The sequence below is a fragment of the Qiania dongpingensis genome (assembly GCF_014337195.1).
In the GTDB taxonomy this organism is placed as follows: domain Bacteria; phylum Bacillota; class Clostridia; order Lachnospirales; family Lachnospiraceae; genus Lientehia; species Lientehia dongpingensis.
The window spans coordinates 2248325-2479010 of the sequence record NZ_CP060634.1 but is presented as its reverse complement, the minus strand read 5'-3'; the positions used below and the strand labels follow the sequence as shown (position 1 = coordinate 2479010).

227 protein-coding genes and 2 pseudogenes (1 of these 229 only partly in view) are annotated in these 230686 nt (G+C 50.4%); 18 read left to right on the top strand and 211 right to left on the bottom strand.

Annotated elements, in window-relative coordinates; all coding sequences use genetic code 11:
* The 11 genes from hisS to uvrC all read right to left on the bottom strand — a co-directional run.
* A protein-coding gene (gene hisS, locus H9Q78_RS11550; RefSeq protein WP_249301878.1) for a histidine--tRNA ligase crosses the window boundary here: on the bottom strand, positions 1-147 show its beginning. Its footprint begins 1110 nt before the window's first position; the window shows 147 of its 1257 coding nt (coding positions 1-147); the start codon lies at positions 145-147; its stop codon lies off the left edge, out of view.
* A 76-nt stretch (positions 148-223) separates the two neighbouring features.
* Positions 224-1702, bottom strand: coding sequence for a coproporphyrinogen dehydrogenase HemZ (gene hemZ / locus H9Q78_RS11545; RefSeq protein WP_249301877.1), 1479 nt, complete (start codon positions 1700-1702; stop codon positions 224-226).
* Positions 1703-1776: 74 nt separating this feature from the next.
* Positions 1777-2421: an MBL fold metallo-hydrolase gene (locus H9Q78_RS11540; protein WP_249301876.1), complete on the bottom strand. Its 645-nt coding sequence runs from the start codon at positions 2419-2421 to the stop codon at positions 1777-1779.
* Between the two features lie 10 nt (positions 2422-2431).
* The gene (locus tag H9Q78_RS11535; protein WP_408635206.1) at positions 2432-4678 is read right to left on the bottom strand and encodes a RelA/SpoT family protein; all 2247 of its coding nucleotides are present in this window, start codon (positions 4676-4678) and stop codon (positions 2432-2434) included.
* Between the two features lie 213 nt (positions 4679-4891).
* Positions 4892-5866: a 6-phosphofructokinase gene (gene pfkA / locus H9Q78_RS11530; RefSeq protein ID WP_147595050.1), complete on the bottom strand. Its 975-nt coding sequence runs from the start codon at positions 5864-5866 to the stop codon at positions 4892-4894.
* A gap of 58 nt (positions 5867-5924) precedes the next feature.
* On the bottom strand, positions 5925-9410 hold the full coding sequence (locus H9Q78_RS11525) for a DNA polymerase III subunit alpha (RefSeq protein ID WP_249301875.1): 3486 nt from the start codon (positions 9408-9410) through the stop codon (positions 5925-5927).
* Positions 9411-9577: 167 nt separating this feature from the next.
* The gene (locus tag H9Q78_RS11520) at positions 9578-9835 is read right to left on the bottom strand and encodes an HPr family phosphocarrier protein (RefSeq protein ID WP_249301874.1); all 258 of its coding nucleotides are present in this window, start codon (positions 9833-9835) and stop codon (positions 9578-9580) included.
* Positions 9832-10773 carry a DNA-binding protein WhiA gene (gene whiA, locus H9Q78_RS11515; protein ID WP_249301873.1) on the bottom strand — a complete coding sequence of 314 codons (942 nt, stop codon included), beginning with the start codon at positions 10771-10773 and terminating at the stop codon, positions 9832-9834. The genes H9Q78_RS11520 and whiA overlap by 4 nt, the downstream gene beginning before the upstream one ends.
* A gap of 48 nt (positions 10774-10821) precedes the next feature.
* The gene (murB, locus tag H9Q78_RS11510) at positions 10822-11727 is read right to left on the bottom strand and encodes a UDP-N-acetylmuramate dehydrogenase (RefSeq protein WP_249301872.1); all 906 of its coding nucleotides are present in this window, start codon (positions 11725-11727) and stop codon (positions 10822-10824) included.
* Between the two features lie 72 nt (positions 11728-11799).
* Positions 11800-12756 (bottom strand): HPr(Ser) kinase/phosphatase, encoded by a 957-nt coding sequence (gene hprK, locus H9Q78_RS11505; protein ID WP_249301870.1) that lies wholly within the window; start codon positions 12754-12756, stop codon positions 11800-11802.
* A gap of 96 nt (positions 12757-12852) precedes the next feature.
* Positions 12853-14700 (bottom strand): excinuclease ABC subunit UvrC, encoded by a 1848-nt coding sequence (gene uvrC, locus H9Q78_RS11500; protein WP_249301868.1) that lies wholly within the window; start codon positions 14698-14700, stop codon positions 12853-12855.
* A gap of 387 nt (positions 14701-15087) precedes the next feature.
* On the opposite strand from uvrC, the gene H9Q78_RS11495 reads away from it, so the two are divergent.
* Entirely contained in the window at positions 15088-15309 is a 222-nt protein-coding gene (locus tag H9Q78_RS11495; RefSeq protein ID WP_249301866.1) for a hypothetical protein, read from the top strand.
* A 207-nt stretch (positions 15310-15516) separates the two neighbouring features.
* Here the strand turns inward: H9Q78_RS11495 and ftsH are convergent, their stop codons facing one another.
* Positions 15517-17595 carry an ATP-dependent zinc metalloprotease FtsH gene (gene ftsH / locus H9Q78_RS11490; RefSeq protein ID WP_249301865.1) on the bottom strand — a complete coding sequence of 693 codons (2079 nt, stop codon included), beginning with the start codon at positions 17593-17595 and terminating at the stop codon, positions 15517-15519.
* Between the two features lie 241 nt (positions 17596-17836).
* On the opposite strand from ftsH, the gene H9Q78_RS11485 reads away from it, so the two are divergent.
* Positions 17837-19447: a CTP synthase gene (locus tag H9Q78_RS11485; protein ID WP_249301863.1), complete on the top strand. Its 1611-nt coding sequence runs from the start codon at positions 17837-17839 to the stop codon at positions 19445-19447.
* Positions 19448-19509: 62 nt separating this feature from the next.
* Here H9Q78_RS11485 and H9Q78_RS11480 read toward each other — a convergent pair whose 3' ends face one another.
* The 28 genes from H9Q78_RS11480 to H9Q78_RS11345 form a co-directional block, all read right to left on the bottom strand.
* On the bottom strand, positions 19510-20994 hold the full coding sequence (locus tag H9Q78_RS11480; RefSeq protein ID WP_249301862.1) for a DUF1846 domain-containing protein: 1485 nt from the start codon (positions 20992-20994) through the stop codon (positions 19510-19512).
* A gap of 115 nt (positions 20995-21109) precedes the next feature.
* Positions 21110-21517 carry a PH domain-containing protein gene (locus H9Q78_RS11475; protein ID WP_249301860.1) on the bottom strand — a complete coding sequence of 136 codons (408 nt, stop codon included), beginning with the start codon at positions 21515-21517 and terminating at the stop codon, positions 21110-21112.
* Between the two features lie 356 nt (positions 21518-21873).
* A complete protein-coding gene (locus H9Q78_RS11470; protein WP_249301859.1) occupies positions 21874-23076 on the bottom strand; it encodes an iron ABC transporter substrate-binding protein in 1203 nt (400 codons plus the stop codon).
* Between the two features lie 28 nt (positions 23077-23104).
* Complete coding sequence (locus tag H9Q78_RS11465; protein WP_249301857.1) at positions 23105-23857, bottom strand: ABC transporter ATP-binding protein; 753 nt, start codon at positions 23855-23857, stop codon at positions 23105-23107.
* Positions 23854-24945 (bottom strand): FecCD family ABC transporter permease, encoded by a 1092-nt coding sequence (locus tag H9Q78_RS11460; RefSeq protein WP_249301856.1) that lies wholly within the window; start codon positions 24943-24945, stop codon positions 23854-23856. Before H9Q78_RS11460 ends, H9Q78_RS11465 begins: the two co-directional genes overlap by 4 nt.
* Before the next feature lie 5 nt (positions 24946-24950).
* Complete coding sequence (locus H9Q78_RS11455) at positions 24951-25478, bottom strand: FmdE family protein (RefSeq protein WP_249301854.1); 528 nt, start codon at positions 25476-25478, stop codon at positions 24951-24953.
* 17 nt (positions 25479-25495) lie between these two features.
* A complete protein-coding gene (locus tag H9Q78_RS11450) occupies positions 25496-25999 on the bottom strand; it encodes a flavodoxin family protein (protein WP_249301852.1) in 504 nt (167 codons plus the stop codon).
* The gene (locus H9Q78_RS11445) at positions 25971-26825 is read right to left on the bottom strand and encodes a class I SAM-dependent methyltransferase (RefSeq protein ID WP_249301850.1); all 855 of its coding nucleotides are present in this window, start codon (positions 26823-26825) and stop codon (positions 25971-25973) included. Before H9Q78_RS11445 ends, H9Q78_RS11450 begins: the two co-directional genes overlap by 29 nt.
* A 167-nt stretch (positions 26826-26992) precedes the next feature.
* Complete coding sequence (locus tag H9Q78_RS11440; protein WP_249301849.1) at positions 26993-28333, bottom strand: MATE family efflux transporter; 1341 nt, start codon at positions 28331-28333, stop codon at positions 26993-26995.
* Positions 28334-28964: 631 nt separating this feature from the next.
* A complete protein-coding gene (locus H9Q78_RS11435) occupies positions 28965-29237 on the bottom strand; it encodes an oligopeptide/dipeptide ABC transporter ATP-binding protein (protein ID WP_249301847.1) in 273 nt (90 codons plus the stop codon).
* A 141-nt stretch (positions 29238-29378) separates the two neighbouring features.
* Positions 29379-30143: a class I SAM-dependent methyltransferase gene (locus H9Q78_RS11430; RefSeq protein WP_249301845.1), complete on the bottom strand. Its 765-nt coding sequence runs from the start codon at positions 30141-30143 to the stop codon at positions 29379-29381.
* A gap of 25 nt (positions 30144-30168) precedes the next feature.
* Positions 30169-30915 (bottom strand): ABC transporter ATP-binding protein, encoded by a 747-nt coding sequence (locus tag H9Q78_RS11425; RefSeq protein ID WP_249301843.1) that lies wholly within the window; start codon positions 30913-30915, stop codon positions 30169-30171.
* Entirely contained in the window at positions 30908-31714 is an 807-nt protein-coding gene (locus H9Q78_RS11420) for an ABC transporter ATP-binding protein (protein ID WP_249301842.1), read from the bottom strand. The genes H9Q78_RS11425 and H9Q78_RS11420 overlap by 8 nt, the downstream gene beginning before the upstream one ends.
* 4 nt (positions 31715-31718) lie before the next feature.
* The gene (nikC, locus tag H9Q78_RS11415; protein WP_249301840.1) at positions 31719-32531 is read right to left on the bottom strand and encodes a nickel transporter permease; all 813 of its coding nucleotides are present in this window, start codon (positions 32529-32531) and stop codon (positions 31719-31721) included.
* A gap of 14 nt (positions 32532-32545) precedes the next feature.
* Positions 32546-33472 carry a nickel ABC transporter permease gene (nikB, locus tag H9Q78_RS11410; RefSeq protein ID WP_249301838.1) on the bottom strand — a complete coding sequence of 309 codons (927 nt, stop codon included), beginning with the start codon at positions 33470-33472 and terminating at the stop codon, positions 32546-32548.
* Between the two features lie 66 nt (positions 33473-33538).
* The gene (locus H9Q78_RS11405; protein ID WP_249301836.1) at positions 33539-35176 is read right to left on the bottom strand and encodes an ABC transporter substrate-binding protein; all 1638 of its coding nucleotides are present in this window, start codon (positions 35174-35176) and stop codon (positions 33539-33541) included.
* Positions 35177-35182: 6 nt separating this feature from the next.
* The gene (locus H9Q78_RS11400) at positions 35183-35752 is read right to left on the bottom strand and encodes a DJ-1/PfpI family protein (RefSeq protein WP_249301832.1); all 570 of its coding nucleotides are present in this window, start codon (positions 35750-35752) and stop codon (positions 35183-35185) included.
* Between the two features lie 257 nt (positions 35753-36009).
* A complete protein-coding gene (gene mscL, locus H9Q78_RS11395) occupies positions 36010-36507 on the bottom strand; it encodes a large conductance mechanosensitive channel protein MscL (RefSeq protein ID WP_330595176.1) in 498 nt (165 codons plus the stop codon).
* Between the two features lie 53 nt (positions 36508-36560).
* The gene (locus tag H9Q78_RS11390; protein ID WP_249301830.1) at positions 36561-37148 is read right to left on the bottom strand and encodes a hydrolase; all 588 of its coding nucleotides are present in this window, start codon (positions 37146-37148) and stop codon (positions 36561-36563) included.
* A gap of 15 nt (positions 37149-37163) precedes the next feature.
* Entirely contained in the window at positions 37164-37625 is a 462-nt protein-coding gene (locus tag H9Q78_RS11385) for an acyl-CoA thioesterase (protein ID WP_249301829.1), read from the bottom strand.
* Between the two features lie 53 nt (positions 37626-37678).
* Positions 37679-38767: a lysylphosphatidylglycerol synthase transmembrane domain-containing protein gene (locus H9Q78_RS11380; protein ID WP_249301828.1), complete on the bottom strand. Its 1089-nt coding sequence runs from the start codon at positions 38765-38767 to the stop codon at positions 37679-37681.
* Positions 38764-39393, bottom strand: a complete 630-nt coding sequence (locus H9Q78_RS11375) for a polysaccharide deacetylase family protein (RefSeq protein ID WP_249301827.1) — start codon at positions 39391-39393, stop codon at positions 38764-38766. The genes H9Q78_RS11380 and H9Q78_RS11375 overlap by 4 nt, the downstream gene beginning before the upstream one ends.
* Positions 39344-40498, bottom strand: a complete 1155-nt coding sequence (locus H9Q78_RS11370) for an MGDG synthase family glycosyltransferase (RefSeq protein ID WP_249301826.1) — start codon at positions 40496-40498, stop codon at positions 39344-39346. Before H9Q78_RS11370 ends, H9Q78_RS11375 begins: the two co-directional genes overlap by 50 nt.
* A gap of 373 nt (positions 40499-40871) precedes the next feature.
* On the bottom strand, positions 40872-41105 hold the full coding sequence (locus H9Q78_RS11365; RefSeq protein WP_249301825.1) for a hypothetical protein: 234 nt from the start codon (positions 41103-41105) through the stop codon (positions 40872-40874).
* 529 nt (positions 41106-41634) lie between these two features.
* Positions 41635-42129, bottom strand: a complete 495-nt coding sequence (locus H9Q78_RS11360; protein WP_249301824.1) for an MGMT family protein — start codon at positions 42127-42129, stop codon at positions 41635-41637.
* 77 nt (positions 42130-42206) lie between these two features.
* Positions 42207-42593 (bottom strand): hypothetical protein, encoded by a 387-nt coding sequence (locus H9Q78_RS11355; protein ID WP_249301822.1) that lies wholly within the window; start codon positions 42591-42593, stop codon positions 42207-42209.
* A gap of 74 nt (positions 42594-42667) precedes the next feature.
* Positions 42668-42907, bottom strand: coding sequence for a deoxycytidylate deaminase (locus tag H9Q78_RS11350; RefSeq protein ID WP_330595174.1), 240 nt, complete (start codon positions 42905-42907; stop codon positions 42668-42670).
* On the bottom strand, positions 42891-43805 hold the full coding sequence (locus H9Q78_RS11345; RefSeq protein WP_249301821.1) for a LysR family transcriptional regulator: 915 nt from the start codon (positions 43803-43805) through the stop codon (positions 42891-42893). The genes H9Q78_RS11350 and H9Q78_RS11345 overlap by 17 nt, the downstream gene beginning before the upstream one ends.
* A 153-nt stretch (positions 43806-43958) precedes the next feature.
* Here H9Q78_RS11345 and H9Q78_RS11340 point away from each other — a divergent pair, with 153 nt between their 5' ends.
* Positions 43959-44441 carry a GNAT family N-acetyltransferase gene (locus H9Q78_RS11340; RefSeq protein ID WP_249301819.1) on the top strand — a complete coding sequence of 161 codons (483 nt, stop codon included), beginning with the start codon at positions 43959-43961 and terminating at the stop codon, positions 44439-44441.
* 20 nt (positions 44442-44461) lie between these two features.
* Here the strand turns inward: H9Q78_RS11340 and H9Q78_RS11335 are convergent, their stop codons facing one another.
* From H9Q78_RS11335 to H9Q78_RS11290, 10 genes are all read right to left on the bottom strand, one after another.
* Positions 44462-45634, bottom strand: coding sequence for a PucR family transcriptional regulator (locus H9Q78_RS11335; RefSeq protein ID WP_249301817.1), 1173 nt, complete (start codon positions 45632-45634; stop codon positions 44462-44464).
* 237 nt (positions 45635-45871) lie between these two features.
* Positions 45872-47050 carry a pyridoxal phosphate-dependent aminotransferase gene (locus tag H9Q78_RS11330; RefSeq protein WP_249301815.1) on the bottom strand — a complete coding sequence of 393 codons (1179 nt, stop codon included), beginning with the start codon at positions 47048-47050 and terminating at the stop codon, positions 45872-45874.
* Positions 47051-47105: 55 nt separating this feature from the next.
* Positions 47106-47813: an ABC transporter ATP-binding protein gene (locus tag H9Q78_RS11325; protein ID WP_249301813.1), complete on the bottom strand. Its 708-nt coding sequence runs from the start codon at positions 47811-47813 to the stop codon at positions 47106-47108.
* The gene (locus tag H9Q78_RS11320) at positions 47807-48583 is read right to left on the bottom strand and encodes an ABC transporter ATP-binding protein (protein WP_249301811.1); all 777 of its coding nucleotides are present in this window, start codon (positions 48581-48583) and stop codon (positions 47807-47809) included. Before H9Q78_RS11320 ends, H9Q78_RS11325 begins: the two co-directional genes overlap by 7 nt.
* Positions 48584-48603: 20 nt before the next feature.
* The gene (locus tag H9Q78_RS11315; RefSeq protein ID WP_249301809.1) at positions 48604-49698 is read right to left on the bottom strand and encodes a branched-chain amino acid ABC transporter permease; all 1095 of its coding nucleotides are present in this window, start codon (positions 49696-49698) and stop codon (positions 48604-48606) included.
* Between the two features lie 10 nt (positions 49699-49708).
* Entirely contained in the window at positions 49709-50590 is an 882-nt protein-coding gene (locus H9Q78_RS11310) for a branched-chain amino acid ABC transporter permease (RefSeq protein ID WP_249301807.1), read from the bottom strand.
* Positions 50591-50700: 110 nt separating this feature from the next.
* On the bottom strand, positions 50701-51936 hold the full coding sequence (locus H9Q78_RS11305) for an ABC transporter substrate-binding protein (RefSeq protein WP_249301805.1): 1236 nt from the start codon (positions 51934-51936) through the stop codon (positions 50701-50703).
* A gap of 69 nt (positions 51937-52005) precedes the next feature.
* Positions 52006-52914 carry a dihydrodipicolinate synthase family protein gene (locus H9Q78_RS11300; RefSeq protein WP_249301803.1) on the bottom strand — a complete coding sequence of 303 codons (909 nt, stop codon included), beginning with the start codon at positions 52912-52914 and terminating at the stop codon, positions 52006-52008.
* A gap of 289 nt (positions 52915-53203) precedes the next feature.
* Positions 53204-57151: a PAS domain-containing hybrid sensor histidine kinase/response regulator gene (locus H9Q78_RS11295; protein WP_249301800.1), complete on the bottom strand. Its 3948-nt coding sequence runs from the start codon at positions 57149-57151 to the stop codon at positions 53204-53206.
* Positions 57152-57186: 35 nt separating this feature from the next.
* Complete coding sequence (locus H9Q78_RS11290) at positions 57187-58380, bottom strand: DUF362 domain-containing protein (protein WP_249301798.1); 1194 nt, start codon at positions 58378-58380, stop codon at positions 57187-57189.
* Between the two features lie 110 nt (positions 58381-58490).
* Here H9Q78_RS11290 and H9Q78_RS11285 point away from each other — a divergent pair, with 110 nt between their 5' ends.
* Positions 58491-59849 (top strand): MATE family efflux transporter, encoded by a 1359-nt coding sequence (locus H9Q78_RS11285; protein ID WP_249301796.1) that lies wholly within the window; start codon positions 58491-58493, stop codon positions 59847-59849.
* Here H9Q78_RS11285 and H9Q78_RS11280 read toward each other — a convergent pair.
* The 3 genes from H9Q78_RS11280 to H9Q78_RS11270 all read right to left on the bottom strand — a co-directional run bounded on the left by H9Q78_RS11280 (position 59838) and on the right by H9Q78_RS11270 (position 63689).
* Positions 59838-60827 carry a hypothetical protein gene (locus H9Q78_RS11280; RefSeq protein ID WP_249301793.1) on the bottom strand — a complete coding sequence of 330 codons (990 nt, stop codon included), beginning with the start codon at positions 60825-60827 and terminating at the stop codon, positions 59838-59840. The two genes, H9Q78_RS11285 and H9Q78_RS11280, sit on opposite strands and share 12 nt — an antisense overlap.
* Before the next feature lie 19 nt (positions 60828-60846).
* Entirely contained in the window at positions 60847-62595 is a 1749-nt protein-coding gene (locus tag H9Q78_RS11275; RefSeq protein ID WP_249301791.1) for a DUF975 family protein, read from the bottom strand.
* 146 nt (positions 62596-62741) lie between these two features.
* Positions 62742-63689, bottom strand: a complete 948-nt coding sequence (locus H9Q78_RS11270) for an L-lactate dehydrogenase (protein WP_249301789.1) — start codon at positions 63687-63689, stop codon at positions 62742-62744.
* A 241-nt stretch (positions 63690-63930) separates the two neighbouring features.
* Between H9Q78_RS11270 and H9Q78_RS11265 the strand changes: the two genes are divergently transcribed.
* Positions 63931-64317, top strand: a complete 387-nt coding sequence (locus H9Q78_RS11265) for a metal-dependent transcriptional regulator (protein ID WP_249301787.1) — start codon at positions 63931-63933, stop codon at positions 64315-64317.
* Positions 64318-64330: 13 nt separating this feature from the next.
* Here H9Q78_RS11265 and H9Q78_RS11260 read toward each other — a convergent pair whose 3' ends face one another.
* The 16 genes from H9Q78_RS11260 to H9Q78_RS11185 form a co-directional block, all read right to left on the bottom strand.
* Positions 64331-65506 carry a YibE/F family protein gene (locus H9Q78_RS11260; protein WP_249301785.1) on the bottom strand — a complete coding sequence of 392 codons (1176 nt, stop codon included), beginning with the start codon at positions 65504-65506 and terminating at the stop codon, positions 64331-64333.
* A 6-nt stretch (positions 65507-65512) separates the two neighbouring features.
* Positions 65513-70573: a metallophosphoesterase gene (locus H9Q78_RS11255; protein WP_249301783.1), complete on the bottom strand. Its 5061-nt coding sequence runs from the start codon at positions 70571-70573 to the stop codon at positions 65513-65515.
* Between the two features lie 101 nt (positions 70574-70674).
* Entirely contained in the window at positions 70675-71865 is a 1191-nt protein-coding gene (locus H9Q78_RS11250; RefSeq protein ID WP_249301781.1) for a phosphopentomutase, read from the bottom strand.
* 424 nt (positions 71866-72289) lie between these two features.
* Positions 72290-72697 carry a Fur family transcriptional regulator gene (locus H9Q78_RS11245; protein WP_249301779.1) on the bottom strand — a complete coding sequence of 136 codons (408 nt, stop codon included), beginning with the start codon at positions 72695-72697 and terminating at the stop codon, positions 72290-72292.
* An 11-nt stretch (positions 72698-72708) separates the two neighbouring features.
* Positions 72709-72891, bottom strand: a complete 183-nt coding sequence (locus tag H9Q78_RS11240; protein WP_249301777.1) for a FeoB-associated Cys-rich membrane protein — start codon at positions 72889-72891, stop codon at positions 72709-72711.
* A 140-nt stretch (positions 72892-73031) separates the two neighbouring features.
* Positions 73032-73364 carry a hypothetical protein gene (locus tag H9Q78_RS11235; protein WP_249301775.1) on the bottom strand — a complete coding sequence of 111 codons (333 nt, stop codon included), beginning with the start codon at positions 73362-73364 and terminating at the stop codon, positions 73032-73034.
* 357 nt (positions 73365-73721) lie between these two features.
* Entirely contained in the window at positions 73722-74015 is a 294-nt protein-coding gene (locus H9Q78_RS11230) for a DUF2325 domain-containing protein (RefSeq protein WP_249301773.1), read from the bottom strand.
* A gap of 133 nt (positions 74016-74148) precedes the next feature.
* A complete protein-coding gene (locus H9Q78_RS11225; RefSeq protein ID WP_249301771.1) occupies positions 74149-74928 on the bottom strand; it encodes a ZIP family metal transporter in 780 nt (259 codons plus the stop codon).
* Positions 74929-74959: 31 nt separating this feature from the next.
* Entirely contained in the window at positions 74960-75463 is a 504-nt protein-coding gene (greA, locus tag H9Q78_RS11220) for a transcription elongation factor GreA (RefSeq protein ID WP_249301770.1), read from the bottom strand.
* A 21-nt stretch (positions 75464-75484) separates the two neighbouring features.
* Positions 75485-76513, bottom strand: coding sequence for an alpha-hydroxy-acid oxidizing protein (locus H9Q78_RS11215; protein WP_249301767.1), 1029 nt, complete (start codon positions 76511-76513; stop codon positions 75485-75487).
* 153 nt (positions 76514-76666) lie between these two features.
* Positions 76667-77272: a flavin reductase gene (locus H9Q78_RS11210; protein ID WP_249301765.1), complete on the bottom strand. Its 606-nt coding sequence runs from the start codon at positions 77270-77272 to the stop codon at positions 76667-76669.
* Between the two features lie 243 nt (positions 77273-77515).
* A complete protein-coding gene (locus tag H9Q78_RS11205; RefSeq protein ID WP_249301763.1) occupies positions 77516-78259 on the bottom strand; it encodes an SDR family NAD(P)-dependent oxidoreductase in 744 nt (247 codons plus the stop codon).
* Between the two features lie 141 nt (positions 78260-78400).
* Positions 78401-79168 (bottom strand): ABC transporter permease, encoded by a 768-nt coding sequence (locus H9Q78_RS11200; protein ID WP_249301761.1) that lies wholly within the window; start codon positions 79166-79168, stop codon positions 78401-78403.
* Positions 79165-80082 carry an ABC transporter ATP-binding protein gene (locus H9Q78_RS11195; RefSeq protein ID WP_249301759.1) on the bottom strand — a complete coding sequence of 306 codons (918 nt, stop codon included), beginning with the start codon at positions 80080-80082 and terminating at the stop codon, positions 79165-79167. The genes H9Q78_RS11200 and H9Q78_RS11195 overlap by 4 nt, the downstream gene beginning before the upstream one ends.
* Positions 80079-80282 (bottom strand): PLD nuclease N-terminal domain-containing protein, encoded by a 204-nt coding sequence (locus tag H9Q78_RS11190; RefSeq protein WP_249301757.1) that lies wholly within the window; start codon positions 80280-80282, stop codon positions 80079-80081. The genes H9Q78_RS11195 and H9Q78_RS11190 overlap by 4 nt, the downstream gene beginning before the upstream one ends.
* A complete protein-coding gene (locus H9Q78_RS11185) occupies positions 80279-81394 on the bottom strand; it encodes a helix-turn-helix domain-containing protein (protein ID WP_249301756.1) in 1116 nt (371 codons plus the stop codon). Before H9Q78_RS11185 ends, H9Q78_RS11190 begins: the two co-directional genes overlap by 4 nt.
* A 178-nt stretch (positions 81395-81572) precedes the next feature.
* On the opposite strand from H9Q78_RS11185, the gene H9Q78_RS11180 reads away from it, so the two are divergent.
* Positions 81573-82334, top strand: a complete 762-nt coding sequence (locus H9Q78_RS11180) for a MerR family transcriptional regulator (protein ID WP_249301755.1) — start codon at positions 81573-81575, stop codon at positions 82332-82334.
* A gap of 43 nt (positions 82335-82377) precedes the next feature.
* Here the strand turns inward: H9Q78_RS11180 and H9Q78_RS11175 are convergent, their stop codons facing one another.
* Both H9Q78_RS11175 and H9Q78_RS11170 read right to left on the bottom strand, forming a co-directional pair.
* Positions 82378-82965, bottom strand: a complete 588-nt coding sequence (locus tag H9Q78_RS11175; RefSeq protein ID WP_249301754.1) for a CDP-alcohol phosphatidyltransferase family protein — start codon at positions 82963-82965, stop codon at positions 82378-82380.
* A gap of 47 nt (positions 82966-83012) precedes the next feature.
* Entirely contained in the window at positions 83013-84395 is a 1383-nt protein-coding gene (locus tag H9Q78_RS11170; RefSeq protein ID WP_249301753.1) for an MATE family efflux transporter, read from the bottom strand.
* 212 nt (positions 84396-84607) lie between these two features.
* Here H9Q78_RS11170 and H9Q78_RS11165 point away from each other — a divergent pair, with 212 nt between their 5' ends.
* The gene (locus tag H9Q78_RS11165; protein ID WP_249301752.1) at positions 84608-84808 is read left to right on the top strand and encodes a hypothetical protein; all 201 of its coding nucleotides are present in this window, start codon (positions 84608-84610) and stop codon (positions 84806-84808) included.
* A 135-nt stretch (positions 84809-84943) separates the two neighbouring features.
* Here the strand turns inward: H9Q78_RS11165 and H9Q78_RS11160 are convergent, their stop codons facing one another.
* The 5 genes from H9Q78_RS11160 to H9Q78_RS11140 all read right to left on the bottom strand — a co-directional run bounded on the left by H9Q78_RS11160 (position 84944) and on the right by H9Q78_RS11140 (position 96357).
* Positions 84944-85789 (bottom strand): MerR family transcriptional regulator, encoded by an 846-nt coding sequence (locus tag H9Q78_RS11160; RefSeq protein ID WP_249301750.1) that lies wholly within the window; start codon positions 85787-85789, stop codon positions 84944-84946.
* A gap of 39 nt (positions 85790-85828) precedes the next feature.
* On the bottom strand, positions 85829-86032 hold the full coding sequence (locus H9Q78_RS11155; protein WP_249301748.1) for a hypothetical protein: 204 nt from the start codon (positions 86030-86032) through the stop codon (positions 85829-85831).
* A 502-nt stretch (positions 86033-86534) separates the two neighbouring features.
* On the bottom strand, positions 86535-89330 hold the full coding sequence (locus H9Q78_RS11150; protein WP_249301746.1) for an ATP-binding protein: 2796 nt from the start codon (positions 89328-89330) through the stop codon (positions 86535-86537).
* 37 nt (positions 89331-89367) lie between these two features.
* Positions 89368-92526, bottom strand: a complete 3159-nt coding sequence (locus H9Q78_RS11145) for a hybrid sensor histidine kinase/response regulator (protein WP_249301744.1) — start codon at positions 92524-92526, stop codon at positions 89368-89370.
* A gap of 99 nt (positions 92527-92625) precedes the next feature.
* Positions 92626-96357 (bottom strand): diguanylate cyclase domain-containing protein, encoded by a 3732-nt coding sequence (locus H9Q78_RS11140; RefSeq protein WP_249301742.1) that lies wholly within the window; start codon positions 96355-96357, stop codon positions 92626-92628.
* Between the two features lie 314 nt (positions 96358-96671).
* Here H9Q78_RS11140 and H9Q78_RS11135 point away from each other — a divergent pair, with 314 nt between their 5' ends.
* Positions 96672-98078: a GntR family transcriptional regulator gene (locus tag H9Q78_RS11135; protein WP_249301740.1), complete on the top strand. Its 1407-nt coding sequence runs from the start codon at positions 96672-96674 to the stop codon at positions 98076-98078.
* Positions 98079-98133: 55 nt separating this feature from the next.
* Here H9Q78_RS11135 and H9Q78_RS11130 read toward each other — a convergent pair whose 3' ends face one another.
* From H9Q78_RS11130 to H9Q78_RS11105, 6 genes are all read right to left on the bottom strand, one after another.
* Positions 98134-100134 carry a 5'-nucleotidase C-terminal domain-containing protein gene (locus tag H9Q78_RS11130; RefSeq protein WP_249301738.1) on the bottom strand — a complete coding sequence of 667 codons (2001 nt, stop codon included), beginning with the start codon at positions 100132-100134 and terminating at the stop codon, positions 98134-98136.
* A gap of 16 nt (positions 100135-100150) precedes the next feature.
* Positions 100151-102022, bottom strand: a complete 1872-nt coding sequence (locus H9Q78_RS11125; RefSeq protein ID WP_249301736.1) for an ATP-binding protein — start codon at positions 102020-102022, stop codon at positions 100151-100153.
* A 742-nt stretch (positions 102023-102764) separates the two neighbouring features.
* A complete protein-coding gene (locus tag H9Q78_RS11120) occupies positions 102765-104006 on the bottom strand; it encodes a tyrosine-type recombinase/integrase (RefSeq protein ID WP_195232493.1) in 1242 nt (413 codons plus the stop codon).
* 151 nt (positions 104007-104157) lie between these two features.
* A complete protein-coding gene (locus tag H9Q78_RS11115) occupies positions 104158-105378 on the bottom strand; it encodes a tyrosine-type recombinase/integrase (RefSeq protein WP_008728423.1) in 1221 nt (406 codons plus the stop codon).
* A gap of 84 nt (positions 105379-105462) precedes the next feature.
* Positions 105463-105693: a helix-turn-helix domain-containing protein gene (locus tag H9Q78_RS11110; RefSeq protein WP_008728422.1), complete on the bottom strand. Its 231-nt coding sequence runs from the start codon at positions 105691-105693 to the stop codon at positions 105463-105465.
* A 537-nt stretch (positions 105694-106230) separates the two neighbouring features.
* Entirely contained in the window at positions 106231-106644 is a 414-nt protein-coding gene (locus H9Q78_RS11105; RefSeq protein ID WP_015518833.1) for a sigma-70 family RNA polymerase sigma factor, read from the bottom strand.
* 217 nt (positions 106645-106861) lie between these two features.
* Here H9Q78_RS11105 and H9Q78_RS11095 point away from each other — a divergent pair, with 217 nt between their 5' ends.
* Positions 106862-107023: a hypothetical protein gene (locus tag H9Q78_RS11095; RefSeq protein WP_015529866.1), complete on the top strand. Its 162-nt coding sequence runs from the start codon at positions 106862-106864 to the stop codon at positions 107021-107023.
* Positions 107024-107134: 111 nt separating this feature from the next.
* Here H9Q78_RS11095 and H9Q78_RS11090 read toward each other — a convergent pair whose 3' ends face one another.
* From H9Q78_RS11090 to H9Q78_RS11065, 6 genes are read right to left on the bottom strand one after another with little or no spacing between them, the layout of a single operon-like run.
* Complete coding sequence (locus H9Q78_RS11090) at positions 107135-107503, bottom strand: metal-dependent transcriptional regulator (RefSeq protein ID WP_117485018.1); 369 nt, start codon at positions 107501-107503, stop codon at positions 107135-107137.
* 12 nt (positions 107504-107515) lie between these two features.
* Entirely contained in the window at positions 107516-109225 is a 1710-nt protein-coding gene (locus H9Q78_RS11085; protein WP_117485016.1) for an ABC transporter ATP-binding protein, read from the bottom strand.
* Positions 109212-110981, bottom strand: coding sequence for an ABC transporter ATP-binding protein (locus H9Q78_RS11080; RefSeq protein ID WP_195232497.1), 1770 nt, complete (start codon positions 110979-110981; stop codon positions 109212-109214). Before H9Q78_RS11080 ends, H9Q78_RS11085 begins: the two co-directional genes overlap by 14 nt.
* Positions 110982-110985: 4 nt before the next feature.
* Positions 110986-112458: an ABC transporter ATP-binding protein gene (locus tag H9Q78_RS11075; RefSeq protein ID WP_117485012.1), complete on the bottom strand. Its 1473-nt coding sequence runs from the start codon at positions 112456-112458 to the stop codon at positions 110986-110988.
* Positions 112455-113180, bottom strand: a complete 726-nt coding sequence (locus H9Q78_RS11070; RefSeq protein WP_117485010.1) for an energy-coupling factor transporter transmembrane component T — start codon at positions 113178-113180, stop codon at positions 112455-112457. The genes H9Q78_RS11075 and H9Q78_RS11070 overlap by 4 nt, the downstream gene beginning before the upstream one ends.
* Positions 113177-113785, bottom strand: coding sequence for an MptD family putative ECF transporter S component (locus tag H9Q78_RS11065; protein ID WP_008395298.1), 609 nt, complete (start codon positions 113783-113785; stop codon positions 113177-113179). The genes H9Q78_RS11070 and H9Q78_RS11065 overlap by 4 nt, the downstream gene beginning before the upstream one ends.
* 180 nt (positions 113786-113965) lie before the next feature.
* On the opposite strand from H9Q78_RS11065, the gene H9Q78_RS11060 reads away from it, so the two are divergent.
* Positions 113966-114937, top strand: a complete 972-nt coding sequence (locus H9Q78_RS11060; RefSeq protein ID WP_008395299.1) for a helix-turn-helix transcriptional regulator — start codon at positions 113966-113968, stop codon at positions 114935-114937.
* 567 nt (positions 114938-115504) lie between these two features.
* Entirely contained in the window at positions 115505-115861 is a 357-nt protein-coding gene (locus H9Q78_RS11055) for a helix-turn-helix domain-containing protein (protein WP_005337966.1), read from the top strand.
* Positions 115862-116083: 222 nt separating this feature from the next.
* Here the strand turns inward: H9Q78_RS11055 and H9Q78_RS11050 are convergent, their stop codons facing one another.
* Positions 116084-117496 (bottom strand): relaxase/mobilization nuclease domain-containing protein, encoded by a 1413-nt coding sequence (locus H9Q78_RS11050; protein ID WP_195232503.1) that lies wholly within the window; start codon positions 117494-117496, stop codon positions 116084-116086.
* Positions 117497-117617: 121 nt separating this feature from the next.
* Between H9Q78_RS11050 and H9Q78_RS11045 the strand changes: the two genes are divergently transcribed.
* A complete protein-coding gene (locus H9Q78_RS11045; RefSeq protein WP_003526266.1) occupies positions 117618-119030 on the top strand; it encodes an ATP-binding protein in 1413 nt (470 codons plus the stop codon).
* 73 nt (positions 119031-119103) lie between these two features.
* Here the strand turns inward: H9Q78_RS11045 and H9Q78_RS11040 are convergent, their stop codons facing one another.
* The 6 genes from H9Q78_RS11040 to H9Q78_RS11015 form a co-directional block, all read right to left on the bottom strand.
* Positions 119104-119403: a CD1845 family protein gene (locus H9Q78_RS11040; RefSeq protein ID WP_097772891.1), complete on the bottom strand. Its 300-nt coding sequence runs from the start codon at positions 119401-119403 to the stop codon at positions 119104-119106.
* Positions 119400-119702, bottom strand: coding sequence for a hypothetical protein (locus H9Q78_RS11035; RefSeq protein WP_015529855.1), 303 nt, complete (start codon positions 119700-119702; stop codon positions 119400-119402). The genes H9Q78_RS11040 and H9Q78_RS11035 overlap by 4 nt, the downstream gene beginning before the upstream one ends.
* Positions 119703-119853: 151 nt before the next feature.
* A complete protein-coding gene (locus H9Q78_RS11030; protein WP_003526263.1) occupies positions 119854-120192 on the bottom strand; it encodes a plasmid mobilization protein in 339 nt (112 codons plus the stop codon).
* Between the two features lie 2 nt (positions 120193-120194).
* Positions 120195-121013, bottom strand: coding sequence for a DUF3849 domain-containing protein (locus tag H9Q78_RS11025; RefSeq protein ID WP_044907628.1), 819 nt, complete (start codon positions 121011-121013; stop codon positions 120195-120197).
* A gap of 1 nt (position 121014) precedes the next feature.
* The gene (locus tag H9Q78_RS11020) at positions 121015-128565 is read right to left on the bottom strand and encodes an SNF2-related protein (RefSeq protein WP_330595163.1); all 7551 of its coding nucleotides are present in this window, start codon (positions 128563-128565) and stop codon (positions 121015-121017) included.
* Between the two features lie 110 nt (positions 128566-128675).
* A complete protein-coding gene (locus H9Q78_RS11015) occupies positions 128676-129020 on the bottom strand; it encodes a TnpV protein (RefSeq protein WP_229030537.1) in 345 nt (114 codons plus the stop codon).
* On the opposite strand from H9Q78_RS11015, the gene H9Q78_RS11010 reads away from it, so the two are divergent.
* Positions 129019-129786: a hypothetical protein gene (locus H9Q78_RS11010; protein ID WP_229030535.1), complete on the top strand. Its 768-nt coding sequence runs from the start codon at positions 129019-129021 to the stop codon at positions 129784-129786. The two genes, H9Q78_RS11015 and H9Q78_RS11010, sit on opposite strands and share 2 nt — an antisense overlap.
* A 96-nt stretch (positions 129787-129882) precedes the next feature.
* On the opposite strand, the gene H9Q78_RS11005 is transcribed toward H9Q78_RS11010, so the two are convergent.
* The 6 genes and pseudogenes from H9Q78_RS11005 to H9Q78_RS10980 form a co-directional block, all read right to left on the bottom strand.
* Positions 129883-130098: a transposon-transfer assisting family protein gene (locus H9Q78_RS11005; RefSeq protein WP_002576226.1), complete on the bottom strand. Its 216-nt coding sequence runs from the start codon at positions 130096-130098 to the stop codon at positions 129883-129885.
* Position 130099: 1 nt separating this feature from the next.
* A complete protein-coding gene (locus H9Q78_RS11000) occupies positions 130100-133468 on the bottom strand; it encodes an LPD28 domain-containing protein (protein ID WP_195232507.1) in 3369 nt (1122 codons plus the stop codon).
* Positions 133469-133474: 6 nt separating this feature from the next.
* Positions 133475-133753, bottom strand: coding sequence for an immunoglobulin (locus H9Q78_RS10995; RefSeq protein ID WP_120094612.1), 279 nt, complete (start codon positions 133751-133753; stop codon positions 133475-133477).
* Positions 133750-134445 (bottom strand): annotated as a pseudogene (locus tag H9Q78_RS10990) (DNA topoisomerase); the annotation flags it as partial. The pseudogene H9Q78_RS10990 and the gene H9Q78_RS10995, both read right to left, overlap by 4 nt.
* Before the next feature lie 10 nt (positions 134446-134455).
* Positions 134456-134659: a transposon-encoded TnpW family protein gene (locus H9Q78_RS10985; protein ID WP_249301731.1), complete on the bottom strand. Its 204-nt coding sequence runs from the start codon at positions 134657-134659 to the stop codon at positions 134456-134458.
* 117 nt (positions 134660-134776) lie between these two features.
* Positions 134777-136678, bottom strand: coding sequence for an AAA family ATPase (locus tag H9Q78_RS10980; RefSeq protein WP_249301729.1), 1902 nt, complete (start codon positions 136676-136678; stop codon positions 134777-134779).
* Between the two features lie 91 nt (positions 136679-136769).
* Here H9Q78_RS10980 and H9Q78_RS10975 point away from each other — a divergent pair, with 91 nt between their 5' ends.
* Positions 136770-137168 (top strand): cytidine deaminase family protein, encoded by a 399-nt coding sequence (locus H9Q78_RS10975; RefSeq protein WP_249301727.1) that lies wholly within the window; start codon positions 136770-136772, stop codon positions 137166-137168.
* Positions 137169-137240: 72 nt separating this feature from the next.
* On the opposite strand, the gene mobQ is transcribed toward H9Q78_RS10975, so the two are convergent.
* The 47 genes and pseudogenes from mobQ to H9Q78_RS10740 form a co-directional block, all read right to left on the bottom strand.
* Positions 137241-138806 (bottom strand): MobQ family relaxase, encoded by a 1566-nt coding sequence (gene mobQ / locus H9Q78_RS10970; RefSeq protein WP_330595158.1) that lies wholly within the window; start codon positions 138804-138806, stop codon positions 137241-137243.
* 192 nt (positions 138807-138998) lie between these two features.
* Positions 138999-139292, bottom strand: a complete 294-nt coding sequence (locus H9Q78_RS10965) for a DUF3847 domain-containing protein (RefSeq protein ID WP_249301726.1) — start codon at positions 139290-139292, stop codon at positions 138999-139001.
* Positions 139293-139392: 100 nt separating this feature from the next.
* Positions 139393-140766 carry a hypothetical protein gene (locus tag H9Q78_RS10960; RefSeq protein ID WP_249301723.1) on the bottom strand — a complete coding sequence of 458 codons (1374 nt, stop codon included), beginning with the start codon at positions 140764-140766 and terminating at the stop codon, positions 139393-139395.
* The gene (locus H9Q78_RS10955) at positions 140763-141323 is read right to left on the bottom strand and encodes an RNA polymerase sigma factor (protein ID WP_249301721.1); all 561 of its coding nucleotides are present in this window, start codon (positions 141321-141323) and stop codon (positions 140763-140765) included. The genes H9Q78_RS10960 and H9Q78_RS10955 overlap by 4 nt, the downstream gene beginning before the upstream one ends.
* Before the next feature lie 85 nt (positions 141324-141408).
* Positions 141409-141723 (bottom strand): hypothetical protein, encoded by a 315-nt coding sequence (locus H9Q78_RS10950; protein ID WP_249301718.1) that lies wholly within the window; start codon positions 141721-141723, stop codon positions 141409-141411.
* 171 nt (positions 141724-141894) lie between these two features.
* The gene (locus tag H9Q78_RS10945) at positions 141895-142221 is read right to left on the bottom strand and encodes a TnpV protein (RefSeq protein ID WP_249301716.1); all 327 of its coding nucleotides are present in this window, start codon (positions 142219-142221) and stop codon (positions 141895-141897) included.
* Entirely contained in the window at positions 142218-144089 is a 1872-nt protein-coding gene (locus H9Q78_RS10940; protein ID WP_249301714.1) for a recombinase family protein, read from the bottom strand. The genes H9Q78_RS10945 and H9Q78_RS10940 overlap by 4 nt, the downstream gene beginning before the upstream one ends.
* A 54-nt stretch (positions 144090-144143) precedes the next feature.
* Positions 144144-145562, bottom strand: a pseudogene (locus tag H9Q78_RS10935) (DNA topoisomerase); the annotation flags it as partial.
* The gene (locus tag H9Q78_RS10930) at positions 145543-146235 is read right to left on the bottom strand and encodes a conjugal transfer protein TraG (protein WP_195232509.1); all 693 of its coding nucleotides are present in this window, start codon (positions 146233-146235) and stop codon (positions 145543-145545) included. The gene H9Q78_RS10930 and the pseudogene H9Q78_RS10935, both read right to left, overlap by 20 nt.
* Positions 146232-146426: a hypothetical protein gene (locus H9Q78_RS10925; protein WP_110104035.1), complete on the bottom strand. Its 195-nt coding sequence runs from the start codon at positions 146424-146426 to the stop codon at positions 146232-146234. Before H9Q78_RS10925 ends, H9Q78_RS10930 begins: the two co-directional genes overlap by 4 nt.
* Complete coding sequence (locus H9Q78_RS10920; protein ID WP_195232510.1) at positions 146423-147187, bottom strand: DUF4366 domain-containing protein; 765 nt, start codon at positions 147185-147187, stop codon at positions 146423-146425. The genes H9Q78_RS10925 and H9Q78_RS10920 overlap by 4 nt, the downstream gene beginning before the upstream one ends.
* Positions 147177-147428 (bottom strand): DUF4315 family protein, encoded by a 252-nt coding sequence (locus tag H9Q78_RS10915; RefSeq protein ID WP_006777886.1) that lies wholly within the window; start codon positions 147426-147428, stop codon positions 147177-147179. Before H9Q78_RS10915 ends, H9Q78_RS10920 begins: the two co-directional genes overlap by 11 nt.
* A gap of 29 nt (positions 147429-147457) precedes the next feature.
* Positions 147458-149194: a CHAP domain-containing protein gene (locus tag H9Q78_RS10910; RefSeq protein WP_249301712.1), complete on the bottom strand. Its 1737-nt coding sequence runs from the start codon at positions 149192-149194 to the stop codon at positions 147458-147460.
* A complete protein-coding gene (locus H9Q78_RS10905; protein WP_014078550.1) occupies positions 149187-149567 on the bottom strand; it encodes a DUF3851 domain-containing protein in 381 nt (126 codons plus the stop codon). Before H9Q78_RS10905 ends, H9Q78_RS10910 begins: the two co-directional genes overlap by 8 nt.
* Positions 149567-151966 (bottom strand): VirB4-like conjugal transfer ATPase, CD1110 family, encoded by a 2400-nt coding sequence (locus tag H9Q78_RS10900; protein WP_195232516.1) that lies wholly within the window; start codon positions 151964-151966, stop codon positions 149567-149569. Before H9Q78_RS10900 ends, H9Q78_RS10905 begins: the two co-directional genes overlap by 1 nt.
* Positions 151923-152378, bottom strand: a complete 456-nt coding sequence (locus H9Q78_RS10895; RefSeq protein WP_195232511.1) for a PrgI family protein — start codon at positions 152376-152378, stop codon at positions 151923-151925. Before H9Q78_RS10895 ends, H9Q78_RS10900 begins: the two co-directional genes overlap by 44 nt.
* Before the next feature lie 20 nt (positions 152379-152398).
* Positions 152399-153268, bottom strand: a complete 870-nt coding sequence (locus tag H9Q78_RS10890) for a VirB6/TrbL-like conjugal transfer protein, CD1112 family (protein WP_142419511.1) — start codon at positions 153266-153268, stop codon at positions 152399-152401.
* Positions 153269-153337: 69 nt separating this feature from the next.
* Positions 153338-153409 (bottom strand): hypothetical protein, encoded by a 72-nt coding sequence (locus H9Q78_RS14550; protein ID WP_118736852.1) that lies wholly within the window; start codon positions 153407-153409, stop codon positions 153338-153340.
* 114 nt (positions 153410-153523) lie between these two features.
* The gene (locus H9Q78_RS10880) at positions 153524-155140 is read right to left on the bottom strand and encodes a recombinase family protein (protein ID WP_249301708.1); all 1617 of its coding nucleotides are present in this window, start codon (positions 155138-155140) and stop codon (positions 153524-153526) included.
* Between the two features lie 111 nt (positions 155141-155251).
* Positions 155252-155437 carry a transposon-encoded TnpW family protein gene (locus H9Q78_RS10875; protein WP_117507867.1) on the bottom strand — a complete coding sequence of 62 codons (186 nt, stop codon included), beginning with the start codon at positions 155435-155437 and terminating at the stop codon, positions 155252-155254.
* Positions 155438-155449: 12 nt separating this feature from the next.
* Positions 155450-156283 (bottom strand): ATP-binding protein, encoded by an 834-nt coding sequence (locus tag H9Q78_RS10870; RefSeq protein ID WP_249301706.1) that lies wholly within the window; start codon positions 156281-156283, stop codon positions 155450-155452.
* On the bottom strand, positions 156280-157008 hold the full coding sequence (locus tag H9Q78_RS10865; protein ID WP_456300204.1) for a replication initiator protein A: 729 nt from the start codon (positions 157006-157008) through the stop codon (positions 156280-156282). The genes H9Q78_RS10870 and H9Q78_RS10865 overlap by 4 nt, the downstream gene beginning before the upstream one ends.
* 29 nt (positions 157009-157037) lie before the next feature.
* Complete coding sequence (locus tag H9Q78_RS10860; protein ID WP_249301702.1) at positions 157038-157208, bottom strand: hypothetical protein; 171 nt, start codon at positions 157206-157208, stop codon at positions 157038-157040.
* A gap of 265 nt (positions 157209-157473) precedes the next feature.
* Entirely contained in the window at positions 157474-159087 is a 1614-nt protein-coding gene (locus H9Q78_RS10855; RefSeq protein WP_249301700.1) for a relaxase/mobilization nuclease domain-containing protein, read from the bottom strand.
* Positions 159059-159460 carry a plasmid mobilization protein gene (locus H9Q78_RS10850; protein WP_249301698.1) on the bottom strand — a complete coding sequence of 134 codons (402 nt, stop codon included), beginning with the start codon at positions 159458-159460 and terminating at the stop codon, positions 159059-159061. Before H9Q78_RS10850 ends, H9Q78_RS10855 begins: the two co-directional genes overlap by 29 nt.
* 550 nt (positions 159461-160010) lie before the next feature.
* Entirely contained in the window at positions 160011-160223 is a 213-nt protein-coding gene (locus H9Q78_RS10845) for a helix-turn-helix domain-containing protein (RefSeq protein ID WP_002586615.1), read from the bottom strand.
* Positions 160216-160638 carry a sigma-70 RNA polymerase sigma factor region 4 domain-containing protein gene (locus tag H9Q78_RS10840; protein WP_002586616.1) on the bottom strand — a complete coding sequence of 141 codons (423 nt, stop codon included), beginning with the start codon at positions 160636-160638 and terminating at the stop codon, positions 160216-160218. Before H9Q78_RS10840 ends, H9Q78_RS10845 begins: the two co-directional genes overlap by 8 nt.
* Before the next feature lie 171 nt (positions 160639-160809).
* Positions 160810-161577, bottom strand: a complete 768-nt coding sequence (locus tag H9Q78_RS10835; RefSeq protein ID WP_002586626.1) for a class I SAM-dependent methyltransferase — start codon at positions 161575-161577, stop codon at positions 160810-160812.
* A 50-nt stretch (positions 161578-161627) separates the two neighbouring features.
* On the bottom strand, positions 161628-163547 hold the full coding sequence (gene tet(W), locus H9Q78_RS10830) for a tetracycline resistance ribosomal protection protein Tet(W) (protein ID WP_002586627.1): 1920 nt from the start codon (positions 163545-163547) through the stop codon (positions 161628-161630).
* 640 nt (positions 163548-164187) lie between these two features.
* The gene (locus H9Q78_RS10825) at positions 164188-164328 is read right to left on the bottom strand and encodes a Maff2 family mobile element protein (protein WP_007037419.1); all 141 of its coding nucleotides are present in this window, start codon (positions 164326-164328) and stop codon (positions 164188-164190) included.
* A gap of 219 nt (positions 164329-164547) precedes the next feature.
* On the bottom strand, positions 164548-166377 hold the full coding sequence (locus H9Q78_RS10820) for a VirD4-like conjugal transfer protein, CD1115 family (protein WP_055224632.1): 1830 nt from the start codon (positions 166375-166377) through the stop codon (positions 164548-164550).
* Positions 166374-166874, bottom strand: coding sequence for a PcfB family protein (locus H9Q78_RS10815; RefSeq protein WP_015518807.1), 501 nt, complete (start codon positions 166872-166874; stop codon positions 166374-166376). Before H9Q78_RS10815 ends, H9Q78_RS10820 begins: the two co-directional genes overlap by 4 nt.
* Positions 166875-166975: 101 nt before the next feature.
* Positions 166976-167287: a DUF5720 family protein gene (locus H9Q78_RS10810; protein ID WP_002592130.1), complete on the bottom strand. Its 312-nt coding sequence runs from the start codon at positions 167285-167287 to the stop codon at positions 166976-166978.
* Positions 167280-167642 (bottom strand): DUF7768 domain-containing protein, encoded by a 363-nt coding sequence (locus H9Q78_RS10805; RefSeq protein WP_027644087.1) that lies wholly within the window; start codon positions 167640-167642, stop codon positions 167280-167282. The genes H9Q78_RS10810 and H9Q78_RS10805 overlap by 8 nt, the downstream gene beginning before the upstream one ends.
* A 48-nt stretch (positions 167643-167690) precedes the next feature.
* Positions 167691-168569, bottom strand: a complete 879-nt coding sequence (locus H9Q78_RS10800) for a DUF6017 domain-containing protein (protein WP_117509620.1) — start codon at positions 168567-168569, stop codon at positions 167691-167693.
* Positions 168570-168638: 69 nt separating this feature from the next.
* On the bottom strand, positions 168639-168830 hold the full coding sequence (locus H9Q78_RS10795; RefSeq protein WP_432211849.1) for a hypothetical protein: 192 nt from the start codon (positions 168828-168830) through the stop codon (positions 168639-168641).
* A 26-nt stretch (positions 168831-168856) separates the two neighbouring features.
* Positions 168857-169135, bottom strand: a complete 279-nt coding sequence (locus H9Q78_RS10790) for a DUF5720 family protein (protein WP_097770160.1) — start codon at positions 169133-169135, stop codon at positions 168857-168859.
* 12 nt (positions 169136-169147) lie between these two features.
* Complete coding sequence (locus H9Q78_RS10785) at positions 169148-170077, bottom strand: ParB/RepB/Spo0J family partition protein (RefSeq protein ID WP_097770161.1); 930 nt, start codon at positions 170075-170077, stop codon at positions 169148-169150.
* Positions 170034-170855 (bottom strand): ParA family protein, encoded by an 822-nt coding sequence (locus H9Q78_RS10780; RefSeq protein ID WP_097770162.1) that lies wholly within the window; start codon positions 170853-170855, stop codon positions 170034-170036. Before H9Q78_RS10780 ends, H9Q78_RS10785 begins: the two co-directional genes overlap by 44 nt.
* A gap of 468 nt (positions 170856-171323) precedes the next feature.
* Positions 171324-171716: a 30S ribosomal protein S9 gene (rpsI, locus tag H9Q78_RS10775; protein ID WP_249301696.1), complete on the bottom strand. Its 393-nt coding sequence runs from the start codon at positions 171714-171716 to the stop codon at positions 171324-171326.
* A gap of 29 nt (positions 171717-171745) precedes the next feature.
* Entirely contained in the window at positions 171746-172174 is a 429-nt protein-coding gene (gene rplM / locus H9Q78_RS10770; protein WP_147595122.1) for a 50S ribosomal protein L13, read from the bottom strand.
* Between the two features lie 224 nt (positions 172175-172398).
* A complete protein-coding gene (locus H9Q78_RS10765; RefSeq protein WP_249301695.1) occupies positions 172399-173037 on the bottom strand; it encodes a hypothetical protein in 639 nt (212 codons plus the stop codon).
* A gap of 46 nt (positions 173038-173083) precedes the next feature.
* Entirely contained in the window at positions 173084-174121 is a 1038-nt protein-coding gene (gene truA, locus H9Q78_RS10760) for a tRNA pseudouridine(38-40) synthase TruA (protein WP_249301693.1), read from the bottom strand.
* A gap of 46 nt (positions 174122-174167) precedes the next feature.
* Positions 174168-174968 carry an energy-coupling factor transporter transmembrane component T family protein gene (locus tag H9Q78_RS10755; protein ID WP_249301692.1) on the bottom strand — a complete coding sequence of 267 codons (801 nt, stop codon included), beginning with the start codon at positions 174966-174968 and terminating at the stop codon, positions 174168-174170.
* Between the two features lie 6 nt (positions 174969-174974).
* Positions 174975-175835: an energy-coupling factor transporter ATPase gene (locus H9Q78_RS10750; RefSeq protein ID WP_249301690.1), complete on the bottom strand. Its 861-nt coding sequence runs from the start codon at positions 175833-175835 to the stop codon at positions 174975-174977.
* A 9-nt stretch (positions 175836-175844) separates the two neighbouring features.
* Positions 175845-176711, bottom strand: a complete 867-nt coding sequence (locus tag H9Q78_RS10745; protein ID WP_249301688.1) for an energy-coupling factor transporter ATPase — start codon at positions 176709-176711, stop codon at positions 175845-175847.
* A gap of 76 nt (positions 176712-176787) precedes the next feature.
* A complete protein-coding gene (locus H9Q78_RS10740) occupies positions 176788-177972 on the bottom strand; it encodes an ROK family transcriptional regulator (RefSeq protein ID WP_249301686.1) in 1185 nt (394 codons plus the stop codon).
* A gap of 187 nt (positions 177973-178159) precedes the next feature.
* Between H9Q78_RS10740 and H9Q78_RS10735 the strand changes: the two genes are divergently transcribed.
* Positions 178160-178849 (top strand): D-lyxose/D-mannose family sugar isomerase, encoded by a 690-nt coding sequence (locus H9Q78_RS10735; protein WP_249301685.1) that lies wholly within the window; start codon positions 178160-178162, stop codon positions 178847-178849.
* Between the two features lie 26 nt (positions 178850-178875).
* Here the strand turns inward: H9Q78_RS10735 and H9Q78_RS10730 are convergent, their stop codons facing one another.
* The 12 genes from H9Q78_RS10730 to H9Q78_RS10675 form a co-directional block, all read right to left on the bottom strand.
* Positions 178876-179220 carry a TIGR04076 family protein gene (locus tag H9Q78_RS10730; protein ID WP_249301683.1) on the bottom strand — a complete coding sequence of 115 codons (345 nt, stop codon included), beginning with the start codon at positions 179218-179220 and terminating at the stop codon, positions 178876-178878.
* Positions 179221-179230: 10 nt separating this feature from the next.
* Positions 179231-180115 (bottom strand): YitT family protein, encoded by an 885-nt coding sequence (locus H9Q78_RS10725; protein ID WP_249301681.1) that lies wholly within the window; start codon positions 180113-180115, stop codon positions 179231-179233.
* 184 nt (positions 180116-180299) lie between these two features.
* Positions 180300-181844, bottom strand: a complete 1545-nt coding sequence (locus H9Q78_RS10720; protein WP_249301679.1) for an FGGY-family carbohydrate kinase — start codon at positions 181842-181844, stop codon at positions 180300-180302.
* 2 nt (positions 181845-181846) lie between these two features.
* Complete coding sequence (locus H9Q78_RS10715) at positions 181847-182692, bottom strand: class II fructose-bisphosphate aldolase (RefSeq protein WP_249301676.1); 846 nt, start codon at positions 182690-182692, stop codon at positions 181847-181849.
* Positions 182693-182750: 58 nt separating this feature from the next.
* Entirely contained in the window at positions 182751-183248 is a 498-nt protein-coding gene (locus H9Q78_RS10710; RefSeq protein ID WP_249301674.1) for an ureidoglycolate lyase, read from the bottom strand.
* Positions 183249-183270: 22 nt separating this feature from the next.
* Positions 183271-184254: an ABC transporter permease gene (locus tag H9Q78_RS10705; RefSeq protein WP_249301672.1), complete on the bottom strand. Its 984-nt coding sequence runs from the start codon at positions 184252-184254 to the stop codon at positions 183271-183273.
* Entirely contained in the window at positions 184251-185747 is a 1497-nt protein-coding gene (locus H9Q78_RS10700; RefSeq protein WP_249301671.1) for a sugar ABC transporter ATP-binding protein, read from the bottom strand. Before H9Q78_RS10700 ends, H9Q78_RS10705 begins: the two co-directional genes overlap by 4 nt.
* A 103-nt stretch (positions 185748-185850) precedes the next feature.
* Positions 185851-186909 (bottom strand): sugar ABC transporter substrate-binding protein, encoded by a 1059-nt coding sequence (locus H9Q78_RS10695; protein ID WP_249301669.1) that lies wholly within the window; start codon positions 186907-186909, stop codon positions 185851-185853.
* 227 nt (positions 186910-187136) lie between these two features.
* Positions 187137-188354: a hypothetical protein gene (locus H9Q78_RS10690; protein ID WP_249301667.1), complete on the bottom strand. Its 1218-nt coding sequence runs from the start codon at positions 188352-188354 to the stop codon at positions 187137-187139.
* A gap of 23 nt (positions 188355-188377) precedes the next feature.
* Positions 188378-189175 carry a sugar phosphate isomerase/epimerase family protein gene (locus tag H9Q78_RS10685; protein WP_249301665.1) on the bottom strand — a complete coding sequence of 266 codons (798 nt, stop codon included), beginning with the start codon at positions 189173-189175 and terminating at the stop codon, positions 188378-188380.
* Positions 189172-189996 (bottom strand): alpha/beta fold hydrolase, encoded by an 825-nt coding sequence (locus H9Q78_RS10680; protein ID WP_249301663.1) that lies wholly within the window; start codon positions 189994-189996, stop codon positions 189172-189174. Before H9Q78_RS10680 ends, H9Q78_RS10685 begins: the two co-directional genes overlap by 4 nt.
* 4 nt (positions 189997-190000) lie before the next feature.
* The gene (locus H9Q78_RS10675) at positions 190001-191098 is read right to left on the bottom strand and encodes an alcohol dehydrogenase catalytic domain-containing protein (protein ID WP_249301661.1); all 1098 of its coding nucleotides are present in this window, start codon (positions 191096-191098) and stop codon (positions 190001-190003) included.
* Between the two features lie 149 nt (positions 191099-191247).
* Here H9Q78_RS10675 and H9Q78_RS10670 point away from each other — a divergent pair, with 149 nt between their 5' ends.
* Positions 191248-192153, top strand: a complete 906-nt coding sequence (locus H9Q78_RS10670; protein WP_249301659.1) for an ArsR/SmtB family transcription factor — start codon at positions 191248-191250, stop codon at positions 192151-192153.
* A 9-nt stretch (positions 192154-192162) separates the two neighbouring features.
* Here H9Q78_RS10670 and H9Q78_RS10665 read toward each other — a convergent pair whose 3' ends face one another.
* From H9Q78_RS10665 to H9Q78_RS10630, 8 genes are all read right to left on the bottom strand, one after another.
* Positions 192163-192921 (bottom strand): DeoR/GlpR family DNA-binding transcription regulator, encoded by a 759-nt coding sequence (locus H9Q78_RS10665; RefSeq protein WP_231061810.1) that lies wholly within the window; start codon positions 192919-192921, stop codon positions 192163-192165.
* 95 nt (positions 192922-193016) lie between these two features.
* A complete protein-coding gene (locus tag H9Q78_RS10660) occupies positions 193017-193994 on the bottom strand; it encodes a carbohydrate kinase family protein (protein WP_249301657.1) in 978 nt (325 codons plus the stop codon).
* 153 nt (positions 193995-194147) lie between these two features.
* Positions 194148-194834 (bottom strand): D-lyxose/D-mannose family sugar isomerase, encoded by a 687-nt coding sequence (locus tag H9Q78_RS10655; protein WP_249301653.1) that lies wholly within the window; start codon positions 194832-194834, stop codon positions 194148-194150.
* 25 nt (positions 194835-194859) lie between these two features.
* Positions 194860-195477, bottom strand: a complete 618-nt coding sequence (locus H9Q78_RS10650) for an L-rhamnose mutarotase (RefSeq protein WP_249301650.1) — start codon at positions 195475-195477, stop codon at positions 194860-194862.
* A 13-nt stretch (positions 195478-195490) separates the two neighbouring features.
* Positions 195491-197002 carry a sugar ABC transporter ATP-binding protein gene (locus tag H9Q78_RS10645; protein WP_249301647.1) on the bottom strand — a complete coding sequence of 504 codons (1512 nt, stop codon included), beginning with the start codon at positions 197000-197002 and terminating at the stop codon, positions 195491-195493.
* 87 nt (positions 197003-197089) lie between these two features.
* Positions 197090-198259, bottom strand: a complete 1170-nt coding sequence (locus H9Q78_RS10640) for a sugar ABC transporter substrate-binding protein (RefSeq protein ID WP_249301645.1) — start codon at positions 198257-198259, stop codon at positions 197090-197092.
* Positions 198260-198325: 66 nt separating this feature from the next.
* Entirely contained in the window at positions 198326-199324 is a 999-nt protein-coding gene (locus H9Q78_RS10635; RefSeq protein ID WP_249301644.1) for an ABC transporter permease, read from the bottom strand.
* Positions 199325-199362: 38 nt separating this feature from the next.
* On the bottom strand, positions 199363-200790 hold the full coding sequence (locus tag H9Q78_RS10630) for an L-fucose/L-arabinose isomerase family protein (protein WP_249301642.1): 1428 nt from the start codon (positions 200788-200790) through the stop codon (positions 199363-199365).
* Positions 200791-201272: 482 nt separating this feature from the next.
* On the opposite strand from H9Q78_RS10630, the gene H9Q78_RS10625 reads away from it, so the two are divergent.
* Entirely contained in the window at positions 201273-202346 is a 1074-nt protein-coding gene (locus H9Q78_RS10625; RefSeq protein ID WP_249301639.1) for a GntR family transcriptional regulator, read from the top strand.
* Positions 202347-202440: 94 nt separating this feature from the next.
* On the opposite strand, the gene H9Q78_RS10620 is transcribed toward H9Q78_RS10625, so the two are convergent.
* The 32 genes from H9Q78_RS10620 to rpsJ form a co-directional block, all read right to left on the bottom strand.
* On the bottom strand, positions 202441-202977 hold the full coding sequence (locus tag H9Q78_RS10620) for a bL17 family ribosomal protein (protein ID WP_147595147.1): 537 nt from the start codon (positions 202975-202977) through the stop codon (positions 202441-202443).
* Positions 202978-203061: 84 nt separating this feature from the next.
* Entirely contained in the window at positions 203062-204021 is a 960-nt protein-coding gene (locus tag H9Q78_RS10615; RefSeq protein WP_147595148.1) for a DNA-directed RNA polymerase subunit alpha, read from the bottom strand.
* Positions 204022-204090: 69 nt separating this feature from the next.
* Complete coding sequence (rpsD, locus tag H9Q78_RS10610) at positions 204091-204684, bottom strand: 30S ribosomal protein S4 (protein ID WP_147595149.1); 594 nt, start codon at positions 204682-204684, stop codon at positions 204091-204093.
* A gap of 17 nt (positions 204685-204701) precedes the next feature.
* Positions 204702-205103 (bottom strand): 30S ribosomal protein S11, encoded by a 402-nt coding sequence (rpsK, locus tag H9Q78_RS10605; protein WP_087221165.1) that lies wholly within the window; start codon positions 205101-205103, stop codon positions 204702-204704.
* Positions 205104-205183: 80 nt separating this feature from the next.
* On the bottom strand, positions 205184-205555 hold the full coding sequence (gene rpsM, locus H9Q78_RS10600; RefSeq protein ID WP_147595150.1) for a 30S ribosomal protein S13: 372 nt from the start codon (positions 205553-205555) through the stop codon (positions 205184-205186).
* 148 nt (positions 205556-205703) lie between these two features.
* The gene (gene rpmJ, locus H9Q78_RS10595) at positions 205704-205817 is read right to left on the bottom strand and encodes a 50S ribosomal protein L36 (protein WP_022088561.1); all 114 of its coding nucleotides are present in this window, start codon (positions 205815-205817) and stop codon (positions 205704-205706) included.
* A gap of 91 nt (positions 205818-205908) precedes the next feature.
* A complete protein-coding gene (gene infA / locus H9Q78_RS10590) occupies positions 205909-206127 on the bottom strand; it encodes a translation initiation factor IF-1 (protein WP_147595151.1) in 219 nt (72 codons plus the stop codon).
* An 11-nt stretch (positions 206128-206138) separates the two neighbouring features.
* Positions 206139-206414 (bottom strand): KOW domain-containing RNA-binding protein, encoded by a 276-nt coding sequence (locus H9Q78_RS10585; RefSeq protein ID WP_249301636.1) that lies wholly within the window; start codon positions 206412-206414, stop codon positions 206139-206141.
* 12 nt (positions 206415-206426) lie between these two features.
* Positions 206427-207176: a type I methionyl aminopeptidase gene (gene map, locus H9Q78_RS10580; protein ID WP_147595153.1), complete on the bottom strand. Its 750-nt coding sequence runs from the start codon at positions 207174-207176 to the stop codon at positions 206427-206429.
* A gap of 2 nt (positions 207177-207178) precedes the next feature.
* Entirely contained in the window at positions 207179-207823 is a 645-nt protein-coding gene (locus H9Q78_RS10575; protein WP_249301633.1) for an adenylate kinase, read from the bottom strand.
* Positions 207824-207913: 90 nt separating this feature from the next.
* Positions 207914-209230 carry a preprotein translocase subunit SecY gene (secY, locus tag H9Q78_RS10570; protein WP_249301630.1) on the bottom strand — a complete coding sequence of 439 codons (1317 nt, stop codon included), beginning with the start codon at positions 209228-209230 and terminating at the stop codon, positions 207914-207916.
* A gap of 1 nt (position 209231) precedes the next feature.
* Complete coding sequence (gene rplO, locus H9Q78_RS10565) at positions 209232-209672, bottom strand: 50S ribosomal protein L15 (RefSeq protein ID WP_249301627.1); 441 nt, start codon at positions 209670-209672, stop codon at positions 209232-209234.
* Positions 209673-209693: 21 nt separating this feature from the next.
* Positions 209694-209876: a 50S ribosomal protein L30 gene (gene rpmD, locus H9Q78_RS10560; RefSeq protein WP_249301626.1), complete on the bottom strand. Its 183-nt coding sequence runs from the start codon at positions 209874-209876 to the stop codon at positions 209694-209696.
* Between the two features lie 15 nt (positions 209877-209891).
* Positions 209892-210401 carry a 30S ribosomal protein S5 gene (gene rpsE / locus H9Q78_RS10555; RefSeq protein WP_147595158.1) on the bottom strand — a complete coding sequence of 170 codons (510 nt, stop codon included), beginning with the start codon at positions 210399-210401 and terminating at the stop codon, positions 209892-209894.
* A 16-nt stretch (positions 210402-210417) separates the two neighbouring features.
* Positions 210418-210786, bottom strand: a complete 369-nt coding sequence (gene rplR, locus H9Q78_RS10550; RefSeq protein WP_147595159.1) for a 50S ribosomal protein L18 — start codon at positions 210784-210786, stop codon at positions 210418-210420.
* Positions 210787-210807: 21 nt separating this feature from the next.
* Complete coding sequence (gene rplF, locus H9Q78_RS10545; protein ID WP_249301623.1) at positions 210808-211350, bottom strand: 50S ribosomal protein L6; 543 nt, start codon at positions 211348-211350, stop codon at positions 210808-210810.
* A 123-nt stretch (positions 211351-211473) separates the two neighbouring features.
* The gene (rpsH, locus tag H9Q78_RS10540) at positions 211474-211875 is read right to left on the bottom strand and encodes a 30S ribosomal protein S8 (protein ID WP_147595161.1); all 402 of its coding nucleotides are present in this window, start codon (positions 211873-211875) and stop codon (positions 211474-211476) included.
* 71 nt (positions 211876-211946) lie between these two features.
* Positions 211947-212132, bottom strand: coding sequence for a type Z 30S ribosomal protein S14 (locus H9Q78_RS10535; protein WP_147595162.1), 186 nt, complete (start codon positions 212130-212132; stop codon positions 211947-211949).
* A gap of 16 nt (positions 212133-212148) precedes the next feature.
* Positions 212149-212688 (bottom strand): 50S ribosomal protein L5, encoded by a 540-nt coding sequence (gene rplE / locus H9Q78_RS10530; RefSeq protein WP_249301620.1) that lies wholly within the window; start codon positions 212686-212688, stop codon positions 212149-212151.
* A 20-nt stretch (positions 212689-212708) separates the two neighbouring features.
* The gene (rplX, locus tag H9Q78_RS10525; RefSeq protein WP_249301618.1) at positions 212709-213020 is read right to left on the bottom strand and encodes a 50S ribosomal protein L24; all 312 of its coding nucleotides are present in this window, start codon (positions 213018-213020) and stop codon (positions 212709-212711) included.
* 14 nt (positions 213021-213034) lie between these two features.
* A complete protein-coding gene (rplN, locus tag H9Q78_RS10520; RefSeq protein WP_147595165.1) occupies positions 213035-213403 on the bottom strand; it encodes a 50S ribosomal protein L14 in 369 nt (122 codons plus the stop codon).
* A gap of 30 nt (positions 213404-213433) precedes the next feature.
* Positions 213434-213688 carry a 30S ribosomal protein S17 gene (gene rpsQ, locus H9Q78_RS10515; protein WP_408611436.1) on the bottom strand — a complete coding sequence of 85 codons (255 nt, stop codon included), beginning with the start codon at positions 213686-213688 and terminating at the stop codon, positions 213434-213436.
* Between the two features lie 29 nt (positions 213689-213717).
* Complete coding sequence (rpmC, locus tag H9Q78_RS10510; protein ID WP_147595167.1) at positions 213718-213921, bottom strand: 50S ribosomal protein L29; 204 nt, start codon at positions 213919-213921, stop codon at positions 213718-213720.
* On the bottom strand, positions 213911-214348 hold the full coding sequence (gene rplP / locus H9Q78_RS10505; RefSeq protein WP_147595168.1) for a 50S ribosomal protein L16: 438 nt from the start codon (positions 214346-214348) through the stop codon (positions 213911-213913). The genes rpmC and rplP overlap by 11 nt, the downstream gene beginning before the upstream one ends.
* Positions 214348-214998: a 30S ribosomal protein S3 gene (gene rpsC, locus H9Q78_RS10500; protein ID WP_147595169.1), complete on the bottom strand. Its 651-nt coding sequence runs from the start codon at positions 214996-214998 to the stop codon at positions 214348-214350. Before rpsC ends, rplP begins: the two co-directional genes overlap by 1 nt.
* A gap of 9 nt (positions 214999-215007) precedes the next feature.
* Positions 215008-215394 carry a 50S ribosomal protein L22 gene (gene rplV / locus H9Q78_RS10495; protein ID WP_147595170.1) on the bottom strand — a complete coding sequence of 129 codons (387 nt, stop codon included), beginning with the start codon at positions 215392-215394 and terminating at the stop codon, positions 215008-215010.
* A 28-nt stretch (positions 215395-215422) separates the two neighbouring features.
* The gene (rpsS, locus tag H9Q78_RS10490; protein WP_147595171.1) at positions 215423-215704 is read right to left on the bottom strand and encodes a 30S ribosomal protein S19; all 282 of its coding nucleotides are present in this window, start codon (positions 215702-215704) and stop codon (positions 215423-215425) included.
* Positions 215705-215726: 22 nt separating this feature from the next.
* Positions 215727-216569 carry a 50S ribosomal protein L2 gene (rplB, locus tag H9Q78_RS10485; RefSeq protein ID WP_249301612.1) on the bottom strand — a complete coding sequence of 281 codons (843 nt, stop codon included), beginning with the start codon at positions 216567-216569 and terminating at the stop codon, positions 215727-215729.
* A 151-nt stretch (positions 216570-216720) separates the two neighbouring features.
* Entirely contained in the window at positions 216721-217020 is a 300-nt protein-coding gene (gene rplW / locus H9Q78_RS10480) for a 50S ribosomal protein L23 (protein WP_249301610.1), read from the bottom strand.
* Positions 217020-217640, bottom strand: coding sequence for a 50S ribosomal protein L4 (rplD, locus tag H9Q78_RS10475; protein ID WP_249301608.1), 621 nt, complete (start codon positions 217638-217640; stop codon positions 217020-217022). Before rplD ends, rplW begins: the two co-directional genes overlap by 1 nt.
* 30 nt (positions 217641-217670) lie before the next feature.
* Positions 217671-218303, bottom strand: coding sequence for a 50S ribosomal protein L3 (gene rplC, locus H9Q78_RS10470; protein WP_147595175.1), 633 nt, complete (start codon positions 218301-218303; stop codon positions 217671-217673).
* Positions 218304-218441: 138 nt separating this feature from the next.
* The gene (gene rpsJ / locus H9Q78_RS10465; protein ID WP_147595176.1) at positions 218442-218759 is read right to left on the bottom strand and encodes a 30S ribosomal protein S10; all 318 of its coding nucleotides are present in this window, start codon (positions 218757-218759) and stop codon (positions 218442-218444) included.
* Between the two features lie 683 nt (positions 218760-219442).
* Between rpsJ and H9Q78_RS10460 the strand changes: the two genes are divergently transcribed.
* Positions 219443-219631, top strand: coding sequence for a hypothetical protein (locus H9Q78_RS10460; RefSeq protein WP_249301606.1), 189 nt, complete (start codon positions 219443-219445; stop codon positions 219629-219631).
* Between the two features lie 157 nt (positions 219632-219788).
* Here H9Q78_RS10460 and H9Q78_RS10455 read toward each other — a convergent pair whose 3' ends face one another.
* The 11 genes from H9Q78_RS10455 to dctP all read right to left on the bottom strand — a co-directional run bounded on the left by H9Q78_RS10455 (position 219789) and on the right by dctP (position 230600).
* The gene (locus tag H9Q78_RS10455) at positions 219789-220670 is read right to left on the bottom strand and encodes a hypothetical protein (RefSeq protein ID WP_249301605.1); all 882 of its coding nucleotides are present in this window, start codon (positions 220668-220670) and stop codon (positions 219789-219791) included.
* A gap of 216 nt (positions 220671-220886) precedes the next feature.
* Complete coding sequence (locus H9Q78_RS10450; protein WP_249301602.1) at positions 220887-222056, bottom strand: iron-containing alcohol dehydrogenase; 1170 nt, start codon at positions 222054-222056, stop codon at positions 220887-220889.
* Positions 222046-223071, bottom strand: coding sequence for an Ldh family oxidoreductase (locus H9Q78_RS10445; RefSeq protein WP_249301600.1), 1026 nt, complete (start codon positions 223069-223071; stop codon positions 222046-222048). The genes H9Q78_RS10450 and H9Q78_RS10445 overlap by 11 nt, the downstream gene beginning before the upstream one ends.
* Positions 223072-223095: 24 nt before the next feature.
* Positions 223096-224196 carry an Ldh family oxidoreductase gene (locus tag H9Q78_RS10440; RefSeq protein WP_249301597.1) on the bottom strand — a complete coding sequence of 367 codons (1101 nt, stop codon included), beginning with the start codon at positions 224194-224196 and terminating at the stop codon, positions 223096-223098.
* A gap of 27 nt (positions 224197-224223) precedes the next feature.
* Positions 224224-225231: a 3-dehydro-L-gulonate 2-dehydrogenase gene (gene yiaK, locus H9Q78_RS10435; protein WP_249301595.1), complete on the bottom strand. Its 1008-nt coding sequence runs from the start codon at positions 225229-225231 to the stop codon at positions 224224-224226.
* Between the two features lie 40 nt (positions 225232-225271).
* A complete protein-coding gene (locus H9Q78_RS10430; protein ID WP_249301592.1) occupies positions 225272-225727 on the bottom strand; it encodes a YhcH/YjgK/YiaL family protein in 456 nt (151 codons plus the stop codon).
* 11 nt (positions 225728-225738) lie between these two features.
* Entirely contained in the window at positions 225739-226698 is a 960-nt protein-coding gene (locus H9Q78_RS10425; RefSeq protein WP_249301589.1) for a D-2-hydroxyacid dehydrogenase, read from the bottom strand.
* A 23-nt stretch (positions 226699-226721) separates the two neighbouring features.
* Positions 226722-227435: an RraA family protein gene (locus H9Q78_RS10420; protein ID WP_147595185.1), complete on the bottom strand. Its 714-nt coding sequence runs from the start codon at positions 227433-227435 to the stop codon at positions 226722-226724.
* A gap of 25 nt (positions 227436-227460) precedes the next feature.
* Positions 227461-228750: a TRAP transporter large permease gene (locus H9Q78_RS10415; RefSeq protein WP_249301587.1), complete on the bottom strand. Its 1290-nt coding sequence runs from the start codon at positions 228748-228750 to the stop codon at positions 227461-227463.
* Positions 228751-228753: 3 nt separating this feature from the next.
* On the bottom strand, positions 228754-229326 hold the full coding sequence (locus tag H9Q78_RS10410) for a TRAP transporter small permease (protein ID WP_249301585.1): 573 nt from the start codon (positions 229324-229326) through the stop codon (positions 228754-228756).
* 134 nt (positions 229327-229460) lie between these two features.
* Positions 229461-230600, bottom strand: coding sequence for a TRAP transporter substrate-binding protein DctP (gene dctP, locus H9Q78_RS10405; protein ID WP_249301583.1), 1140 nt, complete (start codon positions 230598-230600; stop codon positions 229461-229463).
* Positions 230601-230686 lie beyond the last annotated feature (86 nt).

The window sequence follows — 230686 nt, the reverse complement described above, 5'->3', positions numbered from 1 at the left end:
GATATTCTCCATACAGGGAGTCTCAATATGGGAAAATCCAAAACTCTTATAGGTCTCCTGAATGAGGCCGATCACATAATCCCTCACCTGCATTTCGGCAGGCAGAATATCCTTCATGCCGGTCACCGGCTTCTTGCTTAACGCCATATCTGGTTCTCCTCTTTCTTTTTTCCCGGCACACCCGGGCATTCCTTGTCTATCATACACGAACACCTGTCTATTTTCAAGACAAAAGTTTCCGTTTTCTGTCAATCATCTCATCAATTCTGCCAAGATACTGGTCAATGTCCTTTACATTGTCGCACCGTTCGATCCGACCTCCCGGAAATACCGCTTTCGTGGTAGAACCCGCCCCCAGGGCCATGATGGTCTGCTTTTCTTCCATTATAAGGATGTTGTAAATACCGGCTTTTCCAGGACTGGCATAGCCTACATTTTCAAAATTACCGGCCATGTTCTTCTGTCGATACAGATAATAAGGCTCCAGCCCCAGCCTTCCGCAGTATTCCGCCGCCAGTCCCATCATTTCCTCGGTATTCTCAAATTTCAGATGAGCGTACTGTTCTTTCATGGTATTCAGCCTGGCCGCGCGCTTGATTGCCAGGGAGTGGACCGTGATGTTGTCCGGCGCCATGGCATAAAGCCGTTCCATGGTATAGCGGACGTCCTCCGGCCCTTCCTCCGGCAGTCCCATGATCAAATCCATGTTGATATTGTCAAAGCCTTCTTCCCTGGCCATGTCAAAGGCCTCTTCTATCTGCTCCGGCGTGTGATGCCGCCCGATAAGCCTGAGGGTTTCCTGCCTCATCGTCTGAGGATTGATGGAGATCCTGGAGACCGGATGTCTCCGCAGCGTCTTAAGCTTGTCCCGAGTCACACTGTCCGGCCTTCCCGCCTCCACCGTCCATTCCTGCAGATTCTCAAGGCAGAAGCTCTCCTCCACCTTGGACAGCAGGCGCTCCAGATGCTCCGGGCGGAGCGTAGTGGGAGTGCCTCCTCCAATGTAGATCGTGTTCAGCTTTTTGCCGGAAAAAGCCTGCTTCGTATAGTCGATCTCCCGGAAAAGCGCATCCAGATATTCATCCATCCTGGGCTCCCATTTTGCCACGGGATACGAGGTGAACGAACAGTACAGGCAGGTGGTAGGGCAAAAAGGAATTCCGATATAAAGGCTGTAGCCGTCTTCATAATCAATGTCTTTTAATGCTTCCTTCTCCCGCTTCGCGATCTCGATGCTGAGCCTGATCTTTTCCTCGCTGGCCAGATAGTTTTTTTTCATATAAGAAGCAATCTCTGCCTCATCGGCCCCTTCCTCCAGAAAAGCCATCGGTATCTTCGTAGGACGGATACCTGTGAGTGTTCCCCAGGGGAGCTCCCTGCCCGTATCTGCCGACAGGAGCCCATATACCAGCCGCTTGAGCACCGATTTCGTCTCTTTCCTGTCCTCGTAATCGACTGCCGCCTCCGCCGTCCTCTTCTCCCCATGATCAAGGCTCACGCGAATCTTTCCGTCCATGTAGTCCACAGAAAGGACGCGGCTGGCAAAATCCGGCCCTCCGGCTTCTGCCCCAGAATCCAGTCCATGGTTTCCGTCTTGTCCCTTCCGGAGCGCAGCACGTATCTCCTCTCCAGGATAAAAAGCCATCAAAAGACCGCGCACATCGTATTCAAAATTTACTTCGCTGAGTGTTAAACAGATCATTCTCTCCCCTTTAATCTATCTCTGTGCTAATTTGAAAGGGCGCCCTGCGAGCGCCCCACTTTGTCATAAATCCATCATCTGCTCCACTGGGCCAGAGGATTATAAGCTTTTTCATATCCGATCGTCGTACTCTCCCCGTGTCCGGGGTAGACGACGGTATCCTCCGGCAGCACCAGCAGCTTATCCCTCACGGAACGTCCCATTTCTGACATGGAAGAGGTGGGGAAATCCACCCGTCCGTAAGACCCCTGGAACAATGTATCGCCGCTGATCAGCACGCCCTCTTCCTCCAGATAATAGCACATTCCGCCGGCCGTATGGCCGGGAGTCAGGATGGCGCGGATCTGGAATCCTGCCAGCTCCAGTACCTGGCCGTCCGTCAGATACTCATCCGCTTTAAGCACTGCCGGCCGGCTCCATTGGCCGGAAAGATTAGCATCAGGATCCGACAGAAGCTCCCGTTCTGCCTCCGCCGCACAGATGCAGACGGAAAATTTATTTCTCAGCGCGTCTGCCGCCAGCATATGGTCAAAATGCCCGTGGGTCAGCAGGATTGCCGCCGGTTTCCTTCCATTGTTTCTGCACCAGTTCCCAATATCCGCAGCGTTGTCCGCCGGATCCACGATGATCGTCTCATTTGTCTCTGTATTGATCAGAAAATAGCAGTTGGTGCTGATCATCCCCAGCACCGCACATTCTATCTGTAATTTTTTCTTCATATATAATATCCTACCCGGCCGTCCTCTCGATATCAATCACGCTCTCCACCTGGCGAAGCTTTTCAACCAGCCTCTGGAGCTCCTCCACGCCGTGGATATCGAAGCTCATGGTAATCGTCGCCAGCCCCTGTTTGCTGGTCCTCACGTTCATGGATGTGATATCAATCTGACGCTCTGTAAATATCCTGGAGATATCCACGAAAATACCGATCCGGTTATGGGCGAATATCTTGATCTCCGTGGAATAAGTCTCATGTGTCTTGTCTCCCTCGGGAAGCTGCCACTCGGCGTCGATCAGCCTGGAGCGTTCCTCCTCCGGAAGATTGATAATATTGATGCAGTCCGTCCTGTGTATGGAAATACCGCGGCCTCTGGTCACAAACCCCACGATCTCATCCCCGGGCACCGGGCTGCAGCACCTGGAAAACCGGACCGCCAGATCATGGACGCCCTTGACGACGATGCCGCTCTTACTTTTCTCCGACGCGGGCTTTTCCTTCCCAATGGAAGCGTCGCCCAGCACCTTTTCGTCGGTGATCTCCTTCTGGTGCTTCCGCTGGTATTCTTCCACCAGCTTGTTTATGACCTGGCCTTCCTTCATGCCGCCGTGACCGATGGCTGCCAAAACGGCATCCCATTCCCGGAAGCCATATTTCATGAGGACCTTGTCCTCATACTCAGACTTATTGATATCGCTGAAATTGATTCCCTTCGCTTTGCAGTACCGCTCAACCATTTCCTTGCCGCGGATGATGTTTTCTTCTTTATTCTGCGTCTTGAACCACTGGTTGATCTTATTCTTGGCCTGAGCGCTTTTGACCGTCTTCAGCCAGTCGCGGCTGGGCCCTTTAGAATTCTGGGAGGTTATGATCTCCACCCGGTCACCGTTCTGGATGACATAATCAATAGGCACCAGCTTGTCATTGACTCTGGCGCCTACCATCTTATTCCCCACGGCGCTGTGGATGCTGTAGGCAAAATCCACCGTGGTAGATCCGCTGGGCAGGTTTTTCACATCGCCCTCAGGGGTAAAGCAGTAGACGCTTTCCGAAAAAATATCCAGGTCTGTTTTCAGAGAGGACAAAAACTCCTTGTTGTCGGACATGTCCTTCTGCCATTCCAGAATCTGGCGGAGCCAGCTCAGCTTTTCTTCTTCCTTCTGTGCCGCGTTCTGCCCGTCCTTTCCTTCCTTATATTTCCAGTGAGCGGCAATTCCGTATTCTGCCGTCCGGTGCATATCATAGGTCCGGATCTGAATCTCAAAAGGCTGCCCCGTACTGCTTATCAGTGTCGTATGGAGGGACTGATACATATTGGCTTTCGGCATGGCGATATAGTCTTTGAACCGCCCCGGTATGGGTTTATACATCTCATGGATGACGCCCAGAGCCGCGTAACAGTCCTTGACCGTATCCACAATAATACGCACCGCGAAAATATCATATATCTGATCCAGCGTCTTGTGCTGGTTCACCATTTTCTTATAAATACTGAAGAAATGTTTAACGCGTCCGTCTACCCTGGCTTCTATGCCGGCAGATCTCATATGCTCCTGCACTTCTTCCATGATATTCTGTACGAGCTCTTCACGGGTGCTGCGGCGCAGCGTGATCTTTTCCTTAAGCTCGTAGTATACCTCCGGCTCCATGTACTTTAAAGACAGATCGTCCAGCTCGATCTTTATCTTGGAAATCCCGAGACGGTCAGCGATGGGAGCATAAATCTCCATAGTCTCCCGCGCCTTCTCTTTTTGTTTCTCCGGTCTCATATACTGGAGCGTCCGCATGTTGTGCAGCCGGTCGGCCAGCTTGATCAGAATCACGCGGATATCCTTGGCCATGGCCAGGAACATCTTTCTCAGGTTTTCCGCCTGAATCTCCACCTTGTCCACAGACCAGGACAGCTGAGTCAGCTTCGTGACTCCGTCTACTAAAAGAGCGACCTCCTCACCGAAGGCCTGCTTCATTTCATCCATGGTCATGACTGTATCTTCCACCACATCATGGAGGATACCAGCGATAATAGATTCCTTATCCAGCTCCAGCTGTGCCAGGATGATGGCCACGCTCAGCGGATGGACAATATAAGGCTCTCCCGACTTCCTCAGCTGACCCTTATGAGCGGAATTGGCAGTCTCATAGGCTTTCCGTACCATGCTCAGATCGTCGGACGGATGATACTTTTTAATCGACTCTATGAGAAACTCAAAAAGTTCATCCGGAGTGGTCGCCGTCACCTTGGTATCGCCGCCGGCCATCTTTCGCTTGGATTCCAGAGTCCCGCCGTCATGTGACATCTCCTCCGAGAAAGCTCCAGCAGCTCCGGCCTTAAGACTCACACCTGTTTCCAGGATGTCCTCCGGCCGGAGCACCGGTCTGTTTTCTATATTCAACTTTTCATTCTGATTGGATACTGCCATATATCGTCACCTTTGGTATAGTAGTTTTCTGTCCGGAATTTCCTCAGCCTGTCACTGGGACAGCATCTTACTGATCGCGTACTCTTCCTCGCAGATGTCCTTCTGCATCGCCAGCGCTTCATATAAGTCGTAGTCCACGAATTCTCCGCCCCGCCAGCCGACAACGCGGTTACTCTTTCCTTCAGCCAGGAGCTCCACCGCCTTAGCCCCCATAATGGAAGCGTATACCCTGTCTTTACAGCTGGGCATGCCGCCTCTCTGCATATATCCCAGGATGGAAGCCCTCGTCTCAATGCCGGTGGCAGCCTCGATCCGCTTCGCCATACTTGTGGAGTGCCCGATACCCTCGGCGTTGATGATGATATGGTGCTTCTTTCCATTTTTCCTGTGTTCAATGATGTGATTGATGATCGTCTGCTCATTACAGTCGTACCGCTCCGGCAGGAGTATGTCCTCCGCGCCGTTGGCGATCCCGCACCAGAGCGCGATATACCCGGCATTTCGTCCCATCACCTCGATGATGCTGCACCGCTCGTGGGATGTGGACGTATCCCGTATTTTATCGATGGCCTCCATGGCTGTGTTCACCGCCGTATCAAAGCCGATCGTATAATCCGTACAGGCTATGTCCAGGTCTATGGTCCCCGGAAGTCCCACCGTGTTGATTCCATGCTCCGCCAGTTTTCCGGCGCCCCGATAGGAGCCGTCACCGCCGATGACGACCAGGCCATCGATGCCGTGCTTCCGGCACATCTCCGCCCCTCTCGCCTGCCCTTCTTCCGTACGGAATTCCTCACAGCGGGCCGTATAGAGGATAGTCCCTCCCCGCTGGATGATCTCGGACACGCTCCGGCTGTTCATATCCACGATCTCTTCATTCAGCAGCCCCGCATATCCCCTCTGGATGCCTTTTACATTCATGCCTTTGGAGATCGCGGTCCTGACCACCGCGCGGATCGCGGCGTTCATGCCCGGCGCGTCGCCGCCGCTGGTCAGCACACCGATGGTATTGATTCCTTTTGCCATATTCTTTTCCTCCAAGCCGCCCGCCGTCTGCCGGGGTCTTTACAAAATAGAATTACTTCTAATTATATTTGATTATTCCCCTGTTTTCAATAGGCTTTTCTACAACTTTTACGTTCTCTTTCCCATATTTTACGGCAAGTTTTTCCAAAAGCCCCGCTTCTGCCTGTACCGTGTGGCCCAGGCCCAGCAATTTTTTAGCCCGTTCCTTCTTCAGGAATATCCCCACCTGATCGCTGCCGTCACTGTCGGACAGAAGCTTCAGAAGCTCCTCCTCTCCGCCGAAATAGGATTCCTTGTCGTCAAACTGAATCCAGAGCGTCTTGGGCAGGCTGTCAAAGGGAATGATCTTCTCGCATACTAATTTTCCTTTGTTTTCATCTCCCAGAGACACCCTTCCGCGTATGAACACTTTATTATCTTCCACAAGAAGCGCGCGGCTGTTCTCATAATCTCTCGGAAAAACAATTACCTCTACGGTGCCCACCATATCCTCTATGGTCAGAAACGCCATCAGCTGGTTGGTCTTTGTAGTCTTTACCGTTTTACCCGTAATCATGCCTCCGACCGTGACGATTCTGCCGTCGGTGACCGCCGCTTCTCCTGTCTCATCGTCCACATTGAAGTCTGAAGTCATGGCTGTGATATTTTTTTTCCACTTGTCCTGATATTTTTCCAGCGGATGACCGCTCACATAGATTCCCAGGACTTCCTTTTCATAGGCCAGCAGCTCTTCCTTTTCGTATTCTCCCACGTCCTGGAATCTAACTTCATAGGACCCCTTCTCTTCCTCTCCCATGAAATCAAACAGATTCATCTGGCCGGCGATATCGATCTTTTTCTCCCGGTTTTTCTGCTCGATCAGCTCCATCGACGCCAGCATTTTCTGCTTCCTCGTCCCCGGCAGGCCGTCCAGCGCTCCGGATTTAATGAAGTTCTCCAGGCTCCTCTTATTCACTTCCTTATTGGTCAGCCTGTAAATGAAATCCTTAAGGCTGGTATAAGGACCATTCTCCTCCCGGTTCCGGACGATTTCGTCTATGACATTCTTTCCTACGCTTTTGATGGCCGACAGGCCGTACCGGATGCTCCCTCCGGAGACAGAGAAATCCGCCACTCCCTCATTGATATCAGGAGGCAGGAGAGAGATTCCCATGGACCGGCTCACCAGAATATATTCCGACACCTTAGAGGAATTATCGATCACCGACGACATAAGCGCCGCCATATATTCCACCGGATAATAATATTTCAGATACGCCGTCTCATAAGACACCACCGCATAGGCAGCCGCATGGGACTTATTAAAAGCATATTTGGCAAAGTCCGTCATCTCGTCATAGATCTGGTTCGCGGTCCTTTCATCGATGCCGTTGGCGATACATCCCTTGACCCCTTCTTTTTCATTGCCGTATACAAAGTTCTTCCGCTCTTTTTCCATAATCGACGCTTTTTTCTTGGACATGGCCCGCCGTACCAAGTCGCTTCTGCCCAGGGTATAGCCGCCCAAGTCGCGGACAATCTGCATCACCTGCTCCTGATATACGATGCAGCCATAGGTCGGCTCCAGGATCGGCTCCAGCTGAGGACAATGATACGTGATCTCATCCGGATGATTCTTCCCCCGGATATACTGGGGGATAAAATCCATGGGGCCCGGGCGGTACAGGGAGATGCCGGCGATGATATCTTCGAGGCTATGGGGCTGCAGCTCCTTCATGAAGGTCTTCATGCCCGCGCTTTCCAGCTGGAACACACCCTCGCATCTTCCGGTGCAGAGAGAATCCAGCACTTTTTTATCATTGAAATCAATGTGGTCGATATCAATGGTGATGCCTCTGCTTTTCTCTGCCAGCTTTACTGCGTTCTGGATGACCGTCAGAGTACGCAGGCCCAGGAAATCCATCTTTAAAAGACCCAGCTCCTCCAAGGTGGTCATGGTGTACTGGGTGGTGACAGATCCGTCTGTCGCCCGCGACAAGGGCACGTATTCCTCCACCGGCTTCTGACTGATCACGACTCCGGCGGCATGCATGGAGGTATGCCTGGGAAGCCCCTCCAGCCGGCGCGACATGTCAATGAGATATTTCACCTGTTCATTTGTCCTGTAAGCTTCTGAGAGATCCGGCCTTTTGAGCGCCTTGTCGATGGTGATCCCAAGCTCATTGGGCACCATCTTCGCTATCTGGTCGCAGAGGGCGTAGGGAAGGTCCAGCACCCTTCCCACATCCCGTATGACGCCCCGGGCCGCCAGCGTACCAAACGTGACGATCTGCACCACCCGGTCTTTTCCGTATTTCCTCCCCACATAATCGATGACCTCCTGCCTTCTTTCAAAGCAGAAATCAATATCAATATCCGGCATAGATATCCTCTCCGGATTCAGAAAACGTTCAAAAAGAAGATTATACGGTATCGGGTCAATATTCGTAATCCCCAGTGTATAGGCCACGACGCTTCCGGCGGCCGATCCTCTGCCGGGCCCTACGATGATATCATGGTCCCTGGCAAATTTAATGAAATCCCATACGATCAGGAAATAATCCACATACCCCATATCCTTTATGACGCCCAGCTCATACTGCAGCCTCTCCAGAAGCGTCCCGTCGTCCTCAGGATACCGTTTATTCAGTCCTTCCATACATAGTTCATTGAGGTATCCCCAGGAGGTCTTTCCACCTGGCACATCGAATTTTGGAAGCTTGGTCACGCCAAATTCGATATCCACCTGGCAGCGTTCCGCGATTTTTTGAGTATTCACCACCGCTTCCGGCGCATATGGGAACAGCTGCAGCATCTCTTCCTCGGATTTACAGTAATACTGTCCGCCTTCGTACCGCATCCGGTTTTCATCGCTGACCTTCTTCCCGGTCTGGATACAGAGCAGGATGTCGTGGGGCTCCGCGTCCTCCGCAAACGTATAGTGAATATCGTTGGTTGCCACCAGATCGATCCCCAGCTCCTCACTCATCCTCACCAGCTGAGTATTGACCATCTTTTGCTCCGGTATCCCATGGTCCTGGAGCTCAAGAAAAAAATTTCCCTTTCCAAAAATGGATTCGTAGCGGCGGGCTGCTTCACAGGCCTCCTCATACATCCCCCTGACGATATTTTTCGGTATCTCACCCGCCAGGCAGGCGCTCAGCGCGATCACTCCCTCATGGTAGGTCTCCAGAACCTCATAATCCACACGGGGCTTATAATAAAAACCATCCAAAAATCCCTTGGATACGATCTTCATCAGGTTGGAATACCCGGTATTGTTTTCTGCCAGCAAAACCAGGTGATAATAACGATCCTCTGAATTCGTCCCTTCCTTATCAAACCGGGAGCCGCTCGTCACATAGACCTCACATCCCAGTATTGGGCGGATTCCTGCTTCCTTGGCCGCTTTATAAAAATCTATTACTCCGAACATAACTCCATGGTCCGTGACAGCCAGGCTGTCCATGCCCAGCTCCTTTGCACGGCCGACCAATTCCTTGATCTTGCTGGAGCCGTCCAGCAGACTATATTCCGTATGAACATGCAGATGTGTAAACGCCACGCCGATTCCTCCTTTGTCTGCAAACACTTTATTCTATCATACAGGAGAACAAAGAATCCCGCAAGCGGGATTCTCCACCCGGATTCTCTACTGGTATCCAACTGAAACTATTCTAAATAAAGAACAAAATACCCCACAGCACCCTGTGGGGTATTTTGTTCTTTTCGTCATGATGCATTGCTCAAATACTGTTCAATGGCAGCTACGGCCCGCTCCTCGTCCTGTCCGTCCGCTGTCACCAGCACATCCGCTCCCTTATCAATGCCCAAGGTCATCATGCCCATGATGCTTTTCGCATTAACCTTTGTGAGTCCACTTTCGATATAAATACTGCTTTCATACTGGCTGGCCACCTGTACGAGCATCGCCACCGGGCGGGCTTCCAGTCCTGTCGGAATCCCAACGGTTATTTTCTTTGTAATCATAGACTTTCCTCCTCATCTTCCCTTAAAGCACTGGCCAATTCCTTCAATTTCCGCAGACGATGGTTGACGCCGGACTTCCCGACCGGAGGCTCCAAAGAGCATCCCAGCTCTTTCAGAGTTGCATCCGGCTGCTCCAGCCTGGCGACAGCAACCTCCTCCAGGCCTTCCGGCAGCTTGTCAAAGCCAATCCTTTCACGGATATACAATATATCATTCATCTGCTCCACGGCAGCTGATACCGTTTTATTTATATTTGCGGTCTCGCAGTTTACCTTGCGGTTCACGGTTCCTCTCATTTCCTTCAGGATCCGGACATTCTCAAGTTCCATCAAAGCCACATTGGCTCCCATGACTCCCAGCATATCCACGATCTGGCTCCCCTCTTTGATATAGAGGACATGATATTTTTTCCGAAGCACCGTCTTCGCTTCGATATCAAATGAACCGATGAGCGTCTGAAGCTGCGCTGCTTTTTCCGCGTTGGCACAGACAATCTCCAAATGATAGGATTTCTCGGGATTGCTGATGGAACCGCCCGCCAGAAACGCTCCCCTGATAAAAGCGCGTTTACAGCAGGAGTTCTGGACTACCATGCTGCTGATGAGATCCTTCCGTTCCTCCGGATATCCCTGTTCATCCAAAAGCTTCATCGCCCGCAGGACGCGAAGGACATCCTCGCTTCCGCAGACAGCCAATGTATGGGCGTCTCCCCCCACGGCGGCCTCTGGAGATATACCAAAGCTTTTTTTCAGCAGGGCCGAAAATTTCTTTGCCACAGCCTGGTTCTCTATTCGGAGCGCCAGCTGATACCGCCCGTCCCCGCCTGCCGCGATCCTGCCGCACATTCGGAATATAGCGGCCGCTTCTGCGATCTGGCAGTGCCTCGCGCTGCTCACCTGACGGGACAGCTCTTCCTTCACTTTGGACGAAAAAGACATGCTCTCACCTCAAAACACTTCCAGTTATATCATCATACAATCGTCTTGTCAACTGAAATCACCCAGAGTCCTGATCTCCATTTCCAGTAAAACTCCGAACTTTTCCTGTACCCGTTTCTGTATATCACGGCACAGATCCAGGACATTTTCCGCCGTCGCGCCGCCCTTGTTGATCACGAAGCCACAGTGCTTTTCCGAGACACAGGCCCCTCCTACCGCGTAACCTCTAAGGCCCGCGTCCATGATCAATTTACCTGCAAAGTACCCTTCCGGACGCTTAAATGTGCTGCCGGCGCTGGGAAACTCCAGCGGCTGTTTTTCCTTCCGCCTGGCAGACAGCTCATCCATCCTGGCCCTGATCTGTGTTTTATCCCCGGAGGTCAGATCTACTTCTACTTCTGTCACGATATATCTTCTGGGAAGGATGCAGCTCCTCCGATAGCCCATTTCCAGCTCAGCCAGGCTCAGCTCTTTTTCTTCTCCGTCTTCCGTCAGAACCCGGGCGCACCGAACGACCTGCGCCATCTCTCCTCCATAAGCTCCCGCGTTCATCACCATGGCTCCGCCTAAAGTCCCCGGAATACCTGATGCGAATTCCAGACCTGTGAGTTCCTCTTCCAGCGCTTTCAGCGCCACCTTCGCCAGCATGGCCCCGGAACCGGCGCGGAGCCCTCCTGCAATGGCCTCCACTTGTCCGAAAGCCTTCCCCATATGGATGATCACGCCCCGATATCCTCTGTCGCTGACCAGAAGATTACTTCCGTTTCCAAGGATAAAATACGGCTTTTCCATCTCCCTGCACAGCCGGATCGTCTTTCCCAGTCCGTCGCGTCCGCCTGGTGTCACAAAATAGTCCGCAGGGCCTCCTATCTGAAATGTCGTGTGCTTTTTCATCGGTTCATCACAGCATACCTGAATTCCCGCCTCCTGCAGTCTGTCGCAAAATAAATCCATATACTTCTCCTGCCTGTTTTATTTACTTGATGATATGATATTCCGTTTTGTCAAAGACATTTTCTCCGTCTGTCATTTTTCCTCTTTCGCTGCGTCCGTTCTGCCCTTCATCAGATTCCTCTGTACCCGATTGTAAAGCTCTTTCGCGGCGTTATAGCCCATTTTCTTCTGGCGGTAATTAACGGCTGCCGATTCTACGATGATCGCCAGGTTGCGGCCCGGACGGATGGGAATGTTGTGACAGACCACCTTATTTCCTAGGAACTCCGTATACTGTTCATCCATACCCAGCCGGTCATATTCTTTATCTCTGTCCCAGTCCTCCAGATTGATCACCATATCAATGGTCTGGGTATTCTTCACACTCTCCACGCCAAACAACGTCTTTACATCCAGTATGCCGATGCCGCGCAGCTCGATCATATGCCTGGTGATATCGGGAGCCGTCCCCACCAGAGTATCATCACTGACCTTGCGGATTTCCACCACATCATCGGTCACAAGACGGTGGCCTCTTTTGATCAGCTCCAAGGCGGCCTCGCTTTTTCCAATGCCGCTCTCACCCATGATCAGCACGCCCTCGCCAAACACGTCGACCAAAACGCCATGGATACTGATGCTGGGCGCCAGCTGGACCTTCAGCCAGCGGATCACTTCCGCCATAAAATCGGAAGTCGTCTTCTTGGTGGAAAGAAGGGGGATATTATATTTAATCGCCAACTTCCTGACCTCATCGTCGGGCTCCAGACTCCTGGCATATACAAGACAAGGAATCTCCCGGCTGAAAATCTGCTCGTACATGGCGACCTTTGCAGACTCACACATGGTACTTGTATAAGCATATTCCACATTTCCGATCACCTGTACCCGCTCATGGCTGAAATGGTCAAAAAAACCTGCCAGCTGCAGGGCGGGCCTGTTGATGTCCGGATAGTTGATCTCAATATCCGTGATATCGATCTCCGGCGTCAGGTTTTCCAGCTTCATTTTATTGATCAAGTTGCTCAGCTTTACCACTGGTGAATTCATCTTTTCCTCCTTATGACCTGCTGCTTCCAAAGATACCGCAGGGTACTCCCGTTTTTTTCATACTATCACAGGAGAGAAACAAGCGCAAGTACGGAATCAGCTGTGAAAAAACTCGTAGACTGCCTGCGCCGACGCTTCATTCATCTGCGGCAGCCCGGCCAATTCCTCCACAGAAGCCGCCTTCAGCTGCTCCATCGTCTTAAAATACCGCATCAGAGCTTTCCGGCGCACAGGCCCTATCCCTTTAATGTCTTCCAGCACAGAATGGACCTGGTCCCTGCCGCGGAGGCTCCTGTGATATTCTATGGCAAAGCGGTGGGCTTCATCCTGGATTCTGGTCAAAAGCCGGAATCCCTCGCCGTGATGCTCTAAGGGCAGCTCTCTTCCCTCAAAGTATAACGCTCTGGTCCTGTGATTATCATCCTTCACCATGCCGCAGACCGGTATATCCAGCTTAAGCTTCTCCAACACCTGCTTCGCCACGGAAACCTGTCCCTTGCCTCCATCCATCATGATGATATCCGGAAACCGGTCAAAGCCTCCGGTCTCTCGGATACCGGCCTGTTCCTCCTGGCCATGGACAAAGCGCCTGGTCAGCACTTCTTCCATGGAGGCATAATCATCCGGCCCTTTGACTGTCTGTATCCGGAATTTCCTGTAATCCGCCCGTTTGGGACGGCCGTATTCGTAAACCACCATGGAGCCCACCGACTGAAATCCGCTGATGTTGGAAATATCAAAGGCTTCCATCCGCACGATGCCCGAAAGTCCGAGGATCTCTTCCAGCTCTTTTACCGCGCCTGTTGTCTTTTGCTCTTCTCTCTTTATCTTTTCCCTGTCCTGGTTCAAAATAATGCTGGCATTTTTTTCCGCCATTTCCATGAGCCGGGCTTTCTCTCCTTTTTTCGGCACCCTCAGGACCACTTTCTGCCCTCTTTTTTTACTCAGCCAGCTCTCGATGATCTCCCGTTCTCCATCCTCCACGTCATGCTGGATCATAAGCTCCTTCGGTATAAACGGAGTCCCCGCGTAAAACTGTTTGATAAAGCCTGTCATGATCTGAGCCGGACCGTCTCCTTCTCCAATGGATAAATGGAAATTGTCCCGGCCGATGAGCTTACCTTCTCTCATAAAGAAGATCTGCACCACGGCATCCTTGCCGTCCTCCGCAAACGCGATAATGTCCCGGTCCTCTTGGACGCTGTCCGTGATCTTCTGAGTCTGTGCGATCTTCTGGACGCTGAATAACAGTTCCCGCACCGATGCGGCCGTCTCAAAATCCAAAGCCTCCGCCGCCTCCTTCATCTGCTTCTCCAGCACTTTGAGGATATTATCATAATGCCCTCCCAAAAATTCCAGGACCTGGTTCACTGCTTCCCGGTATTTCTCCTGGCTTATATATCCCTGGCAGGGAGCCTCGCACTGCTTAATATGGTAATTCAGGCACGGCCGCTCCTTTCCGATATCCTTCGGCAGATTCCTGTGGCAGGTACGTATCTTATACAGCTTGTGAATCAGTCCGATGCTGTCCTTCACAGCGCCAGCGCTGGTATAGGGGCCAAAGTAGCGGGATTTGTCCCGCTTCATGTCCCTGGCAAACAGCACTCTGGGATAAGCTTCCCCCACGGTCACTTTGATATAAGGATAATTCTTGTCATCCTTCAGCATGGTATTATACCGCGGCTTATATTCCTTGATCAGATTGCTTTCCAGAACAAGGGCTTCCAGCTCCGAATCTGTAACAATATATTCAAACCTGGCAATGCGGGATACCATTTTATTGATTTTCGCTGTTTTTCCCCGGCTGCTCTGAAAATACTGACGCACACGGTTTTTCAGGCTGATGGCCTTCCCCACATAAATGATCTCATCTTTGTCGTCGTGCATTAAATAGACGCCCGGCTTTCCCGGAAGCTTTTTAAGCTCCTCTTCTATGTCAAACATCAAATCCCTCCCTTCCGAGTAAATTGAAAGAATACCTTTAAAACAAACTTACCTTTATAACCCGATGAGACAGGAGGAAATCCGATTCCATCCAGGCGGCTCGCTGGCAGCCGTAACCAGAATCTTTACGGCCTCCAGTCGGTCCTTTCCAACTGACATGGATAAATCGATATTTTTCCATATCAGATTCCAATAAAAACCTGCATGAAATTCGGTTTTTACCTCCCTGCGGCCGGGAAGATCCTGCTAACGGCTTTGCGGCGCTCGCCTTACGATGGGATCGGATCGTTCCTCCTGCTCCTCTTCCCGCACCAAAATAAGCTTCTGTTTGTTCCGAAAGATATTGGAGCGGACACCGCGGCCCGCTGCTTTATGCGCGCGGGCCGTATGGATATCCAATCCTTTTCTGGAATCAAGGGCATAGTGCGTATCTTGAAAGGTGCGGGAGGCCGGGCACCGGCAGAACGATTCCGGGCCGGCCTAAAGGTGAGCGCCGCAGGGCAGCGGCCGGTGTTCCCCAGGCGGAGGGAGGCAGAAACGAAAAATACCGATTCCGTTTCTGAGCGAACCGGAGACGGAAAATCATCCGGATTTTCCATCGACATGTGAGCGGTACTCCTGAAGCGGGGATAAAGCGGCCCCTGCATCGCCAGCGAACCGAAATCGTGACGGTCCGGAACTTCTGCCGACATATGGAAGGCCTCGGCAAAGATTTGATAAAGGTATTTATAAGTGTTACAGAAAAATCCCGGCCAGGCTCCACAGGAGTCTCCCGGCCGGGTTCCCTCATTCATTTATCAATTTCAGAAATATACATTATTCTTCTTTTCCATCATTCCCTGATTCCGGTTCCCCGGCTTCCGCCCCATCTGCTCTATCCGGATTGAGACCGGCTGCGTCCAGGTCTGCCGCATCCGCAATGCGGACCACATCTTCCTGCACCGGCTTCTGTTCCCCGTCAGTTTCTGGTTTCTTTTCAGGAGCCGTTTCTTCCACTGTCTCTCCCTTGATCTCACGGAAGATGCGCATGAACTCTTTGCCCGTGATCGTTTCCCGTTCAATCAAGAACGCGGCAATCTTATCCAGCGCCTCGCGGTTCTGGGACAGCAGACGCTTCGCCTCCTCGTGGGCTTCTTCCAGCATCAGCTTGACCTCGCTGTCTATCTCAGCCGCAGTCACATCGGCACAATTGAGCACTGCTCTGCCGTCCAGATATTTGCTCTCGACGGATTCAAGGCCCATCAGGCCGAACTTCCTGGACATTCCATATTGTGTGACCATCGCTCTGGCCACGGCGGTCGCCCGCTCAATATCATTGGCCGCTCCTGTAGTCACTGTGTCAAACACAAGCTCCTCGGCGGCCCTGCCGCCCAAAAACTGAACCAGCATGGCCTTCAGCTCCGCCTCGCTGTTCAGATACTTCTCTTCCTCCGGCACGTTCATCACATAACCCAACGCACCCATGGTACGGGGCACGATGGTGATCTTCTGTACCGGCTCCGAATCCTTCTGAAGGGCGCTGACCAGCGCATGGCCCACCTCGTGATAAGAAACGATCCTGCGTTCCTTCTCACTCATGATCCGGTCCTTCTTCTCCTTGCCTACGAGCACTACTTCCACGGCCTCAAACAGATCGGCCTGGCTGACCACATGACGTCCGTGCTTTACCGCGTTGATAGCTGCTTCATTTATCATATTCGCCAGGTCAGAACCCACCGCGCCTGACGTCGCCAAGGCAATCGCTTCCAAATCCACGGAGTCATCCATGAGGACATCCTTGGAATGCACCTTCAGTATATTGATACGGCCCTTCAGATCCGGCTTATCCACGATGATCCGCCGGTCCAGACGGCCAGGGCGGAGCAGCGCCTTATCCAGGATCTCCGGGCGGTTGGTCGCAGCCAAGATGAAAACGCCTTTATTGGAATCAAAGCCGTCCATCTCCGAAAGCAGCTGGTTGAGCGTCTGTTCCCGCTCGTCATTCCCTCCGCCATATCGGGAATCACGGCTCTTTCCTATGGCGTCTATCTCATCTATGAAAACGATACACGGCGCGTTTTCCTGGGCCTTTTTAAACAGGTCACGTACTCTGGACGCGCCGACGCCTACGAACATTTCCACAAAATCAGAGCCGGAAAGAGAAAAGAACGGCACCTTTGCTTCTCCGGCTACAGCCTTTGCCAGTAATGTCTTACCGGTACCGGGAGGTCCCACCAGCAGGGCTCCCTTCGGCAGCTTAGCGCCAATGGTGGAATATCTCCCCGGATTGTGGAGGAAATCTACAATCTCCTGGAGTGATTCTTTGGCCTCGTCCTCTCCGGCCACATCCTTGAACGAGACTCCGGTCTCCTTTTGGACGTCATACATCTTGGCGTTGCTCTTGCCTACGCCCATGACGCCTCCGCCGCCGGAACGTCTCATGATAAACATGAGGAATATCCACACTAAAGCAACCGGCAGGATATATACCAGCAGAATATCCAGCAGTGTGGAATTGGTGTTTGGCTTTTTCCCTTTTATCTCCACATTGGAACTCAACAACGTGGAGGTCAGATCCGGGTCTTCTATCCTAACCGTATAATAAGTCTCAGTCTGCAGATAGTAAAACGGCGAATCCTCTGTGCTCTGCACCGTATAATCGGACACTGGCGTGATCAAGATCTCATCGTCCTTGATAACTACGGATTTCACCTTCCCGTCCTTCACCATCTGAATGAAATCGCTGTATGTCACCTCAGTCCTGGTACCGTCGGAAAGGAAGCTGCTCATCATGGAAACACACAGCAGCGTGACAACCGCGGCCACTACCAGTAGCAGGATCATCTGATTATTCCTGCCCGGCTTGTTTCCATTCCCGTTCCCTTTCTGGTTCCGGTTCTGATTTGGGTTATCCATATATTATTATCTCCTTTATGCTCCTATATCGGCAGTTAAGCTGTTTTTCTGTCCACCGAAGCTGTCTTTACTATTATAAAGCATTTCCATAATAAATCAATACATCCATCATGAAATATTGTTCACATTTCTTAAGGATTTATAAAATTTTCCGCAAAAAGTCCTAGCATTATTTTTTTCCCGGTTGTATACTATATAAGTTATTTTTGACATAATCTCTTACTCAAAAGGAGGACAAAACATGCCCGTAAAATACGTGTTCGTTACCGGCGGCGTGGTATCCGGCCTCGGAAAGGGGATTACGGCGGCATCCCTTGGACGCCTGCTGAAATCCAGAGGCTACACCGTCACCATGCAGAAATTTGACCCCTACATCAACATCGACCCGGGTACCATGAATCCCATCCAGCACGGAGAGGTCTTCGTCACCGACGACGGAGCCGAGACGGACCTGGATCTCGGTCACTACGAAAGATTCATTGATGAAAGTCTCACTAAAAATTCCAACGTAACCGCAGGTAAGATTTACTGGTCTGTTTTATCGAAAGAAAGACGGGGAGATTTCGGCGGAGGGACCGTGCAGGTCATCCCTCATATCACCAACGAGATCAAAGACCGTTTTCATCGAAATCAATCCACCAAAGAAACGGAAATCGCCATCATCGAAGTGGGCGGCACCGTAGGCGACATCGAAAGCCAGCCGTTTCTGGAAGCCATCCGCCAGTTCCAGCACGATGTCGGCCATGAAAATGCCATTCTGATCCATGTGACTCTGATCCCTTATCTGAAAGCTTCCGGAGAACTGAAGACCAAGCCCACCCAGGCCAGCGTAAAGGAGCTGCAGGGCATCGGAATCCAGCCGGATATCATCGTATGCCGCTCCGAATATCCTCTTGACGATCAGATCCGCTCTAAGATCGCCCTATTCTGTAATGTTCCTGCCAGCCATGTTCTGCAGAACCTGGACGTGGACATCTTATATGAGGCCCCGCTCGCCATGGAAAAGGAGCATCTGGCTGAGGTCGCCTGCCAATGCCTGAGACTCAGCTGTCCCAAACCAGATCTGGAGGAATGGGCGGCGATGATCGAGGCCTGGAAACAGCCCAGGAAAAAAGTCACTGTCGCACTGGTGGGAAAATATATCCAGCTCCATGACGCCTATATCAGCGTAGTCGAGGCCCTCCGCCACAGCGGTGTGGCCAATCACGCCGACGTCACGATCAAATGGGTCGACTCTGAAACTGTAACCGACGAAAATGCAGACGAGATTCTTGGAGACGCGGCGGGTATCCTGGTGCCAGGGGGCTTCGGAAACCGGGGCATCGACGGCAAAATCTCCGCCATCAAGTATGCCCGTGAGAACGGCGTCCCATTCCTCGGTCTCTGTCTCGGTATGCAGCTGGCCATCGTGGAATACGCCCGCAATGTGATCGGATACGGGGATGCACACAGTGTGGAGCTGGATTCCCAGACCACCCATCCAGTCATCCATCTGATGCCCGACCAGAACGGGATTGAAGACATCGGCGGCACGCTGAGACTTGGATCTTATCCCTGTGTCCTGGACAAATCCACAAAAGCCTATGAGCTTTACGGTCAGGAGATCATTCACGAACGACACAGGCACCGCTATGAGGTCAACAACGATTTTCGAAAGGTCATGGAGGAAAACGGTTTGACGCTCTCTGGCATTTCTCCCGACGGACGCATTGTGGAGATGATCGAGCTGAAATCTCACCCCTGGTTCCTGGCGACCCAGGCCCACCCGGAACTGAAATCCCGGCCCAACCGGCCCCATCCTCTATTCCGCGGCTTTGTCGGCGCTGCCCTTGAACATCAGGAAGGAAAATAAAAGCTTCCTATTATTAAAAGGACCATGCACGGATGTGCATGGTCCTCTATTTATCATTACGATCATACGTGGTACAGCTTCGAAGTCTGATACTTCGGTTCATATGTGATGTTCACTCCCAGCCTGCGGAACACCTTCTCATCCACATGGGAAAGGATCACTGTAGAATGGGCCTCACAGCCTCGGAGTCCGGACAGCTGCTCCATGGCTTTCTGGGCTTCTCCGTCAGACGCCGCACAGATGGACAGCGCGATGAGCACCTCATCCGTATGGAGCCTGGGGTTCTTATTCCCGAGATATCCTACCTTCAGCTTCTGGATTGGCTCGATGATGGTCGGCGAGATCAAATGGACACTGTCCTCAATCCCCCCCAGTGTTTTCAGCGCGTTCAGAAGAAGCGCCGAAGAAGGTCCCAAAAGCTCCGATGTCCTGCCCGTGAGGATGGTACCGTCCGGCAGCTCCATCGCGGCGGCCGGTTCCCCGGTAGCATCCGCTTTTGCCAGAGCCGGCTTCACCACAGCCCTGTCTTCCGGTGTGACCCCCGCTTTCTTCATCAAAAGCTCCAGCTTATAGACCACATTATCCTCTGTGACTCCCTTTCGCTGTCCGCAGAGCGCAGTATAATACCGGCGGATAATCTCCTGGCAGGACGCTTCCCTGACCGCCTCGTCATCAAAGATACAATTGCCGGCCATATTGACACCCATATCCGTCGGGGACTTATACGGGCATTTCCCCACAATCTTTTCCAGCATCGCAGTCAGCACCGGAAATATCTCCACATCCCGGTTGTAGTTGACCGTGGTCTCTCCATATGCCTCCAGATGGAACGGATCGATCATGTTGATATCGTCCAGGTCCGCCGTAGCCGCCTCATAGGCCAAATTTACCGGATGCTTGAGAGGCAGGTTCCAGATGGGAAAGGTTTCAAACTTCGCATAGCCTGCCTGAATTCCCCTCTTATGTTCATGATACAGCTGAGAAAGGCAGGTGGCCATCTTTCCGCTTCCCGGCCCCGGGGCCGTCACCACCACCAGTTCCCTGGTGGTCTCTATATATTCATTTCTTCCATAGCCATCATCGCTGACGATCCTGGTCAGATCAGAAGGATATCCTTCAATCGGATAATGCCTGTATACACGCACCCCCAGGGATTCCAGCCGCTTCTGGAATGCCTCGGCCGCCGGCTGCCCCTGGTATCTGGTCAGCACCACACTTCCCACATAGAGGCCGATTCCCCGGAATTCATCAATCAACCGTAGCACATCGGAATCATAGGTGATGCCCAAGTCTCCCCGAACCTTGTTCTTTTCAATGTCAGCCGCTCCTATGGCTATGACGATCTCCACCTGCTCCTTGATCTGAAGGAGCATCCGAAGCTTGCTGTCCGGCTGAAATCCCGGAAGCACCCGGGAGGCATGATAATCGTCAAACAGCTTTCCTCCGAACTCCAGATAAAGCTTCCCTCCGAACTGAGAGATCCGCTCTCTGATATGCTCTGACTGCATCTGCAGGTATTTTTCGTTGTCAAATCCCGTTTTTCTCACTTTTGTATCCCCCAATAATAGCGTCAATGTACAAAGGGCATCCTGTGTAATACGTTCCTATTATACAGAATCATTCGGCGCATTGCAAGCGGCTCTCTTCATTTCCGCCTCCGTTTCAGCCCCGGTTTGTGACGAGCCCGGCTCTGGCCTTGATCTCCGCCAGAAACTTCTCTTTGTCCAGTACGGATATCATAAACTCAGATCCCCTGGTCTTTATGGCAATCCTGTCCAGAGAAGCGGCATACGATGCCAGCGGATTATGAGTCTTCCACACCCGGACGATATCTTTATAATAAATTTTCTCATTTAGGAAGCCAAAGGCCACGCGCAGCGCGTCTTCCTGAAACACCACATAGTTTCGGACTAAGGAGGGAATAAAAATGAGATCCGAAACGATGAGCGCCAGAACAAGAGGCGCCGCTTCCGAGATTTTCCGGCTGCCGGCAAGCTGCCATATGATGCCGGCATTCGCGAAGATCACAATCGCATAATACCATATGGCTTTCTTCCCTTTATACCTCATAACTACACACTCCCTTTTTCTGCCCCGCGCCGTTTTTTTCATTTTATCACAGTCCCCACGATATAGAAAGCTTCCTGCATTCGTGATTCCGGGCTCGCTGTTAAAACAAGAAAGAATCCTGATATTAAAAAGAAAAAACCGGCTTCCGCCGGTTCTTTCTTTTTTGATAGAGTATTTATTTGAGGTATAATAATGGGCTTTTGTTTCTGCCATTATCTTATCAGCACTCAGCCAGCCGCGCAAGCCGCCCCCACGGTTGTTTTTCGATATTATTTTTTTCCTTAATTCATGGGGATTCCGGAAGTGTCTTTTTTCTTTTCCATCCCTATGCCCGGGATACGACGCATTACAGCCGTTTATTTTAGAGTCACGGTACCAAAGGTCCCATAGGCTTCCGAATACTCCGCATACAATGGAGCCCCCACCATTTCCGTCGTGATCTCATCAAACTTCTTCGCCGGATCGATATCCTGGAATTCCTCCGGATAAAACAGCGTTCCGAAATAATAAGCATCAGCGATGGCTACATCAATGTTACAGCTGTAGTAATTGTAAGGAAGCTGCAAATACAGCCTGTTGTTTTTCACTGCCTGAAGGCCTTCATAGAAACTGGGATCCGATTCGTAATCTTCCAGAATCAGAGGAAGCCCACCCGCTTCTACTATAATGATTTCCGGATCCATTTCCAGAATCTTCTCCTTATCTAACATCACATATTCATGGATGCCGGCCTCACTCACCACATTTCTGGCATTGACTGCATCAAAAAGGGCGTAGTTTCCGGAAGTACTTTCAATCCCATGGGAACCTCTCATGGACTGGCCCGCCAGATATACGACCGGCCTGTCCTCCTCCGGAATGTCCTTCGTCCGTTCATTTAAGTCTGCTTTAGCGTCCGCGATATAGCGGATGATCTCCTCCGCTCTTTTCTCATGACCGGTTATCTTTCCGACCAGCGTCAAGGATTCATCCACAGCCGGATCAAATACCGATACTTCCCCATAGCTCAGGGATACTACCGGGATACCGGTCTTTTCCTGCAGGTCGTCTATGGCCGCTACATCTGAATTATAGCAGGTAAAAATTACATCTGGGTCCGCCGTTAAAAGCTTCTCCGGATCCGGTGCGTTCGTAGGACCGCCGGCTCCAATGCTGGAAAGCTTCTGAATGTCTTTATCAGCCATGACATATGAGCGTCCCGTCGCATCGTCAATCTCAATCTGCTCCGCGCCCACCAGAGCCGAGGTATCGGCAACATAGCAGTACAGCCGCAGGCAGCCAGGTCCAATCGCCGCAAATTTCTCGGCGCCCGCAGGAATCGTCACCACCCGTCCTGCCATATCCGTGACCGTCATTTCCTTCGCTTCCTCAGAACTCTCTGTTTTCTGTTCTGCTTTCTTAGTCTCATCTTCTTTTTTTTCTTCTTTCAATCCGTCCGTTTTTTCTGATGCCGTCGTGTCCGTCTCGTTTGCAGCTCCCGTACTCTTGTTTCCGCAGCCCGCCAACAGGGCCGCCGCCATAATTACGGCAACTGCGATACTTCCAATTTTCCTTTTCATTCTTTTCCTCCAATCGTATTGTCTCATGTCATAAGGGTATGATCAATGGCATACCGTTTCTCATCTCCACCGATGTCCGGACTCCGTAGACCGCATGGATATTCTCCTCTGTCAGAATCTCAGGCCCTCCTGAAGCATATATCCTTCCGTCGGCAACCATCAAAAATTTATTGGCAAATCTGGCTGCAAGGTTCAGATCGTGCATTGTCGCCACCGCAGAAATATGCTTTTCTTTTACTATCTTCTGTATCAGGTTAATCACTTCAATCTGGTTCTTCAAATCCAGACTGCTGGTCGGTTCATCAAACAAAAGTACCTGCGGCTCCTGCGCCAGGGCCCTGGCTATGGAAACTTTCTGCATCTCCCCGCCGGAAAGCTCTGTGACCGGGCGCAGGGCATATGCTTCCATGGACAGCTGCTTTAAGATATTCTGAACCATGAGCAGATCCTTTTCTGATACTTCCCATTTAATATAGGGTTTTCTTCCAAGTAAAACCGCGTCATAAACCGTCGTCTCTGAGAAGCGGCAGCTCTGGGAAACATATCCTATCTTCCTGGCCAATCTTTCCCGGGACATGGCATTTACATCCGCGCCATCCACCAGCACACTTCCTCCGTCCCTTTTCAATATCCTGTTCAGACATTTTAAAAGTGTTGATTTTCCTACGCCATTTGTTCCCAGTATGGCCACCCGGTCACCCTTCTCTACGGAAAATGTCACATCTTTCAGGACCTCATTTCCCGGATAGTGGAAAGAAAGCCCGTTTACTGTCAAATTCATACTGAACGTTTCCTCCCTTTTAGCAGCAGATACAGGAACATCGGCCCTCCGAGAAGAGATGTCAGCGCTCCCACCGGCAGAACCACCGGTGAAATAACCGTCCTGGCCAGCGTATCGGCCGCAAGCAGAATGATTGCGCCGGCCAATGCAGACGCCGGAATCAGGAACCGGTGATCGGCCCCCAGGATCCTCCTCATGATCTGCGGGCCGACCAACCCGATGTATCCTATCATTCCAAGAAAAGAAACTGCCACAGCTGTGATCAAAGATGCGGCCAGCAGTCCCCAGAACCTGGTTCGTTCCGTATTCACTCCCAGGCTTTTAGCCGTTTCTTCTCCATTTGCCAGCGCGTTGTAGTCCCACCTCTTGAAAAAGAAATAGACGACTGAACATCCGACGATCACCGCCAATATGGCGACTTCTTTCCAGGAAGCCCGTCCGAGGTCTCCAAAAGTCCAGAACACAGCCGCCGCCACTTTAATATCCGTGCCAAAATACTGCAGAATCGTGGTCCCAGCCGTAAACATGGCTCCAAGCGCCACACCGGCCAGAACGATAGACTCCGGCACAAACCCTCTCGTCCGGGCCAGGCCGAGGATGGCCAGAGCGGCAGCCATAGAGCATACAAATGCACAGATGGTGACCAGATAAGGATTATTGATCACCACCTCATCTCCCGCCGTATGCATGACCGTCCCGGCATTCAATCCTATGATTGCAAGATTCGCCCCGAAAGTCGCCGCATTGCTGATTCCCAGAGTGGAAGGAGAAGCCAGCGGATTCTTCAGAGCGTTCTGCATTACACAGCCTGCAATGGATAGTCCGGATCCCGCCACCACCGCGGCTATTACCCGAGGCATACGGATACGCCAGACAACGATCCAGTCTTTTTCTTCTCCCCGCCCCAAAATCGCACGGAAGACCTGCCCCAATTTCATATCAGCGGCCCCCGCGTTCACGCAGACCACCATTAAAAGCAGTGTAACAACGGAGAGCGCCGCCAGTATGATCCATTTCCTCCGAATATGGCGATGATATCCGCTGATTTGTTCTTTCTGTTCTCGAATCGTTTCTTCTCTGCCGGACATACTGATCACCAGCCCCTTGAATAATCCTGAAAGCAATCCACACAGACTTTTTTCCCGCCCTGCAGATGCATCTTATAATCTGGAGAAGCCTCTCCGCATATTTCACAGGTCTCATCCGCGAAGATCCTTGCGGCATCCGGAAGGGAAAATCCCGGCTCTTTTACCCAGAAAAGTTCTTCAAAAGGATTCTCCAAAATTTCTCTCTGCCTCTCTTCTCTGCTGGTCCCACTTTTTCCGGGCTTCAGGACTACTCTCACGCCCTTCCCGGTCTTCCTCAGAAAAAATGAAAAAGCCATTTTCCCTGTCCCTCGGTACAGGAGATTCCCCTTTCCCATGGTACATCCGGTCAGGACCTGTACCGCATCCACGCCGCAGGCGTCATTTTCCGTTACGCATACAAGTTCCTCATCCTCCGCCCTCTCAATGCCGCCGAACCATTCCAGCGCATAGAGACCGACACGAAATCCAATTGCCAGCCCGGGGCATTCATGTCCGTGGAATTCCACGCATTTTCTCCACTTATCCTGTTCCATTTTTAAATCCTCCTTCTCTAATGTTTCACAAAGTATTTCTCTGTTTTCTCCGCCACCCGTCTGCCGAAAATCCGGAACAAGTCTGCCTTTTCCTCCAGCTCATCCCTCAGAGCTATGGGGCCGAGATGAATAAAAGGCCGTCCGTTTCCGGCGCCGGACGCATAGGAAAACATTCCTCTTGTCATGGCATGCTGAAGTACCGTCTGAATCGCTATGTCCGCCCCTCCCCACATACAATTGGCCGTGGCAAAACAGGCCGCCAGCTTGTCGGCCAGCTTGCAGTCCCAGCGAGTATCAAAAAATTTCTTCATCTGCCAGCAAAGATTTGCCACATAGCAGGGGGTCCCAAATACGACGGCCTCACTGGCGTTCAGAAATTCCACATTCATCGAATCCTCATCCTTAAGATTCATAAGTTCCACTTCCGCCTCGGGGGCCTGGGAAAGGATTCCCTCTTTTACAAACATCGCCATTTTTTCCGTGTTTCCGGTCTCACTGTAATACAGAATCGTAATTTTCATCTACCGTTTCCTCCATATTCCAGTACATGGTACTGATAGCCGTATTCACCGTTTCTTTTACTGTCCCATTCTCCTGAAGTGTTTCTAGAAGCCGGCAGATTTTTGCCTCCCCTTCATACTCCAGAGGATTGTAGGTCCGTATTTTATTTATATACCACTTCTTTGCGTCCTCCAGATCTCGCTCTGATTCCCATGTTTCTTTTCTGTAGGACAGCTCCGGCAAAAGTCCCCGCTGCCAGAGGATCCCAAAAGCGTATAGCATCCCTTTATCAAAACTGTCCGGCCGGTTTTCTACTCCTGCTGCCAGCTTTACTTTATCCAGCACTGAATCACTTCTTCTGACCGGTTTTACGAGAAAACAATGGGCAGACGCGGTCCGCAGCATTTTAAAAAAACTGTCAGCATCCGCAACGGCCGGAGTCATATGAGCAAATACCAGATCAAATTTCCCCAGCTTTTCTATTTCCTCTTCAGCGGCGCCCGGCCAGTCCATACAGCGGAAATCCACATTCTCTATTCCGGCATCATCCGCTTTTTTCCGCGCATATGCAATCATCTTGGGAGACAGATCCACGCCGATTATCTCCTTAGCGCGGGAAGCCATAGCCATGGAATAAATTCCGGTCCCGCATCCAATATCCAGCACTCTCATTCCCGGATAAAGCTTCACTTTTTTTTCTATTTCCTGCAGAAACGGATTGTCCTCCCATTTTGGCACCGCGTGTTTGCAAAAACTCTCAGCCGCCTCGTCCCATACCGCCGTATTGGCCGCACGGTCTGTCACAGGATGTTTCCATTCCCTCCTGAGCTCTTCCAGTCCAAACATTCCCCTCTCTCCTCTCCTGTAATTGAATCCCTGTTTTTCATACCATATCAGGGTATTTTCTCCTTTGCAAGCCGGGCAGGGGGTTAAAAAAACACAGGAATTTTCCTTTGTTTTTTAAGGGCTTTCTCCCTTTCGTCCGCCAATTTTATCCCCATGCCCCGGATATCCTATTTGTGCGGCACAAATTTACCATAACGGTAATACAGACACATGCAGACTGCCGTCAGCCCCCAGGTGATTGGATAAGTCAGGGCAATACCGCGCACATCATGATAAAAGGACATAATCACAAAGAGAAGAAGCGTCCGCACGATACAAATATTTGTCAGAATAATAGCCATCGGCGGGACCGACTTTCCCGCGCCCCGTATGGATGCCGCAAGAACCTCTAAAATCACGTAGACCCAATAAAACGGAAACGATATTCGAATAATGCGGAGTCCATATGCAATCACTTCCTCATCTTTATTAAAAAGCCGAAAAGCCTGACGCCCAAATAAAAGCATAATTCCCATCATGATCAAGGTGATAAAAATGCCCATTAAAATACAGGTCCTTGTTCCTTTTCTCATGCGTTCCTCATTCTTTGCCCCGATATTCTGACCTGAGAATATCGTGATGGCCTGTCCGAACGCTACGATTGGAAGGTAAATCGGCAGTTCCACTTTAAAATAAGCGGTAAAGGCCGCGATGGCATCTACATTAAAACCGTTAATATGATACTGGGCAAATACATTCGACAAGGTGATGACCAGTGACTGAATTCCCGCCGGGATTCCCACCCGTATGATTTCCTTTAAAACCGTACCATATATCTTTAATTTTCTAAAATTAAGATGATAGGCGCCTTTTTGTCTGAACAGATATACCAGCGCCAAAGCCGCGGAGGTTGTCTGAGATATCAGGGTAGCCCAGGCTACACCGTCAATCCCATTTTCAAACCAGACCACAAACACGGCATCCATAATCACGTTAGTGATTCCTCCCATCAGCTGGATCAGCATAGGCGCGCTGGAGTTTCCTGTGGCCCGGATGACTCCGGAACCGATGTTATACGTGATGACCGACGTCAAACTCAGGAAATATATCCGGACATAGGAAACAGCCGACGCTATTATTTCCTCTGGCGTATTCATCCATTTCAGGAAAAGCGGCGCTCCAATATATCCTAATATCGTCAGCAGAATCCCGCCCGCAAAGCTAAGGGCCACTGCCGTATGAAGTGTCTTTCTGATGCCTTCCTCGCTCCTTGCCCCCACCTGCTGCGACATTACAACTCCGGATCCGACACTCATCCCGCTGAAAAATCCCACCAGGCAGGTAATCAGCAAACTGCTGGCCCCTACTGCCGCCGACGCATTTTTTCCGATAAAATTACCCACAAACAGCAGATCCACCGTATTATAGAGCTGCTGAATAAAACTGGAAGCCAGAAGGGGCAGTGCAAATAATAGAAGCTGTTTCCAAATGACTCCCTGGGTCAGATCTACCGTGCTCTTTTTTCTCATCTCATTCCATCCTCTCTATTTTCCCATAAGCAATAACAGAACCTTCCCTCAGCACATTCAGACTGCCGGTCTGGTACAAAACAATCCCTTCACACTCTGCCGGAATATATTCTGATCCCCACCTGTCGCGGTGACCTGCTGTACGGAATTTACGAGGGTTTTTCGGATCTGGTGCGTGAAGGGTTCCTTACGTCCATGCCTAAATTGGTTGCCGCCGTACCGTTCCCCCGGCTGGAGCGGGTCCTTCTGGGACAAAACGCACATCAAAACAAATTCATTGGCGATCCTTCTCAAACGCCGTCCATCAGCGGGGCACCGCCACCTATCAATCCGAACTGGCGTTGAGAAATAGCAGTGGGTCTGCCATAAGTGCAGCTTCTGAAAATATATCCGATGCAGTCAGAGAATTCGGCCGATACGGCCTGTACCTGGAGACCTCTTCCGCCATTCTTTTAAACTGTCTGAAGCATGCGGAATTACAGAAAAAAGTCCCCAAATGGAGCTCTGTGCTCCTTCTCCTGACTTCTAATGGATATAAAAATCCTCCGGAACTTTTTGATTGACCCTATGTAATCTCCTTTTGCCAGACAGTTCAAAACCCAGGTCACTTCTTCGGAAGCCCTGGGTTTTATTAATTTTCCGGAAAGTGACACGCCGCGCAATGCTCATCCACTTTTCCGGGTAATTCCGGCCTGATCGACCGGCACTTTTCTCCTGGTCTTTTACAATAAGGATAGAAATCACAGCCGTTCTCTCTTTTTCCGATACAGCTTTCCAGCTCCGGTCTATCAGGCAGGCTCTTTTTTCTGTTGTTTTCTTCACGCCCCAGCGTAAATGCTTCCGCACACCGGACAAGCAACTCGGTATAAGGGTGGGCCGGTTTCTCCATTACTTCTGCTGCCATCCCCTATTCCACGACTCGTCCCTGGTACATCACCAATATCCTGCTGCAGAGACAAGATACAAGAGATAAATCATGTGATATAAAAAGGAAAGAAAACTGCCTTATGATACTCCTTTCTCTTCCGTAGGACCCTGTTCCGTTCTACTGATCCAACGGCTTATCCGCCGTCACCAGAAACATCGGCACAGAACGATATAAAAGCTGCTTCGATTCGCTGTAAACCTCCTCATTGACCCTTGGGATCACTCTGACGTTGCAATATCCGCAATCCGGAAGATGGCGTTCGTCCCATTCCGGCCTCCATACCTTGTCAAAGAAAAGCAGACTCTTGAATTTTTCCTCCGTCTCTTCATCTCCGCGATACGTATTGGCCGGCTCCCCGTACTGATTTCTGTATGCCTCTTCGTCTCTCTTCTGCGCTTCCAAAAACGACTTATCTTTCGAATAAGGCCAATTCGCGTCAAAATAAAGAATCCGTCCTCCCGGCTTCAACACGCGAAGCCATTCTTTAAAGGCTTCCTCCGGATCATAAAGAATCCAGGTAACGTTCCTGCTGACAATATAATCAAAGGTGTTATCTGAGTAATTCAGATGGTGATTGTCCATTTGATAAAATTCCGCCTTTACGCCTAAGGCCGCGGCGTTTTTGGCAGCAGTCCTGACCATCTCCTCCGCGCAGTCGATGCCTGTGACCTCCCATCCCATCCGGCTGAGCAGTACCGCAAAAAACCCGGGACCGGTCCCGATATCCAATGCTCTTCCGCACGTCTTTGGAGCATTCTCCTGCAGCAGCCTGCTCCAGCGATAAGGCTGCTCCCCTTCAAATTCTTCCTGTATGATGGAATCATATCCCTCGGCGCAAAAACTCCAGCGCTTTCCGACGATTGCCGCCTCTTTATTATTCATGTAGACCTCCTCTTTGTACGTCTTGTTATAAAGTCAGTACGGAATCAATCAGTTTTTTTGTATATTCGTCCTTTGAATCTGCAATCACGTCTTTTGTTCTTCCCATCTCTACTATTTTGCCGCGGTACATCACGGCTACCCGGTCGCAGATGCTGCTGACCAGAGCGATGTCATGGGAAATAAACAGATACGACAGTCCCAGCTGATTCTTCAGGCTGTCCAGAAGTCTCATGATCTGAGCCTGAACGGAAACGTCCAGAGCGCTGGTCACCTCGTCGCATACCAAAAGCTCCGGCCGTATCAGGATAGCCCTGGCAATGGTCGCTCTCTGGCATTCCCCGCCGGACAGTTCCCGGCCGTACCGTTTTGCAAAGCTCCTGTCAAGCTGTACCATATCCATGGCCTCCAATGCTTTTTCCCGGATTTCGGTTCTAGAAAGTCCATTTCTATGATAAAGAATTCCCTCACTGATGCTGTCGATCACTCTCTTCCTCGGATTCATGGCTTTCATGGGGTCCTGAAATACCATCTGCATATGATGGCCGCGAAACAGGCTCTCCCCTTCATCCGGCTTTAAAAGGCCGGCCACCATATAAGCCGTCGTGGACTTCCCGCTACCGCTCTCGCCGATCAGGCCGAAGCATTCTCCCTCTTCTATGGAAAAGCTGACTCCGTCCACCGCCGCCTGTTCTTCCGCATTCTCACGTCCCTTTTTATCCCTGCCGCGGAAACGCTTTGTCAAATCCTTTACTTCCAGAATACATTCAGCCATGGATACCCTCCTCCTCGGCCGCCGGAAGCTCTCCGCCCATTTTCGGGACAGCCCGGATCAGGGCTTTGGTATAATCCTGCTTCGGCGAGTAAAGCACTTCTTCCTTCGTTCCCCATTCTACCATCTGCCCCCTCCTCATCACGCCGACAAAATCAGCCATCTTCGCGATTACGCCTATGTTATGGGAGACGATCAAAATAGAAGCGCCGAATTCTTTCCTCATCTGCATCATCGTCTCGATCACCTGTTTCTGTACGGTCACATCCAGAGCGCTGGTCGGTTCATCCGCCAGCAGGATTCCCGGCCGGTTTGCCATGGCTATCGCGATGGCTGCCCGCTGGCACATTCCTCCCGACAATTCAAAGGGATAGGAAGAGAGAATCTTATCCGGCTCTCCCAGTTCCAGCGCCTCAAGTAATTTTCTTCCCAGCACGTTTGCTTCCTTTTTTGTGATTTCCCGATGAACGCGTATACTTTCATAAAAAGATCTTCCGACCGTCCAGACCGGGTCCAATGAAAGCTCCGGGTGCTGAAATACCATGGCTATTTCTTTTCCCCGAATCTGCCGCATCCTGGCAGGCGGGAATTCCAGCAGATTCTTGCCATTCAGGCGGATCTCACCGCCCAGCACCTTTGCACGGCTGTCCAAAAGCCCCAATATGCTTTTGAGCAATGTGCTCTTTCCGCTTCCGCTCTCGCCCACGATTCCGATCACCTCTCCCGGCTTCATGGCAAAGCTGACATTTTTCACCACCGTGTCGCTTCCATAGGCGACGGTTATGTTTTTCACCTCAATCATCTGCTCACCCCTCCCCCCTGTCATCTATCGCATCCCGGAGACAGTCCCCGGTCAGGTTAAACAAAACCACCACCACGAACAGCGCCAGGCTGGGGAAGAAAATGCACCACGGAGCTGTCTGCAGGTACGGCCTCCCATTGCTGATCATCAGCCCCCATTCCGCCAAAGGCGCCTGTACGCCAAGCCCCAGAAAGGAAAGGCCTGCCATGCTGAGGGTCACATTGCTGATATCCAGCGCCGCCGTGATCATCAATGGAGAGATCATGTTGGGAAGGATATGGCGGAATATGATATGACGTCCCTTCGCCCCGCACATTTTCGCCGCTTTTATATAAGCCTCCTCCTTCAGCTGTATGACCAGGCTTCTGGCAAGCCGGGCATAGGTGGTCCAATACATCACGGCCAGAGAGATCATCGCGTTTCTCAGCCCTGGTCCCAGCATCCCGGCCACTGCCACCGCCAGGATAAAGCTGGGAAACGCCTGAAACACCATCGTGACCTTCATGAGCGCCTGATCGATCCACCCGCCGGCATACCCCGCAATCAAACCGATCAGTGTTCCAAATGTAAAAACGACGGCGACCACGGTCAGCGCGGAAAAAACCGATGCCGCCGCGCCTTCCAGTATCCTGGACAAAATGCAGCGTCCCAGATTGTCGGTTCCAAACGGATATACCGCAGACGGCCCTTTAAGCGCCTGGGAAAGATTGGTTTGATACGGATCATTCGGTGCTAAAAAACGTCCGGCCGCCGCCAGCGCCAGAATCATGGCCAGTATAAAAAGCAGGACCGCGGCTCTTTTTTTTGTTTTATTCATCTTCCTCCTCCCGCTCATCTTCTGACCTTCGGATCGATCCACCCGTAGGACAAGTCCACCAGGAAATTGACCAGCAGGAATATGAGAGCCATCCATACCACATAACCCTGAATGACCGGATAGTCCCTGGCAGTGATGGCTTCCATGGCCAATTGCCCCAGGCCGGGCCAGGAAAACACATTTTCCACAATGGTAGTCCCTCCCAGCATCCCGGCCAGAGAAACCCCAACCAGCGTAGTGATCGGCAGCATGGCGTTTCTCAGAACATGAGAAAACAGAATCTGCCTCTCAGGGACTCCCCTCGCCCTCGATCCGGCTATATATTCCTTCGACAACTCGTCCAGAACGATCGTACGAACCTGCCGGATATACCAGGCGCTTAAAGTGAGCGCCAACACCAGCGCCGGCATGATGATCCCTCTGATCCCCTTTGGTGCAATGACCGGGAACCATCCCAGCTTCACACTGAACAGATACAGAAAAACAAGGGCCAGGAAAAAAGAGGGAAGGGAGGCGAACAGATATGTAACAAACCGGACGGCAATATCAAACGGACCGTCTTTGAATCTGGCGCACAGCACCCCGAAAGGTATGGATATCAGCAGGACCGCGGCCATGGAAACAAATGTAAGCGCGGCGGTCTGCGGCAGCGCCTTTTTCAGCTCAGAAACCACCGGCTTCCCATTTCGTATAGATGTCCCCATATCTCCTTTCATCATATCAAGGAGCCAATCCCCATATCGGATCAGCAGAGGACGGTCCAGCCCCATTTCCTTCCTGGTCTGCTCCAATAGTTCCTCCGTGGGCGGCACTCCGGTTTTGTTCAATTTTATTTCAGCCGGATCGCTGGGAGACAAATAAGTAAGACAGAAAGAAAGAAACGTGATCCCAATAAAAATGAGGATCAGCATCCCTGTCTTTCTCGCCAGAAATTTGATCATCCGTATCCCTCCTGACAGAACAAGCGGCGCAGCAGGACTGCGTCGCTCTTCTGATATTCATTCAGATTATTTATTGATATCCATGTTGACATCCAGCAGGTAATATTCGGAAGGATGCGTACGGTATCCGGTCACATTCTTAGAATAGATATTCGTCATTTTCTGATGGTTAAAAATCGTCAGGGCATTGTCATCCAGAATCATCTGTACCATCTGCCGGATAAGGGAAGTCCGTTCTCCTTCATCAGAAGTCTTTTCCAGTGTCTGCGCCAGCTCGTCCAGCTTCGGATTGGAGTAGTGGGACCAGTTGGAGCTGCCTCCCGATACCGCCATCATGTTAAAGAAGTATTGGGCGTTTCCCGTGGGTACCATGACGCCGGTCTCACAATCCAGATCATAGTCGCCGGAAGCCTGTACATCTGCGGTATTTTCCATTACGTCTACGGTGAGCTTGATTCCGATGCCGGAAAGCTCCGACTGCAGAAGCTCCAAGAACTGTCCCAGCTCTTTTCTGGAACTGAAGGTGATAGCGCGAAGCTCGAGCTCGACTCCGTCTTTATCCAGCGTCCCGTTTCCGTTGCTGTCGCTCCAGCCCGCATCCGCCAAAAGCGCCTTTGCCCCGTCCGGATCATATTTTGTCACGGTCAGATCAAGTCCCTCTGTCCCTCCATAAGGTAAGAATTCCGGGAAGATTCCGTAAGAAGGGGTCGCCATTCCGTTATAAATACTTTCCGCCACACCTTCCCTGTCGATGCACATGGAGATTGCCTGCCGGACTGCTTCTTCCTTCAGCGCCGGTCTGTCCATATTATAGTACATCCTGTTTCCTCTGGAGGTTGTCACCGCGTCTACCACATAATCCGCATTATCCTGAAATGTGGAAATGGCCGATGTGGGCATCGCCACCGCCATATCGATTTCTCCGTTCTGGAGAGCCATGGACAGTGCCTCCGTATCATTTATGGTGATGAGATGCGCTTCATCCAGTTTCGGCTCTCCGCCCCAGTAGCCTTCATATTTTTTCACGACCGTCTCCTTGAACGGCTCAAAATCGGTGATGAGATAAGGACCAGTGGCATACAAGGTGTCCGTAAAATTACTGTTTTCCGAATCGTATACGCTCCAGAGCGGATCCGTCAGATCATTGATGAGCGTCACATTTTCCTTCTGCAGATGGAAGGTCAGAATCTGTCCGTCCGCCTCTATGGATTCCACCGGAATCTGTTCCTTCGCCCGGTCGCTCACTTCATAGGTGCGTTCAAAGCATTTCTTTACCGCATCCGCCGTCATCTTCTCCCCGTTCTGGAATGTAACATCATCCCTGAGCGTAATTTTCCAAGTGAGATTGTCCACGTTTTCATAGTCCTCTGCCAAAAATTTCACCGGCGAACAGCTCTCGTCCAGGCGGAACAGAGTCTCCATCGTTCCGTCATAAGTCATGTACCAGCCGTCCCAGCCGTTGGCCGGGTCCATGGTCTCCGCCGCAAAATATCCGGTCGAACCGAAATTCATAACCTTTGTGGTCTTATCCTGTCCGGCTTTCGTACTTTCTCCGTCATCCTTGGCATTCCCGCAGGCAGCCAGCCCCAGGACCAGCAGCAGGGAAATTGCCGCCGCAATTAATTTCTTCAGTCTTTTCTTCATGGTGCTTTTGGGGGATAAAGATCCCCTCTCCTCCTTTTCATTTTTATGTACCACATCCACAGCAGGTCATTCTTCCTCTTCCCACAAAAGACCCAGCTTCTCCGCGGCATATCCCGCCATATCCACATCCAGCGAATCGGCAATATATCCCAGGATCATATCGGACGCCGCTCCATCCGAGGAGCAGGAATAATATTTTCCGTCGGAAATCCACCGGACGCCGGACGTCCATTTAACCTCCGCCGTAAACATCCGCTTCCAGTTCTCATCCACATGGCAGTCCGCCACGAGACGCCGGTACAAAAGCCCGGTCTGAGCCAGCATCGTAGAGCTGTTCCCGACCATCAGGCAGGTGTCCGCCCGTTCCATAGCCCGTTTCAGATATTCCAGAAGCTTTTGATCCCGATGCAGCACTCTCCTGGCCCCTTTTCCTCCGGGGACCAGCACTACTCCCTTTATCTGCTCCGGCTCCAGAAACTCGGTCCAGACCTTGACTCCCTGGGAACTGTTCACGATATCTCCTCCCATGGAAAGGTAATTGATATGAAATTCTCCCGGCAGGCAGCCTAAGATGCTTACCGGCAAGAAGGCGTCCATCGTCTCAAAATCATCATATAAGATCACATTTACATCCATTTTTCCCTCCTAAATGTCCCAAAGCTCCTGCAAAAAGCCCGAAGGCCGGCTTACGCCGAGACTTTCGGGCTCTCCGGCATGAAATATACTTATGGTGGGAGTCATTCAAAACATCTTCATGATAACGGACTGTTTTTCTTTCCGCAAGCCGCCCCCACGGTTATTTTTCCATAAAAAAAAGAGCCTTAGAATATAAGGCTCTCCTTGCTTTTCATCGCATTTTCTATCCCTATGCCCCGGATATCCGGCAAAAGGATCTATTCTTCTGTATCTGGTTCCATATCCGGCTGTTCGGAAGTACAGTGGGGGCATCTGCTCGCAGTGATGTCAATCTCACTCTTGCAAAAGGGGCATATTTTGGTAACCGGCTCTGCCGGCGCCTCTTCCTTTTTCGGAACCATCCGCGCAGCCAGGGCGTTCATTCCCTTTACCATCATAAAAATGACAAAGGCCATGATCAGAAAATCCAGAACCACCGTGATAAACGACCCGTAATTAAAGGTCGCGGCCCCTGCCTCCTGTGCCGCGGCAAGTGTTTTATAATGGCTTCCGTCCAATGAGATAAACCAATTGTTGAAATCCAAACCTCCGGTGATCAGCGTAATCAGCGGCATGATGATATCGTTGGTCAGTGATGTGATAATCTTCTGGAAAGCGCCGCCTATGATCACGGCTACCGCCAGATCCATCACATTGCCCCTCATGATAAATTCTTTAAATTCTCCTATGATTCCCTTTTTCTTGTCTTTCGCCATAGTAGTCCCCTCCTGCGTATTTTCCGCGCCGTTCCCGGCGCGCCTCATCTCACTTACTGTATCGTATCCATTTCCCGGTTCACACACTCCTCACAGGAACGCATGGCGAGTATGGTCTTCTCCATCAGCTCCTCCAGGGGCCAGCCGAGCATATCCGCCCCTTCTTTTATCACATCTCGGGAACATCCCGCCGCAAACCGCTTGTCCTTGAACTTCTTCTTGAGACTTGATACCTCCATGTCCATCACACTCTTAGAGGGCCTCATCCTGGCTGCCGCTCCAATCAGCCCGGTCAGCTCGTCCGACGCAAACAGTACTTTTTCCATCAGATGCTCCGGCTTTACATCGGTAACAAGCCCGTATCCGTGGCTGCATACCGCATGGACCAGCTCTATTTCCGCTCCTCCGTCCTCCAAAAGCTCCGGCGCTTTTTTACAATGCTCCTCCGGATACATTTCAAAATCAATATCATGAAGAAGTCCGGCCATTCCCCAAAAATCCTCCTCTTCTCCGTATCCGAGTTCCTTTGCATACCAGCGCATAACGCCTTCCACCGTCAGTCCGTGGAGAATATGAAAAGGCTCCTTATTGTACTTCTTTAAAAGCTCCAGAGCCTCATCCCTCGTCAGTTTCGTTTCCATCTAAACCGCCTCCTGTTATTTATCTTCCGCATATTCTGCTTTTTTATCTCTGTCCTTGAATACCTGTGTCCATGCCGCCAGTAATTCATGATACTTGGGATACTCCTTTTTTAAAGAAATCGGCTTTCCCTCTTCTCCCAAAAAGCAGTGGCTGCTCTCACCCGTACAACGTACCGTCCCGGTATCCTTATCCCGCACTTCATAGGCCAGGCAGAGCTTGACACCGTTATATGAAATTATCTTCAGCTCAATCTGCACCAGGTCATGAAAACGCACCATGGATCTATATTGGCAGGACACCGATACTACTGGGCTGATGACTCCGATTTCTTCCATCTCCCTGTATCCGGCTCCGGCGCGCTCCAGGAAATCCACCCTCGCTTCCTCAAACCATCGGATATAATTGGAATGATGGACCACCCCCATCTGGTCTGTCTCATAGTACTGCGCCCGCTTTTCGTATATTCTGTAATCCATAACGTATTTATCTGCCTCCGCACCTGCTCCATGCTGCTTCTTTCGCTTTTATCTTACTCCATTCCAGGCTGTCCGTCAACGGACTTCTTTTTTCGGGCCGCCGCCCTGGTCACGCGGATTTGTACAAAAGCACAGACCACAAAACTCAAGATCAAAAAAAGGTAAAAGCTGATTCCCCGGCTCACCACCATGGCCGTCTTAACGGCTTCTTTCGGGAAAATCGTCTGAAAGGCCCAGAGGAAGCCGCCCTCCGCCGCCCCTACCGCTCCCGGCGAAGGAACAGCCGATGCTGATAAAGTGAGGATCGACTGAACAGTCATCACGGAACCCCATCCGGTCCCGATATACCCCAGCGCCCGGTATACGCAGTACGGCACAGAGGACAACGCTCCCATCTGCAGCAACGTCACCGCCAGAACCCGCAAAAATAAGAATGGATTCCCTTTCATGATCATGGCACTTTGATGATATTCTCCGATTTCGGCGTTCACCTTTTCCAGCGCCCGGTCCCGGTCCTTTATCAGATGAAGGCCGGCTCCCAGACGAACCAGCCATCCCAGAATCCGCGCCACAGTCTTCTTCGATAACATGATAAAGGCCAGAAAACCGGCCATCAGTCCGTTCACAAGACCTCCATAGAGCAGCAGGTATTTGAGATGCCCGGCCGCTTCACCCGCTATGACCGGATGGAATACTGCCATGATCCCCGCGAACAGCAGCATGGCGATCTGATACACCAGGACAATAAACAAAATTGCCGCTGACGAGTCGGCAATGGATATCCTGTCCTTTTTCATATAATAGACCTGCATCGGCTGGCCGCCGCTGGAGGATGGAGTGATGGAACTGAAATAGAAGCCCACAAACGCGTATTGCTCGCAGTGCCGGAACGATACTTTTTTTCCCAGGGCCCCCATGATCATCCGGATGTTCGCCGCCTCACATGTCACAAAAAGAACCATGCAGGAGAGGCCGAGAAGCAGCCACCGCCCGTCGGCCTGTCTGAGCGCCTCCCACAAATCGGATACGCGGTAGCCCCTCAGCAGTACGAACACGGTAGCCGCCGTCAGAAGGATCAACAGCAAAACACCCTTTCCATATCCTGTTTTCTTTTCTGTCTTGTCCGTACTTGTCTTACTCATAAAGCGGCTCCTGCAAAATACTCATCCAGACTGATAAAACGATATCCCAAGGCTTTCAGGTCCGGTATGGCCAGCTCCAGAGCCTTAATGGTCTTCAGGGGCGCGCCGGCTGCGCCTCCTGTGTCCTCTCCGGCATCATGAAGGCAGATTATGGCTCCGTCCGACACCCGCTCCCTCAGCTTTTTTACGATTCCAACTGTCGAAGCATCCGCCCGCCAGTCCTGCGCCATCACATCCCACAGTACCATTCTCATATCCTGCTCTTTGACAAATTTCCTTGTGAACAGATTTCGTATTCCCCACGGTGGGCGAAAATAGCGCGGCGGCCTGCCCAGAAGCTCCGTATGGATCTTCCGGCAGGCTTCAAAGTCCCGTTTCATATAGCTATATGTAGAAATAAGAGCATTCCTGTGTTCTATGGAATGGCTGCCTACGATATGTCCCTCTGCTGCCATCCTCTGCACCAGCTCCGGTTCTTTTGCCGCATGATTCCCAACCACAAAAAACGCCGCCGGAATCTGCTCTTCCTTTAACAAATCCAAAAGAGTCCCGGTATACCGTCCGTCAGGTCCGTCATCAAATGTTAAAACCAACCGCCCCCCGCAGTTTCCTGTGTTTTGCCGCATAACGATTCATTTCCTCCCGGATCACATAATCGATCACTTCTGATATTCCATGATAATCAAGCCTGTGCTGCAGACGGCGCATCTGCATTTTATAGTACGCCAGCTTCCTGCTGTCCGACAGCAGGGCCTCCAGCCGGTCCAGACATTCCTCTGCGTCTCCCCAGATCACTTCGCCCAACCGGTTTTCCTCTAAATATACTGCGTTATACACTTCTTGCTTAAGCCGCGGGTTAAGAGCCGCCACGGGCGTAGCCACCGACACCGCTTCAAACACGGTGATGCCTCCCGGCTTCGTGACCACTAAATCCGAATCCCTCAGATAATCCGATATGTTCTGAACAAAGCCCAGCACCTGAATGTGCGGAAATCTTCCTTCCAGGCGTTTCCTCAAAGCTTGGTTGCTGCCGGTTATCAGTGTTGTCTCCACCCCCGGCATCCGGTCCAAAGCCTCATAAAACGACAGGTCGTGGGGCAAAAGCCCCAATCCTCCTCCCATGAGAAGCAGTTTTTTCCCTTTTTTACAGCCGTATCCGTATCCATTCCTTGTCCTCAGCTTTTCGTGGAATTCCAGCCGTACCGGAATGCCCGTTACAAATATCTTTTCTCTGGGAACGCCTTTTCGGATAAATTCATATTTAACTTTCTCTGAACCGACCATATAAGCATCCGTATGCTTGTTTATCCACTCCGAATGGCCTGTGATGTCGGTGACACATGTGATCAGCGGTACCTGGCATCTGTGTTTTTCTTTATAAGAAGAAACGGTCTTCGCACAGAGCGCCAAAGTCGCGATGAGAATATCCGGCTTCTTCTCCTTCAAGAGCCGGCCCACCCCCCGCCTGCCCGCCAGAGCCACCTCCGGCCTTTGGTCGATCTCCGCGTTCTCCAGCCGGGAATAGCGGTGATTGTAATACCACTGACAGTGATTTACTATCGCGGCGTAAGTTTTATATATCATACCGGAGAGCTGTGGAAAAATGTATTCCATCCAGTCCACAACTTCCACCTGGACATCTCCGTACTCTTTCTCTAACTGCTCCAATACTGCCCGGGCCGCCTGGTAATGCCCCATTCCGAATTTGCCCGCTAAAATAACAACCTTCATGATTCTCCCCCTATATCAGAACCCTTTGATTCCAAACTCTGCTCCAATCCGCATTATAACTGTTATAACATTTTACCAATGTATATACAACTTACAATTCTGTCACTTTTATGTTACTTAACCGTCATATTTCTCCAGCCGCGTCTCCTGTTTTCCCCGTCGGCTATGGAAAACCCCTCCCCTATCTGATTTTGATTCTATAATAAACTTCTCTATAAATTCTCTACTTTCCATGAATTCCCTTCTTCCATATACTTTTCGAAACCATTATCAGTTGTTCTAATCTTACATTGCCGCACGGAGTGCGCCGGCCCGGAGAGCATGAATTAAGGGATGCCCTTGTGTATGATATAAAATACTTTTTGGAATCATTTTAGTAAATTCTGATTACGCTCCAGTTAGGCGCCGGCAGAAGTTCCGGACCGTCACGATTTCGGTTCGCTGGCGATGCAGGGGCCGCTTTATCCCCGCTCCAGGAGTACCACTCACATGTCGACAGAAAATCTTTATGATTTTCTATCTCCTGTTCGCTCAGAAACGGAATCGGTATTTCCGTTTCTGCCTCCCTCCGCCAGGGGAACACCGGCTGCTGCCCTGCGGCGCTCACCTTTAGGCCGGCCCGGAATCCTTCTGCCAGCGCCCTGCCTGCCGCACAACATTGGATAAACTCCGTTCCTTAGATTCCAGAAAAGGATTGGATATCCACACGGCCCGCGCGCATAAAGCAGCGGGCCGCGGTGTCCGCTCCAATATCTTTCAGAACAAACAGAAGCTTATTTAGGTGCGGGAAGAGGAGCAGGAGGAAGGATCCGATCCCATCGTAAGACGAGCGCCGCAAAGCCGTTAGCAGGATCTTCCCGGCCGCAGGGAGGTAAAAACCAAATTTCATGCAGGTTTTTATTGGAATCTGACATGGAAAAATATCGATTTATCCATGTCAGTTGGAAAGGACCGACTGGAGGCCGTAAAGATTCTGGTTACGGCTGCCAGCGAGCCGCCTGGATGGAATCGGATTTCCTCCTGTCTCATCGGGTTATAAAGGTAAGTTTGTTTTAAAGGTATTCAAAGGTATAATAATAAAAAGCGCCAGACAACATCATCTGTCTGGCGCCATGACCACATATATCTATTCAGACTCATTCGTCCTCAAAGTTCCTTAACGGACAGAGCTTCTTTTCATAATCCTTGACGTAATATTTTATATTTTTCCTGCCCCTCTGCAGGATAGTATGTCCTTCTGCCTCCAGCTTTTCCTTCTGAGCCAGCACCCCGCCTGGATATTTGGGATTCAATTCTCCGCCGGCTTTCAGCGTCCTCCAGTACGGAGTCTTATCCTCCTCCCGCTGAAAACTCGCCCATGCTGCTATGGAGACAAAAATCCCGGCCGTGATCGGATCTGTAAAATCCGCCTGGTTCTTTTCAGCAAAATATTCCCGGATCGTCCCCACCGTGGCGACCCTTCCCCAGGGAATCTTTTTCATGATATTATCATAATCAATCGGAGGAGCAAAATACATTTTCTCTCCTCCGTACTTTTTGACCGCAGCCTCATCGGTGACAATCTGTATCTTCGGCATCCCCGTGTCCTTATGAAGCATCGAATTAAAATCTTTTTTATCTTCGTTCGCCATATCAGCACCTCCTTTTAAAAGCATATACGCTTTAAAAGCTTCCTGCAATGAGACGGTTTTATTTTCTTACAAAAAACTCACGCAGTTTTTGAGGTTTCCTTGATAAAGCTTATGCTGCCTCTAGCTTTTCTTCCTTTAACGGTGATCTTATAATCTCCGCTCTCCGGTATTGTCAGCTGAAAGGAACCGGTCTGTATGTCCTTCCCTTCATAGAGGGCTTTCTCCCCAGTCTTTTTTACCTCGATATCGATTTTTCCGGAATCGCTCACGACATCAACGTCCACGATATCTCCTTTTTCCAGCTTAAGCACCTGAGAATCCGTAGTGTTGAAGATGCTGTAATCCATAATAAACTGCCGGTCATTGCCAGTCCTGCTCCCGTTAAAACTGGCGCCTCCGCAAGCAGTCAGAAAAATTAAAAGCAGCGAAATCAAAATAAACGTCCGCATTTTTTGCATATCCATTCTCCTCTCCTTTGTGCCAAACTGAAGTTTCAATCGCCGGTTTCTCTCAGTAGCCGAACACACCCTCGAGGGACTCATCCTGCTCCACCCATTCGGAAATACCTCTCTCCTCTCGGTACAGACAGCTTTTCTCTGATGCAGACTCCCGCATCGGTACAATTTTTCCTCCCTCTGGGAGCCCCCACATAACCTGTGGAAATAACTTCATCGTTCTTCACGATGACCGCACCATAATGACGTCTCAGACAAGTACATCTCTGTGAAACCATCTCCGCCAGATCCAGATAATAGTTCACTTTATCTCTGCGCTTCATAACCGCTCCTCTCCTCGCCGATCTGCTCTTCCAGTATGCGTAAAAACAAGGTCATCGCCGGAGTCATCCACTTGTTTTTATGATAGATACAGGCCGCTGTGATCTCCTGATCCGCTGGTTTCATGCGAAGTTCCTTGACCTCGCCGCGCTTTAATTCCTCTTCCACTGTAAATCTGGGCAGAAATGCGATTCCCAGATCACTCGCGACACTCCGTTTCACCGCTTCCACACTGCATATTTCCATTTCTCTGCTCACTGCTATGTCTTTTCTCCGCAGGTATTCATCCAACATTTTATGATAAAGACTGTTTCTGTCCACAGTCAGCAGACAAATCTCTTTCCTCTGCCCCGATTTCATAAAATTTCCGGCCTCATCGTCCAGTTCAGGGGAACCTATCAAGGACAAAGGATAGCTGCTCAGTCTCCGGACTGTGACCGACGCGCCATATCCGCCCACATTGTAATGAATCCCTATATCTGTGCCTCCGTTCAGGACCTGTTCACGGATATCATAGCAATTTAACGCCTGCAGGGACAGCTTGACATTCGGCGCCTGTTCATGAAATCTCCGCAGCACCGGCTGCATCTGATATGTCAAAAGCGTTTCAGGCATTGCCGCCCGAAGAGTCCCGGACAGTTCTGTTTCGCTTTTGCTGTAGTTCTCCATCTGCTTTTCCGCTTCCAATACGGAATCCACAAAGGGCAGCAATTCCTTTCCAGCCTGGGTGAGCTCCATTTTACGGCCAATCTTGTCAAACAGTTTTATGGATAACTCCTGCTCGATCAGCTGTATCTGCAAGGTCACCGTAGACTGGGCATAATTCAGCCGGTCGGCCGCTCTCTGGAAGCTTCCCGTTTCCAGAATCGTCTTAAATGTTCTTAAGTATTTCGTATCCACTGTAATACCCCTTGGTTAGCTGTTCCATCCATCATTTATTCTGAATTCTAATTTTATAATATTCAATTTTTCTAAATCATTTGTTTGTGTTATTATAGAAAAGAATCCGAACACTGTCAAGACCTTTAAATAAATCAAAAAGGAGTTCCTATCATGATCACAATAAGAACTTATACCGAAGCGGATGCTGAGGCCGTAATCGATTTGGTCCTCCACTGCCAGAATGACGGGACCCGTCCCCCTGTTACCATTGACGACCAGCCTGAATTGCTCCATATCCGGGAACATTATCTGAAAAACGGAGGCAGCTTCTGGGTCGCGACGGACGAAGAAAAAATCGTAGGAAGCATTGCCCTCATGAACTGCGGGAATGGAATCGCCGTTCTAAAAAAATTTTTTGTAGAAGAATCATACCGCGGCCGTCCTTTCCATCTGGGACGCCGGCTGTATACGGTGCTCTTGGATTTCGCCCAAGAGCAAGGCATCAAAAGACTGCTGCTGGATACTCCCAAAAATACAGAACGGGCGCATCGTTTCTACAAAAAAGCTGGTTTTCAAAAAATAGAAGAAAACCAGCTCCCTGTAGTATACGATTATCCCTATGAAAACAGTGATTTCTTCTCTCTGGAATTATAATGGTTTCCATTTCTCCTGTTTCACTGGGAAATATCCCTCTGTATTTCATAGGTGCGGAATGCGATGGATATCTGTTCGTCAAACCTGGCGTCTCCGTCCGCGCCTATCAGCTCCCGCACCCGGCTCATCCGGTAGCGGATGGTATTTTTGTGCAGATGGAGCTGAGCAGCCACCTGCTCAACATCGCCGTTCATCTTTACATAAAGAAGCGCTGTCTGAAACAGTTCTCCGTCATACTGCCGGTCGAAGTCCAGGATCGGCTCTAAAATATTCCTGCAGTACTGTTCCATCCAAGGGCTCCTGCAGTAAGGAAGCAATATCTGATAGATTCCCATCTGCTGGAAGCACACAGAGCTTTCCCCCAAAAGCTTCGCGTACTGGCTGGCATAAAGCGCTTCCTGCATGGAAATGCTGACCTCATCCATGCTGCCATGGATGGTACCAATACCAACGAAATAATCCTCCTGCTTCAGCGACAGATTTCTCATGACTGTCCCCGCCAGATCCCCCTTTATCTGCCTCTCCTCCATGTCCATCACGATCAGATAACCATTGCGAAACCGGAAAGCCGCATCCCGCCTGCCGAGTCTGTCCCTCAGTTCATTAAAGGCACGTACATAGTAAATGCTCTCCGACAGAGATTTCGCATTACAGTAAACCGACAGGTACTGCCGGTATCCTCCCTCAGGCAGAATCTCCTGGGACAGGCTCCTGACATTGGCAACGCTCAGATTATCGTTGACCAGGAGGCCTATCTTCTGCTCCAGCAGCTCCGTATCGTCTCTTTCTTCCATTTTTGTCCGGATGATCACTGCTATATCCTGAAAATAGGCGTCGTCCCGTCCAAAGGTATAGACAGGAAGCCTATGTTCATTGGCATAGTCCATGGCATCCTGAGGAAGTGTATCATAATAAATCGTCTTGATGGCCAGCGCGGCCACTCCGTCCCGGCATAAGCCCTTGATCGCCGATAAGATCCGTTCCGGATGGTCTTTTGCAAATAAAAGACTGGAAATCACAAACGCATTCTTTCCAAAAGCCCAGAGCCGTTCCAGATCAGGGTCCTCATTGGCATACTCATAATCCAGGATGCCAATGTTCATAATTTCTTTTCCCTCCCCCTCACGCCCGGCAATCAAGGTGAAATTCTGAAATTCCTTCAGCTGCATGATCTCTTTTACCGTAATCGGCATGATTTATCACTCTCCTCCGTTTTTTACGGCTGAACAGGATGCTATTCTTAGTTTACCCGGAAAGCATCCTCTTTTCAAGCCTGTTCACCCCCGTAAGATTTTTCCAGCAAAAAACGTTTTCCTTCAACATACCACAAAGCCCTGCACAGTGATGGGACGGAATCAATGGAATCCCGCCCCATGCTTTGCAGAGCTTTTAACAACCATTTATGAACTAGTTCGTATTAGATGCTCTTCTTATTTTTTCAGACTCGCCACAAATTCTCCCATCCGTTTGATGCCGTCCCGGATATTATCCGTAGAGGTCGCATAGGAAAGACGTACGAAGCCTTCTCCAGAAGCGCCGAACCCGGTGCCGGGAACCATGCCCACATGCTTCTCTTCCAAAAGCCTTGTGGCAAATTCCTCGGCGCTTAGCCCTGTCTTCTTGATATTTACGAAGGCATAGAACGCACCCTGGGGCTTCACACAGGAAAGACCGTCGATGGCATTGATTCCTTCATAAACGATGTTCCTCCGGTTTTCAAATTCCTTTACCATTGCGTCTATGTATTTTCTGGTCCCCTTGATCGCTTCTACTCCTGCCCACTGGACAAAGGTATTCACACAAGAGATGGAATTCTCATTGAGTCTCCCGATCGCTTCGATGATATCGGCAGGTCCCGCCGCATAAGCGAGTCTCCAGCCCGTCATCGCATAGGTCTTGGAGAAGGACTGGGAAATGATCACCCTGTCCTTCATCCCCTCTATCATAGCGGGGCTGTAGAACTTCAGTCCGTCAAAAATGATGTTATAGTAAACTTCATCAGAGATCACCAGCAGATCGTGTTTCTTGCAGAAGTCGCAGAATGCGCACAGCGCTTCATGGGAAATCACGCCACCGGTGGGGTTGTTCGGGGAATTCAGAAGGATTGCCTTCGTCTTCTCGTTTACATACTTCTCCAGTTCCTCCAGGTTGTAGAAGAAATTATCTTCCTCATGAACCGGGACCAGTACCGGCTTGCCGTGTGCGATCTTGGAATGATTCGGATGATTTGCCCAGCAGGGATCATTTACGATCATTTCCTCGTCATCATCCAGGACGGCCATGGCCGTAAGACGCAGCGTATCCATTCCGCTGGGGGTGATGACAATCTCCGTTTCCGGATCATAGTGGACACCGTGGGTCCTCTCCAGATCCTCGGAAATCGCTTTCCTCAGCTCAGGAATACCTGAGTTGGGCGCATATTTCGTCTTTCCTTCAGAAAGAGCCTGGATGGCGGCCTCCACGATGTTCGGCGGCGTCTGGAAATCAGGCTCGCCAATGGTGAACGAGATCATATCGTCGCAAGACTCCGCTATTTTGTTTTGTTTTTCTAAGAAAATACGGATAGAAGAACGATCTACGCATTTTCCTGTTTTTGATACACGACTCATGGCCGGATACCCCCTATTATAATAAAAATTGGCTTATCAATATTGTGTCTGTTATTTATGCTCCCAGGTACGACTTTCTTACCTGGTCATTGGCCTTTATCTCGGCCGCAGGCCCCTCAAGAGAAATCTTGCCTGTTTCCAGGACGTACGCGCGGTTGGCGATGGAAAGCGCCATGTTGGCGTTCTGCTCCACCAGAAGGATCGTCATGCCTTCCTTCTGCAGTTCCTGGATGATATCAAAAATACCCCTTACAACGATGGGCGCGAGTCCCATGGAGGGCTCATCCAAAAGAAGCATCTTCCCTCCGGTCATCAATGCCCTGGCAACCGCCAGCATCTGCTGCTCGCCGCCGGATAATGTCCCGCCTATCTGGCTCTCCCGTTCCTTCAGACGGGGGAACAGCGTATATGCCCGTTCCATATTCTTTTTAATGGTCGCCGTATCCTTATCGGTCCACGCTCCCATCAGCAGGTTTTCCTTCACCGTCATGCTGTAGAAGATCCTTCTTCCTTCTGGCACATGGTTCAGTCCCTTCGCCACGATCTGGTGGGGCGTCATCTTAGTCAGTTCTTCTCCCATGAACTTAATGGAAGTCACGGCGCCTACCTTGTTCAGGCCGGAGAGTGCGCGCAGAGTACTGGTTTTTCCGGCGCCGTTGGCTCCGATCAGAGTAACGATCTCTCCTTCGTCCACATGGAAGCTGATATCGTCCACACCTTTGATGGAGCCGTAATTCACCACCAGGTTTTTGACCTCTAACATAATTCCTCTTCCTCCTTTCCAAGATATGCCTCGATAACCTTCGGGTCATTTTGTACCTCGGAAGGAAGGCCCTCAGCGATGGTCACGCCGAAGTCGATTACCTTGATCCTGTCGGCAATGGCCATGACCATGTTCATATGGTGCTCGATGAGAATGATCGTGATATCGAATTTCTCCCTTATTTCCTTGATCAGTCCCACAAGCTCATCCACTTCACTGGGGTTCATGCCGGCCGCCGGCTCATCCAGACAAAGAATCTTGGGCCTGGTAGCCAATGCTCTCGCGATCTCCAGACGGCGCTGTTCACCGTAAGGCAGGTTCTTCGCGAGGAAGTCCGCTTTATCGTCCAGACGGAATACCTTCAGAAGCTCCATGGCCTGGTTTTTGAAATCTTCTTCCTGTTTCCGGAATTTCCTGGTCCGGAAAATCGCGCTGGCAAGATTATAGGTAACCTGAAGCTCCATGGCGATGATGATATTGTCCAGCACACTGGCGCTGCCGAACAGACGGATATTCTGGAACGTCCTGGCAATCCCGTGCTCCGTGAACACATTGGAGCGGAGGCCGTTCATCACCTGCTCACCCAGTTTCACCGTGCCGTGTGTCGGCTGGTAGATGCCCGTCAGCATATTGAAGATTGTAGTTTTCCCGGCGCCGTTGGGCCCAATAATGGCAAGAAGCTCGTTCTTCCTCAGTTCCAGATTGAAGTCCTGCACCGCTTTCAGTCCGCCGAATTCGATGGATAAATTTTCTGCTGTTAATAACGACATGTCATTTCCTCCTTTCTCCCTTATTGTTTTCCGGCGTCGTTGCCAGCCTTGCTCGCCTGCGCCAGTTTCTTTGCTTTTCGACTTTGTGTAAAGGAGGAAATCAATCCGCCGTTATCCGCCTTCTGATGAACGCTTTCCTTTTCTCCAAACCGCATAAATCCGAACTCATGTTTTCCAAAGATTCCCTTCGGGCGGTTCAGCATGATGATGATCAGGATCAGCGCGTAGATAACGAGACGCCACTCACCCATGAAACGCAGGAACTCCGGCAGCATCGTGAAGATCAATGCTCCGAGAAGGGCGCTGCTGTAGCTTCCCACACCGCCGGCATAGAGGAACAACAGCATATCGGTGGATTTCACCTGGCTGAACATTTCAGGATTGATGAACATCATCAGATGGGCATACAAGCCTCCGCCCAAACCTGCGATAAATGCGGAAAATACAAAGGATTTGATCTTCGCTTTTGTGGTATTGATACCCATGGTCTCCGCTGCCAGCTCATTCTCACGGATGGCGATACAGCCTCGTCCATAGCGGGATTTTGTGAAGTTACGAAGCAGGATCATCACGATGATCACCGATACGAAAATAATCGGGAAGGTACTCAGCTTCTGAATTCCGTTGAGGCCCTTCGCCCTGCCGGAAAAAGGAAATACACGCCACAGCACACGGATGATCTCACTGAATCCAAGTGTAATGATGGCCAGATAATCGCCCTTCAAGCGGAGGGAAGGAATACCGATCAGGAAGCCGATGAACGCCGCCACCGCCGCGCCGATTAAGAGCGCCAGGAAAAACAGGCCGTAAGAGGCAAAAGGATTTCCCATGGCCGGCTGGAATACCAGCTTCGTCAACATTGCTGATGTATACGCGCCAACGGACATGAAACCTGCCTGGCCCAGTGAAAACTGCCCTGTCATACCGTTGATCAGGTTAAGGCTCATGGCCACGATGCCGTTGATACATGCCAGCTGTAAAATCTGATACCAATAAGAGTTGAGGATCTCCGTTCTGTAAAGAATCTGGATCACCACAAAAAGGACAGGAATCATGATGTAGCTGACATAGGATTTTTTAATTTTCTGCAATTGTACTGCTTTTGTCTTACCCATCCGATATCACCTACACTTTCTCTGTTGTCAGCTTGCCGAACAGACCGGCCGGCTTTACAAGAAGGATCACGATCAATATGGCGTATGCCACACCGAATCCCACGTCTGCGTTGAGGTTCGTGGCAAAAATCTCCGCGATACCCATGATAATTCCGCCGAACATGGCTCCCTTGATGCTGCCGATACCGCCGACTACCGCGGCAATAAACGCTTTGTTACCCAGGAAGGAGCCGATGCTCACCTCCAGAGTCGGATACATGATTCCATAGAACACGCCGCCAGCGCCTGCCAGCGCCGCGCCGATGAAGAAGGTACTGGCAATGACCACGTTGATATTGATGCCCATGAGAGCCGCCGCGTCTCTGTCCAGAGAAACCGCACGCATGCCACGGCCTACCTTCGTCTTGTTGACAATGAAGTTAAGGCCAAGCATCAGGATGATAGCCAATACGATCAAAAGAATCTGAGTCGTAGTGAAGGTAACGCCGAAAATCTTGAGATTCTTGCTGTGAAGCAGAGTAGGAAAAGCTTTCGGGATAGGCCCGATAAAAGGCAGAGCCCTGCAAAGGTTCTGGATGAACGTGGATACGCCGAGGGCCGTGATCAACGCGGACAGCTTCGGCTGGTTCCTCATGGGCTTATAAGCGATCCTATCTGTGATCACACCGATGACGCCGGCCACCAGCATAGCCATGATCAGGCATACCACGAAATTTTCTCCTGCAAAAAGCGCCGCAAAAAACGCCGTATAGGCACCCAGCATCAGGAAATCGCCGTGGGCGAAGTTAATCAAATCTACGATTCCATATACCATAGTATATCCGAGTGCCACCAGTGCGTATATGGTACCCAGCTGGAGTCCGTAGATGAGAAGCTGGAAAAACTGTGACATATTTTCACCTCTTTCTGAAAAATGGGAGGAATACACTCCTGGAAAAACTTTTATCTCCCGTTACATAAGACGAGAGCGAGACTTGCGCCTCGCTCCCCAATTCTTACGGTTTACGGATTGATTGTAGAAACGTAGGTCGGTACACCGTCTTTATAAATCATAACATTGGCAGATTTTTCCGGGTCTCTGTTTTCATCGTATACAAGATGACCGCTGGGCAGGTTGATGTCGGTCGCCTGGATCGCGTCTCTAAGCGCTGCGCTGTCATCTACCTTTCCGGCTCTCTTGAAGGAATCTACAAGAATCTGTACACAGTCATAAGACATGGTGGACTGAGTGTTGGGCTCTTTGTTGTATTTCTCACGGAATGCTTTTGTGAAAGCCTGAGAAACGGGGTCCGTGCTGTCAGCAGCGAACAGAGAGATGAAATAGCATCCTTCTACGTTCTCATTTCCAGCCAGTTCGGGTACGTTGGGGTTATCCCAAGACATCTCGCCCATGATTTCTGCTTCGATGCCCATCTCACGGATCTGTTTGATCTGAAGAGGAAGCTCGCCAGCCTGGTTGGGAAGGAAGATAACTTCTGCTCCAGAATTCTGGATGTTGGTCAGCTGAGCCTTAAAGTCTTTTACATCAGCGCCTGCATATGCTTCGAATGCAACTACTTCGCCGCCTGCCGCTTCAAATTCTTTCTTGAAGTTGGTAGCCAGTCCTGAAGAATAGTCATCAGCGTTGCTGTAAAGAACGGCAACCTTGGATGCTTTTAATGTCTCCTGAGCCATCTTTGCGCAAACTACAGCCTGGAAGCTGTCGATCCAGCAGGCACGGAATACATACTCGCCGCCTACGGTCGTACAGTCAGGGTTGCTGGATGTGGTGCCGATAGCCGGAACCTTCGCAGCTGTTGCAAGAGGGCCTGCAGAAATAAGGGGACCGCTGGAGTCGGGTCCGATGATGGCGGCAACTTTATCCTGGCCGATCAGCTTATTGTAAGCATTGTTGGTGATCTCAGGCTTGCCTTCATTGTCCTCTTCCACGATTTCAATCTTATACATCTTGCCGCCCACTTCGAAGCCGCCTGCATTGTTGATTTCTTCAACAGCCAGGTCAACGCCGTATCTGGAGTATTCACCTGCAACCGCGTTGGGGCCGGTGAAGGGCTGGCAAAGGCCGATTTTAATGGTTTCCGCGTCTCCGCTGGCGCTGCCTTCTTCTTTTTTGGTCTCTTCAGAACCAGCAGCGGCTGTGGTCTCCTTGCCTTTGTTAGCGTCCTTATCTTTGCCGCCGCAGGCAGCCAAAGAAAATACCATGACAAGTGCTAACATCAGAGATACTACTTTCTTCATAAGTTTCATTCCTCCTTTTTTATGATAAGTGCGTACTACACACACTTATATCGGTTACTGTGTCCTTCTCTACTGAAGGCCGATGGCGGCCAGCTGCTTCTTCATCTCAAGGATCTCGTCCTGAGTCAGGTTATGTAACGGTCCGCGTACATATCCTGCATCGATTCCCCGCAGCTTCATCGCCTCTTTAAAATGGCCCATGCTGGCTCCGCCCTTCAGAATGTCGCAGACGTCATTGGCAAGCCTCTGCTGTTTCCTTGCCTCATCCCAATCGCCGCGCATACACGCCTGATAGGTTGCTACAAATATTTCAGGATATACGCTGGATACGCCGGATACTACGCCGTCACAGCCCATGGCCATCAGCGCGTTGATCAGCTTGTCACATCCGTGAAGAACAGAAAAATTGCCGTCGTTCACTTTCTGATATTCCAAAGTCCTGCACATATCTGCAAAGCTGTACTTAATTCCGATGATATTTTTAAATTCTCTGGCCAGCTTATCGGCTACGGCCACCGGCAGATCATTGGAAGAGCACTGAGGGATGTTGTAAAGATAGATCGGGAAATCCTCCGGGACGCTCTTTGAGATCGCTGCATAATACTCATATATTGATACGTCGGTCGCACCGTAGAACGCGGGAGAAACTGCTCCGATGCCGTCCGCGCCGATTTCACAGGCGTGGCGCGCCAGCTCACAGGCATCCTTTGTTTTCATGGCCCCAACGTGGATGAACACAGGAATACGGTGATCGCACTGTTTCACGACTGTCTCGGCCACCAGTTTTCTCTCTTCATTGTTCATCAGCATCATCTCACCTGTCGTACCCAGAGGATACAGGCAGTTGATACCTTTTTCAATCAGGAAATCCACATGCTGTCTGATTGCTTCCACCCTTACGGTCTCGTCCTCATTAAAAGGAGTGACCATGGCTGTAACAACACCATAAAGCTTCTTCATGACTTGCCTCTCTTTCATACTTTTCACCACATCATTGTTTTTAAATCTGTGCAATTATTTCCAATTCATCGGGATATTAGCAAATTTCTCAACGCCTATACCGGAACATTATGGTGATATTGCACAACTTTCGTTTCGTTAATGATAGCACACAGAAAAGTCACATTTCATCGTTTTTCCTCCAAAAATTCCTGTTCAATTTTTGTATTTTGTACAAAGGGGTCCCCCGAGGCGTCCTTTATGAAACAAAAAGGCCCGCCCGGCAGCCGGCCGGACAGACCCTTTTCCTGTTCCTTCTATTAATATATTATCTATCTTCAGCTATAAGAGCACTGCTCTGACCCGCGCACGTGCGGCCGCTGTGAAATACCCTGTGCAGGGTCCCAAACAATAACTCCTGTTCGATCGGCTTTGTCAGATATTCATCGATGCCTGCCTTTTCCGCCTCTCGCCGTTCATCCTCAAAAGCATTGGCTGTCATCGCAACGATCGGTATCCTGCCGGCATCCGGATGGTCTGCGCTTCGGATTCTCCTCGTAGCCTCCAGGCCGTCCATATGCGGCATGCGGATATCCATGAGCACAGCCTGATAGGTTCCGGAACGGGCAGACAGGAATTTTTCCACAGCTATCCGCCCGTCCTCTGCCGTATCCACCTGAATTCCTCTCATCTCCAGAAGCGTCTGGGCAATTTCCCGGTTCATCTCACTGTCCTCCACCAAAAGCACACGCTCATGGTCAAAGGCTGCCTCTTCTTTAAGCTGACATTTTTCTTCCATCATGTCTGTCTTGGCGGCCTGCCGCAGCACCGCTCCCAATGTGCTGGTAAAAAACGGTTTAGCTAAAAACAGATCCACACCCGCGGCGCGAGCTTCCTCCTCTACATCGCTCCAGTCATACGCTGACATTACGATCACCAGGATATCCTTCCCTACGATCCTTCGGATCTGGCGGGTTGTTTCCACTCCGTCCATCCCGGGCATCTTCCAGTCGATGATTGCCACATCGAAGCTTTCTCCCCGTCCTGATCTGCGGCGCACGGATTCCACTGCCTCAGCTCCTGAGACCACCCATTCTACCTTTACTCCCATATGATTCAATATAGCCTGGGCCTGCTCGCAGACAAAAGGATCGTCATCCGTCACCAATACTTCCATATCCCCAGGAAGCATGTAGTCCTCTGCCGCACCGCTCACGGTCCGCTGCAGCGGAAGCTCTACGGTAAAGCAGGTTCCCTTTCCCTGGCCGCTCTCAACTGCAATGCTTCCTCCCATCATGCGGAGAAGATTCTGAACAATGGAAAGACCCAGCCCGCTTCCTTCAAACACTCTTCCGCTTTCCTGTGATTCCTGTTCAAACGGCTGGAACATTTTCTTCTGGAATTCTTCCGAAATCCCAATCCCGTCGTCGGACACCTGGACCCGGAGCCATTCCTTGTCTTTCGTCTGCCGCATGGATTCCAGCCGAAGGGATACATGGCCGCTCTCTCTAGTATATTTCACGGCATTGGAAAGCAGGTTCATAAGTATCTGGTTTATCCGCAGAGAATCTCCGATATATGAATGTTCCAAATGCTCGTCCACCGTCACGGTGAATTCCTGGCCCTTTGCGCTGGCCTGGGCATAGATCATCTGGGTCACGCTCTGTATCAGTTCCTGAAGGTCAAACGGCTCTTTTGCAAGATCCATCTTTCCGCTCTCTATCTTTGACATGTCCAGCACATCGTTCAAAAGAGAAAGAAGATATCTGGCCGACAGCCCGATTTTTCCCAGACAATCTGTCATTTTTTCCTTGTTGTCCAGACTGACCGCCGCTATGGCCGTCATCCCGATAATCGCGTTCATAGGGGTGCGGATATCATGGGACATGCGGGAAAGGAAATCGCTCTTTGCCAGGCTGGCCTGTTCCGCCAGGGCAAGGGCGTCCTGAAGCGCCTTCTTCTGGCGTTCCTGCTCTTTCTTCTGTACATCGACATTCTTCATATATATCATGGCCCGCAGCTCTCCGTCCACATTTTCCAAAAGCTGCACGTTCATGGTAAACCAATAATACTGACCGTCCGGGCATTTGTTTCGGAATTCCATAAAATGTTCGCTCTGGTTTTCCTTAAAGCTATTCGTCAGCCGCTCCGGCGCAAAATTTTCCTCAAATTCCCCGCGGTGATCAGGATGGATATAGTCTCGGAGCACCCGCTCATAATGCTTTTCCACAGACTCTTCCATGCGGAAGGGCTCCGGATATCCCTGGAAACCTTTCCAAGCATAAGCTTCCCCGCCTGTCAGGTTCCACTCATAGATCGCATCATAAAAGTGGTTCACCGATGTGAGCAGCCGTTCATTGGCTATCCGGCTCTCCGCCCTGGCCATATAAAGCTCATGGATGTCCCGGAAGGTCAGCAGCATCACATTTGCTTTCTCATCCTCCAGCAGGTTCCCCATCAGCTCGCACCAGCGGTAGCGTCCTTCCTCATCCAGCCGGCGCGCCTCCAGGAGCACCTTTTTCCTCCCCTCTTTTGCAATTCTTCTGATATTATCCATGGAAAATATGGTGAAAAACCGGCCGCGGTCCTCCGGATGGATGAGATTTCCCCCGTACTCCCTGCAGAACAAAGTAAAATCCTTTTGCTCCTGGATGGCCTCCATCCCGCTGCTGGATTTATATGCAATGAAACGGCCGGTTTCAATGTCCAGCACTAAAAGCTCGCCAAACAGCGTCATGATGCTTGCTGTCATTAGTGTCTCTCTGGAACGAAACAGCTCCTCTCTCTGCTTCAGCTGCGTGATATCCCGAAGAGTTCCTACGACCCGCTCCTTTTCTCCATCCTTCCGAATCGGATCTCCCTGTACAAGATACCAGCGGTAATCACTTCCCCCATAAGGGATGATGCGCACCTCTGCCTGCCTAAGCTCTCCTTTAAGAATCCGGTCCACCAAAGGAGCTTCCTCGGGATGCAGGATTTCTCCCATCATCTGCCGGTAATGCTCCAGTTTTGCGGCGCGCCCGCCCATCTCCGGATTTTCCTGACTCACGAACAGATCTTCATCCGGAAAATATTCATAAAAGATATCCGCCGCACTCTCCACAGCTATCTTATATTTCATCTTTTCCTGCTTAAGCTCTTCTTCCGCTTCCTTTCTGCCGGTTATGTCCAGGACTGTCATCGTGTACTCGGGAATCCCATTCTGCTCTCCTGTCATCTTCCCTTCCACATGAAGCCAGATGCTTCTTCCCGTACTGTCTGCATACTGTCCGTCCAGCCGGATTGGTTTTCCCGCTGCCGCGCTGGTACGGCAATACGACAGGTCTGCCTCCCTGTTCTTGCCCCGAAACAAATCTGCCGCCTTTCGTTCGCCTCCCCCCATTATTCCAAACATTTCCCGGAAATTCCGGCTCATGCTCAGGATTGTGAAGGACTCATCCGCCAGGCATTTCACGATGCCTCCCGGAAGGCTGTCATAAACCGCCTGACGCTCCCTTTCTTCCTTCTTCCGGGCCAGTCTTTGTTCATGGATATTTTTGCACAGGGTGATCTCCATTACATCATCGCTCAATGCGTTCTCCAGAAATATCACCTGCACGCTGACCCACTGATAGCTTCCGTCCCGATAAAGCTGGGGGAATTCCAGCCCCAGCTCTTTTACGCCGTTTTTATAGTCTTCCAGAAGCTTTTCCCGCCCGAAGGTACGGATGTACTGTTTCTGATAATCCGGATGCACTGTCTTGGAAGCCAGCAGGGGCAAATCGTCAAATTTTCCGGAGGCCGGCGGGAGATAAGAATCCGAGGACTGGAATTCCACCACCGAATACGTATTTTTCGTCAGGTTCACCGAATAAATGACCGGATAGACCTTCCCGGCCACCGCTGCCAGCTTCTCCCTCTCCAATTCCAGCTCCTGTTCCTGAATGCTGTAGGTATGGGGAGTCACCGATATCAGATAAGCCGGTGTCTCTTCCGTTCCCCAATCGATCTTCGTCGCTGAGATATCCACCACTTTCCCGAACGGGTCGTCATAGCTCACGGTAGTATTGCTCTCTTTCTCTCCAAGAGTCTGAAGAGGGCAGTTTCCACAGTACCCCTCCCATATTTCATGGCAGACAAGACCAAGCCGGATATCAGGGCTGACTGCTTTTACCCTGTCATTAAAAAACAGCAGCTCATGAGTATCCCTCCGTATTGCGTAGACGGCGGTATCCCCCATATGGTTCAAGATCTTCTCTAACATCTGGCTGCCGTTTTTCCCTATTTCCTTATTCATCTTCCATTCCTTCCAAGTCCCTCTCCCGGATGACTCTATTTCACCTGAATCGCCTTGTGGGGGCACATTTCCTGACAGCAAAAACATCGAATACATTTTTTATAATCATACACGGGAGGGTTCTTTCGCCCGTCCGCAAATGTGACCGCTTTTCCGTCCACTGGACAGCTATCCACACAGACGCCGCATTTTACGCATTTATCCTGAAGGATATATGGTTTTTTCTGAAAAGCATTGAACAGTTTCCCAAGCCTTACCCAGAAGTCGCTTTTAGCCCTTCTTCTGTCCACCCGGAAGCTTCCGTTTCCATATCTCTCAAAGGCTTCTTTCACGGTGATCTCTCTTGCCCGGGCCCGGCCGGCCGCCGTAGAGGAACTGTCCGTTCCCGCATCCTCCAGAAGCATCAACTCTATGTTCTCTTCCTGCCAGCTTCCCAGCCCCATTTTTTCTCCGTGATAGTTGGTAGGGACCAGGTCCGGCCTCAAGTCGATCAGATGACAGAATATGCTGTCCATGGCCACTGGATCTCTGGACACGAGAAGCACATTCATAGACACTGGGTCACCTGACGTGGGGCCATTCCCTTCCATCGCCGTAATCCCGTCCATCACATAAAGCCTGGGGGCAAGAAGCCGGTTCAGGTCCACCAGCATCCTGGCAAAGCTGTCGGCGCTCGGATACTGAGTGTGTCCCTTCGCCTTATGGAGGCCGTAGACGCAGCCATACATATTTTTAACGGCCCCGGTCACCCGCTCCAGGGCATGGGTCTTCATTTTACAGATGTTGATGAGCGCATCCGCCTCTGCCGCCTCTTTTGACAGAAAAAAGGCTTTCGCCTGAACGCCTTCCTTATAAGACACTTTTCCCATCCCTGTAAAGTCCACCACAGGCACGCCGTATTTTTTAAGTACCGAATCCATACCGGCTCCGGCTGCCGTACTCAGGGCCGATCCCACCCCGCAGGAGTCCCCTGCCGACACGTTCTTCACTCCGGCTTCTTTCAAAAGCCTGGCCACGGCGCCCACTACAGACGGATGTGTCACCACCGCCCTGGAGAGCTCCGCTTTCCTCACCAAATTTGGCTTCAAAAGCACCTTTTCCTCCGGAGTCACAAGATTTTCAATCCCTCCCAGAAGCCCGATCCCCGCTTTTATTTTTTCATAAACGGTCTCTTCCTCGTAAGTATCGCAGGGAATCAGGACTACCCTGCTTCTATCTTTTAATACCATATAAAAAGTCCTCCTTTATCACTTGAAGTTCTCTCTCTTCTCTGCTACAATTTATCCAGCCGGCAGCCCCTGTCCGGGATAAATCTCAAAAGACAAAGGAGTCTTCAATCATGAAGCAACAGGTAAATTTACTGAAAGGAAAGATTTTTCCTGCCCTTACGGCTCTTGCCCTGCCCATCATGCTCACGTCCCTGGTTCAGATGGCCTACAATCTGACCGACATGATATGGATCGGGCGTCTCTCTGCCGACGCCGTGGCTGCCGTAGGAGCCGCCAGCATGTTCTCCTGGCTTTCAAGGGGCATGGGCATCGTGGCCCGAATGGGAGGTCAGGTACTCGTAGCCCAAAAGCTCGGCTCCGGCAAGGAAGAAGAAGCCGTCTTATACGCCCAGGCTTCTGTACAGATGGGGATATTCCTGTCTGTCGTCTTCGGCCTTATCACCATCTTTTTCTGTAAGCCTTTGATCGCTTTTTTTAAATTGAATTCTTCTGTCGTGATCGCAGACGCTGAAATTTATCTGGCTATCACCTGTGGACTCGTGATATTTTCTGTTATGAATCAGATATTCACCGGCCTTTTGACCGCAATGGGCAACAGCCGGATTTCATTTTTGTCCAACACCATCGGTATGGTCATCAATATTTTCCTGGATCCGCTCCTCATCTTTGGCTGGGGTCCCATCCCTGCCATGGGAGTCGCCGGAGCGGCTATCGCCACCGTAGCTTCGCAGGCCATCGTCTTTTTTCTCTTCCTCTCGGCGGTCCGAAAGGAGCCTGTCATTTTCTCAAGAATCAGACTGCTTCATAGACCCGACGCAGAAAAAATTAAAGCCATTACAAAGATCGGACTTCCTTCTTCCCTTCAAAGCATGACCTTTTCAGCTATTTCCATGATAATCGCCAGAGTCATAGCCGGATGGGGCGACGCCGCTGTGGCTGTCCAGAAGGTAGGCAGCCAGATCGAATCGATCTCCTGGATGACTGCTGAAGGATTTTCCGCGGCTGTCAATGCTTTCGTCGCCCAGAATTTTGGATCCGGGAACTGGTCCCGGGTGAAAAAAGGATACCAGACCTCCATGGCCGTCGTGCTGGCCTGGGGGCTCCTCTGCACGGTCATTTTATTTACCGTCCCAGAATTCATTTTCCGGATTTTCATCCCTGACCCGGAAATCCTGCCTATGGGAGTCCAATACCTAAAAATACTCAGCTATTCTCAGCTTTTCATGTGTGTTGAAATCACTACCTCCGGCGCTTTCAGCGGACTTGGAAAGACTATGCCCCCATCTTTGATAGGAATCGTATTCACAGCAGCCAGGATTCCTGCCGCCATTTTCCTCATGAAGACAAGTCTCGGCCTGGACGGCATCTGGTGGAGCATAACCGTATCCAGCGTTTTCAAAGGTATTTTCCTGTTCCTGTGGTTCCTCATCTTCATGCGCCGGTTCGGAAAAAAATTCTCACCGGACTGATGCGGATACACCGTCGTTTCCACAGTATGTTTCTGTACACACAGGGCCCTGGATCTCAGGGTCCTTTTTCTTATCCATGATCTCGGCTGCTGTCACTAGAAGTTCCTCCTCATCATCAGACGCCAGCGCAAAGAACAGCCGGCGGGGCATGCCGACGTACAGCTTCCGTCCGCCCAAAACAGGAATTTCCGCCTCTATCCTTTCTTCGCCAAAGACCATCTGATTCCGTACCGACTCCCGCTCATAACACTCCCGCAGCAACACATAGGCCGTATCATAATACGCCCGGAAATATGCGGCGGGCGAAAATGAGATCTCCAGTCCTTCCGAAGCTGCGGCGGCGCTTTTGACACGGACAGAGAGGCATCTGGAACCATAATACGTCATACAAGAATCCGCCCTGCAGGGCCTTCGTCCATTGACCGTCAGAATTTCCCCTGCTTCTTCACAGCCTTCCTTCAAAGCCTTTCCGCTGTTGTTGCTCCTGCCTATGGCCTCCCAGACGCTGAAGCCGCCGTCTGGTTTTTCCCGGTATCCGATCAGATCCCTGCGCCTCCTTCCATGGTAACGGAAATTCTCCTGTCCCTGCTCAAGCCTTACTAGCTGCAAAGGGACGAGATAATCCACACCATACACCTTGCTGCTCACCAGCTTTGTGATGAACATGCCCAGGTAATAGGAGATCAAAGACCGCATGCTCTCATCCAGTTCCAATATCCGGTCGGATTTCCGCAGATATTCCCCCCGCGTCTCCAGAGAATATTCTACCAGCGAGATTCTTCGGCTGATTCCGCCCCCCGGCCTCTCCGGGTATCCGGTCACCAGCCGTTCCTCCGGAATACCGCAGGTAACGGCCGCGTGAAGAAGTTCTCCCTCCGAAATAGTAAGATCCGTATCCTCTTTCAGAAATCCCTCCCCGCCGGAATGGCCGTCAGCCTCCACACTGAGCTTATAGGTCCTTATTTCATCCAGCTTCATGACCTCCTCCTTTCCATAACTACGCTGCATCAAGCCGTTCTTTTAACAGCTCGGCGGCATGTGACCGGCGACGTTTTTCCGGAAGCTCCTCCGGCCGGTATTCCCAAGCATAGTCCGTGATTCCCTGTCCGACATTGGGATTGCTCCTGGAATAGAAATAATCTCCCGCAAAGGCGGAGATCAATGCGGCGCACAGCAGAATCCTGACCTTCATAGGAATCTTCTTTATCAGACCGTTCATGATGAGTGGAGCCAGTATGTAAATGAACGCGCATCCGCCCAAACCAAATATCAGCAGTCCCTCCGCGCAGATACGTCCGTCCAGGTTCAGAAAATATCCGCTGTAATCCCACCATTTCACACCGTTGTGGGTGATCTCCAGATACCAGCTGGTGAAATATTCCACACAGCCGCAGACCACCACCGTCAGGAAAAACGTCACGACAGGATGATCGCGGAATCTCTTAAGGAGAATCAGCACCAGGACTCCCCCTGAGCCATAGATCGGCAGCCAGGGCCCATGGAATACTCCCCGGTTCACAAACTGGCCGTTCTGCACCAGATGCAGCCCGACTTCCCAGCACCAGCCCACAAAGGAAAAGATGAAAAACAGGAGAATGATGCCTGTGACGCCATATTTACAGTGATAATCCACATTCATGCGGAAACGTCTCTCGGACTCCGGCACGGTAAACAGCGCCGAAGGGTATTCCTCTCTCACATCCAGAGGCTGCTCCCATGCCGCTTTCGCTTCCTCTCTCCAGTTCTGTGATTCAGACATCTTGGCTGCGCGCTCCATCGCCGCTCGAAGCTCTTCTTCTGCGGGCGGCGCCGTCAGATACCGGTCCGTAAAGACATGACAGTATTCCGCATTTTCCTCCATCGCTTTTTTACGGAGTGCCAGATACAGTTCAGCCCTAACCCCCGCTTTGTAAGGGTTGGCATAAAAGATATTTACAAGCCCAAGGGTCAAAAGGCTCAAAATACTCCAGCCCAAGAAAGAACAGTCCAGAAGAAACGCTTTCCACTTATTTCCGTTCATCATCCTCCGGGATACAAGGATGGCTTCTCTTCCATGCAGATTTGGATTTTCCGCGGCCAGATACGGAACCATCATATAGGAATATCCCTTGATCCAGCCTCCTATGACGGTCAGGGACCACAGCCATTGATATAAGAACTTCCTGGCCATGATTCTGGTCACTTTCCAGACCCGGCGTATTTTATACAGGTAGAGGACCCGTTTTCCTGCGGTATTTTTGTAGGTTTCTGCCTCCATAAAAAAACGGCAGCCCCCAACCTGAATGATGTTCTGGACCAGCAGCCACCAGAAAAACAGAAGCGCGGCCCCTGCCGCCGCCGAGATCAAGGACAGCCAGGCCCCCTTCACCATCGGTTTCAGGAGCATGGCAATGATTCCGGAAAAAATAGAACCCGTCGCCACCGTATGATTAAAAATAGAAGAAAAGACTCCCCGCTTATACGGGCTGTTTTCCATGATCTCTTCTTCTGTCTGATTTCGTTCTGAAAATTCATCCAGGATAACATCCGAAAACCGTTTCGTCTGCACATCATTGAAATCGGATACGGTATTGTCCTGCACTACATTTGAAATTTCTTTGGAGGAGTCGTAGGAAAATACGGCGCTAAAAGTTCCGTTATAGCTCCCCGCAATAAACGCTACAATAAAGCTGACGGCAATCACCCGCCAATAATGCTTCTTTATGATCCCCCGGCTTTTTCTCTTCAGTTCCCCTCTTTTCCACATACTCTGTGTCCTTTCATCCAACGTTTATCCTGTCCGCGCCCTCCCCGGAAGGCCCTCTGTCCCCGACGGCAAATCTTTTATCATCATAACACAAAACGCCCCGGCTGTATAGACAGCGGGGCGTGTGAAAGTTCTTTCCAATTTTTTTACTGCTCCAAAACCTCTCTTAAGAAATCTTTAAGCTTCTTCGTAGAAGCGTCCATAGCTTCCTGCTCGCGGATACTCATGGGAATACGGATCGTCTTTGCGATTCCTTCTCTATTGAGGACGCAGGGCATACTGATGGCCACATCACTCCAGTCCTCGAAATCTTCTCCCAGCACATGAGCGACGGGAAGGACTGCATTCTCGTCATCGGTGATGGCTTCTACGATACGGGATACGGTCATGGCAATCCCATAGAAGGTAGCGCCCTTCAGGGAGATCACTTCGGCTCCTGAATCACGGGCGCGTTCGAATATCTCCTCCATATCAAGCTTCTGGCCGCTCTCTGCCATAAAGCTTTCCACCGAATTCCCTCCGATGGTCGCCCGGCTCCAAATAGCAACCTGGCTGTCTCCATGCTCACCCAGGATGAACGCGTTGACGTCGCATACATCCACGTTGCATTTATCGCTGATGAAATAGCGGAATCTCGCGGTATCCAGCGCGGTGCCTGTGCCGATCACCCGCTCTGAAGGAAGTCCGGACTCTTTCTGGACCACATAGGTCATGATATCGACCGGATTGGAAACCACGATGATCATGGGATTTTCCGCATACTCCATGATATTCTTTGTAATACTCTTTATAATCGATACATTGGTCTTGGCAAGGTCCAGTCTGGTCTGACCGGGTTTTCTCGCAATACCGGCAGTGATGATGATGATTTCCGCATCCGCGCACTCGTCATATCCGCCCTTGCGGATTTTTGCCTGACGGAAGAAAGCGGTGCCGTGGGCAATGTCCAGAGCGCTTCCCATGGCCCTGTCCTCGTTAAGATCCACCAATACGATTTCACTGGCCTGGCGACGCAGCATCAGAGTATAGCCGATAGCTTCTCCCACATTACCTGCTCCGATGACTACGATTTTGCTCCTCTGTAAGATTGTCATTTCTCTTTGTCTCCTTTTTTTCGTCGTTTTTGCATAGGTGCCGGTGCCCCGGCAGTCATTAATCACTGTTAAGATTCCGTTAAGGCTTTAACAATTATCCTTGATTATAATAACCCATAATTGTATTTTTATCAATACATATTTTCAGGAAATATTTATCAAGTTGTCTGAATATTGAATTTTAGGACAGCGTATGTTATAATGGACGAAATATCGCCTGAAATGAAGTGAGGGAAACGCCATGAAAATACAAGAATCTGCTGAAAATTATCTGGAGACCATATTGATTTTGAGTCAGAAGAAAGCGAATGTCCGTTCCATCGATATCGCCAATGAATTGGAATTTTCCAAACCCAGCGTCAGCGTCGCGATGAAGAACCTGCGTCAAAACGGTTCCATCGTCATGGACGAGGATGGTTTCATTACTCTGACTGATGCCGGCCGTCAGATTGCCGAGACGATTTATGAACGCCATACCCTCATCTCCGGCTGGCTCATCCAGCTGGGCGTATCCGAAAAGACCGCCAAGGAAGACGCCTGCCGAATGGAGCACGTCATCAGCGCGGAAAGCTTTGCAGCCATCAAACGGCATGTCACGGGAAACACAGAAGTGCCGGACGGTAAATAAGGCCAGACGGATGTCAGTCCGCCTGGCCTTTCTTTTCCCGGCAAAGCCAAAAAGCCGCGACAGCCGATTCCACCGGTACTGTCAGTATGACTCCCAGAGTTCCGGATATCCCTCTCAGAATTTCTATGGCAATGGCATACTGGCTCATGATCTGAAGATATGGCATTTCGTAGGCATATGCCACAAGCAGAGTGTTTACTGAACTCCCGGCAAAAGCCAGTATCAGGGTATTCGACATGGTTCCCATCATATCATGTCCCACATGGATTCCCGACTGGTACAGCTGTTTTCTTCCAAATTCCGGATTATTTCTTTTAATCTCATGTATGGCTGCCGCCACGGATACGCTTACATCCATCACCGCTCCCAGGGACGCAATCAAAATACCGGAAAACAAGACTCCGCCCACCTGGAGACGGCTGTTCTCTCCTATATGGATTATAGTCTCCGCATCCGGTATGTTATAGCCTGTGACATGGCATATCATTCCAAACAAGCCAGCGGCGCATCCCGAAATGAGAATTCCCGCTGCGGTTCCAATGATTGCGCAGAATGCCTTATCGCTCCAGCCGTCGATCAGCAGGATAGAAACCGTCAATATAAGCAGCGAAACCAGCACTGCCGCCAGGAACGGGGAAACTCCCGCATACATCATAGGTATATAGAGAAAAAGGATACAGACAAAGGTAAAAATCAGGGCCGCGGAAGCCGATATCCCCTTTTTCCCGCCTATCAGGCAAAGCGTCAGGAGAAACAGTCCTACCAGAGACCAAATGCCTGTCCCCCTGTCATAGTTATAAACCACAGCAGAAAGCACCCCTTCATTCTCGCTGAGCATGACTACCACTTTTGTGCCCTTCCGGCAGTAGGCCCCCATCTCATATCCATTGGAATTTCTGGCTTCGCAGCTTTGGCCTTTATAAGTCCCGGAGGTGACGGTCACCTGTACCAGCTGATTTCCAGTATAAGCGCCTCCGCCTTCTTCCCATCCCGTATAGTCTTCTTTTATTTCCGTCACTACTGCTTTCGCATATTCGCTGCCGTTGGAGGCATTGATTTTGACCCGTTTCACATGACTGCCATAATAAATAATCATCCCTGTCAGAATAACCAGGGCAAAGGCGCTCCAAAGGAGCGCCCTCTTCTTACCAGTGAGCATGGCTGTTGTTATTTTAGATATTCTGTTCAAAACCAATTACCTGCCCTTTTGCTTATTTTCCATATTTTTTTTCTTTTTTAGAAGCGACGCTGCCAAGAGGCTTCCTCCCGCAAGGACCAGGACCGCTCCCCAAAGTACGGGTACCGCAGAATCGCCTGTCTTCACCTGTCCGCTTTTCACAGAAGTCCCTTTTCCCGAGGTCCCTTTTCCTCCCGATGCCGTGGTGGGAACGGCGGCGGCAGTGGTGCTGCCGGCAGTGGGCACAGTAGATTCTGTGTTATCGGAGCTCGGCTCTGTAGGGTTTTCCTCCGTAGGGTCTGTTGGCTCTGCAGACGGCTCCTCTTTTTTCTCAGTCACAAAGCTCTGCAGACTGCTCACGGCCAGACCGCCTTTATCATTTGTCACAGAAGCATACCAGGTATAACCGCTTTCTTCCTGCAGCCCCGTCCACGCCATTTCCGCCTGAAGTTCCGATACATCGGCAGTCCCCAGGAGTTCCGCAGTCCTCACCCCGGCGCTGAACCGGCTGCACTCCAGCGTTTTTTCCGTGGTATCGAATTTTACGTTCAGCTCAAATATATCGATAGAGCTGCCCTTTTCCCCTTCTTCATAACTGCTGTACTTTGCCGTATCATAATAATTGAAGTCGTCATGGAGCGGCGAATAGGAATTCATATAAATCTTATTCTCATCCAGATCGAAGTACAGGAACTTAATATACTCCTCTCCTCCCTCAAATGCCGACTGGTAATCTGTACATATCTGGTAAACCGTCCTTTCTTTAATTCCGTCCTTATCATCATCAAATGCCGTCGTTTCAAAGGAGGAACCATGGTAATGCCCATTAAGCACCGCGATGACATTGGGATTTTTCGCCACCACCTGTTCCTGGAGGACTTTGCCCGCATAGTCCAGATAAGTACCCCCGTTCTCTCTTACATTGGTATAACGGTGCAGAAGGATGATCGCCTTTCTGTCGGGATATTTGGCCAATACCTCATTCATCCAGTTAATCTCATCCGTATAAATGTCCCAGCTCATGTACAGCATGATAAAATCCTGTCCGTTTTGGCTAAGCAGATCATAATGGCCCGCATTGTTATTATAAGAGCCTCCATAGCAGGGCATATCTGAAAACCGGTCTTCCCCAAAATAATTCCAGTAATTTTGGTACAGCACATTTCCGGCTGCCACATCATGGTTTCCGGCCAGCACGCCATAGGGCATTCCCGCGTCGTCAAATATCTTCATGGCCTTATCTGCGTTTTCCCACTGGCCGATCATGTCATATTCATCCACGATGTCTCCCGTATGCAGGACATACTTGATCTTCCAGTCATCCGCGTTGTCCACGATCCATTGATTCTGATTCATATAATGTTCCGGCCAGCTTTCGCAATAGTACTGGGTATCTGTGATCCAGGCAAAGGAAAAATCATAATCTTCCGGGCGTCCGGTCCCATCCCAGCTGCCGGATTCATCATCCGCCGCCGTAATCTGGTCCTCATTTTCTAAAATACCCAGCTCGCCAATGTCTGTGGAAGGATTGCTGAGCTCCGCCCTGCACTGGACCAATACCAGGGCTTTCCCATCCGATAAATGGTCCTTGGCCGTAAAGGACGCCTCCATGCTTCCTGCCGCGTCAGGAGTTCCAATAACTTCCCAGCTGTCCGCCGCTGTATTGAACACATACATTTTCACTGCGTGGGAGCTGTCCGCGTTGCTCGCCGTACCGCTCCAATTGACAAATACACTGTCTTCTTCTTTGATTTCCCCTGTCTGAATGGTGAAAAGCTGATATGGCAGGTCTTCTTCCCCTTCTTGAACGGTGATGTCTCCGTTCTCCGCAGTCAGACTCTTCCCCTTATAAAAGGAAACCTGTGCGCCTTCTGTATTGATGTCCTCCAGCGATACGGAAAGTCTGGAAGAGTCGGAAGTAATATCCGTCGTCTCTGCTTTCTTGATCGCCGGATTGACATCGCTCACATTGAAATGAACGCTATCCTGCGCCAGATTACCAGCCAGATCTTCAGCCAGAATGGTCAGTTCGTGGCTCCCTTCCTCCATGTCTCTCACGGCCCGGCTGTAGGGGAGCTCAATCTCCGTTCCGTCCAAAATAGCGCTGACCTCTGACACGCCTCCCTCGTCGGACACCTGAGGGTCTATGACCAGGGTTCCTGTCACATCTTCATCCTCATCTATCCCAATTTCGACAGAAGGAACTGTGTTGTCCACAGTCACCGATGCCGTCACCGTTTTTCCACCGGCTTCAGCAGTAATGGTGTGTACGCCGTCGGCCAGTCCCGTCGTGTCCAATTCATATCCCACAGCGGTCACATCGGCCGCCGGAATTTCAAATTTAGCTTCCAGACGGGTGCACATACCGGCACTGTCGCCGATGGTATGGATGGCATCCAGAGCCGTGCTCAGATTTGTCTTGGCGCTGGTCTCTACGTCATCCGGCCCTATGGATACAGGCAGGTATTCCTTTCCATTGGCCAAAAGCATACGCAGATTCGTGACCGTATAATCTTCATGGTTTTCATCAGGGATATAAAGATCCTCAAAGGGTGTTCCGGAATCTCCGGCCCATAGTGTGAGCGTCACCTCATAACAGGATTTATCTGCATTATAGCTGAAATATTTATTGTCAATATGGATTACCTTGGAATCCAGGTCGGCCCACTTGGCTATGTAACGGATGATCTCCCTGCTGTTCTCCCCGTAAGGGGCGGTCACGGCATTTTTGAAATAGGAGTCACGGCCTGTGGCAGTCAATGCAAAATATGCGCCGTTCTCCAGAACAGGAACCGAAGTCACCTCTGAACCGTCCACCTTTATCTTGGTAGAAGCATTATTGCCACCGTCATTGGCCGTGATCGTGGTCACTCCCCGAAGGATACTGCTGTCAGCCACATTCAGACGAATCCCGTTCACTTCGTTCAGGCTGTCAATGCCGACTTTGTAAGTACCCGTTTTCGTGCTTCTGAAGTTATTAAACGCCTCCACATAAAATTCTACGGAATCATGACCAAACAGCACATCTGCCGGAATCCGCGCCAGATAATAATAAGAAACCCGCCGGCTGGTCTCCGTTATCACGCTCCATTCCGTATCATTGTCCAGGCGGTAATAGAGCTTCGTTCCCAAAAGTCCCATATTGTCGGCAATATCAAACGTCACGAACATCTCTTCACCTTCCAGGATGGAAGCGGGGCAGCTGTCATGCAGAGTGAGGGACGGCGCCGTACCGTCATCGGCCGGATATCCGTCATATCCCGTAAAACGGCTCTGGTCCGCCGGCACCTGCCAGTCCTCCACGGTCCCAGGAGTCGGAGCCGTATCTGTCGTCACGATCAGGCTCTTGCCGTCGGCAGTCCTGGGATAAGTATATTGAATCGACTGGTTCCCGGTCTTGTCTATCGTGGCCTTGTTCCCTTCATTGAAAGAAGCGCAGGCAAAAATCTTGTCGGCGGTGCGGCCAAACTTCAGCGTGCGCCACTGGGTATTATGGAAACCGGCATAATTGATCCGGACGATATCCTGACCCTCCGTCAGATCTGTGCCGTAAAACGTGTTGAAATCGTCCACGGTATTTCCATTGCTGCTCAGCCATACTATGATGGTGTCGCCCGGCTGTACCATTACCACCGGCTCGCTGACCGTCCATGTCTTGTCCGCCGTGGAAGTCCCGGTATATTCATAAAAAAGTTTATAATAACTGTAGTTTATGGCTGAGCTGGTGCGATTATAAAGCTCCACATAAGAAAACTGGGAGTTGCCCTGATACGCCCCTGAGCTCACCTCAATGGGAGTCACCACTTCCGTGACGACCAGAGGCGCTTTCTCCTCATCGGACAGCTCCGGATACTCAACGGCTGTGGTCCTTTCCCCGCTTTTTTCAGAATAACTGCCGCCATAGGTGGCGCTCACATACCAGCTGACGCTGTCGCTCCAGAATTTACTCTTCGGTACGGACGCTGTCACCGTATCGCTTCCTTCCTCCTGGGTCATCTCGACAGTCTCCTCTTTCATCCCGGCTGCCTGTCTGTAGTGCAAGTATGCCTTTCCTATCCCTTGATTTCCCGTGACCTTGGCAGTAATGTCCAGAGTATCTGCCGTGCTGGCCAGATTATCAGGGCCGGTCACATCAGATACGGTTATCTGGGCGGGCGTTTCATAATGTACCGCTTCGTCCGGCACCTGCCAGTCCGCCACCGTACCGGGAGTCGCCGCAGATACCTCCTTCTTCTGGGAAACCGTTCCGTGGCCGGAATACTGGTACTGTACGGCCAGTTTGCTGTTCCGGTCGGTGATATCCGCACCGCCCACATTACATTCTGCATAACAGATGATACTGTTCTCGTCCCTTCCAAAAGCAAAGCCCCTCTGTGCTGTGGTGTGGATGCCCGAATAGTTGATTCGGTAAATGTCCTTTCCTTCTGTCAGGTTAGTTCCATAATACGCATTAAAAGTATCTACAGAAGCTCCTTTGCTGTTCTGCCAGAGGACAATGGTCTTTCCAGGTTCAATGTTGAATTCTCCTGTGTTCCAGACCTGTCCTCCTCCGCTCGGATACTGATAGTAAAACGTATACTCGCCGAAGTTGATGACGGCGTCTGAATTGTTATATACCTCTGTATAGGTCAGCTGCTGGCTCGTCGGACCGGCCGGAACGATCTCCGTCACAATCAGCGGCGAAGCATCCGCCGAAGCCGACGCACTCCTTGACAGAGCCAACGCCGAACCACTGTCCAGTTCCTGAGGAATATCATTCTCCGGGGGGGCCGTACTGTCCCCGGTTTTTCCGATGGATTCTTCAAAGGAGCTCTCATCCTTTATACTCTCTTTTGTTTCTGATGATATACTCTCCCCGACGGATGTCGTTTCTTCTCCGGCGCCTTCTGTTCCGGACGACGTCCCGCTGTCTGTCTCCCCGAAAGATGACTGTGTAGTCGATTCTTCCAAAGAAGCCGCCCCGCTCTCCTGAGCGGAAGTTGATGTCTCTGCGTTTACATTGGGGATATTGACAGATGAAAGTCCTATCACCGCCGCCAATGCAAAAGCCGCTGCTGATTGAAAAAGCCTGCTTCTCATTTTCCTCTCCTTTAGTCAGATAAGATTTGTGCTTTTTTCATTCTAACAGCGGTTTGTAAAAAACAGATACTGCTTATTGTGGAAATTGCGTAAGATTTTTGCTAATCTAAAATTTCCTTTTCTTTCAGTATCTCGTAAAGAAAGCTCTTCCCCGAAATCGCCCCCTCCAATCCAAAATAGTCTAGGACCGTCTTTCCGATATCGGCAAAGCTTTTCCTGGTGCCGATATTCACGCCGGGCTTCACCGGTTTTCCCACAATCACCACCGGGATATATTCCCTGGAATGGTCGGTGGAAGGCGTAGAAGGATCGCAGCCGTGGTCGGCCGTCACCATGAGGATATCTTCCTCTTTAAGGAGGGCCAGGAGCTCCGGAAGCTTCGCATCAAAATAGCTCAGAGCTTCCGCATATCCGTCCACATCATTTCTGTGGCCGTACAGCATGTCATAGTCTACCAGATTCGTAAAGCAAAGCCCTTCAAAATCCTGTTTCATATATTCAATGGTCTTTTCGATTCCATCCGCATTTCCTCCGGTCCGGACAAATTTTCCGATACCCTTTCCGGCAAATATATCGTTAATCTTTCCTACTGCCAACACATCTTTCCCGTTTTCAAGGAGAACATCCAGCATGGTGTCTCCGGGAGGCGTCAGGGAAAAATCATGCCTTCTTTCTGTTCTTTTAAAACCTCCCGGCTCTCCGATAAAAGGCCTGGCAATGACCCTTCCCACCCCATATTTTCCGGTACAGAGTTCTCTGGCCGTCTCACAGATCCGGTAAAGCTCATCCACCGGCACCACTTCTTCATGGGCGGCTACCTGAAACACACTGTCCGCAGATGTATAGACAATCAAATCTCCCGTTTCCATGTGCTCTTCTCCAAAATCCCGTATGGCGTCGGTGCCGGAATAAGGACGGTTGCAGAGCACTCCCCTTCCGGTACGTCTCTTGAACTCATCCAGAAGCTCATCGGGAAATCCTTCCGGAAAAGTAGGCATCGGCGCTTCTGATATGATTCCTGCAATCTCCCAGTGCCCCGTAGTCGTATCCTTTCCCTTCGAGGCCTCTGCCAGTCGTCCGACCGCCCCGTCAAAGCTCTCCGTATTTTCACCGTTACATTCTGACACCCCGTCAATGTGAAAAAGCCCAAGCTTTTTCATATTCGGCATGGAGAATCGGGTGCTCCTCGCCGCAGCTCTCAGGGTATTGCTTCCCGTATCTCCATATTCACCTGCATCGGGCATTTCCCCAATGCCGACACTGTCCAGCACAATCAATATTATTCTTTTCATATTCCACTCTCCTGTATCCCTATTGTATTCCCAAAAATTCTTTTTCATCCGCTGCACAAAGCAGAAAGGAGCACCTCTGCAGACCGCAGACGGATGCTCCCTTTTCAAACCATCTATTCCATTTGCGCTGTCCGGCGTCTCCTGCCCATAAAAGCAGCGGAGCTTATATCTCCATCATACCAGAATGAGTCAGGAATTCAAGGCGGATCCGAACAGCCCCTGTTTTCCTTTTATGATTTCAGCCTTTTGCTTCTCCCGTTCCCGCCGGGACTACAAGATCGGGAGCTCAGGCGCTTTGTATAATTCTTGACTCCAAAAATAAAGATAAGCAATAACGACAGATAAATTACCGCTGCCATTCTCTCCCTCCTTTGATATTTACATTTCTCCGCAGAAGACTTTCCAGCCCCAGGCTGCCTTTTCATCAGCCGTCCACCAATATCACAGCGCGGAAATCCTTCCCTCTGAGATATCCTCTTTGCTGCAGAAATCCTTTGATCTGTTCATAAAGCTCTGCATCTTCCCTTTCTTCCGCCTGGGCGCCTCCTGAATAAGCGATCCTGCATTTCATGTCACAGCCAAAATCCCAGCCTGCTGTCTGAGTCGACATGCTGCACTCCTTCTTCAGTATTCCCATATCCTGCAGCACGTTTATCGTGCGGTAGACCGTCGCCATCCCAATGGATGGATCCTGCTTCAGCGCTTCATAATAAATTTCCTTGCTGCAATGGTATTTATTTTTTATGATAATCTCTATCAATATCTTCCTCTGCTCCGTAATGCGGCAGCCTCTGCTCCGCATTTCCCGGATGATCCGTTCTTTATTCCACATCGGCGTCCTCCTCACGGTCTGTCGCTGTGGCAGGCCCCAGTCTCATGACAGCTGCCGCAGCAGCCGCTGCATCCGCCGCAGGATTTCCCCTGCTTCTTACCCTTTCGGATACTTCTCACTGCCAGGGCTGCAAGCCCTACGACCGCCAAAGCGATCAGAATGGTTGCCAGGTTCTCATATAAAAATGCCAACATGATCAAACACCTCTTTCCAGATTCCTGAATCCGCAGTTAGAAATAACTAACTACAAGTAGATTAGCATCCATGACCTGATTTGTCAATAATACTTTGTTATTTTTATTATGATAATACAAAATACTTTTTGAAATCATTCTCAGTAAGCTCCGAATAAGTTCCAGTTAAACGCCGGCAGAAGTTCCGGACCGTCACGATTTCGGTTCGCTGGCGATTCAGGGGCCGCTTTATCCCCGCTCCAGGAGTACCACTCACATGTCGACGGAAAATCCGGATGATTTTCCGTCTCCGGTTCGCTCAGAAACGGAATCGGTATTTCCGTTTCTGCCTCCCTCCGCTTGGGGAACATCGACCTCTGCCCTGCAGCGCTCACCTTTAGGCCGGCCCGGAATCCTTCTGCCGGCGCCCTGCCTGCCGCACCATTTCGGATGACTTCCATTCTTTTGATTCCAGAAAAGGATCGGATATCCACACGGCCCGCGCGCCTTATGGCAGCGGGCCGCGGTGGGCCGCCCCAATGGCTTTTATAACAAACGAGCGCCTACTTTGGTGCGGCAAGAGGAGCGGGAGGAACGATCCGATTCCATCGTAAGGTGAGCGCCGCAAGGCCGTTAGCAGGATCTTCCCGGCCGCAGGGAGGTAAAAACCGAATCTCATGCAGGTTTTTATTGGAATCTGACATGGAAAAATATCGATTTATCCATGTCAGTTGGAAAGGACCGACTGGAGGCCGTAAAGATGCTGGTTATGGCTGCCAGCGAGCCGCCTGGATGGAATCGGATTTCCTCCTGTCTCATCTGGTTATAAAGATACGTTTTTTTAAAGATATTCAAAGGTATACTTCCGCGCATCTTCTTTCCAATATCTCGCAGAGTGCGGTCCCGCTGCTGGTATGGCAGCGTATGATTTCTATATTGGCCCGTTTTGCTTCGTCCACCGCGCATTTGATCATTTTATGGGAAACCGTATTGGTAAAAAGCACCAGGAGATCCGGACGTCCTATCTGTTTGTTCATTCCGGCCGCCATCTGGGTGAAAACTTTCGCTTTACAATTAAAATTCTTACAGATTTTTTTATATTGACAGACCATACGGTCATGTCCTCCTACGATCACAATGCTCATTTTTCCCTCCTTTTATGTTAGTTATAACTAACCCAATTCCATGATACACGATTATCCGATGTTTGTACAGGGGAGTAACCGAGAAAGATTCTCAATTGCTCCCCTGTCCGATTCTTTTCTCGTTTTAAACCTTCTACCCCAGAGCCACGTCCAGGATCATCATGAGCACAAAACCAATCGCAAATCCCATAGTACCCAGATTCGAATGTTCTCCCTCCGAGGCCTCCGGAATCAGTTCTTCTACCACCACATAGATCATAGCTCCCGCAGCAAATGCCAGCAGATAAGGGAGGACCGGCACAAAATACTGAGCCAGCAGGATCATGGCCGCCGCTCCCAGCGGTTCTACCACTCCGGAAAGACTTCCCATGAGGAACGCCCGCCAGCGGCTGACGCCTCCTTCACTTTTCAGGGGCATGGAAATGATGGCTCCTTCCGGGAAGTTCTGAATCGCCATCCCCAGGGCCAGAGCCACAGCGCCGGTCATGGTGATGCCGCTCTCTCCCGACAAAAGCCCCGCAAATACCACGCCTACAGCCATTCCCTCCGGGATATTGTGAAGTGTCACTGCCAGGATCAGCATCGTACTCTTTCTGCAGCTGCTGACTGGTCCCTCGGGCGTATTGCATTCCAGATGCTGATGCGGTACCCGTTTGTCAAGGAGCAAAAGGAACGCCATGCCGATCAGCATGCCAACAGCCGCCGGCACGAAAGAGAACTTTCCCATATCATCTGAAAGCTCTATGGCAGGAATCAGCAATGACCATACGGAAGCCGCTACCATCACGCCGGAAGCGAATCCCAGCAAAACCTTTTGTATCCCCGGCCGTATCTTGTCTTTCAAGAAAAATACGCAGGCGGATCCCAGCGTCGTCCCAATGAATGGTATCATGATCCCAATCAGTATATCCATATGTCTATAACCTTTCTTTTCTGTATTGGCATCAGAAGCTCCGCAGTTTATCCGTCCCGTCGTCCACCGTGTTCTCTATGGAGCGGATCACTACGTCATAGCCATAATTGTCATTCACTTTGACATGTACGGTATCTCCGACTTTATGGCCGAAAATGGCCCTCCCGATGGGAGACTCCGTACTAATGTAATGCTTCAGGGAATTCCCCCGCACAGAAGTGACCAGCTTATAAGTCTCCTCCGTGTCATCTTCTTCAAAGTAAAGTCTGACCGTATTGTTCAGGCCCACCTCGTCGTCCTTTGAATCTTCCGGCACCACCTCTGATGTTTTGAGCATCCTCTCCAAATAACGGATACGGCTCTCATTTTGATTCTTATCCTTTTTTGCCGCATGGTATTCAAAATTTTCACTCAGGTCCCCGTGAGCCCGCGCTTCCTTCACCGCCTCTAAAGCCTGTTTCCTCACTACCAGTTTCCGGTACTCGATCTCTTCCTCGATTCGTTCCACATCTTTACTCGTCAACTGATTCCGCATTTTATGACCATCCTTTTCCAACTATCTCCCCGGACTCCATATCATGTCCCTGGTGATATCCTCCAGGGAAGAAGCGCCGCACATGGACATGGTGTCCGCCAATTCTGAACCAATCTTATCCACATAGGCCGCCACACCTTCCGCGCCGCCGCCATAGACCGCCGTGACGAACGGCCTTGCGATGATGACCGCGTCGGCCCCCAGGGCCAGAGCCTTGAACACGTCTGTTCCGGAACGGATTCCCCCATCCACAAAGATTTTCATGGAGCCGTCCACAGCCCTGACGATTTCTTCCAAAACCTCTGCCGTGGAAGGACACTGATCCAGCACACGCCCTCCGTGATTGGAAACTACAATGCCTGCCGCACCGGCTTCTTTCGCCTTAAGAGCTCCTTTTACTGTCATAATGCCTTTTACGATAAAAGGCACTCCCTTACAGAAACCCACGATATTCTTAAGCTCTTCTACGGATTTCCTTCCGGCAGGAGGAGTCATGTTTTTCAAAAAAGGAAGTCCCGCCGCATCCACATCCATGGCCGCGGCAAAGGCCCCGGAAGCCGTCACCGCATCCATTTTCTCCAATACTGTTTCCAGGTTCCAGGGCTTCACCGTGGGGACGCCCGCGCCTCCCGCTCGGCTTATGGCCGCAGTGGCTCCCCTCATCACAGCCGGATTCGTCCCGTCACCGGTAAACGCAGCGATTCCCGAAGCGGCACAGGCCGATACCAAAACCTCGTTATAGCTTTCGTCATTGTATGCATCTCCGTAGTGAAGATTCACGGCGCCGACAGGTCCGGCAAAAAATGGAAACCGGAAATGTTTCCCGAAAAGCTCCAGCCCGGTGTCCACCGGATCATTGGGGCAGAGCGTATCCATGTTCACACGGATCTCCTGCCATTTATCGTAATTCCGGATTGCCGTATCCCCGGCGCCCTTTGCTCCGGGACCGGGCATCTGGTTCCTGCATGCCCTTCCGTTGCATACAGGACATGCCTTACAATATTCTCCAATACAGGTACGCGCGTTTTCCAACATTTCCTGATATGTCATAATCTCCTCCTGATTTTGCCTGGGATTCCCCACCATGATTTTTCTCTATTGTATCTCTTTTTCTTCGTCCAGTCAAAGCAAAAACCGGCTTTTCAAAAGCCGGTCCGCCTAAAAATCATCATCCGCCTGACATTCGGCGTGACGCTCTTTCCATTACTCAATTTTTTCAAAATCTGCCGCCCCGTGCTTGCAGATCGGACAGACAAAATCCTCCGGAAGCGGTTCGCCTTCATATACGTATCCGCATATCCGGCACCGGTATCCGGTCTTCTTCGTCTTTTCCGGCTTGGGTTTTATATTGCTCTGATAGAAGCCGTAAGTCAGAGAAGGCACTTCACTGAATACCTGCGCATCGGTCACATCCGCGAGGAACATGGTGTGAGTGCCCAGATCGATGGAATCCATCACCTTGGCCGATATGTAAGCATTGGTATATTTCGCAATGGCATACAGTCCATTCTCCGTTCTCATGGCCCCTTCCCACTCCTCGAGCTTCTCCGTATCCCGTCCGCTCTGAAAACCGAAATGCTTAATCACAGAAAAAGGGACCTCTTCCGTCAGCGAGGACACATTAAAGAGTCCCGTCGCCATTATCATATCATGGGTCTTATTCTGCTTATTGACCGTAATGGAGACGCGGTTTGGAGACGTGGTGACCTGGACAGCCGTATTGATGATGCATCCATTGTCCTTCTCTCCCTCTCTCGCCGTCAGAACATAAAGGCCGTAGCTGATCTTATACATTGCTTTATGATTCATGAAAAACCCCCATTTCCGAGATCCTTCACTTCCAGAAGAATCCATTTTCTTCTACCATACCGCACAGCCCGGCTTTTGTCAATTTATGCCCGAGGACATCCCTTTTCATATCTTTCAAAAAACGTATCCTTATAGCCAGATGAGGCAGGCGGAAATTCGATTCCATCCAGGCGGCTCGCTGGCAGAAAGATTCCGGGCAGGCGCACTCCGCGTGATAAGGTATCAATTTTCTGCCCGACAGGCTCAGCTCATTGCAGCTCCGTCCACGGACAGGATCTCTCCTGACACATATGCCGCCATATCGCTGGCCAGGAACAAGAATGCGTTCGCCACGTCCTCCGGCTCTCCTATTTTTTTGAGAGGAATGGTCTCGATCAGGGGCTTTATCACTGATTCCGGCACAGCGTCCATCATATCGGTCCTGGTCACCCCGGGAGCTACTGCATTTACGCGGATACCATCTTTGCCAAGCTCTCTCGCCAGAGATTTCGTAAGACCATTCACGGCAAATTTGGAAGCCGGATAACCGCAGCCGGACGCCTGTCCGTAGAGGCTAACCATGGAGCTGGTATTCAGAATCACTCCGCTCTTCTGCTCTCTCATATGGATTGCGGCCGCTTTGGAGCAGTTAAACACTGCTTCCACATTGAGCTCCATAATCTTCTTGAAATCCTTTTCTTTATAATCATAGATGCTTCCCATTGCAGAAATACCTGCATTGTTGACCAGAATATCAATCTTTCCAAGCCTTTCCTTTATCTGGTTAAAGCATTCTTCCACCTCAGCATAATTTCCCAGATCGGGCCACACACCGGACACCTCATAACTGCTGTTTTCTGCCTTGAGCTTTTCCAGCGCCTTGTCCACTGTCTCTTTCCTGGAACCGCACAGGACTACCGACGCCCCATTATCCAGAAACTTTTTGACGGTCGCATAACCGATTCCCCTCGTTCCTCCTGTAACAACCGCTACCTTTCCCTTAAGCATGAATATGCCTCCTTCTCACATATGCGCGATTCGGCGCTTTTGTCTATTTTTTAACGCGTGCAACATATTGATAATACCGAGGATATCCCATTTTGTCAATCCTATCCACACATTTTTTATACGCGTATTCTGCTGTTTTCTTTAAATCTGTTTTTTCCCGAACACAGAACAGGAGGCGGATAAGAAAAGAACCGTCAAAACCGCCGCGGTCACTGCAGCCCACGCCAAATCTGCAGGTACGGCAGTCCCCTGAAGAAGCGCCATATTCTGAGAGGCCAAACTCACCGGCAGATACCTTCCAACCTTAGGTACCATATTAAGAAGAAACTGAAGGACGACGATCCCTCCGGTAAACAGAAGACTGCCATAAATCGTACCGAACAGAACGCCTCCGAACAGAGAGGCGGCAACGAGTAAAACACCGAACAGCCACAGGCAGAATACGGAAAATGGAAGTGCCGCGCTCCAAGCCCCTCCCCTCCAGAAATACCAGGCATAAAACCAGGCGGTCAGAAAACTCAGCAGGTAAGCTCCTGTCCAGGTCGCGGAAGCCGCCGTGAACTTAGCAAGAATCACTGTTTTCCTGGGCATTCCTTTCGCCAATATGGGGACTAAAGTCCCTTTCCCGTATTCAAAAGCCATGCTTCCGCTGAACAAAATAACCAAAATAATCAGCCCGATTTGAGTGACATTTTTAAAAAACTGTGCCCAGGCGTCCAATGCCGACGGTTCAGTAAGAGCGATCTGCATTCCTTCCGGCATGAATTCTTTCATGAGCTCCGGCAGAAACTTGGCCGCCAAAGGCGACATGATCCCCAATAATAAGAATACAAGCCCCATCACCAGCCATTTGTAGGTCCTGAAAAGCTCCAAGAACTCTTTTTTCATAAATGCTCCATATGCCCTCATAATACCGCCTCCATAAACAAATCCTCCAGCCCCGGCTCCTGTATCTCAAACTTTAGAGGCACCAGTCCATGGCATTCAAGCGCCTGCAGGATCTCATTCCCTGTTCCGTCCACATCGGCAGTTCGGATGGCCGCCCCTCTTCCGGATGCTTCCGCATGGACGAATATATGGCTGAGCTCCGGCAGCTCCCGAAATTTTTTCCACTCTTCTTTTTTCCGGAATTCCACATAGATGCCGCTGCTCTTTTTAGCCGTCCGAATCTCTTCCATCGTCCCGCAAAGCGCCAGCCTCCCCTCATGGAGCACGGCGACTCGGTCGCAGACCCGCTCTACATCAGAAAGAATATGAGTGGAAAAGAGCACCGTAGTCTTCTCCGTGGCCTGCTCCAGAATCTCAAGAATTTCTTTTCTTCCCACCGGGTCGAGCGCCGACGTGGGCTCATCACAAATGAGAAGCTTCGGACTGTGGAGCAGGGCCTGGGCTATCCCAAGTCTCTGTTTCATCCCTCTTGAAAATCCTCCGATCTTCTTTCCATTTTTCTTAAGACCCACCATATCCAAAAGCCGGGTTCCTGCCGCTTCTGTCTCTTCCGGCTCCATTCCCGCCGCAGCCCCGCAAAGCCTCAGATATTCCATGGGCCTCATATAAGAATAGAACTGAGGCACATCCGGCAGATACCCCACATAACGATTTGTACCGGATTTCCCATATGCCACCGGCTCACCGAATATCTCTATTCTTCCGGCGTCCGGCTTTAAAAATCCCAGTATCATTTTCATGGTAGTCGTCTTACCGGCTCCATTCTGTCCTAAAAACCCAAAGACTGAATGTTCTGGGATCTCGAGGGACATGTCATTTATCACCATATTAGCACCAAAGCTCTTTTTTAAGTTTAGAATTTTCAATGCGTTCATTCTTCTTCTCCTCTTCCGAAAAGGAAATATACGACCGGCCCGATTATTTGAATGAAAACCACCGCCAGAATCCAGACCACCCGGTTTCCAAACCGGTAATTCGGATGCCTGAAAATATGGATCAAAGCTGTTGCCATGAGAACCAGTTCAATGACGATGAGCGGCATCAATAACGGAAGATTTTCCAATAACACCTTCATATCGTTTTACCTCCTGAATTCTTTTTCATTTCCTTCACGACTTTCTGATACCGTGGCTCGTTTCTCCACCGGTCCAGATATGGGTTTTCCGTGACTCCTTTCAGATATGCCTCTTTTATCATGACTTCGCTGCGCGGAGCCTGTATTCCCAGCTCCAATTCCTCCTTCAGCCATCCGTCGATCTGATCAAAATAACTGTCGCCATGGAGGATTGGTGAAAATCCGGGAGAATAGCAGCATCTTCCGTATCGTTCCAGCATAGCCAGGCCTTCTTCTTTATTCTCTGTGGCAGCATAATACACAATAGCGGACATATATAACTGAATCATGGCGTTCCAATGCAGACGCTCCATTTGGAACAGCTCTCCGAGCTTCACGGTCCTCCGTATCATCTCCTCGATTCTTTCATCCTTGACAGATGTCCCTGCGATGCTGACGGCAGCGTCTCCCACAAGGTACAATAGATGCTGATACATGCAGACCTGGAGGATTTCTTCCGCTTCCCTGACACGGCCCTGTACCCGATACGACTCTGCCAGAAGCTCTGCATCCTGAGAAAAAGGCCGTATATGTTCTCCGATGTATTCCGGCACCTTCTCCGGATGTCCGAGCATTAGATGGCACAAAGCCTTCATAGTCAAGGCTGTTTTTCTTTCATCGGCATCGTCGCTCCCCTTTTCCACCCGTTCAATGATCTCCAGCGCTCTGTGAAGAACGGCCCCCGGTTCTTCTGCGATTCCCGCGTGATTCAGCAAAAGGGTTATCATCTGTAAAAGCAGAGGATAACAGGAATAATATTTTTTTATGATCTCCTCACATTCCTCCAGCACCAGATCAAATGATTCTTTTTCAAATCTCACGGCCAGCCGGCGGTAAAGCTCCTTGATATCTTCCCTTGTCATCTGGGGCTCATAGCCGATCAGCTCATCCACGCTGATATCAAAAAAAGCTGCCAATCTGGGAAGCAGCGTGATATCCGGATAACTCTGGTCATTTTCCCATTTGGAGACCGCGGCCTTGGATACACCGATGTATGAGGCAAGCTCCTCCTGCCCGATACCTTTTTTGTGACGCTCTTCCACTATCTTCCTAGATAAATGGATCTCCCTCATATTTTTCACCTCTTCATTAACAGTATACAGAAGCTTACGTAGAAGTACAAGGGAATGAAAGTTGATTCCGGTTGAATGAATCAACCTTCAGTTGATATATTAATATGAAATAAAACTCTTGACTTTGACGCGGCGTCAGCTGATAGAATTAAGACACAGGCTGAAAGGAGTGATAAAAATGGAATACAATACCCATGAATTGTCCCGACTGGCAGGCATCAGCGCCAGAACTCTGCGGTATTACGATGAAATCGGGCTTCTGCGGCCCTGCCGGACGGCGGAATCAGGATATCGTTTCTATGGAGAAAAAGAGGTGGAACTGCTGCAGCAAATCTTATTTTACCGGGAACGAGGCCTTGAACTCGGAACCATCCAGGAAATCATCTGCCAGCCGGATTTTGACATCCTGGAAGCATTAGACGGACACTTGTCCGCCCTGATTCAGCAGAAGGAACGGCTCGACACTTTGATTCAGACTGTGAAGCTTACCATTGCCACAATGAAAGGAGAAAGTAAGATGGATGACACCATGAAATTTGAAGCGTTTAAAAATGATCTGGTCGATAAAAATGAACAAACCTATGGAAAAGAGATCCGAGAAAAATACGGAGATGAGGAAGTGAATTCATACAATCAAAAAATCCTCGGATTGTCCGAGAAAGAGTATGAACAGTTCAGGGATTTGGAAACAGCGATACGAAAACGGCTGGAGGAGGCCGTACGTTCCGGCATAAAGCCCGAAAGTGAAGCCGGCCGTGAGACCGCCTTCCTGCACCGTGACTGGCTGAGCTATACCTGGAAAAAGTATTCTCCCAGAATGCATAAAAGCCTCACAGACATGTACGTCCTCGACGAGCGGTTCAAGGACTATTATGACAGAGAAGTAAAAGGCTGTGCGGATTTTCTGATGCGGGCAGTCAAATACTGGATAGAAGATTAAAAACACTCGCAGCGGGCGGTTTTTAACACCAGCCCGCTGCAGATCATTTATCCTTCATTTTCCAAAACACGGGGATATAAAGGGCCCAAGTCACAAGACACGCGGCGCATGCCGCCGCTGCCAATACGTTGACCCAAAGGACGGACAACTGAGGCAGGAATACGAGCACCAAAAGTACTGCAAACAGGACCGTTGTGCAGACCTTTCCAAAAAAATGCGCGCCGTCCAGCATCCTGCCCTTACGCAGGTAGATAATCCCCATGATGCCCATGAAGCTTTCCTTTACCGCAAGTATTATCAGCAGGATCCATACCTGCCGGTATCTGCTGCACAGGCAGAATACGACCACAATATGGGTCAGCTTATCCGCAATGGGATCCAGCGCCTTTCCAAGCCTGGATATCATATGGAATTTTCTGGCGATCCTTCCGTCCAGCATATCGGTCAGGGCGGAAATAAAAAGCACAAGGGCCGCCGCCTGATAGCCTCTGACTGTCTTTGCATTCAGGTAGATACAGGCAAATACCGGAAGCAGAGCCAGCCGGAAAAAGCTCATCATATTGGGTATAGTAATTATTTTGTTGTATTCTTCTCCGTTCTCTTTCATCTGTCCCATTACCTTCTTATCCATAATCAGTCTTCTGTTATGTCCTATTTTACCACATATCCTCCCTATCGTCACCACGTCCTCTTACTTCGCCTGTTTATATGGAAGAAATAGGCCAGGCAGAGACTAATCTGAAGAACCGTGGAAACAGGCGTGGCAAGGCCGATCCGGAATAAGGATGCGTGTTCCGTCCGGCTCATGATATAGGATACTGGAATTCTGACCAGAAACGCTCCCACAATGCCCTGGGCCATGACAAAGGTAGTCTTTTCCCTCCCATTGAAATACCCGATAAAACAGAACAAAAACGAAACCAGCAGAGTATCGATGGCATATGCTCTCAGATAATCGGCAGCAGCGGCAACGACATCCGCGTCTCTCGCAAACATACCGGCCAGAAACTCTCCATGGAAAAAGGAGAGATATGACATGACCGCTCCAAATGCGAAGGATGTGAGCATCCCGTAGACCATGGCGCGAACTGCCCTGTCGTTTCTCCCGGCCCCAATGTTCTGCGCCACAAATGCGGACATGGACTGCATATAGGAGGACGGCACCAGCATGATGAACACACACAGCTTTTCTGCCACGCCGACTCCTGCCGACGGAATGACGCCCAGAGAATTCACGATCGTAATAATGGCAAGAAAGGAAAGACTCACCAGCCCGTCCTGAAGAGCTATGGGAAATCCCAGCCGGAGTGTCCTTGCTGCCACCTCTTTCCGAAAGAGAAGATTCTTCCTTGTAAAACGAAAGGGCAGTCCCTTCTTTTTCACAAGGAGAAGGCACAAGACCACGCTGACCGCCTGGGCAGCCACTGTCGCAATGGCGGCTCCTGCCGCCGCCATGCGGAATACGGCCACCAGCAGGAAATCCCCCACAATGTTGACTACACAGGCCGCAAGAACGGTATACAGAGGCGTTTTGGAATCTCCCATTCCCCGGAAAATACTTCCCAGCACATTATAAGCCACAATGAATGCAGAACCTGCAGAACATATCCTCACATATTCCACAGTTTTATCAAACGCTGCTTCCGGAGCGTGCATAAAAGCAGAAAAAGGAACCGCTGCCGCCGACATGACTATGGTGATAAAAACGGCCAGAGCGGAAAAAATAAAAACGGCACTACCTATGACGTTTCCAGCCTCTTCTTCCTTCTTCTGCCCAATCTTCTGTCCCAGTAAAATAGTTGTCCCCATGGACAGCCCGGTAACCACCGAAGTGATGGTCTGCATGATCTGGCTTCCCGTAGAAACTGCGGAAACATCCGCGGCAGTACCGAACTGCCCGACAATCAGAAGATCAACGGCCCCGTACATCGCCTGTAATAGAAGCGCAAACAGCACCGGCATCGCGAACCGGAAAAGCGGCGCCAAGATTCCTCCCTCTGTAAATCCGGCGTTCTGTCCGGTTCTCACTTCCTTGTCTCTCTGATTCTTTTTCCTCTGCATCTTCCATTCCTCCTAAGTTCTATGATACAAAATACTTTTTGGAATCTTTCTTGGAAAGCTCCGAATGAGCTCCAGTTAAACACCGGCAGAAATTCCGGGGAGGAACGATCCGATTCCATCGTAAGGTGAGCGCCGCAAAGCCGTTAGCAGGATTTTCCCGGCCGCAGGGAGGTAAAAACCGAATCTCATGCAGGTTTTTATTGGAATCTGACATGGATAAATATCGATTTATCCAAGTCAGTTGGAAAGGACCGACTGGAGGCCGTAAAGATGCTGGTTATGGCTGCCAGCAAGCCGCCTGGATGGAATCGGATTTCCTCCTGTCTCATCTGGTTATAAAGATACGTTTTTTAAAGATATTCAAAGGTATGAATGAACAAATTTACTCCCTTATAGAACAAAAAGCCGGATAAAACAGCAGGCATCCCAGCCTGCCATCTTATCCGGCTGAACACTTCTTTCGAGTGGCCACCCTCCGATGAACGAAACACATTATAGCAAAAATACACTTTTCAGTCAAGTGCTGTCCGGCGTTCCAAATCCCCGCTTTATTCCGCCGTGTTCTGGTACTGCCTGCAGCGCAGCCATGCCGCCAGGGATGCGATGACAAATACCGCAGCGTCTATGAGCAATACCATAGACACATGTTTTGCATGCCCAAGACAGAACAAAATCGTGAAGATTTCCACCGAAAGCGCCACAAAGCACAGGAAATTAGCCAGATAATCTGACGCTATATCGCTGTAAAAGCCATTCAGCCTCAAGCTCCTCCAGATGAATGGCCTCAGGAAAAAACGAATCACACCGCAGGCCGCCGTATACAAAAAGATAAATTCTTTGGCCATCTGAGTAGTCGCTGCCTCCCCATTCCACTGGATAGGAATCTTTTCCGGAAGCATAGAGTACGAGCATACAGCAGCCAGCAGACATAGAGACGTGAGTACTGCCCAGACTGCGGAACTTCCCCATAGGTAGAAAAATGATACCGTATCCGAACCATATTTCTCCTTATTGTTTTCCACATATCCATTCAGATTCTCTACATACTGTTCCACATCCAGGCTTTCATAGCCGCTTTCCTGCCGTTTGAGCATCTGTTCACATATGTGCCTGGACTGCTCCAGCCCCTGTATCCCGTCTTTCAGCTTCTGTTCCTGCCGCCGCAGAACCTCAGGCAGCCGGCTCTTGCCAGACTTAAGGCTCCGTATTTCTTCCACCGAAATATCGATACTGCGCAAAAACGCGATCTTCTTGATCTCCTTCACATCCTCCGGCGAGTAATCCCGATAACCGTTCCCCTCGTTCCTGGCCGGCGTGATCAGCATCTCTTTTTCATAAAAGCGAATATTGGAACGAGACAGCCCTGTCAGCTCCTCTACCTCTTTAATCGTCATATGAGTCACCGTCCTTTGTCTGTTTGCCTGAATCGTACACTATAAACCCGGTTTACAGTCAAGAAGATCCGAAAGATTCTCTTGTTTTTTCCGAGATTTCTTATCCTCCGACGCCGCCAGGCGCTCACATGCCACCGGACACCTTTTCTTCGCTGTCTCATGCTTCGTCCTGCAAGCGGCGCAGTCTCCATGATAAGAGCATTTTCTTCGTTTACACGGGCAATCCTGTCTGTATTGATCCATCCTGTCCCCCTTGTATCTTTCCTATAGGACGATTATATCATACCTGTTTCTTACGTACTACTTCCGTTTTTTGTAAACTAATGGATTCCTCACGGAGCCAGGAACGAAGCGCCTGCGTAGAACCAATTCACACACAGGCGTTCTGGTGCCTCCCATGGAGACAAACGTGCTGATCTCACGCATGGACCACAAGCTGTCCGCCGGTGAACTCTGTGTTGTCGTTTGTCTGCGTTTCAATGGAGCTTCCATTGAAAATGCTGCCACACCCTTTGAAACTGCGAATCCGACAGAGGACTTCCCTCTCTGTCGGCAATCGCATATTCGGATATGGATGTAGCCTTCACTTATTTCCTCTCGGCGCAGCCCAGAGTATAAGCCAAGCATAATGAACACATACGGCAGATACATAGTCCCCAATGACTTGACTATGTAGTTGTTCATGTGGAGGTGTATCCTTTCAAAGTGGCTGAAGATATCAAGGAGCGCCGTGAATCTACTAAAGTTATGACTTCTCCGCTGCCCGAATGGTTCTGTGCAGTTCACGGAACAGCACATTGATATCCACTGGCTTTGATACAAAGCCCGACATACCTGCCGCCAGGGCCGCGTCTACATCTTCCTGAAAAGAATTGGCAGTCATTGCAATGATCGGTATCATTTGGGCGTCAGGCCGGTCCAGGCTTCGGATGGCTTTTGCTGCATTCAGCCCGTTCATCTCCGGCATCTGGATGTCCATGAGAATTGCCTGAAATTCTCCGGAAGTGCTTGCTTCAAAGCGTTCCACCGCCAGTTTCCCGTTTTCCACCCGCTGTATATCGGCTCCCTGGGCTCCCAAAAGTTCCATGGCGATCTCCGCATTCAGATCATTGTCCTCCGCAAAAAGAATCCGGATACCGTGCAGAGTCATGTCCGTTTTTTGGCAAAGCTCAGGCTGCTGACTATGCTCCCCAAAAGGAAGGGTAATCGTAAAATAAAAGGTACTGCCCCGGCCCGGTTCGCTCTGCAAAAGCAGATCACCGCCCATGAGCCGCACGATGCTTCGGCTGATGGGAAGTCCCAAGCCGGTTCCCATGCTCTTGGAGGTGCTGGTTCCCACCTGCTCAAAGCTCTGGAACACACGCTCCTGGCTTTCGGGGGCGATTCCCACGCCGGTATCTATCACCTGGACCGTCAGCTCCTGACCAGTCTGGCCGGCGGGTACGCCATCTACACGAAGCGTAACGCTGCCGCCCTCATTTGTAAATTTGAACGCATTGGACAGCAGATTCAAAATCACCTGCCTCAAACGGACATTGTCGCCCAGATACGTTTCCGCACGCACATTGCTCTCTATCTGAAATACTAAACCACGGCGTTCGGCGTCCGTCGCCAGCATACTTTCAATATTATCCAGCAGCTCATCCATGGAGAAAGGCGCACAGTTGAGCGTCATTTTCCCGCTTTCAATACGGCTCATATCCAAAATATCGTTGATAAGGCTCAGAAGGTAATGGGAGGAGGCCTTGACTTTTCCCAGGTTACGCTGTGCCTTTTCCGGCAGATCCGGAAGCCTTTCTGTCAAATCGGCCAATCCCACAATGGCGTTCATAGGTGTGCGGATTTCATGGCTCATGCGGGAGAGAAAATCGGTTTTGGCCCGGCTGTCCGCCTCCGCTTTTTCCAATCCCAACCGCATCTTAGCGGACCGCAGCCGGAAATAAAAATAAAGGCTCACCAAAAGTATAGTCAGCACCAAAAATAGAAGTACTACCGTGATTGCCAACTGGGGATTGGAGGCAACGATGCCGGATAATGTGATATGGGTGTCCCCAATGGAAACCATATTCAAGCTGCTGATCGCTTCTTTTTCGGATTCCGACAAATTGTTGACGGCCTTATTCAAGATAGAGAACAGCGGCGAGTCCACCGGCTTGGAAATCGCAAAGCTGATCTCCGTGTTGTTATTTGGCAGGCTCACCTGAACCACATTGGTGAGATTTCCCGTTCGAATGATATTTTCTATATGGGCGCCTATCCCATAAAAAAAATCAATTTTCCCGCTGTTGACGTCGCTTAATCCCTCTTCGACGCTGTCGTAATATACGATTTCCTCCGCAACCACAGATTTTGATTTGCTTCGGCCGGTCATCACGCCGCATACCCGGCCCTCCGAGGGATAGGTGACATTTTTATTTCGGACCAAAATCGGGGAAAGACCGGCATAGGCTGTCGTTCTGGCCAAATCATGATCGGACGCACTTTCTCCCGTGCCCAGGAAAAAGCCCAGCATATCGGCTTTTCCCTCTTGTACCATAGTGATCGCATCCATATAGGAGTCGCAAAGAAGATAGGTGAATTGCAGGCCGGAATACTCGGTCACTTTCTTTAATACGTCCGGCACAAAGCCTTCATGATAATCGTCGATGTCCACGCAATACAGGGGGTGCCAATTATCCGGGACCGCTACGGTAACGGTGCCTTTCTCCGCGATGTACGACAATTCTTGTTCTGTTAATACCGCATATCCGGTCATATGGTCCGCGAAGTTTTTCACTTGCTCTTTTTCCGAGAATTCCGGGTCCGCAGCATAGATCTGCTCCAGCGCCATATTCAACCCATCCAATATTTCCTGGTTATCCGGCTGGGTGACAATGTAATGGGCCTGACCTCCGAAGGACGCCGCCGCGTACAGGGTGTCCGGCATATCCGTGCCATAGCCCAGCAGCAGATCCACCTCTCCACTCTCTAATCGATTGTATAGATTTCCATTTTCGAGATCATCACGGCTGTAATAGCGAATCTCGCAGTCCAGAGCCTGCATGGTCAGCCAGTCTTTGAGACGCTGGATATTCTCAGTGGAACGGTCATACGCACCGATGGTCTTGCCGTTCAGCGTCCCCGTATCATAACTGCGGATGGAGGCGTCATCCTTCCTGGCCATCAGCTTTGCCTCTGTATAACCGCAGTTATAATCCGGGTAGGCAAATATGTCTTCCAGGCTTTCGCTGTAAAAGGTTCCGCCCATCAGATCAAATTTTCCATCCTGGAAGTCGCCCACCGCATTGCTCGTGGAGACATATTCGTATTTCCAGCCGGTGTATTTGGAAATCTCGTTGAGATAATCCACTACCACGCCGGCGGGCGAGCCATCCGCTGAAAGAGAAGTGTACCCCTCCGCGTTGGGAAAGGCCACCCGCAGGACAGTTTCCTCTGGCTCCTCCGCGGCCGCGCGGGGAGAGAAAAGAGATACCACAAGAAACGCCGATAGAAAAACTGCGGCAAGGCGGCGGACGCCTCTCTGTATTTGATGTTTTATCATATAGTCACCTCAGTTGGCGCTCCTCAAGCCTCAGCTTTTATAACAGCGCGTTTTTTAGAGTCGTTTTCAGCACATCCAGATCAATGGGTTTGGCCACGTGGGCGGTCATCCCCGCTTCCAGCGCGGTCTGCACATCTTCGGCAAAGGCGTTAGCCGTCATGGCGATGATGGGGATCGTGCCGGCATCTTCCCGGGTCAGTTCCCGGATGGCATGGGTCGCCTCATATCCATTCATCACCGGCATCTGAATATCCATCAATATGGCGTCAAAAGTCCCCGGCGGATTCGCCCAAAATGCCTCTACTGCTTTTTTACCATCTGTTTCCAATTGTGATCCGGCGCCATGTATCTCCAGCAGGCTCTGCAGAATCTCTGCGTTGATTTCATTGTCCTCCGCAACCAGAAAGTAGCGCCCTGCCAGAATATCTGCAGCTTTTTCAGGGATATTCGGATGCTCTTTTTCGTTTATGCCCGCCGGGGCTTCGGTTCCCGCTTCAAACTCCAAATCAATTTGAAACAGGGAACCCTTGCCCTCCTGACTTTCTGCAAAAATCGTTCCGCCCATCCGCTCCACCAAACCTTTGGTGATGCTCAGCCCCAGGCCAGTACCCTGGACGCGGCTTACACGCATACCTCTGGCAAAGGGCTCAAAAACACGGGCAAGAAACTCCGGCGACATTCCCATGCCTGTATCCCTGATTACGAACTGGTAATGCGCACCGTTCACGGCAGGGAGTTCATCCACCAGGAAATCCACCTGGCCGCCTTCGGGCGTAAACTTCACTGCATTGCCCAAAATGTTGATCAGTATCTGATTAATCCGCAAGCCGTCCCCATAGAAGTATTCATGAGAGATAGTCCCGATTTTCACATAGAACTGCTGATGCTTTTCAAGCGCCTGGGGCCTGACCATTGTGCAAACCTGTTCCACCAGTTCGTTCAAGGAGAGACATTCCCGATTCAGCTCCATCTCCCGGTGTTCGATCTTGCTCATATCCAGAACATCGTTGATCAGGTTCAGCAAATGTTTGGAGGAAAGAGAAATCTTCCCAAGACATTCTTTTACATAATCCGGGTTCTCCGGACGGCTAAGCGCCAACTCCGTCATACCCATGATGGCATTCATTGGGGTGCGGATATCGTGGCTCATGGTGGAGAAAAAATCAGTCTTAGCCTGGCTGGCCTGCTTGGCCAGAGAAAGCGCATCTTCCAACTTCTGCTTATTTTTCCGTTCCTCCGCCAGCATTTCCGTGACGTCTGCACGCACGATGCACACGGTTCGATGATTCCGGTCGCCCCACAGGATATTGATCTTTTTGTACTGAAGACTATCTTCTCCCTGATAGGAACATACAAAATCATAGCCCAAGGGATGCTCCTTTAATTGCTCCAGTATGGTATCCAACAGAAACCGCCGCCGGACCTCGTCCATATTCTGTCCGGCCGTATTGTAGGGGGCCAAACCGGCCTGAATGCGAGAATCACAGTCCTCAAAGGTCAAGGGAGAGAGATCTTCCAGCACCGTCTCGCGCGTGTGCATGACCATTCGCTTCGTACTGATATCAATAAAAGAGGCGATTTCAAAAGTGTAAGCCAGCATATTTAAAAGGCTCTGCTGTTCTCTGACTGTTTCCGTTACATCCATCTGGGACAGTCCCACCCTGCCCAGCCGAAGGTCAATCGCAAATACGGTCATGCGCTTGACTTTAATATTTTCATCCTCATCCACCATGGAATAATCGAAGCTAAACGCACCGTTTTCTTTCAAATGTCCCATTATGTAATCGGTATTCAAATATTTCCGATATGTGTCCCGATCTTTTGGCAGGATGCAGCTTTCCAGCAGGCGGTCCTTCCACTGGGTATAATCGCCGCCCCGAGACGACGGCACACGGGCCGCATGCCAGTCGCCGGCAAACACCGTGCAGCGATCACTGGGTATATCCAGAACAAGGATGTGGTCATAGCCGGTATCCGATAAGCGCTGCGGCACCAAATCGGCCACTATCTGCTCCGTAATATCGGTTACGGACAGGATGCCGGTAAGGTCCCCGCTGTCCGGATCTTCCACCAGATTCACCTTATACTGCGCATAGCGTCCCACTCGTTCGCCTGGAAATTGGGTCAGGCAGGTAAAGCTCTGCTCCAATTCTTTTCGGCGGTAGGCCTCCAGCAGCGGAGCGGAGAGATACCGATCCAAAAATTTTTGCCGGTCTCCAGCGTCCACGATCATCTGTGAAATGGCTGTAAAGAACGACTCCCGGTCCATACCAAGGGATTTCATGGAACCTGAACTGGTAAAATCATTGATCTCCAGAATTTTATTTTGTGAGATGTTGCAGTGCCCAAGCACCAGCGTATTCTCTCCCGGCTCCTGATAATGCTGCAGGATCAGCTTTTTATACTGCGCCCTGGTCCGCTCCTGTTCTTCCCGTTCTTTTGTAATATCCCGAATATAGCAGTACTGCCGCAGGCCGCCGTCCTCGTCAGGCAGCATCGTCAGCGTATTGCTAACCCATATATATCCGCCTGTGCCGTCCAGCAGGCGGTAGGTGAGTTCATAGTGGCGGTCTATGTTGGCAAACGCCTCTTCCAGTTCCGCCTTGATCCGCTCCACATCGTCCGGATGGACGCCGCCCAGCGCATCCTGCCTGTAGGTTTCCCAGGCCTGATCCAACGAAGTATGCGTCATATCCGCAAAGCCGGATGATAAATATTCCGGAGTGATGGTCCAGTCTTTCTGGCGGCGTACTACGCTCACACCGCCGGGCAGGCTGTCCGCCAGCGTTTGAAAGTATTCTTCCAGCCGTTTTTTCTTCTGCCGTTCCGCCTCCTCCTCGGTCACATCACGGAGGAGCTGGATGAAGGCCGGTTTTCCATTCCAATTCGTCGCCCGGCTATGGATGCGATAGAGCCGCTGGCTCCAGGTGGATTCCACCTCTCTGTCCTCTCCAGGCACTCCATCCCGGAGGGTGCAGAATGGGCAAGGCGTTGCCCGTCCATGAAACACCTCATAGCATTTTTTCCCAACACAGCCGTCCGTATTGGGAATTAACTTTTTTGCCTCATGAAAATAGAGGATCTCATGGCTCTTCTGTTCCACTACGCAGAGGGTGTCGGCCGCTTCATCAGCGATTTCCCGATACATTCCCAACTCGGCAGCTAAAGCTGCTTCAAGCTCAGTGCGTTCTCTCATTTTGCTGTTCCCCCCGCTTCCATCTGGTTACTTACCTCTTCTTTCAAAATTTGCGGCCATATTATATTCCTCCGACCGGCTTTGTCACATATGCGCTCTCTACGCCTTATATCTGGTGATGTTCTGACAGGCGATCATGCAAGCGTCCGCACCGTCCCACTTTATAGTAGATGCCTCCGCCAGATTCCAAATCTTTAACCTGGAATTATAAAGCTCCATCTGCTCCGCTCTCTCCGGGCAGGTCAGTTTTTCTTTCATCGGGCACCGCTCACAGGGCGTACCGCGCCCAAAAAGCGCCTCATAACAGGGCGTGCCGACTTCAGCGCCAGGAAGCAAACGCTGTGCCTGTGCATTGAGGTACTTGAGCGTATAGGTATCCGGGTCCACCACATAAATCCAGGAACTCTGTGCATCCAGTAGAGAACAAAGATTTTGACTAAGGTTTGCCAGACTGTCCTGCGCGCGCTTCTTAATGAGGAAAGCGGACAGCCATTCCGATAAAAAGCTCAAAACGCTGATCTGTCCCTGTGTCCACCGCCTTTTCCTCCCACTGTCAAACCCGATGAAACCCGTAAACTCCGTACCGTCAAAAAACGCGCAGCCAAGCACAGCCTCGGCGCTGCGGGCGCGAAGCAGCTCAAGTTCTCTCTCCGGCAGCATATCAGCATCGGGGCAGTTAAAGATTCCGCTGGCGTCAAGCAGATGATTGGTGGCCTGAACATCGTAATACGGCAGATGCGGAAATTTCTCCTTCAGCGGGACCGTCCCATCCGCGCACCACTCATAGATTGCCTTCTCCTGGCTGCCTTTTTCCACGCTTTCTACCAGATAGGCGCGATTCACCTGATACTTCTGCCCCAACAGCGAAAGGACGCTTTGTATTGCCTGTTCCATATCCATCGCCCCGTACAATACCCGGAAAACCTGCTGGATCGTCTCCACGGTATCCTGTTCATAGGTCTCATTGGATTCAATCCGGGTCGTTGCGATCATCCGTGGATGCCCAGGGGAGTCTCCCCACTGCTCCATGATAGCTTTGTCATAGAGCGCATACCGATTTTTCCCCTGGGCTTTTGCTTGATACAGGGCCTGGTCGCAGCAGTGGAACAGATTCTGAAAATCACGGGCGTCCTCTGGAAAGTAAGCAAGTCCTATGCTGCAGGACAGGATAAAACTGCCCAGCTTCTCCCGCAAAACGCCCCGAATCCCCTCAATGAGCTGCCCCGCCCGAATGCAGGGCCCATTTTTGCTGGAAATATCATTCATGTAGACCAGAAACTCGTCGCCGCCGATGCGGGAAAGGATATCGCCCGGACGGAACATCAGCCGCATCTGCGCGGCAACTTCCGCCAATACCACGTTGCCAAACAGGTGCCCAAAGGTGTCGTTCACCATCTTAAAATTGTCCAGATCAATGATCATCATGGCGGATTTGCAGTCCGGCTCCGCTTTCTCAAAAATATGCTGAATCCTGCGCTCGGTAGCTTCCCGGTTAAACAGATGGGTGAGGGGATCGCGCTCAGATTTGTCGATCAGATCCTGAACCCGCTGCTTTTCCGCGCCGATATCCAAGATCACGCCTACGGCCTTAACTGGCTTCCCGCTTTGGTCAAACTGGGTGGTGGCGCGCAGCCGGTTCCAGATATATTGTCCGTCCGCATTCGCAATGCGCAGCTCCGCCTCCCCATAGGGTGCGCCGGAGGAGACGCTGTGCATCAGGTTTAAAAAGGCGGGAACATCCACCGGATGAATATGGGATGAGTTTGCAATATACAAATCGATTTCTTCAGAAATAGGCGTATATCCATATTTCTTTTCCCAGTTCGCGGAATAAAAGATCTTGTTTTTTCGAATATCCCATTCAAAGATAATGTCATTGGACTGCTCCATGATGATCTGATGCCGCTCCATGCTCAGCCGCAGTTCTTCCTGTTCCTGTTTAGTCTTGGTGATATCGGTCAGAATCGTATTGATATATTCCGTACCATCCGGCTTTGTCAAAAGCTGGCTTTTGTCCAAAACCCAAAGAATGCGGCCGCCTTTGGTCTGAACGCGGTACTCCGTTTCAAAGACATTTTTTCTGCTGAGCTGTCTGTGGACATTTTTCAGCATGGCTGCCCGGTCTTCCGCACAAACCAGCTCTATGTAATGATTTTGGAAATGAGATATAAGCTCTGCCCGGCTGTAACCCAGCAAGGCCATGAAACCGTCGTTGATATTCATAATCGTGCCATATTGATCGTAGGCGCACTGCATCGCGGCTACCAGCGCATTGGCCTCGTTGGGCAGCCGGGCGATATTTTGCTCCGGTGTATCGCGCGGCTCCTCCGGCGCTTCTTTCCAGATGATCATGATTTTGTGAATCGCCGGGTTGTCCGCCGTGATTCGCAGAGACGTTGCTTTATACCACGCAAAATCTCCCGACGCACCGCGGAGGATGCGGTAACGGCGTGTCTTTGCCAGGCTGCCGCTGGCTATAAAATCATAAAAATATGTTTTTGCATCAAAGCCCACCTGATCGTCCGGATGGGTACAGTGCAGGATGAACTCATTATAGACATCAAAAAATGACCCGTCTGTGCTAAGCATATCAAAATCACTATTCTGCTTATAGGTAATATGGTAAACGCCTGTGTCCACATCTGCTTCAATTACGGTAGCGCCTTCATACCGCAGCATAGCAAAATATTTCAACTGCCCAAGCTCCAACGTGGTAGGGTTTACAACTGTTTTCTTTTCGGCCGGTTTCTCTTTCGAAAATGTAGCTTTGGGAGAAGCGCCATCCGCATACTGATAGGTCAATTGAATGAAAGTCGGAAAAACATGTTTGAAAGACTCAAGCAGTTTGGGGGAAAATTGCCCGCACTCACCATTTAAAATCATACTGAATGCTGTCTCCGGTGTATATGCACCCTTATACACCCGCTGTGTAGTCAGCGCATCATAGACATCCGCCACGCCGACCGCCTGGGCGCAGATAGGGATGTTTTCCCCTTTGAGCCCCTCCGGATAACCGCTGCCATCCCATCGCTCGTGGTGGTACATACAGATATTGTAGGCATACTGCAGATACTTTTTATCGTGGATGGGATTGAGGACCGACAGAATCTCTCCACCCTTTTCCGCATGGGTCTTCATTATTTCAAATTCTTCTTCGGTGAGTTTCCCCGGCTTATTCAAAATAATATCCGGAATAGCAATCTTCCCCACATCATGGAGTGCCGCCGCGCTGGAGATCATGGCGATTTCCTGTTCGTTCAGGCCGTACTCCGGATAGCTGCGCATAACATCCTCCAGCAGCACCTTGGTAAACGTCCGGATGCGGAGGACGTGCTGCCCAGACTCCACACTTCTGTGCTCAATCACGGAGGAAAGTGCATCCACCAATATGTTTGTGGATTTTTGCAGGCTGGCCGCCTGTTCCTCCACCGTTTGTTCCAGATGCTCCCGGTGCCGGCTCAGTTCCACGGCGTTATGTACCCGGCGGCTGACCACATGGGGCTCAAAGGGCTTGGCCACAATATCCACAGCGCCCAAATCAAAAGCCCGCACTTCATCATCCGAAGAATCCCGGCTGGTGACCACGATCACAGGGAGCTTGTCCGTCAGCTGCGCCTGCTTCATGCTCTCCAACACTTCATAACCGTCTTTTACGGGCATGACGATGTCCAGTAAAATTGCGGCAATGGAATCCTGATATTGCTTCATCAGGAAAAGCGCTTGCTCGCCGTTTTCAGATTCCAGAATAGTATATTCTCCCTCAAAGACATTCCGAAGGAGCATCCGGTTAAGCTCCACGTCATCTACAATTAAAAGTATGTTTCTGTCCATACGATCCCTCTTTTCTCAGGCGGGACTATATCCTGGAAAGGCAAAATTCCGTTCCTTGTTCATGTATGTATATATGTCTTGATTATATCAACTTTTTGTGCATAAATCAACATTATATTACTTTTCCCGCTCCCTTCGGCCACAGCAAATACAAAAAAAGCTTGAACTCTGGAATGGAGACGGGTGGAGCTGTGTGAGTTTATAGCATCTCAATATCTCCAAGAATGAATAGACTGTCACCGCCAAATGGAGTATAATAGAAACATAAAATTAAAAAGGGCAAGATTTTATGGCTGCACGGAGGTACGCTGATTGTGGAGCGAGAAAAATATAATTTGATTTATGATTATTACAAATGTCACATTCTATTTGGGCAGCTCCAAGAGGGAGACTTGTTGCCAACGATTGAACAAATCGGCAACACATATCAGGTAGCGCCGCAAACAGTACGAAACGCATTAAAAAAGCTGCAGCGGGACGGCTTGATTTTTGTTTCACCGGGAAGGCATACCGAAGTAATCTATAAGACCACGCCAAGTGAGGCTCTCCAGTACACACAAAGTTATTATCTCGCCCGCAAAGATGAAATTGATGTGGTTTACCATATCGCATCGCTCCTTTTAACGCCTTTTTTTTATGCTGGCTGTCAAAAGCTCACTGACGATGATCTGATGCAGATCTTGAGCGTTTGCAGGGAAAAAGGTTCTAACATCGTATCTATTTCTATGTTTTGCTGCGAGATCATGCTGCGCGCTGTCCATAATCAGCTGATCAATACTTTGTTTTCTGATGTGGTTTCTTTTTTCCAGTTTCCCTGCATGACATCCTTTAGCGAAGAGAGCAGCGCGGAATATAAGGAATACTACAATTTGACGGTATCGAGCTGTGAGGCTCTTGACCGGACCGGCTTATTTCAAGCGTTTTCGGGATTTCAGGCTCTTACACAGGCCACGCTGCTGGCATTTATTGCGGAAGCTGCCAAAACAACCCCTAAGCCGGAGCAGATTTCCTTTCATTGGCAGACATACCGCGACAGGCCTCAGCACTGCCACACCCTGGCCGCAAGGATGATTTATGGGATTATCAGCGGAAAGTATTGGGAGGGAGAAATGCTCCCGTCCTATGAAAATCTTGCGTTGGAGCTTTCTGTTTCCATAAGTACCGTCAGGCGCACGGTGAGTTTGCTGCGCGACATGGGACTGATTCACTCCATGAACGGCGTCGGAAATCGAATCGAATTTAGCCCTCCTGATTTTGAAAAGCTGCAGCGGCCCACCATACAAAAGAACATTGCAATGGCGCGGGAAAGCGCCGAAATCCTTTTGGTTGTCGTCAAAAATATGGTCGAAAGGGAATTTTCAAAGCTTACCAACGAGCATATTCAAGAGATGAAACAGATCCTGTCGGAGAAGAAAAACTGCTGTGTTCTGGAAGCAGCCATACTGCTGATAGATTACTCGATGGTCCTTTATCCATTATCTTCTTTTTTTGAAACATTTGGTAAACTGTCGGGCTTCCTGCTCCTTTCATATCCCTTTTTACTGAATCAATGGAGGGAAGAGGGAAGCGGCAAAATATCCGGCACGATTGAAGTGCTGGAACGTGCTTTGGATGAAAAAAATATCGGCCTGTTTTCAGAGGGAATGTCAGATTTGCTCCAATCTGTGCTGACACAGATCAAGCAAACGGAAAAACTTCTTTCCTCTGCAGAGTGTAAGTAGGTCCGATAACAAAGAGCTCCATTGTGATGCTGCAATGGAGCTTTTTGTTGTCAGACTATTTTGTTTGCCCGACAATATCCCAGTTCAGCACCAGGCGTCCGTCGGTAAAGGGCGCAATTTCTTTATCCGCCTGTACCACTGGGCCCAGCAGTTCCACAATGGATTCCTGGTAGATTTTCTCCGGTTCCAGGCCGGGGATGATGGAATTTGTGACTTCCGTGCTGGAGCTTCCCTGCATGGTAAAGGAGCCGTTGCAGTAGCTGACGGAATAGGTCTTGTCCAGATCAAATTCACTGTCGTCGGCGTTGGTCACCTTCACCAAATGCTCTCCCGTACCTGCCCAGGGAGCGTACTCCACCTTCAATCCGGAGGTCACAAAGCAGGTAAACGTACTCTGTAATTTGGGGTCGTCTTCAAAGGAACTCTGCAGGATTTTCACGATCTGGTCTCCGGTCATGGTGGTCACCGCGAATTTGTTAAAATCCGGGTCCTCTCCGCTAAAGGTATTCAGACCAACGGTATTCAGCACCGTATCTGTAATTTCGCCCTCATAGATCCGGGACACAGTGCCGCAGCTGGCCTTGCCCACTAAGATGATGCTCAGGTCGGTATCTGTCGCCCGGCGCAGGGCATCGGCAAGATATAATCCGGTCTCCAGCCGTGAGAAATCCTTCGTGGCGGTGCCATATACAGTTTCCGACGTTTCTTCCGCCGCGCCGTTGAGCAGTTCCTTTACCTTGGCGTCGCAGTCGCGCATCACATCCTCCGGCGTCTGGATACCCTTGGCGATATTCCAGAAGCCCTGATGAAATGTTTTGTAAAACTCCTTGGAATCAGCGATGCTGACGTAATGAGTATTCGGAACCAAATGCCCCTTTTCTATGGTTGCCTCCACATTTTTGGTAAAGTCATTGCTGACCATGGGTACATCCTTCACGTTACTGACCACCATACCCATATCGCCAATCATGGCCAGCTGCCCGTCTACCGAACTGAGCCAGGCCATGATCTCCATGACCTTGTCATATTTCTTTTCATTGCCCTCATCTTCCAGCTTCTTATTCACCGCGATGTGATAGCTGTTTTCCACAGCCAAATAATCCGAGTCCGGTCCATTGCCGCCCCAGTAGGGCATCATGGCATACTCGTGGGTGGACTCCAGCTGTTGGGCATAGATCGGGGCCATCTGGGTCTCGGCGGTCATCGCCGTAGTGTACTCGGAGTACAGGGCCACGCTGCGGTCCCATGGTTCACGTTCAAAGGTATCGGCGGAGATGGCTCCGGCATCCAGCAGTTTTTGGAAGAGCTCGAACATGGGCTCCATGTGACCCGCCATGGTTTCTTCACCTGCGGCATATTTTTGCAGCCACTGGTAATTGGCGTCACCGGCCAGAACATCTCCATATGCCCAGGCGTTAATGAGGGACGTCAATCCGCTTGGCCACTTAAAAGTGAAGTCTGCCGGCAGCAAATCGGTTTCCTCTTTGATTGTCCGGCAGAGCGCCAGATACTCATCCAAACTGGTTGGAACCTTCCAACCGTGTTCATCAAACAGCGTTTTGTCATAGACGATCCCCTGAATTTTGCCGGGGCCGGGCAGATAATATAAATGACCGTTGTATTCACAGCTATTTAAGGCAGTGGTGAAATAATTGCTGACAAAGCCCTTGGAAGACAGGTCCACGAAATTTTCGGCCAGCCGGTCATCCTCTATTGCGGAAATACCCCAGGAGAATACAACATCTTCAAAGTCCTGATGATCCAGGCTCGCAGAAACCTCGTCACCTTTCTCGGGGCAGGCATGGAGCCGCAGTACCACATCCACTTCCGGGAATTGTGCTTCAATGATCTCCTCCAGATTTTCCGGCATCCCATTGTACTCGGCACGGACGGTGATCAGCATTTTGCCGTCGTCAACGGGTTGATAGGCGATGATCTCATTTTCCGCCGCGCCCACGGGTAATTTTTGCTCTGTATCTTGCATTCCGCAGCCGCCTAACATACCGGCGCACAGCGTGGCCGACAGCAGCAGCGAAATGAATTTTCTGTACCTCATTCAACCATTCCTCCGTTTATTTGATGTATTTTTTAAGGGCCGCATATAGTTCATCCAACTCCAGCGGCTTTTTTAAGTGGTCGTTCATTCCAGCTTCCCGCGAGGCTGCGGTATCGTCCTCAAAGGCGTTGGCAGAAAGCGCACAGATAGGAATCGTGGCCGCGTCCGGGTGTCCGGATGCCCGAATGGCTTTTGCGGCGGTCAAGCCGTCCATCTCCGGCATATGGATATCCATCAGGATTATGGAATAGTACCCCGGTTCGGCCGACAGGAAACGCTCTACCGCCTCTTTGCCCGTCTGGGCCCAGTCAACCTCCAGCCCCTTCATTCGCAGGACTTCCATGGTGATCTCTGCGTTGAGTTCGTTATCCTCGGCAATCAGAACCCGTTTCCCCGCCAAGGTGTCTGTATCGCTTGGTCTATCCTCCTTGATTCCCCGCATCCGGATAGCTGTACGCTCCAGAGGCAGGCTGACTACGAATTCTGTTCCAACCTCTTTTTCGCTATGTACCGTAATCGTTCCACCCATCAAATCCACCAGACTCTTCACAATAGAAAGGCCTAAGCCGCTGCCGCCATAGTTCACGGCTGTTTCCGTGTTTTCTTGAAGAAATGGGGTAAACAACCTATCCAAATACTCCTGTGCCATCCCGATCCCCGTATCTGCAACCACCATGGTGACCTGATCGTTCTTATCATCCGCCCTTTGGGCGAACACCTCCAGCCGAACAGTTCCCTGCTTTGTGAATTTGAACGCATTGGAAAGCAGGTTCATCAAAATCTGGTTCACGCGAAGGGCATCTCCCAGATAGCCGTATTCTGTGCTGACACTGAAAACCGTTTTGAACTCCAGATGTTTCTCAGCCGCCGTAATTTCCATCATATTTCGGATATTCTGCAGTAAATCATCCATGGAAAACGCTTTGCTGGAAAGCTCCATCTTGCCGCTTTCAATCTTGCTCATATCCAGGATATCATTGATAAGGCTCAGCAGAAACTTAGAGGCCGTCTCCATTTTTTTCAAACTGGACAAAACTGCTTTATCATCCGTACCAACTTTGGATGCTGCAATATAGTTCATTCCAATGATGCCATTCATCGGGGTCCGAATATCGTGGGACATCTTAGCCAGAAAATCGTTCTTCGCTTCTATCGCTTTTTTTGCCAGTGTAATCTCATACAGTTCTTTCTGGCGCAGCTTCTCTTTCCTTGCGTTACTCAAAATTATATAAATAACAAACAGGAACAGAGAAAAGAACACACCTAAAGCAGAGAGCGTCGTCGCCGTCAATCCGTGATAGGTTCCAGCCGCTGTCAGCGCCAACGGAATCATGATAAAGGTAAAGTTCCCTTCCTCCAGCTGATGATACTGCATAAGCCATTGAATCCCACCCAGCTTGCAGACGATGGCATTGTCTGTTCCGCTTTTCAGATTCGATTGAATTGTCTCATAACAGGAGGTATCAATACCCCATTCCTGCAGTGTAGTCATAATATTGAAGCCGATCGCTCCCTGATCCACAGCTTCCGGAGATACCGTAATGACGCCGTCTGCATTAACCAGGAAAGAATAACCCAGGCCGTCAAAAATAGAGATGGTCATATCTTTGGAATATGCTTCTTTATCCCACGCAAGGATTACCGTCTGAATTTCCTGTCCCTCCACCACACAAGGCGCTTTAAGCAGGGAAGAAAAGAGCCAGTATTCATCGTTAAGGCCAACCCGCTCAAAAGCGGAATAATTATCCTGCCGTAAAGCCTGGCTAACATAGCCCCGATTATCAATGGCGGCGGCTGCGCCGTCAACAGACAGCACTGACCCATCTGCCGTCACAAAGAAAACACTGCTGCCATCCTGCGTATAACTTTGAAGAAGTGTTTTACACATTTCAAAGGTATCAGGCTGGACACCCGAAAGCGTGTCCGCCAGCAGAGCAGAAAGTTTCAGATTGGCGGATCGAGCGGATGAGATATTGGAACATAACTGCTGACTGATTTCGCTGACATAATTCCTTCGTTCCTGCTCAATATTTTGGTTCAGTTTCCGATAAGAAAATATATAAAAGAGGGATGATGACAAAAAGATAAGCAATATAACTATAAAAATACATACTCGTATAAGGGGCTTTTTTACAGTACTCTCTTTATCCATCATAAAATACACCCCTTTTCAGATAAAATCCATAGATATGTAACAGCCATAGCTTGTTCATATATATATATATTAATTTACCATTTTTCTACAGGGAAATCAATAAATCTCTAAATAAATTCTAATTTATGGCAGTAAAACGACACCTCTCTCGTATTCGATTTTTGCATAAAAAAATACCCTCCTTACTGGTTGTCCAGCAAAAAGGGTACCTATCAAATCATACAGCCGCCTTTGTATTATCCGTCGCTTCACTTGGGGATTTTTCTTCGTATATAATAAAATGGGGGCATAGAAAAACCCCGGATCCATACGATTTCCGGGGCTTTTTGAACCATTTCGATACAGTCTGAACAGCAGATTACCTCTTGCTGAACTGAGGCGCACGACGTGCTGCCTTGAGACCGTATTAAACATCTCTATGGTGCGTTTTTCCTTGATATTACGGGCTTTTTCGCATTTTCTGTTGTCGGTTGTCCTATTCCTTAACCATGGAAATCGGTGATTTTTCATCGAAATTCTCCTGGTTCAAAGCATCATTCACTACCTCGAAAAGTTCCTCTGGTTTATTATACTTGACCCTCGCGTAAATGTCCATAGTTGTCTTACTATTCTCATGCCCTGCCAGGTACTGAACTGTCTTAGGGTCAACGCCCGCATAGAGCAGATTCGTGATGTAGGTATGCCGCAACAAGTGCGGTGTTACATCGAAATTCAGGGTATAGCGAATCTTGGGATTGTTCCTCTGCGTTGTTCCTAATGTCGGCTTGACGGTATATTTGATGCTCTGTCCATTCACATATTTATAGTAAGTTCTCTCTTTCGCAGAACGAACAACTACATACTGCCAAACTCTCGTAAACTGAGAATAGGAAAGCGGCTGTCCCTCACTGTCCGCAATCACATACTCCGATATGGAATTGGCTTTTGCTTCCCGCAGGCAGTCCACCAGGCACTTCGGAATGGGAATGTCCCTTTTAGCTGCTTTTGTCTTTAGAACGGTAGAAATCACCGGCCTGTTATGCTCCGCGCGCCATGCACGTCTCACGGAAATGTATGGTGTGGATTCATCCAGGAATACACAATCCCATTGCAATGCAAGAATTTCTTCCCGACGCAAGCCGGAATACAAACCAATCATAATAAAAAGATATGGCGGAAGCTCTTTCACCGTATCCAACAGAACCACAACCTGTTGATCTGTTAAGGCATCTTTCTTTTTCGATGCTTTTCCGCCCTTTGCTGAAATTCCCACACATGGATTATCGGCTATCAGCTGACTGCGCTCTGCCGAATAAAACACACACTTAATCAGCATATTTACCGTATCATACAGTCCTTTCGATTTTTGAGACAGCGGAACAAGCGTCAGACGAATATCATCCGCAGTCACTTCCTCCATATACATATCTCCCAGAGAGCTAATGACATAATTCTTCATATTCTGTCTGTATCCTTTTATAGTAGCCGTAGACACCTTTGCTGACTGCATCAGCAGCCATTTCTCACAATACTCGGCAACCGTTGGATGCTTTCGGTGAAAGATGATCTCATCCACCTGTCTCCGGGCCTCCAACTGCTTTTCATATAATTCTTCACAGGTGGTCGCATATAAGCTGACCTGCTTTCCATCGGCATCTGTAATTCTGGTTCTGTAATACAGTGTTCCTTTTCTTGTAACCGTTCCGTACTCTGGAACGCTTTGTTTTTTCTTAGCCATACAAATCTTCCTTTCCTGATAATGAGTGTTCTTAAATTCACACCTTCTTTTTATCAGAAAGCACCCACTTAATCAAAGATACGGATTATGTAAAACAAAGAGCGAGACATCCTTGCCTCGCTCCAGCTTTGTTTCCTACTCTTTATAATTGTTATGCCTGTGCTGCATCCCACTGGGCAAATGCACCACCCATTGTTCTTACCAGCTCATCCGGTCTGTTGTATTTAACCTTTGCGTAAATATCCATCGTAATTTTACTACTCTCATGCCCCGCCAGGTATTGAACCGTTTTCGGGTCCACGGACGAATGAATCAGATTCGTAATGTATGTATGCCGCAGCTGATGCGGTGTCACTTCAAAATCCAAACTGTAAATCACTTTGCCGTTATGCGCTGCCTTTTCACCGAGGACTGGCGTAACCGTGTGCTTTACACGCTTTCCATCCTCGTAGCGATAATAGAAACGCTCCTTGACTGTTCGGGTTACAATGTACTGCCAGAGCCGCTTGAACTGTGTATAGGACAACGGATCACCATCCCGGTTCGGCACCACATATTCTGACTGTGAATTAGCTTTTGTCTCTTTCAGACAGTCCGCCAGGCAAACTGGCAACGGAATATTTCGATGCGCGGCTTTCGTTTTCAGCTCATCCAGAATCACCGGTCTGTTATTTTCCGTGTGCCATGCCCTGCGTACCGTTAAATAAGGGCAATCCACATCCAGATATACAGAATCCCATTTTAGGGCAAGAATTTCTTCTCGCCGCAATCCTGCATACAGCCCTAACATGACAAATACATACGGCGGAAGTCCCTGAATGGCATCCAGCAGTCTGGCGGCCTGTTCATCCGTCAATGCAGCTTTGTCCTTCTGCGGAACGCCTCCACCTTTGGCTGTAAGGTAAGTCGTTGGGTTGTTATCAATAATCTTACTTTCCTTTGCTGCACGGAAAATGGATTTATACAGGATAACCACTGACTTATATACCGAAGCGGACTTCTCGGAAACAGGAACAAGTGCAAGCTGAATGTCATCCAGTGTCACATCTGCCATCCGCATCTGTCCCAGTTCTTTTATAATGTGCCGTCTGACCTTTGAGGTATAATCTATCAGTGTGGTTGCCCTCACATGAACCGACTGCATCAAAAGCCATTTTTCACAGTAGTCTGCAACCGTCGGGGATTTCCGACAGAATGTATCGTTGTCGATCTGCTCTAATGCTCCCAACTCTTTATCATATAATTCTTCCGGTGTTCTCGCATAAAGGGCCACCAGTTTTCCATCTGCGTTCTGAACCCGCGTTCTATAATAATCTATGCCGTTAAGCGTAACTGTACCGTATTGTGGAATTGCTCTTTTTCTTTTTGCCAATTCCGCCACCTCCTAAGAATATACTCCAGCGCTGTATCTATGTTTTATCAGACCATTATGATTTCGACAAGGATACGGACCGGCTCACACTCCAGCTCTGCGAGGTTTACGATATGTTGCGTTCTTTTCTGCTGGCTTTGCTCTGTGGGTGCATTTTGCGATATACTCCTGAAGGCCCGCCGAGGTAAAGTACACACAGCCATTCTGCACATATTGCACATAAGAAATAAGACCATTGTTACGGGCCGCGTCCAGCGTTGCAATACTGATACCTAAAATTTCTGCTGCTTCTTTTCGTGTAATAAGTTTTTCCATAAAGCATATTCCCTCCAATCTGTCAAGTTTGTCATCGTGTTTGTTCAAAGCCACATGAATACGCTGGCAGCCGAAACTGCCAGCGCATGGTATCTGATTTTGAACAGGAAGCTGTAAACGCTTCCTATTTATATTTCTCAGCTTTCGTCACATTTGCCACGCCCCCTGACGATGGGAACACAATAGGTCTCCGCTGGCGCGGATGTCATAACTCCGCAGCATCGTTCGTAACGTGTGCCGCAGGGTTCCCCCCAAGTCTTTGGCGGGCCGTGAGGAAGTATCTTTAAGCCCCCATGTAGTCATCGCGCCAAATCTGCCACCATTCTTTTATGAAATCGTAGATCGCTCCGAAGCAGTGCTTTCATCACCTCCCTGACTGCTCCATCCTCGCGGCGTTTCATATTCGCTCATACATGGGTTTATGTACCTGTTGTGCTGTCTATTCGATTGTCAATGTGCAGATGAAGGAGGAAAACTTGTCCTTCTTATTAACACTGACAAAAAAGGCAAAAAACAGGCGCATCAAATGAAACTTTATCAAAAATATTTTCCGAGCTGCTTTAAGCCACGGCGGATACTGTCTCGAACACGGCTTGGATCTACACCTTCTACCCCGGCAATTTCATTTACCGTCATTCCCAGGTAATATCGGGCATAAATCCTCTTTGCCTGTTTTTCCGGTAAATTCATCACAGCAGAATAGACCTGCTCCTGAAGCTGCTTTTCCTCCAGAAGCATCTCCGGTGTTTTCGGCTTCAACAGCACCGCATTTTCAATGCCATTCTCGCAATCCAGAGAATACTGTGCTTTATAACGATACATCTTTCGCTCATACGCAGCCTCCGCACGTTCAGCTGCTCGAATAGTCTCCATTACTTCCTCTGTCACATCTACAAAAAAGTCTGTTGTATAAACATCAGGATAAAGTTCCCGAAGGTTAATTTTCTTCATTATGTACCTCCATTCGATTCACGGGTGATTGACGAGTGAATCGAATGGAGGTGGGGAACGACACCGGTATACAGCCGGATTATCTCCGAAAAAAAGGCAACAAAAAACGCCAGATTCCCGCAATGGGAAACTGGCGCACCAAGAACAGTCATTATTATGCTGAATCACATGGAACGATAATGCCGATGCAATGCTATACTTGCCCGGAGGAGGGGCAATGCTTTTTTTAATTGATGTAGATCATGGGAGCTTTGAAAAAGCAAAAGAGACACGGCAAATTAACCTCCAAGCGGCTACCGTGTCCCTGCAAGTCGTCATTAGTTTGTGTAAACGCAAAGAAACGGCGGCTCTGAAATTGTCCTTCAAAACCGCCGATTGAGTTCAAACCTTAAAATAGCGCACGAAATTATCTGCCCCAGTCAACGGTTTTTTTCTTTCCCCGGACGGGGCAGATAACTTATTATGCAGAGCAGAGCGGAGCCGATGTGCGCTAATCGGTTCCTTGTACTTTCTCCTTCAGCTTTCGGAAAGATGTATCACTGATGGCGTGTTCAATCCGGCAGGCGTCTTGTTCCGCTGTTTCCTGATCGACGCCAGCAGCGATAAACTGCTCCATAAAAAACAAATGGCGTTCATAGATTTTCTCGGCAATCTCCCGACCTATGACGGTCAGATGAAGGAACCCATCATCATCCACGGTCAGAAAACCTCCATTTTTCAAAACGCCTACCGCATGGCTGATACTCGGTTTGCTAAAGCCCATGTGCCGGGCAAGGTCAATGGAGCGGACCATGTCTTGCTTCTTTTGGAGTATCAGCACAGCCTCCAGATAATCCTCCCCGGACGCATGAATCTTCATCGTAGCCTCCTTTTAGGCGGAAAGCTGCTGTTCTGCGTTCCACATGGCAGCGTACTTTCCATCCTTTGCTAACAATTCTTCGTGTGTACCAGCTTCGGTGATCCGACCATCGGAAACCACCAGAATCTGATCGGCATTTTTTACGATGGATAGGGTATGTGCGATCATCACCACGGTTTTTTTCTCTTTCAGTAGGTTCGCAATCGCCTGCTTTACCGCCAATTCATTCTCAATGTCTAGGGAGGCCGTCGCCTCGTCAAGCAGCAGGATCGGGCTGTTTTTCAAAATGGCACGTGCTATGGAAAGGCGCTGGCGTTCGCCGCCGGACAGGAGATTTCCATTTTCCCCAATCGGCGTATCATAACCCCTCTCCATCTTGCGGATAAAGCCGTCACAGTTTGCCTCTCGGCAGGCCACTTCAATTTCTGCGTCCGTAGCATCCGGACGGGCATGGCGGATATTCTCCCGCACTGTATCATCAAACAGGAACACATCCTGGTCCACCATAGAAATCTGGTCTAATACCCGTTCCGCAGCTACATGATTGATCGGTCTGCCTCCTATGGAAATCGTGCCGCCAGATACTTCATAGTATTTTGCAATCAGGTTCAGGATGGTAGACTTGCCGGAGCCGGAATCCCCCACAATGGCGGTCAGCTTCTGATCCGGCACAGTAAAGGAAGCCTGTTTTAACACCGGTTCCCCGGGAACATAAGAAAAGTTCACATGGTCAAATACAATCTCATGGGAGGCTGCCTGTAGCGGCTCCATGCTGCCGGTTTCTTCCGGTTCCTTCATCACAGCCATGATTTTATTTTTCGAGATCATCAGATTCTTATAGCTGGTGAGGTCTACAAAAATGGAATTTGCCAGCTTCGCACAGAACAAAGGCAGCATACAAATCAAAAGATAGGACACGGTATCTAAAGTTCCGGCTGCCCAGGGGCCATAGGCCGTCCAGATCACAACCGGGCAGGACAGCCAGCTCAAAATACCAAATCCCGCACCTATCGGGAGAACCTTGGCTTCATACACAAAGCTGATCCTGCTAAACTCCTGCATGGCATGGATCACGGTTTTGTTTTTCAGACCGCCAACGCCATAGGCCCGGAAAGTCTGGATACCGGATACATACTCCACAATGCTGCTGACATTCTCTGCACAAATATCGTTCTTCTCTTTGCCATACTTCGCTACCTGCCGGAAAGAAAGCCACAATCCGGGGATCAAAAGCAGGTCGGCAATCAGGAGGATCAGCCCGGCTGGAAAGTAGATCGTCATCACAAAAACAATCAACATCAGCGACAGGGCAAAGCTCTTTGCAATGTCCCCGATCTTATGGGTCAGAATTTTTTCATAGTTATTTACATCACTGGTAATGGTGTTGATATAATCGCCTGTCTGCCCTTGTGTAAACCGGGAAAGCGGGATACGCTTGAGATGGTCGCCCATAAACAAGCGGATATTTTTACTGACTTTTGCGCCGCCGATCTGTGCTTTGGTATAGCCATAGCTGTATATCAAAATACGGAGCAGAAAGATAAATGCAATAACACCTGTTAGGACCAGTACACGGTTCATATCAAACTGACCGTCCCATAAAAACCGCATGACGGAATAAAGCAGCATAAACAGGCTACCAGAGAACAGCCCCTCCAGGACAGTCCCGGCAACGCCAATATAAAACTCCCGGTTCTTCTTCCATACGTTATTTGGATTCATTCTGCCCGCCTCCTTCCAGTTGATAAGTAATTCCCCTCGCTGTTTCGTAGTCCTCCCATGCTTTCCGATAATAAGCGTTCTCTTTCCGCACTTCCTCATGGGTACCGACGCTGGTGATCGTATGATTCTCTACCACCGCCACACGGTCGCACATTTTCAAGGCGCTCAGCCTGTGCGCTACCACAATGACCGTCCTGCCTTTGCAGAGGTTCTGAATGGCCTTATCAATTTCCATCTGATTTTCCGGGTCAGAGGCGCTTGTCGCTTCGTCCAGAATCAGGATGGGAGCATTTTTCAAGATCGCCCTTGCAATAGCAATCCGCTGTTTTTCCCCACCGGAGAAACGGGAGCCGAAGCTGCCTACCTTTGTGTCATAACCATCCGGCAGCGACATGATGAAGTCATCAATCTGCGCCTCCCTGGCGGCAGCCCGTACTTCCTCCAGGCTGGCGTCTGAACCCATGCGGATATTTTCCAGTACACTGTCACGGGTAAGGAATGTCTTTTGAAATACAATGGCAATATTCTTCAGGATGGTATCGTAGTTCAGTTCATTCACGTTGATCCCGCCGATCAGCACCTCCCCCTCCTGCACATCATAAAACCGGGAGATCAGTTCAATCACGGTACTCTTGCCCGCGCCGGACTGTCCCACAAGTGCCATGCGTTCCCCATCCCTGATCTTGAGGTTGACGCCTTGCAGGACATCCGTTTTCCCATCGTAGGAAAAACGTACATTCTTAAGCTCAATATCATGGTTTTCCGGGAAGCCCATTCCACCTTCATAAACAGGAACGTCCAATATTTCTTTCGTTTTGGTAATGGCGCCCAGGACATTCGCAAAGTTTGTCCCCAATTCCTGTAAAGGCCGGATCTCCGTCAGATACATGGAGCCGACATAGACGAACAGCAAAAATGCACTGGCCGCCAGGGAGCCTTTCAGAAAGAACATCCCGCCCAGGGGAACCATCAGCAGCATCCCACATTCAATCAGAACCACAAAGGTTGCATAAGGAGGCCCCATTCTCCGGGAGGTTTCATTCCACATGGCATTCTCTTCCTGGATCGCACCGGAAAATTTCTGGAACGATTTGCTCCCCATGTTGTACGCTTTAATCAGTTTCATGCCGCTGATATACTCGATCATAACGGAATTGAGCGTTGTAATGGATCGGTTCGCCCGGTCCATCAAACCGTCCGTATTCCGAAACATAACCCCCATTACCACAACGGCCAAAATCAACGGCACCAGGGAAACCAGTGCCAATGGGATATTTACTGTCATCAAATAAATGAAAATTGCTACCGGCCCTACCATATAGCACACAAGGTCTGGAAGGTTATGGGCTAAAAACAACTCCAGCTTTTCAATATCTTCATTCAGAACCGTTTTAATATCCCCGGTCCGCCGCTCATTCAATGTACCAAGGGGGACTTTTGCCAGATGTTCCGCCACCATGCAGCGCACCTTGAACAAAGCACCGTAAGCACCTTTATGGGCCGCCACACCGGAACACCCGAATAAAACAAAGCGCAGGGCCACAGAAACGGAGATCATCATTACCGTCTGTACGACAAGCTCTTTTGTGCAGATATGCTGGAAAGCGGCATCCATCAGGCGATAAATCCCGATATACGGGACAATGATACACAGGCCGCTTGCCATGGCCAGCAGGATTGCCAGCAGCAGCCAGATTTTTTGCTCACCGGCCCATTGAAGCAGCAGTGCAATCCTGTTTTCTTTTTTCTGTTTCATCACTTCACATCTCCTTTCTCTCTGAAACAGAGAACAGTTCCCGGAGCTTTTGAAGGGAATCCATCACAACAGGGATGTCATCCGGCATTTCCCCTTCATCAAAATGCAGGACACGGGAGCAGGTACGGCAGACAAATTCAAAATCGTGGGTGACAATAAAAATGATTTTCCCCTGTTCGGATAACCGTTTTATCAGACCTGCCACCTGCGCCATGCTGTCAAAGTCCAAGCCGCTGGTGGGTTCATCGAACACCAGCAAATCTTTTCCACATATCATGCTGACTGCCACAGCCACACGTTGCTTCTGTCCACCGGAAAGCGTGTTGGGATGGCGTTCCCGGTAGGCTGTAAGCCCCAATTCCTTCATGGTTTCCTCTACTAAATCTTGATCCGGGTTTCGGATTCCGAAGGAACATTCTGCCCCCACACTCTCCGCAAACAATTCATAGTTCACATCCTGCATAACCATATAAGAGCGTTTCAACCTCGCCTTGTGTTCCATCGGCTGGTCGTCCCAAAGGAACGCGCCTTCACAGTCTTTATGAAGCCCACACAGGGCGCGAGAAAACGTGGTCTTTCCGGCTCCATTATGACCGACCACCCCAATGACTTCCCCCTTTGCCGCAGAAAGAGCAATCTGGTGTAGAATCGTCCGTTTTTTATAGCGCAGAGTAACATCATGGAGTGCTAATGTGGGAGAGGAAATAGGCGGATGACTGGCCGGAGGGAGCACCCTTGCCAGATCAACCGCCCGCAGCCCCATGTGTTCCCGTTCGGTTTCGGGCAGCCGGAGAAATTCCTCCGGCGTGAAAATCCTTGCTATTTCTCCATCTTCCAGATAAACAATGCGATCTGCCAGCTCCATCAGATAATAGAGTCTGTGCTCCGCAATCAAAATGGTTTTCCCCTGGCTTTTTATCAGCCGCAGATGTTCTTTCAATTCCTGGATGGAAGCCATGTCCAGATTCGAGGATGGTTCGTCCAGCAGATAGATTTCCGGGTTCATGGCATAGACAGACGCAAACGCGATTTTCTGTTTCTCCCCACCAGACAATTCAAAAATATTGCGGTTCCGTAGCTTTTCAATATGCAAATCTTTTGTTGTCTGTTCTACCCGTTCCTCCAGTTCCTTTACCGGCCTGGCTTCATTTTCAATTCCAAACGCAATCTCACTGTCCGTATCCACATTGAAAAACTGCGTCCGGGGATTCTGAAAGACGGAGCCCACCTTTGCGGCGATCTGATACATGGGCAGGTTGCTGATTTCCTGTCCGTCCACCAGCACACGCCCTTGAAGTTCTCCCTGGTAAAATTGTGGAATCAGGCCGTTTACCAACCTTGTGACCGTTGTTTTTCCACACCCGCTACGGCCACAGAACAAGACACATTCCCCGTCTGCAATTTTCAGGCTGATTCCATGCAGACCACCATGCTCCTGTCCCTCATAAGAAAATGATACATTTTCAAATTCAATCACCCGGTCACACCTCCCCGCATACATAATTCAAAAATAAAGAAAGCAACAGCAATCAACATCGCCATCCAATCTGCAATCCCGCATTTTATCTGGACAAGGCAGGTCCGGGGATTGGGATTCTCAATCCCGCGAGTAACAGAGGCAATGGAAAGCTCGTCCGCTGCTTTGGAGGCCATCATCATCAGCGGCACATAAATACACTCTACCGTCATCCCCGGATGGGAAAGGAATCCGCCCAGGGAGGGCGATACATCCCGCATCCGCATGGCGTCCTTAACAAAATGCCAGTCCTCCTGGATAGTTGGAATATAGCGCAGCATGACCGCAAATGTGATGACAAATTTTTTCGGGGCATGGATGCGGTTCATGGCAGATAAAAACTCGCTGACTTTCGTTGTGGACAGGACAATCCCTGCCAGCATCCCACAAGCATAAACTTTATGGTACAGTCCAAGGAACGCAACAAACATGGTCCGTAGCGTCCCCGTCATGGCCGCCATGATCCAGACCGTCAGTACACAGACCACGGCATAAAAGCAGACCCCTTTTATGGAATATTTCCACTTTCCGCAAAGCACTCCCAATACAGCAATCAGCAGGACAAGTGCAAACTGATACGAAAGGGAAGGTGCGAACATGGAACACAGTACGCACATTAAAATAAGAAAGAGCTTGGCCCGCGGGTCAAGCCAAAGCCCTTTCTGGACGGTGTTACCCATCATGCTGTAATACCTGCTTTTTCAAACTGCTTCTTCAGCATTTTGCAGCCCACAAATGCACTGATAGAAGCTGTTACAAGGAGAGCGGCAAACATGGCGATAAAGATTCCCGCGTTTGCGGTCGCCTGCATGGTGTCGATATAGCTTTGCTCGGTTCCATTTCCCAACATGGTCTGTGCCCAGCCCTGGGGATCAGCGAAGAAAACAAGGTACGACCCTGTTCCGCCCAGGGAGAAAAGGATATAGGACAGGCTGTTGATTTTCTTGCTCTTGTACTGCTTTGTACCGGCGACAAAATCCGCTACGACGGCCATAATGAGATAGCCCAGCGCAAACGCCCAGTGCATACCGGTGACAAACCAGATGATGGCCATTATAACGCCCATGATCGTGATACTCCAGCGCTTATGTACTTTTGCGATCATCAGCAGATAAACCGGCCCGGCAAGCAGAGCACTCCCGGCGGGCATGAAAAAGGTCAGCATCGGGTTGGTAGCAAAAAAGACGCCACCCACCATGATAAATACGAACAAAAGTGCGGTGAAAATCCCTGTTGTTACTAAGTCCTTGACGGACAATCCTGCCTTTGCATTTACTTGATTACTCATATTTTTTCCTCCTGCTTCAAGAACGGTTGACCTACCGCCTGAAATCTGTTATATTATGATTAGTTGCTGCTAACCACGGTCTATATGATACTAACTTTCCGGGCGGTCTGCAATATGTTCCGGGCATCTTCGTCCTTTCATTGCAAAGCTCCGTCCAATCGTTTCAAAGGAGGCCGTCATTTGAACAATAGCATTATTGCGGATTACTATGAGCCGCTTTTAACAGATAACCATTTTATCCCGGTAGATAGCAATAACCGCTTCAATTCTGCCGGACAATGCTGGCGGTTATCGCCTGAATTTGGGGAAGGCCTTTACTGGGTCTATGCGAAAAAAGACCTGTACGACATTAAAATCCACGATTTCTATTTTCACGAAGATTTCTTCATGGAATTTAACCTGCCAGAAGCCTTAAGCATTACCCAGTATGAATCTATCTCCGGGGAGGAATTAAATCCCTATCGGCGGATGTCTGCCGGATGTATTAAAGCCTTTATCGGCGGTTATAAGCCATACAAGGCGCTGATCCACAAAAAAATCCCCATCCGTTCCATCGGTATCGAAGTCATGCCGGCATACTATGAGGATTATCTCCAAAAGCAATATCCAGGGGATTATATCAGCCCGCTTGCAGCTTTCCGGCAGATCGATCAGACAACAGATTTCCCAGCTATGGCTAAATTGCTCCATGAAGTAAAGGTCTACCGTGGGGATGGGATTGCCGCAGGATTATTCTATGAAGCGAAAGTAGCCGAGGCCGTATCTCTTGTCGTGGAAGAACAGAAAAAAATTCTGTCCCGTAAAGAGAAACGTTTGTCCGAGCAGGATGTGGCGCAACTGAAAAATGTGATTGCTTATCTCAATGACCACTATGCTTTTGATATTCCATTAGAACGTCTTGCAAAAATCGCCTGTATGGGAACCACTAAGCTGAAAACATCTTTTAAGCAGCTGCAAGGCTGCACGATCACAGAGTACATTCAACAGCGCCGCATGAGCCAGGCAGAGCATTTGCTGATCGATACGGATTTCACAATGGGACAGATTGCGGAAATGATCGGTTACTCTACTTCTAGCCGGTTTGCGGAATTATTTCGCAAGAGTACAGGCCTCCTGCCGATTGAATATCGGAAAATGGCTCAGCAAAAATAAATTCACAATGTAATGCCACGACAGATCACTCTACAACGGAGTTTCAGTCGTGGCATTTTTCTGCTTTTCCTTACGGATATAGCCATTTTCCCCTTTCCAAATTGTAGTATTAGTAGAGAGAAAAATAGAAGGTAAGGCTTGATAACAAGCACAGCAAGCGAGTACCCGCTTGCGATTTTTCATATTTTCAGATCTCTTGACCGAAAATGAAAAATGTTTGTTGAGATAATCTCAAACTCTTATGAAGAATGGAGGCAGCGCATGGCGAACCGGAAACGGAATATCCAGATGAATTTTTATGTCACAGAGAATAAAAAACGGCTCATAGATGAGCAGATAAAACTGCTAGCCTCCCTACCGCATTCAATATCATTCTCGTTTGGCAACGAACTAAAAGCTGAAATCTGCAATTCATCCTCATAGTTCAATTAGTAGCCGGAAACGCCATAATCACGGAGCAACCATGTTATCAAAAAGGAATCGGCATAATCAGTCCTGTTCTCAAGCACAATAAGGTTATTCCTTTGTGCAAATCGGAACGATAAAATATATTTGAGGTGAACGATTATGCCGATTGATGATTTAACTGCTTTAGGGCAAAAAATGCGGGAAGCCCGAAAGAATAAAGAACTGACACAACAGGAACTTTCCGATCTAAGCCATGTTTCTGTAAAGCAAATTGCCAATATCGAAAAAGGGAAAATGAACCCGTCCTATTTGATTTTGAGAGCATTGGCAAAGGTCCTGCACATCTCTTTAGATACGCTTATAAATCCAGATGTTTCTCTGGAGGATGAGGGTGTCAATCAGATGAAAATGCTTTATTCCAGCTGTCCGCCAGAAATGCGTGACACCCTGCTGCATCACACCCAAGAAACGGTGAAGGAACTGACAGAGTTATCCGAGAAATTTGAAACGAATTGAGCCAGTGAGTGAAATTTAACGATTCTCTCACTGGTTCTTTTCATTTTCGGAGAAAAGAGGCAAGCAATGCCGGTGTTAATACACACCGACCCGCAGAGAAGAAAATCCCTTTGTGATTTTCCTCTCCGCTTGCTTGTTGAGGGCAGCGCCCCCAAGCCCCTTTGAACACAGAATTTTATTCTGTGGCTACGCGTTCTGCGAACGCTTTTGACCAGGACCAGCTTACCGCTGGCCGTGGTCTTTTTCTTTTTCAACATCCTGTTCTACCTCCATTTTCAGGACCCGATCCACATTGGCCTTTGCCGTTAAAAGTTCTCGCATTTCCTCACGGGAATGCCGATACTCGGCATAGGTCTTTTTCTTTTCTTCCAACAATTTCGCGTACTCTGTCTGCAACTCTTTGACCTTGGGCAGCTTCTTGACGCCCATCTCATCAAAGGCATTCTTAGCAGCCTGGTGGAGCAGAATTTCTTCCTCATGTTCTTCCCTGAATTTCTTAGAGTAACCCGCCTTGCGGTATGCCACATAGACCTCACGGGTCTTGGCATAATTTACGATGTGAGTACGCAGAACAGCGATCTCTGCCATGCGCTTTTCAGCCGCTTTGATCTGCGCCGAAAGTTCATTGTGATGTGCCGTGGCAGCCGCAGCCTTTTCTTCCAAAACCGCATACTCCAGCAGGTTGTGCTCTGACAGGTAATTCATGGTCTGCGCCATCTGCTTGAGGTTGAACACCTTAGCCCATCGAGCATAGCCAGCGCCTTTTCCAGCCTGCAATTTTGCCTGAATGTCCACCAGCAGATTGATCTTTGGCGGCTCTGCCTGTGTGACTGTTTTCTTTCGCGGGGTATGTGCTTTCTTCCCGGAGAGAACTGCCCGCAAATCTTCCAATCCATATCCTTCGCCCAGACTGTCCATGCGGGCGGCTTTCTCCCAACCAGAGAGTTTCAGTCGATACGATTTTCCGCACTTTGAGACTTCACAACCATACTCTTGCAACAGCTTCAGCAGTTCTTCAAAGTCAGCAGGACTTTGTGATAATGCGTTGTCAATCGCCACACGCAGCAGCTCTCGATGAGAGGGCTTTGCCTGATCTCCCAGCCACTTGTTATAGCTTTTTCCGTGAGGTTTCGGATTCTCTACAATGGACAGTCCGTTTTCAATGCAGATTGTATCACTTAACCGGCGAACCGCCTTGGTGCTGCCCCAAAAGTTTCGGAATTTCCGGTCATATTCTAAGCTAACCGATGACCAGATAATGTGATTATGAATGTGCGACTTGTCTATGTGAGTGCAGACCACAAAGGCATGATTGCCTTTGGTAAATCGCTTGGCAAATTCCACACCCAGCCGGTTAGCTTCTTCCGGAGTAATCTCGCCGGGGCGGAAGGACTGGCGCACATGATAGGCAATCACGTCATCTGCACCGCGCACTCGTCCGGTAGCGGCAATGTACTGCCGCTTTGCCAGAAGGAACTCTGCATCCGCAGTCCGGCTGTCACACGCATAGCCGGTAATGAGCTTGCCGTTATCTGTTTTCTGTGGATTTGCTACATAGTCGATGATGTCACTGATTGCCCGACTTTCTGTGCGACCCTTGCCAACATGAAGCGGCATGATTCTTGTAGTTGCCATAATAGAAGGCCCTCCTCTCATAAATATTTTTTCGCTGAACTCTTTGCTTCTATCGTTGCAATAACTTTCTCCGCTGGGTATAATAAAAAAGAACATTCTACAACCTCAAAGGAGGGATTTTATGATAGAACAGCTCATTGCCGAAGCAACGGAATGTGATTTCAAAGTTGCTCTCGAAACAAAAAAGCCAAAAAGCTGGTTAAAAAGTGTCAGTGCCTTTTCCAATGGGATCGGCGGCACTCTGTTTTTCGGAGTCTCTGATGACCGGGAGCCTATCGGCTTGTCAGATGTTCAAAAGGATGCTGAAGCGATCAGCCGCTTAATCAAAGAACGAATCACACCATTACCGCAGTTCATCTTAAAACCATTACAGGAAGATGGTAAAAATCTATTAGCTCTGGAGGTTTCTCCCGGCCGCAGCACTCCATATTATTACAAGGCAGACGGCGTGATGGAAGCATATATCCGTGTTGGAAATGAAAGCGTAATTGCCCCTGATTACATTGTGAATGAACTGATCTTAAAGGGAACCAATCAGTCCTTTGATACCCTAACAACAGACGCGGTAAAAAAGGATTACAGCTTTACACTTCTGGAAGCAACCTATCTGGAACGGACCGGTCTCCGCTTTGAGCCATCCGATTATGTTTCCTTTGGTTTGACTGATAAAAATGGACTCCTGACCAATGCCGGAAAACTCATGACCGATCAGCACACGGTTTATAACTCCCGTATGTTCTGTACCCGGTGGAATGGCTTGGAAAAAGGCTCTATCTTTGATGATGCGCTGGACGATAAAGAATACGAGGGAAATTTGATTTATTTACTGAACAGCGGCAGTGAATTTATTCGCAATAATTCCAAAGTCCGTTTTGTCAAAAAGGCACAGTATCGTGTAGACAAGCCGGATTATGCTGAACGAGCTGTGACAGAGGCTCTTGTTAATGCGCTTATCCATCGTGATTATATTGTGCTTGGCAGCGAAATCCATATTGATATGTTTGATGATCGGGTGGAAATCACATCTCCGGGCGGTATGTTTGGCGGCGGCTCAATTCAGGAATACGATATTTACAGTATCCGTTCCATGCGGCGAAACCCTGTGATTGCTGACCTGTTCCACCGCATGAAGTACATGGAACGCCGTGGAAGTGGCCTACGCAAAATCGTCAGTGAAACCGAAAAGCTACCTGGATATACAGCGGCATATAAGCCTGAATTTTCCTCAACAGCAACAGATTTCAGGGTCATCTTGAAAAATGTAAACTACAACTTAGAGGATGACACCCACCAAGTTATCCACCAAGTTACCCACCAAGATATTGAACTATCAACGGTGTCCAAACAGATTTTGGCTTTTTGCACAACACCAAAATCCAAGAAAGAGCTTGCAGTATTTTGCGGCTTCAAAGATTTAAGAAACTTCACTTTGAAGCATATCAATCCGCTTTTAGAATCCGGGCAATTAGAAATGACTATTCCCGATAAACCTAAAAGTCGCAATCAAAAATATATTACAGTTCGTTCCGAATAAACAGAGAAGCAGGGCAGTGGGTCTCATCTCCCATTGTCCTGCTTCTTTTCATTCCAAATTATATTCACATCATTTACCCATACACCCAATCCTGGATCGCAAATTTCAAACTCTGCACCTTGCTCAGCAGCCAGATCGCAGCCAGCGGCAGCCCCATCGGGCTAATCAAAAATGCCATAACCAGCAAAATCACACCATTCTGCGGGGAATAGGTAATCAGCACAGCCACGCCAAGCAGAGCAATTACCGTGCTTAGTAGACCAAGCACCAGACCGGATATGTAGATCAGCCCCGTGCAGAGCCAGACAAAAAGCGTCAACACCAAAATGACCGGTGCAGTTACGATCATCAGCAGACATTTCAAAATCTTCATTTCTGTTCCTCCTTCCAACGCTCCAGATACTGTTTGCATAGGGCATCCGCTTCTCTCTCATCATCTTCCGTCACTTCCCGTTTTCCTTTGGTCAGTTCAATCTCCAGATAAGTCCGGTAATCATCGGCTAAGAGGTCGAACAGTTCCTTGGGAGTATGGCACACCTCGCCAGAGCAATAGTGAAAATCTTGGTCAAATTCAACTCTTACACATCCATGGCGGCTGATATAAACTTCTATGGTCTCGTCTGCGGTTAGGTAATCCGCAAAAATCTCCAGCACCTTTTCAAAGGTCAGCATCTGTTTTCACTCCTTTGCTACGCTTCTTATTCTACTCATATTATCCGGTACGGACAGGCAAAAGACAAGGATACAGACAAAAAGAAAAAGCGGAGGAAGGTGCGGCGAAGAAACGCCGTTCCTCCCTCCGCAAATGGAGTATCTATCCCTGTTATGAAAGTTTGGAGAGTTGGGTAAGGATTTCCTTCACACCCTCCCACAGTTGTTCCTGCCGCTGGGATATATCCTCCAAGTCAGCATTATAAACCCGCCCGGTCTCATGCACTTTGCGGGTCAGCTGGTTCAAGTTGTTGCTGCTTCGGCGCATCAGGGAGACCAGCTCCTTCAGCTCTGGCAGTTCCAGCTTGACCACATAACCATCCAGCGCCATTTTCCGCAGATAAGCGCTCAAATTCTCTGTCCCGTATTGCTGCATCTTTTGATGGATCAGTTCCAGTTCTTCTGCGGACACCCAAAACAAAACCGGCACATCCCGCTTGCGCTTTGCCATGGTTATCGCTCCGGCTCCCGTTTTTTCGGGGCGGCAGACTTATGGGCGGGCAGCTCCTGTTTGAGCTTATCCCGTACTGAGGGACGGGACGGTTCCAGTTTTTCTCTCTGGGTACGGCTGTGCTGCTGTTCTTCACGCACCAGATCAATAAAACCATCCAGCACAGCAGGGTGGCTGTTTAAGGCATAACCACAACGGACGGTTTCGGGATTATCGTTGGGAATGGTCTTGGCCCATTCTTTGTTGCGTCGGGAGTAACGCCCATCCCAGTCCTGAAGCTGGACCGTGTTAGACAGAACCATGGACACACGCTCCATGCCATAGGTCTCGATCACACCCTTTGCCGCATCGTGACTGAGATACATTCCGTCGAAGTGCTCCCGCACCGCCGCTTCAATAGACTCCTTGCATTGGCGATTTACATTGTTGGAAGCTCGGTACTGCTCCAGCTCCCCATGTTCTCTCGCATAGGCAGCTGAATGGGGATAGATCGGTGTTGTTCGCAGTTCCTCTTTAGCTCTGCACACATCGTCGGCACGGTTCTCAATACTGTCCCGGATCACATCCATATAGCCGGTCTCCAGCTTTTCAAAATAGCGGTACACATCCGCCAATGGAGAGGGAGATTCCAAAAGTGCCTTGGCCTGGGCGTCGGTCAGCTCCAGCTCCTCCATCGCCATCACAATATCCTCACGGACAGTATATTCATAGGTGTGGTGCAGGATTTCTTCCGGGGGCTGGCTTTTCAGCCAGTCCCGGAACTTATCCTGTTCGGCAGCCATCTTTTCATAAAGGGCTGTATTCAGATCGTTAGTATTCATGTTATCGCACCTCCTCATGCTGTTTTGGTTTCTTGTCTGTACTGCGGGGTTGCACCGGGCGTTTTAGGTTATCCAGCACCGAAGTCCGTGTGCTTTTGGCAACAACAGACTCGGTGTGTGCCTGCCCCTTTCCGTCGATGTTGAGCAGGGTATCCAACTCCACCAGACGGGCGTTTTTGCTTCTCAGTTCTTCTTCATAAAGGAATGGCTTTCCGACTTCCTCCTTTGCGGCAGCCTGCTGCTGATAGAGGTTATCCAGCTGGGCCTTTGCCATCTCCAGACGCTGGGACATCTGAGCGAGGGCATTGTCGATACGAGTAAGATTCCCGCGAGGGTCTGTACCAAGGGTTGCCCGGTGGGTCATCTGTCCTTTCAGCAGGAGCGTATACTCCTGTTTCCAAGCGGAAAATTCCACGGACATGGCATAACCCCGGTAGTTGCCGATCTGCACCGGATCGGAGGTTTTGACCTCCTTGCAGGCATCCAAAAGGGCTGCACCGGCGTTCTCCTTATCGGTCAGCAGGTCTCCACGAATCTCCATACCAGCAAAACCGTCCTCTGGGTGCGGGTGAGCTGCCAAAACCTCCAGATCGGATTCAAAGCCCTTGATAAAACCTTTGTGCTTTTCAATCTCCTCCGGGAAGTATTTGAGCAGCTGGTCCTCCAGACGATATTGCTTGCTCTGGTGGTCGGCTTTCATCAGTTTCAGGCGGGATACCTCCACATCCAAATCCATACGCTCTTTGATACGGGGGTCTCCGGCACACAAAGCCTTGATCTCGGCAAAGGAAAGCGCCGTTTCATCCACATCATCGCAGGAGCGCACCGGACTTTTGCTGGTCATGATCTGGCTGATAAATTTCTGCTTGTTCTCCACCGTCTGCCAGAGGTATGCGTCAAAAGTTCCTTCTGTCACATAGCGGTACACATGGACAAGGGGGTTCTGGTTGCCCTGGCGCTCGATACGGCCCTTGCGCTGGGCAAGGTCTCCCGGTCTCCACGGACAGTCCAGGTCATGAAGTGCCACCAGACGGTCCTGCACATTGGTGCCTGCGCCCATCTTGGCGGTGCTGCCCAAAAGGACACGAACCTGACCGGTACGGACTTTAGAGAACAGCTCCTTTTTCCGCACTTCGGTATTGGCTTCATGGATAAAAGCGATCTGGTCGGCAGGCATCCCCTGGGCAATGAGTTTCTGACGAATATCGTCATATACCGTAAAGACCGGTTCCTGCTCCGGCAGAGGCACAGCGCCTTCCAGTGCGTGAAGCAGTGGATTATCCAGCGTTTTCGCCGCCTTGCTTACAGGAGCTTTTGCCTGCGGGGTAGAAATGTCGCAGAACACCAGCTGGGTCAGCTTGTCAGCTTTGCCGTCCCGCCAGATCTGCATGATGTTGTCCACGCACTGATTGACCTTTGTTCCGGGTTCATCCGGCAGCATCTGGTTGACGATCCTCTGGTCAAGCCCCAGCTTGCGGCCATCCGAGGTAATCTTGAGCATATTATCCTGGGACGGGTCAACGGTTCCGCTGTGTACCAGCGATGCGCGCTCCGAAAGAGCCTTGACCATTTCCTGCTGATGTTCGGTGGGTTGCGCCACAATGTTGTGGTACTCCACTTCCGGGGTAGGGAGATTTAACTGATCGGCAGTCTTAATGTCGGCCACTTCTTTGAACAGGTTCATCAGCTCAGGCAAGTTAAAGAACTTGCTGAATCTCGTTCTTGCCCGGTAGCCGGTGCCTTCTGGTGCCAGCTCCAATGCTGTGACGGTCTCCCCAAATCGGGAAGCCCAGCAGTCGAAGTGGGTCATGTTCAGTTCTTGCAGGCGTTCATATTGAAGATAACGCTGCATGGTGTAAAGCTCGGTCATGGAGTTGCTGACCGGTGTGCCGGTGGCAAAGATCACGCCACGGTTTCCGGTGATCTCATCCATATAGCGGCACTTGGCAAACATATCGGAGGATTTCTGCGCGTCCGATGTGGAAAGACCAGCCACATTCCGCATTTTTGTGTATAAAAACAGGTTCTTGTAGTTGTGGGCCTCGTCCACAAACAACCGGTCCACACCTAGCTGCTCAAAAGTTACCACATCATCTTTTCGCCCCTCGGCTTGCAGCTTTTCCAGTCTGGCTTCCAGAGACTTTCTGGTACGCTCCAGCTGCTTGACGGTAAAACGCTCGCCGCCGCTGGCCTGCACCTCTGCGATGCCCTCGGTGATCTCGTCGATCTGCTCATAGAGAAGCCTTTCCTGACGCTCCCGGCTGATGGGGATACGCTCAAACTGGCTGTGTCCCATGATGATGGCGTCGTAGTCACCGGTCGCAATACGGGCGCAGAACTTCTTGCGGTTATGGGTCTCAAAGTCCTTTTTGGTTGTGACTAAGATGTTGGCAGAAGGATAGAGGCGCAGAAACTCCGATGCCCACTGCTCAGTCAGGTGGTTGGGAACCACAAAGAGAGATTTCTGGCACAAGCCCAGGCGTTTGGCTTCCATCGCAGCGGCCACCATCTCAAAGGTTTTGCCTGCGCCTACTTCGTGTGCCAGCAGGGTATTTCCGCCATACAGCACATGGGCGATGGCACTTTTCTGGTGTTCCCGCAGGGTAATGGCCGGGTTCATGCCGCCAAAAGTGATATGGCTGCCATCATACTCGCGGGGACGGGTAGAGTTCATTTCTTCGTTATACTGGCGCACCAAAGTCTGGCGGCGCTCCGGGTCTCTCCAGATCCAGTCCCTAAAGGCTTCCCGGATAGCCTGCTGTTTTTGAGCAGCCAGGGTGGTCTCCTTGGCATTCAGCACGCGGCGCTCTTTTCCATCCGCGTCCTCTATGGTGTCATAGATACGGACATCCCGCAGGTTCAGACTGTCCTCCAAAATCTTATAAGCATTGGCGCGGCTGGTCCCATAGGTGGTATAAGCTGCTACATCGTTGTAGGATACGGAAGATTTCCCCTTGATCTGCCATTCAGCAGTAAAGGAAGAATAGTTGACCTCGATACTGCGCTGGAGATAAAACGGGGTGTTGAAGGTCTCGTACATAAACTGCTGGATATATTCCTTGTCGATCCAGGTGGCACCAAGGCGCACCTCGATCTCCGACGCATCCAGGTCTTGGGGCTGGGCGGCGGTAAGGGCTTCCACATTGACTGCAAAAGAAAGGTTCTGCTGTGCCGCCCTCTGTGCCTGACGCAGTTTGCGGCGTACATTGCCGGAAAGGTATTCATCAGCAGTCACATAATGGGGTGTGCCGTCTTTCTCCAACTGTCCCGGTACACGGAAGATCACGCCTTGCAGCTCTCCGGCCAGTTCTTCTTTTGTTTTTCCGGTAAGCCGACTCATATAGCTCATATCTACGCAGGCTTTTTCCGAGATGGACACCGCCAGTGCTTCGCTTGCCGTATCCACAGTAGCCACTGCCTGATGGGGCTTGATGGTCCGTTTGGTGAACATATCCGCCTTGCGCTCCAGCTTTCCGTCCTCGTCAATAACTTCCAGCGCACAGAGCAGGTAATAGGAAGAATCGTCTGCATAGGCCAGGCGGTTTGCACGGTCATTGATGAGACCGTATTTGGCAGAAAAGCTGTCATAGAGCTGGTTCAGTTCCGCCTGTTTTTGGGTAATGGTGCTGTCTGGAACCGCTGCATCCATCTGAAGGTCGATCAGTTCCTGCACACAATCACGCAGTCCCACAAGACCTTTCACGCGGGCTTCGGCGGTGGCGTTGAGATCAGGGCGCACCATGCGGCTGTTTTCCCGGTAGTACACCTGCCCGTCTACAATGGCATAGGAATAGTTCTTCACATTTGGGTCGGCAGGAATGGAGGTGTCAATAGCTTCGCCCTCGCCCAGCTCCGGCAGCTCTGCCTCCTGATAAGTGCCATGAATGTACTTCACCGCATCATGCAGCTGGTCGGAAAGCTCCAGTCCCTCGATAGGGTTCACGGTGTAATCCATACCATGAGCGGTGCTTACCGGCTCCTGTCTGCCCAGCACCATTTCCGGGCGGTCGATAAAATACCGGTTGATGGCAAATCCGTCCTCCGTCTGTCCGATCTGGGCCCATTCCGGCACAATGTCCAGCGGGCGGTCCCGCTTTTGGAGGAAGATGATGTCCGATACCACCTCGGCACCGGCATTCTTTTTGAACGCGTCATTCGGCAGACGGATAGATCCCAGCAGCTCGGCACGCTGGGCAAGATAGCGGCGCACGGTGGAATCCTTGGCGTCCATGGTATAGCGGGAGGTCACAAAAGCTACCACACCGCCGGGGCGCACCTGATCCAGTGCTTTGGCGAAAAAGTAGTTGTGAATACTAAAGTTTAACTTGTTGTAAGTTTTGTCGTTGACCTGATACTGACCGAAAGGCACATTGCCGATGGCAAGGTCAAAGAAGTCCCGCCTGTCAGTGGTCTCAAAGCCGCCTACTGTGATGTCCGCCTTGGGATAGAGCTGCTTTGCGATGCGCCCGGAAACAGGGTCCAGCTCCACGCCGTACAGACGGCTGTTTCGCATTTTCTCCGGCAGCATACCAAAGAAATTGCCCACACCCATAGACGGCTCCAGAATATTTCCGGTCTCAAATCCCATACGGTTCACCGCTTCATAGATGGCTTGAATGACCGTAGGGCTGGTGTAATGGGCGTTGAGGGTAGAGCTTCTGGCGGCGGCATATTCCTCCGGGGTCAGCAGTTCTTTTAGCTGGGCATACTCTAAAGCCCATGCCGGTTTCTCCGGGTCAAACGCATCAGAGAGACCGCCCCAGCCCACATATCGAGAAAGAACCTCCTGCTGTTCGGGGCTTGCCTGCTGTCCGGCAGCTTCCAGCTCTTTCAGCAAACGAATCGCTTTGACATTTGCCTGGAACTTGGCTTTCGGACCGCCTTCGCCCAGGTGGTCGTCGGTGATACGGAAATTCTCAGCGGTGCGGCGCAGGTTGTCCTTATATTCCTCATAAGATGCTTCCTCGGCAGCTTTGGCATTGGGGAAGGTCTGCCACTGGCCATTGACCTGAATGGAAACCGGGTGTTCGTCCAGCACTTCCTCAAAGGTTTTCTCCGGCTCAGTCACAGGGGCTGGTGGCTCCGGCTCCTCGATATGCAGTCGTTCCACCACCACATCATAAGGCAGATTGTTCTTATCGCCCGGATAGACGGCCATGGTCTCGGAATGGAAGGTTGGGGATTCGGTAGCCGGTTGGGGCTGTTCCTGTCCAAAACCGTCCTGCTGACGGGCATACATCCCGCGCAGCAAAGGTGCAACCTCATCCCAGCGGAAATACAGCATAGCCAGACGCTTTTCCTCTGCATCCATGACTTCCAGTTCTATGCCCTGTGCCGTGGTACGGTAATCGGCAATATCGCCGGTCTCCAGATTCAGTGTCTCGATCTCACCGGAATAGGCTCTGCTCAGCCAGTAGGCGATCTCGCTGTTGCTCCTGCCGGATTGCAGCAGCGTGGAAATCTGCTTTTTATCCGCTTCATCCATCAGTCCATGAGCCAATACATCCCGCAAGTCCTGATCTGCCTTGTCCGGGTCAATAGGAAGAAACTCGGTATAGTAAGCATTGCGGCGGTCTGCCCGAAGCAGCTGCTCGAACTGTTCTTTGCGCTCTGCCCGGTAGATGGGATATACCATCCCGGTGGGCAGAAGCTGTACGGTGTCCTCCCGCAGCTCGGTGATCTGATAGGCGTCATCCTCGATATACACGGTATCGCCCACGGCATAGACCGGGGCAGCTGGGTCATAGGATGTTCTTTGCGGAGTTGGGCGGCGAACTGCATCATATTCCTCATCGGAAATAGCAACTTCGGAAGTCTGCTCTGTCTCAGCAGCTGCGATCTGCTCTACATCCGACATCACCTGTTGGATAAACGGATCATTGTCCAGTTTTTCCGGGTCTGCCACCTGGCCGTTGACGATCCCTCTTTCCTCCAGAGCTTCCCGGATGGCGATTGGGTCGATGTCGTCAAAACGGTCCTGTTCTTCTTCGGTATAGAACCGTTCCTCCTGAATGAGCTGGGCAAGCCTGCGCTGTACCTTCGGCCAGGGCAGCTGCGTTTCCTCCGGGCTGCCGGCACGGACAACGAACAGGCTGTTGCTGTTACTGCCGCCGTATTCCTGAGCCAGCCATGCGGCGGTATCTTTTTCTCTTGCATGGTCTTTCATATAGCGGACAACAGCGTGTTTACTCTCGATATTGCCATTCCATGCACAAAGGGCAGTATCAATATCTTCCTGAGAAAGAGGGCGCAGAAGCTCATGGAGCTTTGGATAGGTCTCGTCGATCACTTCCCGATGTAAACGCTGACGGAACTCCGGCACATCCGAATAGAGTCGGATCAGCTCCATATCCTTAGAACCAAGAACCGCACGGCGCACAGCGGCATTGCCCTCGATGACAGCATTTTCACGGTCGGAATGACCGCAGGCATTTCGATATGCCACATCCTCAGATATGGCGGCAGTCACCACAGGCTTATACTGCTCAAACTGCTCCCGAAGGGTAGGCTTTGGCGTTTCTTCCTCTATCTCCGGCTGCTGGGCATGAATGGCATCTTCTTCTGCCAGATCCTTTTCAGCCTGGATCTTGTCATACTGCGCTTGTTCCTGTTCGGTAAGATAGCGGCCTTTCTGGACAAGTGAAGTAATGCGCTTGGCAACCTTTTCCCAGTTCAAGTGAACATCCGGGCAGTCCTGCTTTTTATAGTGCAGTCCTTTCCCATCGTGATCTTCGCCGCTGTGTGTTGCGCCGGACAGGGCATGAGAGCGTCCGCCAATGCCATACTCGTCTTTAAGGAATCTCACTTTTTCCTTATCCGCATGGTTTTCCATGAAGAACGCATAGATACGGCCCTTTCCTCCGGCAAAACTGCTGCCGCCGGTCATGGCGGCGTCGATCTCATCCTCGGTAATGAAATGCTGGACGGTTGGCACTTGGGAAAGGTCCGAAGAAAAAGTTCTGCGTGGCAGGTCAAGATCCTTCAGGTTCTCCCAAATTTCCCTTGGCCTATGGTAATGAAAGCGCAACAGGTCACGGTCCTGCTGATAGGCAGTCCAGAAGGCGGCGTATTCTTCCTTGAGGGTCTGGCGGAAAGCCGGGTCACTCAGCTGCTCGGCAAGCCATGCAGTTTCTTCCGGGAACCCGGTTCTCTGAATACCGGACAGACAGGACAGATACCCGGAATCTCTGGCTTTATCGCTGAAATCGTGGTACAGATGCCAAAGTTTTTCTGCAAGGAGGGAGCGTTCATAGCCTGCCGCTTCTGCAAGCTCCACATTGGAGGCAAACTGGCCACTTTCCAAAAGTTCCCCGATGCGCTCTGCGGCACTCTCCCAGGAAATGACCTGGGCAGACCTGTCATAACGGACAGACTTCCCGTGGGAAAGATGGATGCCATCCTCGGCATACCATACGCTCACGCTGCCAAGGCCGTTGCCGCCGTGGTACAGCGTTTTCAGTATCTCGGCAATCTCAGCGGTGGTTTTCTGCTTTTCAAATGCTGCAACCACACGCTCCCTCTGGCGGTCTGTATTGCCTCCCAAACGCAGCACATGGTCAATATCATTTTGGGCAAAAGAAAAAGCAGAGGATGTATGCGCTACATTCTCTGCTTCATCTATGGATTGGATCTGCTCCGCTTCGGAGAGGAACAGGTTTAGGGTCAGCTGTTGATAAGCTCCGCCATCAGGATCTCCTCTGCCTGGGCTTTGCAGGTGTTCATCAGGCCCACCCACTTCATGGGATCGCTGGCTTTCAGTTCCTCGGTGGCTCCCGCTTCCTTCGCCAGCTGGAGCATCATCTGTTCCAGTCTGCTCTGGGCGGTCTCGTCGATCTCGATGAGGTGCGGGTACAGCTTCTCGCTCAGCAACATCTGGTTGTAGAGGATGGGACGGTGTTCCTTCAGGTAGGTTTTCCTCATCCTGCCGTACTTGCCCAGGGGTTTCTCCGGCTGCTGGCTCAGCTTCAGGTCGGGAATCAGATAGTCTCCGTTCTGGATATAGGTCATGGGATTGTTCATCTTGTTTGCTCCTTTCTTGGTTGGCTTCGCGCTCTGCATTTCGGACGGTAACGCCAATCTGCCGCAGCACCTGCTGGTTGATCTGGCTGACCGCTGTTCCCAGCGCTCCGATGGTTGCCGGAGTATTGAAATCAAAGATCGCCATGAAATCTTCGTGGTCGAAGTAGCGTTCCGGTTCCAGTCCACAGCGGGACATCAAAGCATAAGTGATACTGACGGTGGCGGCTGCCTTGAACTGCACTCCGATGTTAAACTCATCATATTCCTCCAAAAAGGAACCGTCAACGATATAGAAGAAGTCCTGCTGATGCTCCGTCCAGTATTCCTCAGCCAGTTTTCCGGCTACCTCGGTGAGCTGTCCGGCAAGGTCATCACCGGAAACATCATAGGTGCGCTCAAGCATGGCCTGCACCGAATCCAAATGGCGCTCCTCCAACTGCCACAGCCAGGGAGTGCGGGAATGTTCACGGGTTCCGGTGTCGGAAATATCAAAAACATAGCGCAGGCGGGGCCTGTCCCCGGAATCGTCCACCAGAGCAATTCCCTTGGAGCCGCGCCTTACATACCGGCCCATCTTTTCATTCCACAAATCGTACTCTGCACAGGCGGTGGCGTCCGGACGCTGGGCGTAGATCATCAACTGCTCATGGAACGGGTACTTGTAAAGGCGGGAAGCAGTGGTGAGAAACCCTGCCCATTCCTGCCAGCTCCCCGTGAGCTGCGTTGTCACCTTCTCCGCCATCTGTGCATATAGTTCAGCTTTGGTTGGCATAGTGTTCTGTCCTCCTTTCAGTTTTGGGGTAAAAAGGTGGGGTGGCATATTGCCACCCCATCCCTGCGATTATGGTGTTTACTGGTCAAAATCCGGATACAACTCCAGCTCGGCAAACTCGGCATCACTCATGGCCTGGAGCTTGCCCAGTGCGCTGTCTGTCAACTCCCGCAGCTCGGTTTCCTCCGGGGCCAGCTCGCCGCGCATCTCACGCAGGCTGTCGATCAGTCCGGTGCGGCTGCCGGTATTGTAAATGCACATCAGGTTCATTTCCTCAAAAGTAAAGTTTCCCATATCAAATCTCCCTTTCCGCACTCTTTTTTGGCGCTATCTTTTTGTGTTCTGCCTTGGGCTGGCTTTTCAGCTGCTCCATGACGGACTTTTTCTTTTCCCGTTCCTCCCGATGGGCAGCGGCAGCCAAATCCATGAGGGAAATGGGCTGACCGTTGCGGGCCTGCTGTTCCAGCTCTGCCACCGTAGGCTCTTTTGCGCCATTGTTGATGATACCGTCGATCATGCCATAATCGTCCTCCAGGGCCATTTCCGCATTTTTCAGCGGGTTTTCTGGCAGGAATCCGGGGATCTGGGTAAAACCAACGCTGTCACAGTAATGACAGGATACCTTACCGTCCTGTCTGATTGCAACGATGTCGCTGACGCTCATGGAGGGACTGTGAAAGTCCACGGGTTTTTCCAGATTGAATTGCTGATAGAGTTTTTCCAACTGCTCCGGCACAGTGCCAGACTCCCTCAGAGGAGCTGTGTAAATGAGGTCATAATTGCTGCGGTCTATGGAAATGTCATGGGACTTTAACCAATCCAGATTCATAAAGCGCACATTCTGCGGATCGTCACGGCTCACCTGATAGATGGCAAAGCAATCTCTGTTCTGAGAGAGAAATGCCTGTTCGCGTTCCTGCTGATGTTCCTGACGCTCCATGACCTTTTCGTGGAACTGAGGGCTTTTCTCCCATTCCTCATGGTCCACACCGAAAAGACCGCCATGATCCATGATTTCCTGCGGGTCAAACACCATGCTCTCCGTATTGTCCTCATGCAGCACATAGACGGTCAAACCGGCGGCATCCAGTTCCAGCGCCCGTTCTCTGGTAACAGGGAGCATCCCATCATAGGAGTAGCCATATTCCTGCATATCCGGTGTGGATACCTGCTCATCCGGCATGGGGTATTCATCCAGTGCCTGCTCCTGCGCTTCCGGCAGCTGGGAAGAAGCGGTCATCTGACTTGCCTCTGCCTGCATCTGCTCATAAGCAGCTTCCTGCAAGGTCTCAACCATAGACAAGGGAGCGCGTCTGAGCGAAGTGCTGTCCAGATCGTTATCATCACAAATCTGGAGAACTACCTTCATGCAGGAAAGCTCCGGCATATCCAGCTGACCACCATCCAGCTCTTTCATGGACGCAGCATCGTAAAGAGTGTAGTCCCATCCGCTGTCACAAGGTTGGATATGAAGATAGGTAGTATCGTTGATCAGAAACAAAGCCTCCTGCTGGTTGGCGTCCGCTCCCAGCACCTCCATTTCCGGCATGGCCGCAGCCAGTTCCTTTACCGCTTTTTGCACCAACGGATTATCACGGTAATAGTCGATTGCCTGAATGGTGTCCAGGTCAATGGTCTGCCCGGTCAAAATCGGAAAAGGTCCTTCATAGTCGCTTCCATCTTTCAGCTCAAAGCCAATGCCCTTGATCCCATTCATTCGCTCTGCCGGAATCTCCTGATAAATGCGTACAGCTTCCTCCAAAGACAGGTTATCGTGGTATTCTCCGAGGTTTGGAAACTCCATGCACTCTGCTACATAGTAGGTTAGATTGCCGGTCGGCTGCTCTATCGGGGCGGTTTCCGACTCTGCCTTTGCATGGGGATCAATCCCACGCTCTTTGCATATTTCCTTATAGTGGCGCTCAATGTCAGAGATCAAAGTGCCGGAGGTTTTGTTGATGGTCTCCAAACTGGCTCTCAGTTCTTTCAGTTCCTTGCCCTGACTCCAGCTTGCAATATAGCCGAAGCTGTTTTCTCCGGTCTCGATGCCAAAATATTTGCAGACTGCGTAGGAGATGCTTTCAGCCTCCACTTCCTCCGTGTGGCGGTCTTTCCTATGTTCTTGCAAAAACTGGGTGAGGGTAGAAAAGCCGCCAACAAAATTCAGCCCTTCTTCCTCGGTCAGCATCAGGCGTCCATCTTCCGCCAACTCCAGCGGCTCTGTCAGCAGAACGGAACCTGCATGGTTTACAACTACTTGTTCTTCTACACAGACCGGCTCTCCGGGGTCGTAGTCAGAACCGCGCAGGTCATAGTAATAAACGCCCTCCGGCAGATTATCACGGGCAATCCGCCCATTGGAGAACAGACCGGGTTTATCAAACAGCTCGATCTCCTGATATTGCTCGTCATTGGCAATCTGAATCTTTTTCTGATTGTGGAGCTTGCTGTGGGCAATCTCGTGTACTGTGGCCGAAACCGTCTGCACCTCACTCATGCCCTGACGAATGGCGATTTTCTGATGATCGGCAGAAAAATAGCCGTCCGTATCGGCGGCCATTGCTTCAAAAGTGATCGGCACCAGCGCACTGCGGCGCAGAGCCTCCATGAATGCCTCATAATTTGGCACATTGCCGGAAAGGGAGGAAGCAAGCTCAGGCAAAGGTTTCCCGTCGGTCTGGCTCACATCAAAGACCTTGACCGGGCGAAACATGGGGATCTCGATTTCTTTTTCCTCTGTGACGATCTTTCCGTCTTTATCCAAAATCGGAGCCTTGGTATCCGGGTCCAGTTTCTGCTCCTCGATTTTCTTCTTATATGGTGTGGGAGCAATGATGGTAATGCCATGCTCGCCCTTTTTTACATGACGCTCAAACTGGTCTTTCCACTTATTGTATCCGGCTACCAATGTAGCGTCCGGCTTCTGCATATAGATGAGCATGGTGTTGTTTACCGAATAGCGGTGGAAGCGGGACATGACGGACAGATAGCGCATATACTTTTCACTCTCAAACAGTTCCTTGATCCCCTGCTCGATGCCATCTGTGATTTCCCTTAGCCGCTCTCGGTTGGTGGGTTTGTTCTCAGCCATGATTTTCAATCTCCTTTCCAAGTGTGTGATTTCTGCTGTGTGTTCTGCAATCCATGCCTTTTGTTCTTCTTCACTTTCATAAAGAAAAAGGTCCAACAGGTACTCTACATAGGTTTTCTTCTGGATTGCTTCCACAAAACGGGGGTGCGGTTCTTCCTCCGGTGTCCGGGGAGAATTGTCGGCCTCCCATTTTTTCAGCAGATAGTAGTAATCGGACAGTACGCGATAACACCGCTGCCGGTCCTCCCGAAACTTTTGTGCCTCTGTTTTCTGCCGGACATATCTCCTACGGGGAGGGGCCTGACTGTCATAGATCAGGCCAAAGTCCTGTGCCAGTTTCTCCGCCGCTTCTTTTGTGGAGAGGTCAAAGAGCTTTGCGGTAAAGTCGATCACATCCCCATCTTCACCGCAGCCAAAGCAGTGGAACCGCTGGTCTACCTTCATGCTTGGGTTCTTATCATCGTGAAAGGGACAACAGGCCATGCCATTTCGTTTGACCTCGATCCCATAAAACGCTGCCGCATCTCTGGTGCTGACCGACTGCTTGACTGCTTCAAATACATTCTCTGCCATGTGCCTTTAACTGCTGGACTTTCTCACAGGGGGCTGGTATCCGGCAGCTTTCGCCCGTTCACTGGCAGCTTTGCGGCGTTCTGCGCTGTATGGCTCTCGGACTGATACACACCGCTTAGGAACGGTAAAGTTATGGGCGTCCTTTCGGGTGATCTGGTCGGGGTGCTTTTTTGCCAGCAGTTCCAGCTTCTCCATCAGACGGGGATCATGGGTATAGATCTCAGCCATTGGTTCTGCCTGGTTATAGAGGAGAATGGTTTCCCGTTCCACTAAAGAGAGCTTCATCGGCTGCCTCCTTTCCGCTGGTCAAATTCCAGCTTGAAGTTGGCGTATTGTCCATCGTCCTCCAAAACCACAGCGGCATCGTAGGTCTTTCCGGTTTTCTCCGAATATAGGCCCGTCACACGGACACGGCCATCGTTAAGCAGTGCAGACACCACAGCCTTGGTCGGCTGTTTTTTCTTGGCAGCCCACCATTTGTTATTTTTCCAGATTGCAAATTTGCAAGAATCATTCTGACAGAAGAAGCCTTTTTGCAGTTCTGCAACTTCACCGCCGCAGCGAGGGCATTTGCCCACCACCTCACGGGGCGGAGTGAACAGGTACTCAGTTCCCTTGATGACCTGATAAGTTCCCACCAAGTCTTTCAGCATGGTGCTGATCCCGTCCAAAAACTCCTCTGGGGCAAGCTGCCCGCGCTCGATCTCGCCCAGTCGGTACTCCCACTCGGCAGTCAGAAGCGGCGATTGCAGTTGTTCCGGCAGAACGGTGATCAGGGAAACTGCATCGTGGGAAGGGAGAAGCTGCACCGTTTTCCTGCTCTTTTTTCGTTCCAGAAAACCGGCAGATACCAGCTTTTCCAAAATACCGGCACGGGTGGCCGGTGTCCCCAGACCTTTTCGCTCGGCATCCTCCGGCATATCCTCTTTTCCGGCAGTCTCCATCGCGGACAACAGGGTGTCCTCTGATACGTTTTGTCAAGGGTGTTTAAGAAATTTTTTCGCTATCATTCAAAATAAGCCGCTTGATTTTGTCGCTCATGGTTTCTTTGCTCGTTTCGCTGAAATGGATTTTAACGCGGTAGGTGGTTTTCCCGATTTTCTTTATCATAACGGGCTGCGGGGCCTCCTTTACGGTCAGAGGGGAAGCGGCTGCGGTGGTGCTGTCGGTCTTGCGGGTTTCATTGTTCATAGGCTCTCCTTTCATAGAAAAAAGCCCTCATGCGGCTGCTGCACAAGGGCTGGTGTCAGTTATTCAAAATCTGAAAGTGCGAAAGTGCAAGGTGCAAAGGCTCTGCGTTTTGCACTTTCAGATTGCGGTTTCGGGCTGGTGCTTCTTCTTGATGAAGTTGTACCATTGACCGCCGACGCGCCTTGCGCCCAGAATATCGCTCATATTGCGCTTGGCGTTCTGTACCGTCCTCTCGGATATTCCGGCTTGGGCGGCGGCTTTTACTATTTCCTCGCTGGCAAGCTCCTTTCCGTCCACCAGTAGGTCAAGTATCAGCTTTTCCGCCTGTTCGGTCTTAGTGGCGGTGTTGCCGCCCGCGCCGGATAGCAGTTCATCAGCGGTTATATCATATTCGCCTATCCATGAAAAGCCCGTATCGGGGTCAAGGCAAAAGGCTACGGGCTTCCCCTCCGGCGCAAGGGAAGATTTGTCATGGATAATGACGCGCACATTCGGCTCACGCTTCACGCGCCCGATTAAAAGCACGCTCCGGGCGGCGGCTCTAAAGTCGATAGAGCCTAAGCCCCGGTATGCGCTCTGTCCTCCGGCTGCTTTGTTCAGGTGTCCGATAAGGATAACCGCGCACCCTGTACGCTCCGCAACTTCGGCAAGGCGGCGAAAAATGGGGCGTACCTCGTTAGCCTTGTTCATGTCGGCTTTCTCGCCCATGTACGCCTGTATGGGGTCAAGGATAATCAGACGCGCCCCGTTCTGGACGATTGCTTTCTCTATGCGCCCGTCGGATAGGGTAAGCTCCCGCTTGGCTTCATCAATCACAAGCACGCGGTCAAGGTCTGCGGCGGCTTCTATCAGTCGGGGCTTGACGGTATCGCCCAGCCCGTCCTCGGCGGTCTGGTAAATCACTTGAAAGGGCGGCATGGGCTTCATGCCCGGCAGCGTCCCCCCGGTGGTGCAGGCGGCGGCAAGGCGCAAGGCAAAGGTGGTCTTTCCCTCGCCGGGGTTGCCCTGTACTATTGTAACTTTCCCAAAGGGGATATAAGGCTCCCACAACCATTCTACGGCTTGGGTGTCCACCTCGCTCATGCGGATAATCTCGACGGTTTCCTCCGGCTGCGGCTCTTTCAGTCCATAGACGGCTTCCCGGAGATATTTCCCGTCTGTGATTTCTCCCCGGCGCGTCTGTACCTCGTTCCAGTCCTTGAAAAGAGGGATAAGGCGGTGGACGGTCAAGCCCTCCGGCATGAGCTTCACAAGGCGGCTGCAAGCGTCGTTTCCGGCTTGGTCGCTATCAAGGCAGAGGTACACGGTCTTGATGTTGGGGCGGTCAGAGAGGAAGCGTAAAAGGGCTTTCTCGCCCACGCCGCCCAACGCCAGATAGCTTTGCTTCTGCCAGTCCTTTTTGAACAGACAGAGGAAAGATAACAGGTCAATGGGTGCTTCAAAGACAAACAATCTTTCGCCCTCGCCGCGATAGCAGAAGTTAAAGGCTTTGTCGCTGCCTTTCACGTCAAGCCGGAAGCTCCCGGCTGTGCCGCGCTGGTGGGCGTATCGCGGTACGCCGCTTTCATCTCTGCCGACAAATACGGCGTTATGGTGGGCGGCTTCCTCGTAAATATTCCCGGTGGAAAAGAAAAAGCCCGTCACATCTTCATCAATGCGGCGGGCTGCTGTGAGGTAGTTCCTCGCTGTGCTGTTGTCGGGGCTGCGGGGCGGCAGTCGGAAGTCAGAGAGGGGCGCGGGGCTTGGTCTGTCCGGCGGCGGTGCTGCGCCTTTTTCTCCTGTGAGAAGTTCCACGGCTTCGGTAAAGCTCTTTCCGTAAAACTCCATGACAAAATCAATGGGTGCGCCGCCCTTGCTCTGGCTGTGGCGATACCATTTGTTTCCCCGGACAGTCAAGCTGTCGTGCCGCTTCCAGCGGTATTCGTTTCCGGCGCGGGTAAGCTGTTCGCCCTGTCCTTGCAGAAAAGAAACAAGGTCGGCGGCGTTTGCCCGGTCTATCTGTTCTTGGGTGTAATACATAGTTTTGATACCTCGCTTTCTGTGGTTGAATTGTTTATGGTTTTCAAGTATAATGAAACCGACAAATTTGTATTTGAGGAGACCTAATATTATGTGGAACAAATTATATAATGCAGCAGTTAATGTACAAAATAGTCGAACAATTTCCCCTTTTATAGAGGCAGGAGGAGTTGCGGCAGCTATTCTTACTAAGCAAGGAAATATTTATGTTGGTGTTTGTATTGATACTGCGTCAACACTTGGAATGTGCGCGGAAAGAAATGCTATTGCCAATATGATTACAAATGGCGAGAGCCAGATTGATAAAGTTGTAGCAGTAATGCCTGATGGTCGGGTTGGTTCTCCTTGCGGTGCTTGTCGCGAGTATATGATGCAGTTAGATAAGGATAGCGGAGATATTGAAATTCTTCTTGACCTTGAAACAAATAAAACAGTAAAACTTAAAGAGTTAATCCCAGATTGGTGGGGATACGATAAATTTGGCGAATAGTTCAACAAATTTTAAAATTTACCGGATAGTACATAGGACGGACAAGCCAGACAGTTTGACCGTCCTTTTCCTTTATCGCTCCTGTTTCTGCCGCTTGGCGCGGGTCTGCTCCGGCTGGTCTGCCCGCTGTGCAATCTCCACACACTTTCGGATATTCTGAAGCTCGGCAACCTCGGCGCGGGTTTCTTTGAGCTTCGTATAGTCGGCGGTGTTCTGCGCTTTGAGGGCGGCGCACTCCTTTTTCCATTCCGCGATAGGCAAGGATTTCACGCCTTGCGGCAAGTTGGCGTGAAGATAGCGGCTCGCCGCGTTCCATAGGGCAAGCTCGGTACGGTGGGCTTCCTCGTACTTATCGCGTTTGTTCGTCCAGCCATTTTTCAGCGTTTTCAACTCGTCGTGTACGGGCTTGTATTTCAGATAATTCTCCCCGTATTCAATCAGCTTTTGAAGCTCTTTCATGCGCTTCTCGGCGGCTTTCATGCCCTCACGGATAGCGTCGGATTTCTCACGGACAGAGGAAAGGGAAGCGTCCAGCTCCGCAAGGGTAGAAATACCGCGCCCCGCAAGGAAATTGACCGCCTGTGATACGGTTTTCAGTTCGTCGGCTGCGTGCTGCCTTTGCCAGCTCTGCGAATACTTCCGGCTCTTTTCCCTCTGGACGCTTAGATACTTCATCAGAAGATTTGCAAGGTCGGGAGACTGGGGCGGCTGCGGCTTTTCGGGGGCAGCTTCTTTCTCTGCAAGCAGTCCGGCAATCCATTCTTTGAGGTTGCCGATCTGCGCCCGGATTTCCTTAATCAGTCGGTTTGCCTTGCGGATATTCCGGTTAAGCTCGCCCTTTTCGGTGGCTATGCCTTTCTTCTCCATTTGACAAGCCGCCACGCCCATGTGGACGGTGGGGATTTCATCAATGCCGCGCTCGGCGTTGCTGCGGTGGTCGATACGCTCCGGGCTTCCGGCGCGTTCTAAAAACTCGTTGGAAATATCCGCCCACGCCTTGCGCCAGACAAGCGCGTTCTCTTGGCTGTTCCAACCTGTGAGGTCTACCTTGTGGGTCTTGTATCTGCCACTCGGTAAGCGTATGCGCTCCCCGTTCTCGTCAAGGTCATATTCCTTTTTGGATTTCGCCGCCCATGCGCCGCGCTCGTCAAGGGGTCGCATAGTAAGCATGATATGACAATGGGGGTTGCCGCTGTCGGTGTCGTGAATGGCAAAATCAACGCACATTCCTTTGGAAACAAATTGAGAGGAACAGTATTCCCGGACAAGCCGTATCTGTTCCTCTCTGGATAATTCTACGGGTAGGGCTGCGTCAATCTCCCTTGCAAGCTGCGCGTTCCCGGCTTTCTCGGAAAGCTCCACGCTGTTCCATAGGATAGCGCGGTCAGAGAAAGAGGGCGGGGCATGGGGCGGCAGCATGATTTCGGTATGAATGACGCCGCGTTTCCTTGTGTAGTCATGGGTCATTCCGTCCCACTCATTCGTGATTTTTTCGCCGCTTCGGTAGGCGGCTGCGCCTACGGCAGACTTGCCTTTTCCACGACTGACAATGCTGATGTTACAATGATAAATCGCTATGGGTATCACCTCCGTTAGAGCGATTTCAGACTTGTTGGAAGTGAATAGCTTGCGTAGCAAGGTGTTTGCTTCCGGCAAGTACACTAAGGGGTAGACAGCGTAAGCTGTCGCAGGGGAAGTGTAGCTTCCCCTGTCTGCGGCATAGCCGCCAATCGTAGCGCGGGGGAAAATCCCTGTGCGAAGATTAAGCCCTCGGCAGAGCGCACACGCCCGTAAGGGTGTATAAGTGCGCCCTTAGTTCCTAAGGGACTTTCAGCTTGTCGCTCCCTCGGCTCGTTTTTTCACATATTCCCGCGCTGGCTGGCTCGTCAAGGCAAGCCGGAGAAGCGCGGCTGCTTCCTCGTCGGTCATGTCCTTTGCTTCCGGCACAATGCTTTCAAAGACCGCGCCCCGGACGATAAGGCGGTGGCTGCGTGTCCTGCGTTCCTCTTTGGATAACTTCTGACGCAACATCTTTTCCCGGTTCTCAAACTGCCGGATTTTCTTCTTTCCGTCCTCAATCTCGGCGGTCAGTTTTTCAAGGGTTTTCTCTCTCGGTTTCGTCATGGGTGGTCGCTCCTTTCTGCCTGTCGGCATAGAAAAAGGACAGTCGATTTTCTCGGCTGCCCTTTTAGGTCAGTATTCAATTATGGGTGGCTACAATTATTTAGTTACTGCTTCTAAAGTTAATGCAGCTTTTGTCATGGTATACATTCACAAGCTGGTCGTAAATCCATTGCGCCGATACGCCTTTAGTCGTGACTTCCACAACCACATCTCCATAACGGACACCGAAAGTCATTCTAATTGCGCTTGTGTCGTTGCTCTCATTGATAGAATAGGCTCTGCGGTTGATTGCTTCCAATGTCAGCTCGTCCATATTAAAAATAGGGTGGTCTACAATCTCAAACAATTCTTCCGGTACGGAGTCTGCAAGCGGGAATGAATAAAGGCTTAAATCGTAGTTCTTAGTATCATCAACCGATGTTACTCTGTTTTCCATAGTCGCGTCATAGGAAGATACCCGCCAGCTTATTTCATCAAAGGAATCTTCGCCCTTCGTCCAAAATCCAGAGAGGTAGTTTACAGTTTCATCTTGGTAACGCCGGATTATATCGCTGGTAAAGCCGGACGGTGCTTCGGAAAGCATATAGCCGCCGAAAGGCTCGGAAAGCTGCGCTTCCTCTAAGGTCATAGTTTCATCAACAATGACATTTTGTGCTGCGCGTTTTGCTGCCATATCCTGTGTATTGCTACCCACATCTTTTAATTCGATTAGCTGCTCATAAATCCATTCCGGCGATACGCCCTTGGTTGTAACATCAACAACAATATCCCCATAGCGAACACCAAAAGTCATTCTGATTGCGTCTGTGTCGCTGCTTTCATTGATAGTGTAGGCTCTGCGGCTAACAGCTTCTAATGTCAGTTCATCGATATTAAAAATCGGGTGGTCTACAACCTCGAACAATTCTTCTGGTACGGAATCAGCAAGTGGGAACGGATAAAGGCTTAAATCGTAATTTTGGGTATCATCAACGGATGTTACTCTGTTTTCCATAGTGTCATCATAGGAAGATACCCGCCAGCTTATTTCATCAAAGGAACCCTCGCCTTTCGTCCAAAGTCCAGAAAGATAGTTTGCAGTTTCATCTTGATAACGCCGGATTGTTTCAACAGTAAAGCCGGACGGTGCTTCGGAAAGCATGTAGCCGCCGAAAGGCTCGGAAAGCTGTGCTTCCTCCAATGTCATAGTTTCATCAATGACACTGTTATCGGTCTGCTGTTTGTGCGGCTCCTCCTGTATAGGAGAAATAATCGGGTTACTGGGCTGTGGCGTACCAATATCGCCAATATCGGAAGGCTGCATGAGCTTCGGTACGGTAAATGCTGCGCCTAATGCCAAACAAAGACACGCGGCAAGGGAACCCCACTTCGTCCAGTTGTGTTTCTTGCTGGACTTCTTCTTGTAATGGATTGCTTCATCAATGTACTTGCTGTCAAGCTCACTCATGGCTTCGGAAAACTTCTTAGAGTTCATATAAATACCTCTCTTTCGATTAAATAGTCTTTCATTTTTTGACGGATACGGGTCAGCCGGACGGAGATGTTTTTCTCTGTAAGCCCTACAAACTCGGCTATATCTTTGCAGCTTTCAGAAAACCAATACCGCCGTATGAAGATAACTCGATTTTCAACGGTCAGCGTGTCCAAAAAGTTTTCAATGATACGGGCTAATTCTCTGGCTTCAATCTCCGTTTCAACTGTGTTGGGGTCTGCTATGCAGGCTTCGATTTCCTCCATAGCAATCGTGTAATGGCTGCTTCGTTTGGCTGCTTCCTTTCTGTAATAAATCTTCAATGAAATGTTCCGAACGATTTTACAGACATAGGTCAGCAGCGGGTCAGGCTTCGCCGGGGGAATTGCGTTCCATGTGCCTAAGTAAGCGTCATTCACACATTCCTCCGCGTCCTGTCTGTTGTTCACAATGTTATACGAGAGCTTTTGATAAACTTTGCCGTATTTTATATCCAGTTCCCGTATAGCTTCTTCTGAACGTTGGGAAAAAAGTTCTATGATTTTTTCATCTTCTATCAAATACGCCGCCTCCTTTCCGGCTTCACCCATATACTACGGTTTCAGCGGCAAATACTACATCAAATCCAAAATTTTTTCAAAAAAATTATAGCACATCTTTTTGAATAGGGTGTGTCAAGTTGCCGTATTGTTTCTTTGCCGCTTTGCTGGCGGCTCTGCGCCGTTCTTCGCTGTATGGAGCGGTCAGACGGAAAGAGAAACGCCCCTTTGCAATCTCAAACTCCATGCAACCCGTTTCGGGGTCTGCGTCGGTCTGGCGGCACTGGTCGGAGTGCTGTCCGGCATAGGCGGCAAGCCGCTTCTTTAAGTCGGTGTTGTGGGTGCGGATATAGATTAGTGGGTCTTTCTCGTCAAACCAAATATCGGTGGTCTTTTCCTGTTTTGTAAGTCCTGTTTTCATGCAAGCTCCTTTCTGCGCCCCTGTTACGCAATAGTGGCATTTTTCGGGTGTTTTTTCCGGCTCTTGACTTGGGGGAAACAGCGATTTTGACGATAAAAACCGCCCGGACGGGGAATGTATCGTCGAGGCGGCTGTTATCGCAAGATTTCTGTTTTTTCCGGCTCTTGACCGTCAAACATAGATTAACTCGTGCTTCACGATTTTCTCCGCCTGTGCCTTGCAAGCGTTCATCAGTCCCACCCACGCAAGCGGATCTTTTGCTTTTAATTTCTCGGCAACTCCCGCACTCTTAGCAAGCTGCGACATGATAAGGTCAATCCGGCTTCGGGCGGCTGCGTCAATCTCGGCGCAATGCTCATAGAGCGTTTCACTGGCGGTAAGGGCGGCGTAGAGGTCGGGGCGGTAGCTCTCAAGGTAGGCTTTCCGCAAGCGTCCGTAATGCCCGATATAAGGTGGTCTGGCAGCGTATGTGTTTCCATTGTCAATCAATCTTCTCATGCGATATGTTCTCCTTTCTCGTCTGCGGCAGAGGGAAGCTCTTGGGGCTTCTGCGCCTGTTCCTGTTCCCGCTGCTCTTTCCATTGTCTGCGTTTCTTCTCCATATAGCGGCGGTTATATTCCGCTTTTTTCGCTCTGCGTCGTTCCTGCTCCGCTAATGCGGCTTTTTCTTCCTCTGTCAGTTTGATTTCTTCATGGGGGATTTCCACTTTGCCGACAAAATTAAAGAAAATCTCAACCTCCTGTGTGCGGCTTGCCCCCTTGCCCTCGGCTTGATGAACAAGGATTTTTTCAACAAATTCATTTATCATGGCGGGGGTAAGCTCGGAAAAATCCGTGTACTTTTTTACAAGGTCAAGGAATTTTTCAGCGTTGACAGTTTCCCGGCTTATGCGGTCAAGTTCCTGTTGGTCTTGTGCTATGCTCTCGGTCAAACTCTCTAATTCCGCTTCAAAATCATGTAACATTTGCTCAAAGAGCTTATCAGAAAGTTTACCGTTTACATTGTCCTCATAAAGTTTGCGGATTAAGCGGCTCAATTCGTCAGTCCGCTTTTCGCTGCGCTGTTTCCGCTGCCGGATTGCCTTTGCCGCTTTCGCCTGTCGTTCGCTGGAAGCAGAGCAGACCTGTTCCATAAATGCCGTTTCATTATTCAGCGCATAGTCGCACACTTCTTTGATAGCTTCAAGCAGAAGTTCATTTACAACCGCTGTGCGGATAAGGTGCGTTGTACAGTATCTATCGTAGTGCTGGTTGCCTAAATCATAACGGGAACAGTTGTATTCGTCGCGTTCTGGACGCTTCTTTCCGTTGGGTCGCCCAGCCCAGTCGCGCGCAATTCCCGCCCCGCCCCTGTGGTTATACATTTTCGCTCCGCAATCCGCACAAAACATCAAGCCTGTTAAGGGATTTGCCGCGCCTATGGTGTCCGTCCGGCGTATGGTTTTCCGCAAGCTCTGAACACGCTCCCATGTTTCCCTGTCAATAATGGCTTCCTGCGTATTCTCAAAAATGACTAAATCCTCTTGCGGTGTCATTCTGGAGCGTTTGTCCTTATAGCTTTCTTTATAGGTGCGGAAGTTTACCGTATGCCCCATGTACTCTGGCTTGGATAGAATGTCGGCAACTGTGCCGCCGCGCCATGTGTACCGTTCAGCGGGGTTATAGTTTGATTGATGTTTTCCCACGCCGCGCTGTGCAAGGTAATAGGACGGTCTTTCAATCTTTTCTAAAGCAAGGATACGAGCGATTTCATACGGGCCTTTGCTTTCTAACGCCATGTGGTAAATCCGGCGTACTACCTCGGCGGCTTCCTCGTCGATAATCCAGTGGTCTTTGTCGTTGGGGTCTTTCTTATAGCCATAAATACAATGGCTGTTTGTATGCTTGCCGGACATTCCCCTTGCGCGGAGAACGCTTGTTATTTTGCGGCTGCTGTCGCGCACATACCATTCGTTCATAATGTTCAAAAACGGGGCAAACTCGCTGCTTTCGCGCTTGTCGCTGTCAACTCCGTTTGCTATGGCGATAAATCGGACGCCGCGCTCTTTGAACATGACTTCTGTGTAAAATCCCACTTGCAAATAATCTCTACCGACACGACTTAAATCCTTTACCAGTACATAGCCGATTTCGCCGATTTCAATTCCCGCAATCATGCGTTTCCAGTTCGGACGCTCGAAGTTTGCCCCAGACCAGCCATCGTCGGTAAAGTGGACGCAATTCGTAAATCCATGCTCTCTTGCATAATCTTCAAGCAGCTTCTTTTGGTTGATTATGCTGTTGCTGTCGCCTGTGAGGTCATCGTCGCGGCTCAAACGCTCGTATAATGCGGTTATCTTTCCTGCGTCAGTTTTCCTTGCTTTCATTGAAAATTCTCCTTTCTACGGGCGATTTCTTATCCCCCTTTCATAGCATATAACTTCCGTAAAGTGCTGAGGTGGACAGCTTTTACCTTCTTTGACGATTGCCGCAGAAACCGAAAGGGTCTGTCCTTCGGTCAGCTCCGGCAGGGCTTTCTCTGCACCCTCTTTTTTCGGCTCTGCATCCTTCATTTTGGCACGGTAAGCGTCCTCCAGTGCTTTCCATCCGGGATGCTTCACCGTTTTTCCTTTGGCGGTAAACTCCCCATCGGCACACGCTGCAATCACAACAGTTTCCGAATAGATATGGGGCTGGGCTACGGCGCACAGCAGACGCAGGGCCACCAGCCCCAGCACCGCTTTTTCTCCCGCAGGAAGGGCAGAAAAGTCTGCATCCTTGAGATTTCTGGTAGGGATTACTGCGTGGTGGTCAGTTACTTTCTTATCGTTGATGACCGTATGCGGATCACAGGTAATGGCGATTTCTTTGCAAAACGGCATGGCGTTGGCAACCAGGTTCACCAGTACCGGCAGGCTGTCTGCCATATCACCGGTCAGATAGCGGCTGTCAGTACGGGGATAGGTGCAAAGCTTCTTTTCATACAGACTTTGCAGATAGTCCAGGGTCTGCTGGGCTGTAAATCCAAGCAGGCGGTTGGCATCTCTTTGCAGAGTAGTCAGGTCATAGAGGGCAGGCGGCTTTTCAGACTTTTCCTTGCACTCCACCTTTTTGATCGTGACAGCTGCACCCTGACAGGTTTCTTTCAGCTGCTCAGCAGCGGCCTTATCCGCCATGCGCTCCCCAGATACGGTAAGACCGGGCAGCTCCAGCGCCACGGTATAAAAAGGAACCGGCTTAAAGGTGTCGATTTCAGCTTCTCGCTGGACAATGAGTGCCAGCGTTGGAGACATCACGCGCCCGATGTTGAGGGTGCGGTGGTACAGCACGGAAAAAAGCCTTGTGGCATTGATCCCTACCAACCAGTCGGCCTTGGCACGGCAGAGAGCAGCATCCCGAAGTCCATCATAATCTACACCTGGGCGCAGGTTTGCAAAGCCCTCCCTTATGGCGGAATCCTCCATCGAAGAAATCCAGAGCCTTTTCATCGGCTTTTGGCAGCCTGCCAGCTCATAGACGCTGCGGAAGATCAGCTCGCCCTCGCGCCCGGCATCACAGGCATTTACTACCTCCGTCACATCCGGGGCGTTCATCAGCTTTTTGAGAATATCAAACTGCTTTTTCTTATCCTTTCCCACTACCATCTGCCAATGCTCCGGCAGAATAGGCAGGTCATCATATCGCCACTTGGCATACTTGGAGTCATAGCTGTCTGCATCCGCAAGACCGGCCAGGTGGCCCACGCACCAGCTGACACGCCAGCCGTTACCCTCCAGATACCCATCCTTACGAGCAGTTGCACCGATTACCGTAGCCAGACTTTGTGCAACCGATGGTTTTTCAGCAATCACTAAATTCATAATCTTCAGCCTCCCATTCTTCCCGCACAGGCGTGTGCAGTTTTTTCTCTATGCTGTTTTCCTCATCCAGTAGCAGGTTATAACCAAACCGGTAGTCATAGCGGTACAGTTTCCCCAGCAGGTCATTGATGATGATACGGCAAGCCAAAATGACACGGGTTTTATCCACCTGTATCAGCTGGTAGCGTTGATAATTGCTGTAATATTCTTCGTGACGGCGGGTATTGCAGGCGGCATCTTCAAGTAAACTATCTACTGCATCCTGACAACCATCTTCTTTTTCCCCTTCCATGCAGTTCAGAAGTTCCATCATCAAAGGAAAGCTCTGTTCATCCATAGGAGCTTCTGCTGCAAGAAAACCGATCAAAGCGGATAAGAGCAGACGAGCCGCCGTCTGTTCTTGTTCCGTCAGCACGGCCATTGTTTTCTCCGCATTTGGCAGGATCTTTTCTTCCACAAAATCTGCCGCATCGTCGGAACAAAGCTGACGGATAGAATCTATGGACAATGAAACTGTCACGGTATCTAAGGAGAAATCAAAGGGGTCATCTTGCTTTGGCTTTCTCCGAAGTTTGTTTAACATGGTAGAAAGAATGTCGCCGCCAAAATACACAGCAATTACCAGCAGGTCAAAAACAGCAATCAGCTTGATAAATATAATCAGAACACTCATTTTTTTCGTTTCCTTTCTTTGAGCCAGCGTTCCATCTCACGATGGCAGATACCTACGCAGGGACTTCCATAACTCCCGCAGCCATAGCAGGGGTGGCTGTGGGGTAAAGAAGGAGGACGGGAAGTTTCCTTCCCGCCCTCCGGCCTGCGTGTCATCATGCGTTCATAGGGACTGTCTGTGAAACGGGTCATTTCACACTGTCCTCATCATCTTCTTCTGTGCTGCCCCCATCAGCGTCCGGTTCGTCCGACTCCTCATCCTCGGTTTCCCATTCCTCGGAATCTTCCTCGCCATAATCATAATCGTCCAGACTGTCATTGCCCTTGGTCTTAGGCTTGTTCTTAACAAGCTTCAAATAGGCAAATACGCCACAGCCGCCCAGCAGAGCCAGCAAAAGGACTATCGCAGCCGGGTTCAGTCCGGCAGGCTTCTCTTTTTCCGGCTCCGGTGTTTCTGCCGGAGGTTCCGGTGCTTTGCCCGTACATTTACTCTTATCAGTTACACAGACCTGACAGCCCGTATTGACTGCCCCTGCTTCACATTTTGCCGTGCAGCTGCATACCGCAGGCGGCTCCTCTTTTGCTTTTCCATCTTCCATCAGTGCCATCAAATCCGCTTCATCCACCTGATTCAGAAAGTGAACAGCAGTCTTTTTATCCTCATTCGCCCTGTCAATCAGGATGTAAAAGTAATTTCCAGCTTTGGTCGTAACAGTAATAAGCTGCTTATTGCCTCCAAAATCATCCACCAGTGCCGCATTCCCCTCCGGTGTAAGTGCCGGTGCTGGTTCTGTTTCTTCCACAGTAACATTGCTGTCATTGGTAGAATCCTCTGCCGGTGCCGCCGGAGCCTGTTCTGACCCCTGTGCAAAAGCAGGGATCGTAAAGCCAAATGCCACAACCATTGTCAGGCAAAGGGCGGAAAGTGTTCGGAGCAATCGTTTATTCCTCATAGCTGTTTTCCTCCTGTTCGTTATTGTCATCAGCCAAACTGCCGGGAACTGTGCCACCGGACAGCATGGCGCTCAACTGGGTCGGGGTCATACGCAGGGCGCGCACCATCTGGACGATCTCCAGATTTTCTGCCTCGGTTTTCTGTGCTTCCAGCGCCTTGAGCTTTTCCTGATACTCTGCGATCTTCTCGCGGACCTTTGTAATCTCCTGGTCAATGCGCTCAATTTTGTTCTTTGCCATCGTCTATCACTCCTTCTTAAAAATCTCTGTTACCAGTTCATCAGGCCGTAGCCCTTAATGCTTTGATAATTCAGGTCATAACTTTTGATCTTGCAGGCATCGCCGGAATTTCCCTCCACGGTATAAACACGGCTGCCATCCGTACCGATCACGATACCTACATGGTCTGCTGTCCCATCCAAATCCCAGTCAAAGAAAATTGCATCTCCGGGAGCCAGATTGTTATAGCCTCTTGCACCCCATTGTCCATGGGACTGGAACCACGGAACGCCCTGCCACTCACAGCCTGCAAAGCGCGGTTCACTTTTTCCTGCCTGGTTATAGCACCAGGATACGAAGCAGGCGCACCATTCCACACGGGAGTCAAAGCCGTACCAGCTCCAGTAGGGATAACCGCCCACATTGCCCACCTGACGCTTGGCCAGTTCCACCAGCTGAGGATTGCCGGGGCGGGTACCGTTAATGAACTGCACACCGGACAGATCTTCCGAGCCGCTGGTATCAGGGGAGCCGCCGCCAAACAACAGCGGCTTATTGCCCATGGTCTGCCGGTAAACCTGATACATTTTCATCTGCTCCGGGGTCAGAAGCTCCGACACCACAGCGGAAATGGGCTTGCTGGCGAGTTTCACATTCAAAATGTAATACTCATAGGGAACTTCTTCTGAGGTGGTCTCACCGGTCTCCGGGTCGGTGGAGGTCTCCGTGCGGTAGCGAATCTCCACTTCCTCAGTAAGCGTCAGCTGATACTGTGCTGCAAACACACGCGCCAGCTCTGCCTGAGCGCTCTGCCGGGTGTAGCCTTGCAAGACGGCAGAGAGAAATGCTGCCAGCTCATGAGGGTCATGGCCGATCATACCAAGGTCATAGCGATACTCGTCATATCCTGGGTGGCTGCTTTCTATGTTGTCGATTTCCTCCTGCAACTGGGCTTCTCTGGCTGCATAATCTGCCTCCACCGCCAGCATTTCCGGGTCATCCGACGGATAGGTGGTACCGGAGAGAACGGAACCGATGCTCTGCGCCATCATGGAGCAGGAGGACATGGTATTCATCAGCAGACAAACGATGAGAAACAACGCCCCTGCGATCAGGAAACCTTTCTTGTGCCGCATAACGAATGCCCCTGCCTGCTGTGCCTTTTCCTTTACCGTCCTTGCGGCTTTTCCGGTTTTGGATGCAGCCTGGGCGGTATTTCCGGCAGTCTGACCGGCATGTTTGGCGGCGGCATACTGCTTTTTGATGGCCTGCTTTTGCTGCCAGCGGGAAAGTGGATTGCTGGCAAACTGGGGATTTTCCTGCAAAGATTTCTGGTACAGAACATTTACATTTGCCTTTTCCAGTTGGCGCTCTGCCTGTGCTGCTTTGCGGTACGGCTTCAGCTTGTGGCTGCGATAGCCCTCCCGCACCAGATAAGCGCCGGTCTCCACCGCTTCCTCGGACTTGTGGGCGCTTTCCACGCCCACATTGTCCTGTTCTGTTTCCCGGATCTCTTTGTGGAGCTTGCCCGCAACCAGATGGACGGGAGCTTCCTTGACCCCTTGAGAAAGTTTGGAGGGTGGCTTTTTCTTGTCCTCAAAGGTCAGCTTCGAGGTCTTTTTTCCGGTATCCGGGTCGATGACCGTCTGCCTGACCTTTTTCTTTGGGATATTGGCCTGCGCCTTATCTGCTCTGGCCGCAGCTTTCTCCGCTTTACGGATCGGCTTTTCCAGTGCAGGATCAGACCGTTCCTCATCAGTAAAGCGCAGGCGCGGCTCTTTATTCAAACCATTCTCCCAGCATGAGGGAGGACATCATGTAGTGCAGCTCTGCATAAATGGCCATTCCCACAGGATCGTTGAACATACAACCGGACAGGTAGGCGTAAAACTGTGCCACCACATCGGACAGGATTTTCGCTTCGGTTCCTTCCAGAACCAGACCACCCATACCTTCCTTGGCACGGATGGTGCTCCAGACCTCTGCCAGACGGAGCAGCCCCACCTGACCGGTCTCATTCAGTTCGGCTGCCTGGTCTGCCGCCGTGCGGCACTCACTTACCGCATCAGCCATGACCGTAAGCAGCTGGCTGCGTTGGGCATTTACCGCTCTGTCAAAAAACATCAGCGGGTTTTTATTCAAAATGTTGGGGTTCATCATCATTCATCCTCCTTTTTCAGTTCCTGGGGTTTGGTGGTCATAATGCGGTACAGCTCGGTATTCTTCGGGAAGTGGTCCACGAAAGGCAGAATTGTGGAGCCATAGAACAGCAGGCCCTCGCCCTCACCGGAGTGGGTCACATAGCTAAGCTGGTGTGTGGAAATGCCCAGCTGCTTGGCAAGTATCTGACGGTCTCCGCCTGCCTGGTTGAGCATATACACGAAGTCGGAGTTTTCAAAGATGTTCTCTACCTCGCGGCTGCTCAAAAGGTCTTTGACATTCTGGGTAATACCTGTCGGAATACCGCCCCATTTACGGAATCGCTTCCAGATTTCCACCGTATAGGCAGCGGTCTGTTCCTCCTTCAAAAGCAGGTGCATCTCGTCGATATAGTAACGGGTGGACTTGTGGGCGGCACGGTTAATGGTAACACGGTTCCACACCTGATCCTGTACCACCAGCATACCGATTTTCTTAAGCTGCTTGCCCAGTTCCTTGATGTCATAGCAGACAATGCGGTTGTTGATGTCCACATTGCTCTGGTGGTTGAACACATTGAGGGAGCCGGTTACATAGATTTCAAGGGCCGTAGCGATATACTGGGCTTCCTTTTCCTCCTGTTCCCGAAGCAGGTTATACAGATCCTCCAGTATGGGCATATTCTCCGGGCGCGGGTCATTGAGGTAAGTCTGATAGACCAGACGCACACAGCGGTCGATGATGGTTTTCTGCACCGGCTGCAAGCCCTCCTTACCGCCCACGATCAGCTCACACAAGCTGAGAATAAAGTCAGACTTGAGGGACAGCGGGCTTTCATCATCCGAGTAGTCCAGGTTCAGGTCCATCGGATTGATGTAGTTGGTGGAGGTAGGCGAGATCTTGATGACCTGCCCATGCAGACGCTCCACCAGAGGTGCATACTCCGCTTCCGGGTCACAGATGATAACATCATCACTGGTAAGCAAAAAGCAGTTTGCGATTTCTCGTTTTGCGCTGAAGGACTTACCGGAACCCGGCGTACCCAAAATCAAGCCGTTGGGGTTTTTCAGCATCTTTCGATCCACCATGATGAGATTGTTGGACAGGGCGTTGATGCCGTAGTACAGAGCTTCTTTGCCGTTCTGGAATAATTCCTGTGTGGTGAACGGTACAAAGATGGCCGTAGAACTGGTGGTCAGTCCTCGCTGGATCTCGATCTGATTGAGTCCCAGGGGCAGACAGCTCATCAGCCCTTCTTCTTGCTGGAAGTCCAGCCTGGTCAGCTGACAGTTATACTTCTGGGCAATGGAGCCTGCCTGGAAAATGTTGTTGCCAAGCTGACGGGGATTGTCCGCTGTGTTCAGCACCAGAAAGGTCAAAAGGAACATTCTCTCGTTGCGGCTCTGCAAATCCTGCAAGAGTTTTTTCGCTTCACTGCCGTATGTGGCAAGGTCAGAGGGAATGATGTCCATGTCATATCCGGCGCGGACTGCTTTTTTCTGTTCCTCAATCTTACTGCGGTCAAGGTCGGTAATCTTGCGCTTTACCGTTTTGATGGCTTTCACCTGATCCACCGACTGAATGTGCATACTCACAATGAGCGAGCTTTCCATATCCAGAAAATCAGCCAGCAGACGGTCATTCAGCTCTGGGGCTAAAATCTGCAAAAAAGAAACAGTCCCGTATTTCTTGCCCATACGGAACTGCTTGCCGGTGCGGAACTCAAAGGAGCTTGGTGCAATAAAATCCTTTGTGGACAGACCGGAAGGAGCCAGCCAGTCCCATTCAAACTGAAACGGGAGCTGTTCATCCATGTGGAATACCGCATGAAGCTGAGAAAGCCTTTCTTTACCGTCCAGCGTTCTGGCAGCTACACCAAGACGCTTGAAGTTATTAAGTATATCGGTCTCAATACGCTCCAGACGGGGCTTGGCGGCTTTGATGCTGTCTGCGTCGATACCAAAGGTCAGGTATTTGGTCTTGATGAGACCGTTGTTGCCTCTGGCCAGCTGATTTTGCAGCATTGTGGTGTATTCCTCGCGGATACTGTCAAAGGCATCCCTCTGGGGTGGGATGGAAATGGAGTTAGCAAAGGTCTCCTCCGATGCCGCAAGGTTCAAAAAAGACAGCTGGAAATGAATTGAGCTGTCAAAATAATTGAGGAAATCACACCAACCCTCAAAGATTGTCGTCTTATCTTCGTTTTGGGAGAGCTGATAGTTGATGTCCTGAAACTGGATGGTCTTTGTGTAGTGGCTGTCCGATATGCGGCAGATCCCGTCCGGCCACATCCGTTCATAAGGGATACTGTCCTGCGCAGATTTTCCTTTTTTGTCCGTGCGGTTGGCGCGGGCAATAGCCGCTTCGATCTGCTTCTTATCGGAGCGGGACAGCTTTTTCTTTGTCTTTACCGGCTGCACAGTTTTTTCCTCGTTTTTCCCGAACATCCGATGCAGCCATTTTTTTATTGCGGTGAACAATGTCATACACCTCCTTATCGAGCATTTCCTGCCGCTTTAATACGGCATAAAAGTTGTTGGTCTGGTAGGGACGCTGCTTGGGACGGATCACAGCTACTTTGAGAATGTTGCCCACGATCTTTTCCAGGGGCTGTCCATGCTTTTCGTACATAGCCAGCATAAAGAAGGGCAGCATAACCAGCATCATACACATAGCCGCTACACTGTTTCCGGTAGGTTTTCTGAGCAAAAAGAAAAGCGGTACGCCAATAAGCGCTCCGCCCGTGAAGCAGATAAGCTGCCGCTTGGTCAGATTGAACATGACCTTTGTTTTGACTTTTGTTAAGTCCTTGGGTACGGGTACATAAGCCAATGTAGAAACCTCCTTCCGTTTTAGTGCGCCTGAAAGACTGATTTGGCGAGACTGCCGGTTTTGAACAGCGTAAAACATAGCAGTACGGTGTAGCCCACGCAGCTCCAGATTGCCATGATGATGTCATCTTCCAGAGCGATGTTCTGCACCAGCACAGCATAAATTGCCACGCAGACGATAATGAGAAACGCCTGAAAGCCCAGCGCCAGCAGGGATCGGAGGTAATTCTGTCCCATACCGCCCCATTCTTTACCCATCATTGCAGCCATTGGAACGGGAGCCACCGAAGTCACAAGGTAGATTTCGATCATACGGCCATAAATAACGATAAAGATACAGATATATAACGCCCACATAGTAATGCCAATAAAGAGGGATTGGAACCACAGTCCGAACAGCGGTCCCAGATCCATTTCCATCAGCCTCGGTTCCAGATCGGTCATAACTGAGGAAATGTCAATGGACGCATCCGAATTGATAATCCCTGCCGCCTGCGCCACTACGCTCTGCGCCATATCAAAGACGCCCATCACGATATTCCATGTGTTTGTGACAATGAGGATGGCGGCAGCTGATTTGAACACCCACTTGAAAATCATCCAGGTATCCACATCATGCAGGTTGTTCTTGTCTGCAATCATCTGGATCAGGTCTACGGTCATCACGATAGCCAGGATCACACCTGCAATCGGCACCATGATGGAGTTGGACAGATTCTCAATCATTCTGAAAATACTGCCATTCCATCCCTGTGGGGTCTGGCCTACCTGTACGGATATATCCGCGACCTGCTGATTTACACTGTCAAACATCCCCGAAAGGTTGCTCATAATGCCGCCCACCAGCATTTCTTTCAGCCAATTTGTCAGGGCTTCAAGTAAGAAATCCATACGGTGTCAACCTCCTTTCCGCCGCCCCCGCAAAGCTGCGGGAGCGGCAAGGATTTCATACGGAGACGCTTAGACAGAGAAAAGCCCGGAGAGCAGAGGTACAAGGACCATGCCGACTACGGCTACACCAGCACCGGCCATGAGCTGCTTCATGCCCTGGCTCTTTGCTTGTGTGTGATAAAGAAGCAATAGAAGTGTAAAAAATTTTGCCGTTCCTATCCGGCACTTGGCCATTGTGTCGGATAGGTCGGGCGGTTATTCGGGCAAGTCAATCTTGCCGACAAAGCTGTAATAAATCTCAATGTCCTGCCTGCGGGTGCCGTTCTCGTCGTAGCTGCACTCATGCACCACGATTTTCTCAATCATTTCCCGCAAGAGGGTGGGGGTCAGTTCTTCAAAGGCAAGGTGCTTGCGGACAATGCCCATGAATTTCTCGGCGTTGACGGTGGCTGCCTGCGACTTGTCCAGTTCAGCTTGCAGGGCTGCGGCTCTCTTTTTCAGTTCCGCTTGCTCGGCTTCATAATCAGCCGACAGTTCCATGAAACGCTCGTCGCTGATTTTGCCGTTTACATTGTCCTCATACAGCCGCTTAATCATGCGGCTGATTTCAGAAATGCGTTCCTGCGCCTGTTCAAGCTGCTTGGTGGCTGCGGCGGTCTTTCGCTTGCCGCCAATCTCGTTCTGCTGGACAAGCAGCTTCACAAACCGGCTCTCATGCTTGGCTGCGTATTCGGTCACTTGCCGGAGATTTGCCAGGACACCAGCGGTCAACAGGTCGGTGCGGATAAAGTGCGCCGTACAGTTGCGGGTGCGCTTCTTGTAGCTGCCGCAGATGTAGCAGTCCTGCTTGCGGTCTTTGTTCTGATACCGCTGCTGATACAGCACATGGCCGCAGTCGGCGCAAAACAAAATCCCAGAGAACAGTCCTACTTCATCGTAACGGTTGGGGCGTTTGCGCTGCTTGCGGAGTTCCTGCACCCGTTCCCATGTTTCCTTGTCGATGATCGGCTCATGGTGGTTCTCAAAAATGGCCTGCTTCTCAATGGGGTTCTCTACGCTGTGTTTGGTCTTGTAAGAGGGCTTTTCCGTCTTGAAATTCACCAGACAGCCGGTGTATTCCCGGTTTTCAAGGATATGCACCACGGTGTTGGTCGCCCATTTGCATTCATAGCCGGGGTGATAACGGCGGGTGCTGCCTGTCCGCTGATATTCCAGCGTCCCCGGCGTGGGGATTTGCTGCTCGGTCAGCATACGGGCAATCTTGGTCGGGCCGTTCCCGGCAAGGCAAAGCTGGTAAATCTGCTGTACCACCGGGGCGGCTTCCTCGTCTATGATGAAGTTTTCGTCCTCGTCCATCACATAGCCATAGACCGGCTTGCTGGTAACGGGCTTGCCGCTCATACCTTTTGATTTTTTAACTGCCTTGATTTTCTTGCTCGTATCTCTCACCAGCCATTCGTTAAATAAGTTTCGCAGCGGAGTAAAATCGTTGTCCATACCCTCGCTGGCACTGTCCACATTATCGTTGACAGCGATAAAGCGGACACCCTTTTGAGGGAACAGCATTTCCGTATAAAACCCCACTTGCAGGTAATTTCGCCCCAGCCTCGACATATCCTTGACGATCACTGTGCCTACTTTCCCGGCTTCAATGTCTGCAAGCATGGCTTGAAAACCGGGTCTTTGGAAGTTTGCCCCAGAATAACCGTCATCGGTGTACCAGCGCAGATTGGTAAATCCATTCTGTTTTGCGTAGGCTTCGAGTATCCTTTTCTGGTTCGATATGGAATTGCTCTCTCCTTGCAGGTCATCGTCTTTGGATAATCTCGGATAAAGGGCAGTAATCAGGTTTTGGGTGGCTTGTCTTAACATAAAATCCTCCGTTTCCGACAGCCAGCCCCACTATTCCGTATTTTTATCATACCACATGGGGCGGCTGTCTGTATAGCGGCAAAAGCGTCAAAACTGCTTCTTTATGTCCTGTCATATTGCCGGTTTTTGTGTAGCAGCTTCGGCCTGCAATACCTTTGCCATTTTGTCGGCGGCGGTTTCGGTACTGCCCTGCTTGAAAAAGCCGGACACCACAAGGACAGAGTTGCCCATGCGGATTTCTGTCACGCAGTCGGGGCGGCGGGGATTGGTTCGGGTGATCTGCTTGTTATCTGCCATAGGCTACTCCTTTCACTCATTCATCAGATTTTTCAGCCGTTCCAGCTTGGCTTGTGCGGTTTCCCTTCGGAAATTGCTGCCCGTAAAACGGACGGGGGCGCACATTTCCAGCAGCCGGTCATAGATACGGGTATGGGCGGTGTCCGGCGGGTTCTGGATTTGCTGCAAGGTCAGGTTGGTGGTGACGATCAGCGGCCTGCGGCTGCGGTATCGGCTGTCAATGACGCTGTAAACCTGTTCCAGCCCGTATTCTGTTCCACGCTCCATGCCGAAATCGTCCAAAATCAGCAGCGGATAACGGCAGAGCCGGGAGATGTACTCGTTCCTACCCTCAAAGCTGGCGGCAAGGTCATTAAGGATTGCGGCAAAGTTCGTCATGCGGACGGGGATTTCTTTCTCCATCAGGGCGTTTGCGATACAGCCCGCAAGGTAGCTTTTGCCAGTTCCCACGCCGCCCCAGAACAGATAGCCGATGTTTTCGGCCTGCATGGTGTCCCAATGCTCCGCATAGAACCGGGCAACGGCGGTCTGGGGGTTCCTGGCATTGTCGTTTTCAAAAGTCCAGTCCCGCATGGCGGTATCGGAAAATCCCCGGCGTTTCAAGTCCTCAACGGTGTCAAGGTGTCTGCGCTGCTGTTCGGCGGCTTCACGCTCCATCCGCTGCGCTCTCTGGCAGTCGCACTCTGCCGGGTGGCGGTCAAGTCCGAAAAGCGTCTTGCCCTCCGGGAAGTAGGCTTCTTTGGGCTTGCGGCATTTTCCGCAGTACAGCAAACCGTCCTCGCCTGTGTAGTCGCCGCTGTCCGGCTCGGTATCCGGCAGCAGATTGATAGTCTCGATTTTGCTCATAAACTTTCGCCCTCCTTGCAGGTGTAGTCCGGGACGCCCTGTTTCGGGGCGTCCTTTTTATCGTTCTCCGCCCAGATCCGCAGGGCGGCGGCATAGTTCTGGTAGGTTCTCCCGTTGGCGGCAAGGTAGCGGCTCATTTCCTCGATGAACCGTTCCAGCCTATCCGGGTATTCTGCCTGTAACTGGTCATACTCGGCTTCGGTCAGAAAAACATTCTCATATCTGCCAAACGGCTTGTGCGGCTCTCTACTCACTCCCATTGTTTGGCTTTCTATCAGGTTGTTTATAGTAAGGTTGTTAGGGGTCGGTTTTCCGACCGTCATAAGGTCGCTTTTTCGACCATCAGTAGGTCGGTTTTCCGCACTTATGAGGGTCGCTTTTCCGACTGTCATAGGGTCGGAAATCCGAACTAATGGCGGCAGCTTCACATACAGGCGGTTGGCTGCGGAAAATCCCGCCCGTTTCCGTTCCAGAAGTCCGGCTGCGTCCAGTTCGTTCAAGGCGGCTTTGATGGCGGTCTGCCCCTTATCCAGCATTTCGGCAATCTCTGCTACGGGATAGACAATGAATGTCCTGCCCTGATCGTCCTGCCAGCCGTTCCGCTGTGACAGGGTGGTGCGGTCTAACAGCAGCGCATAGAGCAGCTTGGCGGTCTGGGAAATGTCCATTTTCAACAGGAACCGGGGATATGGCAGGTAGGGCGGCAAGCCTGTGTCCAGCCCCACATAAATGGTTTCCTGCGTGTTGTCCGGCTTCATGGCTTCGCCCGCTTGGAGAGAAACGGCGGGCAGTCGATGATGATAGCCCGGAAACTCTGCTTGCAGGTGCGGCGGCACCTGCGGCAAAGGGGATTGTAGGTGATACGGTTGCGCTCATTGAGGAAGAACGCCCATTCTTCCTTGCGCTTCTTGCTCATTCTCGGCATGGCGGCTCCTTTCTGCCGCTTCTATCGGGGTAACGGGATAGGCGGCGTTTGGTGTATGATTTTGGTGTCATTTTCGGGGATTTTTCCCTCTGTACGCCCCTTGAAAAAGGCGGGTGGTATTGCGGATAGGGGTAGATATGGTGGACGCTTTTGTGCGGTTTCGGTATCATTTTGGGGTGGAGTTCGGCGGTCAACTTCCCATAGCAAAGGGGTGTCCAAAATGGAACCCCCTTTCCGGGCAGGGGTGGAACAAAACGGAACACCCTTACCGCTCCCAATCCCGGCGCGCCTCTTTTGTCCGTTCCTGCCGGAGCATGGTGGCAAGGTTGGATTTGACCTTTTGCAGCTCGGCGGCTCTGGCTTTCTGCTCCCGGTACTCGGTGTAAAGCCCGTTTTTCTCGGAAATCAGGGCTTCATTTTCCGCTTGCAGTCTGGAAGTGGCGGGTAATTTCTTCAAGCCCCGTTCCCGAAAATACCGCACCGCCGCTTCATACAGCGTCAGGTCTGCATGAAACGCTTCCCGGTATCGTTCCGGCTTCCTGGCGGTTTTCAGCCCGTCGTGGGCGGGCTTGGTGCTGCGGTAAACGCTGATCTGGTGCATGAGTTCCTTGTTGGCGGTGATTCTGGATTCCAGTTCTTTCAGCTTTTCCCCAGCGGTGTGCTGCCCGGAAATGGCGGCTTCCAAAGCTGCGTCCACTTCTTCGGGGTTGGTAAAACCATGCTCAGAAAGGAAATTCATGGTCTTTGCCATCTGTTTGAGATTAAAGGTTTTTGCCCAGCGCTCATAACCGATACCTTTTCCCTCGGCTCGCTTGGCGGCTATATCTACAAGCCGCTGCAGGCTGTCAGGGTTCGGGGTGATTTGGGCGGGTTTTGTCCGCTGTATGCCCTTAGTAAGCTGCGGCTGGTGTTCCTGCCTGTCCTGCGTCTTTGCGGCTGTTCTATGGGCGTTCTGCTGGAAAACAGTAAGGACAGCGGCCTTGTCAAAGTCCGTCCCCAGCTTCCGGGCGGTGATGGGCTTTGTCCTGTCCGGCGTGAGATAGGACAGCCGCCCCCGGCTCTCCTTGACGGTCACACCCTCCCGCAACAGGAGAGCGGAAAACTCGTCAAAGCTGGCGGCGGTGGTAAGGGCTTGGCGTATGGTCTGCCGCAGATGGTCTTTGTCGGTTTCAAACTTGGTCTGCCGGGGTGTAATGCCCTCGGCAAGCAGGGCGGCGTTCTCCTTGTCCAGCTTGGCTTGCCCCTTGCGCTTCGCCCAGTATTCACGCTCGGTCACTTTGTTTTTGCTGCCATTCAAGAGGTCGATCTGGTAAAGCCCCTCCCGGTGGCACATCTCCATGACTTCGCTGCGGAAATACCGCATGGCGGCTGCGGTACAGCGGTGCTTGTCCCCGGTTCTGGTGTCGCTTGCCCTGTCCATGTAGGGCTTGCGCTCCACCTCGGCGATCCGCAGACTGTTGATGACAATATGCACATGGATATTGCCGCTGTGGTTGTGTCCGTCCGGGTGGGTGCAGACAAGGGCTTGGTGTCCGGGAAAATGCTCTTTGCAGTAGGCCAGCCCCAACGCCTGCGCCCGGTCAACGGTTAAGCCGTTGTCGGCTGCGTCCCGTGGGTCAAAGCTGATGATATAGTGGTGGCTCTTGATGTCCTCCCGTTTGCTGTTCTTGCCGTATCGCAGATTTGCCCGTATGCAGGACAGGGCAAAATCCTCACCCCCACAATTCAGCGTGTCCAGCCGGTAGTCCTGCCGGGGAATGAGCCGCCCGGCTTCGTCAAGGGTGGGCTTCATGGTAAACTCGTCATGCTCAAAGGTCAGATAGGCTTCGGCGGCTCCATAGTCGGCATTTTTAGAGCTGATATGCTTGATCGTTGCCATAGGCTTCACCTATCACTTTCAGCACCTCGAATTTGAGGGCGGCAAGGTCGGAAACGGCGGCTCTCACCTCGCTGGACAGGGCGTTGTACGGTGCGCCGTATTCGTTCAGATACCGGGCAATCTGGTTTAGGTTGCTGCCGATTTTCCCGTACTGCGCCACAAGGGAAGATACGGCGGTGAGCATTTCCTCGCTGTGGGCAGTCACCCGGATAACAGGGGAAATCCGGCTGTAAAAGATGGCTTGCCGGATATACTCGGACTGGCTCATGGAGAGGATGGCGCATTTGTCCTCAAAGGCTCTGCGCTCGTCCTCGGTAAGCCGGGTCTTGACAACACATTTCCGCTTGGGGGTGTTGTAGGTTCTGTGTGGCATGGTGGCTCAACTCCTTTCAAACTGCAACGGACAATTTTTATCTAAAACACAAGTATCGGGGCAAATTTTTTCAGCGGCGCAAGCCGCAAAAGGCGGGTTTGGGGTGGCAACCCCAACAAGTATCTGACCGGGGGACAAATGAGCGAAAAGCGAAATTTGGTACACTGGTCGATACTTGCTCTCCGTGACTGCAAACTTTCTCTCACTTCCGTCCGCCACTTTTTTGGAAAACTGCAACCACAAAAGTTTGTTTCTCTTTTTCTGCTACTACTAATCCTGTAAAGGGCATTCCTGCCCGCTTTCGCTAAAATGACACCGGACGCAGTGGTTTCTACCCGGTGTTGGAGAAATCCTTTCTCTTTGCCCTCTACTACGGGTAAATGCTCCAAATGCCAAACACCAGGGCAGAAAAATTCCCTCCTCGCTTACTACTACAACCGGCAGGGGGCAAAATGGCCGGGAGCGGAGCCGGACAACAAAAAAAGCAGTAAATCTTTTTCAAGACTTACTGCTTTCGCTGGCCGCGTCGGTGGCGGCTGGTATTCAGTTTTTATGACTTGTCCGGTGGTTCGTCAAGCCGGAACTTGAATTGACAGTCAATTAACCGCTGCTTTACATAGTCCTCCACCTCGGCGTTGACCTGCCCGTTCACTTTTGAGAAATAGCGGATATATCCGGCGTAGTGGAGCAGGACAGCGTTCACGGCTTCTGGGTCGCCCTCACGGGCTTTGAGGATTGTTTCATAGGGGAGAAGTCTACTCATACCGGCTCACCCCCATTTCTTCGCGTAGCCGCTGCAAGGCAAGCTGGATATGCCGCCCCGCTGTGCTGCGTGACCGGCCAATACACGCGCCGATCACGCGCTGCGGCTGGCGCAGAAAGTAATAGCGCAGGATTTCTTCCCGCGTCTGCTCCGGCAAAACAGAGATCGCGTCGGCAAGGGCGGCGTTGCAGAGCAGGACGGTCTGACCGCAGACGGTAAATGGGTATTCCTCGTCCGGCTCCGACGCGGCAAACTGGACAAACTTCTCGTTCATCAGATAGTCAAGGGAAACTTGCCGTTCCCATTGCCGTTTAAGCTTCAAAATCTTGTCCAAGGCGGCACAGCGGATAACAGTCTTGCAAAAGGCGTTGTACCTGCGCTGGATATATTCTTGATAGGCTATCTGGTCGGTCATGGAAATTCCCCTTTCTGAATAATAGTGCGGGGCGGTGGCACTTCTTGCTGTCGCCCCTTGATTGCCTACCAGCAAAGGCGGGCGGGGCTGTCAACGGCTGCGCATATGCGCCGTTCATCTTGACCGTTGACTGGCTCGGCTGGGTTTGCTATTTACCCGACAAACTTGAATTTATTTTAAGCTATCACGTTTTACCTTCTTAAGCCTTACTATCATTACCATAGGAATTTCTTTGTTGGTTTTAAAACATTCTTCATAAAATCCATCAATGACAAATCCAGCTCTAAAACAAAGGTTAAAAATATCTTGTATGGAACGATGATAATAAATCTGCTCTTTCGGTTGCCCTTCAATCGCTATATCATAGTAACTGTGCGGTGTCATATATTTTTCAGTCAACGTGACAAAACAAGGGTGTTGCGTTGCAAAGACAAAAATTCCGCTTTCCTGCAACAGTTCATAAACAGCCATAAGAAGTGGTTCAATATCCGTAATATCCATAATTGCCATATTAGAAACTGCTTTCGTAAAGGCTCGATTTCTTTTTAATTCTAATATACTTTTTCTATCGGTCGCATCCGCCACACAAAATTCAATTTGTTTTGCATATTGTGATTGCCGTCTTTTAGCCAATTCTATCATTTTTTTGCTGTAATCAAAAGCGACAACCGAAGCGCCTCTTTGTGCAAGATACGAAGAATAATTTCCATTGCCACACGCAATATCCAAAATGTAATCCGCAGGATTAGGAGATAGAAGTTCCGTTACTTTGGGACGCACTACCTCTCTGTGAAATTCATTAGATTCGTCACCCATTGCATTATCCCAAAATTGTGCGTTCTCCTCCCAGATTTTTTTACTTTCCTCTGTTCCCATGTTCTCTCCCACTCCCCAAATTTGCTTTTTTGCTTCCATTAAATCTTCCTTACTATATTCCATTGTTACCCTCCATAACTTCTGATTGTTGCCGTCTTGACGATTATGTATCTTTACATTACCTTCTGAAACATATGGCGCACCTTGTCCAGGCGGCTGTTTGGACGGCGGGGCTGGATGACCGGCTGACCGACAGCGGCCTGATATCCTTTCAGCTCTGTAAGGCATACGCTCCGCCCGTTGGTGTAAAAGGCCAGATCAGTACGGTATGCCTGTATACAGCGGGCGGGAATCTCGCCAGTAAAGACAACTTCATCCTTTTTTACCTGGGCCGTTTCGATGGTGGCACAGTATTTCGGTGCATCATGATAAGCCCTGGAAAGGTATTCCTGGGGCGCATAGAGGATGAAGGAGAGATAAGGTTCCAGCAGCTGCGTCCCCGATTCCTTCAATGCCTGTTCCAATACAATCGGGGCCAATGAGCGGAAGTCCGCCGGCGTGCTGACCGGACTGTAATAAAGCCCGTATTCAAAGCAAATCTTACAGTCCGTTACGTTCCAGCCGAACAAGCCCTGCTCCAGCCCGTAACGGATACCATCCCTGACAGCGTTTTGAAAACTCTGGTTCAAGTATCCCAGCGAAACCCGGCTCTCGTATTGTACACCGGAGCCAAGCGAGAGTGGTGTAACAGACAGTCCTATGGATGCCCAAAACGGGTTGGGCGGCACCTCGATATGGATGGTGTGGCTGGCTGCTTTGAGCGGCCGCTCCATATAAATGACGGAGGGTTCCTTTACCACTGTTTCAAGCTTGTATTTTTCCGACAGCAAAGCGGAAACAACCTCCAACTGCACCCGGCCCAAAAAAGAAAGAATGATCTCATGGGTGATGGAATCCACTTCGCAACGCAAAAGCGGGTCAGTATCCGCAAGTTGCGTAAGAGCGTCCAGCAGCCGTTCTCTTTGCGCTGCCGTTTTCGGCGCAATCGTCGTCCGCAGCATGGGGAGGGGGTCCTCGCGCCACCTTTTACGAGGGAGCCGGGTTTGGTCCCCTAATACATCGTTTAACCTCACGCTGTCGCTGGGAAGGATAACAATTTCACCCTGATAAGCGGTGTCTGTCCGAACAATTTCCCCTTTGGATGGAATACGCATCTCTGTGATTTTCAGCTTTTCTCTCCCGGCCAGGGCCACCGTATCCCGCAGGCGCAGCGTTCCGCTGTATAACCGTAGATAGACACGCCGCTGGCCGCAATCGGTGTACTCAACCTTGAAAACGCTGCCGCATAGGGCGGCGCCCCCCTGTTCCCCAATCGGTTGGAACAGCCCTGTCACCGCATCCATCAACGGTTGAATGCCAAGGCCATTTTTGGCGCTGCCATGATAGACTGGGAACAGGGAGGCGTCTTGAACCCGCTGCTGTTCCTCCCGCGCAAGTTTTTCCCGGCTGATTGGTTCTCCTGCGATATACTTTTCCAATAATTCATCGTTATTTTCGATGACCGCATCCCATGCTTCTATGTCGGTATTTTCCTCCAGGACTATTTCCGGGGACAGCGACACCGTCTGCTTGATGATAATATCGGCGGAGAGCTTATCCCGAACAGACTGAACCACGCTCTGCAAATCAACGCCAGCCTGGTCGATCTTGTTGATAAAGATAACGGTGGGAATGTTCATTTTCCGCAGGGCATGGAACAGAATACGGGTCTGGGCCTGCACGCCATCTTTAGCGGAGATCACCAAGATGGCCCCATCTAAAACAGCCAAAGAGCGGTACACCTCCGCCAAAAAATCCATGTGGCCGGGCGTATCCACAATGTTAACTTTACATCTGTGCCACTGGAAGGAAGTGACTGCCGCTTGAATGGTAATCCCACGCTGCCGCTCCAAAAACATGGTGTCCGTCCTCGTTGTCCCTTTTTCGACGCTCCCCGGTTCTGAAATGGCTCCGCTGGCATATAGCAGGCTCTCCGTCAAGGTCGTCTTTCCAGCGTCTACATGGGCAAGAATTCCAATATTGATTATTTTCATGTGATTGTCCTCCCTTTACAGCCCCAAAGGGCATAAAAATCCCCAGCAGTAAAATACTTTTACCACTGGGGATTATAAGTTGCGGACATACACATATACAGCATACACCTGTTTGTGATTGCTGTTTTTGGGGATATGTCAAAATTGATAAGGCAAAAGTATTCTTAAATTGGGTACAAAAAACTAAGCCCCTACAAAAGGAGCTATCATAATCCTTTGTTCCCACTATTTGATTATAGTTTTATTTAAGAATACCTTGCCGCATATTTTTTACTCCTTTTCTGGATTAAATCATTGTATCACATCAGTTTTAGGAAAGCAAGTACCTAAAAGAAATTTTTCTTCCCCTTATATGTAACAATCATACCGGCTTCCTAGCGTTCAGAATGTTTTCTGCTGTCTGCTGTGGTGTTTGGTTGGAATTGTCCAACCAAAAGCCGATCCGTGGTGTTGTCTGCATTTTACTAAATACAAATTCAATGTATACAGAAAGATATAAGGAGTGGGAGGGATTCCGCCGTAGTTGGCATTGTAGGAAAATCCAAAAGTTTAGATTTTCCCACAATGCTTATCTTTTGGTCTTTGGTTCGGAATAGTGTAGTGCTGGCGGTCTATCTCTTGTTTTCGGTTGCTTGCTTCCTTACCGTACATGAGCATTGGCGCCGGGGTTGTCGTTGCCGTAACCTTCCAGCAGGTTGATAACGCCCCAGATACCGAGACCGGCACCGAGCGCGATAACGAGGGTCTGAAGAACGGTGATTGCCTGTTCAAAAAATGCCATATAGTTTGTTAGCCGGAATCTGATTAAAAAATAGGTTTGTCATGTTTCATAGGCATACAAAAGCCGGAACAATCTGCCGCCCGGTTTCCGGGGGGCATGATTCCGGCTGTCCTCCTTTTTCATTATTTTTCTTGCGATTGTCCGCTTTGTACGCCAATGGCCCATAGAGGACAGGTGCGGCGAATAGATAAGATCACTCCCTTCTAAAGCGGAACGAAATTAAGCGCCCTTTGTGTCTACTTCATATACATCGCAGACCTCATTGGGCTTGAGTTTCAGCCTTGCGGACAAGAATGCTTCAATATCAAAAGCGTTCTTGTCATCCGCGTCGGCAGTGTACTTGAAATTGGGGTGCTTGGTGATGTCGTACTTATCCGAAAGGAAAGGACGCACACCGCGCAGCTGGAGGATACACTTGCCTCCATCCATAACAGCAAGCTCATCCTGGCTCATCAGCTCTTTCCCCAATTTTTGATAGTTGAGTGAATGGGAGGTTTCCCTCCCACGGCTCTCTCCGGTGTTGTAGGTGTCGATGGTTTCCTTGCCCAGCACGGCAGCCAGCTCTTTGAGGGTAGTCGGCTCTTTACCGCCCAGGAAGATGGATGTATCCATGTTACCGATGATGGTATCTGCGTTATCCTTATAGATCGCCTTGAGCTGACTCTGTGCCTGCAACACCAGACAGGCAGAGATTTCACGGCTTCGGATGGTGGCCACCAGCTTTTCCAGTTTCGGAATCTGCCCGATGTTAGCACACTCATCAATCAAACAGCGCACATGAACCGGAAGCCTGCCGCCATACACATCGTCGGCTTTTTCGCAGAGCAGATTGAAAAGCTGGGTATAACACATGGAGATCAGGAAGTTAAAGCTGTCATCCGTATCACTCATAATGAGGAACAGAGCAGTTTTCCTGTCTCCCAGAGTATCCAGCTCCAGCTCATCATAAGCCGTGACCTCACGCAACTCTGCAATGTCGAACACGGCAAGGCGAGCGCCGCAGGAAATCAAAATCGACTTGGCTGTTTTTCCGGCGGCCAGCTTATATTTCTTATACTGGCGCACCGCAAAGTGGTTTGGCTTCTCGGCTTCCAGTGCATCAAACATCAGGTCTACGGGGTTTTTGAACTCCTCGTCATCCTCACGGACTTCCATGGCGTTGATGAACTCAATGAGGGTGGAGAAGTTTTGTTCCTCCACCGGAGCCTCATAATGGATATAGCCAATAAGCGCGCAGTATAACAAGGTTTCTGCTTTTACCCAGAAATCGTCTCCGGCCTTGCCTTCGCCTTTGGTATTGGCGATCAGCGTTGTTACCAGCTTCAAGATGTCCTTTTCGCTATGGATATAGGCGAAAGGGTTATAGTGCATGGACTTCTTGAAGTTGATGGTATTTAGGACCTTGATTCGGTACGGCTCATAAATGACCTTGCCGTGCTTATCCTTCATAGGCTTTCCGTCTTTCCCCAGCTTGGGTGCGCCCCTTTGGAGCATTTTTCCGCACTCCACCAAAATGGTTCCCTTCGGGTCTGTGACCACATAGGAACTGTGCATCTGCATCAGATTCGGTTTGAGCCAGAAGCGGGTCTTACCGGAACCGGAGCCGCCAATCACCAGCACATTTTTGTTTCTGGCGGTCTTTGGGTCCTTGGGGCGGCTGTTCATTGTCAGGCTCTCCGTTTTCGTCAGAATCACATTGTTCTGGAATACCGGGTCGATGTAGGGTGCAATGTCCTCATGGGTTCCCCAACGGGCGGAACCGTATTCCATGCCGTGCCTGTACTTCTTGGCGTTCTTGCTTTTCAGGTACACAGCCAGCCGCAGGCCGCCGCCGCAGCACAGGCCCACCAGCAGGTCCAGCGGGTGCAGGCTGGGCCACCAGCTGGCCAGCGCCACCGGCAGCGTGGAGAAGAACGAGAGCATTTTTGCCGAAGCGTCCGCACCCACGGCCATCCGCCACGCTTCACCGAAGTTGGTGGAGAAAAGCCCCATCAGGATATACGGCAGATTCAGCAAAATGAGCTTTTTGATGTTCAGCTGCTTTTTCATCGTTCCAGCTCCTTCCGCTTGTTCCGGTCCACGACGGCGTGTTTTACCAGTTCTTTGAACTGGCTCAGCTTTGCCAGCACGGACGGGCGCTCGGATTTCTCCGCCTTCCTGACCTTTTTCCCGGTGTACTCGGTAAAAGCAGCGGTCAGGGCATCCGCGTCCCGACCCTTGAAAAAGATCAGGTACTTGGGTGGGGAGCTGCTGCGGTCCTTCTTCACCGCATAGTCCACGCCGTATTTCCGCGCGATCTTCTCAAACTCCTTGATGGAGGGGTCGGTGATCTCGATGTTGGAAACGCCCTGATTCTGGCCGATCAGCTGTTTCACCGTCTGCTTGCCGTGGGGAATCACGGGGGTATCCCGGCTTTTCTGCTTTTGCAGCTTCTTTTCCTTGCGGTGGGCAAGGTACTTGGTGATGGCGGCTTTCATCAACCGCCCGGTAAACTTTGTTCCGCTGACTACCAGCGTCAAAGTCCTGTTTTCCACTTCCTCCTGCATAGGTCATCGCCTCCTTTCCACGGATTTTGCAGGGGTGGCACTTGATACTAAGGCGGGACCACCAGCCGCCGCAGCAGGTATTTCAGCATGGCAGGCTCCTTTCAGCGCAGCTGGTCGGAGCGGTCATAGTACAGATGGCCCTGGCGCACTTTGGCATGGCTGAGAATCTTGATGTGGCCCTTTTCCTGGTTCTCCAGGCTTTTCTGGTATCCGGCCTCCGTCAGAAACAGGCGGGTCCGTTCACCTTTCCAGCCCACCGGGGAATCGTCGGTCAGCACATCGAAGATAATCATGTGCCGGGTGTCCTCGGCAAACCGCTCCAAATCCATGTACTCATGGCCGTGGTAGTTCTGCGCCCCGGCTTTGAGGCGCATTTCCTCCATCAGCTGGCCCACGGTCTTACGCTCAGGCATGGCGTGCGCCTCCTTTCCCGCGTCCCTGGCCCTTCACGGCCAGGATACCGTCCAGGGTGGTGGCGGTGATCCGCAGGCGCTCGGCGGTGGCAATGTCATTCTTCACGGTCTCGTCGATGCCGTGGCCGCAGACCACCAGCACATGGGACCGGCGCAGGTAGTCCCGCGCCATATCCAGCCCGTCCTTGTGTTCCTGTGGAATCTCGTCTTTGAGGAAGGTAGGCAGGAACAGCACCGGGCAGATGGGCGAATACCCGGCATCGTACACCTGACGGCAGTAGGCCGCAGCGTTCTCGGCGTTCTCATACTGGCTGTTGCTCCATGGAGCCGTAATGTAGGCAAGAGGTCGTTTCATGGCAAAATCCTTTCTCCCGGTGTTTTCGGGCAGCAGAAAAGCGGCTGCTTACCAGCCGCCTGCGTACATATCATGGTTAACTTGTGCGGTGTAGTGGTTGCTGATCGTGGTCGGCGCATTAAACAGCACCGCAAGCAGATACTGCTTCATGTTGCGGATTTCGGTGGTATTGTTCCGCAGGCATTCCATGACAAACTCGATGTGGGAGCAATCCAGCTTCAAAAAACGGGAGCGGACCACCTCATGGGGGAAGTCGCTGCCAGCGATCCGGGTGGTTTTCCGCTTGGCGCAGACGGTCTCCACCATCAGCTCCACAATCTCGTCCAGGTCCTCCCGGTAGGTGGTAAACTCCCGGCACAGGTGGTCATACTCGATGTTCTCCAGAATCAAATCCCGATAACTTTCCATCTCTGAGACAGACATCGCATCCCTTCCTTTCCGTTCCGGCAGCTGTGCTGCCGCTGGCTCCCGGAAGGGAATAGAATCGGTACTTGATCCATAAGTAATTGTTTTTTCTGTATTTGATTTCTCTATATTTAATTCTGCGGGCTTTTCCGTATCCGGTTTTACCATATCCGGGTTTTCCGTATCTGGTGAAGCCGTATCCGGCTGGGGCGTATCCGGGTTCTTCGGCTGTGGTTGCTCGTAGATAACATACTCGGTATCGCTGATCCGACCCTGCCGGTCTCGCAGCTGATGGCGGACAATGTACCCGGCAGTTTCCAGCTCCCGCAGCGCGCCGCCGATAGCGTCCACGCCCTCTTTGCAGATGGCGGCAAGCCCTCTGGTGGTATAGTTCCAGTCCTCCGGTAAGGACAGCATCATGGAAAGCAGCCCCTTGGCTTTCAGGGACAGTTTCCCGTTGCGTAAATGGTGATTGCTCATCACGGTATAATCTCTGGTTCGTTCAATGCGAAATACGGCCATTGACCTCACTCCTTCCAAATTTCTCAGGGTATGAAAAAAGCCACAATCCTGTAAAAAGAATTGTGGCAGTCAGCTGTTTTGTTCACTTTTTCTGCGCCGGTAGGGGCGCTTGGGAATGGGCGGTCTGTCCAACAGGTCATTTCCCTGAGAGAATGGCAGAGTTTGCAGAACACGGTCAATCTCTATAAATTCCATACCATGCTGGGAATGGCAATCCTCCCGGATTGCTTCCCGGATTTCCTTTACAGTACACATTTCAATCCTTTCCTTTCGCAGTAATGATTTGTTTATGAGTGGCGGCGGTGTTTTCCCGGTTTGAAATCGAGGATATGTCCCTCAATCACACGAGCGTAACGCTTGATCTTGATCTCCCGACGCTGCTGGCTTTGCAGGGCGGCCTGATACCCGTCCTCGGTCAAAAACAGCCGCATTTCCTCTCCGGGACTGCCGTAAGCTGTGCTGGGACGCAGGACGGAAAACTCAATCATCCAGCGTGTGTCATCCCAAAACCTCTCTACGGCGAGAATGTTGTGTCCTTTCAGCTCGCGGGCTGAAATATCCCTCATAGGCGGCTCCTTTCATCGTTCCTGATCTCTCTGGCGTTTTTTCTGCCACTGTTCCAGCAGCTTGATAATAGTTTCCTGCATCCGCTGGGGCGTATAGCTTTTAGGGAAATACTTCCGCAAGGTGTCAGAGGTAAATGTCACTCGGTCCAGATCGCTTTTCTTTTCCTCACCCATGATGACACGCATCATATCGAGGGTCAGATGCCCCTCCTGACTGTATTTCTTGAGCCGCTGGGCTTGAGAAAGAGAAGGGGTAGCCTGTTCGCTGTCCATCGCGTCCAGCAGGTCTACCTGTTCTTCCTTTTTGAGAAAGGACAGCTCATAGGCAGGGTTCAGGGCAATCTTCTTTTCATCCACCATATCCATCAATTCAGGAATCAACTCTGTCAGACGGATATAGCGCTGAATTTGATTTCGACTTTGCCCCACCTGTTCAGCAAGCAACTGGTCTGATCGCTTTTGTGTCCCAACTTGGGACACATTTTCTTTACTCGGTCTGCCAGCCTGTCTTTTCATGGCATCCAGCTTCATCTTGTAGGCAAAGGCTCTTTCACTTGGGAGCAAGCTTTCTCGCTGCAAGTTGCTGTCAACCATAATGATCGTGGCGGCATCATCATCCAAATCCCGAACAATGACCGGCATGGTCTCCTTGCCTGCCAGCTCACTGGCTCTGTGCCGCCTGTGTCCGGCTACCAGCTCATAACCGCCCTCTGGGTCCGGTCGAGCAATCGCCGGAACCAGAACGCCATACTGCTTGATACTGTCAGCGGTCTCCATCATGGCTTCGTCATCCTTGACTTTGAATGGGTGGTTCCTAAAGGGATGCAGCTCAGACAGCGGAATCTCCTGAATCTTTTCCAGCTTTGCATCTTGACGGCCTTCTTCGGTGGAGAATAGATCATCTACCGAGGCCAGCTCTATTTTTTTCGCGCTGCTTTTCAAGTTTCAACACCTCCTTCGTCAGATTTCGATACCCCTCTGCCACTTTGCCGCCAGGATCATGGGCGAAAATACTTTTTCCCTCTGCGCTAATTTCCTTTGCCCGGACAGAGTGGGGAATCTCTGTGCCGAATACTTTGATCTTGCTGCCATAGGTCTCACGCAGGAGCGCGGAGATCTCTTTGGCAAAGTTGGTTCGGCTGTCCACCATCGTCAGCAGGATACCGTCTATCTGGAGCTTGGGGTTGATCTGCCGCTTTACCTTGTTTACCGTGGAGAGCAGCTGTTCCAGCCCTTTGGCGGGCAGATACTCCGCCTGAACGGGAATGATGATCCTGTTCGCAGCGGCCAGCGCATTGACTGTGAGCATACCCAGGGAGGGCTGGCAGTCGATGAGGATATGGGAGTATTGCCCCTTCAGCGTGTCCAGATATTGCCGCAAGATAGTCTCACGGCTCATGGCGTTTACCAGGGATACCTCCATACCGGATAACTGGATGTCCGCAGGCATCAGGTCTACACCCTCTGGGTGGTGCAGGATACCCTCGCCGGGACGAAGCGGCTCATCCATCAGGATACGCCCCATAGCGTCCGACAGCGTAAAGGGCAGCTTGTCCGGCTGGGGATGGCCCAGGCTGATTGTCAGGCTCCCTTGCGGGTCCCCGTCGATCAGCAGGACTTTCTTTCCGGCCTGCGCCAGCCCGATTCCCAAGTTGGCACAGGTCGTTGTCTTGCCAACGCCGCCTTTCTGGTTGGCAATGGCGATGATTTGCGTGTTCATTGACTTCACCTCATTTCTAATTATTGCTGTTGCTTCTGGAAATAGAAAAAGCCGCCACTTCAAAATCATAAAGTGACGGCCCTTTCTAATGCCGGAATCTCTGAAACAAAAAAGCACCCAGTTATTTGTTACTGAGTGCCTGCATTAGAATCGTATTTAATTGTTCAGATTTGGTCAGATTATGCCAAACCCTCCAGCGAAAAATCCGGTGTCTGAGAGTGCCAAAATCACCCTCAAAAATACCCCCGAAATTGCTCTCTGGTTGTCCTATTTTTTAACCACTAAGGCCGTTTTTTGACCCCATTTTTGGCGGTTGTCCTATATTTAACCACTAAAAATTGGGTGAAAACGGCTCTCGTTTTGCCAAATTTGGTCAAACTATATCAGCCCATTTAGGTATAAGAAAACCCCGGAAAACCTTGATTTTCCGGGGTTTTTGAACCATTTTGATATAGTCTGAGCAGTCGATTATCGCTTGCTGAACTGCGGAGCGCGACGTGCTGCTTTGAGACCGTATTTCTTTCTTTCCTTCATACGAGGGTCTCTGGTCAGGAAACCTGCTTTTTTCAGAGCCGGACGGTAATCGCCGTCTGCCTGGAGAAGCGCTCTGGAAATGCCGTGACGGACAGCTCCGGCCTGGCCGGTGAAGCCGCCGCCTCTTACGTTTACCATCACGTCAAATTTTCCTTCTGTCTCGGTGGCCGCGAAGGGCTGGCGTACCACTACCTTCAGCGTTTCAAGACCGAAATAATCATCAATGTCTCTTTTATTTATCGTTATCTTGCCGGTTCCTGCTGTCAGGTAAACTCGCGCGATAGATTTCTTTCTTCTGCCTGTTCCGTAGAATTTTGAATTAGCCACTGTAATTTCCTCCTTTCAGTACCTTCCGATTAAAATGTCAGAGCTTCCGGTTTCTGAGCCTGCTGCTTATGATCAGGTCCAGCGTACACATGAAGCTTGCTATACATTGCTCTGCCTAAAGGTCCCTTGGGAAGCATTCCCTTAACAGCCAGCTCAATAACCTTTTCCGGCTTCTTCGCCATCATTTCCTTCAGTGTGGTCTCTTTCATGCCGCCCACATATTCGGAATGGTTATAATAAATCTTCTGGTCCATTTTCTTACCGGTTACTTTTACTTTTTCAGCGTTAACGATAATCACATAATCTCCAGTATCAATGTGAGGAGTGAACGTAGGTTTGTTCTTTCCTCTCAGGACCGCTGCCACTTCAGATGCCAGACGTCCTAATGTATATGCGGAAGCGTCAACTACATACCATTTTCTCTCAATGGTTGACGGGCTAGCCATAAATGTTTTCATTGGTTTGACCTCCTTGGATTTCACCTTTCAAATACTCAATCTCGCGAATCTGTGCTTCTATTTCCACGGCAGAAAACAGTATTCCGGGGCTTTGGTTACTTATTATCTGCCAATAAATAGACATACGTTTATGGACACTGTTCCAGTGTCACAGCCTTTACATTATATTACACTATGTGGGGTGTGTCAATGCTTTTTTGTCCGTTTTTTGAATGATTCTTCTGTCATTTATATGTATCACATTTCTCCCACATTGTAACATCTGTCCGCTTTACAACATAGATTTTCCCTTCTCCTGCCTCAACCCAACATTCTAAAAGCCGGTTTAATTCACTTCCCGAAGGATATAAACGAATTTTATTTCCAATAAAATCCCCTAAATCAAATTTCAGATCAGGATCAGAGAATAATGACCAAACCTCTTCCAAACCTTCTGCTTCTAATTTATCAAACTCTGTCTCCCGAAATTTTAAAAAACAGTAATTCAAAGTCTTCGCAAGTTCCTCGTCCAAAACTGCTTCATCAAAATCATTGGCATATTTGAGATATCCATCTGTAAAACCGTCTTCATCTGCCCTGGATTCACAATAGAAACGAGTTCCTTCTTCCGATACTACATATACCGCATTTTTATAATAATCCGTCTCGTACTCTAATACATTCGGCCCCACTATAAACTCTTTTCCAGGCCGGACCAATTCTTTATATTGATAACATCCTTCCCACGCCTGCTCGTTTTCTGCCAAAATATTTGCTGTTTCCTTTTTCGTGTCCGGATTGTTCGGTTCCTTATTTTCGCAAGAACTTATTGTAAACACAACAGCTATGGAAGCTAAAACAGCAAGAAATTTGTTTCTCTTCATACCTATCCGCCTTAATCGTAATACAGCCTGGAATATGTGGAGCATTTCAATAGCTTTTGTCCGTTTTTTGAATGATTTTCCAGCCCTGGAGGTCTCCGGAGGCCGCCGGGCGCAGATGATACGGTCCAGCTGCTTCCTCACCATCATGGCCGTTCTCTTCCCGCACCCACAGCTCCTCGGCGCCATCGCGGAAAACCTGCTTTGCGGTGCGGACGATCATCCGCGTTCTCTCCTCTTCACGACAGGAGTGGATGACCATATAGACCCTCTTCTTTTCTTCCAGCTCCGCCTGATACAGGGAATAATCGATCCAGCGGTTGGTATTCCGCAAAAGCGGTTCCGGCTTCCCGGCCGGCCGGATGTCGATCAGCGTCAGGCCCATGGCCGGTGCTTTTACTCCGGCCATCCTCCTGTCCCTGGCATTCAATATCTCCTCCATATGGCCGGGAGGATAAGCGCCCCGCCCGACCTCCATCAATGTCCCTACGATGATTCGCACCATATTGTACAGGAAGCCATTTCCGGTCAGGCGAACCGTGATCCTGTCGCCGTCCTTCGTCACCGAGGCCTCGTATATCTTCCGGATGGTATCCTCCGCCTGGCTCCCCGACGAACAAAAGCTTGAAAAATCGTGCTCTCCCACCAGGCAGGCCGCCGCCTCCTGCATCTTTTCCACATCCAGGGGCCAATGGACAAAATAAGAATCCAGTCTTCTGACCGGATTCGGAAACCGGCGGTTCAGTATCTGGTATTCATATGTTTTCAAGGAACTGCATTTCCTTGGATGATAAAAAGCATCCACTTCCTCCGAAGACTGCACGGCAATGTCCTCCGGCAGCCTCTGGTTCACCGCATAGCAGATCTTCTCCGAAGGAATCTTCGTTTCCGTATCAAATACGGCAATGTTTCCGAGAGCATGTACGCCGGAGTCTGTCCGGCTGGCTCCGATCACATGGATATCCTCCCCTGTCAGCTCCGACAAAGCTTTGTTAAGTACTTCTTCAATGGTCACGCCGTTGGGCTGGTACTGCCAGCCGCAGTAATTGGTGCCGTCGTACGCCACCGTAAGCTTGATCCGCTTCACAGGACCGGCCTCCTTTCCCATTTGCTCTTCTCCCGTACAGCCGGTATTATAAGAAAATCTTAAGCAGGATGATACACGCAAGAAATCCCAGCAGGACCAGATAAGCGGCCCGGTCCCTCGCCGCGTACCGAAGAGGCTTCATTTTTGTCCGCCCTTCTCCGCCATGATAGCATCTCGCTTCCATGGCCATGGCCAAATCCGACGCTCTTCGGAAAGCAGAGATAAAAAGAGGCACAAGGAGAGGAATCATCGCTTTCGCTTTTTTTATCAGCCCGCCGGATTCAAAATCCGCTCCCCTGGCCATCTGAGCCTTCATGATCTTATCCGTCTCCTCCACCAGAATGGGAATGAAACGGAGAGCGATGGACATCATCATCGCAATCTCATGGACCGGCACCCGCACCACCCTCAGGAAGCGAAGGCTCCGCTCCAATCCGTCGGTCAGCTGGTTCGGCGTAGTGGTAAAGGTCAGCAGGGAAGTCCCCATTACCAAAAAAATTAGCCGTACTGCCATCATACCTGAACGCAGAAGCCCCTCGCGGGTGATCTTAAAGACCCAGAATCGGACCAGGACTTCGCCGCTTGTCAGGAACAGGTTGAACACCACGCTGAACAAAAGCAGGAAGATCACCGGCTTCAGCCCTTTCACAATATGCTTCACCGGCACTTTGGAGAGCCGGATCGTACCAAACAGGAATACTGCCGCCAGGATATAGCAGAAAAGATTATCCGCCACAAAAAGGGCGGCGATCAGCACGAGCGTTCCAAACAGCTTTGTTCTGGGGTCCAGTTTATGGACAGGAGACTGTACCGGATAATACTGGCCCAAAGTAATATCTCTCATCATGAGCGTTTATTTCTCTCTTTCTTTACCGAGAGTGCAGAGAATCGCTTCTTCTGCCTCTTCTACGGTGATCACGTCTGTCTTCATGGGAAATCCCGCATCCTTTAAGGCATGGGCAATATAGGTCACCTGCGGCGCCGCAAGTCCCATCTTCTCCAGCTCCTTGTAATGTGCAAACACGGCTTTCGGCGTATCATTGAAAACCAGCTCCCCATGATTCATCACCATGATTCTGTCCACATATTTCGCCACGTCCTCCATACTGTGGGATACCAGTATGACGGTCATGCCCCGTTCCCGGTGCAGCCTCACGACCTGCCCCAGTATCTCGTCCCGCCCTTTGGGGTCCAGTCCTGCCGTTGGTTCATCCAGTATGAGCACCTCCGGCCTCATGGCCAGCACTCCCGCGATGGCCACTCTTCTTTTTTCTCCTCCCGACAGCTCAAAGGGAGACTTTTTATAATAGTTCTCTCCGATGCCGACCAGTGACAGGGCCTCTTTCGCCCGCTCCTCCGTCTCCTCTTTGGAAAGCCCCTGGTTCTTCGGCCCAAAGCACACGTCTGTGAAGACATCCACCTCAAAAAGCTGGTGCTCCGGATACTGGAACACCAGTCCTACCCTGCTCCGCAGCTCCTTCATGGAAAATCCTTCCGCATAAATGCTGCCTCCGTTATACCGGATATCTCCGGAGGTGGCCCGCATCAGTCCGTTCAAATGCTGTATCAGCGTAGATTTGCCAGATCCGGTGTGTCCGATCAGACCGATGAATTCACCGTCCTTTATCTCCAGACTCACATCGTGCAGGGCATCCGTTTCCATGGGGGTGCCTTCGCTGTATTTATACTCCACATGCTCCAATGTAATCGCCATGTCATTTCCTCACTCGCTGTGCTTCCTGTACGTGTCCATGATTTCTGTCACAAACTCCTCCACGGTCAGAATACACGGCCGCATCGGCACGCCCTTTTTCCTCAGCTCATATGCCAGCTCCGTCACCTGAGGCACGTCCAGCCGGTATTTTTTCAGTTCCTCCACGCGGCTGAAGATTTCCTCCGGCACTCCTTCCATGACGATCTCTCCCTCGTCCATGACAATGATCCGGTCCGCATGAATGACCTCTTCCATATAATGGGTGATCAAAATGACCGTAATTCCCTTTTTCTCATTCAGTTCCAGCACCGTGCGTATGACCTCCCGCCGCCCGTTGGGATCCAGCATGGCTGTGGGCTCGTCCAAAACGATACATTTAGGCTCCATGGCCATGACTCCCGCAATGGCCACTCTCTGCTTCTGTCCGCCTGACAGGCGGTTGGGTGAATGAGTGCGGTACGCGCTCATCCCCACCGCTTTCAGGCATTCATCGACCCGCTTCCAGATTTCATCTGTGGGCACACCGATATTCTCCGGTCCAAATCCCACGTCTTCCTCTACCACGCTGGCGATGATCTGATTGTCCGGATTCTGAAACACCATTCCGGCAGTCTGCCGGATATTCCAGAGGTTGTCCTCATCCAGAGAATCCCTGCCCCCAATCCAAATGGTGCCTTCCGTCGGCAGCAGCAAAGCATTCATATGTTTGGCAAGAGTAGATTTGCCCGATCCGTTATGTCCCAGGATAGCCACGAACTCCCCTTCTTTAATATCCAGGCTCACATTCTTGACCGCTTCGCTGACTTCTTCTATTTTTTCTTCTTCATCACGTTTTATATAGTTATATACCAGATTCTTCGTCTTAATGATGCCCATAAACCACCGTCAACTTCCATCGGAATTTCGTTTACATTCTTTCAGACCCTTATTGTACTTGATTCCCTGTAAAAAATCAAGAACAACGTATGCTTCCTCCGCTTTCGCTCCGCCGGATATACTGTTCCAGCACCAGGTTGGCGCCGCTCACGGCTTCTTTGTCCTCCGGCAGCATTGTAACCAGGATCTCTGCCCTGCCTCTGCCTTCCATCGCCTGCTCTCTCACCTTTTTCTGAAGGGCACTCAGCAGCAGCTCCGGCTTGTAGGTGATCTCCCCATTCAGCACCACCGCCTGGATATCCAGAATATTGACCATATTTACGATCAGTGACGACAGATAGCCTGCCTCTTCCCATATGACAGAACGGCCGGCTTCATCCCCGGCCTCGGCAAGATGCACGATTTCTCTCCAGCTGTCGAGCCTCCTGTCCCTTTTCTTCGCGGCTTCCACGATATTGGGGATGGACGCGTATAACTCGGCGCATCCGGTATTCCCGCAGCTGCACTTTGGCCCGTGGATATCGATCGTCATATGCCCGAACTCACTTCCTCTCCCCTCCGGCCACAGGCCTCCTCCCAGGATCAGGCCTCCCCCCAGTCCGGTATCCACCAAAAGCTCCAGAAAGGTTTCATACTTCCCTTTCAGTCCAAACCGGTTCTCTGCCAGAGCATAAGCGCTGGCGTTCTGCTCCAGAAAAACGGGGCAAGAGAATTCCTTCTTATAATAATCTGCAATCTCTACACCCTGCCAAAGTGGGAAATTCGGCGGATTCAATATCTGTCCTCTCCTGCTGTTAAGCGGACCCGGCGCCATGATCCCCATTCCCAAAAGCTCTCCCGCCGGTCTCTTTTCCCTTATCATGGCCTGTATACGCTCCGCAAAAAATTCCATTGCCTCTCCGCTGTCTCTGGCGCCTCCGGCTCTCTTATGCCTCTCCGATACGAGCGGCTGTCCGGAAAAATCACACAGTGCCAGTGTGGCACAATTTCGTTCCAGGCACAGGCTTATGATATAATAGCGGGAACCATTGAGGCCCACAGCCACAGGCTTTCGGCCTACGGATCCCGCCACAGGATCATATTCCCGGACCAGCCCTTCTTCCAGCAGCTCGTCCATGATCCTGCTCACGCCCGCCCTGGTCAGTCCTGTCCTCCTGGAGAGCTCCGCCCTGGAAAGGGGCTCCCTGCTGATATGATCCAGGATTCTTCCCCTGTTGTTGTATTTCATTTCTTCCGCATTGATCGTTGTCCGCGTTCTCATCTCCACCATCCGCTCATATCCATCGCCGTATTGTGCATATATTCCATATCTTCTCTCAATTTCACTTCTATTACTATTTAGAATCAACATCTATTTGTCAATCCAATTGACAATCAATTCCTTTACATGATATAGTTGTCTTAACAATATTTACCATATAAAATCATACTTCAGGAGGAATTCTGCCATGAAACGTTCTGAAATCAACAAAGCGATCAAAGCCATGGAAGCTCTCATAAAAGAGCACCATTTTGAGCTCCCCCCTTTCTTCGGCTGGACACCGGAGGAATGGAAGAACAAGGATCACGAATACGATGAAATCCGGGACAATATGCTCGGATGGGATATCACCGATTACGGTGAAGGGCATTTTGATACCCTTGGCTTCTCCCTCGTCACCATCCGCAACGGAAATCAGCATAAAAAGGATCAGTATCCCAAAGTATATGCAGAAAAGCTTCTGATGGTCAATGAAGGACAGTATGCGCCGATGCACTTTCACTGGACCAAGATGGAAGATATCATCAACCGCGGCGGCGGAAACGTTCTGATCCGCGTATATATGGCTGACCGGAATGATGAGGGAAAATACTCGGACGAAGATGTGACTGTCCACACTGACGGACACAAATACACCGTCCCCGCCGGCACCCAGGTCCGCTTAAGGCCCGGAGAAAGCATTACCATTTACCCGTATATGTATCATGATTTCAGCGTAGAGCCCGGAACCGGCGCCGTATTGATCGGAGAAGTATCCATGTGCAACGATGACAATACGGACAACCGCTTCTACGAAAAACTGGGCCGTTTTCCTACTATTGAAGAAGACGAAGCGCCTTACCGCCTGCTCTGCAACGAATATCCAAAAGCAAAATAAAAGCAGCGCGTATGTATTTCAAAGGCTCAGCGGACCGGGGTATAGTCAATCTTCGACTCCTCTGCGGTAGCCTCCAGCTTCATGATCACCGGGCGGAGACCGTCGTTGCAGCTGCAGATGGCCACGCCCGGTTTCCTGATCCAGTCGCCATAGTAAAAAACTCCGTCTCCCGCCCCGTGGGACAATGCAAATACATATTGGTATATGGCTTTCCAGGCTTCGTCACAGAAACCGTCCGGCTTCGCATAATCCGCATAGAAAACCTGCCCTTTTTTCATCATGGGACAGGCCGCCAGCCCTTCCGCCCCATATTCTCTGGCCAATTCCTCATCCAGTGTCGTTTTCAATATGGTGATTTTAACCTTCTTCATGTCATCCTCCTTATCCAAGAATATCTTTTTTCACATCCAGGGCCTTGAATCCTTCCCCGAATACCTCATTGGTCTCCATGACCATAACAAAAGCATCGCTGTCGACCTGATTTACCAGACGCCGCACTTTATACGCCTCCACCTTGGAACAGGCGCACAAAAGCACCTCCCGTTCTTCTTTGGAATAGGTCCCGATCGCCCGAATCATCGTCGATCCTCTTTCAAAGCTTTCACCGATACCCGCCGCGATATCGCTTCCCCTGCCGGAGATGATGATGACCAGCTTGCCCGCTCCGGTCCCGTACATGATCTTGTCGATCACAATGGACGCCATAAAGGTGGACAGAAGGCCGTACAGGACCGCATCCAGCTTTCCAAATACCGGCCATCCGAGCAAGATCACCACCAGATCAATGCTCATGGTCACCATTCCGATGGACAGGTGGGGCCTCAGGACCTTGATGGAGATAGTCAGAAAATCCGTACCTCCGGAGGACGAACCGTGCATGTAGAAAATAGCCAGTCCGGCGCCAAGACACACGCCGGAATACAGGGCCGCCATGATCGGGCTTCCGGTATATATGGGAAAATGAGGAAATATCACATCCAGAAATATGGTGCAGACCGCCATGGAAAAGAAGGATTTCGCCAGGAACTTCTTCCCTAAGATTTTATAGCTCAGCAAAACAAGCGGCACGTTGAGCAAAAGGGTGGTCACACCTATGGGAAGGTGAAACAGATAATTGGCCATCAGGGCCAGACCGGAAATCCCTCCTGGCGCAAAATCTGCGCTTTTTGCAAAAAAATAAATCCCAAGCGCATATAAAAACCCGCCGGCCAAGTCTCCCGCCAGGCTCAAAAGGATGTCCCTTGCCTGCTTTGCTTTCAGATTCATGAAATATCCCGTTCCTTTCCCGGAAATTGCCCGCGGCCATTTCCATTTCCTTCATTATATCATGTAACTCAAGACATGGGAAAGGGGTGAAAGAATATATTCAAAAAGTATTTTGTACTCTGCTTCCAACTTCCATACACGCAAAAGACGCTGCGGCCTTTATGCCGCGGCGTCTTTCTCAATTTTATAGTTTCTGATAAAGCTCTTTCATTGTTTCACGGATCAGGCAGTATTTCTCATACTTTTCCTGATAATCGTTTTCCGGAGCATATCCTCTCGCCGTCTTGACAAATACCTCCGCGGCTTCTTCATAATTTTTATAAGCCCCGTCGGCCACCGCGCAGATCATGGCCAGTCCTGTGATGCCCGCGTCCGGATTGTCCAGAATATGAATGGGCTGGCGCAGCACGTCGGCTTTCATCTGCATGAACAGCGGAGATTTGGAGCATCCTCCGGAAGCCACTATTTTATGGATGGGAAGCCCCACCTTCTTTAGCGTATCAAAGCAGGTCCTGGATTCGAAGCACAGTCCTTCCAGAAGCGCCCGGTACATCTGCGCCCGGCCTGTGTTCACATCCAGCCCGAGGAACACTCCCAGAGCCTGATTTGACGCGTCCATGCTTTTTACCCTGGAGAGATAAGGAAGAAAATACACATCGCCTGAATCCGGCGCACAGTATTCATTCGCCAGATCGTAAATGCTCTTTCCCGCGTTCTCCGGCTTCACCAAAGCCACTTTCCTGCCGCCCATTCCTGAGGACAGCCCGCTTCTCTCCGCCTTAAAATCCGCGCCGAACTCGTTTACGAACCACCGTATGCTGGTGCCATGGGACAGCTGTCCAACGGGAATGATATACTGTCCCGGCTGAATATAAGGCTCAAAGCAAAGCTGATTTTCAAAGAAAGAATCATTAAAATTTTCTTTATGAATGATCAGATTGATGCTTTCCGTGGATCCCTCGCCGGCCATGATATCGCCCGGCTTCACGGCGCCTGACCCTAAAAGGGCGCTGCACTGGTCATGGCATCCCAGGACTATCTTCAGATCATACGGAAGCCCGATTTCTTCCGCCAGTTCCTTCCGTATCCTTCCGACTACCGCACCTGTGGATGCCACCGGGGAGAACTTCTCCACAGGCACCCCGAATTTCTCCCCGATCTCCCGGGACCACTCCAGGTTTCCCGCGTCAAACAGCATGGTCCTGGAGGCGCTGGACTGGTCGATCACCCTTTGCCCGGTCAGCATATATGTGATATAATCGCCGAACATAAAATAATGGGCAGTCTTTTCCACAATCTCCGGCTGATGCTCCTTCAGCCAGATACAGCGGTTCAAGGTGTACATCGGATTCACCGGCACGCCGGTCAGCCCATGGAGATACCTGTCGTCCATTCTGCCGCGGATATATTCCGCCGTTTCCGGTCCCCGCTGGTCCAGATAAGTAATCCCATTCCGGAGGACTCCGCCGTCCTTATCCACCATGACCACGGCTTCCCCGATCGAGGAGACCGCGAGCATGCGGATCTCAACCTCCGGAGACGCGGCTTCTGCCAGCGTTTCCTTTACCGCATTCCACACAGTGGCCGGATTCAGTTCCACCATTCCAGGCTCCGGGCTCTCAAAGCCATATTCCCTGCGGGCCATGGCGAGTATCTTCCCGCTCCGGTCCACCAGAGCCGCTTTGCAGCCGGAGGTTCCCACATCAAGCCCAATATAAACCGCTTTCATACTTATACCCGGAACTGTGTCAGGATATCCAGCCTCTGCTCCGCCACTTTTTCCACGGCTGTCCTTGCTGTCTCCAGCGCGTCCGCGATATCGCAGCGGGCTCCGTGTTCCTTGTAGAACGCATAGAGCGCCTCGTTATAGGCGATAAAGAAGTCGGTCCCGACGTTCAGCTTCGCTATTCCCATGCGGACCATTTCCGTCACGTCCTCATCCGGCGTCCCGGAGCCTCCGTGCACGACGATGGGGCAGGATACCGTATCGATCAGCTCCTTCAGCAGATCAAAGTTGATCTTAGGGGTATACTTATACACGCCGTGAGCCGTCCCGATGGAAACAGCCAGGCAGTCGATGCCGGTATCCTTTACAAATCGTCTCGCTATCTCCGGATCTGTATAGCCCAGAGCGATCTCCTCCGGCGTCCTGTCCGCATCGGAAATGGTGCCCAGCTCCGCTTCCACGGAGATTCCCCTGGCATGTGCCGCCTCTACCACCCGGCAGGTCTCCTTCACATTATAATCATAATCCTCGGAGGCCAGATCGATCATCACTCCGCTGTATCCCGCGTCAATGCAGAGCTTTGCCTGCTCGTAGGAACGTCCGTGATCCAGGCCCATGGCGATTTTCACTTTTGAATGGGTGGAAGCCACTTCCGCGATGGCGCGCATGTAATCCGCCCCGGCGAAATCCACGTGCTTATGATACGTCTGTACGATGATGGGAGCGTCCTTCCGGCTGGCTGCAGACACCAGTGCCTGCAGGATCTCCAGATTCAGAGCATTGAACGCCCCTATTGTGATTTTGTGTTCCTTTGCGTAGTTAAGCAGTTCTACATAATTTGAAAGTGCCATTTTGAATTCCTTTCTCTGCCTTCTGAAGCAGACCTTTCCAAGTTCATGAATTTTTGTCTCACAGGATAATCTCTATGTAATCCTCTTCCGGGAAGTCACATACAATACAGTCGTTTCCATATACCCGCTCCGGCATCACGATCATCAGATGAAGTACGTCGTTGTGGAGAGGGTACGGGGACAGGTGCCATACGCCGGTATTCAGTTTCACCAAAGTCCCTTTCGGCACGATAAACGCCTCTGTCTTCTCCGGAGTGATCACATGTTTGGAAGGCGGCGCCACATGCATCACGGCATCGTCGTCCACGAAGAAGATCCCTTCTCCCGTCCAATTATGGTACTCGGCCGCCTTGATCACCATTTTTTCCGGTCTGTTCACCGTGAGCGGAGAAAACGCGATCTGCTCTCTTCCGCTGACCGACAGGGTCACCGGATCTGGGTAAAAGGCACTTTCTCCTCCGTCAAAACAATTTCCCGAAGGCTCCAGCATACTGGCAAAGCTGCCGTATGGACGGAAACCCTCCACCGTAAGGGGTTTTGCTTGAATCGTCCTCATCGTTTCTCCTTTCTTCCTGCTGTTATTTGGATTTTCCTTTTTCCTTCCTCATGACGTCAAAGAATACGGCCGCCAGGATGATACATCCTTTTGTGATATTCTGCACATACCAGGGCACCTGCAGCATACTCATGCCGTTTGCGAGAACGCCAAGTACGATGGCGCCAAGCAAAGTGCTGCCAATCCTTCCTTCACCGCCCAGGTAGCTGATGCCGCCCAGATAGCAGGCCGCCACCGCGTCAAACTCCATTGCGTTTCCGGTGGTGGGCTGTCCCGTTGTGATTCGGGAACATGAGATGATCCCGCAGACAGCGGCCAGAAAGCCGGAGATCGAGTACACGATCCAAGTCACCTTTTTGATCTTGATGCCGGTGAAGCGGGCTGCCTCCCGGTTTCCGCCGATGGCGTAAACACAGCGCCCAAATTTCGATTTACCCAGCAAAAGGAACATGACAACGAAGATAACCAGCAGGTAGATCACAGGCAGAGGAATGACATTGAACAGATACCCGTTTCCCAGCTGGCCGAACGCAGGATCCACGTTGATCATATTCCCTCTTGTGATGACGTAGCAGCCGCCGCGGCCGATAAGCTGGGTGGCCAGGGTGACTACAAAGGGAGGCAGGGATGTATTCGCCAGCAATGCTCCGTTGAAAACGCCGAACAGGGAACCGGCGGCGAGGGCGCCCAAGATGGCCGCCCAGAACGGAAGGCCCACGCTTGACAGCAGCCATGCACAGAAGCAGGATGTGAATCCGATGACAGAGCCCTGGGAAAGATCGATTCCGTTGATGATGATACAGAGCGTCATACCAAAACCGATGATGCCGGTTATGGAGATCGACCGCATGATATTAAACAGGTTCTTTACCTGCAGGAAGTTCGGCTGCAGGATGGAAATAATGATACACATGGCAATCAGGCCGATCAACATGCCGATGTTATTATTGAGATACTGTTTCACCGGATTTGTCTTCTTCACAGAAACAGCTTTTGCTTCACTCATGATTCAATTCCTCCTATCGCATACTGCATAATGGTCTGCTCCGTGATCTCATCCTTTGCGATCTCCCCGGTGATCTTTCCCTCCCGCAGCACATAAATGCGGTCGCAGAGATTCATAACCTCCGGCATTTCAGAAGAGATCAGGATGACGCCTACGCCCATTTCTACAATCTCATATATCAATTTATATATTTCCTGTTTTGCGCCTACATCGATTCCCCTTGTGGGCTCATCCAGGATCAGCACCTTAGGGTTTGTGACAAGCCATTTCGCCAAAACCACCTTCTGCTGGTTTCCGCCGGACAGATTGACTACCTTTGCGTCATAAGACGGCGTCTTTATTCTGAGGCGCTTTCCGATATTCTCGATGGTCTCGTCGTTCAGCTTCTTATCCAGCTTGATCCCCTTGATGATCTTGCTCAGGATTGGAAGCGTGATATTGAAGCCAACCGTCTGTTTCAAGATCAGCCCCTCATATTTCCGGTCCTCCGGCGCCAGCACGATTCCCTCTTTTGTGGCTTCTGTCGGGTTATTGATGACAATCTTTTTCCCGTCCAGGATCACCGATTCCTTTGTGCTTTTGTCGATTCCAAGAAGAGCCCGCATAAGTTCAGAACGGCCAGCTCCCATCAAGCCGTAAAAGCCCAGGACTTCTCCCTTTCTCAGCTTGAAGCTCGCGTCAAACACCCGGTCGGAATTGATATGATTTGCTTCCAGGAGCACTTCTCCGGGATTCGTTTTATGGGGCGGATAAACATTCTGGATATCACGTCCGACCATCATATTGATCAGTTCTTCGTACGGCAGCTCCTTCGTGACCCTGGTGCCGATATACTGACCGTCCCGCATGACTGTGATCCGGTCGCAGATCTCAAAGATCTCATTCAATTTATGAGAGATAAAAATGATGGTAACGCCTTTCTTTTTCAGCATCCGCATAATATCCATAAGACGCTCCACTTCCGCCGTGGCCAGAGAAGCCGTGGGTTCGTCCATCACCAGGATCTTTATTTCCTCCGACAGGGAACGGCAGATTTCTACCATCTGCTGCTGCGCCACGCTCAGTCTGGAGACGGGCGTATCCGGCTGAAGCTCTTCCATGCCGATCAGCTTGAGAAGCTTCGCCGTTTCCTCAAGCATCGCGGAATCATCCACAAAGTATTTGCTCTTGGACGGAAACTTCCCCATGAAAATATTCTCGGCCACCGTCATATTCTTGGCAAGACTCAGCTCCTGATGAATCACGCTGATGCCATGTGCCCTTGCCGTTATGACGTTGTCCATCTTCACGGGCTTTCCATCAATGAATATCTCTCCGCCGTCCGGCTGATAGATACCCGCGAGGATTTTGATCAGGGTGGACTTCCCGGCGCCGTTTTCACCGATAAGGGCGTGTATTTCTCCCTTCTCCACCTCAAAGTGAATGTCGTCAAGCGCCTTCACACCAGGGAAGACCTTGTTGACGCCCACCATTCTCAATGCAAGTTCACTCATTTCGCTTACCCCTTCATCGAATAAATTCAGGGCGGAATGTCAAGCATTCCGCCCTGCTGTTTGATTGATTTGTTACACTGCTGCACGTGAGGTCTGCGGAATTTTAGAATCCTTCGTATGTACTGGCGTTGTCCTTATTTACTTCCTTGCAGTCCAGATTTTCTAACTTCTCAACATCCTTGCCGTTCAGATAATCCAACGCGTTCTTTACACTATGGATGCCCAGTTCTTTGGGAAGCTGTGCCGCTGTCGCGAGCAGATAACCGGATTCGATCAACTCAACCGCATTGGTCGTGCCGTCTACGCTGGTGACTTTTACATCGCCGGGCTGATATCCGTTGGACTGCAGCGCGGAACAGATTCCAATCGCAAATACGTCGCCGGTGGTGAATACGCCCGCCAGATCAGGATTTGCCTGGCAGATATTCTCCATAAGTGTAAGAGCTTCTTCTGTGGTGGCGTTCTGTACAATTTCCTCCTGTACGATCTCCACATCGGGGAATTCTTTTTCGATCAGGTCATACAGAGCCTGTTTTCTGTCGTTTACCGCTTCGCTTCCGGTGGTAGTGATGGTCGCGATCTTACCTTTTCCGCCGATGCCTTCCAGAAGTGCGCGTCCTGCGATCTCGCCTGCGCTGTAGTTATTGGAAACAACGGTGGAAACAACCGCATCCGTCTCGCCTGCCGGAGTATCCATACATATTACGGGAACGCCTGCTTTTGCGGCTTCTTCCAATGCCGGAATGATGGCGTTGGAATCGATGGGGATACAGATGATAGCCTTGCATCCCTGGGATACCAGGTCGGCTATCTGATCCATCTGCTTCCGGGAATCGCCGGAAGCATCTGTTACGACTACGGAAGCCGTAGGATCATACTGTTTCACGCCTTCTTCCACGCCGGATACACATGTTGCATAAAAAGAGTTCTGAGCATTGGGGACGGCACATCCGTACTTTCCGCCTTCACTGCTGCCCTCTGACTTGGCAGCTGTAGTCTCGTCAGCTTTGGCTGCGGTAGTCGTCTCATCCTTTTTGGCTTCTGTCGTCTTCTCTTCCTTCTTGGCAGCCGTGGTCTCATCTGCTTTCTTGCTTCCACAGCCGGCCAGCACAGAAGCAACCATAGCCAAGCACATCAGTAAACATAAAACCTTTTTCCTCATGAAAATACCCTCCTTTTTACATTTCTTTTTGTTTTCATGGTAACGAACAAAATCAAACACTTTGCACATACAGCTTGTACTGATGTTCAACTTTGTTGTATTTACATACAAACAATAGCATATTTTTTGTCTGAGCGCAACACTTTTGCACAAGAAATTTGTTGGTTTTCTTATTTTTTTATAATATTTTAAACATATTCAAACACATTCAAACATTCGCAAACTTGTCAGAATTGTTTGCCCGGATATCCAAAGTGCTTCAGCATCACAATATCCGAATTATCGCTGGGATTCGCAATCGTTACCCCCCTCCTTGCCGCCGGCTCCGACACAAAATATTCGTCGCAGGTCAGCTGCTCATAGCGGATACAAGCAGGTGTCTCAATGGGAAGCCCGTCTATGGTCCCGTTCCCCTGCATCATGATAAAGCCATAGGCTTCTTCGTCCTGGATCGTGACCGAGGCCCCCGGCTTTACAACAAGACGCTTTGCACAGAACTCTTTGGATCCGTATACGATCCACTCTTCATAATATCCCTTTTCTTCCATGGCTCCCACGTCCCCCGCCGGAACCGGCTCATGATAATGGTGCTCTTTAAAATCCAGATCTGTATTAGCCTCCCAATCCAGGCAGCTGATCAGGTAATCCCAATCGCCCTTTTTATCAGCCGGAACTTTATCCCAGAGCATAAAATCATCTGCTGCCAGATCATTGTTCAGGTTCTGCATAAAGATGGAGCAGTCACTCATATACTGGGGCTCATATGTTACCAGGGAACCGGGGGCATGAAGAATACCGGCGGGCACATCCCATCCGGTGCCCAGCTTAAGCTTATAGGCCCTGGAAAGCTCCAGGATACCGTTGTCTTCACAGTCCCATTTCTCCAGGTAAGCTTTAAGTTCTTTTTTTGTAAGGTGCGGGTCCAACCCGAAATAAGTATACCCTGCCCTATAGTCATAGGCATTCAGCTCTACTGGATAATAATATGCTTCCGGCTTTTGTGCCACCCCGACCAGAGCCGCCTGTTCCTCCATCAGATGCACATGATGGTTAATGGGCACAGAGAAATCATAGAATTTCGCAAAGAAAGTCATTTTTCCGCGCTCATTCATGATCTTTTCTCCCAGGATCTCACCACCGATCAATTCCACGGCTTCTTTGAGTTTAATCTTCTCCACACCATTCTCCGTCCGGCACACAATAAAGCTGAGTCCTTCGTCCGGCCCCGTGGTCTCGCCGTTGTCCGCCATGCCTGTGGAAGCAAACCATCTCTCACATACCGGACCGGCCTTCAGTCCCCTGGGATACAAGTCCCTCACATCAAGCTTCATCCTCCTTCCGGCCGGCAGCGTCGTCCTCGTCACCCAGCAGGGTGCGAGGCGGAGGATTCCTCCTGTCCGTTTCATCTCTTCTTTCAGCAGTTTTCTTTTCTCTTCAGGTTTCATATAAACTCCTTTCTGATATCTTTTTACAATTTTATCTTCTGCAGGTACACACCGTCCTGCAGCATAGTTTCATCCGGCCGCAGCACCGCCTGCGGAGATTCCTCCTCTACTGCGATCCAGCCGCCGTAATCCGCCTCTTTCAGGCATCCCAGCAGCTCCGGGAAGGGAATCACCCCTTCTCCCATCGGCGTCCACAGGCCGTTCTTTCCCATATCTTTAAAATGAACATGGCAGATATGTGGCATAAAAAGGCGGAAGATTTCTTCCACGTCCATTCCGCCGTGGGCAATATGGCCTGCGTCCGGGGTAAAACCCATGCCGCTGTCTTCGAAAAACCTCTTTAGAAGCTCATAATCCTCTCTGCAGTGAAACAGAGATAAAGGCGATGAATTTGTATGGAAAGACGGAGGATATCCTGCCGCCTTTGCCATTTCCCCCAGCCTGGCCAGAAATTCCAGAAACTCCTTCTGTTCTCTTTCCCGTTTTTCGAAGGGTGCGGCCGGAGGGATGATGGAAAAGGACATCAGTATCCCGCCGAAAGGCGCGGCCGCATCAAAGGACAGCCTGGCCGTCTCCAAAATTTCGTCTTCTTCAGCCGTCCCCCAGGGGAGCGGCACACCGACTGCCGTAAGCGTCATGTTTCTTTTGTCAAACTCTTTTTTCAGCTCCTGCGGTTTTTCTCCATACTCCCCCAGCATAGTAGTTTCAATTTCCAGGCCGCCGAACCCCGCCTGGGCACAGATATCCAATATATGAGGAATTTTTCCCTTATATGTGCCATAGGACATCTGCCACGCATAAGTCTGGGCGCCGTATTTCATATCCCCGCCTCCTTCTGCCCCGGACATTTTTTCAAAAATTCCAGGGTTATCCGGTTGAATACGTCTAAATGTTCAAAATGCTGCACATGGCCTCCTTCATTCACATACAGCTTTGCTCCGGGAATCCGGTTTTTCAGCTCCTCTGCATAGGAAAGCGGCGTAAGGATATCTGCCTTCCCGGCCACTACGAGGGCCGGGACGCGGATCCGTTCCAAATATGGCAGCGCGTCATGGCCCATACATGCCTCGCACTGCGCCCGGAACGCGTCTGCCGTCATTCTGCTCTCTGTATTCTGCTCAAGCTCCCTCTCCCTTTCCGCGAGGACCTCCGGATGCCCTGCAAAGGTGGCGGGAGAATAGATGAATTCCTGGAGCAGGCGGTCAAAGGCCAGAGGTGTCAGACAATCATAACAATCCTGAAACGTGCCCATTATCCGTCTCATATAAGGCGCAGGCCTGGCGAAGGTATTGATCAGAAGAAGGGATTTCACCAGCTCCGGCCGGAAAACCGCCAGCATCTGGGCAATGGCCCCTCCCATGGAGATCCCGGCCACATGAGCGCCTTTAATATCCAGGGAATCCAGTACGGCCGCCGCGTCCGCCGCCATGGACTCCGTAGTACAGTCTTCAGCTTTTCCCGAGTCGGACAGTCCGGCTCCCCGATTGTCCACGCTGATGCATCGGAAGTAGTTCCGATATACCTGTCTGTGAGGCTCCCATGCGGACAAGCCGGCCCCCAGTCCCATGAGGAGAAGAAGCGGTTCACCCCTTCCCTCCTCTTCAAAATGAATCTTTACCCCGTCTCTTTCTATGTAAGGCATAAGGTCACTCCTTTCCGTCCATGGTCATAACGATCTTTATGACATCCGGCTCCTTTCGGGCCGCCTTTTCCACCGCCTCGAAAAACCGGTCCAGAGAATACCGGTGGGTGATCATGCCCTCCGATTTAAGCGACCCGTCATATAACCCCTGGATCACTTTCTCAAAACAATGACAGCTGGTATAGGAGCCATAGATGTCCAGCTCTTTCCGGTCTCCAATAATGGTCCAATCATAAGTTATCTCCTCCGGCAGAGCGCTGAACTGAACAAACCGTCCTTTTTTGCGAATCATATCCAGGCCCTGGTAAACGCTGCTGGGATGGGCCGCCACTTCCAGGTAGACATCACAGCCTCTTCCTTCCGTGAGTTCCTTCACCCGTTTCACCACATCCGTTTCCTTTGGATTCAGGACGAGATCGCAGCCAAATTTCTTTGCCAGCTCCATTCGCGCGGGATTCATTTCCAGCCCCACGATCATCCTGGGCTCATATTTCCTGGCGATGCTCACCATGGCAAGGCCGATACATCCCATACCAGAGATGACGACCAGGTCTTCCTTCGTTATCCTGGCTCTTTCCACTCCGTGCATGGCACAGCAAAACGGCTCGATCAGGACTGCTTTATCCAATGGCATGTCCGCCGGAAGTCGGTATACCACAGTCCCTTCGGGGATCCGCATATACTCCGCAAACGCCCCGTTCACATCCGACTGGTGTCCGAAGTTCCGCTGATTCTCGCACATGTTATACTCACCGCGCTTACAGTAGAAACATTCTCCGCAGAACTTGATCATATCGGCTACCACCCGTTCTCCCAGAGCATACCCTTTAGAGGCAGCCCCTGCTCCCATGGCCACTATGGTCCCGGTATATTCATGCCCCGGTATCACCGGCGGTTCCATAGGTCCCTTCTCTTTTTCATTTCCCCAAAAGGAATCCGCTCCCTGATACCACATGACGTCGCTCCCGCATATCCCGCAGGCGTCGATTTTAAGAATGATATCATCCGGATTTTCTATCTGAGGCACCGGCGCATCCTCCAAAAACGCATAGTCATTCCTTCCATAAGCCATGACGGCCTTCATCGTATTCGGCAGGTTCATCTTCTTATCCTCCTTTATATTATATATTTATATTAATGTTTCATGTTTTCATTAATTAATTAGAGCATAGCATCTCCTGAAATATCTGTCAATGCAAAAAAAATATGATATAATTATGCTTAGAATATGGAAAAACCGGGAGAAAAGACATGATCTATTATGATAAACTGCAAGAAGCGCTGCCTTTGTTTCAGGCACTCGATTCCGAGATCCGCCTTCGGATATTAGAACTGCTCATGGAAAACCGCAAAATGAATATGAACGAAATTGCCCGGGCCGTCGGCCTGTCCAACGCGGCAATCTCCGTTCATATGAAAAAGCTGAGCGCCGCCGGTGTCATCAGTATCTCCAGTGTGGCGGGAAAACGCGGCACACAAAAGGTCTGCTATCTGAACGAGGATACCATACTGATCAAGCTGGCGGAAGAATTCCCCGGGCGGGAATCCTATGATACGGAGTTTAACGTGGGCTGCTACTCCAATTATCAGGTAACTCCTACCTGCGGCCTCTCCAGTCATGACCAGATCATAGGAGCCCTGGACCAGCCTCAGTTTTTTGCTTCCCCTAAGCGGTTCCAGGCCGATATCCTCTGGTTCACCCAGGGCTTTGTTGAATATCTGATCCCCAATTATCTGAACGGCGGCCAGACTCTGGACGAAATCCAGATCTCTTTCGAGATCAGCTCCGAGGCGCCGGGCTTCTGCGACGTCTGGCCGTCGGATATCTATTTTTATCTGAACGGGACCGAGCTTGGATATTGGACTTGCCCCGGCGACTTCGGTGAAAGGGCCGGCCGCCTGAATCCGGAATGGTGGCCCAGGGTGAACCAGTACGGCCTTTTAAAGCTTTTGACTGTCAATCAGCTGGGGACCTTCATCGACGGCCTTCCCCTCAATGATGTCACGATCCAGGACATAAAAACAGACACAGCGGCCGGATTCCTTTTCCGGATCGCCGTGCCTGAGCACGCAAAGCATATAGGCGGCCTGACTTTGTATGGCACGCATTTTGGAAATTACAGCCAAGGCATCCGCGTCAAAATTCTGTATCATTGATGCGGACTGTCATAAATCAGCCACGATCAGATTGGCTCCCATCTTCTGAAGCCTCTCTTTCGTTTCCGGACTGATATTGCTGTCTGTTATCACACCCGTAACATCCTTTATGTGGCTGTAGGATATCAGGCTGTATTGATTGAATTTGGAGGAGTCCACCAAAACATAAGTCTCCATCGCTGATTTGATGATGCTTTGTTTTACGCCGGCTTCCGGTGGATAGCCGTCGTAAAAATAGCCGTCCTCTCCCACTGTCGTGGCTCCCAGGAATGCGATATCCACCCGGTAGCGGCCAATCTGCTCTTCGGTCTGCGCCCCGTAGCAGGACAGCGTCTGAATCCTCAGCGATCCTCCGATGATCAATACCGAAATATAGGGGCGGTCTGAAACCTGGTCCACAATCTTCAGATTATTGGTCACGACTATGTTCCGGCTGCCCATCGGAAGGTTCTTCGCCAAAAGCGTAGTCGTCGTTCCTGAGTCGATGAAAATCCTCTGTGTGGCGCCGATCAGCTCAAATGCCTTTCTGGCGATCATTTCCTTCGCCTGCTCTGTGGCTCCCTTAAATTCCATGTCTTCCTTGGCTTGTCCCAGGAACACAGCGCCTCCATGGGTACGGCTTACATTTTTCCCTCCCGCCAGATATTCCAGATCCCGGCGGATCGTCATATCCGACACCTGAAATTTTCGGCAAAGCTGGCTTGTCTGAACCTCGCCGTCCTCCATCAGCATCTCATATATTTGCCGGCGGCGCTTCTCCCTCAGCACGGGAATCCCCCCTCACCAAATCACATTATTACCATTATACTTAGGTTTCCGGAATTTAGCAACCTCTGAATTTTCCCTGGGAATATCCTGTCCGGCTATTTCCTGTTAAGCGCCGCCTTTTCCGCCTGTCTGATAAATTCCTCCACATGCTGTTCCGACCGGATATACAAATGGGCGCCAAGCCCCTGGGAATTCAAGGCTCCCGCACCGCAGGCGAATTCTGCGCATGCTTCCGGCTCCATTCCTTTCAGCAGGCAGTGTACAAAGCCTGCCACAAAGTTGTCCCCGCATCCCGTAGTATCCAGCGGTTTAATCTTAAAGGGATCGGTGAAAAACCTCTTTTCCCCGCTCTTGAAAAAGCACCCTTCCGCTCCCATTTTAAGCACCACATTTTTGACTCCGGCGTTTAAGAATACATCCGCGATCGCGTCGGGATCCTTTTCACCGGTCACATAGACTGCCTCGTCATAGCTGGGCATCAGATAATCCGTATACGGATATACCTTTTTCACCGCATGGGGACCAATTCCCGCACAGTCAAAATTCATATCCGCAATGGTGAGCGCGCCGGCTTTCTGTGCCTCTTCAAAAATCACCTCAATCCCGTTTTGGTCCAGCGCTCCCAAAGCGAACAGGCTCCCTGCCGTCACGGCCCTCGTTTTTCTGAGCACCGACAGATCCACATCCGACATCTCCGGAGTAAAGTTCTCCCCCGGTCCCACCAGGAAAGAATGGTCTCCGTTTGGCTTTACCACGACCACCGTAGAGAAGGTCCTGCAGTCGTCCGGTCGCACCAAAAGAGAGGTATCGACGCCTTCCCGCACCAGATCCCCAAAGATCATATCGCCCACGTTCCGTTTATCCAGCCTGGTGAGCAGCGCAGAATGATCTCCCAGCCTGGCCAGGGTCACAGCCTCATTCACCGCGTCTCCCCCGGAAGCCAGCAGCACCTGGCCCGCCATCACGGTATCCTTTCCAGACACCAGGGCATCCTCCGGAATATCCGTCACCAGGATATCCTGTACCACCTGGCCAATGCAGATCACATCATATTCTTTGTTCTGATTATCCATTTCCTTATACCTCTTTCCCAAATTAAGAAGAATGTGTGCCCCTATTATGCTACTATTTTAACTCCTGCCGCCAAAGTACGCAATATGGTCTTCTTTTGAATTAGAAAGACAGATGCCGTTTTCGCGGCATCTGTCCGAATATCCCTGTATATCTCACTGCAGAACAAGCTTTTTGTATTCGTTGCACAGGGGATGGATCACCGGTTCATCTTCGTCTATGTCCGCATACTGCTTCGGCTGGAGCTCGATATGATAGTTATCTATGTTATCGTCGTTGATCTTGGAGACCTCGCCGCAGATCAGGTCCCCGGATCCCGGCTTCGGGCCAAACGTATGGGCGATCCCGGGAGTGATGCTGATGCTGTTGCCGGGATAGATCAGCACTTCTTCTCCTGCCGCGTAGGTATGCTTGATCCCGTCCTGATAAATGTCCACGGGCGTGTCAGCCGCTTTTCCGTCTATGGTATTATACAGCTTGATGAACATCACGCCTCCCCCGCGGTTGATGATATCTTCCGTCTTAAAACCATGATAATGGATGGGAAGTCTTTGTCCGTCCTTGAATATCAGCAGCTTCTCCGCGTAAGGTACACCCACCTCCGGATTATCCAGCAAACCGTTTCGGATCGTAAAAAGTACGCATCCGATCTCGTCAAACCGGCCCAATCCATGGTCCGTCATATCCCATCCCAGCATGAGCTTATCGATCACGTCAATCTCATCTTTGTGCTTCTTCCATTCCTCCAGGTCCCAGTACCCAAATTCAGGAAGTTTAAAATTGTTTTTCTCCAACAGCTCTTCCGCATAACGGATCGAAGCATTTACCAGTGAACGTTTCATTGTTTCCTTTCCTCCGTATTCCTTATTATCGTTTAAACTCATATACCGGCCGCATCTGTTTCCAGAATTCTTCTCCCGGAAGCGGTATCTGACACTCTCCGGTGACTCTCAGCCATTCCTGATAAGTATCATTTTCATAAAGAGCCGGATTCTCTTCTCCCAGAAACTCCACGAACTGCAGGAGATACAGGCCTCCCCCGGGAAGCTCCGTCACAAAGATCGAGGATTTCCGGAAGCCGTTCTGATAGCAAAGATCGTGAATGATCTGAGGCTGGTAATCGTGCAGACGGATATATTCATCCAGAAGCTCTCTTTTTGCACCGATGATGATGCCTTTGGACTGCAGGCAGGTCAGGTCATCCCCTTCATGAAGCTTAAACTCATATACATGCCTGGCCTCTTTCCATTTATCTCCCCATTCGGAACATGGCGTCTCTTTTTTTCCGTTCTCTGCCGTTTCGGTGTAACAGAACAGACAGGTTCTTTTCTCCACTTCCTGCATATAAAGCCTGCACTGCAGGAAACCGGCCTCTTTCATTTTCCTGTCCAGCTCTTCTTTTCTGTTCCGGCAGTCCGCAATATACCGTTCTGCCTGCTCTTTTTTTATTTCCGCCATATAAGCGTGTTTCTTCACCGTCTCCATTGTCCCGGCTCCTCTACACAAATGATTTTCCGATTTCGGTGCTGATCTCCTCGCCGGACTTTGCGAAGAACTCTTCGCCGGACAGTTCTCCAGTTATCTGTCTGTCCCTGAAGATCAGGATCCTTCTGGCCAGAGAGATCATCTCGTTCATATCGGAGGAAATCAAGATCACAGTCTTTCCTTCCTTAGCCGCCAGATTCCAGATCAGTTCATGAATGTATTCCTTTGCGCCGATATCCACCCCGACGGTCGGTTCGTCGATGATCAGGATGTCGCAGTCCGCCGCCAGCCATTTTGCAATGCTGATCTTCTGCTGGTTGCCGCCGGAAAGCTTCCCGGCCAGCGTATTGAGGCTGGGCGTCTTAATCTCCAGGCGCTTCGCGAATACATCCGCGTTTTCCTTTTCTTTTTTTAAATTGATAAACGGAATATGCCGGTAATAGCTCTTATTCCAGGAATTCACACAGACGTTCATGGCTACCGTATGTTCCAGGAACAAGCCCTCTTCTTTTCTGTTTTCCGTCACATATCCAATCTTATATTTATGGAGGGCCGTTTTAAATGAATCGATCTTCACCGGTTTCCCCCAAAGCAATACTTCTCCCCCGTCGCGCTTATCAATATTCAGCATAGTCCGGACCAGCTCCGTACGGCCGGAGCCAACCAGTCCATAGAAGCCCAATATTTCCCCCTTATGCACTTTGAAGCTCATGTCCTTGAATCCATGGATACGGGATGTGATATTTCTCGCTTCCAGGGCGACTTCACCATTGTAAGCGTCCAGCCTGCCGCGGTAACGGTACACAAAATCCCGCCCGATCATCATTTTAATAATCTTGGAATTTTCCATATTTCCAATGCTGTCCGTCCCTACCAGTCGTCCGTCGCGGAACACGGTCACCCGGTCGGCGATAACCTGTACTTCCTCCAGCTTATGGGACACGAATATGATTATCATCCCTTTATCTTTAAGCTTCCGCACAAGCTCAAACAAGGTGTTTGCCTCATGGCGTGTGAGAGACGAGGTCGGTTCATCCAAAAGCAGGACCCGCGCGTCGGCGCTCAGCGCTTTCGCAATCTGGATGAGCTGTTTATGCGCCGCGCTCAAAAAGCGCACTTTCTTTTCCGGCGGAAAATCAAGTCCCACCTCTTTCATATATTTAAGCGCAAATTGATTGATGGCTTTCCAGTTCACAAATCCGAATTTTGTAAACTGGCTTATCTTGTCATTGATGATGTTTTCCGCAATACTCCCTTCGGGAATCAGCTGGATCTCCTGGTGCACCATACTGATGTGCTGCTTCACCGCATCGCCGTAGCCATGAAGTTTCAGCTCTTTTCCATCCAGCACGACCTTGCCGGTATCTGCTTTATAGATTCCGCAGATAATCTTCATCAATGTACTTTTTCCGGCGCCGTTCTCCCCCAAGAGTGCGTGGATCTCTCCGTCTTTAAACGGTACCGAGATATCCTGTAGCGCTTTTACGCCCGGAAAGGATTTTGAAACACCGCTAACTTCCAGCATATATATTCCTCCGGTTTCTGCAAAGGATCTTAATCTCTTTCTTATTCCCCTCTCCAGGCAAGGAGAGGGGAACAGAAGAAGATAAATTTATTCCGGCTTGTTCAGATATGTGGACTCCAGATCTGCCGCGATCTTAACGCTCAGCTCTTCGATCTCTTTATCATAGGTATCTATATTATCCTTTGTAATGAAGACATAGCCGGTCACAATATGTACTCCCCAGTCTTTGATGGTCCATCCCTCTGCCATATACAGCAGCGACAGGCTTCCCAGATATCCCTGTCCATAGCCGTTCTGTGCTACTCCGACGTCAAGTGTCCCGTCTTCCAGACCGCCCAACACTTCTTCAGAGGGGTCCGTCGCCACTGCGTACAAATGCTTTGCGTCACTGTTGGAAGCATAATAATCCTTCAAAGCGTTGGTCATGCCTCTGGAAGCCGTGCCTCCGGTGGCAATGATCCCTGTCGCGTTGGGGTTTGCCGCCAGCGCGTTCGCTACTTTTTCGTATCCTTCATCCTCTGTCGTAATATCGCCGATGGTCTGGCAGATGGTCACGCCGTCACTTTCAGCCACTGCCGCCTCTACGCCCTTCTGTCTTTCCAGAGTATTTACGTCTCCCAGGTTCTCAAGGACATTGATGATAGAACCTTTTCCGCCCATCTCCTCGATCATTTTCTTAGTGGCTTCATAAGAGTAATCATACACATCGCCGCAGATGGTGGCTGCCGATTCCTGAGGATCGTCTACCTTGCCGCCGTAATTTATAACCTTGCAGTCCGCTTCTATCAGCTCTTTGTAAAGAGCATTGGCTCCGGAAGTATCCGCGCCGTAGATCAGGAATAAATTATATCCCTCAGCCGCTTTCGCCTCTACAATCTGGTTCTCGATGTCCTGTGTCCATTCCGTGCCGATGGCATAGTCAATGGTCACGCCATATTCTTTTTCAATCTGCTGATACCCGGGCTGGATATTCTCTTCGAAATAAGTATCGGGAGCCGGCCAGTAAACACAGATCTTATACTCGCTGGGATCTTTAGAGAGCTTCAGCTCCCGTTCCAGTGAGCTGGTATCGATTCCCGCCTTCGTGGTCTCCGGCGCCGTCGTCTCCTTCTGGCCGTCGCTTTCCTTTGCCGCCGTCGTCTCCTTCGAAGCGTCCGGAGCCTTTGTGGTCTCATTCGCCGCCTTGCCGCCTCCGCAGCCGATCAGGCTGACTGCCATGACCGCTGCACACATCAAACTAACTAACCTTTTTTTCATCCTTTCTACCTCCACTTTCTATTTTTTATAAAAGCCCCGGCCTTACCGAAGGGCCATTTATCCTTGTCACATCATTTTCTCCGCTACCCTGGCCCGTACAGATTCCACCGATACGGCCAGCAGGATGATCGCGCCCAGGAAAACCTGTTCATAATAAACATCCACGTTTAACATCGTCAGCCCGTTTCGGACCATGGTCAGTATCCAGGAACCGCAGAAGAAGCCCAGCGCCGTGAAGCTGCCTCCCAGAAGCGGAATACCGCCTATGGCGCATACGGCTATGGAATACATCATCCAGTCGGAGCCTGTATTGGGCGAGGCCGTCCCCGTCCGGGAAGCCCACAGGATCGCGGCGACACAGGCAAATATGCAGGAGAGGATATTACAGGAGATCACGATCCAGTTCACATTGATTCCCGACAGCCTGGCCGCCGTCCGGTTGCCGCCCACCGCCAGAACATCCCTTCCATATTTCGTGTGACGGAATACAATGTAAAGAACTACCACCAATACAATCATAAGAATGAACAGGAAGGAGAACATCCCTACCTTTTTCCGGCCCGCCCATGTCAAAGCCGCTGTCATCTCATATGAATAGCCATGAGAGCTGCCAATCGCCAGTCCGTTGAATATGAAAGACATGGCCAGCGTAATGATCCAGGGATTCAGGTTCAGCTTTACCACCAGCAGCCCTATGACCAGGCCGCAGACTGCCGATACCGCCAGAGCCGCCAGGATGGACGGCAGAGTTCCCATTCCATAGTTTGCCATCAGGGTCCCCATCACCACCGTGGAGAGAGCCCCGCAGGCGCCGATGCCCAGATTCATATCTCCGATGACCATCAAGATCAGCTGGGCCGCTCCGATAAAGGCATAAACGGCAGCCGTTCTGGACAGGTTGAAAATATTAAAGGGCGTCAGAAACGCATCTGTAAATACGGTGAACACCAGCACCAGTATGACGATCGCAACAATCGCGCTGGAATAGGACTGCAGAAAGAACCGTTTTAGCAGCGATACTCTCGGCTTGTTTGCTGTTCCGGGCATTTTCTCATTATTACTCATATCCTCTTCTCCTTTTGACCCTTTTTATCAAAATACCTCTATGACCTGAGCCGTCTCTCCAGTTCTATGTCAGACGGATACGCCGGATCCGCCCGAAGCCCCGGAATATACCGGCAGGCCTCATACAGGACATCGGCGACCCTTCCATAAGTACCAGCCACATGATGAATATAAGGACCTTTGACCAGCTTGTGTTCCCAGGCCGGCCAGTCATTCACCTCAAACCACACATATGTCCCCCGGCAGTATGGGCCGTCGATCCCTTTCCCTTCCCCCAGGAACAGCGAATACTCCCCATGGTCCCCGTCGAAGCGGCATACGGTGATATCTCCGTTCTGAAGCTCCCAGGCACAATTTCCGCACTGAGGATTTCCGTCCCACGCCTCTGTGATCCGGCAGTTCTTCTTATCCTTTGCAAAAGCGGACGGAAATGCTCCGCAGTGCCACAGGAGTTCTACATTTTCCTTTTCCGGGTGCCTCACGGTCAGATCCGCCAGAAAATGCGGAATGCGGTTTCCGGCGGCCGCCTGAATCAGCATTGCTGAAACAGCTCCATTTATATCCGTCTCACAGGCCACGGGGAACCCCTCGTCGGCCAGCATGGAATTCACCGCGCAGGGATAAATATCCAGCTTTTCCTGCATGGCGGCCCAGCATTGAATACACGCGCAGTTACACAGATATCTGTCTGCAAAGCTCTGAACGGCCAGCTTCATCGCCGCTAAGGTCTCTCTCGGTCCGGTCCTTTCGGCCCCTGGTCCGGTATAGGCCCTGCTTATAAAGCAGGAGACTTCCTCCAGTTTGTCTTTCTCTTCCCTCCGTATCCGCTCCATCTCCAATTCCAGCTCCATGAGAGATATCGGAAAGACCTCGATCCCGAATTTTTCCATCAGCTCACTTTCGTTTGCCATCACGCTCAGGAAATCACAGGGTCTTGGCCCAATCTGGAGCACACGGATATGCTTCATGGTCTTCACCACCTCCGCTGCCCGGATGAAACGCTCAAATCCGCGAAGGAACACATCATCTGTGGGAGATACGTTCGTTATGTAAGAAAAAGTCACATTATGTCTTCTCATCACTTTCCCCGATGCGAAAAGTCCGCACTGCGAATCCCTGGTCCTCATCCCCGTCTCGTCGGGAGCGTCATCCTGCGGTCCATACAAAAGCACCGGTACCCGGAGCGCGGCGGCTACCTGTCCGATCGCGCCCTCGCACCCAAAATTGCAGTGCGGGAAAAACAGTGCGTCCACATCCTGCTCTTTCATCTTTTTAATGACTTTCGGAACATCCGACTGGCAAAGCAGCAGTCCTTCCTCATTGATGTCCTCAATGTCGACCAGGCGGATTGGAAATTTTTTTATCTGGTCCGCAATCTCCTCCTTATAGTGCAGTGCCGCCTCAACGCTGAAATTACTTCTTCGCGTAGGCACATATCCAACGGTGACTGGCTCCATAACTGTCATATGTTCCCCTCCCGTCATTTAGACTTGTATTTTCATCGTCCAAAACATGTATTTATTTTTTTAATATTATAGTACACATTCTCATTTTCTGTCCTTGTTTTGTATTTACAACAATAGCATATATGCGCACATTTGTAAATACCTTTTTGTGAGTTTTATACCCATTATTTTAAGTTCATGTATTTATTTTAAAGAACTCAACAGCATTATGTATTCTTTTCGCAAATAATCTCTGACCATTTTGGTAATTTTTCATCATATTCCCCATTTCAGCGGCATCAAAAAGCGGACAATATCTGTCTTTTATTCTTCAACCATAAATATATACATTAATGATATATTTTATGAATAATACCAATTAAATATTAATTTTAAATACATCTTTCTGAGCTCTTGCATTTTTAATGGCTTTCCTGTATGCTTAACATATGCGAAAAATTCACCGCTCTTGAATAAATACGGTGTTGAATGGAGAAATTTTTATGTCAGACTATGTATTGAATACAAGCAATATAAAATACAAGGCCCTCTATACCTGGCTAATTGGCAAGATCAACGACGGTTCCTTTGGCTATAAAGAAAAGCTGCCGTCAGAGGCCTCTCTCTGTGAACAATTCCAGATCAGCCGCCAGACAGTACGGAACGCCATGGATCGGCTGTGCCGGGAAGGCTACGTGGAACGGGTCAAGGGGAGCGGCAGCTTTGTAAAAAAGCCGGTGCGGCAGCGTGAAAAGACGATCGGGGTCATTTTTCTCACCATTTCCGGTTACATTAACGCCAACGTACTCAACGGGATAGAAAACGTCCTCTCTTCCAAGGGATACAGCATCCTGCTGGAGCTCAGTCACAACCGCGTGGGCAATGAGGCCCGCTTTCTTCAGAAAATGCTGGCAAGCAATGTCTCCGGCCTGATCATAGAGGGAACCAAAAGCAGCTTCCCCACTCCAAATGACGCTCTGTTCCGGCAGCTGGCCGAACAGAAAATCCCGTATGTTTTCGTTCACAATGGCTACACCAACGTACCTGCTCCTGCCATCGTCTGGGATGACCGCAGGGTATCTTATGAGCTCACACAGCGTCTGATCAATGCCGGGCATAAAAATATCGCCGGACTTTTTAAGTTCGACGAAATGCAGGGTGTCAATCGATATCTTGGCTATATCGACGCTCTTATGGATAATCAGATGGAGATTCAGGAGGACTATATCGGATGGTACAGTGATTCCAACCAGCCGGAAGAGAGGCGGCGGAAAACAAATTACGCCGACGCCTTTGCCATGGATATTCTGGGCCATTGCAGCGCTCTTATCTGCTACAACGACTTGATCGCCTGCCATATCATACGCCACTATATCGCCAGAGGCATATCCATACCGGATCAAGTCTCTGTGGCCAGCTTCGACAATTCCGACGTCACAAAGCTATACAACCTGCAGAGGATTCCCAGCGTCACCCATCCAAAGGAGGAAATGGGCAGACAGGCCGCTTCTCTCCTGATGGAGTATATCGAAAATCCGTCGCTTAACGCCGCAGAGAGGAAGATCATCACACTGTAACAACACCAGAAAAGTGTGTCTTATAAAATAAAAAAGGCTGTCATACCGTTCATACGGCAGACAGCCTTTAAATACTCATAATAAAATCAATTCATTATACCAGCTCGATCAGCACTTCCATTGCTGCGTCGCCTTTTCTCTGACCGATCTTCACGATTCTGGTATAACCGCCTTTGCGGTCAACATATTTCGGAGCGATCTCGTCAAAAAGCTTTGCGGGCATATCAACGGATTTCGTGTTTTTCTTGCGGCCGGCGACTTCCTTCGGAACCTCGGTCACAGGATACAGCACTTCCAGCATCTTACGGCGCGCGTGCAGCCTGCTGGGCTTATCTTTTTTGATGGTCTTCTGGATCTCGTCATAAACGGTAACTTTCTTTCCGTCTACCACTTCTTTTACCCTCTTGCCATCTTTATCTTTTCTTGCCACCTTCGCAGTAACAGTAACCTCTTCAAAGTTGTCTTTTTCCTTTACTGCCATAGCGATCAGGCCTTCAGCAATCTTGCGGATTTCCTTCGCCTTTGCTTCCGTAGTCACGATCTTGCCATGGTATAAAAGATTTGTCACCTGATTGCGTAACAATGCTTTTCTCTGGCTTGAAGTTCTTCCAAGTTTTCTATAACCTGCCATGATTTCTTTCCTCCATTTGTGGAACAGGCGGCCATGCATCTTCGGGCTTACTGACCGTCTGCTTTGTATCCATAATGTTTCCTATTATTCGTCGCTGGGATTGAGCTCGAGTCCAAGCTCTTTCAGCTTGCCGAGAACTTCCTCCAGAGACTTGCGGCCCAGGTTCCTGACCTTCATCATATCTTCTGAAGTGCGGTTCGTCAGCTCCTCTACGGTATTGATGCCCGCGCGCTTCAGACAGTTGTAGGAACGGACAGAGAGCTCAAGCTCATCAATGTTCATTTCCAAAACTTTCTCTTTTTCATTGTCTTCCTTCTCTACCATGACTTCCGCAGTCTTGGCATTTTCAGAAAGGTCAATGAACAGATTCAGATGTTCACTCAGTACTTTAGCCGCGAGGCTTACCGCTTCGTCGGGAGCCAGAGTGCCGTTGGTATATACGTCCAGAGTCAGCTTATCGAAATCGGTAATCTGACCTACACGAGTGTTCTCAACCGAGAGATTCACACGCTCAATGGGAGTGTAAATGGAATCGATCGCGATCACGCCAATGGGCAGATCCTCACTCTTGTTCTTATCCGCGCTCACATAGCCCCGGCCCTTGGTGATGGTCAGTTCCATGTACAGCTTGCAGTCGCTGCCGCCGCTGAGGGTGGCAATCACCTGCTCCGGATTGATCACTTCAATATCCTGGTCAACCTGGATATCGGCGCCTGTTACAACGCCTTCCCCCTCGAATTCCACATAAGCCACTTTCGGCTCATTGGTCTCGCTGGTGTTCCGGATCGCCAGGTTCTTCAGGTTCATAATGATCTCAGTCACATCTTCTTTAACACCCGGGATGGAACTGAATTCATGGAGGACACCGTCGATCTTTACCTGGCTGACCGCCGCTCCCGGCAGAGAAGACAGCATGATCCTTCTCAGGGAGTTGCCCAGAGTAGTGCCATATCCCCTCTCCAGAGGCTCGACAACGAATCTTCCATACTTCTTATCTTCTGAAATCTCAACAATTTCAATATTGGGTTTTTCAAAATCGAACACTATTAAGCCCTCCTTATGGGTATAAAGTTGAGGGCCGAAAAATTTCGGACACTCCTAATGTCTTTCGGATTATTTGGAGTACAGCTCGACGATAAGCATTTCGTTAACCGGTACATCGATCATCTCTCTTGTGGGGAGCTGTTTGATCGTAACAGAGAGGTTCTCAGCATCCACATCGAGCCACTCCGGCACCAGCCTTCCGGCTGTCACATCCAGAACATCCTTGTATCTCTGGGAATCTTTTGCTTTTTCTTTAATAGTGATGACATCGCCTGCTTTTACCAGGAAAGACGGAATGTTCACACATCTGCCGTTTACCAGGACATGCTTGTGATCCACAATCTGTCTCGTTTCTTTTCTCGTTCTGCCGAGGCCGGCTCTGAACAGTACGTTGTCCAGTCTGGACTCCAGCATGATAAGAAGATTTTCACCAACCATGCCGCTCATTCTCTCAGCTTTTGCATAGTAATTTCTAAAAGGCTTCTCTAACACACCATAAATGAATTTGGCTTTCTGCTTTTCGCGCAGCTGAAGGCCGTATTCGCTCATCTTCCTATTGGATCTCTTTAATTCTCTCGTTGATTTCTTATCTATTCCTAAATAAACCGGGTCAAGTCCAAGGGACCTGCATCTTTTAAGAACAGGAACTCTATCTACTGCCACTTTTCAGCACCTCCTAATTAAACTCTTCTACGTTTGGGTGGACGGCATCCATTATGGGGAACCGGGGTTACGTCTTTGATACTGGTTACTTCCAGACCGCATGCCTGCAGTGCACGGATAGCAGCCTCACGACCTGATCCGGGGCCCTTTACCATTACGTCAACGGACTTCAATCCATGTACAAGTGCTGCCTTCGTAGCAGTTTCTGCAGCCATCTGCGCTGCATATGGAGTAGATTTCCTTGAACCTCTAAATCCCAGACCGCCTGCACTAGCCCATGACAGAGCATTGCCCTGTGTATCTGTTAACGTTACGATGGTATTGTTAAAAGATGACTGGATGTGCGCTTGTCCGCGTTCAACGTTTTTCTTAACACGCTTTTTTGTCACTTTCTTTGCAGTGGACACTTTTTTAGCCATTTTAAACTAACCTACTTTCTTTTACTTGTTTACCTGTTACTTAATCAATGCAGTATAAATACGCATTGTCAGCAGCCTGCTTATTTCTTCTTGTTCGCTACTGTCTTCCTGGGACCTTTTCTGGTCCTGGCGTTTGTCTTGGTCTTCTGACCGCGAACGGGCAGACCTCTCCTATGACGGATGCCTCTGTAACAGCCAATCTCCTGTAATCTCTTGATATTCATCGCCACTTCACGGCGGAGATCACCTTCAACCAGCTGGTGATCTGCCTCGATGGCGGATGAGATCCTCTTGACTTCTTCATCAGTCAGGTCTCTCACACGAGTATCAGGGTTTACATTGGCTTCCTTTAAGAGGCGGCTGGCACTAGTCCTACCGATCCCATAGATATAAGTCAATCCGATTTCAACGCGCTTTTCTCTTGGTAAATCGACACCTGAAATACGAGCCATGTGTGTATTACACCTCCATTGTTATTCTCATTACTGTTTCCATTTTTATTTAATCATCATGAACAACCCTCCCGGGTGTGTTCACAATGCAGCCGCACGATTTTAGTGGGTATACCGACACCGCAAATTAAAAACCTGCGCTCCCGTGTCAGCCCTGACGCTGTTTATGCTTCGGATTCTCACAAATAACCCTGACGCTGCCTTTTCTTTTAATAACCTTGCATTTCTCACAAATCGGTTTAACAGATGATCTTACTTTCACAGGTTTACTCTCCTTTCACAAAAAAGTCCGCATATCATTATAACACCTACCCCTATTAAAAGCAAGCGCAAATATGGGATTTTTTCCAATGTTACTTATCTCTCCAGATGATCCTTCCCTTGGACAGGTCATAAGGAGACAGTTCCAAAGTAACTTTATCACCCGGCAAGATCCTGATGTAGTTCATACGAAGCTTGCCGCTGATATGTGCCAGTACCTGATGTCCGTTTTCCAGTTCAACCTGAAACATGGCATTGGGCAGTTTTTCCACTACGGTTCCTTCAATTTCAATAACGTCACTCTTTGACATCCCGTTACCTCCTACTTGGTGGGGACCTTGGCCTGATACAGCTTTATGGCCCGCTTCACGTCTTCATTCCTGACCGGCTTTCCGCCCCTCATAAGTTCTGCCAGCCGCTCATCCTGTGCATGGATGAACTGCAGATGCTTTTCCTTCTTCGGTTTGGCTTTTTCCAAAGTTCTTATCCTCCCATCGGCCAGCAGGTATTTTCCCTCCCGGTATCCGATGACGGCATACAGCTTTCCTTTGTCATGACCGGCTTTTGAAATGGCGAATCCGCCTGTTTCCTTCCTCATGTCCGGCACCGCCTACAGGGAAAGGATTTCCGGCTCCCCTTCGGTGATGAGAATCGTATTCTCATAATGAGCCGACAGAGAACCGTCTTCCGTGACCACGGTCCAGTCATCATCCGTCCAGGCCACATCGAAACGGCCGATATTGACCATCGGTTCAATGGCCAGCGTCATACCGGGCCTGAGTCTTATGCCCCTTCTGCCCGTATCGAAATTGGGGATTTCCGGCGCTTCGTGCATTTCGGTTCCGATGCCGTGTCCTACCAAGTCGCGGACAACGCCAAAGCCGAACTGTTCACAATACTTCTGCACCGCAGTCCCGATATCATTGATGTGATATCCGGGTCTGGCATATTTGATTCCTTCAAAGAAGCTCTGCTTCGTCACCTCGATGAGCTTTGCCGCTTCTTCACTGATCTCTCCTACGCCGTAGGTCCTGGCTGCATCTGACTGATAGCCCTTGTATATCAGTCCCGTGTCGAGACTGACAATATCGCCTTCGTGAATCACCCTGCTTCTGGTCGGGATCCCATGAACGACTTCGTCGTTGACGGATACGCATACGGATGCGGGAAAACCGTTGTAATTCAGGAAAGACGGGATGCATCCGTAGCTTCTGATGATCTCCTCACAGATGCGGTCAACTTCCTTCGTTGTCATTCCCGCGTGGAGCGCTTTTTCAAGTTCTACATGGGTTTTGGCAAGGAGCCGCCCGGCTTCCCTCATCAGTTCGATCTCTCTTTCTGATTTGATGGTAACTGCCATTGCTATTCTCCTAATATTCTGCAGATATCCGCGAAGACATCTTCCATGTCCTCAGTGCCGTCCACTTCCGCCAGACAGCCCTTCCGGCTGTAATACTCCATAAGGGGCTGGGTCTGTTCATGGTACACGGCAAGACGTTTTGACACGGTCTCCGGCTTGTCGTCATCTCTTAAGATGAGCGCCTCTCCGCATCTGTCGCAGATTCCCTCCTTTGCGGCGGGAGCATGAACGATGTGATACGTCGCCCCGCAGCCTACGCAGGCCCGTCTTCCGGACATCCGGCGGACAATATGGTCATCCGGCACCTCTACATTGATGGCATAGTCAATCCTCTGCCCCATGGAAGTGAGCACCGCATCCAAGTTTTCCGCCTGGGGAATGGTCCTCGGGAATCCATCCAATACATAGCCGTTTTCACAATCCGGCTGTTTTACTCTGTCAGCGACCAGGTCGACCACCAGTTCATCCGGAACAAGCGCGCCCTGATCCATATAAGCTTTCGCCTTTTTTCCAAGCTCCGTGCCATTCTTAATGTTGGCCCGGAAGATATCACCCGTGGATATATGCGGAATCTGGTACCGGTCGGCAATCTTCTTCGCCTGTGTCCCTTTTCCTGCCCCAGGTGCTCCTAACATAATAAGTCTCATATCATTTCCCTCCGACAACTGGGCTCCGGCGCCTTTGCAGTCTGCCGGAAGCTATACTGCAGCGGGAACATTCCCGCTGCGGCATACAGATTAGTCGCTCAGGAAGCCCTTGTAGTATCTCACTAGCATCAGGGATTCCACCTGCTTCAGTGTTTCAAGGATGACACCCACGATAATGATGATGGATGTGCCTCCGAAGGACAGCTGGCCGATGTTGAAAAGGCCGGAGAACAGAATCGGGATGATGGCCACGACCGTAAGGCCGACCGCGCCAATGAATACGATATAGTTAAGAATCCTGTTCAGATAGTCCGACGTGGGGCGTCCCGGGCGGATGCCTGGAACAAAACCACCCTGCTTCTTCATGTTATCCGCGATCTCAATCGGATTGAAGGTGATTGAGGTATAAAAATATGCAAAAGCAACGATCAATAGAATATAAACAATCATGCCGATGCTTAAAATCGGGTCAGAGGGCCTGCACCAGTTGGAGGAGCTGAGTCCCAAAAGGATCCTGCCGCCAAAGGTGGAGTAGTCCACTGTGAAAAACTGTGCGATGACCACCGGGAAAGACATGAGGGAAGAAGCGAAGATCACCGGTATCACGCCGGCCGTATTCACTTTCATCGGAATGTTGCTGGACTGTCCGCCCACAAACTTCCGCCCCTGCATCTTCTTGGCATACTGCACGGGAATTCTTCTTTCCCCGCCCTGGAGCATGACGACGAAGGCCACCATGGCCAGAATGACGACCAGGATGATGACTGCGGAAAGCGCCGCTTTCGCCACAGATGTTCCTGACATGAACCGCTCATAAAGCGCGGCAAAGTCATCCGGCAGCCCGGACAGGATATTGATCAGGAGGATAATGGAAATGCCGTTCCCAATCCCCCTTTCTGTAATTCTTTCACCCAGCCACATGAGCATCGCACTGCCGGCTGTCATGGTCACGATGACGACAATGACATTGTACCAGGTATAGTCGAGGATCAGGCCGGAGCGTCCAAATCCGATCGCCATGGCGGTGGACTCGATAAGCGCGAGACCAACCGTCACGTACCTCGTGATCTTGGCTATGAACTTTCTTCCTTCTTCGCCTTCCTTCTGCATCTCTTCCAGCTTCGGAATTGCAATGGTAAGGAGCTGGATGATGATGGAGGATGTGATATAAGGAGTAATGCTCAGTGCAAATACAGAGAGTTTCGTAAATGAGCCGCCGGTCATGGCGTCAAAAAAGTTGAATGCCGTGCCGGACTGGCTTGCAAACCAATCGGCAAAGTATGCCGTGTTAACACCCGGAACTGGCAGATGAGCGCCAATTCTCACTACAATTAAAATGAAGAATGTGTAAAGGATCCTCTTTCTGACTTCTTTTATTTTAAATGCATTCTGGAGTGTCTTCCACATATCAGATCACCTCTGCATTTCCACCAGCAGCTTCAATTTTTGCTTTTGCACCTTCACTAAATGCGTTCACCTTAACCGTAAGCTTTTTGGTTAACTCGCCGTTACCGAGAATCTTAACGCCGTCTCTGGGGTTCTTCACAATGCCGCTCTCCATTAAGGTCTCAACCGTAACGACCGCATCGTTGTCGAATCTCTCAAGGGCTTCTACGTTAATGCCCACGATCACTTTTGTATTCCTGTTTGTGAAGCCTCTCTTAGGAAGTCTTCTATATAAAGGCATCTGACCGCCTTCAAAACCAGGCCTGGGAGCTCCGGAACGTGCCTTCTGGCCTTTGTGTCCCTTACCTGCTGTCTTGCCGTTGCCTGAACCGTGTCCACGGCCTCTTCTGAAAGCGTCGCTGTGCTTGGAGCCTTCAGCGGGTCTTAAATTTGATAATTCCATCTTGCGCACCTCCTCCTGGAACTAGATTTCTTCTACTTTCACCAAGTGCCTCACATGCCAGATCATGCCTCTGACAGCGTCATTATCCGGAAGCTCGACCGTCTTATTCAGCTTTCTTAAGCCAAGAGCTTCAACAGTCTTTTTATGCTTCGGAACAGCACCAATGGTAGATTTCACCAGTGTAACTTTCAATTTCTCCGCCATTTTAAGTTTCCTCCTTTAGCCAATTAACTCTTCAACAGATTTGCCGCGGTTCTTGGCAACCTCTTCCGGAGTCTTTAAGCTCTTCAGGCCGGCCAGTGTAGCGAGAACGACGTTCTGCTTGTTGTTGGACCCAAGAGATTTTGTTCTGATATTCTTGATTCCTGCCATCTCCAGCACGTTACGCGCAGGACCGCCTGCGATAACGCCGGTACCTTCAGGAGCTCTCTTCAGCAGTACGGATGCACTGCCGAATTTACCGATGAAATCATGAGGGATGCTCTTGTTCTCGTCTACGGGAACCTCGATCATGTTCTTAACTGCATCTTCCTTGCCTTTACGGATAGCTTCCGGGATCTCCGTAGCTTTTCCCATGCCTGCACCCACATGACCATTGCCGTCTCCGACAACGACCAAAGCGGTAAAACGCATGTTACGTCCACCTTTAACGGTTTTGGACACACGTTTGATCGCAACTACTTTATCTGACAGCTCTAACTGACTGGCGTCAATAATTGTACGTTTCATGTGTTCTCCTCCTCGATTAGAATTCCAGACCAGCTTCGCGAGCTGCATCTGCCAACGCCTGAACTTTGCCCTGATAGATGAATCCTCCTCTGTCGAATACGACAGTGGTGATACCCTTTTCCAGCGCTTTCTTTGCGATAACGGTTCCCAGGTGAGCGGCAGCTTCCACATTATTCGTCTTGGTGAGCTCAGCCTTTACATCCTTCTGCAAAGTAGATGCTGATACTAAAGTATTACCGACCGTATCATCGATAATCTGAGCGTACATATGATTATTGCTTCTAAACACAGCCAGACGCGGTCTCTCAGCGGTTCCACTGAAACGATTGCGGATTTTTCTATGTTTATTACGACGGACTTCCGTTCTTGATTCCTTGCTAATCATTTTTGTCACTCCTCCTATTTATTATTTTTTACCGGTCTTGCCAACTTTACGTCTGATCACTTCGTCAGCATACTTGATACCCTTGCCCTTATAAGGTTCAGGACGTCTCTTATCTCTGATCTCAGCAGCGTATTGGCCAACTTTTTCTTTATCGATACCCTTTACGATGATTTTGTTCTGGCCGTCTACCGCAGACTCCAGACCTTCGGGATCTTCCATTTCAACCGGATGGGAGTAGCCCAGTGACAAAACAAGCTTCTTGCCCTGCTTCTGCGCCTTGTAACCAACGCCGTTTACTTCAAGGACTTTTTCATATCCTTCGGTAACACCGTGCACCATGTTGGCGAGCAGGCTTCTGGTCAAACCATGTAAAGATTTCATTTTCTTCAGATCATTCGGTCTTGATACAATGATATTGCTGTCTTCCAGCTTAATTTCCATTTCTGCGGGAAGGACTCTCTCCAGAGTTCCTTTCGGTCCCTTTACTACTACTTTATTATTTTCTGCAATATCGACTGTTACTCCAGCCGGTACCGCGATTGGCATTCTTCCTATACGTGACATGCCCGTACCTCCTTTATTATGGTTAATAGTTTCCGTTAATCGCGCGAGCAGACAGCCTGGATAAACTGTTCACTCTTCACTATTAACTTAACTTCGGCTTATATTCGCCAGGTGTCCGCATCCTTACCAGATAAACGCTAACACTTCGCCGCCGACATTCATCTCTCTCGCTTCTTTATCTGTCAGAACACCTTTATTGGTGGAGATGATCGCGATTCCGAGTCCGCCAAGTACCTTGGGAAGCTCTTCTCTTCCTGCATAAACACGCAGCCCGGGCTTGGAGATTCTCTTCAGGCCGGTAATGATTTTTTCGTTCTTATCCTTGCCATATTTAAGCGTAGCACGGATGGTCTTGAAAGCGCCGTCCTCTACGAGGTCATACTTTGCAAGGTATCCTTCCTTCACCAAAATATCGGCAATCGCCACTTTCATTTTTGATGCAGGGATATCTACTGTATCGTGCTTTGCAGTATTTGCATTACGGATTCTAGTAAGCATATCTGCAATGGGATCGCTCATAGTCATTTTAATTTGCCTCCTTATTTAAATTTGCATCACTTGTATCTGGAGCATAAGCCTCGCCAAGTGTGGGATATTTACCAGCTTGCTTTTTTTACTCCGGGAATCTGTCCTTTATATGCTAATTCACGGAAACAAATTCTGCAAATTCCGTATTTTCTCAGATATGCATGCGGACGGCCGCAGATTCTGCAGCGGCTGTACTCTCTCGAGGAGAACTTTGCCGGTCTCTGCTGTTTGATCTTCATTGAAGTTTTTGCCATTGGATCTTCCTCCTACTTATTTAGAAAACGGCATATTGAATAATGTCAAAAGTTCACGAGCTTCCTCATCTGTTTTTGCCGTTGTGACAAAAATGATATCCATACCTCTTACTTTATCGACCTTATCATATTCAATCTCAGGGAAAATCAGCTGCTCTTTAATGCCAAGCGCGAAGTTTCCCCTGCCGTCAAACGCGTTGGGGTTCACACCGCGGAAGTCACGTACACGGGGCAGTGCCAGATTCACAAGGCGGTCAACGAATTCATACATCCTCTCGCCTCTCAAGGTCACCTTGCAGCCGATGGGCATGCCTTCTCTGATCTTGAAGTTTGCTATGGATTTCTTTGCCTTTGTCAATACTGCTTTCTGGCCTGCGATCGTTTCCATATCTTTAATGGCTGAATCAAGGATCTTGGCATTTTCCTTTGCCTCGCCAATTCCCATGTTGATCACGACTTTTTCAAGCTTCGGGATTTCCATGACGTTTTTATAGCCGAACTTCTTCATCATAGCGTCCTTGATCTCACCTGTGTATAATTCTTTTAATCTACTCAATTTTCTGACCTCCTTTCTGATTAGTCTATCACTTCACCGGTTGACTTCGCAACGCGGACCTTTTTGCCGTCTTTTACGTCAAAACCGACTCTGGTTGCTTTGCCGTTGTGAAGGTACATAACGTTGGAAGCATCGATCGATCCTTCCATGTTGACGATCCCGCCCTGCTGATTCTGCGCGCTGGGCTTGGTGTGCTTTGTGAGCATGTTCACACCTTCCACAACCACACGGCTGTTTTTTCTGTCAACGCGGATGACCTTGCCTTCTTTGTCTTTATCTTTACCGGCGATAACTTTAACCATATCGCCTTTCTTAATTTTCATGGTCGCCATTCCCCTGCACCTCCTTATAATACTTCGGGAGCCAGGGAGACAATCTTCATGAACTGTTTCTCTCTGAGCTCTCTTGCAACAGGTCCAAAGATACGGGTACCTCTGGGGGTCTTGTCATCTCTGATGATGACGGCAGCATTTTCATCGAATCTGATATAAGAACCGTCTTTACGGCGGGTGCTGTTCACGGTACGTACCACCACAGCCTTGACTACGTCACCCTTCTTTACAACACCGCCAGGCGTTGCATCTTTAACCGTAGCAACGATAACATCGCCAATACTTGCATATCTTCTGGTGGAACCGCCCATTACACGGATGCAGAGGAGTTCTTTAGCACCAGTGTTGTCAGCCACCTTCAGTCTGGTTTCTTGCTGAATCATGATAACTCTCCTTTCAGTCGGATCAAAAGCTTATTTTGCTTTATTGATAATCTCGACAAGTCTCCATCTCTTATCCTTGGATAAAGGTCTCGTTTCCATAACCTTTACTGTATCGCCGACCGTGCACTCATTCTTTTCGTCATGTGCTTTCAGCTTATAAGTTCTTTTCACGATTTTGCCGTATAAAGGATGTTTTACATGGTCCTCGATCGCAACAACAACTGTCTTGTCCATTTTGTCGCTGACAACCTTGCCGGTACGGGTCTTTCTTAAATTTCTTTCCACGGATGTTTCTCCTTTCATAGCGCTTATGACTATTCAGCAGCCTTCGCGGTAATCACGGTCTGAATCCTGGCGATGTTCTTGCGAACCTCTTTGATTCTGCTTGTGTTATCCAGCTGGTTGGTTGCATTCTGAAATCTCAGGTTAAAAAGTTCCTTCTTAGCAGCTACTAATTCTTCGTTTAATTCTGCAGCTGATTTTGTCCTCAAATCTTCTACATACTTATTAATTTTCACTGTTATCACCGCCTTCTAAGTCTGCGCGAGAAACAACTTTACATTTTACTGGCAGCTTATGCATAGCAAGACGTAATGCTTCTCTGGCTGTTTCCTCTGGTATGCCTGCGATCTCGAACATCACGCGGCCGGGCTTGACAACTGCCACCCAGTATTCCAGCGAGCCTTTACCAGAACCCATACGGGTCTCAGCCGGTTTCGTAGTTACGGGCTTATCGGGGAAGATTTTAATCCAAACTTGACCGCCACGCTTGATATATCTGGTCATGGCCACACGGGCAGCCTCGATCTGATTGGACTTGATCCAAGCGGGCTCCATAGCTACAAGGCCATATTCACCATTGCTGATCTTATTTCCTCTCATGGCTTTTCCGGCCATGCTTCCGCGGAATTGTTTACGACGTTTAACTCTTTTAGGCATTAACATTATTTAGCTCCCCCTTCCTTTTTAGCTGGAAGAACCTCACCTTTGTAGATCCATACCTTTACGCCAACCTTGCCGTAGGTAGTATTTGCTTCGGCGAAACCGTAATCAATGTCGGCTCTCAGGGTCTGCAGCGGAATCGTACCGTCGCTGTAGAACTCTGTACGCGCCATATCTGCGCCGCCCACACGTCCGGACACGGAGGTCTTGATGCCGAGAGCTCCTCCCTTCATGGTCCTGCCCATGGTGGACTTCATGGCACGTCTGAAGGAAATACGGTTCTCGAGCTGAAGAGCAATACTCTCAGCTACCAGCTGCGCATCTTTGTCAGGTCTTTTTACTTCTTTGATATCGATGAAAAGCTTCTTGGAGGTCATTTTCTGAACCTGAGCTTTCAGCTTCTCGATCTCAGATCCGCCCTTACCGATCACGATACCGGGCTTTGCTGTATAAATAATCACTTTTAAGCGGTCGGACGCTCTCTCGATCTCGATCCTGGAAACGCCCGCGCTGTATAATCTCTTTTTCAGGTAAGTCCTGATCTTGTGGTCTTCTACCAGATTGTCGGCAAAATCAGCTTCCGCATACCATTTGGAGTCCCAATCCTTGATAATTCCGACTCTCAAGCCATGAGGATTCACTTTCTGTCCCATAATGCCCTCCTATCTTTCATTCAGCACAACAGTAATATGGCTCATTCTCTTCTCGATCCTGTAAGCCCTTCCCTGTGCTCTCGGTTTGATTCTCTTCATTGTCGGCCCCTTGTTCGCGTAGCATTCCTCCACGTAAAGCTTTTCGGGGTTCATGCCATTGTTGTTCTCAGCATTCGCGATTGCCGATTTCAGTAATTTCTCTATTAAAGTAGAAGCATATCTGGGATTGTAGGTAACAATACCGAGTGCGGTCTGCACATCCTTGCCTCTGATGGCGTCTAATACAAAGCATGCTTTCTGAACAGATACTCTAGCATAGGATAACTTTGCTGAAGGTCTGGTATCTTTGTTCTCATTTCTCTGTCTTTTAATTTGACTTCTGTGTCCCTTAGCCATGGATAAAACCTCCTTTCTCTATTCCCGATTAACGCTTGCCGGTCTTCTTCTCGTCCTTACCGTGGCCTCTGTAGGTTCTGGTAGCAACGAATTCGCCAAGCTTATGGCCTACCATATCCTCGGTAACGTATACCGGAACATGTTTTCTGCCGTCGTGAACTGCAATTGTATGTCCAACCATCTGCGGAAAGATAGTGGAACGGCGGGACCAGGTCTTGATAACCTGCTTCTGTCCTGCGGCGTTCATCGCATCTACCTTCTTTAATAAATGGTCATCTGCAAATGGTCCTTTTTTCAGTGAGCGAGCCATTGGTTTACCTCCTTCTTATCGATTACTTAATGGTCTTGCCATCGCGTCTTCTTACGATTAACTTATTGGATTTCTTATTCTTCTTCCTGGTCTTCAGACCCAGAGCAGGCTTGCCCCAAGGAGTGCTGGGACCGGGACGCCCGATACCTGCTTTTCCTTCGCCACCGCCGTGGGGATGGTCGTTGGGGTTCATGACAGAACCGCGGACGGTAGGACGGATGCCCATGTTGCGCTTACGTCCAGCTTTACCAATGTTAATCAGGGAATGGTCGCCGTTTCCTACAACGCCGATCGTTGCCCGGCAGATGATGGGCACCATTCTCATTTCGCCTGAAGGAAGTCTTAAGGTGGCATATTTGCCTTCCTTAGCCATCAGCTGTGCGCTGACACCAGCCGAACGGACCATCTGTCCGCCTGCACCGGGGTACAGCTCAATGTTGTGCACCTGAGTACCGATCGGGATGTCTTTCAGTTCAAGGCAGTTGCCGACTTTTGCTTCAGCCGCCTCGCCGCTCATGACCTTCATGCCGTCCTTCAGCCCTTCGGGTGCCAGGATATATGCTTTCTCGCCGTCTGCGTAGCAGATGAGGGCGATGTTTGCGCTTCTGTTGGGATCATATTCAATACCGATTACAGTTGCGGGAATACCATCTTTTTTCCTCTTGAAATCGATGATCCTGTATTTCCTTCTGGAACCGCCTCCGCGGTGTCTCACTGTGATCTTGCCCTGGTTGTTCCGGCCGGAATTCTTATTCAGAGAAACTACTAAGGCTTTCTCCGGTGTGCTCTTTGTGATTTCCGAGAAATCAGAGCCGGTCATATTTCGTCTGGAAGGTGTATAGGGATTGTATGTCTTAATTCCCATTTCCTTACTCCTTTCTACTGTACAACTCTGTCGAGTGTGTTTTGTTATCACGGCATAATATCCGCCGTATAGTTTAATGGCCAAGTCCCAACGGGTAAGCTCGGCAATCGCCAAGTCCCAACGGGTAGAAATGTCTGGCAATCGCCAAGTCTTATAGGCCCTCGAAGATCTCGATGTCTGCGCTGTCTTCTGTCAGCTTCACGATCGCCTTCTTGGTAGCGGCGGTCTTGCCTACATCTTTGCCTCTCCTACGCTCTTTGCCGGCGCAGTTCATGGTATTCACAGAAGCCACTTTAACGCCTGCGAACATTTTCTGAACCGCTTCTTTGATCATGCACTTGTTGGCATCTACATGCACCAGGAACGTGTACTTCTTTTCAGACATCTGGTTCATGGTCTTTTCTGTGACTACCGGTTTCAGGATTACGTCATAGTACTTAATATCAGCCATTATGCGTACACCTCCTCAATCGCAGCAACAGCAGCCTTTGTGGTGATGACTGTGTTGTATTTCAGAATATCGTATACATTGATGGTGGATGTGAGGGCTGTCTTCACGCCTTCGATGTTCCTCGCGGACATCATGACGTTCTCATCCTTCTGATCCATGACCACCAGTGCCTTATTTACCTTCAGGCTGTCAAGAACGTTCTTCATTGCCTTCGTCTTGATCGCTTCAAACTTAAGTTCATCCAATACGATAAATTTGTTCTCGGCAACTCTGGAAGTAAGAGCGGACTTCAGTGCAAGCCTTCTCTCCTTCTTGTTCAGTTTGATCGTATAATCCCTGGGCTTCACGGCAAATACTACTCCGCCGCCGGTCCACTGGGGCGCTCTCGTTGAACCCTGTCTTGCGTGACCGGTACCCTTCTGTCTCCAGGGCTTCCTTCCGCCGCCGCTCACTTCGGAACGTGTTTTGGCGCTCTGTGTTCCCTGACGCTTATTTGCAAGCTGGCTGACCACGGCCATGTGTACCAGGTGCTCATTCACATTTACACCGAACACGGCATCGCTGAGTTCCAAGGTGCCAACTTCTTTGCCTTCCATATTGTAAACAGATACGTTTGCCATCTGTGTGTTCCTCCTTTCCGTGTAAAAACATTAAACTGCTTTTACAGTTTCCTTAATCGTTACCAGGCACTTCCTGGGTCCAGGCACCGCGCCCTTTACCAGCAGAATATTATTTTCCGCATCAACTCTGACCACTTCCAGATTCTGGATGGTGATTCTCTTGTTGCCCATCTGGCCGGGCATCTTCTTGCCCTTGAATACCTTGCTGGGATCTGATGCCGATCCGTTGGAGCCGGCATGGCGGTGGAATTTGGAACCGTGGGCCATAGGTCCTCTGTGCTGGCCGTGACGCTTGATCGCGCCCTGGAAACCTTTCCCTTTGGAAACCGCAGTAGCGTCAATCTTATCTCCAGCCGCAAAAATGTCTGCCTTGATCTCGTCCGCCACTTTATAGTCTGCCGCGTTCTCAAATTTGAACTCTCTTACATATCTCTTATAGGACACGCCCGCTTTGTCAAACTGTCCCTTCAGGGGCTTGCTCACAAGCTTCTCTCTCTTGTCGCCGAATCCTACCTGAACGGCCGCGTAGCCGTCGTTTTCAACTGTCTTCACCTGTGTGACCACGCAGGGTCCAGCCTGAAGCACGGTTACCGGAATGAGTGCGCCGTCTTCTGTGAAGATCTGGGTCATCCCGACTTTTGTCGCTAAAATCGCTTTCTTCATTCTTTTACCTCCTGTTAATCTACAGCGGATTACCACATGGGCAATCATCCTAGAACAGTCAGATATAAGTGGAACATAAACTTTTACGTTACTTCTATATCGTCAACCGATTCCGGACTTTTTCCTTTTCCTTTTTGCTTACTTCGTCTTCATCTTAATGTCGATGTAAACACCGGCAGGCATTTCCAATCTGGAAAGAGCATCAACGGTCTTCTGAGTGGGCGCCGTGATGTCGATGAGTCTCTTGTGAGTCCTCTGTTCGAACTGCTCTCTGGAATCCTTGTACTTGTGTACAGCACGGAGAATGGTGATTACTTCCTTCTTCGTGGGCAGCGGCACAGGTCCGCTCACCTGAGATCCGGTTTTCTTTACAGTTTCGATGATTTTTCCGGCGGACTGGTCCACCAGCTGATGGTCATAAGCCTTCAATGTGATTCTCATTACTTGACTTGCCATAAAAAAAGTCGCCTCCTTTTCGCACTTTTCAATCTAAGTACGACAAGCGGTGACTGTACACTCTCCCGTGTGTATCGTAAAACCACACACGTCATTTCTACGTCTATGTTGTAGATGATTTAATCTGTACAGTGACTTGTCGCCAGTTTCCTAACTTGACATTCGCTCCACGGAAAACCTGCCACAGTGGGCAGCAACCTCACGCTTCATCGCTATCATGCCACAGCAAATAACATTATACATGAATGATATGGAAAATGCAAGAAAAATTTTATGTTTTTTTCACACCTTTAAATACTTTAAAACAAACGTATCTTTATAACCAGATGAGGCAGGAGGAAATCCGATTCCATACAGGCGGCTCGCTGGCAGCCGTAACCAGCATCTTTACGGCCTCCAGTCGGTCCTTTCCAACTGACATGGATAAACCTAAATTTTTCCATGTCAGATTCCAATAAAAACCTGCATGAAATTCGGTTTTTACCTCCCTGCGGCCGGGAAGATCCTGCTAACGGCTCTGCGGCGCTCACCTTACGATGGGATCAGATTATTCCTCCTGCTCCTCCTCCCGCACCAAAGTATCTTCCGTTTGCCTCAAAAGCTATTGGGGCGTTCTGCCGTGGCCCGCTGCCGTTAGGCGCGCGGGCCGTGTGGATACCTGACACTTTTATGAAATCAAAGGAATGGAAGCCATCCGAAACGGTGCGGCAGAAATGGCACCGGCAGAAAGATTCCGGGCCGGCCTAAAGGTGAGCGCCGCAGGGCTGCGGCCGGTGTTCCCCAGGCGGAGGGAGGCAGAAACGAAAAATACCGATTCCGTTTCTGAGCGAACAGGAGACGGAAAATCATCCGGATCTTCCGTCGACATGTGAGCGGTACTGCCGGAGCAGAGATAAAGCGGCCCCTGCATCGCCAGCGAACCGAAATCGTGACGGTCCGGAACTTCTGCCGGTGCCTAACTGGGGTTTGATCTGAGCTTATTAAAAAATGATTCCAAAAAGTATTTAGTATCATACAATCTTTTTTTGGTCACCGGCCGCTTATGAGCCGGCTCCTCAGATTCAGGATGCTGATGGTGACGCAGAGGGTGGCCCCCACGCTCAACGCATTTTGCAGAATGGGCATGAGGTCCGGGTTCACCGCCCTGCTCAGTCCTCCGATCCCAGAGAGGATGCTCAGAAGATTGACGCCCACTACGATAAAATTCATCACGATGAGGAACATAGACAGTTTTTTATCCGGCCATCCGGTCCGGCAGATATTGGCGACCACATTTCCTGTCCTGATTGCTTTGGCCAGATATACCGCCGCCAATCCCACGACTGCCAGGCAGATCAAGGTCACCAGCACCAGGAGCAGCCCCATGGCCGCTTCGCTGCCTTCTATATACCTGGAACCAAAGTAATAATGAAGATATCCATGCCAGTCTGCACCCCTGGTGCCGGCCACTGCAATCCCCAAGATCACCACGATCAGGGCTCCTCCAATGATGATGACGACCATGTTGGCAACCATTCCGCCCTTCGCCAGAGAGAGTCCGCTTGTCGTCGGTACACCTTCCCCTCTGCTGCTCCCATAAAACATCCACATGCCGGCGCAGATGAGGATTCCCGGAACCATCAAGATAAGCGACAACACGATGGCCATACCAGAGAAAATTCCAGAATTGATCATCCCGGCCTGCTCCACCATATTTACATAGACGCTCCCATTTCCCATGACACTTTGAAACAGCCCGATCAGCAATGCGGCCGAATAGAGAATCACGCCCGCTAAAAAACACGGGGAGCTTCCGCAGTCCTTCACCGCCCTCTGGTTCGGAGTCATATTCCATCCTGTGCAGCTCTGGCCCCCGGCCGGATTTTGATAATCCGGTTGGCTTTGAAAGCTACCGCTGTTATATCCTTCCATACTCCTCACTTCTCCTCTCCGTCTTTTGTCACGCCGTTCTTCTCTGCCGTCTTATCTTCAGTATACCATAACGCCTGTCAATTTCCTATTACAAAAATTTTGCAAAAAAACGCGTGTTCCGCTTCTTTCAACAGAAGCCGGAACACGCGCCGAGCGCCGGAAATCTTTTTTGACAGTCATACGCTCCGATGGACACGCCGATATGACGGCCTGCCGCTACCGGTAGGATTCCTGCAGAATCCGGACGCAGGCATCCTCGTCAATCTCACAGGGATCGCCTTCAAAAAGGCCTCCCATCGTATCTCTCGCATTTTTAGCCAGAGTCCGGAACTCGTCTTCCCGGATACCAAAATCTGACATCTTTAAATCATCCGCTCCACAGGCCTTTAAAAGCTCCTCCAGGGCATGAACAAAATCCATGGGCTCCTTCGCATCCGTTTTCCCTAAGGCTTTCGCCATGTTCACCAGCTTTTCATCGCAGGAATGGCTGTTTACCAAATACGTATAATACGCCCTGCAGATCAAAATGAGTCCTGCGCCGTGGGGAAGGTCATGGTGGTATGCACTCATGGCATGTTCTAGGGAATGCTCAGAAATGCAGCATGACAGTGACTGAGAAAATCCAGCGAGAGTATTGGCAAGCGCCACGTCTGTCCTCGCCTCCAGATCACTTCCGTTCTCTACTGCTCTGGCCAGGCTTTTTCCAATCAGCTCAATTCCCTTGATACAAAACATGTCGCTGATCACGCTGGCCGCTTTATGAAGATAGCACTCCGTACTGTGGAAAAGAGCGTCAAATCCCTGATAGATCGTAAACTTCTTCGGCACGGACAGCATCAGCTCCGGATCCACTACAGACAGAGTCGGAAATGTCCAGTCACAGCCAAACCCAATCTTCTCATTGGTCTCTTCCTTCGTATTCACCGTCCAGGGGTCCGTCTCCGTTCCGGTCCCGGCAGTGGTCGTGATCGCCACAATGGGAAGGGGACGGTTGGGAATCGGCATCCCTTTTCCGCTTCCGCCATTTACGTAATCCCAATAATCCCCGGGATTCACCGCCATGATCGCTATGGCCTTGGAAGCGTCGATGCTGCTTCCACCGCCCAGGCCGATCACAAAATCACAGCCGTTCTGGCGGGCGCACTCGGCGCCCTCCATCACGTGCCGTTTTACGGGGTTCGGCAAGATCTTATCAAATACTGCATATTCCACGCCCGCCATACGCAGCTGCTCTTCCAGCCGGTCCAGATACCCGTTGTCCTTCACAGACTTTCCACAGGTAACTACGATCAGGGCCTTTTTTCCCGGCAGTTCCTGTTCATGGAGACTGTTCAGTGTCCCGCATCCAAATACCAGCTTCGTAGGAACAAAATAATCAAACTTCATGCAAACGGACCTTTCTGCCCATTTCTTCAGCCAGCGCATTCAGATCATCCACGATCTCGGGGATGATGTCTGCCGCTTCCTGTGATTCTGCATAGCATTTTTCTTCAATCTCGCCAGGCATAAAGATGCCGGTCGAATTCGCTGACTTTTTACAGGACTTAAACTCTGCCACACGGGCATCCACTCTGTTCAGGAACTGTTCTGTATCACCAAATGCTTTTGTATCGATCGCGATAAAGGTATGAGCCGGTCCCATCTGGTCCGGGTTCGCCCGTACGCCGGTGCCTCCGCCGATCAGCAGGCCGCTGATGACATCTACCATCAGGGAAAGTCCGAAACCTTTGTAGCCGCCCAGCGGCATTACGGAATACACCTTTTCAATATCCGTGGTAGGCATACCCTCTGCATCCAGCGCCCATCCTGCGGGCACTTCCTTGCAGCCCTGGCGTTTCATGTTGGCGATCTTTCCAAACGCCACTACACTCTGTGCCATATCCAGGGTGATCGGAGGAACATTTTTCGTAGGAACAGAAATAGCCAGAGGGTTATTTCCGATCATTTTCTCTGCGCCGCCCCAAGGCGCCATGGTAGGATCGCCTGTGGATGCGGAGATACCGATCATCCCCTCTTTTTCAGCCAGCTGTGCATAATATGCGCCTGCTCCAAAATGGTTGCTGTTCTTCACGCCTACAAAGCCAATGCCATATGTCTTTGCTTTTTCAATGGCCGCCTTCATGGCCGTATGGCCCAGGACCTGGCCGCAGCAGCGGTTTCCGTCCCACACTGCGATCACTGGATTGTCCACCTCAACTTTATAATCAAGCTTTTTCGGCATCACGCCCGTCTGCATCAGGTTCACGTAACGCTTCAGGCTCATCACGCCATGTGATTTAACCCCCCTCTGGTCAGCCTCCAGAAGCGTTTCCGTCAGAATCTTTGCCTCATCCTCAGGCATGCCTGTTTCTGTCAGGATATCGAGACAGAACTCTTTTAACTCCGCTACTTTGATTCTCATGGTTTCATTCCTCCGTTTTATTTATCAATAACCGACAAACCTGTTTTCTTTTTTGGATACTTCTAAGCCTTCCGACCATTTGCAGCCAAGTCCCTGAGCGATCTCGATTAGTCCTTCCCAGGTGTTGTCCGCCAGCTCGATTCCCTCTGCCCTCCGCTTTGCGGCCATGTTCTGCTCGAATTCGCCGGGAAGCAGCACTTCCTTTACGCCTTCCGCGGGCTTCGCGTTCTTTATGAACTGAGCATGTACTTCACACTGCTCTTCATATACTTCCCGCCCATAGAATGCTTCCGGATTGAGAGCCATCAGATATACGCTGTTCTCCGCATATCTCACGCCGCCGTTCTTTTCCCAGCTCCAGTAATCATCATTGGCCAGGACCACAGAGAACATATCCGCCATGATCGCCAGTCCGGAGCCCTTTGCTCCGCTGATCTTTCCGCCCATAGGCATGATGGAGCCCTTAGGCTCTGCATAGAAGTCCAGAGGATTGGTGGTATCATTTCCATATCCGTCTTTGATCCAGCCCTCCGGCACCTGTTTTCCGTTCTGCACGTAGGCTCTCAGTTTGCCTTCCGCCACCACGGTGGTCGCGCAGTCCATTACCAGCGGATCATGTCCCTTTCTGGGAACCGCCCAGGAGATCGGGTTGGTGCCCAGCTTCGGTTCCATGGCTCCCCAGGGCGCCATCGGTCCTACAGAATACACACCTACGGTACCAAAGGCGATCAGACCTCTTCTGGCCAGCTCTTCCGTATAGGAACCAAGGCGTCCGATATGGTTGGCGTTCAGGCTGAGGGCGCAGGCCATGAAGTTCTTCTTCGCCTTCTCCTCTACGATGTCCACCATCTTCCTCGCTCCGACCTGTCCAAAGTTCTGCTTACAGTCCAGAATGGCCGTTACGGGAGTTTCTTTTACGATTTCCAGCGAAGCACCAGGTTTGATCTGGCCGCTCTTCATCTCATCCAGATACTGGGGAATCCTGAGTACGCCGTGGGAATCTACTCCCATCATATTGGCCATAGCCAGCTCTTCCGCCACAATCTGCGCCTCTTCTCCGGGAACTCCTGCTTTCTCAAAAATCTCCCGTGCACACGAGATCAGTTTTTCAAATTCAACTTTCATGGTACCTGCCCCCTCCTTTTTGGGTATTTACAGAGACTGAATTTTCTCCCAGACTTCTTCCAGCACAGGGATTCCGTTCTTCATATGGTCTTCTCTCGTATTGATCTCAATTTCACCGGGATAGAAGATCTTTCCGCCTTCTCTCTCCGGAGTAGACGCTTTGATATCTTCCACGACCGTGTCGATGATGCTGTCGGTCAGATCCTTGGTATTCATGCACTCAGGGTCGATGGCAATCAGCACCTGGGAGAGTCCGACTTCCTCAGTATACTTCTTTCCTATATCCGTAACGGAATTGCGTCCGGACAATACGGCTGCCACCAGGTCAAGAGCGATGGACATGCCGGAACCCTTCCAGTATCCGATGGGCAGAACACGGCGGGTCTTCTCGATCTCCGCAGGATCTGTGGTCACATTGCCCTCGCTGTCCCAGCCTCCGGGCACGGGCAGCTTCTCACCTTTCATCCTGGCAAGCTCGATCTTTCCATAGGCAAACTGGCTCATGGCCATATCCACCACAATGTGACGTCCATCAGATTTGGGGATGGAAATGATAAAGGGATTATTTCCCACCTTAGGCTCCATGCCCCCCCATGCGGGCATATTGGGCATGGTATTGGTCCAGCACATTCCGATGCAGCCATTGTCAGCCGCCTGCCAGCCATAAGCTCCGCCTCTCATCCAGTGATTGGTGTTTCCGATGGCTACGATTCCGATTCCATGTTCTTTAGCCAGTTCGCAGGCGCGGTCCATGGCCTTTCTCGCGTTGGCATTTCCAAGGCCCATATGGCCGTCCCAGCGTTCAAAGCCTCCAAAAGCACTCACGCACTCCGGCGTGGCCTTGCCGTCTACGACACCCTTGTCCAGATATTCAATCACTCTGGGAAAACGGTTCACACCGTGGGAATAAACGCCGTCGGCGCTGGTCTCAGCAAAGTTCAGGGCCGCCAAATGTGCGAGCTCCGGATCCACCTTACGGCTCAGTAAAATTCTTTCAAATGTATCAACTAATTCCTGAAATGATATTTTTAACATAATAACCTCCACTTTCTGAATCTGCTTATCTGAGATTCTGTCAAACTCTTACCTTTGCCACAATTTTTCTTACTTTCTCAGGCTGGCCCGCAGCACAGCGGGGCTTATGTGCCTCCTCCGGCGCTACTACAGCCATCTGGCCGTCGGTCAGATACGCAACGCTGCTGTCTTCCGGATCTTCATAAAACATTACGTCGCTGTTCTCGTCATAAGGCTGTTTTACTTTAAGCCCTTCTGTGGAAATCATTTTGAAGTATTCTTTTCCATGGATCATATACTGAATATCAAAGTATTTCTTATGACTTTCAAACTGAAGCTCTGATTCCGGTGAGGTCTCATATTCCTGCACCATGGCGAACACATCTTCGCCGTCGATCTCATATTTTCCAACCGGCAGATCAGCCAGGTCTTTCCTTCTCAAAAATTCATATGCTTTCTCGAATTTAACATCCAGGTATGCATATTTGTTCACTGAAAACGCATCATTGATAATCACAACTATCCCTCCTATTTGTTTACGATGTTTACAGGCTCGCCTTCCAGGAAAGCCTTCAGGTTATGTACCGCGATGTCCATGAGTCTCTTTCTTGACTCCCTGGGAGCCCACGAAATATGAGGCGTGATAAAACAGTTGGGAGCCGAGAGAAGCGGATTGTCTTCTTTGATAGGCTCCGTGGAGACCACATCCAGCCCGGCGGCATAAACCTTTCCGGAAGCAAGCGCCTCTGCCAGATCCTGCTCTTTGATCAGAGCTCCCCTGGAATTATTCAGGATGATCACTCCATCCTTCATCTTCGCTATGGTTTCCTTATTTATCATGCCTTCCGTAGAAGGGAACAAGGGGCAGTGCAGCGCGATCACGTCGGATTCTGCCAAAAGCTCGGACAGTTCTGCGTACCGGCAGCCTTCCTTTTCAAAATCCGGGTTTCGGTATTCATCATAGGCCAGCACCTTCATGCCCATGGACTGAGCAATTCTGGCTGTTGTCCTGCCGATTCTCCCAAACCCGATGACTCCCATGGTTTTTCCCGCCAGCTCAATAAGCGGATAATCCCAGAAGCACCAGTCAGGATTATTTTCCCATCGCCCCCTGCGGACTTCCATGCTGTGGTGGCCGATATGATGGCAGATCTCCAAAAGAAGGGCTATGGCAAACTGTCCTACCGCATCAGTTCCATAGGTGGGAATATTGCTGACCGCAATATCCCTCTTCCTGGCCGCCTCTGTGTCTACTACGTTATAGCCGGTAGCCAGTACACCTATATACCTGATGTTCGGGCACTTCTCCATGGTCGCGGAGGAAATAGGAGTCTTATTGGTGATGACAATCTCCGCATCCCCTATCCGTCCCGCTATCTCCTCTGCTTTCGTTCTGTTGTAAACCGTCAGCTCTCCGAGAGCCTCAAATCCTCCCCAGCTCAAATCCCCGGGATTCTCTGTATATCCGTCCAACACAACTATTTTCATGGATTTGTCTCCTCTATTATGGGTTATTCATAGTTGTCGCTTAATATCTTGGCCAAAGTCTCGGCATCATGGTTCTCGGCGAGGAGCTTCTGTTTCTTTGTCTCGTAGGCCTGAAGGCGCTCACAGCGCTCTGCCACTTCGTCCAGATACTCTGCGGGGAACTTCACCGCTCCATTTTCGTCCATATGTACGATATCGCCGGGCGCCACTTCCATGCCGCAGATATCCACAGGTGTATTGATCGCGTGGATGCTGAACTCTCCGTGTCCCGCGCAGACTCCTGTCAGCATATACTGCATCCCCATGGGGCGCACTTCATCCAGGTCTCTGGAGGGGCCGTCGGAGATCACGCCGATAACGCCCAGGGACTTGAACGCGGTCATCATATTGCCGCCGCAAAGGCCGTTCTTTTTCTTGATCTCTTCCGGCAGGTCCTGCTTCATCGCAACGATCACCGGCTTCGGCATTTTTTCAATGGCTTTGTATAAATCCACAAATCCCAAACGGCTGAATTTAGGATCCGGAAGGCCAAATGTAACAGTCACAACATGGCCGGCCAGCCTGCCGAGCTCCGGATACATGCACTTCAGGGTCTCGTCGGTATACCATTTGGTATTCCAGGGATGATAAAGACCCAGACAGTATTCCATATCTCCCGGATAGGTCGCCACCACGTTGGTCACACTCGGCGTATCGAATTGTTTCAGTTTCTCAAGCACTTCTTGTTCATGTGTCATGATATTTTATATCTCCTTTTTATGTTTATAATCCGCCTAAGCCCATGGTGGAAGGAAGCCACGTACAGGTCCAGGGCAGCATCGTCACGATAGCCAGCGCGGCAAGGAGCACGATGAACCACGGTACCATAGCTTTCACCAAACGGCCGAAAGAAATCTCGCCTACCTTGTTGATGGCGAACAGCACCACGCCGAAGGGCGGAGATACTACGCCGATCATCAGGTTCAGCACCATGATGATGCCAAGGTGGATCGGGTTGATCCCAAATGCCACGGCTACCGGCAGGATGATGGGCGTCAGGATCGTGATGGCTGACACGGTCTCCATGAACATACCCACCAGCAGGAGCGCCAGGTTCAGGATCAGCAGGAACACGTATTTGTTGTTGATGCTGTTCACGATAAACTCCATGACCGTCTGAGGGATCATGGCCTTCACCAGCACGTTTCCGAACAAGGTCGCCGCTGAGATCAGGATACAGATACCGATGGCATCCGCTACAGTCTCCTTCAGCACATCCACAAATTCTCTGAAATTGATTTCCCGGTACACCAGAATCCCCAAAATAGCTGCGTACACCACAACGATGGCGGCCGACTCTGTGGGGGTGAAGATACCGGTGTAGATGCCCAAGAGGATAATGACAGGCGTCATACAGGGCAGAAAGCCCTCTTTACATGCGTGCAGAAGTTCCCTCTTGGATCCCACACGGTCTCTGGGATATTTCCGGATCAGAGCATATATGAACACCAGAGCCATCATGATCACGCCCATGATGATCCCGGGAATCACACCTGCCACGAACAGCGCGCCTATGGAGGTACCGGAAATGGTTCCGTACACTACGAGGGGCATACTGGGCGGGATGATCGGGCCCAAGGTCGAGGAAGCGGCTGTGACGGCACAGGAGAAGTCCTTGTCGTACCCAGCATCCTTCATGGCCTTGATCTCAATGAGGCCCAGGCCGCTGGCGTCCGCGATGGCCGTTCCGGACATCCCGGCGAAGATGAAGCTGGCCAGTATGTTCACATGGCCCAGGCCGCCGGGCATCCAACCCACTATGGCTCTTGCAAATTTAAACAGACGGTCGGTAACGCCGCACTTATTCATCAGTTTCCCGGCGAGCAGGAAAAGCGGCACCGCCAGGATCGTAAAGCTGTTGAGGCCCGCCATCATCTGCTGGCCGATCGTGATCCATTTCATACCCGTGCTGAACCGCATGATGAACAGGGCGGAAAAACCCAGGGCATAGGTGACCGGCAGGCCGGCCAGGAAAAGAACCAATAAAAGTAACAATCCCCAAATCGGATCCATATGCTATTCCCCCTTCTTCTCAAGTTCTTGCTGCTTCTCAAACGCTTCTTTCGCCGCTTCCAGCTCCATGGCGTCCTTCTCATCCTGTGAGACATAGACAGCCTGGCCGGTCAGCAGGAATATGCAGCGTATGATGTTGAAGATCACGGTAGCCACCAGTCCGACCGCCACGATGATATAGACCCAGCTGATATGCAGCCAGCGGTTGGACGCGGCGATGATGCCCTTCGCGTTTTCAATGTTCTTGATCAGGCTGTATACACAAATCCCCGCAAATACAGACATGGAGATGTGAAAGACTGCCAGAACCACGTGCCGGACCTTTCCGGGCAGCTTATCGAATAAAAAGGTCACGCATACGTCCGTCCCCCTCAGGGCAGCGATGGGCCAGGCCAAGAATGCGAAGATCACATACGCATATCTTGCCAGCTCCTCGGTACCCGTCATGGAGATGTTCAGTTTTCTTGCAATAACCTGGAACACTACAATAATGGTGATGATAACGAGCAAGATGCTGTCGATGGTAATAACAGCCTTCTCTATGTTGTCCAGAATCTTGTTAAAGGTTTTCACCATATATCCCCCTTCCTTGATAAATGATGGAAAAGACACCCGCACACCTTATATTCCCATTCGAATATAACCGGGCGGGTGTCTTCAAATGAAGTCAAGCAATATTACTTTTTACAATGGCTTCAAAATAAGATTTCTTATTGTTCGCCAGCCATGATCGCCTGAACCTCTTCCAGTGTGGATGCAGTCCAGGTAGATTTGAAGTAATCAGCCCAGATAGCTTCTGCTTTTTCTTTAAATCCACTCAGGTCGGGTTCGATGAACTCACAACCGCCGTCGATCAGCTGCTGCTTGTAGTCGTCTTCTCTTGCGATGGCTTCTTTCTCAAGGTAATCGATGGCTTCCTGTCCAGCCTTGTCTACGACAGCCTTGTAGTTGTCGGGAAGAGACTGATACAGATCTTCTGCCATCCACATACCAACGCTCTCACAGATATGCTTTGTTTCAATGATATAATCCTGAACCTCTTCCAGGTTGATGCTCTTCATCTGCTCCCAAGGGCCTTCAGAAGCATCGGCAGCGCCGTTCTGGATGGAAGTGTAAAGCTCGCCCAAAGCGATCGGAACGGGGGTAGCGCCAAGAGCACTCCAGCTCTCGCTCCACAGCTGGTTGTCATTCAGACGAAGCTTAACGCCCTTAAGGTCGTCAACAGAATTGATTGCTTTGTTGCAGGACATGTTCCTGTATCCACGATATGCCATGCCGGCAACGTCTCTCGTGTTGTACTCGGTTCTCCAAAGCTCTTTTGCCTGCTCTACGAGATCGCTGTTGTAAAGGTTATTGTAAGCTTCGCGTGTCTCGATCAGGAAAGGAGCAAGCATGAAGCCATAGTCCTCACTGTAAAGGTAGAACGGTGTAGGTCCGAATCCGCAGAATTCCAGTTCGCCGGACTTAAGAGCCAGGAAGGAATCGTTCTCGCCCATAAGGGAAGAATCCGGGAATACGTTCAGGGTGATGGCACCGTCGGAATATTCGTTCATCAGATCCGCAAACTTATAGTAGGCGTCAACCATGGGTGTTCCAGTTGCATATGTAGTCGCTAAAGACCAGGTATACTTCTCATCGAAGGGGCCTTCGATCTCACCTGCTGCGGCTTTCGTCGTTTCGTCGCCGGCTGCCGTTGTTTTCTCTTCAGCCGCCTTTGTTGTCTTTTCCTCTGCAGCCTTCGTCGTCTTCTCTTCCGCGGCTTTTGTGGTCTCTTTCTTGTCGCCGCCGCAGGCTGCCAGTGACAGCACCATGGCCGCCATCAGAACAAGTGCTAATAATTTCTTTTTCATGTAATTACCCTCCACTCTTTAAATATCTTTTTTAAGTGCTTTCTGTTTTAAATATTTTAAGACCTGAAACCTCCTTTCCTGCAATT

Excerpts from the sequence above, each read along its gene's own strand:
- rpsE (WP_147595158.1), bottom strand. The coding sequence starts at position 210,401 with ATGAAACGTACAATTATTGACGCCAGTCAGTTAGAGCTGTCAGATAAA.
- rpsC (WP_147595169.1), bottom strand. The coding sequence starts at position 214,998 with ATGGGACAGAAAGTGAATCCTCATGGCTTGAGAGTCGGAATTATCAAG.
- H9Q78_RS11485 (WP_249301863.1), top strand. The coding sequence starts at position 17,837 with ATGCCCGTAAAATACGTGTTCGTTACCGGCGGCGTGGTATCCGGCCTC.
- H9Q78_RS11210 (WP_249301765.1), bottom strand. The coding sequence starts at position 77,272 with ATGAATCATAAAGCAATGTATAAGATCAGCTACGGCCTTTATGTTCTG.
- H9Q78_RS11430 (WP_249301845.1), bottom strand. The coding sequence starts at position 30,143 with ATGAATAATAAAGAGGCGGCAATCGTCGGAAAGCGCTGGAGTTTTTGC.
- H9Q78_RS10985 (WP_249301731.1), bottom strand. The coding sequence starts at position 134,659 with ATGAACAATGAAACCCGCAAGACCGACAGCACCACCGCAGCCGCTTCC.
- H9Q78_RS11310 (WP_249301807.1), bottom strand. The coding sequence starts at position 50,590 with ATGTCACAGTTTTTCCAGCTTCTCATCTACGGACTCCAGCTGGGTACC.
- H9Q78_RS10950 (WP_249301718.1), bottom strand. The coding sequence starts at position 141,723 with ATGAAAACAGGACTTACAAAACAGGAAAAGACCACCGATATTTGGTTT.
- H9Q78_RS10975 (WP_249301727.1), top strand. The coding sequence starts at position 136,770 with ATGTGGAACAAATTATATAATGCAGCAGTTAATGTACAAAATAGTCGA.
- H9Q78_RS11085 (WP_117485016.1), bottom strand. The coding sequence starts at position 109,225 with ATGAATCCAAATAACGTATGGAAGAAGAACCGGGAGTTTTATATTGGC.
- rplN (WP_147595165.1), bottom strand. The coding sequence starts at position 213,403 with ATGATTCAGCAAGAAACCAGACTGAAGGTGGCTGACAACACTGGTGCT.
- H9Q78_RS10670 (WP_249301659.1), top strand. The coding sequence starts at position 191,248 with ATGATCTATTATGATAAACTGCAAGAAGCGCTGCCTTTGTTTCAGGCA.
- H9Q78_RS10695 (WP_249301669.1), bottom strand. The coding sequence starts at position 186,909 with ATGAGGAAAAAGGTTTTATGTTTACTGATGTGCTTGGCTATGGTTGCT.
- H9Q78_RS10440 (WP_249301597.1), bottom strand. The coding sequence starts at position 224,196 with ATGAAAGTTGAATTTGAAAAACTGATCTCGTGTGCACGGGAGATTTTT.
- H9Q78_RS10880 (WP_249301708.1), bottom strand. The coding sequence starts at position 155,140 with ATGTTAAGACAAGCCACCCAAAACCTGATTACTGCCCTTTATCCGAGA.
- H9Q78_RS11270 (WP_249301789.1), bottom strand. The coding sequence starts at position 63,689 with ATGACAATCTTACAGAGGAGCAAAATCGTAGTCATCGGAGCAGGTAAT.
- ftsH (WP_249301865.1), bottom strand. The coding sequence starts at position 17,595 with ATGGATAACCCAAATCAGAACCGGAACCAGAAAGGGAACGGGAATGGA.
- H9Q78_RS11090 (WP_117485018.1), bottom strand. The coding sequence starts at position 107,503 with ATGAAGATTCATGCGTCCGGGGAGGATTATCTGGAGGCTGTGCTGATA.
- H9Q78_RS10765 (WP_249301695.1), bottom strand. The coding sequence starts at position 173,037 with ATGAAGAGAAACAAATTTCTTGCTGTTTTAGCTTCCATAGCTGTTGTG.
- H9Q78_RS10825 (WP_007037419.1), bottom strand. The coding sequence starts at position 164,328 with ATGGCATTTTTTGAACAGGCAATCACCGTTCTTCAGACCCTCGTTATC.
- H9Q78_RS11190 (WP_249301757.1), bottom strand. The coding sequence starts at position 80,282 with ATGAAGGTGTTATTGGAAAATCTTCCGTTATTGATGCCGCTCATCGTC.
- H9Q78_RS10685 (WP_249301665.1), bottom strand. The coding sequence starts at position 189,175 with ATGAAATACGGCGCCCAGACTTATGCGTGGCAGATGTCCTATGGCACA.
- H9Q78_RS11435 (WP_249301847.1), bottom strand. The coding sequence starts at position 29,237 with ATGGCAGCAGAAGTAATGGAGAAACCGGCCCACCCTTATACCGAGTTG.
- H9Q78_RS11295 (WP_249301800.1), bottom strand. The coding sequence starts at position 57,151 with ATGAATAAGGAAATAGGGAAAAACGGCAGCCAGATGTTAGAGAAGATC.
- H9Q78_RS10840 (WP_002586616.1), bottom strand. The coding sequence starts at position 160,638 with ATGACCGACCAGATAGCCTATCAAGAATATATCCAGCGCAGGTACAAC.
- H9Q78_RS11425 (WP_249301843.1), bottom strand. The coding sequence starts at position 30,915 with ATGGCTGAATGTATTCTGGAAGTAAAGGATTTGACAAAGCGTTTCCGC.
- H9Q78_RS11035 (WP_015529855.1), bottom strand. The coding sequence starts at position 119,702 with ATGCTGACCTTTGAAAAGGTGCTGGAGATTTTTGCGGATTACCTAACC.
- H9Q78_RS11370 (WP_249301826.1), bottom strand. The coding sequence starts at position 40,498 with ATGAAGGTTGTTATTTTAGCGGGCAAATTCGGAATGGGGCATTACCAG.
- H9Q78_RS11360 (WP_249301824.1), bottom strand. The coding sequence starts at position 42,129 with ATGGCGAACGAAGATAAAAAAGATTTTAATTCGATGCTTCATAAGGAC.
- H9Q78_RS11030 (WP_003526263.1), bottom strand. The coding sequence starts at position 120,192 with ATGGCAAAGCGCAAGCGGGATGTGCCGGTTTTGTTTTGGGTGTCCGCA.
- H9Q78_RS11195 (WP_249301759.1), bottom strand. The coding sequence starts at position 80,082 with ATGAACGCATTGAAAATTCTAAACTTAAAAAAGAGCTTTGGTGCTAAT.
- H9Q78_RS11140 (WP_249301742.1), bottom strand. The coding sequence starts at position 96,357 with ATGGACAGAAACATACTTTTAATTGTAGATGACGTGGAGCTTAACCGG.
- H9Q78_RS10425 (WP_249301589.1), bottom strand. The coding sequence starts at position 226,698 with ATGAAAATAGTTGTGTTGGACGGATATACAGAGAATCCCGGGGATTTG.
- H9Q78_RS11250 (WP_249301781.1), bottom strand. The coding sequence starts at position 71,865 with ATGAAAAGAATAATATTGATTGTGCTGGACAGTGTCGGCATTGGGGAA.
- H9Q78_RS10625 (WP_249301639.1), top strand. The coding sequence starts at position 201,273 with ATGTCAGACTATGTATTGAATACAAGCAATATAAAATACAAGGCCCTC.
- H9Q78_RS10905 (WP_014078550.1), bottom strand. The coding sequence starts at position 149,567 with ATGATGAACCCCAACATTTTGAATAAAAACCCGCTGATGTTTTTTGAC.
- H9Q78_RS11065 (WP_008395298.1), bottom strand. The coding sequence starts at position 113,785 with ATGAGTAATCAAGTAAATGCAAAGGCAGGATTGTCCGTCAAGGACTTA.
- H9Q78_RS10805 (WP_027644087.1), bottom strand. The coding sequence starts at position 167,642 with ATGAAACGACCTCTTGCCTACATTACGGCTCCATGGAGCAACAGCCAG.
- hemZ (WP_249301877.1), bottom strand. The coding sequence starts at position 1,702 with ATGATCTGTTTAACACTCAGCGAAGTAAATTTTGAATACGATGTGCGC.
- H9Q78_RS10915 (WP_006777886.1), bottom strand. The coding sequence starts at position 147,428 with ATGGCAAAGAACAAAATTGAGCGCATTGACCAGGAGATTACAAAGGTC.
- H9Q78_RS11335 (WP_249301817.1), bottom strand. The coding sequence starts at position 45,634 with ATGCCGATTACGGTAAAAGAGATCATGCAGCTGAAGGAATTTCAGAAT.
- rplW (WP_249301610.1), bottom strand. The coding sequence starts at position 217,020 with ATGGCTGATATTAAGTACTATGACGTAATCCTGAAACCGGTAGTCACA.
- H9Q78_RS11055 (WP_005337966.1), top strand. The coding sequence starts at position 115,505 with ATGCCGATTGATGATTTAACTGCTTTAGGGCAAAAAATGCGGGAAGCC.
- H9Q78_RS11275 (WP_249301791.1), bottom strand. The coding sequence starts at position 62,595 with ATGTGGAAAAGAGGGGAACTGAAGAGAAAAAGCCGGGGGATCATAAAG.
- H9Q78_RS10655 (WP_249301653.1), bottom strand. The coding sequence starts at position 194,834 with ATGAAACGTTCACTGGTAAATGCTTCGATCCGTTATGCGGAAGAGCTG.
- rplF (WP_249301623.1), bottom strand. The coding sequence starts at position 211,350 with ATGTCACGTATAGGAAGAATGCCAATCGCGGTACCGGCTGGAGTAACA.
- H9Q78_RS11445 (WP_249301850.1), bottom strand. The coding sequence starts at position 26,825 with ATGTTTGGACTGGAAGAGCTCAGGAGGGAATGGAAACATCCTGTGACA.
- H9Q78_RS11025 (WP_044907628.1), bottom strand. The coding sequence starts at position 121,013 with ATGAATACTAACGATCTGAATACAGCCCTTTATGAAAAGATGGCTGCC.
- rplC (WP_147595175.1), bottom strand. The coding sequence starts at position 218,303 with ATGAAGAAAGCGATTTTAGCGACAAAAGTCGGGATGACCCAGATCTTC.
- H9Q78_RS10715 (WP_249301676.1), bottom strand. The coding sequence starts at position 182,692 with ATGGCACTTTCAAATTATGTAGAACTGCTTAACTACGCAAAGGAACAC.
- H9Q78_RS10415 (WP_249301587.1), bottom strand. The coding sequence starts at position 228,750 with ATGGATCCGATTTGGGGATTGTTACTTTTATTGGTTCTTTTCCTGGCC.
- H9Q78_RS11350 (WP_330595174.1), bottom strand. The coding sequence starts at position 42,907 with ATGAAGCGCAGAGATAAAGTGAACTATTATCTGGATCTGGCGGAGATG.
- H9Q78_RS11280 (WP_249301793.1), bottom strand. The coding sequence starts at position 60,827 with ATGAAGCTGGATGAAATAAGGACCTATAAGCTCAGTGTGGAGGCTGAC.
- H9Q78_RS11200 (WP_249301761.1), bottom strand. The coding sequence starts at position 79,168 with ATGAGGGCATATGGAGCATTTATGAAAAAAGAGTTCTTGGAGCTTTTC.
- H9Q78_RS10535 (WP_147595162.1), bottom strand. The coding sequence starts at position 212,132 with ATGGCAAAAACTTCAATGAAGATCAAACAGCAGAGACCGGCAAAGTTC.
- rpsK (WP_087221165.1), bottom strand. The coding sequence starts at position 205,103 with ATGGCTAAAAAAGTGTCCACTGCAAAGAAAGTGACAAAAAAGCGTGTT.
- H9Q78_RS10860 (WP_249301702.1), bottom strand. The coding sequence starts at position 157,208 with ATGCCGAGAATGAGCAAGAAGCGCAAGGAAGAATGGGCGTTCTTCCTC.
- H9Q78_RS10960 (WP_249301723.1), bottom strand. The coding sequence starts at position 140,766 with ATGAACTCTAAGAAGTTTTCCGAAGCCATGAGTGAGCTTGACAGCAAG.
- H9Q78_RS11330 (WP_249301815.1), bottom strand. The coding sequence starts at position 47,050 with ATGAGTCGTGTATCAAAAACAGGAAAATGCGTAGATCGTTCTTCTATC.
- H9Q78_RS11390 (WP_249301830.1), bottom strand. The coding sequence starts at position 37,148 with ATGGAAACGAAACTGACGAGGGATGAGGCTCTGGAGCTTTTAAAGAAG.
- H9Q78_RS10870 (WP_249301706.1), bottom strand. The coding sequence starts at position 156,283 with ATGAGCAAAATCGAGACTATCAATCTGCTGCCGGATACCGAGCCGGAC.
- H9Q78_RS11255 (WP_249301783.1), bottom strand. The coding sequence starts at position 70,573 with ATGAGAAGCAGGCTTTTTCAATCAGCAGCGGCTTTTGCATTGGCGGCG.
- H9Q78_RS11520 (WP_249301874.1), bottom strand. The coding sequence starts at position 9,835 with ATGATTACAAAGAAAATAACCGTTGGGATTCCGACAGGACTGGAAGCC.
- mscL (WP_330595176.1), bottom strand. The coding sequence starts at position 36,507 with ATGGCGAAAGACAAGAAAAAGGGAATCATAGGAGAATTTAAAGAATTT.
- H9Q78_RS11215 (WP_249301767.1), bottom strand. The coding sequence starts at position 76,513 with ATGACATATCAGGAAATGTTGGAAAACGCGCGTACCTGTATTGGAGAA.
- H9Q78_RS10620 (WP_147595147.1), bottom strand. The coding sequence starts at position 202,977 with ATGGCAGGTTATAGAAAACTTGGAAGAACTTCAAGCCAGAGAAAAGCA.
- H9Q78_RS10740 (WP_249301686.1), bottom strand. The coding sequence starts at position 177,972 with ATGAGAACGCGGACAACGATCAATGCGGAAGAAATGAAATACAACAAC.
- rplM (WP_147595122.1), bottom strand. The coding sequence starts at position 172,174 with ATGAAAACATTTATGGCTAGCCCGTCAACCATTGAGAGAAAATGGTAT.
- H9Q78_RS11230 (WP_249301773.1), bottom strand. The coding sequence starts at position 74,015 with ATGAGCATTGTGATCGTAGGAGGACATGACCGTATGGTCTGTCAATAT.
- H9Q78_RS10845 (WP_002586615.1), bottom strand. The coding sequence starts at position 160,223 with ATGAGTAGACTTCTCCCCTATGAAACAATCCTCAAAGCCCGTGAGGGC.
- H9Q78_RS10675 (WP_249301661.1), bottom strand. The coding sequence starts at position 191,098 with ATGAACCTGCCGAATACGATGAAGGCCGTCATGGCTTATGGAAGGAAT.
- H9Q78_RS11120 (WP_195232493.1), bottom strand. The coding sequence starts at position 104,006 with ATGGCTAAGAAAAAACAAAGCGTTCCAGAGTACGGAACGGTTACAAGA.
- H9Q78_RS11155 (WP_249301748.1), bottom strand. The coding sequence starts at position 86,032 with ATGGATCAATACAGACAGGATTGCCCGTGTAAACGAAGAAAATGCTCT.
- H9Q78_RS11040 (WP_097772891.1), bottom strand. The coding sequence starts at position 119,403 with ATGAAGATTTTGAAATGTCTGCTGATGATCGTAACTGCACCGGTCATT.
- H9Q78_RS10965 (WP_249301726.1), bottom strand. The coding sequence starts at position 139,292 with ATGACGAAACCGAGAGAGAAAACCCTTGAAAAACTGACCGCCGAGATT.
- H9Q78_RS10820 (WP_055224632.1), bottom strand. The coding sequence starts at position 166,377 with ATGAAAAAGCAGCTGAACATCAAAAAGCTCATTTTGCTGAATCTGCCG.
- H9Q78_RS11535 (WP_408635206.1), bottom strand. The coding sequence starts at position 4,678 with ATGGCCGGCGGCGATACCAAGGTGACGGCGACCACTCCGGATGAACTT.
- H9Q78_RS11240 (WP_249301777.1), bottom strand. The coding sequence starts at position 72,891 with ATGTTGGCATTTTTATATGAGAACCTGGCAACCATTCTGATCGCTTTG.
- H9Q78_RS10725 (WP_249301681.1), bottom strand. The coding sequence starts at position 180,115 with ATGAATCTGAAAGCAAAGCAGGCAAGGGACATCCTTTTGAGCCTGGCG.
- murB (WP_249301872.1), bottom strand. The coding sequence starts at position 11,727 with ATGGATTTATTTTGCGACAGACTGCAGGAGGCGGGAATTCAGGTATGC.
- H9Q78_RS11180 (WP_249301755.1), top strand. The coding sequence starts at position 81,573 with ATGGAATACAATACCCATGAATTGTCCCGACTGGCAGGCATCAGCGCC.
- H9Q78_RS10735 (WP_249301685.1), top strand. The coding sequence starts at position 178,160 with ATGAAACGTTCTGAAATCAACAAAGCGATCAAAGCCATGGAAGCTCTC.
- H9Q78_RS10585 (WP_249301636.1), bottom strand. The coding sequence starts at position 206,414 with ATGAGGAAGGAAACAGGCGGATTCGCCATTTCAAAAGCCGGTCATGAC.
- H9Q78_RS11470 (WP_249301859.1), bottom strand. The coding sequence starts at position 23,076 with ATGAAAAGGAAAATTGGAAGTATCGCAGTTGCCGTAATTATGGCGGCG.
- H9Q78_RS11050 (WP_195232503.1), bottom strand. The coding sequence starts at position 117,496 with ATGGCAACTACAAGAATCATGCCGCTTCATGTTGGCAAGGGTCGCACA.
- H9Q78_RS10410 (WP_249301585.1), bottom strand. The coding sequence starts at position 229,326 with ATGGTGAAAACCTTTAACAAGATTCTGGACAACATAGAGAAGGCTGTT.
- H9Q78_RS10750 (WP_249301690.1), bottom strand. The coding sequence starts at position 175,835 with ATGGCGATTACATTGGAGCATGTGGAGTATAAATACAGCGAAGGCACC.
- pfkA (WP_147595050.1), bottom strand. The coding sequence starts at position 5,866 with ATGGCAAAAGGAATCAATACCATCGGTGTGCTGACCAGCGGCGGCGAC.
- H9Q78_RS10940 (WP_249301714.1), bottom strand. The coding sequence starts at position 144,089 with ATGAAAGCAAGGAAAACTGACGCAGGAAAGATAACCGCATTATACGAG.
- H9Q78_RS10650 (WP_249301650.1), bottom strand. The coding sequence starts at position 195,477 with ATGGAGACGGTGAAGAAACACGCTTATATGGCGGAAATAAAAAAAGAG.
- H9Q78_RS11305 (WP_249301805.1), bottom strand. The coding sequence starts at position 51,936 with ATGAAGAAAGTAGTATCTCTGATGTTAGCACTTGTCATGGTATTTTCT.
- H9Q78_RS11290 (WP_249301798.1), bottom strand. The coding sequence starts at position 58,380 with ATGGTATTAAAAGATAGAAGCAGGGTAGTCCTGATTCCCTGCGATACT.
- rpmD (WP_249301626.1), bottom strand. The coding sequence starts at position 209,876 with ATGGCGGAGAAATTGAAAGTTACACTGGTGAAATCTACCATTGGTGCT.
- H9Q78_RS10890 (WP_142419511.1), bottom strand. The coding sequence starts at position 153,268 with ATGGATTTCTTACTTGAAGCCCTGACAAATTGGCTGAAAGAAATGCTG.
- H9Q78_RS10995 (WP_120094612.1), bottom strand. The coding sequence starts at position 133,753 with ATGAAGCTCTCTTTAGTGGAACGGGAAACCATTCTCCTCTATAACCAG.
- H9Q78_RS10705 (WP_249301672.1), bottom strand. The coding sequence starts at position 184,254 with ATGAGTGAAGCAAAAGCTGTTTCTGTGAAGAAGACAAATCCGGTGAAA.
- H9Q78_RS11440 (WP_249301849.1), bottom strand. The coding sequence starts at position 28,333 with ATGAGAAAAAAGAGCACGGTAGATCTGACCCAGGGAGTCATTTGGAAA.
- H9Q78_RS11185 (WP_249301756.1), bottom strand. The coding sequence starts at position 81,394 with ATGAGGGAGATCCATTTATCTAGGAAGATAGTGGAAGAGCGTCACAAA.
- H9Q78_RS10640 (WP_249301645.1), bottom strand. The coding sequence starts at position 198,259 with ATGAAAAAAAGGTTAGTTAGTTTGATGTGTGCAGCGGTCATGGCAGTC.
- H9Q78_RS11540 (WP_249301876.1), bottom strand. The coding sequence starts at position 2,421 with ATGAAGAAAAAATTACAGATAGAATGTGCGGTGCTGGGGATGATCAGC.
- H9Q78_RS10745 (WP_249301688.1), bottom strand. The coding sequence starts at position 176,711 with ATGGGCATCATTAAGACGAAGAATCTGGTATATAACTATATAAAACGT.
- H9Q78_RS11145 (WP_249301744.1), bottom strand. The coding sequence starts at position 92,526 with ATGAGAGAACGCACTGAGCTTGAAGCAGCTTTAGCTGCCGAGTTGGGA.
- H9Q78_RS10815 (WP_015518807.1), bottom strand. The coding sequence starts at position 166,874 with ATGCAGGAGGAAGTGGAAAACAGGACTTTGACGCTGGTAGTCAGCGGA.
- secY (WP_249301630.1), bottom strand. The coding sequence starts at position 209,230 with ATGTGGAAGACACTCCAGAATGCATTTAAAATAAAAGAAGTCAGAAAG.
- H9Q78_RS10720 (WP_249301679.1), bottom strand. The coding sequence starts at position 181,844 with ATGAAAGCGGTTTATATTGGGCTTGATGTGGGAACCTCCGGCTGCAAA.
- map (WP_147595153.1), bottom strand. The coding sequence starts at position 207,176 with ATGGCAGTTACCATCAAATCAGAAAGAGAGATCGAACTGATGAGGGAA.
- H9Q78_RS10930 (WP_195232509.1), bottom strand. The coding sequence starts at position 146,235 with ATGAGTGTTCTGATTATATTTATCAAGCTGATTGCTGTTTTTGACCTG.
- H9Q78_RS11160 (WP_249301750.1), bottom strand. The coding sequence starts at position 85,789 with ATGACGATTAAAGAGGTAGAGGAGCTGACAGGGCTGTCTCGTTCCAAT.
- H9Q78_RS11015 (WP_229030537.1), bottom strand. The coding sequence starts at position 129,020 with ATGACCTATATCCAGAACGGAGACTATCTGATTCCCGACCTGAAGCTG.
- H9Q78_RS11175 (WP_249301754.1), bottom strand. The coding sequence starts at position 82,965 with ATGGATAAGAAGGTAATGGGACAGATGAAAGAGAACGGAGAAGAATAC.
- H9Q78_RS10855 (WP_249301700.1), bottom strand. The coding sequence starts at position 159,087 with ATGGCAACGATCAAGCATATCAGCTCTAAAAATGCCGACTATGGAGCC.
- rplR (WP_147595159.1), bottom strand. The coding sequence starts at position 210,786 with ATGATTAGCAAGGAATCAAGAACGGAAGTCCGTCGTAATAAACATAGA.
- H9Q78_RS11150 (WP_249301746.1), bottom strand. The coding sequence starts at position 89,330 with ATGATAAAACATCAAATACAGAGAGGCGTCCGCCGCCTTGCCGCAGTT.
- H9Q78_RS11245 (WP_249301779.1), bottom strand. The coding sequence starts at position 72,697 with ATGTGGAATAAAGAACGGATCATCCGGGAAATGCGGAGCAGAGGCTGC.
- H9Q78_RS11450 (WP_249301852.1), bottom strand. The coding sequence starts at position 25,999 with ATGAAAATTACGATTCTGTATTACAGTGAGACCGGAAACACGGAAAAA.
- H9Q78_RS11125 (WP_249301736.1), bottom strand. The coding sequence starts at position 102,022 with ATGTGTAAAACACTTCTTCAAAGTTATACGCAGGATGGCAGCAGTGTT.
- rpsS (WP_147595171.1), bottom strand. The coding sequence starts at position 215,704 with ATGGCTCGCTCACTGAAAAAAGGACCATTTGCAGATGACCATTTATTA.
- H9Q78_RS11325 (WP_249301813.1), bottom strand. The coding sequence starts at position 47,813 with ATGTTAGAGGTCAAAAACCTGGTGGTGAATTACGGCTCCATCAAAGGT.
- H9Q78_RS11400 (WP_249301832.1), bottom strand. The coding sequence starts at position 35,752 with ATGGATGTAAATGTGATCTTATATGATGATTTTGAGACGATGGACGCC.
- H9Q78_RS11340 (WP_249301819.1), top strand. The coding sequence starts at position 43,959 with ATGATCACAATAAGAACTTATACCGAAGCGGATGCTGAGGCCGTAATC.
- H9Q78_RS10630 (WP_249301642.1), bottom strand. The coding sequence starts at position 200,790 with ATGACAGTTATGGAGCCAGTCACCGTTGGATATGTGCCTACGCGAAGA.
- H9Q78_RS11000 (WP_195232507.1), bottom strand. The coding sequence starts at position 133,468 with ATGGCAGAGAATGTATTTGAAGCAGTCAAGCAGTCGGTCAGCACCAGA.
- H9Q78_RS11455 (WP_249301854.1), bottom strand. The coding sequence starts at position 25,478 with ATGGAACAGGATAAGTGGAGAAAATGCGTGGAATTCCACGGACATGAA.
- H9Q78_RS11315 (WP_249301809.1), bottom strand. The coding sequence starts at position 49,698 with ATGGGTAAGACAAAAGCAGTACAATTGCAGAAAATTAAAAAATCCTAT.
- rplV (WP_147595170.1), bottom strand. The coding sequence starts at position 215,394 with ATGGCTAAGGGACACAGAAGTCAAATTAAAAGACAGAGAAATGAGAAC.
- H9Q78_RS11010 (WP_229030535.1), top strand. The coding sequence starts at position 129,019 with ATGGGATTGTTCATCTTGTTTGCTCCTTTCTTGGTTGGCTTCGCGCTC.
- nikC (WP_249301840.1), bottom strand. The coding sequence starts at position 32,531 with ATGAATAAAACAAAAAAAAGAGCCGCGGTCCTGCTTTTTATACTGGCC.
- H9Q78_RS10455 (WP_249301605.1), bottom strand. The coding sequence starts at position 220,670 with ATGGAAGGATATAACAGCGGTAGCTTTCAAAGCCAACCGGATTATCAA.
- H9Q78_RS10730 (WP_249301683.1), bottom strand. The coding sequence starts at position 179,220 with ATGAAGAAGGTTAAAATCACCATATTGAAAACGACACTGGATGAGGAA.
- H9Q78_RS10800 (WP_117509620.1), bottom strand. The coding sequence starts at position 168,569 with ATGGCCGTATTTCGCATTGAACGAACCAGAGATTATACCGTGATGAGC.
- yiaK (WP_249301595.1), bottom strand. The coding sequence starts at position 225,231 with ATGTTAAAAATATCATTTCAGGAATTAGTTGATACATTTGAAAGAATT.
- H9Q78_RS11105 (WP_015518833.1), bottom strand. The coding sequence starts at position 106,644 with ATGAAGAAAATTAACCTTCGGGAACTTTATCCTGATGTTTATACAACA.
- H9Q78_RS11465 (WP_249301857.1), bottom strand. The coding sequence starts at position 23,857 with ATGAATTTGACAGTAAACGGGCTTTCTTTCCACTATCCGGGAAATGAG.
- H9Q78_RS10875 (WP_117507867.1), bottom strand. The coding sequence starts at position 155,437 with ATGGCAGATAACAAGCAGATCACCCGAACCAATCCCCGCCGCCCCGAC.
- H9Q78_RS11460 (WP_249301856.1), bottom strand. The coding sequence starts at position 24,945 with ATGTCCGGCAGAGAAGAAACGATTCGAGAACAGAAAGAACAAATCAGC.
- H9Q78_RS11355 (WP_249301822.1), bottom strand. The coding sequence starts at position 42,593 with ATGGATATGCAAAAAATGCGGACGTTTATTTTGATTTCGCTGCTTTTA.
- H9Q78_RS11495 (WP_249301866.1), top strand. The coding sequence starts at position 15,088 with ATGGATATCCAATCCTTTTCTGGAATCAAGGGCATAGTGCGTATCTTG.
- H9Q78_RS10660 (WP_249301657.1), bottom strand. The coding sequence starts at position 193,994 with ATGGATAATCAGAACAAAGAATATGATGTGATCTGCATTGGCCAGGTG.
- infA (WP_147595151.1), bottom strand. The coding sequence starts at position 206,127 with ATGTCAAAGAGTGACGTTATTGAAATTGAAGGAACCGTAGTGGAAAAA.
- H9Q78_RS11080 (WP_195232497.1), bottom strand. The coding sequence starts at position 110,981 with ATGAAACAGAAAAAAGAAAACAGGATTGCACTGCTGCTTCAATGGGCC.
- H9Q78_RS10920 (WP_195232510.1), bottom strand. The coding sequence starts at position 147,187 with ATGAGGAATAAACGATTGCTCCGAACACTTTCCGCCCTTTGCCTGACA.
- H9Q78_RS10445 (WP_249301600.1), bottom strand. The coding sequence starts at position 223,071 with ATGAGAATCAAAGTAGCGGAGTTAAAAGAGTTCTGTCTCGATATCCTG.
- H9Q78_RS10700 (WP_249301671.1), bottom strand. The coding sequence starts at position 185,747 with ATGAGTGAACTTGCATTGAGAATGGTGGGCGTCAACAAGGTCTTCCCT.
- H9Q78_RS11170 (WP_249301753.1), bottom strand. The coding sequence starts at position 84,395 with ATGCAGAGGAAAAAGAATCAGAGAGACAAGGAAGTGAGAACCGGACAG.
- dctP (WP_249301583.1), bottom strand. The coding sequence starts at position 230,600 with ATGAAAAAGAAATTATTAGCACTTGTTCTGATGGCGGCCATGGTGCTG.
- H9Q78_RS10450 (WP_249301602.1), bottom strand. The coding sequence starts at position 222,056 with ATGAAGTTTGATTATTTTGTTCCTACGAAGCTGGTATTTGGATGCGGG.
- rpsH (WP_147595161.1), bottom strand. The coding sequence starts at position 211,875 with ATGACTATGAGCGATCCCATTGCAGATATGCTTACTAGAATCCGTAAT.
- rplB (WP_249301612.1), bottom strand. The coding sequence starts at position 216,569 with ATGGGAATTAAGACATACAATCCCTATACACCTTCCAGACGAAATATG.
- H9Q78_RS11005 (WP_002576226.1), bottom strand. The coding sequence starts at position 130,098 with ATGGGAAACTTTACTTTTGAGGAAATGAACCTGATGTGCATTTACAAT.
- H9Q78_RS10850 (WP_249301698.1), bottom strand. The coding sequence starts at position 159,460 with ATGCCACACAGAACCTACAACACCCCCAAGCGGAAATGTGTTGTCAAG.
- H9Q78_RS11320 (WP_249301811.1), bottom strand. The coding sequence starts at position 48,583 with ATGTCGTTATTAACAGCAGAAAATTTATCCATCGAATTCGGCGGACTG.
- H9Q78_RS11165 (WP_249301752.1), top strand. The coding sequence starts at position 84,608 with ATGGATAAATATCGATTTATCCAAGTCAGTTGGAAAGGACCGACTGGA.
- H9Q78_RS10420 (WP_147595185.1), bottom strand. The coding sequence starts at position 227,435 with ATGACACATGAACAAGAAGTGCTTGAGAAACTGAAACAATTCGATACG.
- rpsM (WP_147595150.1), bottom strand. The coding sequence starts at position 205,555 with ATGGCTCGTATTTCAGGTGTCGATTTACCAAGAGAAAAGCGCGTTGAA.
- H9Q78_RS11385 (WP_249301829.1), bottom strand. The coding sequence starts at position 37,625 with ATGGATTACAGAATATACGAAAAGCGGGCGCAGTACTATGAGACAGAC.
- H9Q78_RS11130 (WP_249301738.1), bottom strand. The coding sequence starts at position 100,134 with ATGAGGTACAGAAAATTCATTTCGCTGCTGCTGTCGGCCACGCTGTGC.
- H9Q78_RS10755 (WP_249301692.1), bottom strand. The coding sequence starts at position 174,968 with ATGATGAGAGATATTACTTTGGGCCAGTATTATCCGGTACAGTCTCCT.
- H9Q78_RS10945 (WP_249301716.1), bottom strand. The coding sequence starts at position 142,221 with ATGAGAAGATTGATTGACAATGGAAACACATACGCTGCCAGACCACCT.
- rplO (WP_249301627.1), bottom strand. The coding sequence starts at position 209,672 with ATGGAATTATCAAATTTAAGACCCGCTGAAGGCTCCAAGCACAGCGAC.
- rplD (WP_249301608.1), bottom strand. The coding sequence starts at position 217,640 with ATGGCAAACGTATCTGTTTACAATATGGAAGGCAAAGAAGTTGGCACC.
- whiA (WP_249301873.1), bottom strand. The coding sequence starts at position 10,773 with ATGTCTTTTTCGTCCAAAGTGAAGGAAGAGCTGTCCCGTCAGGTGAGC.
- H9Q78_RS11110 (WP_008728422.1), bottom strand. The coding sequence starts at position 105,693 with ATGGAAAAACTTATTACACGAAAAGAAGCAGCAGAAATTTTAGGTATC.
- H9Q78_RS10635 (WP_249301644.1), bottom strand. The coding sequence starts at position 199,324 with ATGAGTAATAATGAGAAAATGCCCGGAACAGCAAACAAGCCGAGAGTA.
- H9Q78_RS11380 (WP_249301828.1), bottom strand. The coding sequence starts at position 38,767 with ATGAGTAAGACAAGTACGGACAAGACAGAAAAGAAAACAGGATATGGA.
- H9Q78_RS10835 (WP_002586626.1), bottom strand. The coding sequence starts at position 161,577 with ATGGAATATAGTAAGGAAGATTTAATGGAAGCAAAAAAGCAAATTTGG.
- H9Q78_RS10780 (WP_097770162.1), bottom strand. The coding sequence starts at position 170,855 with ATGAACACGCAAATCATCGCCATTGCCAACCAGAAAGGCGGCGTTGGC.
- H9Q78_RS10980 (WP_249301729.1), bottom strand. The coding sequence starts at position 136,678 with ATGTATTACACCCAAGAACAGATAGACCGGGCAAACGCCGCCGACCTT.
- H9Q78_RS11300 (WP_249301803.1), bottom strand. The coding sequence starts at position 52,914 with ATGAAAGAGAGGCAAGTCATGAAGAAGCTTTATGGTGTTGTTACAGCC.
- rplX (WP_249301618.1), bottom strand. The coding sequence starts at position 213,020 with ATGGCGACCATGAAAATTAAGAAAGGCGATATGGTTAAAGTTATCGCC.
- H9Q78_RS10575 (WP_249301633.1), bottom strand. The coding sequence starts at position 207,823 with ATGAGACTTATTATGTTAGGAGCACCTGGGGCAGGAAAAGGGACACAG.
- H9Q78_RS11095 (WP_015529866.1), top strand. The coding sequence starts at position 106,862 with ATGCTTTTTTTAATTGATGTAGATCATGGGAGCTTTGAAAAAGCAAAA.
- H9Q78_RS10810 (WP_002592130.1), bottom strand. The coding sequence starts at position 167,287 with ATGCCTGAGCGTAAGACCGTGGGCCAGCTGATGGAGGAAATGCGCCTC.
- H9Q78_RS10460 (WP_249301606.1), top strand. The coding sequence starts at position 219,443 with ATGGAAGCCATCCGAAACGGTGCGGCAGAAATGGCACCGGCAGAAAGA.
- uvrC (WP_249301868.1), bottom strand. The coding sequence starts at position 14,700 with ATGTTTGACATAGAAGAGGAGCTTAAAAAGCTTCCGGGAAAGCCGGGC.
- hprK (WP_249301870.1), bottom strand. The coding sequence starts at position 12,756 with ATGAATTCACCAGTGGTAAAGCTGAGCAACTTGATCAATAAAATGAAG.
- rpsJ (WP_147595176.1), bottom strand. The coding sequence starts at position 218,759 with ATGGCAAGTCAAGTAATGAGAATCACATTGAAGGCTTATGACCATCAG.
- rplP (WP_147595168.1), bottom strand. The coding sequence starts at position 214,348 with ATGTTAATGCCTAAAAGAGTTAAACGTCGTAAACAATTCCGCGGAAGC.
- H9Q78_RS11375 (WP_249301827.1), bottom strand. The coding sequence starts at position 39,393 with ATGCGGCAAAACACAGGAAACTGCGGGGGGCGGTTGGTTTTAACATTT.
- nikB (WP_249301838.1), bottom strand. The coding sequence starts at position 33,472 with ATGATCAAATTTCTGGCGAGAAAGACAGGGATGCTGATCCTCATTTTT.
- greA (WP_249301770.1), bottom strand. The coding sequence starts at position 75,463 with ATGCGGAATCAGTTGACGAGTAAAGATGTGGAACGAATCGAGGAAGAG.
- H9Q78_RS11070 (WP_117485010.1), bottom strand. The coding sequence starts at position 113,180 with ATGATGGGTAACACCGTCCAGAAAGGGCTTTGGCTTGACCCGCGGGCC.
- H9Q78_RS10690 (WP_249301667.1), bottom strand. The coding sequence starts at position 188,354 with ATGAAACCTGAAGAGAAAAGAAAACTGCTGAAAGAAGAGATGAAACGG.
- H9Q78_RS10710 (WP_249301674.1), bottom strand. The coding sequence starts at position 183,248 with ATGAGGACGATTCAAGCAAAACCCCTTACGGTGGAGGGTTTCCGTCCA.
- H9Q78_RS11265 (WP_249301787.1), top strand. The coding sequence starts at position 63,931 with ATGAAAATACAAGAATCTGCTGAAAATTATCTGGAGACCATATTGATT.
- H9Q78_RS11285 (WP_249301796.1), top strand. The coding sequence starts at position 58,491 with ATGAAGCAACAGGTAAATTTACTGAAAGGAAAGATTTTTCCTGCCCTT.
- H9Q78_RS11420 (WP_249301842.1), bottom strand. The coding sequence starts at position 31,714 with ATGATTGAGGTGAAAAACATAACCGTCGCCTATGGAAGCGACACGGTG.
- H9Q78_RS11045 (WP_003526266.1), top strand. The coding sequence starts at position 117,618 with ATGATAGAACAGCTCATTGCCGAAGCAACGGAATGTGATTTCAAAGTT.
- H9Q78_RS11225 (WP_249301771.1), bottom strand. The coding sequence starts at position 74,928 with ATGGATATACTGATTGGGATCATGATACCATTCATTGGGACGACGCTG.
- H9Q78_RS10645 (WP_249301647.1), bottom strand. The coding sequence starts at position 197,002 with ATGCTGGAAGTTAGCGGTGTTTCAAAATCCTTTCCGGGCGTAAAAGCG.
- H9Q78_RS10680 (WP_249301663.1), bottom strand. The coding sequence starts at position 189,996 with ATGCCTTACATAGAAAGAGACGGGGTAAAGATTCATTTTGAAGAGGAG.
- H9Q78_RS11475 (WP_249301860.1), bottom strand. The coding sequence starts at position 21,517 with ATGAGGTATAAAGGGAAGAAAGCCATATGGTATTATGCGATTGTGATC.
- H9Q78_RS10790 (WP_097770160.1), bottom strand. The coding sequence starts at position 169,135 with ATGAGGGATATTTCAGCCCGCGAGCTGAAAGGACACAACATTCTCGCC.
- H9Q78_RS10925 (WP_110104035.1), bottom strand. The coding sequence starts at position 146,426 with ATGACCCGTTTCACAGACAGTCCCTATGAACGCATGATGACACGCAGG.
- H9Q78_RS11205 (WP_249301763.1), bottom strand. The coding sequence starts at position 78,259 with ATGCTTAAGGGAAAGGTAGCGGTTGTTACAGGAGGAACGAGGGGAATC.